Below are 215,107 nucleotides of genomic sequence, written 5' to 3'. Positions count from 1 at the left end.
CGACCAGGAAGTCGGGGACGTCGAGCGGCTGGCACATGGTGTTCTCCTTTGGTTAGAGGTCGCGGTCGGCGGCGAGTTGGGCGGCGCGGTCGAGGTAGAGCAGGACGGGTGCGGGGCCGGTCTGCTGGTCATTCCAGCTGGGCACAGTCGCCGCGTCGGGGAAGTCGCGCTGGATGGCTTCCAGCAGCAGCACGCAGGCGTCGTCGGCGAGGTGCCGGTTGCCGGCGGCTTCGATGCGGATGGCGCCGAGCGGGCAGCGCCGCATGCCGACGTCTTCACGGAGGCCGCCCTGCAGCCAGCCGTTGGTCTCGATGTAGACGCGGGCGCGGTGCAGGAGGTCGGCGAGCGGCGCGCTGTACGGGCTGAAGGCCGGGGTCAGGGTCGGGGTGAGCGGGAGTGGCGCCGTGATCTCGGGCAGCACCTCGGCTGCGATGTGGGCGGTGTTGACCTCGAAGGCGACGGCGGCCTGGTCGAGGCGGGCGGTCATGTCGACCAGGCGCAGCGCGAGCCGGGTGTCGAGGTCGAGGGCGGGGGGCGGGCTTGCCGGGGCAAGGGTGGTCGTGGTCATGTGAGGGTTGCCTTCTGCGCGCTTGGCGCGTGGTGGGTGGATGGGGCGCCCCTGATCTGCTGGCAGGCGGGAAGGGGCGCCCCGGCTTGGCTAGCGGCCGACGCGCAGTTTGGCTTCGGCTTCGATCTGCTCGAAGGTCCAGCCAGCCGCCTTCGCCTTGTCGGTGCTGGCGTCGGCCGTGGTGTAGGCGGGGCCGGTGAAAACGTCGTCCTGCATGAGCTTGAGAACGACGACGGCGTCCCGGACTGCGGTCTCGAAGAGGCGCTGCTTGTCGGTCATGACGATCACTCCCCTGCCCCGCGCTGGCGGCGCATCTCGGCCTTGATGTCCTCGTTGGTCGCTCCCGCGTCGAGGGCGCGGCCGACCGCGCGCATGACCTGCCGCGGATCGGTGAGGCAGTCCGGGCCGCCGTGTGCGATCACCTCGCGGGCGGCTTCCTGAACGGCTTGCTGCTTGTCCATGTCCTGTCCTTCCTGGGGGCTAGAGGTCTTCGCCGAAGCGGACGAGCATGGTGGCCTGGTGGAGTTCAGCGGCCTCACTGCCGTCGGTGCTGCGGGTGTTGAAGCGGGCCATCACCTCGGCGACGATCCGGTCGGTGGTGGCGCGGTCGCCGCGCTTCTTCGCGGTGACGTAGTCGCGGACGGACTGGTGGATGTAGTGCACGGTGTTCTCCTGTCAGGTTGGGTTGTGATCGGTTATCGGCGTCGTCCGGGTTCGCCGCGGCGGGGGCGGGTGGCGGGGTCGCTGCCGTTCTGGACTCGCTTGCCGAGTCCGCGGATCTCCGCGTCGTCGAGGTAGGCGCGGTAGTCGTTGCTGCCCATCGGTCCGGCGACCTGCCGTCCGGGGCTGCCGAGTTCGCGCATGCTGCGCGGCGGCTGCTCGTAGACGGTGCCCTCCTGGCGGAGGAGGCCGGAGATGGACAGGTGGCCGGTCATCCACTCGCCGGTGATCCGGGAGCGCCCGTCGACGGTGCGGGCGGACCACATCTTGGCGTCCTCCCACGGCGCCGCGTTGAGGGCCTGCTTCGAGATGGTGTAGACGGTGACGCCCTTGCCGCCGTTCTGTGTGATCCAGCGGTTGAGGTCGCGGGCGCCGGACTTTCCGGGCTGCCAGGTCTGGGGCATGAGGTGATCTCCTTTGCGATGTTTGCGTGGGTTTGTTCTTGCTGATCCGAGCTGCTCGCTCTGAAAAGGTGCAGGTCAGGGCGCTACGTGTGGCCTGATCGGGGGTCGCTCGGAGCGGAGGCTGATCGGCGGCGGAGCGCGAGTCAGAGCGGCTCTGACCTGCGGCGTTACGGTGAGAGCACGGCTGATCTGGAACCGATCAGCCGCACATACCTCACATAGCGGTCACAGCAGATGGCGGAGACGATCACGCTTGAAGCCGCGGGGGTTCTTTTCCTCGCCGATCGGACCGAGCGTGATCGGCGACCCGGCGCCCGCCTTCTTCATCAGCGCCTTGAACTCGTCGATGTCCAACCCCCCGTAGGTCTCCGGGTCGAGCTCGTGGAGGGCGGCGAGCAGAGGCTCGGTCTTCATCCGATCCACGCCCGCCTTCTCCATGACCGCCACCGAGTCCTCGACTGCGGCGCGGGCGGGACCGTCCGTCAGCTCCGATCCGGCAGGCGGCTCAGCGCCACACAGCTTCAGCAGCTGCTCCCAGGTGAGGAGTTCAACCGGGGCTGGCTTCTTCACGATGCCGTCCTTGTCGTACTCGGGCAGGACGTACTCGGGCAGGTCAACGCCGCGCATGGCGTCGAGACTGTCCTGGTCGGGGTCGAGGAGCCCGGCTTCCAGCCGCTCCTGAGCGAGCTGCCTCAGCGTCGCGGACGGCGCCTCGTGGATGGCGTACTCGATCGGCTCGTCCGCCATGCCGGGCACACCCTGGAGGTAGATGTGGCCGGCGTCCTTCGAGTCGGTGGCCGTCGCGGTGGAAAGCTTGTGCGGCAGGTAGCCCTCCTTGACGGAGCCGTCACCGAACACGGACCGGGTGTCTTCGACCTTGCACGGGCCGACCGCCTTCAACGCGACCATCTGCGCGATGTTGGCGCCGAGGTAGCTGCTCTGGCCGCCCTGCGCGGCAGCCTGCTCGACGATCATTTCCTTGCGGCCGACGAGGAGCAGGTCGAAGTACAGGCGCTTGGCCAGCGTGCTCGCCTTCGGCAGCTCATCGAAGAAGATCGTGACAGCGGGGCGCTCGGCACTGGCCTGCCACTTCTTCCCCATGCCGAGCTTGGCCCGCAGCCGGGCTCGCCCCTTCGCCATGACCAGGAAGAACAGCAGGACGGCTTCGATCTGCTCATTGGTCCGAGCTGTGATCCGGACGGCGTCGCCGAGGTCTTCCAGGCCGTCACTGAACGGGTCGAGGTCGACGGTGATGTTGTCGTAGCAGGCGGTGGTTCCCTCGGCGAGGGCTTGGAGGATGCCGGTCTTGCCGCCGCCGGATGCGGCGATCCACAGACCCATGACGCCGGCCAGGGACAGTTCCAGCGGGTCACCGCCAACCGACGTGCCCACCCGGTACCGGTCGGTGATTGAAAGGGACTTGGGGGCGCGGTAGGGCAGGCCGGGCGCCGTGGCGAACGGGTCGCCCTCGACGAGCCGCAGGATGGCGCAGGCTCGGCGGGCCTTGATCGGCTGCGGCCGCACACCGTTGGTGGGCAGGTCGAAGCGGGTCTCCAGGTCGCCGCTCTTGTCGATGATGGCTTCGGGAGTGCCTTCGCCAACCCGGACGGTGCACTGCCAGCCCCACGGCTGCCGGGCCACCTCGGACACTTCGACGATCGGCACGTTCTCGGCGCGGGCCGCGAGGAGAACACACTCGGCGAGCTGCTGGACGGTGCGGGCGTTACGAATGGGGTACGGCTTCGCGCCTTCGGGCAGCTGCTCGACGGACATGACGACGCCGCTCATTCCGGGCAGTACTACTCCCCCGGCCGGGTCCGCCTGGAACGTCGCGGGCAGGCTGCCGGTCGGGGTCAGGGCGAAAGGGGCCTCACCAGCCTCACCGCGGCCGACGAACGGGCGGGACAGTACGTACCAGCCCCAAGACGCCCCGGCGACGACCACGCCGAGGATGAGCGGCCTGCCAGTGGCGGCCTCCTCGATCGCCGTGCCGACCAGAGGCAGGGTGGCGACGCTGCCACCGATGAGCAGGCTGGCGCGTCCGGCGCGCTTGCCGTGCCGGACGTTGTCGATCTCGCGGTCGGTGGGCGGGAGCACGGGCTGCGCCTGCAGGGATGCAAGCTTGGACTCCTCCGTGCCCACACGGTGCGAGTAGGAGGCAAGGGCGTTACTGCTGGTGGTGCCGCCACTGACCTCGGCCTGCATCTTGGCGACCTCGAAGCGTGCGTGGAGATGGGCGACGAGGCCCTGCTGTCGGGCGATCTTCTCGTCCTGCTTGCGCTGCTTTCGCTCGGTGGCGAGCTGGATGACGTCGACGTGGTCGAGATCGCCGCCGGCCAGCCAGTCCTTGACGCGGGCGCCGGCGTGCCCGGACTGCACCTTGAAGGCGCCTTTGATTCGGTCGCTGCGGGTGGGCTCGGTGGCCTCCTGCTCGGGCTGCTGCTCCTGCTCGATGGGCTGTGCGTCGGTGGCCACTGGCCTGGTCCTTCCTTGGGTCGGGGCGGGGCCCGGTGTGGGCCCCGCGGGCGAGTGGCTAGCCGAGGCCGCCGAGCATGCTGCCGAGCGAGCCGACCAGGGAGTGGGTGAGCTGGTTGCCCATGGCGCCGACGACGGTGCCGGACAGGGCGATTCCGAACAGGCCGCCGATGACGGCGTCTGCGGCCTTCATTCCGCCGTGGCGGACCTTGTAGAACACGATGAGTCCGAGGATCGCGATGGTGGCGACACCGACGCCGATGTAGCCGCCCGCGGACTGGGTGGTGATCTGCTGGTTGACGCCGGTCTGCTGGCTGTTGACGGGGCTGGTGATGGCGGCGCCTACACCGCCGTCGGGGGTGAGGCCGGTGCCGATGCTGTCGTTGGCTCCGGGCGGGGTGGTGGCCGTGTCGGTCTTGATGCTGGCGACGGTGGCGACGTGCTCTCCGGTCGCGGTGTGGCCGTAGCCACCCATGCCGGTGATCCGCATCGTGCGGCCGTCGGGCAGATGGACGGGGGCGGTGACGGCTCGGTGGGCGACGGTCTGCATCTCGGCGGACGCGGTCGGCGAGCCGGCGAGGGTGATCGCTGCGGCGCCGCCGAGGAGGGCTACGGCCGCGCTGCCCGAGACGGCAATCTGACGGAAGGTGACGCTCATCGGTGATCTCTCCTGTGAGTGGATTAGTTGTCGTTCGGGCGGTCAGTGGTGATGGCCGTTGACGGCCAGGCGCTGGGTTGCTTCGTAGCTGTGCTGCTTCTTGGCGACGGGGCTGAACGGCACGCTGTCGCCCTTGGTGCGGCGGTGCGGCGGGGGCGTTCGTCGGGGGCCCTTGGCGGCCTTCTCGGCGGGCGCCTTCTGAAGGGGGGATAGATCGGTAACGACCTGCGGCTTTTCGTAGCTCTCCGTGCGCACGAACGACACAGGGTGAAGGAGCTCCAGGAGGCGTCCGCGCATGCTCACCGGCGAGCCGTTGACGGCGTCCATCGCATCGCCGAGCGCCTTGCGGGAGGCGAGCGCTTCGGCGTGCAGAACCGGGGTCATGCCGGGCAGCCGGGTGCCGTACTTGATCTCCCAGGCGGACGCGAACGCCTCCTCGAAGGCGAGCGCACCGTAGGGGGCGGCGGACACCAGCTGCTTGGCGAGGTCGACGACCGGCTTGTGATCCTTGCGGCGCCGCTTCTCGTGCGCGGCACGGGCCTTCTCCTCGGCCCGCTTCTTCGGGTCGACTGCGGCAGCGGACAGGGTGCTCACCCACTGCCTGATCTCGAAGACCAGCGGGCCCATCACGGTCACCCCGGCCAGCCCCCACGCCACCGAGACGTTCGTCTCGGCCCCGTAGGCGTAGTTGATGTGCGCGGCATACCCGGCGGCCCCCATCGCGAAGGCCCGCAGCAGCCACCGCACCCAGGTCGGCAGCTTCCGCTCATCCGCGTAGGCGACGCCCGCGTTCATGACCCAGGCCGCACCTTCCAGCGCGAACGGCAGGGGCAGCAGCATCAGGCTGATCGACACGAAATGCATGACCTGCGCCGGCAGGGACGCCAGGGCTGAGGCGGCGACGAGGGCGAGGGTGCCCTTGCGGTACACGTTCGCCGCGGTGAGGGTCTTCTCGCGGCGGGCGGCGCGGGCCTGTCGGCGGGCGGTCTTGTCGCGGCGTGCCTGCGCCTTGACCTCGCGGGCCTCGTCGCGGTCCTTGCGGCGCTCGTCGCGGCGCAGCTGAGCTCGGTGCGCCTCGTCGCGGCGGCGCTCGGCGGCATCGGCGGCCTTGTCGGCGCGACGCTCTTCGAACCAGCTGCTCACGGGAGTTCAGTCCTTTCGGGATGGCGGTGATTGGTTAGTCGATGGGGTCGACGCTGATGATCAGGTCGCGCGGGTCGTTCTTCGCGGCGGCGATCCGCCGGTCGAGGTCGTCCTTGTCGTAGACCGCAACCGAGTCGGTCGGGGCGCCGGAGACCGGGTCGACCTTCGCGCCGATACGGGAGGTGGCGGTGAGAATCCAGGTCGGCATGATCAGTCGCCCTCCCCCGCCCTCGCGCGCCGGCCGCGGATAGCGGCGACGACCATGGCGGCACCGACCCCAGCGACAACCGCCAGCGGCGGCAGCAGCCCGAGGGCGTAGGCGACGTTCGCGACCAGCAGGCCGACAAGAGCCATCGGAATGAAGTCGCGCATCAGACACTCCTCATCACGTCGAGCACGAGCCCGCTGTCGGTGACAGACCGGCGGATCCTGCGGCGACACACGGTCACCGCGACTGACGTCGGCGATCAAGGGCATGCCAGTCACCTCGCCACTGCACTGCAGGACAGGGCGTGGGCTTGCGCCTGCCGGGCAGCCTCGTCCGCCGACAGCCGCGGAGAGTACGGGCTCCGTGCCTGGCAGGCGTTGCACTTCCACTCCGGCACCAGCGGGCCGCGAACATCGACCATCGCCCCCGTCAGGTTCTGGTAGCGGGCGACCACGCCAAACGGCCACCGGCTGCTCTTGTTCTTGCTGGCCATGCTTGCCTTCCTCTCTCGGGTTGGGGTGCGACCTCGCAGCCAGTCGCCACCAGCGGGGCCGAACATGGGATCCTCTCGGGTTGGTGTGCTGGTCGTGCAGGACGCCGCACCGGCGATGCGACCTCCAGCCAGACCGGCCGGGGTGCCGCCTCCCCCGCGGGGGATTCGGGAGAGGCGGCCGAGCAGGGGGCTAGCTGGCGGTGACGCGGGGCCGCCGGCCGAGGTGCCCGGTCGTCGTGGACGGGGTGCGGCCCTGGGACTGGCCGTCACCCGGGCCGGACGTCTGCCACGGGGCCGTCGTCTGCGGGCGGCGGGAGTCATCAGTGCGGGCACCGTGCGCGCTGTCTGCGGCCATCAGCCGGCTGCCGGGTAGTCGAAGCCGTCGAGCTGCGCCTGCAGCTCCGGGTCGGCGGCGAGACGGATCTCCGCCCGCCGGGCCCGGCCAGCAGCGGCGTACTCGGCGAACAAGTCGGAGATCGACAACGGCGGCTGGACCATGGCGGCGGCGCGGGCCTTCCGGCCCAACTCGGTGGCGCCCAGATCGGCGTCGAACAGGTAGGGGGACATGGCGGATCCAATCGGGATCAAGAAGGTGGATGGGGGGTGGAAGCCGCGCCGGCGGGGTGCCGCGGGGGATGTCGGTCACTCCCCCGCCGACGCGGCGGACTGTGGGGCTACTTCGGCCGGGTCTCGGACTGCTTGTTGACCTTGGCCAACTTGCGGGACAGCTCGGCGCGCTCCTCAGCGGTCACGACTCGCCGCCCGGCACAAACACGAGGTACGAGTCGCTGGCCAGGTCCATGACCACGTCCGCGGGGATGCCCTCGCGGCGGCGCTGATGCGCGAACTCCTCCGCCGGCCACGAACCGCGGGGCTCGCCAGCCGGGAAACGCTCCAGGACCGTGCGGGCGGGCTTGATGGCGGTCGTCACGACGCACCGCCGATGAGGTCGAGGCGGCCAGCCTTCTCCAGCTGGCACTTGCACATGGCCATCTCGTCCTGTGCAGCCCAGCAGCCGTCGAAATCGCCGCCGGCGGCCAGCTCACGGCAGTGCGCCGAAGCGGCCTCGTAGCGGAGCGCCACGGCAAGCGCGGCACGGTACTCGCGAAGCTGACCCCGCAGGCGGACGATCTCCCACGCCGTACTACGGAAGGAACCCTCCGCCTCGGCGCGCTCCAGCTCGGACGCCATCGGGTTCCGCATCTGCACCAGATCCGAATCCCGGCCATCTCGCTGGATACGCAGGGAGTCCTCAAGGCGGGCGATCTGCTTACGCAGCCGCTCGACCGGGGACGCGAACGCCAGCTCCAGGCGGGCCAGGGCCTCGACGGCCGGGGCGGGAAGCGGGGCAGTGGGGGTGATTGCGGTGGTCATGCCGCCTCCTCGGGCGTCTCGACGGGTGCCGTCGAATTCAGGACGGACTCCGGGATACGGAGCGCGCCGGGTGCGCGGTCTCCGGGCTTGTAGGGCTGGCCGTTGCGGTAGGCCGGGAGAAAGCCCTGGTGGATCCAGCGGTAGACGGTCGCGGGATGCACTCGGAAGTGCGTCGCGACGTCTCGAACTCGCAGCATTACGCCTCCGATCGAGTGCTTCGCATCTGTCCACAGGTATACAGGCTTGCCGAATAAAGTAGCAAGCCTCCCGGCATAGTTTTGGCCAGGGAGCGTGAGGTACGCGTAATCATCAAGGCCTTAAGGTTAGGGAGGTCAGAACCAGGACAGCCAGCAGGAAGGGAGGCTCAAGAGATGGCCGATAAGCAGCGGCCAAGCGACTCGCTGGCCTACGTCACACCACGTGGCGACGGGCAAGCAGACGCCTGGAGTGAAGAGTCAAAGCAGCGGGGGGGCCAGCGGCTCATCGACGTCGCCGAGGTCATCCCGCCGGATGCGGTAGCCAGCGCGCTGCGCCTATCCCCTGGCGAGCGGGCGGCCGTGCGCCGCCGCGTCATCCTGCTGGACGGCGCGGCCATAGAGCTCGCCGACTCGTACTACCCGCTCTCGATCGCGCGCGGCACACCACTCGCCGAGAAGCGCAAGATCAAGGGTGGCGCTCCAACTCTCCTCGCAGAGCGGGGCTATCGAGCCAGTCACGTGTCAGAGGATCTGGAGTTCCGTGCGGCGGACGAATCCGAACGCGCAGCGCTCGACTTGCCCGAAGAGGCAAGCGTCCTCACCCTGCTCCGCACGACCCAAGCCGAAGACGGGAGCCCATTCGAAGTGCAGCTGATGGTCATGAAGGCGCCTCGCCGCCTCCACTACGAGATCGAGGTCGCCTAATGCCTGAGCCGCACAAGGACAAGCGCCCAAAGGCGGAGCGCATCGCCAACGAGATCAGAAAGCTGATCATGTCTGGCGACTGGAAACCTGGGCGCAGAGTCCCAACGAACGAGGAACTACGCGGCCTGTACGAAACGTCGAACGTCACCATCCAGCGCGCCCTGCAGATCCTCAAGGACGAGAAGTTCCTCGAAGGGCAGGTGGGCGTTGGCGTCTTCGTCCGAGGTGAGCGCGCGCAGACTCTTCAGCCCGCTCACTTCATCGCTCCGTCGGAATCGGGCCAGCCGTACCGTTGGCTCAGTGAAGCCGTGAAGCGGAACCAGGTCGGCAAGTACAAGATGCTGGAGGTTGCCGAAGTCGTCCCGCCCGTCGAGGTCGCTCGCGCGATGCGCCTTGAGGAGGGCGAAACCGCGATGCTGCGGTCGCGCGTCGGGTACCTCGACGGCCAGCCGGCTGAGCTGGTGCACTCGTACTACCCGATCGAGCTGGCGCGCGGAACTCGGCTCGCGGATCGGCGACTGATCCCTGGAGGTTCGCCCGCCCTGCTGCTCGATATGGGCTACCCGACACGCTCACAGGACGACGCCGTTGCAGCTAGGCCGGCGACGACTGAGGAGTACGAGGCGTTGGAGATCCCGCGAGACGTGCCCGTGATCGAGGTCTTCCGGATCGTCTACAGCGACAACGAGAAGCCGATCGAGGTCACGCTCCTCACCAAGCCGGCGCACCGCTTCAAGATGGGCTATCACATCGAGATGCCCTGATCAGGTGCGCCGCTGCCCCCGGTCGAAGCCGGGGGCTTTTGCGTATCCGCGCGATGGGCTTGATACAAGTGCGAATAAGCGGCTACGGTCGGTGCCGTGAGAGTGGCTCACGCCACACACTCAGTGAGGAGTGGCATGCCCGAATCAGCCCAGCGCACCGCGCTCTACCGCCTCTACGACGCCGACGACACGCTGCTCTATGTCGGCATAGCCAAGGACGTAACCAGGCGCTGGCGGATGCATGAGTGGGAGAAGAAATGGTGGCACCTGGTCTCAAGCGAGCGCATCGAGTGGTTTCCGTCCCGACAAGAGGCTCGTGCCGCCGAACTAGCAGCCATGCGGGATGAATCGCCCCTGTACAACGGCGTGCGGCATCCCGACGGAACTTTCACGCAAGGCAAGTACGACGACACAGCCGAAAGGGATCACGCCGCCGAGGAGCTGCGCCGTGATCTCGCTAACGGAACCCTGCATCCCGGCGAAATGATCCGCATCGTTCCCCTCGGTCGCCGGTACGGCGTCTCTGCAATGAGCGTCGCGATGGCGCTGCTGTCCCTACCGCCCGGAACGATCCTCAAGAAGGGGAACTACAGGTACGTCGCTGCACCGAACGACGCTGCCATGCGGGATCAGTAACGCGAACGGCCCGGTGCGCGAACACCGGGCCTGTTCAACCAGCGGTGCCAGCCGCTGATCAGCAACTCAACCTGTCCAGATTGGAGTCACCATGACTGTACCCGAGACGTGCGCTCTTCCTCAGCCGAAGGCGCCGGCCCCCGATCTCCTCGACGCTCCGCTCCCCGAGCTGCTGGCCGCACACCGTGTCGAGATCTTCGACTCCAGCATCACCGACCCGACGTTCTTCGGCGCGTTCGTGGAGCGCCGCGACGGTTCCCGGATTCTGTCGATGCCGGTTGGCCGTAGCGCGTTCGAGCGGGACACGTCGGCGCGCATGCTGCTGGCGGAGGCTCTGAACCTCGGCGCCCCGCCGCTCCCGGAGCCGTTCGCCGTGTCCCACGCCTGAGCTCCCCCGCCCCAGGCTCCTCATCCGTGTTGCACGGGTGGGGAGCTGCCGTTTGCGCTCTTGCGGCCGGCCGTGACTCCCCTGACCGTGGACAGTCAGCGGGGTGGTGCACTACGCGAGGGGGATTGCGTGAAGCGCAGGTTCGATGACGCGGCTGGCCGACTGCTGTTGCGCTGGGCGGTGTTGTTGCATCGCACGGTCGCGGGCCGGTCTGCTCGGGAGCGGCAGGTGGCCCGACGAGATGCGGCGATCCGGGCCGCGTACCGGCGCGGTGTGCCAGTCGAGCAGCTGGCGGCCAGGATGCGGCTGACGCCGAGTTGGATTCGCCAGGTGCTGAACGGGCGGAAGCCGGCCGAGCCGCCGGAGGTGGAGGAGGCGGCGTAGGCGCACAGCAAAACGGCGCCCGCCCCAACCCGGGGCGGGCGCCATTGTCATGTGGCGGCTTCGCACTGGTGCGCGCGGACGGTGCCGTCGGCTTTCGGCTCGAACAGGCGGCGACAGCCGGGGCAGGGGATCTTGGGGTCTCCGGGCTCGACGAGGATGGCGATCTCGCTGTCGAGGTCGAGCCAGACGAGGAGGGTGATCAGGGCGTCGGCTTCGATGCTGCGGCCCTTGCTGATGCGGGTGAACGTTGAGACGGGCAGGCCGACTTGGCGGGCGACGCCGCGCCAGGACAGGCCGAGGTTCTGGCGTTGGGCGTCGAGGCGGCGGTGGAGTTCGGGGACGTCGAGCTTGTGGGTGGCCATCACTCGCCGCCTTTCTGTAGATCCCAGGCCCGGTCCGCCTTGGCGCATTCGGCGACGGACGGCCCGGCGTCGTGGCTCGGCGCGGTCTCGTCGAGGGCGGCGAGGACTTCGGAGGGCTGGATGCTGTCCGCGTCGGTGTCTCCGCCGTCGACGGCTTCGGTCTGCCGGCTGGCACAGAGGGCTTTCACCCGGTCGATGGCGTCCTGCCGCGTCTGGTTGGAGGCTTCGTGCGCGGCGCACAGGTCGGCGAGGTCGATCTCGTCGAAATTCTGCAGGAACCAGCGGGCGCGGTCGGAGAGGTCGTCGTAGCGATTGGTCACGGCGCCTCCCGGTCGACGGCGTCCTCGTCGGCGCGCTCGCCGTGCGCCTCGGCAACATGCCGCTCCTGCTCCGACAACGCCGACGTCTGCGTGTGATGCCCCAGGCCGAGCCAGCCGTCGCAGGTGTCGGTGCCCCAGCAGCGGAATGCCCAGCGCTGCTGGTTTTGGTCGTTGCGGTACGGCTCGACGACGAGCATGTCGGTTTCGGCTTGCTCGCGCAGCTCGTCGGGGTGCTGGCGGATGGGCTGGTCGGTCATGGATCAGTCCTCCTTGGGTCCGCGGTAGTTGATGGCGAAGCCGGGCAGGCCGAGACCGAAGTCGGGGTCAGCGGAGGCCGGGCGCAGCGGTGCGTGAAGTTCGGTCTCGTCGACGCTGCACATCGGCTGCCGGGGCGAGATGCCTGCCGGTACGCCGGTCCACCGGAATGGCTCGCCGCAGTCGTGGCAGGTGACCTTGATGTCGGCGGAGTAGCCGACCACGGTGGGGTCGTCGTCGCTGGCCGTGACGCGGTTGACGTCGACGTAGGCGTCGAAGTTTTCGTGCGGGCAGGCGCGGTCGGGGTTGGTCATGGTCAGTCCTTCCTGAACGGTCCGGGGGTGCCGAGGGCGCGGGCTATCCAGTCGATGTGCCGGTATTTCTCGTCGGTGGTGTGGCCGTCCCACTGGGCGCGGGGGTCGCCGGCGCCGACGTGGTCGAGGTGTTCGAAGAGGTCGGCGTCTCGGGGTGCGATGTGCCAGGAGCACTGGCGGCCGTGCAGGGTGATGTACAGGATCTGCCAGCCGGGATCGTCGACATCCGGGGCGGGCGCGATGACCGCCTGCTCGGCGACACTGGCGACGAGTGCGACCAGGTGTGCGCGCTCCCGGTACGCGCCGTCCCGTTCGGCCTCGGCCGTGCATGACGCCGCCGTGTTTCCGACCTTCCCCAGTGCCCGGTGCAGCGCGCCGACGGTGACCGCGTAGTGGTGGGGGTTGCCGTCGGGGTCGTCCTGGTTGGCGAGGCCGATGGGTGTGGCGTGGGCGTCGATGTCGAGGATCGCAGCGCGGTATTGGTCGCGTTCGGCTTCGGCGGCCGCGGCGGGCGCCTTGTGCGCCGTGCTGACGTACCTCAGCACTTGGCTGATCGCGGCCCGGGTCGCCGAGTCCACCGTGGTGCCGACCTGCACGCGGCCTTCCGTGGCGTCGAGGTGCCGGGCGGCGAGGATGGTCATTTCGCTGGGGGCGTCGATGGTGATGCGCTTGCGGGGCTGGTCGGTCATGCGGCCTCCTGCTGCTGGTTGGGGAGTTGCACGTCGCCGGGCCCGATTTCGCCGAGGAGTAGCGCGAGGGCGGCGGCGTTGGCGCGGTCGCGGGCGCCGAGCGCCTGGTAGATGTTGGCGAGGTGCCGGTCGACGGTGCGTGGGTGCAGGCCGAGGATTCGGCCGATGCCCGCGTTGGTGTTGCCGTTGACGACGAGGCGCATCACCTGGCGTTCCCGGCCGGTGAGGGCTCTCACGGCCGCCTCCCTGGCGGCCGCCCCAGCGGCTTGGGTTTCCCGTCGGCGCCGAGCAGCCCGTCCGCGAGCGCCCTGGTCCGCAACGCGATCAGGCAGGCCTGGCGGGGGGTTTCGCCGGCACGCGTGTACAGGGCGAGGAGGCGGGCGAACTCGTCATCGAGGTGCAGATGCAGTTGGCGGGGTGGCATGGCGGGCTCCTTGAAGGCGAGGCGGGCGAGCCGGTACAGGAAGGCGAGGAAGCCGCCGAACGCGGCGACGAGGGCGACGATGACGAGTACGGCGATCACAGGTAGCTCTCGGTGATCTGCACGGTGTGGACGCTGCGGACCTCGAACTGCGGGCCGTGGAGTTGGCGGGCGCCCGCCTCGCAGAGCCGGTCGAGGCCGTCGGGGTCGTCACGCCAGTTCGGCTGACGGCACGAGGGCCCGCCGTCTTCGTTGTCGGGTTCGGGGTCCCAGTGCTGGCCGGGGAGGTCGGAGGTGGACCAGTGGACGGTCACGGCTGCTCCTTGTCGGCCCAGTGGATGACGGCATCGGGGTAGTCGTCGGTGATGACGTCGGCGTTGAGGAAGGCGGTGAGGCCGGTTTCGGTGTCGGCGATGACACGCCCGGAGGGGAACTCGACGCCGTGGATGTCGGGCTGGCCGGGGATGCGGGCGGTGAAGCGGCGGGCGTAGCGGACTTGGTCGGAGCGATCGGTCATGCGGGTGCCTTTCGGGTGCGGGCCGCCCCCGGATCGGGGGCGGCGGGGTCGGGGTTGGTGGCGCAGGTGTCGGACCAGGTCGGGGTGGGCTCAGGCATCGAGGGCCTCCGGCGGGTCGTAGATGCGGGTTCGTCCCTCGGGGCCGTCCATGTGGAGGCCGCAGACGGGCAGCCATTCGCGTTGGCCGCGGAACAGGCGCCAGCCGACGGACGGGGCGTCGCAGTACCCTCCGTCGCAGGAACGGCCAGCGGCAGGCTCATCGGGCGGAGGCGGTCCGGTCAGGCCAGATGGCCCGCGATGCGAAACGGGCGGAGTGACGGCTTCCCGGGGGCGCTGCCCAGCGCCAGGGCAGGTGATCTGACCTCTCCGGTGGCGCCGGAACACTCCGGCGACGGTGACTTGTCGGGGCTGGCCGCAGCCGTGGCAGGTGGCGCGAACGATGGTGCTCACGCGGTCCACCTCTTGACGGGGATGCCTGCCCGCTCGGCGGTGTCGGCGCAATGGGTGGCGCCCCGGCTGCCGTTGCGGATGAACGCCAGACAGATGCTCGCCCCGGCCTTGACCATCTCGGTGTTGCGCCGGGGTCCGGCGACGCGGCCGTACTTCCACCAGGCGGCGGGGTGCGCCTCGATTTGGCAGCCGTACTTGACGGCCCAGTTGTTGGCGATGGCGTCAGCGCCGGTGGGGCAGGCGCCGTGCACGAGGACGAGTTCGCCGTCTGCCGGGTGTTCGGCGGCGATGTCCTGGAGGGCGCGGATGATGGCGAGTCCGTCGGTCCAATCGCGGGAGCCGGTGACGAGCACTCGGTACGGGTCGGTCATGCGGGGCCTCTTCTCGTGCCCTGTGCGGGCGTGTGGCGGGCGTTGGGCGGTGGTGCGGGGCTCGGGAGGGTCGGGGGCGGCTGGAGGGCTCAGGCGGCCTCCTCGTAGTCGATGGGTTGTTCGTGCGCCCACGAGGGCCGTGAGCGCCTCCGTGGGCTTGGAGCGGGCTCGGGGGCCTGCGGGGCGTGTTCGGCGCTCCTGCGGCCACCCAGGGCCCTCCATGCCGCCTTCCAGACCGCCCGGCAGACCGCCCACGTGATGACGGCGACCGCGTACAGGGCGAGCGTCGCCACCGCCGCGGTGAGGACGAACCAGGCGGCGCCCGCGTAGAACAGGCGGACCGCGGTGTCGACGGCTTCGACGAACAGGTCGGCGGTGCTCACGGGCGCGGCTCCCTGCTGCTGTAGGTGCGAGACACCCACGACTCGGCCGCGCGCATCATCCGGCGCGCCGCCCGCTCCGCCTTCGCCTTGGCGCGTTTCTCGGTGAACGCGAACCCGTAGTCCTCATCCAATCCGGTCGGCGTCCACGGGCGGGGTTGCCACAGGCGGGCGGACCATGCCCAGTTGAAGCGGCCTCGCTGGGAGATGTCGGTGGTGCAGTGGTATTCGCTGCTGCTGGGCTTGATCACTGCCGCGGCTCCTGCGTGCGGTCGAGGTCGGCTTCTTGGGTGTTGGCTTTCCGGTCGTCGTGCCAGGGGTCTGGGTCGGTTTCGGCTTCCGCGGGCTGCACCGGGACGGCGCGGTGTGCAGGCGCGGCCTTCGGGTTGCCGAGCCCCAACTCCCGCTCCGGCCCGCAGGCGTCGTACAGCGCCGACACCTCGCGCCAGTTCTTGGTCTTGCTGTCGGGGTAGGCCGCGCCTTGCGGGCGCATCTTGCGCAGGCGGGCCGCGTACAAGTCGGCGGTGAAGTGCTCGGCGTCGATGGCTTTGAGGTCGGCGAACGCTTGCTCCAGTACGGGCAGCGTGTCGGGGGTGATGTCCTCAGCGTCCGCCCCGCCCCAGGCGAAGACGTCGCTGACGTTCGCCGCGAACTCAGGCTGGCCGTCGACGATGCGCCAGAACAGCTCGCCGTGGGCGTCGGCTGTCGCGAAGATCTCCAGGACGCGGGTGACGAACGGCGTCTCGGTGTCGGGCTGCTGCTGCGCCTCGGCTCCGGTCGTGTCGAGGCGATCCCATACCGCGTCGCATGCGCTGTGCACCTCGGTCCACAACTCCCGCCGTTCCGGGCCGTGCTCGGGTGCCTCGGCCCAGTCGCTGCGCATGCGGTCGACGGCGTGGACGAGGCGGCGCACCTCGCGCGGCAGGGTGCGGAGTTCTGCGGGCTCGCCTGCCCCATCGGTGTCGGGCTGCTGCGCCTCGGCTGGGTTGTGGGCGCCGCAGTGGTGCTTGCAGCCCTCGCAGTCGCACGTGCACCGGTTGGGCACGGTCTCGACGCCGGGGCACTGCTGCTGCGCCTCGGCTCCGCGGAGCAGCTCGGCCGCCTCCCGGTTCAGGATCTCTGCCTCTGCGGCACGCGCCTTGCCCACGAAGATCGCAAGGTCGTCCAGCCCTTTGGTGAGTGCCGCTGCCTTGCGACTCATTCGGTCGGCGGCCTCGCGCAGGACGGCGACCCGATCAGCGGGCGGCGGCAGCACGGCCAGCACCGCGTCGGCCACGGCATGCGGATTCGCCAACACGAGCCCGGCCGAAGACGGTTCGGCATCCGGGTACTGCGCCCAGATGGCGGCGGCGATGCGGTCTCGGAGGTCGGTCTGCTTGTCGGTCATGGTCACTCCAGTGGTTCGGTGGGAAGGTTGGCCGCAGACCTCGCGCCGCTTCGGACGGCGCGAGGTCGCTGCACGCTCACGGGGTGGCTGCTGCGGCAAGGCAGGCGGCGACGATCACGACGGTCGGGGTGCTGCCGGGGAACTCGATGACGGTCCCGTTCGGGCAGTCGAGTCCGGAGTCGTCGGACTCGTTCGTCACGCACCAGACGGCACCGGACTCGTGGCGCAGGACGCCCGACGCCTCGTCAGTGGTCCAGCCCGCGGCTTCGAGGGCTTCGCCGACGTCGAGGCGGCCGTACCACTCGCCGGGTTCGGGCTTGCTGATGATCAGGTGCAGGTCGGTCATGGTCAATTCCTCCTGTTTTGCGGTGTGTTGGAACGGTACGGGGTGGCACTGACAGCGGGGCCGGGCTCGGAGTGCGAGGCCACAGAACGCCCTGAGAGGCGTTGGGAGCATCCGGCGGCTCCCGGTCGGCCCGGAACGGCTACGGGGCGCCCTGAAGCGCTCCCAGGCGGCCGGACGGGGCAAGCCAGCGTTCATGCAGCGCCCGGATCCCGTCCGCACCCACCCGGGTCGCATCCGGCCGGGCAGCATCCCGGGCAACGCACGCCGCCAACGGCACGGCGGTCAGGTCGTGGATCAGCAGCCGGGCGTGCGGGGCAATCACCCGCAGCCGGGCCAGATCCCGCGGGTCGACGTTCGTCCTGTCGACGATCACGTCCCGCCCGGCGGCCAACTGCCCCAGCACCGCCGCCTCGAACGCCGCCTGCACCCGCAGACCCCGGCCGGAGTGCGGATCCCAGACGGGCGGGCAGTCCGGCCACACCCGGCGGCGGATGGCGTCCAAGTCGACGTGAACCGCCCCGGTTGCGGCGGCGATCAGGCGGGACAACTCCGTCTTGCCGGAGGCCTGCACGCCGATCGGGGCGTGGATCGTGGCGAGGCGGCCGTCAACGCGCGGCAGCATCAGGCGCCTCCTCGGCGGCGGTCAGCCGGGCCGGGCAGAACCGGGCGCCCTTGCCGCCGACCAGGTCGACGTACCAGAACTCGCCCGCCGTCAGCTCCCGGTTGACTCGGAAGAAGCAGTCCGCGAACTCGGGGTGGCCCTTCTCGGCGAGGATCGGCCGCAAGTGCGGGATGGCGTGGGCGGCGACCGCGCGGTGGAAGACGTTCGGGTCGGCGTACTCCAGGGTGATCGGCGGCACGGGCCATGCCGGTCCGAACTCGATGCGGTAGGTGGCGGTCGTGTCGGTCATCGGTCACTCCTCGGGTCGGGTGCGGGTGGTGGCGTGGTGCGGCAGGCGGGTGGGCGAGGCGGTCACGCGGCGAGCGCCGGCTCGGGTGTGGTGTGGCGTTCGATGGCTTCGCCGGTGATGGCTTCGACGAGGGCGCAGACCAAGATCTCGGCCATGTTGGGCGGGACGGCGTTGCCGTACTGGCGGACTCGTTCGCGCTTGGAGCCGAGGACGATGTACTCGTCGGCGAACGACATGGCGCGGCCGATCTCGTGCGGCTCCAACATCCGGAACAGCACGTCGTCGATGTCGACTTGGCCCTCGACGACCGCGATCCGCGGGTCCGGGGTGACGAGCCCGTGATGGTTGCCCGACGCCGTGACCGTTGCGAGCGCCTCGGAGACGGGCCGCGCGACGGAGCCGCCGCCGCGGAGTTCGGCGATGAACGGCAGCCACGCCAGCCCGGTCTCGTTGCGGGCCGTCTGCGTGCGCAACGGGGCGAGCACCGTGTTGGCTTCCTTCCCGTCGCGGCCTTCGACGGGAACCATCAGCGGCGGTATCTGCACCCGCCGGCTGTCGATGGGGTGGGCGAAGCGGGTGATGCCGGCCTGGATCCGCGCGAGGGTCTTGTCCGCGAGCGGCCGGGTACGGTCGCCGATGCGCTGGCCGGGCAGCGTCCAGTCGATGCAGGCGGCTGCGGGCAGGGTCTCGGGCTCCACGACCTGGTTCCGGCACGCCGCGTTCGGGCAGCGGTACACGTACTGCTGGCGGTAGCGGCCCATGTCGCGGCCGGGCCGTTTGAACACCTGCATGGCGTCGACGTGCTCGCCGCAGGTGTCGCACCAGGCGCGCGGGCGCAGCCACTTGTTCCAGTCCGGGGTACGGCCCAGGCTGCGATGCCAGTAGGCGACGAACAGCCGGTCGCGGGACTGCGGCGCCTGGTGCACCGACCGCGGCAGGGCGTGCATGGCGTTCAGCGCGATGATGCGGGTCTCATAGCCGAGCTTGTGGATCTCGCCGAGCCAGCGGTCCCACTGGTCCCAGTTGCGGACGTCGACGACGTTCTCGACGATCCCCGCCTTGACGAGCCCGCCCCGCTCGGCGACCCCGCGCAGGTACAGCGGGACTTCCTCCATGAGCGCCCGGGACTCTTCCTCCGCGGTCGGCTCCTCCTCGTCCTTCTCGTCGAGAAGGGAGAACAGGTCGTACTGCATGGTCTTGTCGAAGTCGCGCTGCTTGCCCTTCGCCACCGACCAGTTCGTGCACTCCGGGGACGCCCAGAAGATGTCGGTGACAGGCCAGTCCCAGACCGGGGCCTGGCGGATATCGCCCTGGTAGTGGTCCGTGTCGGGGAAGTTCGCGGCATGGGAGGCGATCGCCCGCTCCCAGTGGTTCGCAGCCCGGGTGACACGCACACCGGGGACGGCGTGGACGCCCTGGCTGGAGCCTCCGGCGCCACAGTTCCCGGTCCAGTGCACGAGCCCGTTGCGGCGGCAGAGCCAGGTGCCGTGCTCGACGGTGGGGCACCACACGATGCCGGTGTAGGTGGTCCACTCGGCGACGGCCTGCCGCAGCGGCTTGGCGGTGATCCGCTCGAGCAGGGATACCCGCCACATTGGGTAGGCGGCGCCCTTGTGCTGCATTTCCCAGCGGTGGATCGATGTCGCCCGTCCGGCGAGGATCGCAGCGAACTGGAACGCCTCGGCGCGGTCGCGCCGGTTCTGCGAGAGTGCCGAGTCTCGGGCGCCGTTGCGCACGCGGGTGTGCCCGTCGGCAAGCATCGACGTCTCCACCAGCAGGTCGAGCTGGTCCGCGGTGAGCGTGAGCAGCCAGCCCGGGTCAAGGACGTGGTCCGGAGCCGCGGCCAGGATGGGAGCAGCGGCAGCGACGTTGAGGCGCCAGTACCGGGTGCCCTCGTAGTCGGCAACGTTCCATGCCTGGCATCCAGCCGTGCGGCCGGCCCGGCCCATGGGCGGACCGTAGAGCGCCGTAAGCGCCTGAGTGATCCGCTCGCACTTCTGCGGGTTCACCGACGGCGACTGCGACAGGTGGATCCCGCCGTTCTCCCGGTAACTGCCCTCGGTCCAGGCCCAGCCGACGAGCTCGACGAGCGCGTCGTCGTGGACACGGCGCTGCGGGTGCTCGAACGGGGCGCTGCGGACAACGGACGACTCCAGCGTGAGCTGGTCGGAGGTGCGGATCTGCCACTGCTGTCGGCGTCCGGACGGCGTGCCGACCCGCTGCTGGACGGGCCACCGGTGGCCGACGGTCACCAGCGCGGACAGGGCCTTGCCCTCGATCCGCAGCATCTTCTCGTCGGTCAGCTCGAAGACGTTCATTCGCTGGACCGGCGCCCAGCGGGCCACGCCGTCGGCGGTGCTGAGGCTGGCGACCAGGTCCCCCACCGCGACCTGGTCGTAGCGCCGCCAACCGCGGGCGGTCAGGATCTCCGTCTCGGTATCGGCGCAGAACCAGTCCATGACGGTGAGCGCGTCGTTGTCGTGGCGGTACATCAGGCCGGGTCTCCTTGCGGGTGGTGGTGGGGTTGGGCGTTGGGGTTGGCGGTCATGCGGCGGCCCCGTCCTGGCGCTGGCGGGGCAGGGCGGCGAGTTCGCGGTGCCGTTCCTCGGCTGCCTCGGCGAGCACAGCGGCCAGCTGGTACACGGCCGCAAGGCCCTCGTCGTTGACGCTGGTCGCGCCGAGCAGGGCGCGCACCGCCGTGTAGGCGGCGAGGACGCTGAAGCCGCCGGGGCTGCGGGTGCAGGCGCGGTGAGTGCCACGGTCGAGCTGGCCGAGGGTGCGGCGCAGGGTTTCGAGGTTGGCGAGGCGGCGTCGGATGGTGGCCTCGGTGGGGGTGAAGGCCTGGATGGCTTCGGCGTGCGGATGGGCGGGGTCGACCTTCCATGCCTCGTCGCGAACCTGCTGGCGGTAGGCGTTGATGCGGTCCGTGGCGAGGGCGCGCATGGTCGGGTAGGCCGCGTTCCAGTGGTCGGCGATACGGGCGGCGACGGTGCTGTCGAGGCGGCCGTGGCTGCGGATCGTGGCGGTGGTGGTCATGGGGTCTCGGTCTCCTCGTCGTCGACGGTGCGGATGGGGGCGACTCGGCATTCGGAGTTGGTGAAACTGAGGCCGAATTCGCCGGAGCTGTAGGCGCGGCCTCCGGCGAGCGGGCCGCGGCAGGCCCGGCACTGGCCTGTGGTGATCCACCCGCCGGCCCGGCAGTCGGGGCAGATGGTGAACCAGCAGGTGCGTCCGCTGGACAACGACCACCTGGGGTGGCCTTCGTGGCGCCAGGACCGGACCCGGGCGGCGGCCCATGGCCTGTCGGCGAACTCGGGGTCTTTCCATGGGCTGTAGGGCTGCGGCGGGTGTCCGATGATCACGAGCTGTCCGCCGGTCCAGCGGCAGGTGCAGCGGAGCGGCTGATCGCAATCGCAGGCGAGCATCTCGCCGAACTCGACGGCCTTCTCGATGCGGGGAACCCCGGTGCCTTTGACCTCCAGCCAGCAGCCGATGTCGGGCAGGCGGAAGTCGGGTATGTACTTCGCCCCGGACGGGAGCGTGATCGTTTCGGGTTCGTACTCCCAGCGGACGCCGTGGGTGTCGAGGGTGGCGGCCCAGTCCGCTTCGAGCTTGGAGCGGAAGGTGATCCCGGCGTACCAACTGGGCAGCGCCTCGTGGGTCATGTCGCCCGCGAGCGCTCCGGGCAGGCCCGTCTCGTGCTGGGAGCGCACCCAGTACTGGTGGAGCCAGACGCCCCAGCTGTTGTCGTCCGGGACGGAGTTGACGATGTCTTCGATGGTCACCAGATCGCTCCCGTCTCGCTGTAGCCGGTGAACTGGTCGGCGTCGATGGGCTTGTAGGAGATCCAGGGCCACTTCTCGCCCTGCTTGATGAAGGCGGGCCAGTCGCGTTCGTCGCGGCTGCCGCGCCAGGGAACGACGCGCCGGCCGCGGGCGCCTTCGACGTTCTGGGCGGACTTGTCGTCCTCGACGGGGCGGAGTCCGAAGCCGAACTCGGGCCAGCGCATCCACAGCGAGGAGCCGAGGGGGCGCAGGGAGCGGGGCCCCATGCCGTTGCCGTGGGGGGCGTGGGCTTCCATGAGGACGGTGCAGCCGGCGGTGGCGCGGGCCTCGTCGATGACGACGGAGACCTTGCGGGCGAGCTCTTCGTCGTTGGGGTTGCCGGCGTGGAGCCGGTAAACGGGGCCGATGATCAGCACGTCGGGCTTGATCTTCTCGACGCGGCGCATCATCCAGGCCCGGTCGGAAGGGCGGGTGAGGTCGAGTCCGGACGGGCGGCACTCGATGTGGAACTGGCCGCGTTTGACTGGCTGCTCGAGGTTGTCGGCGGCGGCGAGGAGCGGACGGAACTTACGGCGGGAGGCGGCCTCGCCGTTCTCGCAGTCGAGGGTGAGGACGCGGACCGGGTCGATGACCTCCCAGGTGCGGAACGGGTGGATGCCAGCGGCGAGAGTGACGGACATCTGCCGCAACAGGGTCGACTTGCCGCCGCCTTCCGAGGCGGTGAGGATCAGCCGGTCCTGCCGTTCGAGGAGGCCGGGCACGACCCAGTCGTAGACGTCTTCCTTCTTGACGAAGTCGAGGATGTCCTCGACGGGGAGGTCTTCGGAAGCCATGCCGCGGTCGCGAAGGTCGCGGGCTTCGGCGACGAACTTCTCGATGAGTTCGCTGGTCTCGCCGGTGGTGGAGTAGCCCATCTGCACCATGCGGGTGGCGAGTTCGATGAGGGCGCGGCGGAGTCCGCGGTCCTGGACGATCCCGGCGTAGTACTCGCCGTTGGCGGCGGTGGGCACGGCGCGGACGAGTTCGTACAGGTAGGCGGTGCCGCCGACGCGCATGAGGTCGCCGGTGTCGGCAAGGTACTTGCCGAGGGTGATGTGGTCGACGGACAGGTTCCGTGAGTCCATGTGCAGGATCGCACTGAAGATCACCTGGTGGCGGGCCTGATAGAAGGCGGCGACGTCGACGGCGTCACGGACTTCCGTGAGCGCGGTCTTGGAGAGCAGGCACGCGCCGAGTGCGGACTGCTCGGCGTCGAAGTCCTGCGGTGGGATGCGCTCGAGCGGGATGTCCGCGTAGTCGGGCTCGAGGTCGGTGGTCACTTAGAAGATCCCCCTGTCTTCGGGGCTTTGGCCGGCGACGGGCCGGAGGTGGCGTGTGGGCTTTGCGGGCTGGCGGGGTGCGCCTGCGGGGACGGTCGGTATGCCGCGCCAGCCGGGGAGGAAGTAGCGGGCGAGCCGCGGGGTGCTGCGCGCGCGGTGCCAGGCTTCGACTGCGTCGGCTACGAGGACGTCGACCGGGATGCGCTTGATGATCGATTCGATCTGGAGCCATTCGTTGGCGGACAGCTCCCAGGAGACGTGGATCCCTGCTTGCTGCATGGCGGTCACGAGCGGCTGGCAGTTGACGGCGATCCGGGGTCCGTCCGGCTTCGAGCCGTCGGGCTGGCTAGCTGAAGAGGTAAAGGAACTCTTGTGGTCAGCTGCTGACCCAACTTGGTTCATCTGCTGACCCAACTCTGGGTCAGCTCCTGACCCAGAGTCCGGATTGTCTGGGTCATCAGGTGACCCAGCAGCTAGGTCAGGAGCTGACCCAGCCGGAACGTTCAATTTGTAGACATTCCGGGCCTTCTTGCGGACCTGGTCTTCCGGGCTCGGAGACGTGAAGGTGACCCACTTCTCCTCGTCGAGCGTCTTCCGGTGCGCGAGGAGCGACCCCTTCGACATGCCCGTCGCGGCCATGAGCGTCGACAGCGACGGCTGATAGCGGGCAGGGATCACGCCGGTCTCCGAATTGGCGAAGGTTGCGATGGTCAGCGCCAGCAAGCGCGACAGCGGCGGCAGGCTGCTCGCCTTGACTGCTCGCTCGAACTCGAACCTGCTGGGCATGGGAACTCTCTTTTCTCCGAGGGGTGTCTCTAGGGGTTGATCAGCTGTCTGGAGGCAGCCCTCATGGGGGCGGCGTGGCCCGTGGTGCTGGGGTTTCGCTCGCCCCCGAATTGTACAACGCGACGGACATTACAGCCACGCTTATGTGTATCCTGGTCGCATGAGCCAGACCGACGTGGAGCGAATGGGAGTCTCCGAGGCGCGCGCCAACCTCACCGAGGTCATCGCGAAGGTGCGCCTGCTCGGCCTGCAGGTCGTGCTCACCCGGCGCGAGAAGCCGCAGGCCGTCCTCGTGAGCCCCGAGTTCTACGAGCGCGCCCTCAATGACCGGGCCCGGCTGGCTTCCCTCGACAAGTAGTTGCTCCACGTCTCCTCCTTCCGTCTCCCTGGGCCCCGCTTGGCGGGGCCCTTCTCGTGCGCCCTAGGCGGCGAGCGCTGACTCGGTGGCGGCCGACTCGGGCTCGGGGTGCCGCAGCAGCTCCTGCTGGATGTGGTTGCGGGTGACGCCCAACCGTTCGGCGATCTGCTCGGTGTTGAGGCCGGAGACCCGCATGAGTTCGCGGGCGTCGGCGGCCAGGACGGCGCCGCGGTTGGAGGCGGCGGATTTGGCCTTGCCGATCTCCGACCAGCGCTCCGAGTGGGTGAGGTGGGCGCGCTCCTGCTTCCACTGCTCGTGGGCGGCTGTGCAGGGCGGGCAGACGGGGATGTTGTTGATGCTGTGGAGCCACCAGCCGCGGTCGCTGCCGCAGTGCCCGGTCCAGTCGGGCATGGCCGCGGGGTCGTCGATGTCGTCCCAGGCGCCGGGCGGTGCCCAACCGTTGGCGACGGCGTGGTTGCGGGTGCGGGTGGCGCTGCGGCCTGCCGGGGCGGGGGTGTCGTGGAGGTCCACGAACACCTTTGCGATCTTCTCGGCGAGGTGTTGCCGGACGGTGGGCTGCCCGCCGCCCCCGATCAGCTGGATGCGGACTTCGGCGCTGCCCGCGGCTTCGGCGATCACCTTGGCGGAGTAGCCGATGACGCGGAGGGCCCGAATGCGGCGGCACGTTCCGGTGGCGTCGAGGTATTTGCCGGGTGCGGGAGGTTCGGGGTGTACGGCGAGGATCTGGTTGAGGGTGCCGCGGCGGATCTGTGTGCGACGGCCGTCGGCGATGCGGTGCAGGTTGCCGGGCTCGCAGCCGGTAGCCGAGGCGATCTGCCCCCACGTCATGGTCTGCTTCAGCAGGGCGAGGCGTTCGCGGGCCGGGGTGGCGTCGATGAGCCCGGGCCGGCCGAGCTGCCGGTTGACGTTGTACTGCTTGCGGCTGCGGCGCATTGCCTGCCAGCAGGGGTCGCACTTGCAGGGTTCGCGGTAGCCGGGGGCACCGTTGCCGCGGGCGTAGGTGCCGTGGGCTGGCAGGGACTTGGTGGTCACTTCTCCCCCTTCCGGGCTTGGTTGATGGCGTCACGGAGTCGTTGGAGGTCTTCGCGGTCGCTGTAGATGGCGATGCAGTCGAGGAGGAGCCCGCTGTCGGTGCCGGGCTGCTGCTGTTCGGCGGACGGTTCGGCGAGGATCTGGTCGACGGTTCGGCTGGCGCGTCGGACGGCCCGCCGGATGGTGTAGGCGGCGAATGCGGCGGCGGCGATGGCGGCGGTGAGCCACCCCCAGTTGGCGGCCAGCCACGCGCCGACGGGCTGGAGGTTGGTGCTGGCGGTGAGCCAGGCGCCGTACAGGTCGGGGTTCACGTGCGCCTCCCGGGTGTACGGCGGACGATGAGCGCGTACACGACGGCGGCGACACCCACAGTGAGGGCCAGGCAGGCGAGGAAAACGGCGGCGGGGGCGGAGATCATGCGGCCCTCCCGTCGCGCTCGACGAGGCCGAGGACGATCGCGCTGGTGCACGGCCACGGGATGTGGACGGGTGTCATCTCGTCGACGCCGCGCCCGTACCAGACGCCCCATGCGGTGCAACGCTGGCAGACGGTGTCGGCGAGCGAGTTGAGGCTGATGCCCGTGATCGGCTCGTGGCCGAAGGTCTGGCCGTACAGCGGCGGGAACTCGCGCAACTCGGCCGGGACGCAGTGGAGGCAGGGCAGCCTGCCGTGCATCACGGCGTCCTGAACGTTGCTGCCGATGCGGTACGACCCGGCGGTGAAGCCGCCGCTGTAGCCGTGGTATTCGTCGCCGTCCCAGTCGTGCAGGTATTCGCCGCCGAGCATCTGCGGGCAGTCGTTGCTGGTGTGGTACTTCCTGCCGTGGGTGAGGTAGGCGACGGTGCCGCGCAGGAGCTCGCCTCGTGCGCACGGCTTGCAGATGTCCTCGACGCCATCCTCGACCGGGTTGAGCTCGTCGATGGGGAAGTAGCCGAAGCAGAGCTGGCACATGATGCGGCCGTCGGTGAGACGGTCGAGGCGGACGCGTTCGGTGCCGTCGCCGAGGGCAACGGTCAGGAAGTTGACGGGCTCGGTCATCACGCCGCCGCCTTCCGCTGCTCGATGCGGGCGGCGATGTCCTCAAGGCGTTCGGCGGACAGCCGGTACACCTTGATGGGCTTGCCGTGGGTGGACTCCGCGGTCGACGGTTCCTCGCCGACGATCAGCACCTGTCGTGGGTGGCGGCGGCGCACCAGCGAGTGGAAGAACAAGCCGGCCGCGCCGTGGGCGAGTTCGGGCAGGACGGCCCGCACGTCGTTCATCGAGAAGGGGCGGCCGTCGCCGCCGATCGCGTCGATGGCCTGGTTGAGGATCGCGGTGTCCCAGTCGGTGACGTTGGCGTACAGGGCGGCGAGGGTGGCGTTCGCCTGCTCGCGGGCCTGCTCGGGTGTGAGGGTCATGACACGGTCTCCTCGTCGTCTTCGTTGGCCTCGGCGGCGGCCTGGGCGCACCTGCTCTCGTCGTCGTCGAGGAAGTCGAGGTCGCAGCCGCTTCCGCAGTCGGGGCAGCCCCAGCCGTTGCAGCCGGGGGCGTCGCAGCCGGAGAAGTAGGCGTCCTGCTCGCAGTGCGGGCAGCCGCGCTGGTCGGGGACGACGTGGTCGGATGTGGGGTCGAGGATGCTGGCGACGACGTCGCGGTCCCCGAGGCGGACGGTGAACTCGATCTCTGCCATGGGTTCGTGGTCTCCTGGTGTTGCCGGGGCCGCTCGCAATTTGGGTGCGAGCGACCCCGGAGGCGGGCTAGAAAGGCGGGTCTGACGGGTCGCGGCCGAGGGTCAGCTCGGCGACGCGCTTCTCGATGTCGCTGGTGAGGTCGGCGCCTTCGTTCTTCAGGGCGAAGGCGAGGGTGCGGGCCACGCTCGGGCCGTCCGCGTCGCCGAGGAGCGCACGCGCGAGGCGGTCGGCGAGGACCAGGCGCACGGGCTCGGGGACGGCGTCGGTGATGTCGGGCGCCGTGGTCCATGGGTCGCGCTTGGGTGCTCCGGTCCATCCGCCGGTCGGTGTGAGGGGTGCCGGGGTCTTGTACGCGGACCGCGGGTCCCAGCCGTCGTCTTCGAGTCGGGCGTCGACGAGGTCGTCGACGTTGCAGTGGGCTTCGTCGAGGGCCTTGGTGAGGTCGATGGCCGCCTTCCAGCGGTCCGCCTCCCTGCTGGCCAGACCCTTGGCGATGTGCGTGGAGACGAGGGTGCGGGTGTCGTTGAAGCGGCGGCGCAGCGAGTGCAGCGCCTCCCGCAGGTCGGCGGTCGTGGCCGCCTGTTCCTCGTTGCGGGCGAGGGTGGCGTGGACCTGGGCTTCGGCGAGCAGGTGCGTGTTCCGCTCGGGAGTGCTGTCGTCCTCCCAGGCCATGAGCAGCCGACGCTCGGCCTCGGCGCGGTGGTCGATGCTCACGCGGCACCGCCCTTACTGCCGGGCTGGGCGACGTCCTGGCCAGCCCACGGGTCGTCGTCCGGCGGGGCCTGCCGCTTGCCGCCACCGTTCTTGCTGGTGATCTCGGCGCCGGTGATGCGGGCCTGCGGGAACGCCTCGTCGACTGCGATCTCGCGGCGCTGGATCGACTTGTGGGTGATGAGCAGTTGGGCGATGTCGGCGCCGTTCCACTGCTCACGCGGCCGGCCGAGCTTCTGCTCCAGGCGGTCGGCGTTGATGCCGAGCTGCTGGAACACCTTCACAGCACCGTCGATGCGCTCCGGGAGCGGCTTGCCGTCGCCCTTGGCGAGGGTCTCCCGGCACAGGTCTTCGGCCTCGTCGATGAAGAAATCCGGGATCACCGCGAAGATCGCCTCACGGAGGCGGCGGGCGCCGTTGTTGGCGTTGTTCTCGTAGATGTCCCTGAGGTCGATGAGGGCTTCGACCTTGCCCTTGGCGAACTTGGCGTGGGGGACGATGAAGGTGAGGACGTGCCGGGTGTTCGCCTCAACGTCCCACGCCCAGGCCTGCATCTCGGACTGCCGGTAGCTGTCGTCGCGGCGCATCTCGGAGACGCCGTACTGGATGTTCCCCCACGTCTGGGCGAGGGTCTTGGCGAGGTGGATGGTCGAGCCTTCGACGGCGCCGCCGGCCCGCGGGAAGCGGTAGAAGGCCTTCTCGGCGAGGGCCATGGAGCCGCAGGCGGCCTGCATGGTGGCGCGGGAGCGGCCGACGTCGCGGGGGAACTGGCGGGCCACGTAGATGGCGGCCTGAACCTCGGCGACGGCGCGGGACTGTTCGACGGCCGTGGACTGGCCGACGCGGTCCGGGCCCGCCGCTGAGGGCATCTGGGCGGGGAAGTTCACAGGTAGATCTCCTTGTCGCGGTTTTCGGCGTAGCCGGGCAGGGCGAGGTAGTTGGGGTTGTGGTCGGCGTAGCCGGGCCAGTAGCCGGAGGCGGTGCACTCGGCGAAGGTTTCGATGGCGCGGCGGTTCTTGGCGCCCGCGATGACGCGGGAGCCGAACTCGATGCCGATGACGTTGACGAGGTAGGGCGGCTTCTTCTCCTGAGCGATCAGGAGGAGTTCGGCGGTGTGGTCGCCGAGTCCGAGGGCTCGCGCGCCCATCTCGTACCAGTCGGCTTGCTGGTTGTAGCCGTACTTGTCGATGTCCTTCTGCATCGCGTCGTTGCTGGCGTCGGTGGTGGTCTTGTAGTCGGGGATGATCAGGCGGCCTTCCTGGTGGGAGGGCAGCCAGTCGAAGCGGACGCGGCAGCGGATGCCGGAGGCTTCGTCGATCCAGAAGCCGGACTGTTCGGGCGCTCCGTAGGCGGGTTCCAGCAGGGCGGAGGCGAGGGGGTGGCGGCGGATGGCCTCAGCCATGGCGTCGACCATGTCCATCTCGTGCTGCTTCAGCGGGATGGCGCCGCGGACGCGGGCTTCCGCCACCTCCGCCTTGGCGCCCTTCGTGTTCCAGGTGTCGTGCTCGATGACGACCAGCTCGGGCCCGTTGCCGAGCACCTTCTTGTGGGCGGCGTTGCCGTAGTCGAAGGTCTTGGTGGCCGGCTGCGGGTTGTCCTGCTCCCAGCGGAACTTGGCGGGGCAGGACGGCGGCAGCAGCTTGCGGGCTCCGGACGAGGACAGCGACGTCTTGTCCGCGTGGTACGCCTCGTTGGTCAAGTCCGTGTGCAGGCCCAGGGCGGGCGCCTCCACCTCCACCGCGGCGGTCATGCGGCCTGCTCCGCTCCGCGCAGTGCGCTGGCGACCTCGGGCTCGCAGTCCTCGCACAGGCGCACGGCGGGTACGAATGGCCCGGCGGTGTCGCCGCAGCGGGTGCACGCCAGTGGCGCGGCCTGTGGCGTGACCTGCTTTGTGGTGCTTTCGGTACTCATGTGACTCCGTTCAAGGTGTGTGGTGCCTCGGCCGACAGCCCCGACGGGGGGTGTGCGGGGCTGTCGGCCTCGGCTGCCGCGGAGCCTTGGGGGAAGGGCTCGACACGGCGTCTATGGGGTTGTGGCGTGGGCTACTTGAGGCGGACGGGCATGCACACGGCCCGGTAGGTGTCGTCGTCGACCGGCTCGATCAGGGCCGGCTTGGTGGGGGTGGTGAACCACAGCCGCACTTGGCCGTCGATCGGGGCGAGCAGGGAAGCCAGGAAGTGCGGGTTATAGGCGATGGAGAACCCGTCGAGGCCGTCGGCGTCGCAGTCGACACGGCTACTTCCGGAGGGCCCGCCGTGGCCGCCGCGCACCGTGGCGTGCCCGCTATCGAAGACGATCTGGATCGACTTGCCTTCGCCGTCGTTGACCAGGTCGGCCCGCTTCAGCGCGGCAGTGAGCTCGTCGGCGTCGAATGCTGCCGACCCCGAGGCGGCGTCCGTGTCGGGGAAGAGCTTGTCGAGTTCGGCGTATCCGGAGGCGATGGTGCGGCTCGTCACCGTCAGCGCGCCGGAGGCGATTGATGCGACTCCGCCGTCGACTCCCGGGAAGCCGAGGTGCACCCTGCCGCCCGCGGTCTGCTTCACGGTCGCGGCGAAGTCGGCTGCGGGGATGATGAGGTCGCCGGGCGTCTCAGTGTCCGGCTGCCAGCCGATGACGTGCCGGGCGATCCGGTACCCGTCGGAGGCTTCGACAGTGAACACGGCGCCGTTGGTGGAGGCGTGGACTCCGCCGAAGTGCAGGCGGCTGCCCACAGCTTCCTTGGGCCCCATAGCGACAGTGGCGGCGTGCCCGACCGCGTCGGCAAACAGGTCACCGTCGATGCTTCCGGCCACTCCGGGCGGCGTCGGCAGGGCCGGGTAGTCGCCGCGGTTCATGGTGGGCAGGGTGAATGTGGTCCCGGGCGCGGTGACCGTGACCTCCCGCTCGTCGGCGATCACATCCACCGGTCCAGCGGGGAGGGCCGCGGCGACGTCGGCGAGCAGCCGGCCAGACACCAGGGTCTCCCCCGATTCCAGGGCGTCGGCGTGCAGGACGGCGCGAGTGGACGTCTCCAGGTCGAACCCGGACAGCGTCACCTGCTCGGCTGAGGCCTCGATGAGGAGCCCGGCCAGCACCGCGTTGAGCGGATTGTTGGGCAGACGCCGGTGGGCGCGGCGTGCCGCTTCCGCCAACTCCTTCTGGTCGATGCGGAGTTTCACGCCGCCTCCGCCTCGGTGTCGTCGTTCTCGACGGCGGTGTCGTCGCCGTGGGGCTCGGGCTGGGCGTAGCCCTCGGTCTTGAGGTCGGCGATGGGGAACAGGGCGGGCTGGTCCATGAGGTCTCCTTTGAGAGGCTGGGGTTGCCCCCGCCGACTTCACCTCGGCGGGGTTCTTGCGTTGTGCGCCGGCTGGCCGGGAGGGTGCACCGGCCAGCCGGACGTCAGGTGGCCGGGTCGGGCTGTTCGTCCTTGACCCAGGCGGGGACGTTGCCTGCGCCGCGGCGGGCCATCGGTGTCTGGTTGAGGGCGAGCACGGGTCCGTCGGCGAAGCGTTCCTGGAGGCTGCGCACGTCGAGTTCCTGGGTTTTCGCGGCGGCGGCTTCGGCGAAGGCGCGGATGTCGAGGCGCCGTTCCAGGTCGGCGACCTGCTGCTCCAGCCCGCGAACCACTTCGGCATGCCGCTCGTCGATGCGGGCGACGACCTCGGCGTGCCGGGCTTCCTGCTCCTCAAGTTGGAGCCGCAGCCCCTTGATGAGGAGGTCGGCGCCGTGGCGGAGGGCTTGCTGACGCTCCACCTCGTCGACCGCGCGGTGGCGGGTGCGGGGCACGCGCCGGTCGAAGAGGCTGGGGAATCCGATCCGGACCGGCATCAGGTCGGCGAGGCTCACTGCTCCTCCTCGGCGGTCTTGGTGGAGGTGAAGGTGTGGGCGAAGGAGATGAAGAACCAGCCGCACACCACGACGGGTCCGGCGATCTCGATGGCGAGGCTCACGGCTGCTCCTTGTTGGCGGTCTTCTTGCGGTGGTCGTCCCAGGCGGATGCGAGAACCAGGGCCGCGGCGACGACGGCGACGAACAGGCCGGTGATCACGGCGCCTCCAGGAACGTCCGGTCCACGTATCCGGCGGCGTCGCTGTCGGCGAAGTCGCGGGCGGTGTGGAGTTCGTGGTTGAGTTCGCGGGCCTCACCGAGGAGGCGTTCCAGGCCGGCGATGTGGGTGTCGAGGCGGGCGATGGTGAGCCGGCACAGGGCGTTGAGGAGCCCGGCGGTCGGCGACAGGTACGGCGACGGGGCCGGGGCGGTCACCGCGCCTCCCCCCGCCGCTTCCGGAGCCGGTGGAGGATCTCCCAGCCGATCGGGCCGAGGACCGCGGCGATCGCCGTCACCGGCCAGGCGGCGCCGGTCATGAGGTCGCTCCCGCTGCCCGGAGTGCGGCCAGTACTTCGTCCTCGGTGCGGCCCGGCTGGCGTTCCCACAGGATCAGCGGGTAGTGGCCGGATCCGTCGGGTTCGCCGAGCCCGAGATGGTCGGTGAGCATGTCCAGCGCGAGCACGGTCACCGTCTCGGCGCTGCTGCTGCCCTTGCCGGGCGTGAAGCCGGCGGCCCGGTCGATGGCGTCGGCGATCGGGTTCTGGAGCGGATCCCAGCCTTCGATGTCGAGGATTCCGGCGGCCACGGTCAGCGTGGTGCGGATACGGGAGCGGGTCACGGACAGGGTCACCATCTACGCCACCACCTGCGGGTCGTAGCCAGCGGCGATCAGGCGCTCGAAGTAGGTGCGCAGCTGGCCCGGCTCCCACTGGTGTTCGTCGGCGCCGAACTCCTGGTGGGCTTCCTGGTCGACGCGAACCAGCGCGTCCTCGGTGATGTCGGCGAGTGCACGCATCAGGCCACCTGCCTCAGGCTGCGGGCGCGCTTCACGGCGGCTGCCTCGGCGGTGATGGTGGCCAGCTTGTCGAGGACGGCCTGGCTGGCGAAGTCGCAGCCGATTTCAACGCCCGTCGCGAGGACGATCACCAGATGGCCGTCGCGGGCGTCGAGCTGGACGGTGTCCACGTTGTCGCCGAGGAGGATCGTTGTGCCCGCAACGCGGGTCGGGATACCGGTCACGCCGCCACCTCGGCGTTGTCCCGGGCGGCGTCGTACTGGCCGATCGCCCAGGAGGCGGCGTGGCACTGGTAGACGAAGTGGTAGTTCAGCTTGTCGAGGTTCCAGTCGCCGACGTCGGAGAAGGCGAAGCCGCCGACCTCGCGGACCTGCGATTCGTGCCCGGCCTTCGTGTGGCCGTTGTAGATGGCCCACATCGTCGCGGCGTGGCTGGACTCGTGGTCCTCGGTCGCACCACACGAGCACTCCGCGCGGTACGTCACGCCGTGCTCGAAGTCGTAGACCATCTGCATGGCCCAGTCCCGGGAGTGCAGGCGGTCGCTCTCCAGGATCTGCTCGCGGACCGCAGCCCGCAGGCCGCGCGGCGCACCAGCCTTGACGGCCTCCGCCACCTCGGCCTTGACCTCGGCGACCAGCCGCTCACGGTCGTACTCGCGGACGCTGTCGGCCCCGTTGACCAGCTTCGACGCCCACCGGTCCGGCTCGACGCGGATACCGCGCAGCCAGTTGAACATGTCCTCGGTGTCGGCGCCGTGCCGCTCGAAGTGGTAGGAGCCGTGCGAGCCAGCTACCAGCAGGTTGTACGGCCACGTCACCAAGATGATGCGGCTCCAGCCCTTCTGGGCCGTGAACTCCACGTGCCGGTAAAGGCCTTCCTCGCGGCACATGGTGAGCGTCGCGCCCTTGATGTCGCTCTTGAAGTGACGGGCGATCTCCGGGTGTTCGGTCACAGCTTCCTCCCCTTGCGGAGGTCGACGAACGGGCGAGTGACGCTGTCGGAATCGGCGTCGTAGAGCAGGTGCCGGTATTCGGCGGCCTCACCTGCAGAGCAGGGCTTGCCGTCAGCCACGGCCTCCGGATGGGCCAGCAGCCAGCGCAGCCGGGCAGTGGCGCGGTCGACGGAGGCGGCCTGCTCCTGCTGGCGGGCCACCAGGGCGTGCATCGCGGCGCTCACTTCGCACCGCCAGACTGCTCGTACCGGGCCCACGTCTCCCGGTCCGCGACAACCGTCTCCCAGTAGGCGTAGAGCAGTTCGTTGAACGCCTGCTCCCTCTCCGCCTCGGGCAGCCGCTCGTAGGCGAGGCGTCCGATGTCCTCCGGGGTGAAGCCCTCCGGGCGGGTCGCCAGCAGGTGCTCCTCAGCCCAGCCGAACATTGCCTGCAGCGGCGACACCATGCGGGCGCCCGTCATGATCTGGTCGAACTCGTCCAACGGCTCTGGGATCATCGAGCACCGCCCTCGACAACACTGGCCTCGGCGAGCACCTCGGAATACAGGTCGATGTGGCCGCACGGGTTCTGCCAGACGTCCACAGACAGCCACTCGCCGTCCTCGTGGAAGTTGTGGTTGCGGATCGTGTCGACGCCACGGGGGCCGCCGCACTGCGGGCAGCGATCCGAGACCGTGACCGTGCGGATCCTGACGCCGACGTACTCGCGGCCAGTACCGCGGTCGCACACGCGGACCGTCATGGTCCCGGTGGTCTGAGAGGATTGAGGCATGTGAAGCCCCTTTCGTTTCGTGAGGTTCGTGAGGGGTGGATCGCGCGGCTAGGCCGCGGGGCCCCGGCTGCTGGTGTGCGAACCGGCGGTTGGGGCTTTAGCCGCTAGGCGGCGGCGCGGGCCGGCTTGCGGCGGCGACTGCGAATGGGGACCGTGCGGGTGGCCCGGTGGTAGGCGTCGAGGTCCTCGCGGGCCACGACGATCACACCGCCGGGGACTCGCTGGCTGCACGGCAGGACGCCAGCCTTGATGTAGCGGCGCACCGTGTCGTAGCTGCAGTGCAAGAGCCAGGCGGTCTCGCGCAGGTTGAAGAACGGGGCGTTGAGGTCCCTGGGCTCGGTGGGGGTCCGAGGGGACTGCTTGGCGGGCATCTCACTTCCTTTCTGGGGGGTTTGTGTGGGGGGCGAGGAGTTCGGTTTCGGTCGCGTTCAGGGCGGCTCGGAGTGCCTGGTAGGGGCCAGGTCTCATGCGGGTGCGGTCGCCGCGCTCTACCTTTCGGAGGTAGTTGGCGGTGATGCCGACCTGGTCGGCGAGCTGCTGGACGTCCATCCCCGCGTTCATGCGTTTGGTGCAGATAGCCGTCCCGTCCACCTCGAAGGTGGTTGGGGTTTGTGCCATGAGGAGAACTTACCTATAGATGCCCATGCTGTCTAGGCATCTGTGCGCCTCTGTACGCAGCACATGCCTACAGGTGCCTATGACCTGCGTAAATGCGACGTAGAGATTGGGCCTAAGCGCCGCCTAGTCCTGGCTGGTCCCCGCCAGTCCTGCCAAGATGACCCCATGGCGCCCAACCAAGATCGCGACTACGAGAGGCTGGCGGACGTCGCCAGACGCCGCCGAGCCGACCTCGGCCTTGCCCTCAACGACAAGAACGCCAAGGACGGCGGCCTCTCGAACCGGACTTGGCAGCGTGTCGAGAAGGGCCTCGAAATCCGTGACACCAACTACGTGAAGATCGACAGGCTGCTCAAGTGGGCCCCCGGAAGTTGCCTGCGCATCCTCGAAGGCGGAGACCCCGTCGAGGCCGACGACATGCGTGACGCAGCCGCGGAAGGCGTCCAGAAGTCGCCGCTGCCGGCTGAGGTTCTCGACGAAGAGGCGCGCGACGTCGTCCAGCTCGCGCTCATCGCGACGGCGAAGGGGACGACGGCGGAGGAGATCCGGGAGATGAGCGAGCGTGTAGTACGTGACTTGCGTGAACGCGGCCTGATCTAGTAGAAGTTCACTCTTTCGGCGTACAACCGTTTGCTTTTACGGTTTCGTTACACCTTCTCCGCACACCACTTCAGTCCCAACCAGTCCCAAACGGCCATCTACGTGGCAGAGTCAGGACACGTCCTCGGAGGCTCCCTTTCAGGCGACTCACAAGGGGGAGCCATGCAACAAAGAGACGCGCTCATAGTCGACTACGGGCCAACCTTCACCGGAACAGCGGTCCGTACCGGCAACGGGATCGTCTGCGTGGTCCCGAGCCAGATCCGCGACAGACCTGACATCCAGGCCTCGATGCGGGAGTTGGTGAAGGACCTTGGTGGTGAATGCGGTCACTGCCCGCACTGCCCGCTCGGGCACGACGGCTGAGACCATGGCTACGCGGAAGGCCTGGCGGTAGGGGTACCTGCCGGCCGCCCGCGGTCCACCAAGTACCCAGGGGGCGTGATGGCGAGACGCGCACGCGACGTCTACACCGAATGGCGGGGCGGCACCTGCCGCGTGAAGTGGTGGACGGGCGAGTATCACCCCAGCGGCCGAAAGCGCTTCGAGTCCGAGGGCGGCTTCACCGACGAGGACGAGGCCTACGAGTACGGCCTGGAGAAGATGTCGGAGCTCCGGCGCGGGACCGGCATTTCCAACCGTGACAGCTCGACGCTCATGAGCGACTGGATCGACGACTGGTTCGCCTCGACGGACCACGTCTACACGACGCACAAGAGCTACAAGGCGATCATCAACAGGCACATCCGCCCGTACTTCCGCGGCAAGACCGTCGGCGAGATCGACGTCATCGCCTACCGGGCCTTCCGCAAGCACATCCAGAAGAAACTGCCGGCGCCGGGAAGCGCCAAGAACGTCATGACGGTGCTGGGCATGATCCTGGATGACGCGGTCCCGCGCCTCATCAAGGTCTCCCCTGTCGAGCGCCAGCGCCAGCGCGGCCGGTACGTCAAGAAGTCGCAGAGGGAACGCAAGCGGGACATGGACATCGCTGCCGTCGACCAGCTGGCGCGCAATGCGGAGGTCGTGTTCGGCTACCCGGGCTACGTCATGATCTGGACGATGGCGATGACCGGGATGCGGCCCGGTGAGCTGTTCGGCCTGCGCCGCCACTACTGCTACCCCAACTGGCCCGCCAGCGACCCGCGTCCGGACGAGGACGAGGAAGAGCGCTACGAAGAGGACATGGCCCGCTACGGCAAGGGCGACGGCCTCATGCCGGCGATCCGGGTACAGCAGCAGGTGCAGCAGGTCAAAGGGGGCGTTGCGGAGGTGCCGCCGAAGTACTTCTCGTACCGCACGCTGGTCGTCCCCCACTTCCTGGCGGAGATGCTGGAGAAGCTCCTCGCTTCGCACGACAACAAGTGGGTGTTCCCGGCGATCGAGGGCGGATGTCTCGCGTCGACTGCGTTCTCCGTCGACTACTGGCCGCCCATCTCTCGGGGCGCGGACGAGCGCAAGAAGGTGAGGGGGGGCCGCAATCAGCGGCCGGCGCTCCCTGCGGTGCCGGATTTCGCAGGCAAGCGTATGTACCTGATCAGGCATGGCCACAAGGCTTGGCTGGACGAGGACGGCCATGCCCGCTTCGCGGTGGAGTCCCGGATGGGTCATGAGATGCCGGGGGTTGAGGGCACGTACAGCAGCGTGACGGTGCAGATGGAGCGTGGCATTCTGAAGGCGTTGCAGGAGCGCTGGGAGAGGTTTCAAGAGGCTGGGGGCGGGTCCTGATGCCGGGTCGGTTTCCCACTCGTTTCCCATTGACTGGTTGTGCGTAAGCTCCGCCCCAGGTCAGAGTCCCTGCCAGTCCCCATGGAGCCTCTTGGTGGGTTTTTCCTGCAGAACAACTAGGACACGGGGCACGCAATCGCCCAAGCAGTCCAACTGGCCTTCTCTGACGGCTGGTTGGGCTGTCCCTCACATGGCATGGGCCGCCGTGTGCACCGTGTGCGCCGCCAGGACGAAGACGTCCGGGCGGTGGTGGACGCTCGCCTTGTCGTCGGGGTCGAGGAGCTGGTCGAGGGTGGCGCGGTCGGTGGCGTCGAGGTGGTCGCCGAGGCTGTCGCGGAGGCGGGAGAGGGAGGCGGCGACATAGGCGCGGGCGCGGTCCTTGGCCGGGGCGGGCAGATCCAGGAGGAAGGTGCGGGTGCCGGTGGGCCTGAGGCCCGCGGCGGCCATCAGGGCCGGCCAGTCCTCGGCCTCGGCGACCGCGCCGGGCAGGCTGGACCGCATCTCGGCGAACCACTCCTCCTCCAGCACGTCGAGGCGGGCCTGCAGTCCGGGGCGGCCGATCCCGATGTCGCGCGGCAGGAACCGCGCGGGCAGTCCGCCCTCCATGAGCGCGAGGGTGCCGCCGGGCGCCAGCCGCGCGGCGAAGGCGGCCAGGGCGGCCCGCTGGTCACCGATGTGGTGCAGGCTGCGGCTGGCCCAGAGCAGATCGGCGGGGTAGTCCAACTCGTCCAGTACTCCGGGCAGTTCACCGGTGAGCGTGCCGAAGCGGTCGCCCACCCCCAGCCGGTCGGCCCTGGCACGGGCCCGCTCCAGGAGCGGCGCCGAGCCGTCGACCGCGACGACCCTGGCCCCCGGGAAGGCCTCCGCGAGCAGACAGGCGACGACACCGGGCCCACTGCCCGCGTCGACGATCAGCCCGGGTTCGGTCTGTTTGTCGGTCAGCCAGGTCATGGCCCGCTCGTACAGGGACGTGAACAGTTCCGCCTGCGACTCCAGCATCGGGGCCATCTCGGCCCAGTCGATGTCGGTGTGGTCGTGGTGGCCGTGACCGTGGGTGCCGTGGCCGTGCGTGCCGTGGTCGTGATCGCCGTGCTGGTGGTGTCCGTGCGCCATGGTGGTCAGCCTCTCTCCGGGTGCCGCCCAGAGTGCGCCGACGCACCGCGTGAGGGCCAGCGCTGTTGCCGACCTGGCAAAAAGCGGCGGCAAAAATCAGATGCGTACGGCCGACCGTGTCACCCACGATGGCCCGATGGACGACGAACTGGTGGAGAGGTTCCTCACGGACGGGTTCGTGAAGATCGAGGGGGCGTTTCCGCCACGGGTCGCCGAGGACTGCGCGCGGCTGCTGTGGAAGGAGACGGGGTACGACCCCGAGGACTCCACGACCTGGAAGGACCCGGTGGTCTGGGTGGGCGGCATGGTCCAGGGACCGTTCGCCGCGGCCGTCAACTCCCCTGCCCTGCATGAGGCGTTCGATCTGCTGGTGGGCGAGGGCCGCTGGCTGCCGCGCTACTCGCTGGGCAGCTTCCCGCTGCGGTTCCCGCACGAGGAGGAGCCGGACGACGCGGGCTGGCACATCGAAGGGAGCTATCTGCCCGACGGTGTCGAGTCCCGATGGTTCCACACCAATCTGCGCTCACGTGATCGCGCCCTGCTGATGCTGTTCCTCTTCTCCGAGGTCACCGAGCAGGACGCGCCCACCCGCATCCGGGTCGGCTCCCACCTCGACATACCTCACGTCCTGGAGCCGTACGGCGAGGAGGGCGTCTCCATGCTGGAGATCGCCCCCCAGGTCGTCGAGGCCTCCGCGGACCGCCCCGTCGCTCACGCCACCGGCCGCCCGGGCGACGTCTACCTCTGCCACCCCTTCCTGGTCCACGCGGCCCAGCCACACCACGGCACCCGCCCCCGCTTCATGGCCCAGCCGCCGCTGATGCCGGCCGTTCCCTACGAGCTGGAACGGCCGGACGGGGACTACTCGGCAGTGGAGTATGCAATCCGCCGGGGCCTGGCCGACAGGGGCTGATCCGCGCCCCATAGGGGCGCGGGGCGCCGCAACCTACAACGGCGGGTACGCATTCTGCATGAGCTGCTGGAACTCCGCCGAGAACCAGTGCCCCGACAGCGGAGCGTTGGGCAGGGCCCCCGACATGTTGTTGTTGTTCCGCGGGTTGCCCGTATACGTCGGGTCGCACATGCGGTCGAACCCCTTGCCCTCGTCGTTCGGGATCGCGGAGCTGGACCCGTCGGACTCGCCCGGAGGCTTCATCCACACATACGCGTCGATCCCGGCCGCCGGACTGGCCTGCGGACGCTCGCCGAGGCCGGCCCCGGACTGGTTGCACCAGTTGCCGACGTGGATACGGCGGTCGTAGCGCCCGCCGTCGACATACGCGTCCACACTGGTCGTCGGGCCGGGACCGGCCGGCCGGGCGGTGCCGCCCCACCCGTTCCTGGACGTGTCGATCAGCATGCCGATGCCGGAGTTGAAGCCGACCGAGACCAGCTCGTTGCGGAAGGCCTGCGCGTACGACAGCTCGTCCACGTACCGGTTCCAGTCGACCCACTTGGACTGGCGCACGGACGTGCCGTTCACCGTGTCGTTGATGGTGAAGTTGTTCTCCTTGAGGGCGCTGTAGTTCGCCGTGTTGGTGATGAAGCCCTGCACGTCGTCGACGGTCGCGCCCTCGCTGGTCGCCGCCTGCTTGAGCACGTTGGCGGAGGCCGCGAAGTTGTCGTCCCAGCCGAGCCAGCCGTGGTGACCGGCGTCGATGTAGTTGTAGACGTTCGGGATCGCGCCGAGCTTGGCGAGCGCGTAGCCGACGCCCTTCACGTAGTTGCCGTTGGCGAGCATGGCGTCGCAGTTGGGGGTGGCGGTGGCGCGGCTGCCGGTGTTGGTGACCAGGTTGGGCAGCGAGTCGAGCTCGACGGTGGTGACGATCCGCAGCGAGCTGTACTTGCTGTCGGCGAGGATCGCCGCGATCGGGTCGATGAACTGGGTCTTGTACTTGTCGATCTCCGTAGGCCCGAGTTCGCCGTTGGAGGCGAGGGCCGAGCAGTCGCGTCCGGGAAGGTCGTAGATGACGAGCTGGACGACTTCCTCGCCGCTGCCCTTCTGCGCGAGGGCCGCGTCGAGGTGGGCGCGCAGGCCCATCCCGCCATTGACGCCGTTGATGGCGGCGATGCGGTCGAGCCAGACCCCGGTGGGCTGGTTGGAGACCCTGCTGCCGCCCGGCTCCGCGGCGGCGTGCGCGGACCACTCGGGGTTCACGTACACCTTGGCGCCGGCGTACGGGTTGTCGACGCGGCCGCCCGGGTTGGTGCCGCCGCCCCCGCCGCCACCCCCGCTGCCGTCATCGACGTTGCAGGTCGCGCCGTCCAGCGTGAACGAGGTCGGCACCGCGTTGGTGCCGCTGTAGGAGCCCTGGAAGCCGAAGCTGACCGAACCGCCGGTCGCCAGCTGGCCGTTGTAGGTCTCGTTGGCGGCGGTGACGGCCGTCCCGCTCTGGGTGAGCTTGGCGTTCCAGTAGTTGGTGACCTTCTGGTTGCCCGCGTACGACCACTTCACCGCCCAACTGCTCTTGGCGGCACTGTTGTTGGTGACCGTGACGGCGGCGGTGAAGCCGGAGCCCCAGTCGTTCTGCACCTTGTAGTCGACGGTGCAGGGGACGGAGGCCGCGGAGACGCCGCCGGGGACGACGGCCGTCGCGGTCCCGGCGGTCCCGGCGACCAGCGCCAGGGCGGCGAGTAACGCTGTTCTGGTACGACTCATGAGTGCGGGTTCCTTCCCCGATGCAGGAATTGCGGGATACGGGACTTACGGGTTGATGGCGCGCAGGTGATCGCGCAGCCCGGTGCCGTACGAGGTGGGGGTTCCGTCGTAGTTGGCGATCAGGGAGGGACCGGAGGAGCAGTCCCAGGTGTTCCAGGTCCAGCCGAGATAGGACAGTCCCCGGTCGTCGAACCACTTCATGACCTGGTCGGTGAAGGAGTGCGAGCAGGTGTTCTCACCGATCTCCCCGGCCATCAGCGGCACCTGGGCCGCGACCGGGGCGAGGGTGGAGTTCCAGCAGCTCTCGTTGGCACAGGTGTTGAAGTTGTAGACGTGGTAGGCGGCGACGAGATTGCCCGTCGGGTCGTTGGGCCTGTACGTCAGCCACTGGCCGAGGTCGTTCGAGTACGCCAGACCGCCGGCCATGACGACGTTCTTGGCGCCCGTGCCGCGCACGGCGTCGACCAGGTCCTGCATCCCGGCGACCTGGTAGCCGATGCCGGGGCAGGTGCCTCCGTCCTTCCAGCACTGCCAGGCCTGGGTGGCGGTGGAGGTCGCCCGGTCCGGGTACGGCTCGTTGAACAGGTCGAACACGACCGCCGGATCGGCCTTGAAGGTGCTGGCCGCCGACGACCAGAACGAGGGCGTGTACTGCATGTCGGGCATCGGCTTCTGGCAGGTGGCGTGCACGTCGGAGCAGCCCGCCGAGTTGCCGGTGTACTGGCCGTAGGTCCAGTGCAGATCGAGGATCGGCGTCAGGCCGTGCGCCTCCACCTTGGCCACCAGGTCCTTGACGGCGGCGATGTAGTTGGCGCCCGCGTACTCGGGTTTGACGTTGGAGAGGCCCAGCCAGCATTCCTCGTTGAGCGGGATGCGGACGGCGTTCGCCTTCCAGTCGGCGATCGCCTTGATCGCGGTGTCGTCGACCGGGCCGTCCCACAGGCCCCGGCCCTGTACGCACATGAACTCGCCGCCGGAACGGTTGACGCCCAGCAGCCGGCGGTTCCTGCCGTCGGCGTCCACGAGCTTGTTCCCGGAGACGTGCAGGGCAGGTGCGGTACCACTGGCCGGCGGCTCGGTCGGCGGCGGGGACGGCTCCGCATCGACGTTGCAGGTCGTCCCGTTGAGCTTGAAGGACGTCGGTACGGCGTTCGTCCCCGACCAGGAGGCGAGGAACCCGGCACTGACGCTCGCGCCGGTGGCCAGCGAGCCGTTGTAGCTCTCGTTGGCCGCGGTCACCGTCGTACCGGACTGGGACCACTTGGCGTTCCAGCCCTGGCTGACCTTCTGACCGTTCGCGAAGCCGAAGCTGACGCTCCAACTGCTCACGGCCGTCGTGTTGTTGGTGATCTTCACGGCGCCCTGGAAGCCGTTGTCCCACTGGCCGGTGACGGAGTACTCCACCGAGCAGGCGGGGGTGGCTCCCTGTGCCGTGACGACCGGTGCGACCGCGGTGCCCACCAGGGCAACGGCGGCGGCAACGGCTAAAAGACCTGAACGCGGGGGGTGTCGCATGAGCGACTCCTTGCAGTTCGGGCGCGCCGTGACGGACGCGTCGACTGATGGAATCGCTCCCACTGGTGTCCATGAAGCTAGCGCCAAGTGACGGCGAAGGACAGGGGAGTCACCGACTTTCCTGACTTTCCCTCAGCTAAAACCCGTCGAATCTTTTCGACTCTTCAAGCACCTTGACCACCCTCATCCCCGTCCCCACTATGGGAGCGCTCCCACTGGTTCAAGGCTTGTTGCTCCTCCCCTCCCCCACTCTTTTCCGAGCCGCAAGGAGGAACCAGCACATGCACCCCAGAAGGAGACACGGAGCCGCGCGGCGGTTGTGGACCGCCGTGGTGGCGGCCCTCGCCCTTCCGCTCACCATGCTCGGCACCGGCACGACTCCCGCTCATGCGGCGGCACTTCAGTGCAGCGTCGACTACAAGACCAACGACTGGGGCTCCGGCTTCACCGCGGATCTGACGCTCACCAACCGCGGCACGGACTCCATCGACGGCTGGACCCTGACGTACGCCTACAGCGGCAACCAGAAGCTCAGCAACGGCTGGAACGGCACCTGGTCCCAGTCGGGCCAGTCGGTCACCGTGAAGGACGCCGGGTACAACGCGAAGATCGCCGCGGGCGCCGCCGTCTCCACCGGTGCGCAGTTCACCTACAGCGGCACCAACACCGCCCCGACCAGCTTCGCGATCAACGGTACGACCTGCGCCGGCGCGCATCAGCCGCCGGTCACCGTGCTGACCAGCCCCACCGCGGGCGCGGTCTACACGCAGGGCGACGCGGTCCCGCTCGCGGCCACCGCGGCGGCGGCCGACAACGCGACGATCAGCAAGGTCGAGTTCTACGACGACACGACCCTGCTGGGCACGGACACCAGCGCGCCCTTCACGCTCTCCGCCTCCGGTTTGACCGTGGGCAGTCATTCACTGGTGGCGAAGGCCTACGACAGCCTGGGCGCGTCCGCCGAGTCGACCCCCGTCGGCATCACGGTCGCCTCGGGTCCCGCCGTGGTGGCCACTCCGACCCAACTGGGCGTCCAGCAGGGCAAGTCGGGCACATACGCGGTGAAGCTGTCGACTCAGCCGAGCGCCGATGTCACCGTGACGACGGCCCGGGCGAGCGGCAACTCCGGTCTGTCGGTGACCGGCGGCGCGACGCTCACCTTCACGCCCGCCAACTGGAGCACCGCCCAGAACGTGACCGTCACCGCCGACACGTCCGGCACCGGCTCGGCGTCCTTCGAGTCGACGGCGACGGGTTACACGAAGGCAGCGGTCACGGTCACCGAGCTGGCGGCGCAGAAGGCGTACGACGCCCGCTTCCTGGACCTCTACGGGAAGATCACCAACCCGGCGAACGGCTACTTCTCCCCCGACGGCATCCCGTACCACTCGGTGGAGACGCTGATCGTCGAGGCCCCGGACCAGGGCCACGAGACCACCTCGGAGGCCTACAGCTATCTGCTCTGGCTGCAGGCGATGTACGGCAAGGTCACCGGTGACTGGTCCAAGTTCAACGGCGCGTGGGCCCTCATGGAGAAGTACATGATCCCCACCCACGCCGACCAGCCGACCAACTCCTTCTACAACGCCTCCAAGCCGGCCACCTACGCTCCCGAGCTGGACACCCCGAACGAGTACCCGGCGAAGCTCGACACGTCGGTCCCGGTCGGCTCCGATCCCATCGCGGGCGAGCTGAAGAGCGCGTACGGCACGGACGACGTGTACGGCATGCACTGGCTGCAGGACGTCGACAACACCTACGGCTACGGCAACACGCCGGGCGGCACCTGCGAGGGCGGTCCGACGGCGAAGGGTCCGTCGTACATCAACACGTTCCAGCGCGGACCGCAGGAGTCGGTGTGGGAGACGGTGCCGCAGCCGACCTGCGACGCCTTCAAGTACGGCGGCAAGAACGGCTACCTGGACCTCTTCACCGGCGACTCGTCGTACGCCAAGCAGTGGAAGTTCACGGACGCCCCGGACGCCGACGCGCGTGCCGTGCAGGCCGCGTACTGGGCCGACGTGTGGGCCAAGCAGCAGGGCAAGGGCAGTGACGTCTCCGCGACCGTCGGCAAGGCCGCGAAGATGGGCGACTACCTGCGCTACGCCATGTACGACAAGTACTTCAAGAAGATCGGCAACTGTGTCGGTCCGTCCACCTGCCCGGCCGGCACCGGCAAGGACGCCTCCGACTACCTGCTGTCCTGGTACTACGCCTGGGGCGGCTCGACCGACACGAGCGGCGGCTGGGCCTGGCGCATCGGCTCCAGTCATGTGCACGGCGGCTACCAGAACCCCCTGGCCGCGTACGCGCTCAGCTCCTACGCGGACCTGAAGCCCAAGTCCTCGACGGGAGCCTCCGATTGGGGCACCTCGCTCACCCGGCAGCTGGAGTTCTACCGCTGGCTGCAGTCGTCCGAGGGCGCCATCGCGGGCGGTGCGACCAACAGCTGGGCGGGCCGGTACGCGACGCCACCGGCTGGGAAGTCGACGTTCTACGGCATGTACTACGACGAGGCTCCGGTGTACCACGACCCGCCGTCCAACCAGTGGTTCGGCTTCCAGGCCTGGTCGATGGAGCGGGTCGCCGAGTACTACCAGCAGACGGGGAACGCGCAGGCCAAGGCGGTCCTCGACAAGTGGGTCAAGTGGGCGCTGTCCAAGACCACGATCAACCCGGACGGCACCTATCTGATCCCGGCGACGCTGCAGTGGTCGGGGCAGCCCGACACCTGGAACGCCGCGAGTCCCGGCTCCAACAGCGGGCTGCACGTCACCGTCGCCGACTACAGCAGTGACGTCGGGGTGGCGGCCGCGTACGCCAAGGTCCTGACGTACTACGGCGCCAAGTCCGGTGACGCCACCGCCAAGTCCACGGCGAAGGCGCTGCTGGACGGCATGTGGAACAACTACCAGGACAGCCTGGGCATCGCCGTCCCCGAAACCCGCACCGACTACAGCCGGTTCGCCGACAGTGGGTATGTGCCGAGCGGCTGGAGCGGCAAGATGCCGAACGGGGACGCGATCAACTCGTCGTCGACGTTCAGCTCGATCAGGTCGTTCTACAAGAACGATCCTGCCTGGTCGAAGATCCAGGCGTATCTGGCCGGTGGGGCGGCTCCGTCGTTCACGTATCACCGGTTCTGGGCACAGGCGGACATCGCCTTGGCCATGGGCTCGTATGCGGAGCTTCTCGAGTAGACGCTCCGTGGGTTGAGCGGACCTTGACTGCGGGGCCGTTGTGGCTGGTCGCGCCCACGCGGCGGTAGCCGCAGATCCAGCACAGCCCCGCGCCCCATCGGGGCGCGGACCGCACCGCCGGGCGGCCCCCACCCGCACTGGGGGCCGCCCGGCACTCGCGCGTCCCCCTCCTGGAAGGACCCCATCGTGCGAAGAACCCGTATCCTCACGGCCGTGCTCGCGCTCGCCGCCGGGCTGCTGGCGGGCTCGCCGCCCGCGCTCGCCGCCGGCAGCAGCCCGGAAGTGAAACTCGACGCCGACACCTACACCTGGAAGAACGCGCGCATAGACGGCGGTGGCTTCGTCCCCGGCATCGTCTTCAACCGCAGCGAGAAGAACCTCGCCTACGCCCGTACCGACATCGGCGGCGCCTACCGCTGGCAGGAGTCGACCAAGACCTGGACGCCGTTGCTGGACTCGGTCGGCTGGGACCAGTGGGGACACACCGGGGTCGTGAGCCTCGCCTCCGACTCCGTCGATCCGAACAAGGTGTACGCGGCCGTCGGGACGTACACCAACAGCTGGGACCCTACGAACGGGGCCGTGCTGCGGTCCTCCGATCGCGGTGCAAGCTGGCAGAAGGCGGATCTGCCGTTCAAGCTCGGCGGGAACATGCCCGGCCGGGGCATGGGCGAGCGGCTCGCGATCGATCCGAACAAGGACAGCGTGCTGTATCTGGGTGCGCCCAGCGGCAAGGGGCTGTGGCGGTCGACGGACTCCGGTGCGACCTGGTCGCAGGTGGCCAACTTTCCCAACGTCGGCAATTACGCGCAGGATCCGAGCGACACCAGCGGATACGCCTCCGACAACCAGGGGATCGTCTGGGTCACCTTCGACGAGTCGACCGGCACGGCCGGTACGGCGACGAAGACCATCTATGTCGGGGTCGCCGACAAGGACAACGCGGTGTACCGCTCGACGGACGCGGGTGCCAGCTGGACCCGGCTGGCCGGGCAGCCGACGGGATATCTGGCGCACAAAGGCGTGCTGGATGCGAAGAACGGCTATCTGTATCTGGCCTACAGCGACACGGGCGGCCCCTACGACGGCGGCAAGGGCCGGCTGTGGCGGTACGCGACCGCGACCGGTGCCTGGACCGACATCAGCCCGGTCGCCGAGGCCGACACGTCCTACGGCTTCAGCGGCCTCACCATCGACCGGCAGCATCCCGGCACCGTCATGACGACCGCCTACAGCTCCTGGTGGCCCGACACGCAGATCTTCCGCTCCACCGACAGCGGCGGCACCTGGACGAAGGCGTGGGACTACACGTCGTACCCCAACCGCTCGAACCGCTACACCATGGATGTCTCGTCGTCGCCCTGGCTGACCTTCAACGCGAACCCCTCACCCCCCGAACAGGCCCCGAAACTGGGGTGGATGACCGAGTCGCTGGAGATCGACCCGTTCAACTCGGACCGGATGATGTACGGGACGGGGGCGACGCTGTACGGCACCGAGAACCTCACCAAGTGGGACAGCGGGGGCCAGTTCACCGTGAAGCCCATGGTGCAGGGCCTGGAGGAGACGGCCGTCAACGACCTCGCCTCTCCCCCGTCGGGCGGCGCCCAGCTGTTCAGCGCACTCGGTGACATCGGCGGTTTCCGGCACACGGACCTGACCAAGGTCCCCTCGATGATGTTCACCTCGCCGACCTTCACCACGACGACCGGCCTCGACTTCGCGGAGACCAACCCGAACACGGTGGTGCGGGTCGGCAATCTCGACTCGGGTCCGCACATCGCGTTCTCCACGGACAACGGGGCCAACTGGTTCGCGGGGACGGATCCTTCGGGTGTGTCGGGTGGCGGGACCGTGGCCGCGGCCTCGGACGGCAGCCGGTTCGTGTGGAGCCCGGCGGGCACCGGCGTGCAGTACACGACCGGCTTCGGGACGTCCTGGGCCGCGTCGAGCGGCATCCCGGCAGGCGCGACCGTCGAGGCCGACCGGGTCGACGCGAAGACCTTCTACGGCTTCAAGTCGGGGAAGTTCTACGTGAGTTCGGACGGCGGCGCGACCTTCACCGCGTCCCCGGCCACCGGCCTCCCCAGCGGCGACAGCGTGCGCTTCAAGGCGCTGCCCGGCGCGAAGGGTGACGTCTGGCTCGCGGGCGGCGCCGCCGACGGCGCGTACGGGCTGTGGCACTCCACGGACGGCGGCGCGAGCTTCACCAAGCTGTCGAACGTCGAGCAGGCCGACACCATCGGCTTCGGCAAGGCGGCGACGGGGGCCTCGTACCAGACCCTCTACACCAGCGCGAAGATCGGCGGCGTGCGCGGCATCTTCCGCTCGACCGACAAGGGCGCGACCTGGACCCGCATCAACGACGACGCCCACCAGTGGGGCTGGACGGGCGGGGCGATCACGGGTGACCCGCGGGTCTACGGACGGGTGTACGTCTCCACCAACGGACGGGGTGTCATCTACGGCGACACCTCCGACACGAGCGGAGGCGGCGACAACGGCGGCGGGGGCGGCACGGACCCGACGCCGACCGGTGCCTGCACGGTCACCTACAAGATCACCAACCAGTGGTCGGGCGGCTTCCAGGCCGACGTCCAGCTCACCGATACGGGCTCGAGCGCCTGGAGCGGCTGGTCACTCGGCTGGACCTTCGCGGACGGCCAGAAGATCACCCAGCTGTGGAACGCCGACCGCACCCAGTCGGGCGCGGCGGTGACGGTGAAGAACCTGAGCTGGAACGGCACGGTGGCGGCCGGTTCCTCCGTGGGCTTCGGGTTCACGGGGAGTTGGTCGGGGTCGAACACGAAACCGGCCTCGTTCAAGTTGGGCGACCAGACCTGCGCGGTCGGCTGACTGGGCCGAACGGTTGCCCGGAGTGATCCTCGAGTTGCGGAGCGCAGAGGGCCACCTGAATCTGATTGAACCTGATCAAGGAAGGTCCGGTCCCACATGCCCGTCGAAAGGACAGTGATGTCGCAGCGCACACGCAAATCGACCCGCTCCCGTGTCGCGGCGGTCCTCGCCGCTCCCGTAATCGCCCTGACCCTCATGGCGCCGAGCGCCTCTGCGGCTCCGGCGCCCTCCAAGTGCGAAGGAACAATCCACATCTCTCTCCTGGGCCACCAGACGTGCGTCTCGGCCAAGGGCGACAACGACGACCAGCAGCATGGCGGGCTCTCGGGCCTTCTGGGCGTCGTGACCGGCCTCCTGGGCGGCCTGCTCGGTGGCGTCCTGGGTGGCTGAAGCCTGCCCGGTGAGAGGCGGTCGCCCGCGATCGGTGGGCGACCGCCTCCGCGTCACGGTGTTACGCCGTCCGCGCGCGAGGACCACGACCGGCGCCCGCGCTGCACAGGAAGAACGCCCAGATGTCCCCCGAGACGCCACGGCCGTTGTCGCCGTCGGCGACGTCGACCACCGACAGCTGGTGGTTGCCCGTCCCAGGCGGCGATCACCGTTCGGGTGTAGCAGCCGCGGGCCGTGGCGAGCGAGGGGCGGGAACCGTCCAGGTACGCCGTGCCCGCGAGGAAGCGGTCCACCCGGTTGCCGTACGAGTCGCCCCACGAGGACACCGTGCCGCGCGCCGGGACGTGGTCGACGGTCTGCATCGCCTTGCCGGTCTCGCCGTTGAACATGGTCAGGTGCTCGGGGCCGGAGAGCACATGGCCGGATGAGCCGCGGTGGTCGGCGGAGGAGCTGCCGATCACGGCCCCTGTCCCGTCGACCGGAGCAGATGTTGCGGCCGAGGCCGATGCACCACCGGCCGGTGCCGTCGAGCTTGCTGCCGTCGATGAACGTGTCACCCGTGTAGCCGGACCGGGAGTTGTCCTTGGCGTTGGTGGGCCGCCATTTGAGGACGACCTCAGTTGGCCGTCACCGTCCAGGTCGCCGACCGAGGCGTCGTCCCGCGGCTACGAGGGCTGCAGCCCCGGTCCTGCCCCCTCAGTCGCCGCTGCCTTCCACCAAGTAGCCGTACCTTCCGGCCAGTTGGGCCACGGTGCGGGCGATGCGTTCTCGTAGTTCGGGCGGCTGGAGCACCTCGATGTCCGTGCCCAGCCGCAGGAACTCGCCATGGGCGTGCTCGACGGACTCGATGGGGACCGTGGCGACGGTCCAGCCGTCCACGTCCGTACGGCCGTCGACCGCCCTCGGCAGCCGTACGCCCGGGGCCAGTCGGACGACCGCCTCGCCGCGGTACAGCCGGTCGTGGAAGTCGCGCTGGTACGCCGTCCAGTAGGCGGCCAGGTCGAAGTCGTCCGGTCGGGTGAACTCCTCGTCAGCGGCGGCGAGTTGGAGAATCTGGTCGACGCGGAAGGTGCGGGGGCCCGGGCCCGCGACGACGTACCAGCGGCCTGCCTTCAGCACCAGCCCGTACGGCTCCAGGCGGCGCTGCACGTCGGTGGGTTCGGCCCAGCGGCGGTACAGGACGTTCAGGACGCGGCTGTTCCACACCGCGTCGGCCACCGCCGGCAGATACGGTGCCTCCTCGGCGTCCGCGTACCAGCCGGGGGCGTCGAGGTGGAAGCGGCCGCTGACCCGGTCGGCGTGCGCGCGCAGCTCCGGCGGCAGCGCGGCGCGGACCTTGAGCTGGGCGGCGGCGAGGACCGAGCCGAGGCCCAGCTCCGCGGCCGGGCCGGGCGCGCCGGCGAGGAAGAGGGCCTCGGCCTCGTCGGCGGTGAGGCCGGTCAGCCGGGTGCGGTAGCCGTCGAGCAGACGGTAGCCGCCGGCGTGGCCCGCGTCGCCGTACAGCGGCACGCCCGCGGCGCCCAGCGCCTCGACGTCCCGGTAGACCGTGCGGACCGAGACCTCCAGCTCCTCGGCGAGCTGGGCGGCGGTCATACGGCCCCGGGTCTGGAGCAGGAGGAGGATCGAGACGAGTCGGCCGGCCTTCACTGACACATGATGTCAGTGAAGTCGCCCTAGCGTCCTGTCCATGCCCTTCACGGAGAAGTTTTTGACCGTGCCGCCGCCCGTCGAGGTGGCCGGACGGCTGATCAAGCGCTACCACGTAACGGCCGATCCGGCCGGCATCGCACCCGACGTGGAGAAGGCGGCGTACGCGATCCTGCCGGAGTTGCTGCCGGACCCTGACGGCACTCCGCCGGCGACGTTCGTCGTCGTTCACCGGGGCAACGACGACGGCGCCTACATCAACGCCTACAGCTGGGTGTGGGACAACGTCCTGCACTACGCGAACGCGGCGGCGGGTCAGCCGGTGCTCGGCTGCCCCGACAAGGACCCCACCCACTTCATCAGGCCCGAACTGCCCTGGATCGGCTGCGTCTTCGAGCTGCCGCCGATCCAGCACGAACGGGATGCCTGGGTACGGCACATGCTCGTGCCCGAAGTCCCGGACCTGGACGCCTACCTGTCCGACTCCCTGCCCGCAGGAACCACTGGAGAGCGCTCATGAGCAGCCCGCACGACTTCGACTTCTTCGCCGGCGAGTGGGAGGTCGCGCACCGCCGCCGCACCGACTTCCTCGACCCGCACAGCGACTGGGTGGAGTTCCGGGGCACCAGCTGGTGCCGACCGCTGTTCGACGGGGCCGCGAACATCGACGAGATCGACATGCCGTACCTCGGCGCGAAGGGGCTGACCCTGCGTCTGTTCGACGTGGAGCGCGAGGAGTGGTCGCTGAACTGGTCCTCCAGCCGCAGCGGCAAGCTCTTCCCACCCGTGATCGGCCGCTTCGAAGGCGATCGCGGCGAGTTCTACGGCGACGACACCCACGACGGCAAGGACGTGCGCGCGCGGTTCGTGTGGGCGGACGTATCCCCCGCCTCCGCCCACTGGGAGCAGGCGTTCTCCGTCGACGGCGGTCAGACCTGGGTGACCAACTGGACGATGGACTTCAGTCGGCGGCCGGCTTCCTGAAGGCCCGGAGGCTGAACTCCGGGTCGGCGCGCGGTCGTTCCTGGTCGGGCAGCGCCTGGAGCCGGGCGACGAAGCGTTCGTTGAGCGGGTCGCCGGGTGGCAACTGGGTGAACCAGCCGCGCCGCAGATCGGCGACCGTGCGGCGGGGGCTGCGGCCCTGACCGCGGCCCGGGAAACGGGCCTGCCCCGCCGGGCGCAGGCGGTGCGCGGCGGCGTACGACTCCACGAGCGGGGCGGCGTCCGGGGCCGGGCGGCGCGGGCGCGGGGCGAGGACGGCGTCGATGTCGCTGCCGACGTCGTGGGCGGCGGCCTTGTCGACGGTGGTCACGTACACCCCGCCGGGCTTCAGCACGCGGGCGCACTCGGCGACGACGGCGCGGACGTCCTCGGGTTCGTCCAGCAGATGCAGCAGCCAGACGCTGGTGACGGCGTCGAACGTCCCGTCGCGGAAGGGCAGTCGGCGGCTGTCGGCCAGCAGGACGCAGCCGGGCAGGCGCCGGGCGGCCATACGGGCCATGCCGTACGTCAGGTCGGCGCCCGTCACCCGGGTGGCGGGCCGTGCGGCCGCGAGGCGCCTGGTGACGATCCCGGTGCCGCAGCCGACGTCGAGGAGCCGGTCGGTGGCTGCCGGGATCAGGCCGAGCACGGCGTCGGCGGCGGCCGCGGCCCTCGGCTCGCCGCCGCGGGTGGCGTCGTAGGCGTCGGCTTCCTTGTCGTAGTCGAGCACGCGGGTCAGTGTGCCCCGTGGGCCTGTGCGAGTTCCTCGACCCTCTGCGCGAGGCCGAAGTCGAGCTCGGTGACCTTGCCGCCCGCGCTGTGGGTGTTCACCGACAGGGAGACGGTGTTGTAGCCGAGGGTGAGGTCGGAGTGGTGGTCGAGCTCGTCCTGCACCTGGGCGATGTGGATGACCATCGCGGTGGCGGCGAAGTGCGAGCCGAGCCGGTAGGAGCGGGTGAGCCGGTCGTCGTCGACCGCCCAGCCCGGCAGCTCGGCCAGTCGGTCCTCGATCTCCTTCAGCGACAGGGGTTCGACGGGCATGGGCTCGCTCCTTCCTCGGCACCGGGTGCTTCTTCAGCGTGCCACAGCAACTGACTGCGGTCCTGGTCGGAAGGGTTCCCGGGGGCGGGCCGGAGAACCCTCCGGAACGGCTGCCCGCTCACCGCTCGTGCAGGCGCTCCGCCGCCAGGTCGTCGGCGATCGCGGCGATCGTGGGCCGGCCCTCGACCCGCTCGACCCACTCGTGCGGCAGGCCGACGTCTCCGTGCACGGCGCCGAGGAGGTTGCCGCAGATGGAGCCGGTGGAGTCGCTGTCACCCGAGTGGTTGACGGACAGCAGCAGGGCCTCCTTGACGTCCGGCTCGACGAGGGCGCAGTAGACGCCCATTGCGAGGGCCTGCTCGGCGACCCAGCCCGCGCCGAGGGACTGGAGCTTCTCCGCGGTCGGCCGCCCCTGGGCGGCGAGGTCGAGGGCCCCCTCCAGGGCAGTCGTCGTCTCCTCGTGGCCGGGGTGGCGGGCCAGCAGCCGCAGGGTGCGCAGCACCGCGCCCTCCAGCGAGTCCCCCTCGACGGCGTACGCCACGATCGCGGCCAGCGCGCCCGCCGCGTAGTAGCCGGTGGGGTGGCCGTGGGTGATCTGGGCGCCGCGGGCCGCCATGGCGAAGGCCCCGTCGGCGGAGTTGATCAGGCCGAAGGGGGCCGAGCGCATCACGGTGCCGCAGCCCTTGGAGTCGGGGTTGACCCGGCCCGGCGTGCCGTCGAGCTTGATCATCGGGTCGGGATGGTACTTCTGGGCGACCCCGGAGAGGCAGGCGTTGCCGGGCGCGCGGCGGGAGTACAGCCAGGGCTCGTCGATCAGACCGCCCGTGGGGGCGCCGCCCTGCTCCGGGCCCGGCTTCGACTGGGTCTGCAGCCAGCGCTCGTACGCCTGGAGCAGCATGTGCGACCAGGCACCGCCGATACCCCTGATCCGCTCCCGGGCGTGCGCCTGGATCAGGGCCTCGACGGTGAACAGGGTCATCTGTGTGTCGTCGCTGACCAGGCCCAGCGCGCCGTACGCGCCGGGTACGAACCCGGTCACCCCGCGCTCCCCGTGGAGGGCACGGATACGGTCCAGGGAGTTGAACTCGATGGGATAGCCGAGGGCGTCACCGATCGCCCCGCCCAACAGGCAGCCGCGCACTCGGGCGCGGTACACCGAGGCGGTCTCCAAGGTCGGCTTCAACGGCCAGGTCATCTGCAGCGCTCCTCGACTACGGTCGTACGTATGACCATTGTCGCGACCGGAACCGCCACCCCCACGACCGGCCCCTCCGACAGGACCGTCGGCCCCCTGCTCAGGGCCTGGCGCGAGCGCCGCCGGGTGAGTCAGCTGGAGCTGGCGCTGCGGGCCGACTCCTCGGCGCGGCACATCAGCTTCATCGAGACGGGGCGTTCGCGGCCGAGCGAGGAAATGGTGCTCAGGCTCGCCGAGCATCTGGACGTCCCGGTGCGGGAGCGCAACTCCCTGCTGCTGGCGGCCGGTTACGCCCCGCACTACCCGGAGACCCCGCTCGACTCGCCCGAGCTGGACGCCCTGCGCCAGGGCATGGAACGCCTCATCCGGTGCTACGAGCCCTACCCGGCCTTCGTCGTCGACTCGGTGTACGACGTGGTCGCGGCCAACCGGGGCATGATGATGTTCCTGGACGGCGTCGCTCAGTCGCTGCTCGAACCCCCGCTGAACGCCATGCGGTTGACGCTGCACCCCGGGGGTCTCGCGCCGCGGATCCGCAACCTGCCGGAGTGGCGCGGGCATCTGCTCGCCCAGATGGAACGGGAGATCGCCCTGCACCGCTCCGCACCGCTGCGGGCGCTGTACGAGGAGGTGGCGGCCTACCCGGTGCCCCAGCCTGAGCACGGCCACCACCCCGGACCGGCGGAACCCGTCCCCTACTTCGCGCTTCCGATGCAGATCGAGCACGAGGGCCGGACGCTGTCCTTCGTCTCCTCCATCTCCACCTTCAACACCCCCATGGACGTGACGGTCGCCGAGCTGGCCATCGAGACGCTCCTTCCGGCCGATCCGGCGACGGTCAAGTACCTCCAGTCGCTGATGTCCTGACGGACGTCCACCGGACGGCCCGCGTGGCGAGCGCCTCATCGCGGAACCCGTGAGACTGGCGGCGGAACATGACACACTGCTGCGCGGTTGGTTCGGCGCGTAGGGGAGGCGTGGCGTGAGTGAGCGGCGTCCCGCGCCCACCGTTGGCCAGGTGGTGCTAGGCAGGCGTCTGCAGGAACTGCGGGAGGCGGCCCGGCTCAAACGGGAGGAGGCCGCACGCGTCCTGCGGGTGGCCCCCGCGACCGTACGGCGGATGGAGACGGCCGAGGTCGCCCTGAAGATCCCGTACATCCAGGTGCTGCTGGAGACGTACGGCGTCCCGGACGAGGAGGCGGCGGCGTTCGTCGCCCTGGCCGAGGAGGCCAACCGGCCGGGCTGGTGGCAGCGCTTCCACGATGTGCTGCCGGACTGGTTCAGCTTGTACGTGAGCCTCGAGGGCGCCGCCGGCATCATCCGCTCCTACGAGCCGCACTTCGTGCCGGGGCTGCTGCAGACCGAGGACTACGCACGTGCGGTGATGGAGGCGGGCACGGTCGGGCAGACCGGTCCGGAGACCATCGACCGGCATGTGTCGCTGCGGATGGCCCGGCAGCGGCTGCTGGACCGTCCGGAGCCGCCCCATCTGTGGGTGATCATGGACGAAACGGTTTTGCGGCGCCCCGTGAGCATCCGCGGCAAGGTGATGCGCGAGCAGCTGGACAAGTTGCTGGAGTTCGCCGAGCGGGACCGGGTCACGCTGCAGATCGCCGAGTTCAAGGACGGCCCGCACCCGGGGACGTACGCGCCCTTCACACTGTTCCGCTTCGGCGAGCCCGAGCTGCCCGACATGGTCTTCACCGAGTATCTGACCGGCGCTCTGTACCTCGACTCGCGCAAGGAGGTCTCCGCGCATCTGGAGGTCCTCGACCACATGACGGCGCGGGCCGCGTCGGCACAGCGCACGAAGAAGATCCTTCGGGAGCGCCGCGAGGACTTCTGAAGCACCCACCGCACCTGTCCGACCGGAGGAGAAGACCCCGCATGACCGGATCCGACGCCGCACCGCAGGTCGACACCAGCCGGCCGCACCCCGCCCGCGTGTACGACTGGTGGCTGGGCGGCAAGGACAATTACCCGGTGGACGAGGAGCTGGCCCGGAAGATCCTCGCCGTGGACGACAGCGCGGTGCGCGGGGCGCGTGCCAACCGGCGGTTCATGCACCGGGCCGTCCGCGCCGTCGCCGAGGCCGGGATCCGCCAGTTCCTGGACATCGGCACGGGCATCCCCACCGAGCCGAATCTGCACCAGGTGGCGCAGGCCGTGGCGCCGGAGTCCCGGGTGGTGTACGCGGACAACGACCCGATCGTGCTGCGGCACGCCCAGGCGCTGCTGCGCGGCTCCGAGGAGGGCCGCACCGAGTATGTGCACGCGGACGTGCGGGACATCGACGCCTTGCTGCAGCAGGCCGCCGAGACCCTGGACTTCGCACGGCCGGTCGCGCTGTCGCTGGTGGCGCTGACCCACTACCTGGACGACGACGTCCACGACCTCCTGGCGAAGTACGTCGCGGCGCTCGCCCCGGGCAGCCATCTGATCCTTTCGCAGGTCACCCCCGACCTCAATCCGGAGGCCATCGCGAAGGCGGCGGGGGCCTTCCGCGCGAGCGGCACCCCGTTCTTCCCCCGCTCGATCACGGACTTCCAGCGCTTCTTCGGGGGCCTGGAGCTGCTCGGCCCGGGCGTGATCCCGGTGACCGGGTGGCGGCCGGAGGCCGAGGACGTGGCGGCGCAGACGGAGGGCGTCGTTCCGGTGTACGCGGGGGTCGCCCGCAAGCCCTGACCTCCTGCCCGAGCACCCGTACGGGCGCCATGAACAGGTGCGTTCCCCGGCCCGGCCCTAGCGTCGAAGCACAGGGTGAGCAAGGGAGCGACGCAGGTGGACGACACGCGAATACCGCCCGCCGGGCCGGGAACGGCGCTGCCTCGCGCAGGACGCTCCTTCCGGCCCGGCGCCACCGCCACGGGCTCCTGCACACCGAAGGAGGCCTGATGCCCTCGGACGCCGTGCTGTACCAGGCGGCAGCGCTCTGCCTGACCTATCCCGACGCCGACTTCCGTGCCCGGCTGCCCCTGCTGCGCGAGGCGGCCCCGCAGCTGCGGGAGTTCACCGACCACGCGGCCGTCACCCCGGCCGGGGAACTGGCCGCTCACTACGTCCACGTCTTCGACTTCAAGAACCGGCACAGCCTCTATCTGAGCTGGTGGCGGGACGGGGACACCGGGCGGCGCGGCCTGTCGCTGGTCCGCTTCCAGGACGTCTACCGCGCCGCCGGCCTGGAGTTCACCGGCGAGGAACTGCCGGACTTCCTGCCCGCGGTACTGGAGTTCGCGGCCCGCACCGGCGACACGGCCCTCCTCACGGAACACCGCCAGTGCCTCGGGCAGCTCCGGGCCCGGCTCACCGACCTCGGTACCCCGTACGCGTCCGTCCTGGATGCCGTGTGCGCCACCCTGCCGATCCCCCACACGGAGGTTCGCTCATGACCACGCTCCTGTGGGGCGTTCTGCCGTATGTCGCCTTCGCCCTGCTCGTCGCCGGCCTGATCTGGCGCTACCGCTACGACAAGTACGGCTGGACCACGCGTTCCTCGCAGGTGCACGAGTCGAAGCTGCTGAACATCGCCTCCCCGGCCTTCCACTACGGCATCCTCTTCGTACTGGCGGGCCACCTGGTGGGGCTGTTCGTCCCACGGTCGTGGACCGACTCGATCGGCGCCCGCGAGCACACGTACCACCTGTTCTCGCTGTACGGCGGCACGCTGGCCGGCGCGCTGGCCGTCGCCGGGATCCTGCTGCTCATCCACCGGCGCCGCACGCACGCCCCGGTGTTCCGGGCGACGACCGTCAACGACAAGCTCATGTACGTCGTCCTGATCGCCGCCATCTGGATGGGCATGGCCGCCAAGCTCACCCATGTGTCCGGCGACGGCTACAACTACCGTGCGTCCATCGCCCCTTGGGCCCGCAGCCTGTTCACGCTCCAGCCGAGGACCGACCTGATGGAGGGCGTGCCGGTGCTGTACCGGGCCCATGCGACGATCGGCATGGCACTGATCGCCCTGTTGCCGTACACCCGCCTGGTCCACATGTTCAGCGCACCGGTGCAGTACCTGCTCCGCCCGTATGTGGTGTACCGCAGCCGCGACCCCAGGCAACCGGAGCCGCGGCCGGAGCGGCGGGGCTGGGAGCGGACCGGCGTGTGACGGCTATGCCGCGCCGCCCTTCGTGTCGCGGTCCTCGTCGACGATCTCGGCGTCGACCACGCCCTCCTCGTCCTGCGGCGGGGTGTGCTGTTCGGTGCCGCTGCCGGAGGCGCCCTGGTCGGCCTGGGCGTACATGGCCTGGCCCATCTTCTGGCTGACGGTGGCGAGTTTCTCGACGCCCGTGCGCAGCTCGTTGGTGTCGGCGTTCCGCTCCAGCAGGCCCTTGAGCTCCGTGGTTGCCGTCTCCACCTCCGACTTGGTGTCGGCGGGGATCCGGTCCTCGTTGTCCCGGATGAACTTCTCGGTCTGGTAGACGAGTTGTTCGGCCTGGTTGCGGGTCTCGGCGGCCTCGCGGCGCGCCCGGTCCTCCTCGGCGTACTGCTCGGCCTCCCGCATCATCCGGTCGATGTCGTCCTTGGGGAGCGCCGAGCCGCCGGTCACCGTCATCTTCTGTTCGCGGCCGGTGGCGAGGTCCTTGGCCGAGACGTGCATGATGCCGTTGGCGTCGATGTCGAAGGCGACCTCGATCTGCGGGACCCCGCGGGGGGCCGGGGGCAGACCCGTGAGGTCGAAGACGCCCAGCTTCTTGTTGTACGCGGCGATCTCACGCTCGCCCTGGTAGACCTGGATGCCCACCGAGGGCTGGTTGTCGGTGGCCGTGGTGAAGATCTCCGAACGCCGGGTCGGGATGGTCGTGTTGCGTTCGATCAGCTTCGTCATGATGCCGCCCTTGGTCTCGATACCCAGGGACAGCGGGGTGACGTCGAGGAGCAGCACGTCCTTGACGTCGCCGCGGATGACGCCCGCCTGGAGGGCCGCGCCGACGGCCACGACCTCGTCGGGGTTGACGCCCTTGTGCGGGTCCTTGCCGGTGAGTTCCTTGACCAGGTCGGTGACCGCGGGCATCCGGGTGGAGCCGCCGACGAGGATGACGTGGTCGACCGCGGACAGCTTGATGCCGGCGTCCTTGACCGCCTGGTGGAAGGGGGTCTTGCAGCGGTCGAGGAGATCGGCGGTGAGCTCCTGGAACTGGGCGCGGGTCAGCTTCTCGTCGAGGTGCAGCGGCCCCTCGGCGGAGGCGGTGATGTAGGGCAGGTTGATCGTCGTCTCGGACGAGCTGGACAGCTCGATCTTGGCCTTCTCGGCGCCCTCGCGCAGCCGCTGCACGGCCATCTTGTCGCCCGCGAGGTCGATGCCGTACTGCCCCTTGAACTTCTTGACCAGGTGCTCGACGATCCGCTGGTCCCAGTCGTCGCCGCCCAGGTGTGTGTCGCCGTTGGTCGCCTTGACCTCGATGACGCCGTCGCCGATCTCCAGCAGCGACACGTCGAAGGTGCCGCCGCCGAGGTCGAAGACCAGCACGGTCTGCTCCTCGCCGCGGTCGAGGCCGTAGGCGAGGGCCGCGGCCGTCGGCTCGTTGATGATGCGCAGGACCTTCAGGCCCGCGATCTCCCCGGCCTCCTTGGTCGCCTGCCGCTGCGAGTCGTCGAAGTACGCGGGCACGGTGATCACCGCGTCCGTGACGTCCTCGCCGAGATAGGACTCGGCGTCCCGCTTCAGCTTCTGCAGCACCCGGGCGGACAGCTCCTGCGCCCGGTAGCGGGTGCCGTCCACGGAGCCCTGCTCGGGGAAGCGCCAGCTCGCGTCGCCCATGTGCCGCTTCACGGAGCGGGCGGTCCGCTCCACGTTGGTCACGGCCTGCCTCTTCGCGACCTCCCCGACGAGCACCTCGCCGTTCTTGGCGAAGGCCACGACCGACGGTGTGGTCCTGGCCCCCTCCGCATTCGCGACGACGGTGGGTTCGCCGCCCTCCAGCACGGCCACCACCGAGTTCGTGGTCCCCAGATCGATCCCGACCGCACGTGCCATCTCCGTCCCCTTCCGCCAGGGCACTTCTCACACACCAGCACAAAACTTGAGTGCGCTGTTGTCAATGCCGCGTACTTCGGGTACCCGCAAACGACGGTGCCGCGCCCCCTGTCCCGGGGCGCGGCACCGAACGACGTCAGGGACGCAGGTGGGTGTCAGGCGAGCTTGGCCGACAGGGTGATCGTCGTGCCGGTGAGGGCCTGGCTGACCGGGCAGTTCTTCTTGGCGTCCTCGGCGGCGGCGACGAAGGCGTCGTTGTCGATGCCGGGGACCGTGCCCTCGACGGTCAGGTGGATGCCCGTGATGCCCTCACCCGGCTGGAAATTCACGTCGGCCGAGGTGATCAGCTTGGTGGGCGGGGTGCCGGCGCCGGCCAGGGCGTGCGACAGCGCCATGGAGAAGCAGCTGGAGTGGGCGGCGGCGATCAGCTCCTCGGGGCTGGTCTTTCCGTTAGCGTCCTGGGAGCGCGAGGCCCAGGTGACCGGCTGCTCGGCGATGGCACCGGAGGAGTCGAAGGAGACGACACCGTTGCCCTCGAGCAGGTTGCCTTCCCAGACGGTGTGTGCGGAGCGCGTGGTTGCCACGATGAATCCCTTCGAATTCTGGCTGTTCCTGTACGACACCATCCGATCACATTCCGGCTCACTGCACCCGGAACACCGGCCCACGCGCGGTGAACGGCAGCCGCGCCCCCTGCGGGATCAGATACGCGTGCTCGCGCCGCACCCGCAGGACGTCGCACCAGCCGTCCGTGATCACGAGGACGGGCGCGCCCGGCGGGAAGTCGTCCGCGCGGTGCAGGAGGTCGATCCCGGGCTGCAGGACCGTACCGCCGCGGCCGTGAACGCGTACCCGGCCGGCGATCTCAGTGACCGGCACGAAGCCCGCGTCGTGCGGGGCCGTGTCGCAGAAGACCATGCGGGCGGCCGGGACGTCTCGGGCCTCGGCGTAGGAGGCGATGGCGCCGAGGGCCTTGCCGAGCAGGGTGCGGTCCATGGAGCGCAGCGCCTCGGGGGTCTCGCCGATGGTGAAGTTCAGCAGGAAACGGTTGACGACGACGCAGCGTGCGGCGAGGTCATAGCGGTCCGGCTGGGTGCGCTCGCCCTTCGCCGCCGGGACGTGCCCGAAGCCGAGGTGCAGGACGGCGTGCGCGAGGGCCCAGGCCCAGGCGGCGGGTTCGGCCAGCCGGTGCGGATGGACGTGCAGGTCGGCGGCGGAGTCGACGACCACGAGTCCGTCGCGGGGCACGATCTTGCACTCCTCGTCGCGGCAGACGTCGAACTCCACGGCCGCGAGGGCCGGGTTCGCCTTCACCAGCGCCATCCCCGCGGCGAACGCCTCGGCCGCGAGATCCCGCTTCTTCTGCCCCTTGCCCTTGGTACGGCTCACCGCCGCGCCTCCACCAGCCGGGGCATGTCCCGGGCGGCCTCGATGAGGAACCACGAGGGCAGGACGGGGTTGCCGTCGGTGTCGGAGGCGATGACGGTCTGGGCGACCTCGACGGAGATCTCGGCGAGCTGCACCAGCAGCGACTTGGCGCGGTACGCGGTCTGCCTGCCGTTCGCCGACATGTGCTCCTTGCTGACCGGGAGTTCCTTGATCAGGCGGCCGCGGAAGGACTCGGCGAGGTAGTGGAGCAGGTCGCGGTCCTCGATGCGGTTCGGCCAGCGGGCGTCGCCCTTGATGATCGCCTCGATGCCGAACTGGCTGCGCACGATCTTGACGTAGCCGCAGAAGGCCGTGGCGTGCGCGGGCGTCAGCGTGCCGTGCGCGAGGACCTTCAGCGTCTCCTCGTCGAGGCCCTGGCCGAAGGAGTGCAGCGCGTCGGAGAGCATGTGCCAGGAGCGGGGCGTGGAGAAGGGCTCCTCGGTCTTCGGCGGCCTGGACCACAGGTGGTCGGGCCGGTCGGTGAGGTGGTCGAGGATCCAGGGGTGGATGTCGTTGTTCGCCGCCCAGCTCAGCCAGTCCTTGGCGGAGGCCTCCAGGTGGACGTGGGTGAGACGGTTGACGAGGGCGGAGGCGACGGGCCGGGCGAGCGCGTTGTCGGTGGCGCGGTTGCCGGCGCCGATGACGATCGATCCCTTCGGCAGCTCGTAGTTGCCGATACGGCGGTCGAGGATCAGGGAGTAGAAGGCCTTCTGGACGTCCGGGGTGGCCGCATTGAGCTCGTCCAGGAACAGGCAGTACGGCTCGTCGCGGGCGATCGCCTCCGGCGGGCAGAACACCGACCGTCCGTCGCGGATCTGCGGAACGCCGATCAGGTCCTCCGGGGCGAGCTGGGTGCCGAGCAGGCTCACGCTCCCCCACTGCCTTAAAGGCGTGGGGGGACCCCCACCAGGCCCAGCGACTCGGCGAAGTCCCGCACCAGGGAGGACTTTCCGATGCCGGGGGCGCCCCAGATGAAGACCGGCCGAACGGTGGCGAGGCCGAGAAGCAGTTCGGGGATACGGGCGGGAGTGACGGACACGGCAGCCTGCAAGAGGCGTCCCTCCGGGGTGTTCGAGAGGTTTGCGACTCGAACAGTGTGTGCGTACGGCCCCGGCGGCGCAGCCGAATTTCAGGCGGCCCGCTGCGCCTCGCCCTCGTCGGTGACCGGCACCTGGGGGCCGTCCGTCTCGCGCAGCCAGCGGCGCAGTACCCGGTGGACCTGTTCGGCGCCGGTCAGCTCCTCGCCGTCCTCCACGGGTGGCGAGAAGACGGCCGGCCAGAGCAGGAACGGCCGGCTCTGAGCGCCGCCGAGCCCACCGTGCGAGCCGATCTGTTCCTCGAAGGCGAGGACCTCGCCGTCCGCCGGGTCGTGGAAGGAGTTGACCATGATGTCGGCGGTGTGCGGGAAGGAGTGGGTGCGGCGCACGGCGTCGGCGGCGCCGGGACCGAACGCCTCCAAGGGGCCGGGTTCGTCATCGAGTTGGTCGAGGGGTATCTCGGCGCCGTACGCGCCCAGCACCACCCCGCCGTGCTCCTCGCTGCGGACGAGCAGGAAGCCGACGCCGGGATGGTTGGCGAGGGTGGTCAGCAGCGCGGGGTGGCGGGCGTCGATCTCCTCCTTGCTCATCCGGTGCGGCACGTCCGGGAAGGAGACCAGGCCGAGGTTGCCGGAGGCCAGCACGAGCGGCTCCGAGCGGCGGGAGGGACGGTGCTGTTCGCCGCCCTCCTCGACGGGTCTGCGCAGGGCGGCACGCACGGCTGCTCGGGCCTCGGCCCCGCTGTGCGTGCGCTGCGCCCTGCGCGGCACGGGCAGCCCGCAGCCGGCCCGCACCAGATCGCCGAGGCCCAGGCCGTAGCGGGCGCGGAAGGTCTCGCCGGGGCTCTGGCCGTGGTCGGACAGGACGACGATCCGGTACGGCCGCGGGGCGTGCTCGGCGACGTTGGCGATCAGTGCGAGGGCGCGGTCGAGGCGTTCGAGCACCTTCTCCGCGTCGCGGCTCGTGGGCCCGGAGTGGTGCGCCACTTCGTCGTACGCCACCAGGTCGGCGTAGACGGCGGTGCGTCCGGCGAGCATGTCGCCCATCACCGCGGCGACCACGACGTCCCGTTCGACGACGGTCGCGAAGGCGCGGACGAACGGGTAGAGGCCGCCCCGTGCGACGCGCGGGCGCTGCTGCCTGATCCGGGCCCGGGTGGACTCGCCTATCTCGCGGCCGACTTCCGCGACGAAGGACATGGCGGTGCGCACGGCGTTGGCGGGGTCGGAGAAGTACGCGAAGTAGCCGGCCCGGGACCGGTTCTCCCGGCCGCGGCGACGGGTGGCGATCGACAGCACCAGGGCCTGCTCGTCGGCGCCGCCGCTGAAGAGGTTGCCGCGGCTCGCGCCGTCGGCGGTGAGGAGGCCGCCGTCGCCGGTGTGCTCGACGGCCCGGCGCTGGAGTTCGGCGGCGCTGGTCGGCCGGTTGCAGACCATCACCTCGCGGGTGTCCTTCTCGTACCAGCGGAACGCCGGGACGTCGTGGTTGCTGCCGTGCAGGATGCCGAGCTGGCTGGCGCCGGTCTGGCTGGACCAGTCGGTGCGCCAGGGGGTGAGCCGGTGGGTGGTCCCCAGCCAGCGGGCGACGGTGGGCAGCACGCCCTTGCCGACCGCGGCCAGCAGTACGTCGTGGCCGACGCCGTCGAGTTGCAGGAAGACCGTGCCCGGGGCGGACGGGCCGGGCGGCAGGCGTCTGCGGCGGCGGTCGGCGAGGCGGTAGAGGCGCCGCCGGTACGCGTCGTCGTCGCGCACGGCCAGGGCGGCGCCGGTCGCGGAGGCCACGGCGGACATCACGGCGGCCACCACCACGGCCGTCTCCGGCGCCGCCTCGGCGCTGCTGGCCGGGTTGAGCCGCAGGGCGACCAGCAGCAGCGACCCGTTCAGGACGAAGACGAGCAGGCCCAGCACCAGCGCCGGCACGAGCAGCAACAGCCGTACGAGCAGTGGCCAGACCAGGGCGGACAGCACACCGAACGCGCCGGCGCCGAACGCGGCGGTGACGGCGATGTGGGTGGCGCTCTCGCCGTCGGCGGACTGCAGGCGGAAGTCCGGCAGGATCCCCGCGAGCACGAGCATGGTGACCGTGGAGACCGCCCACACCGCGACGCTCCGCCCGATCTGACTGGCGGCCCGCCGCCAACGCCCGCCACGCACGCCCTGCCCACCTCACGTCCCGGCCCGTCGTCGGTGCGGGCCTGTACTTCAGACTGTCACACGGGTCGGACAATGCGGTCCGTCGCGGGGAGCGGGGTCTCAGCGCCCGTCGTACCCGGCCGTCGGCATCGACAGCCGCCGGTGCACCCGGGCCTTCATCTGGGCGTCGTAGCAGGGCTCCTCGAACCCGACCGTCTCCACCCGCACCCCGCGCCGGGCGCACTCCGCGGTGAACTCCTCGACGGACGACAGCGCGCTCTCCAGCACCCGGCGGCTGGGCGCCACGAACAGGTCGATCCCCGGCCGGACGCCGTCCCACAGCACACAGTGGTCGGCGCGCAGTCCCCGCACCAGCAGCTCCCGGCTGACGATGTAGCCCCGCTCGGCGGCCCAGCGGGCGCACATCGCGTGCTGGCTGCGCGAGTCCACCAGGAAGGGATCGTCGTCCAGCTCCTGCAGCGGCGTCAGACTCGCGATCGCCGTGACCCGCACCGGTCCCATGGCGTCCCCCTCACCTCCGGGTTTCGGCGCCGACCCTACTCCTGCCCGTAGGCTTCGGGGAGTCGCGCGAAGGAGGCAAAGAGGTGCCGGTGGAGATCACCTGGTGGGGTCACGCGACCTGTACGGTCGCGGACTCGGGCGTACGGCTGCTCACGGACCCTCTGTTCGCGCGCCGCCTCGCCCATCTCCGCCGCCGTCGGGGAGCGCTGCCGCCGCCCGGCGCCCGGCGCGCGGATGTGGCGCTCGTGTCGCATCTGCACGCCGACCACCTGCATGTTCCGTCGCTGGAGCGGCTCGCTGAGGGCACGCGCCTGCTGGTGCCCCGGGGCGCACCCCGGGCCGTGCCGGGACTGCGCCGGCTCACCCATCTCACGGTGAGCGAGGTGGCGCCCGGGGACCGGGTGACGGTCGGTGACGTGGTCGTACGGGCCGTCCCCGCACGGCACGACGGGCGGCGGCTGCCCCTCGGACCGCATCGCTCGCCCGCTCTCGGCTATGTGATCGAGGGCGAGGCGCGGACGTACTTCGCCGGTGACACCGGGCTGTTCGACGCGATGGAGCAGGAGGTCGGGCAGGTCGACGTGGCGCTGCTGCCGGTGGGCGGCTGGGGGCCCTACCTCGGCACCGGGCATCTGGATGCGGGGCGGGCGGCCCAGGCGCTGGCCCGGCTGGCGCCGCGCAGTGCGGTGCCGGTGCACTACGGCACGTACTGGCCGATCGGGATGGACGCCGTGCGCCCCCATGAATTCCACGCGCCCGGGGACGAGTTCGTGCGCCTCGCGGCGGAGCACGCGCCGGATGTCGAGGTGCACCGGCTCGGGCACGGGGAGAGCGTGCGCCTGGAGGTCGCTCGGTGACGTGGCTTGCCGCTACGGCGGCGATCGTGCCTCCGGAGTCGACGCAGCGGGCGATCGGCTATCCGTCGCTGTTTCTGCTGGTGCTGTTCGGGGCGCTGGTGCCGGTGATTCCCACGGGGGCGCTGGTGAGTTCGGCGGCCGTGGTGGCCTTTCACCAGACGGCGCCGTTCGCGTTGGCGCTGGTGTTCGTGACGGCGTCGCTGGCGGCGTTTGTCGGGGATGCGGCGCTGTACTGGCTGGGGCGGCGCGGGATGCGGTCGAAGAACGGGTCGCGGTGGCTGGAGGCGATTCGGGCGCGGGCGCCGGAGGAGCGGCTTGCGCAGGCGCAGTCGAAGTTGGCGGGGCACGGGGTTGCCGTGCTGGTGTTGTCCCGGCTGGTGCCGGCCGGGCGTATTCCCGTGATGTTGGCTTGCCTTGTGGCCGAGTGGCCGTTGCGGCGGTTTGCGCGGGGGAATCTGCCGGCGTGTCTGGCGTGGGCCGTCACGTATCAGGTGATCGGGATTCTGGGTGGGTCGCTGTTCAAGGAGCCTTGGGAGGGTGTGGTGGCGGCGGTGGCGCTGACGCTCGTCATCAGTGTGGCGCCGAGCGTGTGGCGCCGGGTTCGATCTGACGGGTGAGGGTGCGTTGCGGGGCGCGGGTGCGGTGTGGTTTCTCGCGCAGTTCCCCGCGCCCCTTTGGGGCGCTCCCCTGAACGCTGGCTAATTCAGTACCCGGGAGGCTCCCACCGGTAGGTCCCACAGGTCTTCCCGGTCCAGGCCTGCCTTCTCCCAGGCCGTTCGTACCCGCGTGAGAGGTTCCAGGACCGGTTCCGCCGACAGTACGAACGTGCCCCAGTGCATCGGGGCCATCCTTTGTGCGCCCAGGTCCTGGGCCGCTCGTACCGCCTCCTCCGGGTCGCAGTGGACGTCGCTGAGCCACCAGCGGGGGTCGTAGGCGCCGATGGGGAGGAGGGCGAGGTCGATGCCCGGGTAGCGCTCGCCGATCCGGGAGAACCAGTGGCCGTATCCCGTGTCACCCGCGAAATGGACGCGTTGGCCGTCGGGGGCAGTCAGTACCCAGCCGCCCCACAGGGAGTGGCAGGCGTCGGTGAGGGTGCGCTTGGACCAGTGGTGGGCGGGGACGAAGTCGAAGCGTACGCCGTTGAGTTCGGCCGCCTCCCACCAGTCCAGCTCGGTGACGGCGGTGAAGCGGCGGCGGTGGAACCAGCGGGCGAGGCCTGCGGGGACGAACACCGGGGTGGTGCGCGGGAGTCGGCGCAGGGTGGGGGCGTCCAGGTGGTCGTAGTGGTTGTGGCTGATGACGACCGCGTCGACGGGCGGCAGAGACTCCCAGGGGATGCCGACCGGGGTGATGCGGGCGGGCGTGCCGAGGATGCGGCGGGACCACACGGGGTCGGTGAGGACGGTCAGGCCGCCGATCCGGATGACCCAACTGGCGTGTCCCGCCCAGGAGACGGCGACGGTCCGGGCGTCGACGCGGGGCAGCGGAGCGGGTGCGAAGGGGAGCCGGGGGATGTCGGCCAGGCCCTCGCGCCCGGGACGGATGGAGCCCTCGCGGGCGAAGCGGGCCATGGCCTTCAGACCGGGCAGCGGGGCGGTCAGGCGGTCGTGGAAGGTGCGCGGCCACACCCGGCGCTCGCCCAGCGGGCGGGGTTCGGCGAGTGGCGGAAGGGCGGGGGCCAACCCTGGTCCGGGCTCCGTCCCGTCGGCTTCCCGGGTGGTCGTGCTCGTGCTCGTGGTGGTGGTCGACTCGGACTGTTGCGTCATCGAGGAGGCTCCCATCGCTGAGCGTCGTCGCGGAGATCGTCGAAGACCGACTTCACATGGCTCAACGCGCGTTGCACGTGTGGCAGTTCCAACGGCGTGGGTGATGTGAGACATTCCGCGCGTTCCTCGTCCGTGCGGCCCAGCAGCGGGCCGGTGGACAGGCGGACGCGCAGCGCGCCGAGTTCGTCGCCGAAGCGGTGGCCGCCCGGTGCGGGCATACCGAGCCGGGCGGCGAGGAAGTCCTCCAGTTCCTGTGCGTCGCCGACACCGTGCTCGGAGAGCGCGGAGCGCAGCGGGCCGAGGTCGGCGTAGATGTGGCGGCCGGCCTGCGGGGGGCGGGACAGGGTGCCCGCCGCGACGACCGCCGCGTGCACGGCGGCGGCCACGTGCGCGTGCACGCGCACGGCGGCCGCCACGCGCGCGGTGACCGGCGCCGGCTCCCGCAGCGCGTAGGCGGCCGGGGCGGCGAGGGGGCCGGCGATGCGGGCGCCGAGGGCGGTGAGCACGTCGAGCACGCGCGCGTGAAGGTCAGCGCCCGTGTCGCCCGCCGGGAAGCGGGCCACCGCGGCCGGCCAGCCGGGCGGCAGCAGTGCGCCCGCCAGGTCGGTGACGACGGTGACCTGGTCGGGCAGCATCTCGGCGGGGCTGAGCAGCACGGTGTCGTGCGGTGCGTGCACGGTGTCGCGCCAGGTCTCGTCGCTGACCAGGTGCAGTCCCTCCCCGGCGGCGGCCTCCACGCACTCGTGCAGGACCTCGGGCGGAGCGACCGTGGCGGTGGGGTCGTCGGCGACCGACAGCACGAGCAGCCGCGGGTCACCGCCCTCGGTGCGTACCCTGCGCACGGTCTCCAGGAGGGCGTATGGATCCGGGACGCCACCGCATTCGGCCGGTGTCGCCACATGGAAGACGGGTCTGCCCAACAGGCGTGCGTGCGGCGCCCACCAGGCCGCGCAGGGCCTCGGCACCAGGACGTCGCCGCCGAGCGCGGCGGTCAGTGCGAGCAGCAGGGCGGGGGCGCCGGGTCCGGCGGCCACGCGGTCGGGTGCGGCGGACAGGCCGCGACGCTCCCAGTAGCCGCACGCGGCCTCGATCAGGTCGGGTCCGCCGCCGATCGGCTCCCCCTCGGCCCGCGCCGCGGCCGCGGCGAGCACGGCGGTGAGCTCAGGCGGCACGGGCAGCCCGTCCTCGGGCAGCGGCGGCCCGTAGCGGACGGGGCCGTGACCTTCCGGGTCCGTCCGCCGCATGCGTACCTCCGCGCAGTCCCTGTGCCGTGTCCCTCGCCGTGCCCCGAGTACCCAGAGTGCCGCTGCCGCATCGGAGTGCGCACGGGTTTCGCCGGTCGCCCGGCGGGTCAGCGGTCCCAGGCGGAGTCCTTCGGCCACAACCGGTAGGTGGCGGCGCCCAGTGCGCAGACGATCAGGAGGCCGCCCGCGACGAGGGCGGGCACGGAGTCGGAGAAGGTGCCGCCCGCACCGGCATCCACCCCGTGCTGCATGCCGTTCTGCAGGTCGTGCTCGTGCCCGTTCTGCATGCCCGCGCCGCCGCAGGAGTCCGAGTCCTGCTCGGTGCAGGGCCGGCCTTGGTCATGGCCGCCGCCGTCCCCGACATCGGCGCCGCCGACGGCACCTCCGCCGAGATCGGCGCCCTCACCGCCGCCGTTGTCTCCACGTCCGCCGCCACCACCGCCGTCGTCGCCGCGCCCGCCGCCGCTGTTGTCGCCGGCCGGACCACCGTCACTCCCGCTCCCACCGGGCCCGGCACCCTCGCTGCCGTCGCCGCGGTTCACGCGGGAAGCTGCGCTGGACGTCTTGCCCTTGGTGCCGGGCGCCGTCGCGCAGGTGCCGTCGACTCTCGTGGGGTTCCCGCTCCTGGCATGGACCTGTGAGACGGCGTCGAGGGTGGCGGGAGGCGGTCCGCCGGTGGCTTCGCAGGCGACCGAGACGGTGACGCCGCCGCCCGGGGAGACGCTGCTCGGGCCGGCCCCTGCGGCCGAGTCCGCATAGGCGGCCGAGGCGAAGCCCAGGGTGGCACCTGCCAGAGCTGCGACGGACAGGACACGGGCGGTGCGAGGCATGGGGAGGGCTCCTTCGACGGGTGACTTCTCAGGAGCACGGAGTCGTGCCCCATAGCCCATCACAGCCCGCCCGGCGGCCAGGCGCGCGCGGCCGAGCCCCATTCGCGCTACAGGGACGGCCGAGCGGGTGACAGGGCCCTGCGCGTCGCCCAGGGACCAGGAGCCCGGTGCAGGGCACTCAGTTCAGCAGCGCGGCCAGCTCCCTCTCCAGCCCCCGTCCCCGCCGTTCGACCACCGCCGCCGCCACGTCGGACAGCTTGCGGTTGCTGCCCTGTGAGAGGCGGCGCAGCACCCCGAACGCGGCGTCGGCGTCGCAGCCCAGCACATGCATGACGATGCCGCAGGCCTGGTCGACGAGGGGGCGGGAGCGCAGGGCGGTGCCGAGCTGGTCGAGTTCGGTGAGCGCGGCGCGGTAGGAACGGTCGCGGACCAGGCAGGTCATGGCGAAGTCCCCGAGCGCGCGGGCGGGCCCGTGCGGGGCGTCCTCCAGGGCGCCGGGCCGGAAGCTGTAAAGGCTCAGCGTCACCGCCAGGCCGGAGCGCCGGAAGGGCAGGGTCACGCTGGAGCGCACCCCGGAGTCGAGCGCGAGGGCGCGGTAGTCGGGCCAGCGGTCCTCGTGCAGCAGATCGGAGCAGCGGGCGGGCTCCCCGCGTTCCAGGGCGGCCGGGATGGGCCCGTCCCCGGAGCGCAGCTGCACGGCGACGAGCGGGGCGAGGTCGGGATGGGTGACGGCCGCGGGCCGTTCGCTGCCGCCCTCGGCCATCATCCCGCTCGCTCCACAGCACTCGACGGTGCAGCGCGCGGCCTCCTCCACGAGTTCCGACAGCCGCCGCCCGGGGAGAGCGGGTTCGGTCGTCCCCGTTCCCCAACCAGGGGTGTGAGGCCCGGTGTCCGGCATGGTGCACTCCTCCTCTCCCCGCCCGCCTTCCCCTTCGCCCGGTCCGAAAACGGTGGTCTTGAACGGGAGTCGCGCTACTTTCGTCGCATGACGCAGACGGACGAGTTCGGTGAAGACCTTGCGGATTTTGTACGCCGCGTCGCGGAGTTGAAGTCGGCGCGGTCCGTGTCGAGCGGGGACCTGCCCACGGTGCTGGACGCGGCGATCTTCGAACTCGATCACGTGGTCGGCCAGTTGTGGCCCCGGTACGAGCGGCTTTCGGAAGCAGGACCGACCCGCACCCGCGCCTCGGCGGACCGTCAGGAGCAGCAGCTGCTGCGCACCGTGTTCCAGCGCCTTCCGCTGCCGGTCGCGCTGGTCGACAGGGAGTCGGTGGTGCGGCGGCTGAACGGCGCCGCGACCGCCTTCACCGGTGTGCGGGCCGGTTATGCCACGGGCCGCCCGCTGACCGGTTTCCTGGCCCACGCCGACCGGGCCGCCTTCCGTTCGCAGACCGCGGCGGTGGCCCGCGGCGAGGGCGACCGCAGTCTCACCGTCCGCCTCCAGCAGCAGCCGTCCGTCCCGGTGCACGCCACGCTGGCGGCCGTACGCCCGAGCGGCGAGCCCCGCACGACGGTCCTGGTGGTGCTGCAGCCCGGCGGACCCAGCGTCCCCGCCGCACCGGCGGACCCGCCCGTGCGGCAGCCGCCGGACCTCGCCGAGACCACCCGGCACGCGGCCGTGATGGACCTCCTGGACGCGATGACCACGGCGCTGCTCACCACGGACCGGCAGGGCGCCCTGGAGGCGGCGGCGCGGGTCCTGCACGGCAGGTTCGCCGACTGGGTGATCGCCGACGCGGAGGCGGGCGGCCTGGCGCGCACGACCGCGCTGGCCCCGCCGGACGCCGACGCGGCCGCGCTCGAGGGGCTGGATCCGGCCGACTGCCCCTTGGTCGTCGAGACGGCCCGCACCGGGTCCCCGGCCCTGCAGATCCGTCCGCCGGCCCCGGAGGCGTTCGGCAGGACCGCGACCGGTGCCCCCGTCCTCGTAGCGGCGAACGTCACTTCACTGCTGTGTGTGCCGCTGAAGGACGGGGACGCCGTGCGGGGCGTGCTCACGTTGTTCCGGTGCGGGCCACGGCTGGCGTTCTCGATGGCGGAGGCGCAGGCGATGGACCTGATGTCGCGCCATCTGGCACTGGCTATGCGGCCTCGTGCATGATCTGGTCCCGCATCCGTGTGCAGCAGCGGCTGATCAGCCGTGACACATGCATCTGGGAGATGCCGAGCTGCTCGGCGATCCGGCTCTGCGTCATGTCGCCGAAGAACCGCATGTACAGGATGGCCCGCTCGCGTTCGGGCAGCGCGGCCAGCCGGGGCTTGACGGACTCGCGGTCCACGACGGTGTCCAGTGCGGGGTCGGGCGAGCCGAGGGCGTCGCTCAGCGAGTAGCCGTCCTCGCTGCCGGGCAGTTCGGCGTCGAGCGAGAGCGCGGTGAAGCTCTCCAGCGCCTCCAGTCCGGCCAGGACGTCCTCCTCGCTCATGCCCGCGTGCTCGGCGATCTCCGCGACCGTGGGCCTGCGGCCCGAGATGGTCTGGGAGAGGTCCTGGCTGGCGAACCGGACGCGGTTGCGCAGGTCCTGGACCCGGCGCGGTACGTGCAGGGTCCACATGTGGTCGCGGAAGTGCCGCTTGATCTCGCCGGTGATGGTGGGCACGGCGTAGCTCTCGAAGGCGTTGCCGAGTTCGGGGTCGTACCGGTCGACGGCCTTGACCAGGCCGAGGGCGGCCACCTGCCGCAGGTCCTCGAAGCTCTCGCCGCGGCTGCGGAAGCGTCCCGCGAGGCGTTCGGCCATCGGCAGCCACGCCTCGACGATCTGCTCGCGCAGCGTGTCGCGCTGCTGGCCCGGGGGGAGCCCCGCGAGTTTACGGAAGGCTTCGGCGGTGTCGGGGGCGTCGTCGTGCGGGTGGTGCTTCGCGCTCACTTTGGTGGGCATGGTGCGTCGCAACTCCCTTGAAGGTGCTCTGGGGTGGACGGTCACCGTGGGAGTGCGGCCGCACGTTCGAGACAGGCGCGGCCTGGGCGGCTCAGGGGCCGTTCCCACGGACGTGCCTCCTGTCCGAAGCACTGGACTGCGCCTGCCCCGGGCCCCGGGCCGCAAACACCCCCGGATGTTTTCCGGAAGCCCACCGGGTGACTCGGCCCGCAGACGACAGCTGTCCGATCACGTCAAGGCCCGGGAGGTCGACACATGAGCACCAAGGTCTCCGACCACGTCCTGCAACGACTGCGCGAGTGGGGCGTGGACCATGTCTTCGGCTATCCGGGCGACGGCATCAACGGTCTGCTGGCCGCCTGGGGCCGGGCCGAGAACAAGCCGCGTTTCGTCCAGTCCCGGCACGAGGAGATGTCCGCGTTCGAGGCGGTCGGCTACGCCAAGTTCAGCGGCCGTCTCGGAGTGTGCGCGGCGACCTCGGGGCCCGGTGCGATCCATCTGCTCAACGGCCTCTACGACGCCAAGCTCGACCATGTGCCGGTGCTTGCGATCGTCGGCCAGACGCACCGCACGGCGATGGGCGGCTCGTACCAGCAGGAGGTCGACCTGCACACCCTGTTCAAGGACGTCGCCTCGGACTTCATCGAGACGGTGACGGTCCCCGAGCAGCTCCCGAACGTCATCGACCGGGCGATCCGCACCGCGTACGCGCGCCGCGCCCCCACGGCGATCATCATTCCCGGAGACGTCCAGGAGCTGGACTACTCGGCGCCCACGCACGAGTTCAAGATGGTGCCCTCCAGCCTGGGCCGCAGCTCCTGGACGTCGGTTCCGTCCGAGGAGTCGATCCAGCAGGCGGCCGAGATCCTCAACTCCGGTGACAAGGTGGCGATCCTGGTCGGCCAGGGCGCCGCCGGGGCACGCGCCGAGGTCGAACAGATCGCCGGACTGCTGAAGGCCGGCGTGGCCAAGGCACTGCTCGGCAAGGACGTCCTCAGCGACGAACTCCCCTACGTCACCGGCTCGATCGGCCTGCTGGGCACCCGCCCGTCGTACGAGCTGATGCGGGACTGCGACACCCTGCTGACCATCGGTTCCTCCTTCCCGTACACGCAGTTCATGCCGGAGTTCGGCAAGGCGCGCGGGGTGCAGATCGACATCGATCCGCACATGGTCGGGATGCGTTATCCGTACGAGGTGAATCTCGTCGGCGACGCGAAGGCGACCCTGCAGGCCCTGATTCCGCTGCTGAGCGAGGACCGCGGGCGCGAGTGGTACGACCAGGTGTGCGCGAACGTGACGCGCTGGCGCGAGGTGATGGGGCGGCGGGCGGAGCTGTCGGCCGACCCGATCAACCCGGAGTACGTCGCCCATGTGCTGGACCCGCTGCTGCCGGCCGACGCGATCGTCAGTTCCGACTCGGGCTCGGCGGCCAACTGGTACGCACGCCACCTGACGATGAAGCCGGGCATGCGCTCCTCGCTGTCCGGCACGCTCGCGACGATGGGCTGCGGGGTGCCGTATGCGATCGGCGCGAAGTTCGCGCACCCGGACCGGCCCGCGATCGCGCTGGTCGGGGACGGTGCGATGCAGATGAACGGCATGGCGGAGCTGATCACGGCGGCCAAGTACCGGGATCTGTGGGAGGACCCGCGGCTGGTGGTGGCCGTGTTCAACAATCACGACCTCAACCAGGTGACCTGGGAGATGCGGGCCATGGAGGGCGCCCCGTCCTTCCTGCCCTCGCAGGAGATCCCGGACGTGCAGTACGCCGCGTTCGCCCGTTCGCTGGGTCTGACCGGCATCCGGGTGGAGAAGCCGGAGGACGTCGGGGCGGCCTGGCGGGCCGGTCTGGAGGCGGACCGCCCCGCGGTGATCGAGTTCCTGACCGACCCGGCGGTCCCGCCGATCCCGCCGCACGCCACCTGGGAGCAGATGGAGGCCACGGCCGCCTCGATCCTGAAGGGCGACGCGGACCGCGGCTCCATGATCAAGCAGGGCCTGAAGGCGAAGGTGCAGGAGTTCCTGCCGGGGAAGGAGAAGCAGTAGCCCCGGTCTGACTCCGCGGCTGGGGAACGCCGTTGATCGGCATGCCACCGGCGCATAGGTTCCGGGCATGACGAATGTACGGATCGGTGTGATGTACGACCGCGCCTGGGCGCCGGAAGAGCTGCCCGGGTTCGCGCGGCGGGCCGAGGCCCTCGGGGTGGACGACCTGTGGGTGGTCGAGGACCTCGGGTGGAACGGCGGAGTGTCGGCGGCCGCGGTCGCCCTGGGAGCCACGGAGCGCATCCGGGTGGGCCTAGGCATCGCGCCCGCCCCGCTGCGCAGCCCGGCCCTGCTGGCGATGGAACTGGCCACGCTGGCACGGGTGTTCCCGGGGCGGCTGGTCGCGGGGATCGGGCACGGGGTGCGGGAGTGGATGGCCCAGGTGGGCGTCGCGCCGCGGTCGCCGCTCGCCCTCCTGGAGGAGACGATCACCGCGGTGCGCACCCTGCTGCGCGGGCACCGGGTGGAGCTGGCGGGCCGTGAGGTCCGCCTGGAGGGCGTCGAGCTGGTGCATCCGCCGGCCGAGGTGCCACCGGTGGTCGCCGGTGTCGTACGGCCCCGGTCCCTCGAACTGTCCGGCCGGGTCGCGGACGGCACCGTGATCACCGAGGGTCATGGACCCGGTGACCTGGAGAACGCCCGCGCGCTGACCGCCAAGGGCGGCGCCGCGCCCGACCACACCCTGACGGTCCTCGCCTTCGCCTCCGTGGGCGACGACGCCGACGAGGTGGCCCGTGCCCTGCAGCCGCACATCGAGGGGCACGCCGACTGGCTCGGCCGTCCGCAGGAAGAGGTGTTCACCGTCGCGGGACCCGCTTCGCAGGCCGCCGGACGGATCGGCGAGCTTGCGGCGGCCGGCGCGGACACGGTCGTCCTGCGGATCGCCGGCGCGGAGCCGCTGCGGCAGTTGGAGGCCCTGCTGAAGGCGACCGGGCGGCGGGGCTGAGGGTCAGCGAGGAGAGTGCGGGGAAGGGTGGCGGCGCTTGCGGCGCGCGGTCCTGAGCGCACTCGGTCCTGAAGCGACCACTCGGACCGGTCGTCGCGGGACCTGCAGGACCGCAAGTGGCACTGTCGCACCGAGTGGGCCGACCGGGGCGTCATCGCTCGGGTCGGCCTTCTTCACGGGCAGCAGGAACTCCTCGTAACGGCCGAGTGCAAGCACCATGCCGAGCATGAGAAGCGGGATGATCACGGCAAGGAGTGCCATGGCCGATTCCTCCCCGAGGATGTGCGTGGAGGGCGGGGTGTCGGGTTCCCGGGTTTCGGGCCGCAAACCCTGTGTCGCCCTCCGGTCTTCGGGTACGCGGAGCCCACCCCGAAGATCTGGAGGGAGTCATGCAGCGAGGCAGTGACCGGCTGAGCGTCCACCGCGACGAAGAGATGAAGCACGAGCTCCAGGGTCTGCTCCGGTCCGGGCACCCCACGCGGACCGAGGAATGGCACGACCCGGAGCCCACCGCCGACGACGACCCGGAGGTCGCGGGCGGTCCGATCGCGCCGGGACGCTCCCGCGCGTCCCTGGCCGCGGTCCGCACGGAACTGGCCCGGCATCTGAACCGCCGCGTGTTCCCCGCGGGCCCCCGCGAGCTCGTCCAGGCACTGCGCCGGGCGTACGCGCCCGACGCCCTGATCGAGCCCGTGGAGCGGCTGCCCCGCACGGCGCGCTACAGCACCGTCCAGGAGCTGGCGGAGGCCCTCGCCGGGGAGCGACGGGCGTAGACCCGGACGCGGCCGGATCCTGCGGCCGCCGGGGGACGAGGGTCCACCGCGGCGCATAGGCCCCGGGCCGGGGGGTACTGCGGGCGGCGTCACCCCGACGACGGCCCTGGGCCGGGAACGGAGGAAGGACCCACAGTGATGGCAGCGAGCGCGGATTTCGTCAGGGAGGTCATGACACCGGGCGTGGTCGCCGTCCGCCCGGACGCGTCACTCGTCGAGGCGGCGCAGCTGATGCGGTCGCAGGGCATCGGCGATGTGCTGGTGGCCGACGGGCAGCAGATCGTGGGCGTGCTCACCGATCGTGACATCACGGTGCGGGCGGTGGCGGACGGCGTCGACCCGCTGACGGTGAGCGCACAGTCCGTGTGCACCCCGGATCCGGTGCTGGTCGGCCCGGACGATCCCGTTTCGGCCGCCGTCGCGCTCATGCGCGCGCACGCCGTCCGCCGTCTGCCCGTCGTGGAGGACGGGCTGCCGGTGGGGATGGTGAGCCTCGGCGATCTGGCCGCGGTGCAGGACCCGGACTCGGCACTCGCCGAGATCAGTCTTGCCGTGCCGGACGGCCGGGGCAGCGTATGAGCCGGGACCAGGCCGCCGAGATCAGCGCCACCGGTGTCACCGTCGACGTCGGTGACGTGACCACCCGCTATCTGCTGTACGGGCTGCTGCCCGGCTGGTTCGTGCCCGGTCTCGCCGACTGGGTGATGCACCGGCGCAGCCGCATCGAGGAGACGGCGGGCACCAAGGAGTCGCTGATCCACTCGCTGATGATGGCGGAGGTCGGCATCCCCATCGCGCTGACCTTGCGCTACGAGGTCAACCCGCTGCTCCTGACGGTGCAGTCGGTCGGTGCCGCGGTGCACGAGGCGACCGCGCTGTGGGACGTGCGTACGGCGGTGAAGAGCGACCGTGAGGTCACCCCGCTGGAGCAGCACATCCACAGCTTCCTCGAATCGCTGCCGTACGGCGCGCTGTCCGCGCTGATGTGTCTGCATGCCGACCAGGTGAAGGCACTGCTGCGCGGCGGGGTGGGCCGCGCCGACGCCTGGCGTCTGGTGCCGCGCCGCCGCCCGCTGTCCCGCGGCTATCTCGCAGGCATCGCCGCAGCGATCGGCACCTGTGTGGTGCTGCCGTACGGCGAGGAGCTCGTGCGCTGTGTGCGCGCGGGCCGCCGCAACAAGAAGCGCGCCACGACCGACGAGGCCAACTGGCGTGCCGGGAAAGGACGTTGAACCATCATGCGTATCGCATTCCTGACCGCACCCGAGGGTGTCGAGCAGATCGAGCTCACCGATCCGTGGCAGGCGGCGAAGGACGCGGGCCACGAACCAGTACTGGTGTCGACCAAGTCCGGCCGGATCCAGGCCTTCGACCACCTCGACAAGGCGGACACCTTCCCCGTGGACGAGGTGGTGGGCGAGACCTCGGCCGCCTCCTTCGGCGCACTGGTCCTGCCGGGCGGTGTGGCCAATCCCGACTTCCTGCGCATGGACGAGAAGGCCGTCGCGTTCGTACGGGACTTCTTCGAACAGGGCCGGCCCGTCGCCGCGATCTGCCACGCCCCGTGGACGCTGGTCGAGGCGGACGTCGTACGGGGCCGTGAGCTGACCTCCTGGCCGAGCCTGAGGACGGACATCCGCAACGCGGGCGGCACCTGGGTCGACGAACAGGTGAAGATCGACGACAACGGCACCGGCAAGCTGGTCACCAGCCGCAAGCCGGACGACCTGAAGGCGTTCTGTGACGCCTTCCTGCATGTGTTCGCCGAGGGGGCCGGCTGATGGGTTCCCCCGCCGACCGCAAGCAGCAGCAGCGCGCCTCCTTCCACGCGGACGACCCGGCGGGCGGCCCGCTCACCACCGACCAGGGTGTCGAGGTCGACCACACCGACGACTCGCTGGCCGCGGGCGAGCGCGGTCCCACGCTGATGGAGGACTTCCACTTCCGGGAGAAGCTGACCCACTTCGACCACGAGCGCATCCCGGAGCGGGTGGTGCATGCGCGGGGCGCGGGCGCGTACGGCTACTTCGAACCGTACGAGTCCTGCGCGGAGTTCACGCGTGCGGCCTTTCTGCAGGACCCCTCCGTGCAGACGCCGGTCTTCGTGCGGTTCTCGACGGTGCAGGGGCCGCGCGGCTCGGCGGACACCGTACGCGACGTGCGCGGCTTCGCGACCAAGTTCTATACGTCGGAGGGCAATTACGACCTGGTCGGGAACAACTTCCCGGTCTTCTTCATCCAGGACGGCATCAAGTTCCCGGACTTCGTGCACGCGGTGAAGCCGGAGCCGCACAACGACATCCCGACGGGCGCCTCCGCGCACGACACCCTGTGGGACTTCGTGTCGCTGCAGCCCGAGACGCTGCACGCGATCATGTGGCTGATGTCGGACCGGGCGATCCCGCGCAGCTACCGCATGATGCAGGGCTTCGGCGTGCACACCTTCCGGTTCGTGAACGCCGACGGGCGCGGCACCTTCGTGAAGTTCCACTGGAAGCCGAAGCTGGGCGTGCACTCCCTGGTGTGGGACGAGGCACAGGAGTGCCAGGGCCGCAACCCGGACTTCAACCGGGGCGACCTGTGGGACGCGATCGAGGCCGGCGAGTACCCGGAGTGGGAGCTGGGTGTCCAACTGGTGCCGGAGGAGGACGAGTTCGCCTTCGACTTCGACCTCCTCGACGCCACGAAGATCATCCCGGAGGAGCAGGTGCCGGTCCGGCCGATCGGCCGGATGGTCCTCAACCGCAACCCGGAGAACTTCTTCGCGGAGACCGAGCAGGTCGCCTTCCATACGGCAAACGTCGTCCCGGGCATCGACTTCACCAACGACCCGCTGCTGCAGGCCCGCAACTTCTCCTATCTGGACACCCAGTTGATCCGCCTGGGCGGCCCCAACTTCGCACAGATCCCGGTCAACCGGCCGGTCGCCCCCGTGCGCACCAACCAGCGCGACGGCTACCACCAGAGCACGATCCACCAGGGCACGAACTACTTCCCGAACTCCCTCGGCGGCGGCTGCCCCGCCCACGCCGGGGTGGACGCGAACGCCTACACGCACTATGCGGAACGCGTCGACGGCGCCAAGATCCGTAAGCGCAGCGAGAGCTTCAAGGACCACTACAGCCAGCCCGCGATGTTCTTCCACAGCATGACGGACTGGGAGAAGCAGCACATCGTGGCGGCCTTCCGGTTCGAACTCGGCAAGGTCGACGCGATGACCGTCCGGGCCCGGACCGTGGAGCAACTGGCCAAGGTGGACGGCGGGTTGGCTCGCGAGGTGGCGCGCGGCATCGGGGTGCCGGAGCCGGACGGCACCGAGCCGGGGACGTACAAGCTCACCTCGCCCGCGCTCAGCCTGGAGTCACTGCGCGGCGACGGCTCGATCCGCACCCGGCAGATCGCGGTCCTCGTCGCCGACGGCGTGGACGCCGAGCAGGTGACCTCCGTACGGGAGGCGCTGGCGGCCGAGGGTGCGATCGTCGAGGCGCTCGCGCCGACGGGCGGCACGGTCAGGGGCGCCGACGGCGAGTCGTACGTGGTCGACCGTGCACTGCCGACCGTCGCCTCGGTGCTGTACGACGCGGTGCTGCTGCCCGGCGGGCAGGACGGAGCCCCGGCGGCGGCGAAGGACCCGGACGCGCTGCGCTTCGTGCGGGACGCCTACCGGCACGGCAAGCCCGTGGGCGCGCTCGGCTCCGGCGTGGGCGTCCTGTCCGCCCTGGACCCCGAGGGCCTGCGGCTGTCCACCGGGGACCGGCGCACGGTGTCCGACCGGGGCGTGGTGACGGACACGTCACCGGGCACCCCGGACACCGAGTTCGTACAGGCGTTCGTCGACGCGATAGCGGCGCACCGGCATCGGGACCGGCCGCCGGTACGCCACTGAGGAGGCGCCGTGATTCAGGGAGTCGCCGACTCCCCGCACCGGCGGTCCCGTGCGCCTTCACGGGTGCGGCCCGCGGCCACCATGCGCCGCGGGTTGCGGCGCAGGTACTCGCCCTCCAGCTGGGCCATGCGATCGTTGTGGGCCCGCAGCGCGTCCGTCGAGCCGTACAGCAGCGTGTCGTGGCGCGTGCGGTGGATCGTCTCCAGCTCCTTCATGAGCTGCTGGTCGTCCAGCCGGCTGGGGTCGACTCCGGTCATGGTGGCACCCCGCTCGTCGTGTTCGTCCATGCGGTCCGGGTACCCGCCCGGTGCACACCAGTCCCAAGCGGCATCCGGGAGGGAACCATGGATCTCGCTTTTCTGCATCCACTCTACGAACATCCGGGCCCCTGGGCCTCCGTGTACGTCGACACGTCCCGGCATACGGAGGACACGCCCCACGAACGACATCTCACGGCGGTGGCGCTGGCCCGCGACCTCGATCGGCAGGGGGCGGACCAGGCGACGTGCCAGGCCGTCCAGGAGGCAGTCGACGAGCTGCAGCACTCCTCCGAGCCCAACGGGCGAGCCCTGTTCGCCCGCGCCGGAGAGGTCGTGCTGGACCCGCCGCTGGCCCGGCCCCCGCAGCAGGACAGCGCCCACTGGGCGCCGCTGCCGCACACCTCGCCCCTGCTGGAGCTGGCCGGTGAGGACCCGGCCTGTGTGGTGGCGTACATCGACCGCAAGGGCGCGGACTTCGAGCTGCGCACCTCGCTGGGCGGGCAGGAGGCCGGCACGGTCAGCGGGCGGCAGTGGCCGGTCCACCGTACGAGCACGGGGGACTGGTCGGTACGGCACTTCCAGCTGAAGGTGGAGAACACCTGGGAGCACAACGCGGCCGAGATCGCCGACGCGCTCGTCGTGTGTCAGGAGGAGACCCGCGCCGACCTGCTGGTTCTCGTGGGTGAGGAGCGGGAGAAGCGGGCGGTGCACGACCGGCTGCCCCGGCGGCTGCAGGACATGGTCGTCGACGCCCCGCACGGCGCCGGGAGCAGGCTGCTCGACGAGGATGTCGAGCAGGCCCGCACCGAGCACGTACGGCAGCGGGCGGAGCGGGAGCTGGAACGGTTCCTGGCGGCCCGCGAACCGGGCCCCGAGGGACGCTCCGGTGCCGTGGAGGGGGTGCCCGCCCTGGTCGAGGCAGCCCGCGAGCACCGCATCGAGGAACTGCTGATCCGGCCCGACGGCCCCGACGCGCACCGCGAGGTGTGGATCGGCGAGGACCCCGACCAGCTGGCGGTCCGCCGCACGGACCTGAAGATCCTCGGCGAACAGCACTCCTGGCCTGCCCGCGCCGACGACGCCCTGATCCGCTCGGCGGTGACGACGGGCGCCCCGGCCCTGTCGGTGACCCCGGCGGCGGAGGCGAGCGGCGGCCAGATCCCGGCGGGCGGCCTGGGTGCGCTGTTGCGCTGGACGTGAGCGTCTGGGGGCTGCCGCCCCCAGACCCCCGCTTCGGCCCTGAACGGGCCTCGTCCTCAAACGCCGGACGGGCTGAGTGGTTCTTACCGGACCCGCTCCACACGCCGCTCGTCCCACACCGGCTCGGCGGTCTCCCGCACACGCCCGTCACTGCCGAACACCAGATACCGGTCGAAGGACCGGGCGAACCAGCGGTCATGCGTGACCGAAAGCACCGTACCGTCGAAGGCCTCCAGCCCCTCCTGGAGCGCCTCGGCGGACTCCAGGTCCAGGTTGTCGGTCGGCTCGTCCAGCAGCAGAGCCGTCACGCCCTCCAGCTCCAGCAGCAGGATCTGGAACCGGGCCTGCTGCCCCCCGGACAGGCGGTCGAAGGTCTGCTCGGCCTGGTTCGTGAGCTCGTAGCGGCGCAGCCGCGACATCGCCGCACCCCGGTCCTGGGAGTGCTGCTCCCACAGGATGTCCAGCAGCTTGCGGCCCTGGAGCTCGGGATGGGCGTGGGTCTGGGCGAAGTGCCCGGGCACGACCCGCGCTCCGAGCTTCCACTCCCCCGTGTGCGCCACCTCCTCTCCGGCCAGCAGCCGCAGGAAGTGCGACTTGCCGGAGCCGTTGGAGCCGAGGACGGCGACCCGCTCGCCGTAGAAGACCTCCAGGTCGAACGGCTTCATCAGACCGGTCAGCTCAAGTCCCTTGCAAGTGACGGCCCTTACGCCGGTGCGGCCGCCCTTGAGGCGCATCGTGATGTCCTGCTCACGCGGCGGCTCCGGCGGCGGACCCGCCTCCTCGAACTTACGCAGCCGGGTCTGCGCCGCCTGGTAGCGGGACGCCAACTCATGGCTGATGGACGCCGCCTGACGGAGGCTCAGCACCAGCTTCTTCAGCTGGGCGTGCTTCTCGTCCCAGCGGCGGCGCAGCTCCTCGAAGCGGGCGAAGCGTTCGCGCCGGGCGTCGTGGTAGGTGGCGAAACCGCCGCCGTGCACCCAGGCGTCGGCGCCCGCGGGCGAGGGCTCAACCGACACGATCTTCTCCGCGGCGCGGGCGAGGAGTTCACGGTCGTGGGAGACGAAGAGGACCGTCTTGCGGGTCTCCTTCAGCCGCTCCTCCAGCCACCGCTTGCCGGGCACGTCGAGGTAGTTGTCGGGCTCGTCCAGCAGCAGCACCTCGTCGGTGCCCCGCAGCAGCGCCTCCAGCACGAGCCGCTTCTGCTCACCGCCGGACAGCGTGCGCACCTGCCGGAACTGCGCCTTCTCGTACGGCACCCCGAGCGCGGCCGTGGTGCACATGTCCCACAGCGTCTCCGCCTCGTACCCGCGCGCCTCCGCCCAGTCCGCGAGGGCCTGGGCATACTGCAGCTGGGCCGCCTCGTCGTCCACGGTCATGATGCCGTGCTCGGCCCTGTCGACGGCCTGAGCGGCCTCCCGGATCCGGGGCGGCGCCACGGACACCAGCAGGTCCCGTACGGTCGTCTCGTCCCGTACGGACCCCACGAACTGCCGCATCACGCCGAGGCCGCCACTGACGGTGACGCTCCCGCCGTGCGGTTTCAGCTCACCGGAGATCAGCCGCAGCAGGGTCGTCTTGCCGGCACCGTTCGGTCCGACGAGGGCGACGACGGCCCCTTCGCCCACCCGGAAGGACACATCGCCGAGCAGCGCCCTCCCGTCGGGGAGGTAGTACTCGAGGTGCGCGGCTTCCAGGTGTCCCATGAGGAGGCATTCTGCGGGCCGGGCCGGGCGTCCGGCAAACGCTTATGCGGTTTCGTCGAGGGGACGGCCCGCGGGTCCGCCCTCGCCGGCCGGCACCACCACGGCGCCCGCCCATGACAGGGCCTTCCAGCCGTCGGCGGGCGAACCCTCCAGGATCACCACGCCGGTGTTGTCGAGGGGGCGGGCGGCGGCGAAGGGGACGTCGACGTTGTCGGCACGGGCCGCGGTCCACATGCGGATCGCCGCGCCGTGGCTGACCATGGCGACCGTCGCGGCGCCGCTGCGTGCGGCCTCGGCGACGACCGCGTCGTAGCGGGCGAGCGCCTCGGCACCGCTCTCGCCGCCGGGCATCCGCAGCTCGGTGTCGCCGGCCGCCCATGCGAACACGGTCTTCATGTAGAGGGCGCCCTGTTCGGTGTCGCCGGGCAGCATCTCCAGGTCGCCCGCGGTGAGCTCGCGGATGCCGTCGCGGACCAGGACGTCGAGGCCGCGGGCGGCGGCCAGCGGGGCGGCGGTGAGCTGCGTACGGACCAGGGTGGAGGCGTACAGGGCCTCGATGTCCTCGTCGGCCAGCGCCTCGGGGAGAGCGGCGGCCTGCTGCTCGCCGAGTGCGGTCAGGCCAGGGCCCGGTACGGCGGTGTCGAGCAGGAAATCGACGTTCGAGGGGGTCTGACCGTGGCGTATGAGGAGCAGACGCATACAGGGCCCTCCGGGTGTCGATCGCCGCACGTGGGACAAGAAACGGGCACTTCAGGGTACCCGGCACTCCATGAGCCCCGACGTCGACCTCACCGTCCCGAAGCCCGGCCCGCACCCGCTGCGCAGCCGGCTGCTAGCCCTCGACTGCCGTCTCTTCGAGTTCGCCGCCGAGCGGAACTGGCCGGCCGCCGAGCGTGTGCTGCCCCGGCTGAGCCGGAGCGCGAACCACGGCGTGCTGTGGTTCGCGGCGGCCGCCGCCATGGCGGCGAGCCGTACCCCGCGGGCCCGCCGGGCCGCCGCGCGCGGTCTCGCCTCGCTCAGCCTGGCCTCCTTGACCATCAACACGCTCGGCAAGCGCTCGGTGCGCCGCCCCCGGCCGGTGCTGGATCCGGTACCGCTGGTGCGGCAGCTGAAGCGGCAGCCGATCACGACCTCGTTCCCCTCCGGGCACTCCGCGTCGGCGGCCGCGTTCGCGACCGGCGTCGCACTGGAGTCGCCGGGCTGGGGTGCGGCGGTGGCCCCGGTCGCCTGGTCCGTGGCGCTCTCCCGCGTGTACACGGGGGTGCACTTCCCGAGCGATGTGCTCGCGGGAGCCGTCCTGGGCGCGGGCGCCGCCTACGCCGTACGGGGTCTGGCGCCGACCCGCGCCCAGCTCGTCCCGCCCGCCCGGCCCCGCGCCGAGGTCGCGGCGCTGCCGGACGGTGAGGGCCTGGTGGTGGTGGCCAACAACGGCTCGGGCACCGCCGACCGGGTGCGCGCCCTGCGGGACAGCCTGCCGGCCGCCGAGGTCGTCGAGTGCCAACCGGGCGACCTGCGCGCCGAGTTGGAGAAGGCCGCGACCCACGCCCGGGTGCTCGGCGTGTGCGGCGGAGACGGCACGGTCAACGCGGCCGCCGAGGTCGCCCTGCGCCACGACCTGCCGCTCGCCGTGCTGCCAGGCGGCACCCTGAACCACTTCGCCTACGACCTGGGGGTCGAGGACGTCCACGATCTGAGCCGGGCCGTCCAGCAGGGCGAGGCGGTGCGTGTGGACGTCGGCCGGTTCGTCTGCGGCGAGCAGCAGGGCGTCTTCCTCAACACCTGCAGCCTGGGCGTCTACCCGGAGCTGGTGCGGGTGCGGGACCGCTGGTCGGGCCGGATCGGCGGCTGGCCGGCCGGGGTGCTCGCGGCCCTGCGCGTCCTGCGCACGGGCAGGCACCCGCTGGAGGCCGAGTTCGGCGGCCGGACACGTCCGCTGTGGCTGCTGTTCGTCGGCAACGGCACCTACCACCGCATGGGTCTGGCGCCCGGCCGCCGGCTCGACCTCGCGGACGGTCAGCTCGACGTACGGGTGGTGCACGGCGGCCGCCGTCCCGCGCTGCGGCTGCTCGCGGCCGCCCTGGCGGGCCCGCTGACCCGCTCCCCCGTCCACGCGGCGGTCCAGGTGGGCCGGCTGCACCTGGATGGCGTCGCCCCCGGCACGCTCCTCGCGCATGACGGCGAAGTCACCGAGGCGGAGGGCGAAGTGACGCTGGAGAAGCTCCCCGAAGCGCTCACCGTGTATCGCCCCCTGACCGTCAGCTGACAGCACGTCAGTCCATATAGCAAAACGCGGGTCTCATCATTCGACATGCGCGCGTACGGTGATGCGTACCGACAAGCCGTCGAACAGGGGAGTTCAGCCATGTCGAAGCCGCAGGAGACCGCCGTCTACACGCACGGGCACCACGAGTCGGTGCTGCGCTCCCACACCTGGCGGACCGCCGCCAACTCCGCGGCCTACCTGCTCGGTTCGCTGAAGCCCCACATGAAGATCCTGGACATCGGCTGCGGCCCGGGCACGATCACCGCCGACCTGGCGGCCCTGGTCCCCGACGGGCACGTCACCGGCGTCGACCATGCGCCGGGGATCCTGGACCAGGCCCGGGCCACGGCCGCCGAACGGGGCCTGACGAACGTCGACTTCGCGGTCGCGGACGTACACGCCCTGGACCACCCCGACGACACGTTCTGCGTGGTCCACGCGCACCAGGTGCTGCAGCACGTCGGCGACCCGGTGCAGGCGCTGCGCGAGATGGTGCGGGTGACGAAACCGGGCGGGTTCATCGCCGTCCGCGACTCGGACTACGCGGCCATGGCCTGGTATCCCGCGTCCCAGGGGATGGACGACTGGCTGGACCTCTACCGCCGGGTGGCCCGTGCCAACGGCGGCGAGCCGGACGCCGGGCGGCGGCTGAAGTCCTGGGCGCTGCGGGCGGGCCTGACCGACGTCACCACCACCTCCGGCACATGGACGTTCTCCACGCCGCAGGAGCGGGCTTGGTGGAGCGGGCTGTGGGCGGACCGGACCCTCGCCTCGGCCTACGCCGAGCGGGCCACCGAGGGCGGGCACGCCACCGCCGAGCAGCTGCGGGCGGTCTCGGACGCCTGGCGGGAGTGGGGCGCACAGGAGGACGGCTGGTTCAGCGTGCTGCACGGAGAGATTCTGTGCCGAAAAGGCGTCTGAATCTCCATTTCTGGGATACCCGGAGAACAGGAGGTTCGAATTATGGTTGCTGTTCTGCTCGTACTGCTTCTCGCACTGATTCTTTTCGGCGCGGGATTCGCACTGAAGGTACTGTGGTGGGTTGCACTGGCGGTTATCGTGCTGTGGCTGCTGGGATTCCTGGTGCGCGGCACTACAGCGGCCGGAGGCAGGGGTCGCTGGTACCGCTGGTAGTCACTTCCTAGGAAGCAACGGCCCGAGCGGCCCGAGGTCCAGATTCAGGTCCTCGGGCCGCAGTCCGTAGCGCTCACGCAGCTCGGTCATGCGGTCGTCGAGCAGCATGAGCGTGAGCCCGATCCGCTCCTCCTGGTCCTCGCTGAGGTCTCCGGTGTCGAAGCGGCGCAGCGCCTGGCGCTCCATGAGCTGACGCAGCAGCTCGACCACGGTCAGCACGAGTTTGACGAGGTCGCGCTCGACGGTGTCGGGTTCCAGGTCCAGCCGGTTGCGGTGGGTCATGTCAGTTCCCCCCAGGGTGATGGAACCTGCTCGTTGACCGAGCTGATCAGCGCGTTCAGGTCGATGCGCACCAGGTCGACGTCCGCGATGCGCAGGGTGATGTCCCCGGTGATGACGACCCCGCCGGCGAGCAGCCGGTCCAGCAGGTCCACCAGGGCGATCTCACGACGTTCGACAACCGTCACGACTCTTCCCCCGCAAAGGAATAAGCGGCCCAGGGGCCGGTGAGTTCGACTCGTATCGCCGGACTGCTCAGCTTTGTTTCGTCCTTGCTCCGGTCCACCAGCTCCACGAATTCCTCGGAATCACGGCGGGACACCAGATAGGCGGCGTTGAGAACATTCCGGCCGGAGGCTCCGGACAGGGCGGGATTCTGCGGAGCATGCAATCGGGAGTCATCGGCGTACGCGGAAAGCGCCGCGTGCAGATGCTCGGCGAAATCCTCCGTCTGCTTCCACATGTCCTCACTCGCGCGGACGCTCATGCGCCGCTGTCGCAGATAGTCCCGGCCCGAGGCCGCCTTCTGCGCGGGCGCGCCGGAATCCTCCGGCTGGGGTTCGGCGTACACCTTGACGCCCCATTCCACCCGCCCCTCCAGCCGGTCGAGGGTGCGCCGGAAGTCGTCCTCGCGCGCCTCCATCATCACGCGGACACTGCTGTCGTCCCGGAAGACGGTCCCGAGCCGCAGCGGCAGCGGGGTGGTGACGACGGTGAGCGCGTCGATCACGCTCTGATGGGCCCGCGCCGTCTCCGTCAGCCAGTCCAGGTCCTCCAGATGCCTGCGGAGCGGCTCCTCCGCGAAGTCCCGCTCCGGCACATGACTGACCACGGCGATCAGGCCGTGGTGGGTGAGCACTCTGGGCGGATCACCCGCCACGCCTTTCAGCTGGGACTGCAACGGGGCGCCGAAGGGACGGCAGACGGCGTAGACGTACCGCAGTCCGGTCATGGGGCCTCCTCCTCTTCGCGCACGGCACGGCCCTCTTCGAGCCGGCCGTTCTCCAGTTGAGCGAGGCGCTCGCGCAACTCGGCGTTCTCCCGCGCGAGTTCCTTGCGGCGGGCACCGGAGGACAACGCGGGGTCGTCCTCCCACCAGTCGATGCCCATCTCCTTCGCCTTGTCGACCGAGGCCACGATCAGACGGAGTTTGACGGTGAGGAGTTCGATGTCGAGCAGGTTGATGCGGATGTCACCGGCGATCACGATGCCCTTGTCGAGGACGCGTTCCAGGATGTCGGCGAGGTTGGCGCCCGAACCCTGTCCGTAGGGTTCGGGCAGCCGGCCGGCCATGCTCATCGACGGCTCCCGCCGTGGGCGTACTCGGGCTCAGGCTCTTCCTCGCCCTCCTCCTCGTACTCGTCCTCGTACTCGCCCTCGGGCTCCTCGCCGTCCTCTTCCTCTTCCTCGGGCTCCTCTTCCTCTTCTTCTTCCTCCGCCTTGGGCTCCTCTTCTTCCTCGTACTCGCCGTTCTCCTCGTCGCCCTCGTACTCCTCCTCGCCCTGCTCTTCCTCCTCCTCGGCCACCGCGTCCTCGTGGCTGCGGACGACCTCGCCGTCGCGGATCTCGCCGCGCCAGCCGTCCTCGGCCTCGCCCTTGAGGGTGATGAACCGGACGAAGTTCTTGAGGTCGAGGCGGGCCCGGCGGCCCTGGGCACGCCAGATGTTGCCGGTCTTCTCGAACAGGCCAGACGGGTAGTACTCCATGAGCAGCACAATGCGGGTGAGGCTGTCGTCGAGCCGGTGGAAGGAGACGACGCCCTTCGCGGTGCCCTTGGCGCCCTCCGAGGTCCAGGCGATCCGGTCGTCCGGCACCTGCTCGGTGGTCTTCGCCTTCCAGCTGCGGTTGGACCAGAAGACCTTGAGCTGCCAGTCAGACTGGGTGTCGTCGCTGCGGTTGGCGCTCTTCACGCCCTTCGCGAAGGAGCTGAAGTCCTGGTACTGGGTCCACTGGTCGTAGGCCGTGCGCAGCGGCACGCCCACGTCGACGTACTCGAGGATGACAATGGGCTTCTTGCCCGCGCTCTTCTTGCCCTTGCCCTTGCCTCCGCCGCCGAGGCCCTTGAAAGCCGACACGACGTTGTCCTTGGCCCGGCCGGCGCCGAGCTCCAGTGCGGAGCGCAGCGGGCCCTTGCCCTCGGCGAGCTTGCGGCCGCCGTCGAGGGCGAGCTTGGCGAAGCCGGGGCTGTTCCCCTCGGCGATGTCGTTGAGCTTGCCGGTGGTCTCCCCGAGTTTGCGGCCCACTGAGACCAGCATGCGCTGGGCCTGCGCGGAGAGGTACTCCTGCAGCTCGGCCTTCAGCCGGTCGGCGGCCTCGCTGTGGGCCAGGCCGGTCAGCTGTCCGGTCGCCCCATTGGCGCTTTTCTTCGCAGATCCGAGCGTGTCGGTCATCATTCACCGCCTCCCTTCGGCAGGCGAGCCCGAGTTCCGCGGGCCCCGCCCCTGGCGGCGGTCGTCTTGCGGCCTGCCGTCTTCTTGGCGGAGGTCTTCTTGGCCGCCGTCTGCTTCGTCGCGGCCTTCTTGGCCGGCGCCGTCTTCGCGGGAGCCTTCCTCGGAGCCGTCTTCTTGGCGGTCTTCTTGGCCGGGGCCTTCTTCACGGCCTTCTTGGCGGTCTTCCGCGCTGGGCCGCCCTCGGCCTCGTCGTCCTCGTCGTCCTCGTCGTCCGCAGACTCGTCCTCGGCCTCGGGCTCGTCGTCCTCCGACTGCTCGGCCTCGCGCTCCTCGTTCTCCTCTTCCTCCGGCTCCTCGTCCTCGTACTCCTCCTGCGGCTCCTCCGCCTCACTCTCCTCCCGCTCCTCCTCGTCGTCGCCCCCGACGAGATCCGCAGCCTGCCCCGTCACGCCCGAGAGCTGGTCGCGGACCTCGCCGGTGCGTCCGTGGAGGCGGTCGGCGAGGGAGTCCATCTGCCGCTCGACCATGGCGCCCGAGGCCGCCTTGCCGACGCCGCGCAGGTCCTCGCGCAGTTGGTCACCGATCTCCTTGAACTGCGGATTGTTCTGCAGTTGCTGCGACACCAGGTCCGCGATCGCCCGCGGGCTCAGGTGCATCCGCTTGCCGGCCACCATGGTGCCGATGGCAAACGCCAGTTTCGCCTTCTTCGTACGTCCGAGGACGTATCCGGCCCCTACCGCGAGGCCAAGTCCCACTCGGTTCATGGTGTCGTCCAGTTCCCTGTGTCCGTGCCACCGCGCTGGCCGAATTCCAGCCGGTCCAGAAGTTCGTCCTCCTGTCGGCCGAACTCCTCCTCGTCGATCTCACCGGCCTCCAACTGCTCCTCGAGCTTGCCGAGTTCAGCCCTGACGGTGGCCGGGTCGTAGTAGATCCGTTCCGCCTCGTGCAGCACCTGTTCGATCACCCATCCGCTCCCGCGCACTGGGGCGAAGGGCAACAGGACCAGTTCCTTGATCAGTCCCACGGCCTCACTCCTGAGCGCTGCCCGGGCCGGCGGAGCTGCCCGCGTGCTCGGCGGGACCGGGCTCGACGAAGCTGTACGGCGGCAGCGGGCCGTTGACGCGCAGCTCGATGTGCGGATGGCTCTTGCGGATCTGCTCCACCTCCGCCAGGAACGACTCGGCGGAGTCACGCTCCACGAGGAACGAGACGTTGAGCAGCCAGCCGGTGGACTCGGGGCCCGCGCTCACGGCGGCGGCCGCCGGTTCCAGGGCGCTCTGCAGCTCGGCCGCGTCCTCGGCCTCCCGGGCCTTGACCGCGGCGACGACCATCTCGCCGAGCCTGAGCCGCTGCTCGTAACTGCCGCCGCCCGCCTTCCGGTTGGCCTCGCTCATGGCGCGGATCTCCGGGTTCTCGGACATCACGCGGTGCAAAACGGCGTCTTCGTGGTGCGTGGCCTTGACGTTGTACTCGACCTTGCCGTCGAGGGCGCGCAAGCGCTCCTTGTAGTGCTCGGCGCGTTCGGCGAGCACGCCGGTGACCGTGTCGTCGTCCGGGGCCACGCTGCCGAACCGCATGGGCAGCACCGGGCCCGCCGCGCCCGCCTCGGCGAGCACGCTCTGGTGGGCGAGCAGGTCCTTGCGCTTGGGCCGCAGGCCCTCGGGGGCGTCGCTCACGACGGCCGCCAGATCACCCTCCTGAAGGACGCGGACCGGGCGGGGCGGGTCGCCGACACCGGTCAGGTCCTCGGGGAGCGCGGGGTGTGAACTCGCGGTGATGCCGTATACGTACGTGCTCACTCCTGCTCCTCCTTCCTGCGCGAGGACGTGGTCTTGCGGGTGCGCGGACGGGACTCGGTCTCCCGCTCGCGGCCCTCGCCACGTGCCTGCTGGAAGGCGTCGGATATGGTCTCCGCCGCTCCGGAGAGCGCACCTTTGGACTTGCCGCGCGCGCCGGACTCGGTGATCTCGCCGACGAGGTCGGGCAGACCGGGGTCCTTGCGCGGTCCTGCTTCCAGGTCGAGGCGGTTGCACGCCTCGGCGAAGCGCAGATACGTGTCGACGCTCGCCACCACGACACGTACGTCGATCTTGAGGATCTCGATGCCGACCAGGGAGACCCGCACGAACGCGTCGATCACGAGACCCCTGTCGAGGACGAGCTCCAGAACGTCATAAAGGCCACTGGAGCCGCCTCCGCCGCCGCTCTGCTGTGCCGGGACAACGGTCATGCCGACCGCGCCTCCTTTTCTGGGTAAGTTCCGTGAAGGCGGCCTAGCGGCCGCCGGACCTGTGTGCATCGGCCCGCCCGCGTTCGTAGCGGCGGACGCGCCGGTAGCCGGTGAGTCGTCCCTCGGGGTCCAGATCGACCTGATAGCTCGCCATCAGGCTCATCGTGTCCGGCACGCGGGCCAGTTCGAGGACCTCGACCTCCAGGGACCAGCCGTCCTCAGTCTGTTCGAAGGACGAGACGGTCTCGACAGACATGCCGGTCAGCTCCGCGAGCTGCATGCGCGCCTCGCGCAGCACCTCCATGGGGTTCGGCCGCTTGTCCGCCGTACTCTCTTTGTCGCTGTTTCGTGGACTCTGCGAATCTCTGGTGTCTTTTGTGTCAGCCATGGCCACCTCTGCGACCGGGTGGCCGCAATAGCGCTGGCCAAACCTTCAGGAGCCACGCAACGCGTCGAGCCTGCGCCGCGCCGGCCCCAGGGCACGGCCGCGGCTCATGATCCCGGCCCAGGGATCGGTGCGGGCCTGCTCGACGGCGTCGGCGATGGTCCAGCGGCGGGCGCTCAGGTCCGGGTCGTCCAGCTGGTCCCAGGTGATCGGGGTGGCCACGGGGGCGCCGGGGAGGGCGCGCACGGTGAGGGGCGCGACCGCGGTCTGCGCGTAGGCATTGCGGCCCACGTCGAGGTAGAGGCGGTCGCCGCGCTCCTTCTTGCGGGCGGCGGTGGTGAGCCGGTCGGGGTGGGCCCCGGCGAGGGTGTCGGCGACGTCGCGGGCGAACTCGCGGACCTCGTCGAAGTCGTGCCGGCCGTTCAGCGGCACGACGACGTGCAGTCCGCGCGAGCCGGTGGTCATCAGTGCCGAGGGGAGCTGCAGCTCGTCGAGGAGTTCCCCGAGCAGCGCGGCCGCCTCGCGCACCGCAGCGAAGTCGTCACCGGCCGGGTCCAGGTCGAAGACCATCCGGTCGGGCCGTTGGAGGTGGCCGACCCGGGACAGCCAGCGGTGCAGGGTGAGGCTGGCCTGGTCGGCCAGGTAGAGGAGGGTGGCCAAGTCGTCGCACACGGTGTGGCAGACGGTGCCGCCCTCCTTGGGCACCTCGATGCGGCTGATCCACTCCGGATAGTTGTCGGGGGTGTTCTTCTGCATGAAACGCGGGCCGTCCAGGCCGTCCGGATGGCGTTCCAGCATCAGCGGGCGGCCGCGCAGATGGGGCAGCATGAGCGGGGCGGCGGACCGGTAGTAGTCGACGAGATCGCCCTTGGTGTACTCCTTCGCACGGCCGTCGCCGTTGCCGGGGAACAGCACCTTGTCGGCCCGGTGGACCTCCACGGTGCGGCGCCCGGCACGCACCGTGCGTACGTCGCCGCTCACCGCACGACCGCCTCCTCCACCAGCAGCTTCCCGGCCGCCGCGATCGACTCGGCGTCGATGCCCGCGGCGTGCAGCTGCTGGTCCGGGGCGGCTGAGCCCGGCATCGTACGGACGGCCAGGCGCACCAGCCGCGGTACCGGCCGCCCGTCGAGGAAGGCGTCCAGGACGGCGTCGCCGAGGCCGCCCTCCTCGTGGTGGTCCTCCACGGTGACCAGGCAGCCGGTGTCCTCGGCGGCGCGGCGCAGGGTGGGCCGGTCGACGGGCTTGACCGAGTAGAGGTCGATGACGCGGGCCTGGATGCCGTCCCGGTCCAGCGCGTCGGCGGCGGCCAGCGCCTCGGGCACGGTGACGCCGGCCGCGACGAGGGTCAGCCGGTCGTTCGGGGAGGAGCGCAGCACCTTGCTGCCGCCGATGGGGAACTCCTCGTCGGGGCCGTAGATCACCTGGCTCGCCCCGCGCGAGGTGCGCAGATACCGGACGCCCTCGCAGCCGGCCATCGCGGCGACGAGCTGCGCGGTCTGGTTGGCGTCGCACGGGTACAGCACGGTCGAGCCGTGCACCGCCCGCATCATCGCCAGGTCCTCCAGGCCCATCTGGGACGGGCCGTCCTGGCCGATGGCGACGCCCGCGTGGGAGCCGACGAGGTTGATGCCGGCGCCGCTGACGGACGCCATGCGGATGAAGTCGTACGCGCGGGTCAGGAAGGCCGCGAACGTGGCGGCGTACGGCACCCAGCCGCGGGACGCGAGCCCCACCGCGGCGGCGACCATCTGCTGTTCGGCGATGTAGCACTCGAAGTACCGGTCGGGGTGTTCCTTGGCGAAGAGCTCGGTCTTGGTGGAGTCGCCGACCTCGCCGTCGAGGGCCACGATGTCGCCGCGCCCGGTGCCGAGGGCGGTGAGCGCCTGACCGTAGGCGTCGCGAGTGGCGACCCCCTTCTCGGGGGTGCCCTTCTCCCAGCGGGGCAGTTCGAGGTGCCCGGCGCGCACGGCGTGCAGCATGCGGGTGGCGGTCGGCTCGTGGACGTACACCCGCAGGTCGCGGAGGCCGCCGAGTTCGGCGATCGCCTCGTCGGCGTTTTTGATCGGCTTGCCGTGCAGTCCCTCCCGGTCCTGGGCGGCGCTGACGCCCTTGCCCTTGAGGGTGCGGGCAAGGATCACGGTCGGCTGCCCGGTGGTCGAGAGCGCCTCGCCGTACGCGCGGTCGACGGCATCGACGTCGTGCCCGTCCACCTCGATGGTGTGCCAGCCGAAGGCCTGGAAGCGGCGGGCGTAGGCGTCGAGGTCGTGTCCGTGCCGGGTCGGCCCCCGCTGGCCCAGCCGGTTCACGTCGACGATCGCGGTGAGGTTGTCCAGATGCTCGTACGCCGCGTGCTCGGCGGCCTCCCAGATGGACCCCTCGGCCAGCTCGCTGTCCCCGCACAGCACCCACACCCGGTATCCGCCCCGGTCCAGCCGCTTTCCGGCCAGCGCGATGCCGACCCCGACGGGCAGCCCCTGGCCGAGCGACCCGGTGGCCGTCTCGATCCACGGCAGCCTGCGTGGCGTCGGATGCCCCTCGAGGCGGCTGCCCAGCTTGCGGAAGGTGAGCAGCTCGCCGTCCTCGATGGCTCCGGCCGCCTTGTAGACGGCGTAGAGAAGGGGCGAGGCGTGCCCCTTGGACAGCACGAAACGGTCGTTTCCGGGGTGGGCGGGCCGGTCGAAGTCGTAGCGGAAGTGGTGCGCGAACAGTACGGCCATCAGCTCCGCGGCGGACATCGAGGACGTCGGGTGCCCGGACCCCGCGGCGTCGGCTGCACGCACACTGTCCACCCGCAACTGCTGGGCGAGTTCGACGAGTTCGTCGGTATTCATGAGTCTCCTTCCGCGGGGCTGTCGGAATGTCGCTTCACGGGGCCCGGGGCTTCGGCCGCCTCGCCCCCGGGCCGCTTCTTCGCGGGCACACCACCCGGCTGGTTCTCGGCAGGCGCGACGCCCGGTTGGTTCTTGGCGGGCTCACCGCCTGGCTGGTTCTTCGCGGGCTCACCGCCCGGTTCGTTCCTCGCGGGCCCGGTGGGCTGCCCCGGCGCCGGGGCGTCCTGCCCGGTCGTGTCGGCCTCTGTGGCCGCGCCCGGGCCCGAGGCGGCTGCGGCGGCCCCCCGGGGTTCCGGTCGGCCCGGTACTCGGGCCAGTTCCGGTGAGGACGTGTCCAGGGGGACCGACCAGGAGCGGACGAGGCCCAACTGGACTGCCTGGCGTGGGAGTACGGCGTCCAGGAGCCAGTCCGCGGCCACGCGGACGCGGTTGCCGGGCATGGCGGCGAGGTGGTAGCCGCGGGTGACCGCTCCGGCCAGCGGGCCGGGCAGAGGGACGCCGAGCGGGTTGGCGGCGGCCTTCGTGCCGCCCAGGTCCACGACGAAACCCAGGTCGCGGTGGCGGTAGGCCCGCCGTTCACCCGCCCCCAGGGACGCGGCGACGTTCTGCGCCGCGACCTTGCCGTGCCGCCAGGCGTGCTGCGCCGTCATCGGCGTGTACGACCCCGGGTTGTTGAGGTCCGGCACCGCGGCCGCGTCACCGCACGCGAACACCTCCGGCCGGCCCGGCACTTGGAGGTGCGGGTCGACGAGGAGCCGGCCGCGTTCCAGCGGCTGCCCGGTGGACTCGACGAGCGGATCGGGCCGTACGCCGACACACCACACCAGCGTGCGGGTGTCGACGAACTCGCCGTCGGTCAGCAGGACCCCGCCCGGCGTGGCCTCCTTCACCGAGGTCCCCATGCGCACGTCGACGCCCCGCTCGCGGAGCACCCGGTCGGCGGTGTGCGAGAGCCGTTCGTCCATCTCGGGCAGGACGCGCGGTGCGATGTCGAGCAGCATCCAGCGAGGGCGTATCCCCTGCCGCAGCGGGTGCTTGCGCACCTGTGCGTCGGTGTACATCTGCCCGTGCGCGGCGACCTCGGTGCCGGTGTATCCGGCGCCCACCACCACGAAGGTGCACCGCGCGGCGCAGCTCTTCGGGTCGTCCGCGGCGGCGGCGAGTTCCACCTGCCGGGTGACGTGGTCGCGCAGATACAGCGCCTCGGGCAGCCCCCGGAAGCCGTGCGCGTACTCGGCCACGCCCGGGATGGGCAGCAGCTTGTTGACGCTGCCGACGGCGAGCACCAGCCGGTCGTACTCCAGCGTGCCGGCCTCGCCCTCCGGGTCGGTGTAGTGCACCCGCTGCCCGTCGAGGTCGACGGAGCCGGCCTCGCCGAGGACCAGCCGGACGTGCGGCAGGGTGCCCGAGAGGGACACGGACACCCGGCGGGGTTCCAGGATCCCCGCGGCGACCTGGGGCAGCAGGGGCAGGTACAGGAAGTAGTCGGTGGGGTTCAGCAGGGTGACGTCGGCCTTGTGCCGCATCAGCCGGGACAGGATGCGGGCCGTCCGGTACCCGGCGAAACCGGCACCGACGATCACGATGCGGGGTCGACTCACGTTCGCCTCCGGCGCTGTCGCGTACGTCGTGCGGAGCCTTCCGCGTCCCCCTGGCCAAGGCCCCCAAACGTCCACCGGTTTCCGCTGCGGGCGCCGGGTACCCGGAGCGGACCGGCCCCGTCGCCCAGTGCCTCCCGGAGGTGTCCCCCATGCCCGAGTACGGCTACTTCCTCTCGTGCGAGGAGTTCGGTCCCGCGGAACTCGTCGAACAGGCGAGGATGGCGGAGCAGGCCGGATTCCGGTCGCTGTGGATCTCGGACCATTACCACCCGTGGAACGACGCACAGGGCCAGAGCCCGTTCGTGTGGTCCGTGATCGGCGCGCTCTCGGAGGCGGTGTCGCTGCCGGTCGAGACGGCGGTCACCTGCCCCACCGTGCGCATCCACCCGGCGGTGGTCGCACAGGCCGCGGCGACCTCGGCGGTGATGCTGAACGGCCGCTTCCGGCTCGGGGTGGGCACCGGTGAGGCCCTGAACGAGCACATCCTCGGGCACGTCTGGCCGCCCGCGCACATCCGCATGGAGATGCTGGAGGAGGCCGTGCAGATCATGCGCCGCCTGTTCACCGGCGAGGAGGTCAGCCACCACGGCACCCACTACACGGTGGAGAACGCCCGCCTGTACACGGTCCCCGACGAGCCCGTCCCGATCGACATCTCCGGCTTCGGCCCGGCCGCGACGCAGCTCGCGGGACGGATCGGCGACGGCTACATCACGATGATGCCGGACGCCTCGATGGTCGAGCAGTTCCGCAAGGGCGGTGGCGGCGGCAAGCCGGTGATCGGCGGCACCAAGCTCTGCTACGGCACCGACCGCGACGAGGCCGTACGCACGGTGCACCAGCGGTGGTTCAACCAGTTCCTGCCGGGCGAGATGGGCCAGATCCTGCCCTCGCCGAGCGACTTCGAGCAGCTGGCGCCGCTGGTGACCGAGGAGATGGTGCGTGAGAAGGCGGTGTGCGGGGACGACGTCGACGAACACGTCTCGGCCCTGCAGGCCTTCGCCGACGCGGGCTTCGACCGGGTCTACGTCAACCAGATCGGCCCCGACCAGCGCGGGTTCTTCGACTTCTACCGCACGAAGGTCCTGCCGCAGCTGCAGCAGGGGTGAAGGAACCACAATGAAACTCCACCGCCCCGTCGTCTCCGTCTACACGGTGCCGACCGACGCCCCCGAGGCCGACGGCACGCTGGCCTGGGACTCCACGACCATGGTGATCGCCGAGGTGACGACGGGCGACGAGACGGGAACGGGCTGGACGTACGGCCCGCCGACGGTCGGCGATTTCGTACGCGACCAGCTCGCCCCGCTGGTCGAGGGCCGCTCAGCCCTCGACATCCCCTCCGTGCACGACGCGATGTGCCGCTCCGTCCGCAACGCGGGCCGCCCCGGGATCGCCGCGGGCGCGATCTCCGCTGTGGACATCGCCCTGTGGGACCTCAAGGCCCGCCTCCTCGAACTCCCGCTGGCCCGGCTGCTCGGCGTGTGCCGCGAGCGGGTCCCGGTGTACGGCAGCGGCGGCTTCACGACGTACCACGACACGCATCTGGCCGCGCAGCTGAACGGCTGGGTGCACGGACAGCACATCCCGCGCGTGAAGATCAAGATCGGGGAGAGCTGGGGCAGGGCGGTCCCACGGGACCTGGCCCGTGTCCACGCGGCTCGCCAAGTGATCGGTCCCGACGCCGAGTTGTACGTCGACGCGAACGGCGCCTACACCCGCAAACAGGCCGTCCGCGTCGGCCGCGCCCTCGCCGAGCACGGCGTCGGCTGGTTCGAGGAGCCGGTCTCCTCGGACGACCTGACGGGTCTGCGCCTGGTCCGTGACGCGCTGGTGTGCGATGTGACGGCCGGCGAGTACGGTTACGACTTGCCCTACTTCGCCCGCATGATCGCGGCCGGCTCGGTCGACTGCCTGCAGATCGACGCGACGCGCTGCGGCGGCATCACGGAGTTCCTGCGCGCCGCCGCGCTCGCCCAGGCCCACGGCCTCGAGGTCTCCACCCACTGCGCCCCGCACGCCCACGCCGCGGCGGCCGCCTCGCTGCCCAACCTGCGCCACATGGAGTGGTTCCACGACCACGTACGCATCGAGGACATGTTCTTCGACGGCGCGCTGGACCCCATGGGGGGCACGGTGCGCCCGACGTCCGGCCAGGGCCACGGGCTGACCCTGCGGACCGACGAGGTGGAGGAGTACCGGGTCGGCTGATGCCCTAACGGCGGGCGAGCCGGGTCAGCTTCCGTGCGGCCAGGGCGCCGGCGCCGACGGTGAGCGCCGTCCCCACCCGGCCGCGGTTCCGGGAGATCCACTCCTGCGCACTGTCCGGGCGGGACTCCTCGTCGAACCGCCCGTGCGCCCCGAAGTCCCGTCCGTGCGCTCCGTCCGCCGGGGCCCACAGGTTGCCGAGTTCGCCGTGCTCGCCCTCGTCCTGCTGGGCGTCGAAGCCGGTGCGGGCGAGATAGCGGTCGAGCAGTCCGGGAACCACCGCGTTGGCGATCAGGGTGGCCGCCGTGGAGCTTCCGACCCAGTACTCGCGCCGTCGCCCGTGCGAGGCGGCGTGCACGATCGCGCGGGCCGCGACCTCCGGCTGGAACACCGGCGCCACCGGCCGGGCCCGCCCCGGCATGCGGCTCAACACCCAGTCGAACTGCGGGGTGTTGAGGGCCGGCATCTGCACCATCGTCGTACGGACCCCGCTGCCGCTGTGCAGCAGCTCGCAGCGCAGGGACTCGTTGAACCCCTGGATCGCGTGCTTGGCCCCGCAGTACGCCGACTGCAGCGGAATCCCGCGGTACGCGAGGGCGGAGCCGACCTGCACGATCGTGCCGCGGTCGCGCGGCAGCATGTGGTGCAGCGCGGCCCGGGTGCCGAACACACAGCCCAGATACGTCACTTCGGTCACCCGGCGGAACTCGTCGGGGGTGATCTCGGTGAACGGCGCGAACACCCCGGCGAAGGCGTTGTTGACCCACACGTCGATGTGCCCGAACGTGTCGACGACCTGCTGGGCGGCGTCGTCGACCGCCTTGGCGTCGGCCATGTCGACGGCGACGACGAGCGCTTCACCCCCGGCGCGCTGCACCTCGTCGGCGGCCGCGGCGAGGCCCTCACGTCCGCGGGCCAGCAGGGCGACCCGGTCGCCCCGGGCGGCGAAGGCCAGGGCCGTGGCCCTGCCCACGCCGCCGCTGGCCCCGGTCACGACGACGGCTCTACGGCCCCCCGGCACAGGCACGCCCCACCGCTTGCGGACCATGAGTCACCCCCTGTGGTGCGGCTGCTCGGGATCGATGTCGTCCTGGCGCGGCGCCGGCGTGCCCGAACCGCCCGGTTCGCCCGCGACGGGCGCGCCCGCGGCCCCGCCCAGACCGCCCGGTGCGACCGGCGGCATCGGCGGATACGGCGCTCCGAGGCCGCTCGGCGGCGCGGCGGGCGCACGGCCGCCCACGACGGGGTCGCCCTGGCCCGCGGCGGCCAGCTCCGCCTCCCGCTCCGGCGTGGCCCCGGACGCGGTGGGGCGGGCCATGCCACGCAGGACGTAGGCGACGACGCCGAGGATCACCGCGGTGATCAGTGCGGCGGCCCAGTCGGGCAGGCCGATCGCGAGGGCCAGTCCGATGGTGAGCGCGAGGGCCGCGCCCGCGTACAGGGCGACGGCTCCGGACACGGCGTACAGCATCGCCCTACGCCGCTGCTTGCGAGTCTGTTCGCGCAGTTCGTCGCGCACGGTCTCGCGCGCCACCTGCGCCAGCTCGTCGACCAGGTGCCTGTCCAAGTGCTCCAGATGATCCAAGCCTTCCATGGCCGCCGAGTACCCGTACGGGCGTACGGATAACGCGGTCCGTCACGGCCGGAAAGCGGTGCGTCAGCCCGAGGCCGCCGGGTACCCGGCCCGCTCGCACGACCGCATGACCAAAACCCTCACAGACCCCTTTACAGGAGTTGCAGGATGACCGAGCGCACCGATGTGGTGGAGCTGCTCAAGGGGCAGCACACCCGGATCCGAGAACTGTTCGACGAGGTGGCGAACACCAAGGGCGCGGACCGAAAGCGGCACTTCCACGACCTCGTCCGGCTGCTCGCGGTGCACGAGACGGCCGAGGAAGAGGTCGTCCATCCCTTCGCCCGCAAGCACATCGACGGCGGCGAGCTGGTCGTCAAGGACCGGATCGAGGAGGAGGAGAAGGCCAAGGCGGCCCTGTCCCGGCTGGACGACATGGATCCGGACTCGCCCGAGTTCCTGGACCAGTTCGCGGCCCTGCGCCAGGACGTGCTCGCCCACGCCGACAACGAGGAGAGGTACGAGTTCGCCCACTTCAGCCGGGTCGCCGACCGCGACAGGCTGGAGACCCTGGCCCGCGCCGTGCAGGCGGCCGAGGCGCTGGCCCCCACGCGTCCGCACCCGGGCACCGACACCGCCCTGAAGAACGTGGCGGTGGGCCCGGTCGCGGCCGTCATCGACCGCACGCGTGACGTCGTACGCAAGGCGATGGGCTGATCCACGCCCCCGGGGCGGCCGGGCCGAGGACGATCTCCCGAAAACGATCGGAAGTGATCTCCTCGCCCGGCCGCCCCAACTAGGCTTTCCGCATGGACATTCTGGGAGCCACGCTGCGCATCTGCGTCGACGACCTGGAGACCGCGGTCCCCTTCTACGAACGGCTGGCGGGCGGCAGAGCCCAGCGCTTCGAACGCGGCGGCGTCCAGGTGGCCGCGGTCGGCTGCTTCCTGCTGATGAGCGGTCCCGCGGCCGAGTTGGACGTGCTGCGCAAGATCTCCGCCACGATCGCCGTCAAGGACGTCGAGGAGACCCACCGGGTGCTCACCGGGCTCGGCGCACACATCGTCGCGGGCCCGGTGCCGACGCCCGGGGGCCGCAACCTGATCGCGATGCACCCGGACGGCATGGTGTACGAGTACGTGGACCGCAACGTGTAGGTGCCCAGGGCCTGTCCGGCGGATCAGGTCGGCTGCAGGGAGCTGCGCCTTGTGCCCTCCCCGAGCGTCGCTCGGCGTCGCGTGCCAGGGCCCGCGACGCCGAGCTGATCCGCCGTACAGGCCCTACGCTTCCGGCGGCCGCATACGGAAGTCGTAGTGGGCCGGGAGCGGTTCGTCGGTCAGTCTCGACCACAGGCGGCTGATCGCCTCCGCTCCCTCCCGCAGGTCGGCGGCCTCGAAGCCCGCCCGGAAGACGTCCAGGGCCTCCTCCCGCCGCCCCTCCGCGAGCAGCAGCCCCGCCTCGATCAGCCGGAACCGGCCGCGCTCCCGGGTGGCGGGGTGCAGTCGCTCCCAGACGCCTCGTGCCTGCGCGGTGCGGCGTACGGCGAGCAGGGCCTCGATCGCCTCGCGGCCCAGCGCGGCCGTGGCCGCCGTCCACCGTTCCCCGCCGTCGCGCCGCTCGTGGCACAGGTCGTCGAAGGCGTCGGCGTACCGGTCCGCGGCCCGTTCGTGGTTGCCGCTCTCCTGATCGGCGACGGCGAGACAGCGCAGCAACGGCCAGAGCGACGGGGCGAGTTCGAGGGCCCGCTCCCAGCTGCGCACCGCCTGCGCCCGGTCGCCGGCGTGCCACTGGGCGACGCCGAGGTGGTACTCGGTGAGCGGGGTGGCAGGCGCGGTCTCCAGCATGTCCCGCCAGTGCGGGGCGACCAGCGTCTCCCCAGGGGGCCGTACTCGGCGCGGCTCGGGGAAGGCACCGGTCCGCAGCAGTTGCAGCCAGGGCTCCTGGGCCTCGCCGAGCATGGCCTCGTCGAAGGGCGTGCCGGGCAGCTTCCAGTCGGCGCGCAGCACTTCGAGCGCGCCCCATCCGGAGCCGACGGCGAGGATCTCACCGGGCTCGCTGTCGGCGTGCGGCTTCCAGGCTGCGTGGGCGGCGTCGAGGTCGGCGCGCGGGAGGGCGGCTTCGAGACGCGCCTCCACTTCACCGGCGGCCTCCGGGGAGCTCAGCGGGCCGTAGGCCTCCAGCCACGACACCTCGCTCTCCGGTTCCAGCCGTACATGCTCCAGCTGGGTGCGGGCGAGCCCGGCCTGGATCTCCGAGTAGCCGCCCGTGCCGGGTTCGGTGAGCCATCGTTGCCAGCGGCGTCCGCCGGGCCCCTTCCCCCAGACGAACAGCTTGCGCCCGCGCAGCAGGTCGGTGGAGGTCTGCACCAGACCGTGCCCGTCCTCGTCCAGCGCGGCGATCCAGCGCCGCTGCTCATCGGGCAGGTCGTAGAAGTAGTCGGTGGCGTAAGGAAGTTGCTGCACCTCGTCGCACGACGGTGCGGGCACCTTCCGCAGGCGCCGGTCGTGGCCGAACTGCCACGCCTCCGCCGCGGGCGCCAGTACCCGGTGCTCCTCCGGTACGGCGATGTCGGACCACCAGTAGACCGGCACGGGCCGCTCGTGCGGGTTGCGGATGCGCACGCCGACGTACAGGAAGTCGGAGTCCTCCGGCAGCCACAGGTCGACCTGGAAGGGCAGGTCGCGCAGCCGCTCCCACTCCCACAGCCGGAGCATCTCGCCGCCGTCGGGGGCGGGGACGCGGGCGGCGTGCAGTGGTGAACAGGAGAGAGTGGTGTGGCCGGTGGCGCCGATGTTCCATTCGATGCCACCGGAGTACCAGGCGCCGTTGAGGGCGAAGTCGGCGGGCTGGAACACCGGGTTGCGGTACAGGAGTTCACGGCCGGTCGGCTTGTGCAGGAGGGAGGCGACACGGCCGCCGAGCCCGGGCAGCACGGTGGCGCGCAGCCGGCCGTTCTCGATCACGAGGGCGTCGAACTCGCGGGGTTCACGCGCCCGCCCGTACCCGTCCCGGACCCGCACCGGCAGCAGACTGCGCAAGGGCCCGTAGCCGGCCTGCCGGGCCATCTCCCGCGGCAGCTCGTCCCGGTCCCGGTCCTCGATGCGGTGAACCTCGTGCAGCAGCCGCAACGGGGGCAGCGGATTGTCCGGCCCCAACTCCGCGGCGGGCAACGTCAGTACCTCACGTCGGATGGTCGTCACGATCACCATGGAAGCCGCTCACCGGTGAACCGGCCAGGGGCCCTACCGGTCAGGATTCCGCAAAGGGAGGCTTGAAGCGCCCCGCAGGGGCGCGGGGCTGTATCGATATGCGGCTCCGCCGCGTGGGCGCGACCAGCCACGACGGCGCTGTAGTCGACCGGCAGCCCCTCGCGGCACACCCCCCGGTCGCTGCAATCACAGCGAAGCGTCCCGCATCTCGGCGGTGATCGCCCAGCGCTCATGATCCCGCCAGTCCCCGTCAATAAAGATCATCTTCGGCGAGAACCCTTCGAGCCGAAAGCCACACGCACGCGCCAGCCCGATCGACGCGGTGTTCTGCGGCTGCGCGTTGATCTCCAGCCGGTGCAGCCGCATCGGCCCGAACGCGTACCCCACCACCAGGTCCAGCCCCTCCCGCATCAGCCCGCGCCCGGCGGCGTGCGCGAAGGCGCCGTAGCCGAGCGCGCCGCACTGGAAGCCGCCCTCGACGATGTTGTTGATGTTGATGTACCCGGCGATGGCCCCGGCCCCCTGCGCGCCGTCCTTCTCGCAGACGAGGAAGCCGGCCTTGGTCGGGTCCTCGATCAGCCGGCCCGCGTACGCGGTGTAGGCGTTCGCGGTGTCCGGCGGGAACAGCCAGGGATGGTGCAGGTCCTTGCTCTCGCGGGCACGGGCGGTGAACTCGGCACCGTCCTCGTAGGTGAAGTGACGTATACCCACGCGGGGGCCTTCGGCGAGATAACGGGATGCGGTGTGCGGCATCTCGCCACCCTACGGCGGTCTACGGCTTCCGCCTCATGAAATACGCCCCGAAGAACGAACCGATCGCCGCCGCGACGAGCAGCGCCGTCGACAGGGGCATCGTGACCTCGGGGATCAGCAGGCGAATCCTGGTGTGGTGGGTGTTCTGGAAGATGAAGATCAGGGCGAAGACGGCGAGCAGCAGGACGGTCACCCGGCCGGGCGTCACCGCCGGGCCCCGTTCGCCGCTGTGCCTGGCACCCGGCTCGGAGGGCTTCGGGCTCATACCACCAGGATGCGCCCGAAGACCCCCTTACGCGCGGTGAGGAGGGCCCGTGGGGCGCCTTACCCGCCGAGCACGGGCAGCTCCAGCATGCCGGTGTTCCCGGGCGCGCTCGCCACGGTCACCGCCTTGATCCCGCGGTTGCCGAAGTAGGCGTCGTCGCTCGCCGCGATCACGAATTGCAGCCGGTGCCCCTTCTGGTACCGGTGCACGATGCCCGGCAGGCTCACGGTGAAGCTCTTGGTCACGTCCGGGACCCGCACCGGCGCGACCAGCCGGTGCACCAGAGTCTTTGTGCCGTCGGGCGCGACGTCGTACAGCTTGGCGAACAGGACGAGCCGGTCGGCGGCGTTGTCGGAGTCCTGGGCCTTCGCGGCCTGCGGGGAGTCGACCCTGAGCGTGGCCCGCGGCGCGCCGGCCACATCGGTGGTGCGGGTGAGCGGTTCGCTGGTCCAGGCGAGGTAGGTGCCCTCGGTGTCGAACGGCGCCGGGTCCGGCAGCCCGCCGAGCGCGGCCAGCGAGGTCTCCGAATGGCTCGTGGCGGTCAGCCGGTTGGCGTACGTACGGCTGCCGAGGGCCACCTTCTTGCTGTTGTCGACGAGTTTGCCGTCCCCGGAGAGATAGAGCTTCCGGCTGAGGGCGGGGAGACGGTCGGCGGTGGCGTATGCGTGGGCGGGATCGGTGATCCAGTCGCGGTAGTAGGCGAAGGCCGGTCCGGTGTCGGTGTGCTGCCCCCGGAGGTAGTGGTCGAACCAGGACAGGATCCGCCGGCCGACATAGCTGGTGTCCAAGTTGCCCTGGGTGAGATTGAGTTCGCCGTCCACCATGCCGCCGCTGTGCCCCCAGGACTGCCAGATCATCGCGGTGGGTGTGCCCTGGGCCTTGAGCGTCTTGTACGTCGCCGTCGCCTCGTTGAGGTTGAAGAGGCTGTCGGCCTGCCCCTGGATCAGCAGCGTCGGCGCCTGGACCCGGTTCAGGTACGACGCCGGGGAGACGCTGTGGGCGTAGGCGAGCATCGCGGCGGTGGGGCCTGGGCGGTAGCTGCCGGAGTTCAGGGTGCGGATGGTGGCGCAGGCCCGGGTGACGAAGTGCAGACAGGTGAGGGAGTTGATCCGGGACGGGTCGAGGTTCGGCTGGGTCAGCGTCTGGCCCTCGCCGAGGAGGTAGAAGCCGTTGGTCCACTGCCATTTGAAGGCGCCCGGGACGGTGCCGCCGGCGTTGTTCGGGTCCAGCGCGTAGGCGAGGTCGTTCCAGGTGATCAGGGGGATCAGCGCGTCCACCCGGTGGTCGACGGCGGCCGTCGCCAGCTGGATGGCCCCGCCGTACGAGCCGCCGATCATCCCGACCCGCGGGTCGCCCGCCCCGTCGAGGGTGACGAAGTCGGCCCTGGTGCCGTCGTCGGCGGCGCGCTTGCCGCCGAGGAAGTCGATCAGCCGGGAGGCGGCGGTGCCGTCGATGCCGGGGTCGTCGAGCGAGATCAGACAGCCGGAGCGGCCGAAGCCGAGCCCGGAGTAGATCAGGGACACATAGCCGCGCGCGGCGAGGGCCTTGCCGATGGCGTCGGTGGTGCCGTCGGACTTGCTGCCGCCGAAGCCGTTCGTGGCGAGCACGGCCGGGGCCCGGTGGGAGCTGTCGACGCCCGCCGGGCGGTAGAGGTCGGCGTCGACCGCGCAGCGGCGACCGCCGGCCTGGACGGTGAACTTCAGTGCCGTGACGCTGTATTGACCTGCTGCGGACACGGGAGCGGTGAGTGCCTGGGGCGCGGCGAGCGCCGCGCCCAGGGCGAGAGCGAGCGGAGCCCGGGATCTGAACACGCGTCGGGACACTGAGACCTCCACACTCAGGACAGCCCTGCTTACCGACCAGTAAGTAACCACCGCTTGTCATGGTGTGACACGTGTCATACGAGGTCAATCGCCCAGACGAGTGTTCTTGACGGATATTCAGTGAAGACGATCGCCCGTTCGGTTCAGAGAAGGGCGGGCTCGTCGAGCGTCAAGGTGCCCGCGCCGGCGTCCAGTTCGGCCCTCACACCGAACGGGATCGTCAACGCACCCTCGCAGTGCCCGAATCCGAACTCCTCCGCGACGGGCACGCCGAGATCCCCGAGCCGGTCCCCGAGGACGGCCCGCACTTCCTCGTAGGGACCGCACTTCACCCACGATCCGAGCGCGATCCCGGTGACGCCGTCCAGCCATCCACTGCGCAGCAACTGGGTCAGCATCCGGTCGATGCGGTACGCCCGTTCGCCTACGTCCTCGATCAGCAGCAGCCCACCGCGGGCACCGTCGTGAGCGTGCGGCGTCCCGAGGTCGGAGGTGAGCATGCTCAGGCATCCGCCCAGCGTGACGCCCCGGGCCCGGCCCGGAACCAGAGCGGTGCCGGCGGAGACGAGGGTGCGAACCCGCTCCGGAGCGAACAAGGTGGCCTTCAGGTGTTCCTGCGCCCGGGCGTGCTTGACGAAGTCGATCCCGGCGGCCGCCGGTCCATGCAGGGTGACCAGGCCCAGCCGGTTGGCGAACGCCTGGTGCAGCACCGTGATGTCGCTGAAGCCCACGAACACCTTGGGCCCGGCGGCCCGCATCGCGTCCCAGTCGAGCAGGTCGACCATCCGCTGCGCCCCGTACCCGCCCCGCGCACACAGCACCGCGTCCACCGAGGGGTCGCACCAGGCGGCCTGCAGGTCGGCGGCCCGGTCGGCGTCCGTGCCCGCCAGGTAGTCGAACTCGCCGTGCCGGTCCAGCACATGGGGTGCCACCACCGGGTCGAGGTCCCATCCCCGCAGCAGGTCGAGACCGGCCTGCACCCGCTCCTCCGGCACCGGTCCGCTGGGCGCGACGACGGCCACGCGGGCGCCGGAGGCGAGCCGGGACGGGCGCATGAGTTCTCTCACCTGGTCAGCTCCAATGTGGGGATACCGCGCGGCTTCAGTCCGAAGGCCTGGGCGTAGAGGGAGAGTTCGGACTCCAGGACACGGACCATGGTCTCCGCCCGCCGGAACCCGTGCCCCTCCCCCTCGAAGGCGAGGTACGCGTGCGGCACCCGTCTGCCCGCCATCCGCGCCAGGAACCGTTCGCACTGGACGGGCGGGCAGATCACGTCGTCCAGGCCCTGCAGCAGCAGGAAGGGCGCGGTGATGCGGTCGGCGTGCTCGGCGGGCGAGCGCTCGGCGTACCGGCCGGGCACCTCGGCGAGCGGTCCGACCAGGGTTTCCAGGTACTGCGACTCGAAGTCGTGGGTCTCCCCCGACCCCCAGCCGGCCAGGTCGAGGATGGGGTAGAGGATCGTGCCGCAGGCGTAGACGTCGGTGGCGGCGAGGGAGGCGGCCGAGGTCCAGCCGCCCGCGCTGCCACCACGGATCGCGAGCCGCTCGCGGTCGGCGGTGCCCTCGTCGGCGAGGGCGAGCGCGACGGCCGCGCAGTCCTCGACGTCGACCACCCCCCACTGCTCGCGCAGCCGGTTGCGGTACTCGCGCCCGTACCCGGTCGAGCCGCCGTAGTTGACCTCGGCGACGCCGATGCCCCGGGAGGTGAAGTAGGCGATCTCCAGGTCGAGCACGAGCGGCGCCCGGCTGGTGGGGCCGCCGTGCACCCGGACGACGTACGGCGGCAGCTCGTCGCCGGGCGAGACGCAGTGCGGGTTGTGCGGCGGGTAGATGTGCGCGTGGATGTCGCGTCCGGCGGGGCCGGTGAAGGTGCGGATCTGCGGTTCGGGGTAGTAGGCGGGGTCGACCGCGTCCTCGTGCTCGGCGCCGACCACTCGGGCCCGGCCGGCCCGGGTGTCGAGTTCCACCACCTCGTACGCGCTGCGCGGGCTGGCTCCGACGGTGACGACCCGTTCGCCGTGCACCGCGAGCGTCGGCGCGAACTCGGTCCAGGGGCCGGCCGCGTCGACGACCTCGCCGGTCTCCGGGTCGAGGATGCCGAGCGCGGTGGCGCCGCGGCCGTGCACGACGGCGATCAGTCCGCTGTCCAGCGGGGCGAACCAGCGCTGCCCGAGCTTCCACAGCGGCCCGCCGAACTCCTCCTCGCGCGGGCAGAGCGGGACGCCGTCGCGGTAGAGGTTCCACCAGCCGGTGCGGTCGCTCGCGTACAGGAGCGAGCCGTCGGGGGCCCAGTCCGCCTGGGCGATCGACTCGTCCGGGCCGCCGGCGAGGGTGCGTGCCTCCCGCAGGGTGCCGTCCTCGGCGACCCCGGCCAGGACCAGTTCCGTGCCGTCCCAGGGCATCCGCGGATGGTCCCAGGCGAGCCAGACCGCGCTGCGCCCGTCGGGCGAGAGGCGGGGGCCGGTGACGAACCGGTGCCGGTCGTCGGTGAGTTCGCGTACGGCATCCCGGTCCTGGGCGGCCGAGCCGTCCAGCGGCACCGCGGCCAGGACACGGCGCACATCGGTGGGTCCGTCGCCGGTGAACTCCTCCAGCACGCACCACACTTCGCCCCGCTCGACCCGCAACTGGGGCTCCACCCAGCGCAGTCCGCCGCCCACGAGCGACACGGGTGTGAGGGGCCACGGGTCGCTTCCGGGCTCGTACCGGTAGAGCCGCTGGTCGGCGAAGTTCACGAACACCACGAGCGGCCGTCCGGCCACGACCGTCCCGGCCCAGGGCTGTCCGCCGTACTCGATGACGCGGCTGCGGACGTCCCACGGTGCGGGCAGCAGCGGCTCCTCCTCGCCGTCGGCGCGGCGCCCCACCAGGGTGCGGCGGCCGCCCTCGGTGGGGCGTGGCTCGGTCCACCACGCCTCGTCGCCCACGAAGCCCACGTACTCGGGGCGCCCGTCGTGCGCGGCGGCGAGCGCCGCGTCGATGGGCGAGGGCCAGGAACCGTACGGCAGTCTCTGCACGTTCTCCCCCAACTCGCCTAGGCCGTCCGCAGGAAGCGGTCGAGGACGCGGACACCGAAGTGCAGCGCCTCGACCGGGACCCGCTCGTCGACCCCGTGGAACATGGCCTGGTAGTCGTAGCCCTCCGGAAGCCTCAGCGGCGTGAAGCCGTACCCGGTGATGCCGAGCTCGGAGAACTGCTTGGCGTCCGTGCCGCCCGTCATGCAGTACGGCACCACGTGCCCCTCGGGCGCGAACTCCTCGACGGCGGCACGCATCTTCGCGTACGTCGGCGAGTCCAGCGGCGCCTGGAGCGCCACCGAACGGTGGTGGAACTCCCAGTCCACGTCGGGTCCGGTGAGCTGGTCAAGGGTCGTGCGGAACTCGTCCTCACCGCCGTACAGATACCGCCCGTCGACATACGCGACCGCTTCCCCGGGGATCACGTTGAGCTTGTAACCGGCTTCCAGCATGGTCGGGTTGGCGCTGTTGCGGACGGTCGACTCGACGAGCTTCGCCGCCGGGCCGAGCTTTTCGAGCAGCCCGTCGATGTCGTCCGGGTCGACGTCGAGGCCGTAGAGCGCCGCCAGTTCGGCCAGAGCGGCCCACACGGTGGGAGTCGGCCGCAGCGGCCACTCGTGCTCGCCGATGCGGGTGATCGCGGCGGCGAGACGGGTGACCGCGTTCTCCCTGTTCACCTTGGAGCCGTGTCCGGCGCGTCCGCGCGCGGTGAGCTTCAGCCAGGCCGTGCCGCGCTCACCTGCCGCGATCGGGTAGATCTGCCGCCCGCTGCCGTCGTGGAAGGTGAACGCCCCCGACTCGCTGACACCCTCGGTGCACCCCTCGAACAGCTCCGGGTGCTGATCGGCGAGGAACCCGGAACCGTCCCGGGCACTGTCCTCCTCGTCGGCGGTGAACGCGACGACGATGTCACGCCGGGGCCGCACGCCCTGCCGCGCCCAGCTCCGCAGCACGGCCAGGATCATGGCGTCCATGTTCTTCATGTCGACGGCGCCGCGCCCCCACACCACCCCGTCGCGGATCTCTCCGGAGAAGGGGTGCACGGTCCAGTCGTCGGTGCGGGCGGGTACGACATCCAGATGACCGTGGAGGAGCAGCGCGTCGGCGGCCGGGTCGGTCCCCTCAAGGCGCGCGACGACATTCGCGCGCCCCTTGGTGCGCTCCAGCATCACGGGTTCGAGCCCTGCGCCGGCCAGCTGCTCGGCGGCGTACTCGGCGGCGGGCCGCTCCTGGCAGTCGCCGCCGCCGCGGTTGCTCGTGTCGATACGGATGAGGTCGGAGGTGAAACGGACGACCTCGTCCAGTGCCTGCTGGTCAGCCATACTGCTCCTCCACGGCGGCCGAGACGATCGTGGTGACCGCCTTGAAGGTACGGATCCCCTCGTACATCGTCTCGCTGGTGTACGCCACTTTCCGCTCCCCGATCCGGTCGACGCCCGGCACGACGGTGGCGGCCATCGCGAGATGCTCGGCGTCGAATTCGAGCGCGACGGTGAAAGGCCCTGCCTGGACGGGCTGGTGACGGACCGCCAGCTGCGCCGCCTCCTTGGCGGCGGCCCGGATGTCGGACGCGGTCCTGGCCGGCGTACGGCACACGGCCGCGTACCGCGACACATGGTCCTTGACAGCGACCTTCAGCGCTCCGGGCGCATACCCGAGGGCGTCCTCGCAGGCCACGTCGTCGCCGGTGACCAGGATGACGGGCACCCCGTACTCGGCGACGACATGCGCGTTGAGCAGGCCCTCACTGGCGCGTACGTCGTTCAGCCACACCCCGGTGATCGAGTTGGCGAGGTAGGTGTGGGCGAGGACGCCCTCCATGCCCGCGCCGGTGTGATAGCCGACGAAGGCGATGCCGTCCACGTCCCCGTGCTGCACCCCCTCGACCATGGAGAGGGACTTGTGCCGCCCGGTGAGCATCTCGGTGCGCTCGTCCAGCTGTTCCAGCAGCAGGTTGCGCATGGTCCAGTGGGCCTCGTTGACGAGGACCTCGTCCGCCCCGCCGTCGAAGAACCCCAGCACGGCGGCATTGACGTCCGAGGTGAACATCGAGCGGCACCGCTCCCACTGCGGTGTCCCCGGCAGCACGTCGGCCGGCCAGGTCACCCCCGTGGCACCCTCCATGTCGGCGCTGATCAGGATCTTCATGATGCGCCACGTTACGCGGCGAAGCGCATCGCGACCAGGAATCGCCCGGTGACGTGACGAAGCGGCCGGCCACGAGGCCCGGCCGGCCGCCTTGCCCGGTCCGGACGTCTACTCGGCCGGCTTCTCGCCGCCCGCGAGGACGAACCAGCGTGCGGGCAGGTCGATGCGGGTGCCGTCCGCCAGGTACTCGGTCTGCGGCAGGCTGGTCTCGCCGGTCGCGAGGATCTTCAGGCCTGCTGCGCGCAGCAGCCTCGGCACCTCCTCGTCCTGTGCGTCCGCGGGTTTGAGGCCGTGCTGGAAGACCCGGCGCAGCTTGGGCGGCGGGCCCCCCGGGTCCTCCGCGGCACGGCCCAGCACCTCTCGCGAGCCCGAGGTGAGTTCGACGACGAAAGCCCGCCCCTGAGCACCGACGAGCTCGGCGACGGCGCGGGCCACCGCGGGGCGCGCTTCCGGTTCACTCTGATGGATGACGGCGCGCATGTACACGTTGCTGTCACCGAGGCGGGAGTGCAGCACGCGTACGGCCTCGGTGTCCGTGAGGTCGAGCTGCTGGAACTCCACGGCGTCGCCGTCCGCGGCACGGCGGGCGTGCTCGATGGCGGCGTGCGAGAGATCGACGCCGACGGCACGGGCGAACCGCGTGGCCAGGTACCGCGTCTGGGTTCCGTTGCCGCAGCCGAGGTCGACGATGGTGCGGGCGGTGTCCGCGTGCGGCAGGAGCAGCTCGCTGTGCGGCATCGAGGTCAGGGCCGGGTCGGCGTCCCAGATCGCCTCACCCGGCGCGTCGGCGGTCTCCAGCCAGTAACTCTCCCAAGCATTGCGGTAGTCCTCCGAGACATTCATGCGAACTCCCCACGGTCGGTGCCGTGATCGGAGTATCGCGGGTGACGGGTCCGCCGCAAGTGGGGAGTGCCGTGTTTCACCGTACGTCCGAGCCCGCACACGCCGGGATCACGGGACGACCTGTCAGAAGACGGCGTCCACAGGGCTTGTCGGGCCCCGCTCTCAGCGTTCCCGTCGAGGTGGCGTGAGCGGCTGCTCGAACCACACCGTCTTGCTGTGCCCGGCGACGCTGGCGCCCCATTCGCCGGCCAGGCGGCTGACCACGCGCAGGCCGCGGCCCGACTCGTCGTACGGGCCCGCGCCGAGCAGGGCAGGCAGGTCCGGTTCACCGTCCGTGACCTCGCACAGCAGCGCGTCGGTACGCACCAGCCGCAGCCCGATCCGGTCACCGGTCGCGTGCCGTACGGCGTTCGTGACGAGCTCGCTGACCAGCAGCTCCGCCGTGTCCACCGCGTCGGCGAGCCCCCAGTGCAGCAGTTGGGCGCGGACCAGTCGCCGGGCGCGCGCCACCTCTCGTGGATCGCGGGTGAGCTGCCACTCGGCGACATCGTCGGGCAGGATTCCGTTGAGCCGAGCCATGAGCAGCGCGACGTCGTCCTTGCGTCCGCCGTGCGTGTTGAGGGCCCGGATGATGGTGTCGCAGGCGTCGTCCATCGAGGCCGCGGGGTGCGCCGCGGACTCGCACAGCGCGGCGAGGCCCTCGCCGATGTCGACACCGCGCACCTCCACCAGTCCGTCGGTGCACAGCACCAGGCGGTCGCCCGGCCGGACCTTGACGACGGTGGTCTCGAAGGCCACGCCGCCGACACCGATGGGGGCGCCGGTCGGCAGATCGAGCAGTTCGCTCCGGCCGTCCTCGGCGCGTACCAGAACGGGCGGGATGTGCCCGGCGTTGGTGATCTGGAGTTCGCCGCGGATCGGGTCGTACACCGCGTACAGACAGGTGGCGAGGTAGTTCTCGCCGAGCCGCCTGGCCAGGTCGTCGAGGTTGCGCAGGAGTTGCGCGGGCGGTGTCTGCATGGCGGCCATGGTCTGCACGGCTGTGCGCAACTGGCCCATCATGGCGGCCGATTTGAGTCCGTGGCCCATGACGTCGCCGACCACCAGCGCGGTGCGCGAGCCGGGCAGTTTGACGGTGTCGAACCAGTCGCCGCCGACCCGGCCGAGGCGGGTGCCGGGCAGATAGCGGGTCGCGGTGTCGCACCCGGCCAGGCGGGGGGCCACCTGCGGGAGCATGCTGTCCTGCAGGGTGTCGGCGGCGTTCTCCTGGTACGTGTACATGCGGGCGTTGTCGAGCACCAGGCCTGCGCGGGCTGCGAGTTCGGCGCCCGTGGTGCGGTCGATGGCGTCGAACGGCTCACGGCCCGGCCGGCGCATCAGCACCATGAAGCCCAGGACGACGTTGCGGGCCTTGAGCGGCACCACCAGCATGGAGCGGCCGTTGATGAGCGGCCTGAGGTCGCGCTTCTCGAACTCCCCGGAGATCCGGTTGCCCATCTCCTCGCTGATCAGCGGGATGAGGACCGGTTCACCCGTGCTCATGCACTGGAAGAACGGCGTGTGTTCGGGGAACGCGATCGCCTCGCCGACCGGCACGGTGTCGTCCCAGCGCCCGGGCTCGTCGTTGTGCTCGACCCAGACCCGGTGCCAGACGGTGGTGACGTCCGGGACGCCGTCCGGGAAGCCCTCGCCCGCCAGGACCGCGGCACGCAGGTGGGTGCCGGCGAAGTCCGCGAAGCGGGGCACGGCGGCGCTGGTGACCTCACGGATGGTTGCGTCGAGGTCGAGCGAGGAGCCGATGGCGGTGCTGACCTCGTTCAGGAACTCCAGCCGCTCGCGGACGGCCGCATACTCCAGGTCGTGCTCGGCGCCGGCGGGGACGACGATCTGCCTCGCCGCCGCCAGGGGCTGGCCCCCGGAGCGGAGGCGGCCCGCGCGGCGCGGCACGCCCCAGTCGGGGGTGACGGGCACGCGGTCGCTCTGGCTGAACTCCAGGACCGGGTAGCCGAGTTCGAGGACCTGGGAGATGATGCGGCTGCTGAGGCCGGGACCCATGTTGGGAAGGATGTCGGGCAGCCGGCGGGCGAGCTCGTCGGAGGCGGGCAGTTCGGTGTGGCGGGCGAAGCCGGGCGAGATCCGCTCGTCGAGCTCGTCCTCGTGGCCCCGCTCCATGCGCAGCCGTGCCGCGTCGGTGGCCAGGATCAGCAGCCGTGCGGGCTCGGCGCCGACGAGAGGGTAGGCCCACCAGAGGATGTCGAGCCGCTCTCCGCCGTACTCGCTTTCCCCGTCCGGTGCGTGGGACCACCCGTCCTCCGGCCCGCGGATGCGGGCTCGGCCCGCCGCCGGATAGGCGCTGAGGCCGCCGAGCGAGGCCTCGAGGCCGGCGCTCAGTCCGTCGTCGTCCGCGTATGCGGTGTCGTCGTCGCCCTCGGACAGCGCACCGGAGACGGGGAGCAGGTCGGCGACGGACCGGCCGATGGCCTCCTCCTTGACGGTGCCGAAGAGCCGATGTGCGCCCCTGCTCCAGTGGGAGACGAGGCCGTCACGGTCCACCACGACCACGGCCAGCGGGATACGGCCGGCCGCGGTGGCCTCCGTCGCCGCGCCGGTCCCAGCTCCGCGGCTGGGAGGCGTGTCCCTCTCGGTGCCACGGTCGGTGCCATTGTCCATGGCCCAGGCCCTCTCTCCCCACGGCTCCGCAAGATCTGTGCCGCCTACTCCACCGTAAGGCTCCGCCCGGTGGTGATGTGCGGCAATGCGGGAATTGGTGCAACGGAACGGTCCTCGCACGCGGGGGCGCGCGCCGGAGCGTATGACGCCAGGTCAGTCTTCGTGGCCCAGCTGCAGATCCCGCTCGGTCCGTCCGCCTCCGGCGACCCGGAGCACGGTGGCGACCGGCGGGTAACCGGCCGCGATGACGGTGTACTCGCCGGAGGACAGGTCGACGAACCGGAACGTTCCGTCGAGGCCGGTGGTGAGCGTGTCCACCACATTGCCCGCCGCGTCGAGCAGTGTCACGCGCGCGTCGTCGACCGGCCGCCCGCCGCTGGTGCGCAGGGTGCCGCGCAGCACGGCGCCGCCCGCGAGTTCGACGTCCTGGCGGGTCTCCCGGGCGGCCTGGACGGTGACGGGAAGCGCGGCCGGGCGGAATCCGGGCGCGCTCGCAGCGAGGGTGTACTCGCCCGCCACCAGCTCGGTGATGACATAGCCGCCCTCGCGTCCGCTGCGGGTGGTGGCGACGACCTCGCCGCGCACGTCGGTGAGTGTGACGGTGGCGTCGCGCACGGGGGCGCCGTCGGCGGTGAGCACGCCGCCGGCGAGGCGTCCGGCGCCGCCGAGGACGACATCCAGCTCGACGGGGCGCTCGCCGACGGTGACGGAGACGGCCTGCGGCTGGTGCCCGCCCGCGGCGGCGATGAGGACGTACGCCCCCGTGCCGGGCGTGGACAGCGCGTACCGCCCGTCCTCGCCGCTGGCGCCCCGACCGATCTGCTGTCCGGTGGCGTCGATGAGGGTGAGCGCGGCGCGGGGGACGACGGTCCCGTCGGGGTGCTGCACCGTGCCGCAGACGGGGACTCCGGCGGTATGCGGGGAACGGGCGTGCGGCACCTGGCCGGTCGCGGTTGCCGGTTCCGTTTCGGAGGTGTTGTAGGACACCAGGGGTTTCTCCTTGAGGAAGAACGCGATGAGCAGGCCCAGGACGAGCACCGGCACCAGGTAGAGGAAGATCCGGGGCATGGCGTCGGCGTACGCGCGGATGTAGTCGTCGCGCAGCGGCGCGGGCAGCGCGTGGACGAGCTGCGGGGTGATGGACTGCGGGTCGGGAAGCTGTGCACCCGCGCGCGTGGGGAGCCGTTTTTCGAGGGCGCCGGTGAGCCGGCCGGCGAAGAGGGTGCCGAAGATCGCGGCCCCGACGCTGCCACCGATCTGCCGGAAGTAGTTGTTGGCGCTGGTGGCGGTGCCGAGGTCGGCGGGGCGCACGGAGTTCTGCACGGCGAGGATCAGGACCGGCATCACCATGCCGATGCCGGCGCCGAGGACGGCCATCCAGAGGCTGTAGTGCAGCCGGGGCGTGTCGACCTGGAGGCGGGAGAGCAGCCACATGCCGACGACGGAGACGGCGCTGCCGAGGACGGGATAGATCTTGTAGCGCCCGGTGTGGCTGATGAGCTGCCCGGAGACGATCGAGGCGCCGACGATGCCGCCCATCATGGGCAGCATCAGCAGACCCGACTCGGTGGCGGAGGCCCCGTCGACCATCTGCAGAAAGGTCGGCAGATAGCTGGCGGCGCCGAACAGCGCGACACCGATCACCAGGCCCACCAGTCCGGTGACGTTGAAGACGGAGTCCCTGAACAGCCGCAGCGGGATGAGGGGTTCGGCGGCGAAGTGCTCGACGACGAGGAAGAGGACGGTGGCGGCCACCGCTCCCGCGCCGAGACCGAGGATCGTCCGCGAGTCCCAGGCGTACTCGGTGCCGCCCCAACTGGTCAGCAGCACAAGGCAGGTGGAGGCCGCGGCGAGCAGCAGCGCACCGAGCACGTCGAGCCGCGCCCTGGCCTGAGGCTTGGGGAGTTTCAGTACGACGGTGACGACGGCGAGGGTGACCAGGCCGAAGGGAACGTTGAAGTAGAAGCACCAGCGCCAGGAGAGGTGGTCCGTGAAGTACCCGCCCAGCAAGGGGCCGGCCACGGACGCGAGGCCGAAGGCGGCGCCGATCAGTCCCATGAACCGCCCGCGCCGGCGGGGTGGCACGATGTCCGCGATGATCGCCTGCACGCCGATCATGAGCCCGCCCGCGCCGACGCCCTGGACGGCACGGAAGGCGATCAGCTGGTCCATGCTCTGCGCCCGGCCCGCGAGTGCGGCGCCGACCACGAAGACGACGATGGCGAACTGGAAGACGCCCTTGCGACCGAGCAGATCGCCGAGCTTGCCGTAGACCGGGAGGCCCACGGTGGCCGTGAGGAGGTAGGCGGTGATCGCCCAGGACATCCTGTCCAGGCCGTGCAGCTCGCCGACGATCTTCGGGAGCGCGGTGGCGACGATCATCTGCTCCAGGGCGGCGAGCAGCAGCGCCAGCATCAGCCCGAGGAAGACCAACCGCACCCGGTGCGGGCTCAGTTCGACCGGTCCGGCCGGTGCGGCGGGGGCCTGCGGGGGCGCCACGGCGGGTTCGCCCCGCAGCTCGCCCTGCACCGTCGTCCCGCTCACTTACCGCTCCCCTCGCCGCGCTGCCACACAATCCCGCTCAAGGCGGCAACTACGGGCAAGCGCGACGGGTTACGGCGGACCGGTGCGGCGCAGGGAGATCCACTCGATCCGGTGAGGGGCGTCAACGGCCCCCGAGCGGCCGGTACTTACTTTTCGACCTCGGTGGCGAGCTTGGCGAGCACGGCGTCGTAGATCCGGCTGAGGCCCTTGGGCGCGAAGGTCTTCTCGAAGAAGCCGCCGATGCCGCCGGCGCCGTTCCAGACGGTGGTCACGACGACGCGGGACCTGCCCTCGCCTGCCGGGGTGACCCGCCAGGTGGTGACCATGGAGGAGTTGCGGTCCTTCTCGACGAGCTCGCCGTCGGTGGGCTCGCTGACCTCCAGGAGGCAGTCGCGCACGCGCTTGCTGGTGGCCTGGAGCTTCCAGTGGACGAGGGTGCCCTCGCCGTCGCCGCCCTCGCGCACCTCGTACTCGCTGAAGTGCTCGGGCAGCAGCTTCGCGCGCGTGCCGCTGTAGTCGGCGAGGGCGTCGAACACCTTCTCCGCGTCTGCCGCGACGACCCGCTCGGTAGTGGCCTCGACCTGCGCCATCGGTTTCCTCCAGGACTTGCTTCTCTCGGGGTTGGGGCAAGCCAACCACCCCCGCCCACGGCCGCCCAAATCGGGGTGGCCCAGGGCGCGCGTGAGGTTCCTGGAGTGACAGGAAACAGGCCTTGCACGGGAAATCGAACACGTGTTTCACTCGGGGCAGCGCTACCGAGGAGGCGTCATGCGGTGGGAGAACCTCACAGTGGAGTCCGGCGGGCACAGCCGGGCGGCGGACGCCGCCCTGTTCGGCGCGGACGCGGTCGTGAGCCGCACCTTCGACACGCCTGAATTCCGCGGCATCACCTTCCACGAGGTGCGGGCCCGCTCGATCATCAACCGGGTGCCGGGCGTCTCGCGGATGCCCTTCGAGTGGACGGTGAATCCGTACCGCGGCTGCTCGCACGCGTGCGTGTACTGCTTCGCCCGCAAGACGCACACCTATCTGGACCTCGACTCGGGGCTCGACTTCGACTCGCAGATCGTGGTCAAGGTGAACGCCCCGGAGCTGCTGCGCCGCCAGCTCGGTTCGCGCCGCTGGCAGGGCGAGCACATCGCGATGGGCACGAACGTCGACTGCTACCAGCGCGCCGAGGGCCGCTACCGCCTGATGCCGGGCATCCTGTCCGCCCTTCGCGACCACGCCAACCCCTTCTCGATCCTGACGAAGGGCACGCTGATCCTGCGCGACCTCGATCTGCTGGTGCAGTCGGCCCAGGTGACGGACGTCGGCATCTCGGTGTCGGTCGGCTTCACCGACCCCGAGCTGTGGCGCACGGTGGAGCCGGGCACGCCCGCGCCGGAGCGCCGTCTGGACGTGGTCCGCACCCTCGCCGAGCACGGCATCGGGTGCGGCGTACTGATGGCCCCGGTGATCCCGTTCCTGAGCGACCGGCCGGCCCAACTGCGGGCCACCGTACGAGCGATCGCGGCCTCCGGGGCCACTTCGGTCACCCCGCTGGTGCTGCATCTGCGCCCCGGCGCCCGGGAGTGGTTCATGGCCTGGCTGGGGCAGCACCACCCGTACCTGGTGCGACGCTACGAGCGCCTGTACGCGGACGGCGCCTACGCCCCGAAGTGGTACCAGCGCCGGATCACCCGTCAGGTCCACGAGCTGGCACAGGAGTACGGGATCGGGCCCACGCGCGCGGGGATGCCACGGCGGATCCGGCCGCCCGAGGCACCCGAGCCGGCGGTGTCCGAACCGACCCAACTCACGCTCATTTGAGAGCATACGAGCGCATCCCTCGACCCAATCGGGTCAAGTCTCGCCAGAACGAGTTCTTCGGAGGCGGCTTGCCGGGACGATGCGGCGAGGACCGTGAGACTCGCGGTCCGAAACCCTCCGTCCTGGGAGGACTTCATGAGAAAACGCGCAGCGGTGCTGTGCGGTGCCGCCGCCGTCGTGGCCGGGAGCTTCACGGCTCTGCCTGCGGGCGCGAGCACCGCGCAGTCCCCGCAAACCGCTCCTGCCGCGAGACTCACCTGGAAGAACTGCCCCACCTCGAACTATCCGACGCTCCAGTGCGCATCGCTCGACGTGCCGCTCGACCACCGGGATCCGCAGGGGAAGCAGATCACGCTTGCGCTCTCGCGCGTGAAGCACACGGCGCAGAAGAGCCAGGGCCCGCTGCTGGTCAACCCGGGCGGCCCGGGCGGCAGCGGCCTCACGCTCGCCGGATTCGTCGCGAACTCCCTGCCCAAGGCGGTCGCGGCCCAGTACGACGTCATCGGCTTCGACCCGCGCGGGGTCGGCAAGAGCAAGCCCGCCCTCGACTGCGAGCCGGGACACTTCAACCCGGTGCGCCCGGACACCGTGCCGAGCACACCGGCCCTGGAGAAGACCAACCTCGACCGCGCCAAGTCCTTCGCCGCGGCCTGCGGAACGAAGTACGCGAGCCTGCTGCCGTACATCACCACGATTCAGGCCGTGCAGGACATGGACTCGATCCGCGCGGCCCTGGGCGCCCGGCAGACCAGTTACTTCGGCTACTCGTACGGCACCTACCTGGGCGCCGTGTACGGCAAGCTCTTCCCGCAGCGCGTGAAGCACCTGGTCCTGGACTCGATCGTCGATCCGACCGGAGTCTGGTACGACGACAACCTCGCGCAGGACCACGCCTTCGACGCCCGCCACAAGGCCCTGATGGCCTGGATCGCCAAGTACGACTCGGCGTACAAGCTCGGCACCGACCCGGCCAAGGTCGAGGCCAAGTGGTACGCGATGCGCAAGGCGGTCGCCAAGAAGCCCGCCGGCGGCAAGGTGGGGGCCTCCGAGCTGGAGGACACGTTCGTTCCCGGCGGCTACTACAACGGCTACTGGCCGTATCTGGCCGAGGCGTTCGCGGCGTACGTGAACGACAAGAACTCCGACCCGCTGGTCGAGGCGTACCAGAACTTCGGCGCCGTCGACGCGTCCGGGGACAACGGCTACAGCGTCTACGCCTCGGTGCAGTGCCGTGACGCCTCCTGGCCGCGTGACTGGAACCAGTGGCGCAAGGACAACTGGGCGGTCTACGACAAGGCGCCGTTCATGGTCTGGAACAACGCCTGGTACAACGCGCCGTGCGCGTTCTGGCCGACGGACTCGCTGAAGCCGGTGCACGTCGCCAACGACAAGCTGCCGCCGGTGCTGCTGTTCCAGGCGACCAACGACGCGGCGACCCCGTACGAGGGCGGCGCGACGGTCCACCGTCTGCTGGCCGGCTCGAGCTTCGTGGTCGAGCAGGGCGGCGGCAACCACGGCATCACGCTGAGCGGGAACGCCTGCCTGGACAAGTATCTGGCGGCATACCTGTCCGACGGCACGGTGCCGCGCAGCGGCGGCCCGATCGACGCGGTGTGCCCGAAGAAGCCCGACCCCATGCCGCTGAGCACCAAGGCGCCGATGAGCACCAAGGTGGCGCCGACGTCCGACGCCGGCGCCACGCTGCACGACCTGATCGGCTTCCGCGGCTGAGCACGACCCGAAGGTGAGGTCCCGTCGGGGCGTTGTCAGACCCATGGTCCACGATGGACGCATGAGTGAGCTGACCAGGATCACCGCCCCCGACGGGGTCTTCCCCGCCGCGCAGTACAGCCACGTCGTCATGGGCACCGGCCGTTTCGTCGCGATCTCCGGCCAGCTCGCGCTGGACGAGGAGGGCAAGCTCGTCGGCGAGGGCGACGCCGAGGCACAGGCCCGCCAGGTCTTCGAGAACCTCCGCCGCTGCCTGGCCGCCGCCGGGGCGGCCTTCGACGACGTCGTCAAACTCACCTACTTCGTCACGGACACGGCACATCTGCCCGCGATCCGCACGGCCCGCGCCGCCCACATACCCGACGACCGCCTCCCGGCCGCCTCCGCGGTACAGGTCGCCGCCCTCGTCCGACCCGAGTTCCTGATGGAGATCGAGGCGTGGGCGATGGCGGCCGAGTGAGCTCCCTCCAGGTCCGCGAAATGACCCTGGCGGACTGCGAGCGCGTGGCAGAGATCCGCGTCAGCGGCTGGCAGACGGCCTACCGGGGCATCGTCCCGCAGTCGTACCTCGACACGATGAGCGTGCCGGAGAACACCGAACGCCAGCGGATGCGCTTCCTTCAGCCCAACCCCGGCGTGCTGGACCTGGTCGCCGTGCAGGACGGGGAGATCACCGGCTGGCTCTGCCACGGCCCGTACCGGGACGGCGAAGCACACACGGACGACGCCGAGTTGTACGCCCTTTATGTCGCCCCGGGCCGGTACCGCGGCGGCACCGGGCGAGCCCTCCTTCGGCAGTCCATGCGTCGCTGTGCGGCTGCCGGGCAGGGCCGCATGTTCCTCTGGGTCCTCAAGGAGAACGACCGCGCCCGCCAGTTCTACGAGGCCTGCGGCTTCTTTCCGGACGGCGCCGAGGAGCCCTTCGAGGTGGACGGGGTGGAGGTGCCGGAGGTGCGGTACGTCAGGGAGCTCGCCGGCTGACGTGGCCTCACCTCTGCCTCGGGATCCGGGCCAGCGCCCGCACCGCCGCCTCCGCCAGCGCCGGGTGGGCCAGTGCCTCGTTGAGTACGGGTCTGGCGCGGGCGTCCTCCAGGGCGCCGAGGCCCTCCACGCAGGCGAGCGCCACCCGGCGGTACGGGTCGTGCGGGCGCAGCCTGCGCTCCAGGGTGGTGATCAGCGCGGGCACGGACTCGGGGGCGCGCAGCTCCGCAAGGAGCCGGACGGGGTGGAGGGCGTAGGCGACGCGGAGTTCGTTGGTGGCGAGGGCGGCCGCCGCGCGCGCGGTGCGCGGGTCGTCGAGGCGGGCGAGGGCGTGCGCGGCGGAGGCGCAGCGCTGCGGATCGCGGTGGTTCAGAAACAGGACGAGGGACTCGAAGGCACGCCGGTCACCCGCCAGTCCCAGCCGGAACGCGGCCAGCTCCCTCGCCCACAGCGGCTGCCCGGGCTCGGTGAGCACCCGCGCCAGCTCGTCGGGATCCTCGGTGGCCACGAGACGGTCGTACGCGGCCGTCGCCCCCGACTCCGCCCGTAAACGCTCCGTGAGTGATCGCAACTCTTCGTCCATGACACCGAAGGTTAGAGGGGACGCCGATCTCTCGGGACGTACATCACAAACACGGGGACTAGCGCGCTCGTTACCCGCCGGTTAAGCTCAGACGAGCGAGTTACCCACTCGCATCCCTTGTGGCGGCCTGGTGACGCAGCTGCCGTGAGAGCAAGTCGGTTCGGTACATCAGGTACCGCTTGTACGACCCGGCCACGGGACAGGGCCGGTCGAATCACCCACCGTTCGCCCCAGGCGTGTGCGCGCCCACGGCGACGGCAGGCACCGGGCGTGTGCGCTTGCAGCCCGGAAACACCCGCATCTCTTTCACGCACCCGGTGCGCCAGGTCCGGCTTCGGCCGGCCTTCCCTCGGCGCACCCGGGCGCTCTCCCAGTCGTCACCCTCATGCCTGGAGTCCCGCGATGGCCACTCCCCTGTCCCACACCCCTTCCGCTTCGCTCACGACCATTGCCGTCGTGGGCCTCGGCACCATGGGCACCGGTATCACCGAGGTCCTGGCCAAGGCCGGCCGCGAGGTCGTCGGCATCGACATCAGCGAGGCCGCGGCCGCCAAGGCCGTCGCCACCCTGGAGGCGGCCACCGCCCGCGCCGTGGAGAAGGGCCGGCTGACCGAGCAGGAGCGCGCGGACGTCCTCGCCCGCGTCAGCACCTCCACCGATCTGCGGGCCGCGGCCGACGCCGACCTCGTGATCGAGGTGGCTCCCGAGTCGTACGAGATCAAGCACCAGATCTTCCGCGAGCTCGACGGGATCGTCCGCCCGGAGACCATCCTGGCGACCGGCACCAACGCCCTGTCCGTGACCCGTCTCGCCGCCGACTCGGCCCGTCCGGAGCGCGTGCTGGGCCTGCACTTCTTCAACCCGGCGCCGGCGATGAAGCTCGTCGAGGTCGTCTCCTCGGTGCTGACCGCGCCGACGGCCGTCACCGCGGTCACCAACCTCGCCCTCGACCTCGGCAAGGAGCCCGTCGCGGTCGGCGACCGGCCCGGGTTCGTCGCCGACGGGCTGCTGTTCGGCTACCTCAACCAGGCGGCCGCGATGTACGAGGCCAAGTACGCCTCCCGCGAGGACATCGACGCGGCGATGCGGCTCGGCTGCGGTCTGCCGATGGGGCCGCTCGCGCTGCTCGACCTGATCGGTGTCGACACCGCGCGCACGGTCCTGGAGGCCATGTACGCCGAGTCCCACGACCGGCTGCACGCCCCCGCCCCGATCCTCAAGCAGCTCAGCGAGGCGGGCCTGACCGGCCGCAAGTCGGGCCGCGGCTTCTACACCTACGAGGCCCCCGGCAGCGCCACCGTCGTGCGGGACGCGCTGACGCCCCTGGACGGCGCCGCCCTCACCCCGGGCCGCGAGGTCCGCTCGGTCGGCGTCGCGGGCTCCGGCACCATGGCCTCCGGCATCGCCGAGGTCTTCGCCAAGGCCGGGTACGAGGTCGTCCTCGCCGCCCGCAGCGAGGAGAAGGCCCAGGCCGCCAAGGCCCGTATCGGCAAGTCGCTCTCGCGCTCCGTCGACAAGGGCCGGATGACCGCCGAGGCAGCCGCGCAGACCCTCGACCGGATCACCGCAGCCGGCTCCTACGAGTCCTTCGCCGACGTCGACCTGGCCGTCGAGGCCGTCGCCGAGGACCTGGAGATCAAGCGGCAGCTGTTCCAGGCGCTGGACAAGGTCTGCAAGCCGGGCGCGGTCCTGGCCACCACGACCTCCTCGCTGCCCGTCGTCGCCTGTGCCCGTGCCACCTCGCGCCCGCAGGACGTGATCGGCATGCACTTCTTCAACCCGGCGCCGGCGATGAAGCTGGTCGAGGTCGTCCGTACGGTGTTGACGGCCGAGGACGTCCACGCGACGGTCCGCGAGGTGTGTGGACGAATCAAGAAGCACGCGGTCGACTGTGGCGACCGTGCGGGCTTCATCGTGAACGCGCTGCTTTTCCCGTACCTCAACAACGCGATCAAGATGGTGCAGGAACACTATGCATCTCTTGACGACATCGACGCGGCGATGAAGCTGGGCGGCGGCTACCCGATGGGCCCCTTCGAGCTCCTGGACGTCGTCGGGCTCGACGTCTCCCTGGCGATCGAGAAGGTCCTGCACCGCGAGTTCCGCGACCCGGGCCTGGCCCCCGCGCCGCTGCTGGAGCACCTGGTGGCCGCGGGCTGCCTCGGCCGCAAGACGGGCCGCGGCTTCCGCGAATATGCCCGCCGCTGACGGCGCCGGCGACTGGTTCAGAGGCGAGACGGACTGGGGCGGACTGTTCGGCCCCACCGGAGGGCCCCCGCCCGTGCAGGGCGGGGCAACCCCCGTACATGCGCAACAAGCTGCGCACATGCAGTACGTTCGGGTCATGTCCCAGCCCGCCAAGTCCTCACGTACACCAGCTACGCCCGACGCGCCGGAAAGTGCCGCAGGCAGTCGCGCGGCCGCCCAGCGGCTCAAGATGCGCCGTGAACTGGCGGCCGCGGCGATGGAGCTGTTCGCGACCAAGGGGTACGAGGCGACCACCGTCGACGAGATCGCGGCCGCTGCCGGGGTCGCGCGCCGCACCTTCTTCCGCCACTTCCGCTCCAAGGAAGAGGCGATCTTCCCCGACCACGACGACACGTTGATCCGTGCGGAGGCCGTGCTCAATGCGGCTCCCGCGCATGAGCACCCGCTCGACACGGTGTGCCGCGGGATCAAGGAAGTCATGCGGATGTACGCGGCGCGGCCGGAGATCTCGGTCGCCCGCTACAAGCTCACCCGTGAGGTGCCCACCCTGCGCGAGGCGGAGATCGCGTCGGTGGCGCGTTACGAGCGCCTCTTCACCCGCTATCTCCTCGGCCACTTCGACGAGCACGCGCACGACGACGACGCCAACGACGACCCGCTGCTCGCGGAGGTCGCCGCGTCCGCCGTGGTCACCGCCCACAACCACGTCCTCAGACGGTGGCTGCGGGCCGGCGGTCAGGGCGACGTGGAGGCGCAGCTGGACCACGCCTTCGCGATCGTGCGCAAGACGTTCGGGACGGGCATCGGTGCGGGGCGCAGCACCACGACGACGACCCGGCCGGCGGCCCCCGCGGCCGTGTCCACCCAGGGCGAGGTCCTGGTCACCGTCGCGCGCACCGACGCTCCGCTGGACGAGGTCATGCGGACCATCGAGCAGGCGCTGAAGGACCGCTGAGGTCTCCTCCGCCCTGTGATGACGGCCACCCTTCGGGGTGGCCGTTTTGGCATGTCAGAGCCCCTTTTCGAGCAGATTTCAAGGCGTATTCGATCGATCATCGCTCATTTGTTACGTAAAGATTTCACCTGAGAGCGATTGCTGGCACTCAGTGCCTTGCCAGGTGACACGCGGTGTCATACGTTGAAGGAGTCCGGGCGGCCGGCGTGCAGAGACCATGCGTACGTCGGCTGTCCCAACAAGTCATCGACTTGCCCCGCCCGGACGCCTGCGTCACAGGCAACCTCCCGCGCCACAAAGCGCTGCCGCACAGCACGACCGCCGAACCGACGGCACCGACGTAACCCTCAGCGTCCCTCCCTCAGGACGCGTATCGCCGGAGGCAACACCGTGACCACCAAGGACATCCTGGACGCGATCCAGTCGCCGGAATCGACGCCGGCCGACTTCGCCGCGCTGCCGCTCCCCGAGTCGTACCGCGCGATCACCGTGCACAAGGACGAGACGGAGATGTTCGCGGGCCTGGAGACCCGCGACAAGGACCCGCGCAAGTCGATCCACCTGGACGAGGTTCCGCTGCCGGAGCTCGGCCCGGGCGAGGCCCTGGTGGCTGTCATGGCCTCCTCGGTCAACTACAACTCCGTGTGGACCTCGATCTTCGAGCCCCTGTCGACCTTCGGGTTCCTGGAGCGCTACGGCAGGCTGTCGGAGCTGACCAAGCGCCACGACCTGCCGTACCACATCATCGGCTCCGACCTCGCGGGCGTCGTCCTGCGCACCGGCCCCGGCGTCAACGCCTGGAAGCCCGGTGACGAGGTCGTCGCGCACTGCCTGTCCGTCGAACTCGAGTCGTCGGACGGCCACAACGACACCATGCTCGACCCCGAGCAGCGCATCTGGGGCTTCGAGACGAACTTCGGCGGCCTCGCCGAGATCGCGCTCGTCAAGTCCAACCAGCTGATGCCGAAGCCGGGCCACCTCAGCTGGGAGGAGGCCGCCGCCCCGGGCCTGGTCAACTCGACCGCCTACCGACAGCTGGTCTCCCGCAACGGTGCCGGCATGAAGCAGGGCGACAACGTCCTGATCTGGGGCGCCAGCGGCGGCCTCGGCTCGTACGCCACTCAGTTCGCGCTGGCCGGCGGCGCCAATCCGATCTGTGTCGTCTCCAGCCCGCAGAAGGCGGAGATCTGCCGCTCGATGGGCGCCGAGGCGATCATCGACCGCAACGCCGAGGGCTACAAGTTCTGGAAGGACGAGAACACCCAGGACCCGAAGGAGTGGAAGCGCTTCGGCAAGCGCATCCGCGAACTGACCGGCGGCGAGGACATCGACATCGTCTTCGAGCACCCCGGCCGCGAGACCTTCGGCGCCTCCGTGTTCGTCACCCGCAAGGGCGGCACCATCACCACCTGTGCCTCGACCTCGGGCTACATGCACGAGTACGACAACCGCTACCTGTGGATGTCGCTGAAGCGGATCATCGGCTCGCACTTCGCCAACTACCGCGAGGCCTGGGAGGCCAACCGGCTCATCGCGAAGGGCAAGATCCACCCGACGCTGTCGAAGACCTACTCCCTGGAGGAGACCGGGCAGGCCGCGTACGACGTGCACCGCAACCTCCACCAGGGCAAGGTCGGCGTGCTGTGCCTGGCTCCCGAGGAGGGCCTCGGCGTGCGCGACGAGGAGATGCGCGCCAAGCACATCGACGCCATCAACCGCTTCCGCAACATCTGAGACACCCGAGGTCATAGATGACTGAGCGTCAGCCCGCCGAAGGCGTGCGGGAGAAGGACCGGCCGTGGCTAATGCGCACGTACGCCGGCCACTCCACGGCCGAGGCGTCCAACGAGCTGTACCGGCGCAACCTCGCCAAGGGTCAGACGGGCCTGTCGGTCGCGTTCGACCTGCCGACGCAGACCGGCTACGACTCCGACCACATCCTCGCCCGCGGCGAGGTCGGCCGGGTCGGAGTGCCGGTCGCGCACCTCGGTGACATGCGCCGGCTGTTCCAGGACATCCCCCTGGAGCAGATGAACACCTCGATGACGATCAACGCCACCGCCATGTGGCTGCTGGCGCTCTACCAGGTCGTCGCCGAGGAGCAGGGTGCGGACATCACCAAGCTCCAGGGCACGACCCAGAACGACATCGTCAAGGAGTACCTGTCCCGCGGCACGCACGTCTTCCCGCCGGGGCCGAGCCTCCGTCTGACGACGGACATGATCGCGTACACGGTCTCCCACCTCCCGAAGTGGAACCCGATCAACATCTGCAGCTACCACCTGCAGGAGGCGGGCGCCACGCCGGTCCAGGAGATCGCGTACGCGATGTCCACTGCGATCGCGGTCCTGGACGCCGTCCGGGACTCCGGCCAGGTGCCGCAGGAGCGCATGGGCGACGTCGTGGGCCGTATCTCCTTCTTCGTGAACGCGGGCGTCCGGTTCATCGAGGAGATGTGCAAGATGCGCGCCTTCGGGCGGATCTGGGACAAGATCACGCTGGAGCGGTACGGCATCCAGAACCCCAAGCACCGCCGCTTCCGCTACGGCGTCCAGGTCAACTCCCTGGGTCTGACGGAGGCGCAGCCGGAGAACAACGTCCAGCGGATCGTGCTCGAGATGCTGGCCGTGACCCTCTCCAAGGACGCACGCGCGCGTGCCGTGCAGCTGCCGGCCTGGAACGAGGCCCTCGGCCTGCCCCGCCCCTGGGACCAGCAGTGGTCGCTGCGCATCCAGCAGGTCCTGGCGCACGAGAGCGACCTGCTGGAGTACGAGGACATCTTCGAGGGCTCGCACGTCATCGAGGCGAAGGTCGCGAAGCTCGTCGAGGAGTCCCTCACCGAGATCGAGCGGATCCAGGAGATGGGCGGCGCGATGGCCGCCGTCGAGTCCGGCTATCTCAAGTCGCAGCTCGTCTCCTCGCACGCCGAGCGCCGCGCCCGTATCGAGTCCGGTCAAGAGAAGATCGTCGGCGTCAACATCTTCGAGACGACCGAGCCCAATCCACTCACGGCCGATCTCGACACAGCCATCCAGACGGTTGATCCGGCTGTCGAGGCCCGGGTCATCGCCTCGCTGCAGCACTGGCGCGACACCCGCTACCAGCCGCCCTTCAACCACCCGCGCCCCTGCAAGGCGCTGGAGAGGCTGAAGGAGGCCGCCAAGGGCACCGACAACCTCATGGAGGCCACCCTCGAGTGCGCCCGCGCCGGAGTCACGACCGGCGAGTGGGCCGGGGCCCTGCGCGAGGTGTTCGGCGAGTTCCGGGCGCCGACCGGTGTGTCGTCGGCGCCCGTCGCCGTCCCCGCCGAGGAGGGCTCGGCCATGTCCGAGGTGCGCCGCAAGGTCGACCTGACGGCCAAGGACCTCGGCGTCGGCAAGCTGCGCTTCCTGGTCGGCAAGCCCGGCCTGGACGGGCACTCCAACGGCGCCGAGCAGATCGCCGTGCGGGCCCGTGACGCCGGCTTCGAGGTGGTCTACCAGGGCATCCGCCTGACGCCCGAGCAGATCGTGGACGCGGCCCTCGCCGAGGACGTGCACGCGGTCGGGCTGTCCATCCTCTCCGGATCGCACGCCCAGCTGGTCCCGGACGTGCTGGAGCGCCTCCGTGTGGCCGGTGCCACAGATATACCGGTGATCGCCGGTGGCATCATCCCCAATGGCGACGCCGAACAGCTGCGGGCCGCCGGAGTGGCCGCGGTCTTCACCCCGAAGGACTTCGACATCACCGGCATCATCGGCCGCATCGTCGACGAGATCCGGAAAGCGAACAAGCTCGACCCCCTGGAGGTCCCCGCATGACCACGCCCGTCAACCGTCTGCGTCCGCGACGCTCCTGCCTCGCGGTCCCCGGGAGCAACCCCCGCTTCCTGGAGAAGGCGCAGGGCCTCCCCGCCGACCAGGTCTTCCTCGACCTCGAGGACGCGTGCGCCCCGCTCGCCAAGCCCGAGGCGCGGCACACCATCGTCAAGTTCCTCAACGAGGGCGACTGGACCGGCAAGACGAGGGTCGTGCGCGTCAACGACTGGACGACCGAGTGGACGTACCGCGACGTCGTCACGGTTGTCGAGGGTGCCGGCCAGAACCTCGACTGCATCATGCTCCCGAAGGTGCAGACGGCCCAGCAGATCGTCGCCCTCGATCTCCTGCTGACGCAGATCGAGAAGACCATGGGCTTCGAGGTCGGCAAGATCGGCATCGAGGCGCAGATCGAGAACGCCCAGGGCCTCAACAACGTCAACGAGATCGCGACCGCCTCCCAGCGCGTCGAGACGATCATCTTCGGCCCGGCCGACTTCATGGCGTCGATCAACATGAAGTCGCTGGTCGTGGGCGAGCAGCCGCCCGGCTACCCGGCGGACGCCTACCACTACATCCTGATGAAGATCCTGATGGCCGCCCGCGCCAACAACCTCCAGGCGATCGACGGTCCCTACCTGCAGATCCGCAACATCGACGGCTACCGCGAGGTGGCCCAGCGCGCCGCCGCGCTCGGCTTCGACGGCAAGTGGGTGCTGCACCCGGGCCAGGTCGAGGCGTCCAACGAGATCTTCTCGCCCTCCCAGGAGGACTACGACCACGCCGAGCTGATCCTGGACGCGTACGACTACTACACGTCCGAGGCGGGCGGCAAGAAGGGCTCCGCGATGCTCGGCGACGAGATGATCGACGAGGCCAGCCGCAAGATGGCACTGGTCATCTCCGGCAAGGGGCGTGCGGCCGGTATGCAGCGCACGTCGAAGTTCGAGATCCCGGAGGCCTGAGCGCGATGCAGTTCGGACGCACCTACGAGGAGTTCGAGGTCGGGGCGACGTACAAGCACTGGCCGGGCAAGACGGTCACGGAGTACGACGACCACCTGTTCTGTCTCCTCACCATGAACCACCACCCGCTCCACATGGACACCAACTATGCGGAGAAGACGACGGACTTCGGCAAGAACGTCGTCGTGGGCAACTACATCTACTCCCTGCTGCTCGGCATGTCCGTCCCGGACATCTCCGGCAAGGCGATCGCCAACCTGGAGATCGAGTCGCTCAAGCACGTGGCGCCGACCTTCCACGGCGACACGGTCTACGGCCAGACGACCGTTCTCGACAAGTGGCCGTCGAAGTCCAAGAACGACCGCGGCATCGTCTATGTCGAGACCAAGGGCTACAAGCAGGACGGCACGCTGGTCTGCGTGTTCCGCCGCAAGGTGATGGTGCCCACCGAGACGTACATCAAGGAACGCGGCGGCGAGCAGCCCGGCCGCCCGGAACTTCAGGAGGGCTGAGCCCGATGGCACGCCTCGCCCAGACCGCCGGTCTGACCGACATCCAGCAGGAGATCCTCTCCACCGTCCGCGACTTCGTGGACAAGGAGATCATCCCGGTCGCCACCGAGCTGGAGCACCGCGACGAGTACCCGCAGCAGATCGTCGACGGCCTCAAGGAACTCGGCCTGTTCGGCCTGATGATCCCCGAGGAGTACGGGGGCCTGGGCGAGTCGCTCCTCACCTACGCCCTGTGCGTCGAGGAGATCGCCCGTGGCTGGATGTCGGTGTCCGGCATCATCAACACGCACTTCATCGTGGCGTACATGCTCAAGCAGCACGGCACGCAGGAGCAGAAGGACCACTTCCTGCCGCGCATGGCGGCCGGCGACATCCGCGGCGCCTTCTCCATGTCGGAGCCGGGCCTCGGCTCGGACGTGTCCGCCATCACCTCCAAGGCGGTCAAGGACGGCGACGAGTACGTCCTCAACGGCCAGAAGATGTGGCTGACCAACGGCGGAACGTCAAGTCTGGTCGCCGTACTGGTCCGAAGTGATGAAGGACACCCCGAGGGCACCGCGCCCCACAAGTCGATGACGACCTTCCTGGTCGAGAAGGAGCCCGGCTTCGGAGAGGTCCGCCCCGGCCTCACCATCCCCGGGAAGATCGACAAGATGGGCTACAAGGGCGTCGACACCACCGAACTCATCATGGACGGCCTGCGAATTCCGGCCAACCGTGTGCTCGGTGGCGTAACCGGCCGGGGTTTTTACCAAATGATGGACGGCGTGGAGGTCGGCCGCGTGAACGTGGCGGCGCGCGGCTGCGGCGTCGCTCAGCGTGCGTTCGAGCTCGGCGTCCAGTACGCCCAGCAGCGTCACACGTTCGGCAAGGCGATCGCCCAGCACCAGGCCATCCAGTTCAAGCTGGCCGAGATGGCTACCAAGGTCGAGGCCGCGCATGCCATGATGGTCAACGCGGCACGCAAAAAGGACTCAGGGGAGCGAAACGACCTTGAGGCCGGTATGGCGAAGTACCTCGCCTCCGAGTACTGCAAGGAGGTCGTGGAGGACGCCTTCCGGATCCACGGCGGCTACGGCTTCTCCAAGGAGTACGAGATCGAGCGCCTCTACCGCGAGGCCCCGATGTTGCTGATCGGTGAAGGTACGGCCGAGATCCAAAAAATGATCATCGGTCGCAGGCTGCTCGAAGAGTATCGGTTCCAGGGCTAGATGTCCGGATACGGGGTGTTTTCTTGGAGAAGAAGATCACACCCCGTCAGCACTCTTCGGCCGCCGACTCGGCTTCCTGGCTTGCCCAGTTGCGGCCCGCGACCGGTACCATCCCGGGAAAGCCGCCGTCCCCCGTTACAGCGCGGCATCATCCGCTACGAAGGTCATCCATGCCCCACAGCCAAACCTCTGCACCACGCGACAGCCGGGCCGGCGTACGCCTCGCGCGCGGAGCATCGCCGTGGCTTCTGCCGACCGTCGCCACCGCAGCCCTCAGCCTGGCCCGTGCGCGCCGCTCCGGCGTCGCCAAGGCCGTGGCCGTTCCCGCCACCGCGCTCGCGGCGGGCATGCTGTGGTTCTTCCGCGACCCCGAGCGCGAGATCGCCCCGGGCCGGGTCATCTCGCCCGCCGACGGTGTGGTGCAGAGCATCATGCCGTGGAAGGACGGCCGTACCCGCGTCGCGATCTTCATGAGCCCGCTCAACGTCCACGTCAACCGCGCGCCGCTCTCCGGCGAGGTGACGTCGGTCGAGCACATCCCCGGCGGGTTCGTTCCGGCGTTCAACAAGGAGAGCGAGAACAACGAGCGCGTAGTCTGGCATTTCGACACCGAACTCGGCGACATCGAGATGATCCAGATCGCCGGCGCGGTGGCCCGCCGCATCGTGCCGTACATCCCGCAGGGGACGAAGGTCGAGCAGGGTGACCGCATCGGTCTGATCCGCTTCGGCTCGCGCGTCGACATCTACCTGCCCGAGGGCGTGGACGTCGCGGTCGAGGTCGGCCAGAAGACCGTGGCTGGGGTGACTCGCATTGACCGTGATTGATCCTGATACCCAGGCGGGCTGGGTGCCCGAGGCCGACGGGGTGGACGAAGAGGAGGAGATGCCCCTCTCTCTCCGCCTCTCAATAGCGGACACCCTCACCCTGGGCAACGCCACGTGCGGCTTCATGGCGGTGTACTTCACCACCACCGGCATCCTGATCCCGCACCTCACCGGTGACCAGGAGACGGGCATGGCCCGCCACAGCGCGGCCACCGCGGTCATCCTGATGCTGTGCGCGGCGGTCTTCGACCTGTTCGACGGCCTGGTGGCGCGCAAGCTGCGCTCCTCCCCCATGGGCGCGGAGCTGGACAACCTGTCGGACCTGATCAGCTTCGGTCTGGCGCCGGCGTACTTCGTCCTCGTCTACGGCATGGTCGCGGACGACGCACATCAGCGGGTGGCCGCGGTCGGGGCAATCGTGGTGCTCCTGGCCGTGGTGCTGCGTCTGGCGAGATTCTCGTGCGTGACCGTCCCGAACGGCATGTTCCAGGGCATGCCGTCACCGTTCGGCGCGCTGACGGTCGTCTCGATCGTCCTGCTGGAGCTGCCCTTCGTGGCGACCCTGCTGGCGATCCTGGGCACGGCCTGGCTGATGGTGAGCCGGGTCGAGTACCCGAAGCCGCGGGGACGGCTCGCGGTGGCGATGCTGTCCTGGATCGTCGTGTCGATGGGCCTGCTGGCGGCCTGGGCGTTCGACGCCCCGAGCGGCCAGCTGCTCCTCCAGACGGGGTGCGCGCTCCAGCTGGTCACCGGTGCGGTGATCCCCCTGTTCGCCACGGCGCGCCGGGTGAACAACTTCCGCGACAATCGGCGCGAGGCGCGGGCGGCGCAGTTGCCGTAGCGGCTCTTGTACGACGACGAAGGCCCCGAACCCGCTGGGTTCGGGGCCTTCATGTGTGTGGCGCCGTCCGGGGGCTGCCGCCCCCAGACCCCCGCTTCGGCCTGAACGGCCTCGTCCTCAAACGCCGGACGGGCTGAAAGATCAAGCCCCGCCCGGCGAAAAATCAGCCCGCCCCGGCAGAATTCAGCCCCTCCGGCGTTTGAGGAGCGGGGGTCCGGGGGCTGGCCCCCGGGGCGGGACGGGTAGGGGCGGCGGGGGCGAAAAAGCCCGTCTCAGGTCAGGAAGTCCCGGCCGATCTGCTCCGCCACCCGCTCCAGGATCGGCCCGGCGTCCGCGATGCACTTCGCCACGTCCGGCTCCACGGTGGTCAGCGGATACGCCCGCCGGATCCCCGCCCGTCCCAACGCCTCCGGCGGCAGCGCCAGACGGCCGCACACCGCCACGACCTCCTTGTCCGCGGCGCGCGCGGCGGCGGCGACCCCCGCCGGCGCCTTGCCGTGCAGGGTCTGCTCGTCCAGGGAACCCTCCCCGGTGATCACCAGATCCGCCCACTCCAGCGCCGGCGCGAAGCCGAGCACGTCGAGCATCACCTCGATGCCGGGGCGGAAACCGGCGCCGAGGAGCAGGGCGCCGTACCCGACGCCGCCCGCCGCACCCGCCCCCGGGGACGCGGCGAATTCCGCCGCCTTCGCGCCGACCGCTTCCTCCAGCACCTTCGCGTAGTGCGCGAGGGCCGTGTCCAGGACCTCCACATCGTCCGGGGCGGCGCCCTTCTGCGGGCCGTAGACGGCGGGTGCGCCCTTCGGGCCGGTCAGCGGGTTGTCGACGTCGCTCGCCAGGACCAGTTCGACGGAGGCGAGACGCGGGTCCAGGCCGGACAGGTCGGCCGCGGCGAGCTCGCTCAGTCCGCCGCCGCCCGGGGGAACCGGCTCGCCCTCCGCGTCCAGGAACCGCGCCCCGAGCGCGGACAGCATCCCGGCCCCGCCGTCGGTGGTCGCGCTGCCGCCGACGCCGAAGACGATCGTGCGGGCACCCGCATCCAGCGCGGCCCGCAGCAGCTCACCGGAGCCGTACGTCGATGCCGTGAGCGGTGCGAAGACACCGGCCGGCAGTCGCTGCAGCCCGCTGGCCTCGGCCATCTCCACGACCGCCGTGCCCGCACGCAGTGCGAAGGCCGCCGTCACCTCGTCGCCCAGCGGCCCCGCGACGCGCACCTCGTGCCGCTCGAAACCGGCCGCGACCGCCGCGTCCACGGTCCCGTCGCCACCGTCGGCCACGGGCAGCGACTCCACCTGGAGCTCCGGCACGACCCGGCGCAGCCCGGCCGTCACCCGCTCGGCGACCTGCACGGCCGTCAGCGACCCCTTGAACTTGTCCGCGGCGATGAGCACGCGCTGTGTCACCTGTTTCCCCTTGCTCTCCGGGCCTCGCGCATGTCAAGGCCAGTCGCGCCGCTGCGACCTTAACCGGAGCAGGCCCCGGCCGTCATTCCGTGACCGGCCCCTGGGACGCAGGCCGTCGATCGTCTGCGACACCATCGTGGCTGGTCGCGCCCACGCGGCGGAGCCGCATATCGACACAGCCCCGCCCCCCTTCGGGGCGCGGCCCTGTCGAACCCCGCGCAGCCTGCACCCAAATTGGGTAAGCCTTCTGCTATGACCCCTGTGGGCACTGAGTCAGAGCTCGCGGACCGCATCCTCGGGGGCTGGCTGGGCCGGATCTCGGGCAACATGCTCGGCAAGCCGGTCGAGCAGGGCGACCTGTGGACGCGGGACCGTATCGACCGCTATCTGCGCCAGGCCGCCGCACTGCCCCTCACCGACTATCTTCCCGAGCCCGCCGACGAGAGCGACGGCTTCGAGCTGCGCCCCGAGTGGCGCCAGTGCGTGCGCGGCCGGATCCACGGCAGCTGCCGCGACGACGACGTCGACTACGCGATCCTCGGCCTGGACCTCCTGGAGACGCACGGCTTCGACTTCAGCACCGAGCAGGTCGGCGACCTGTGGCTGCTGCGGCTGCCGTATCTGCAGACCTTCACGGCGGAGCGGGCCACCTACCGCAATCTGGCCAACGGGCTGAAGCCGCCGCTGACGGCCACGTACGACAACCCGTACCAGGAGTGGATCGGCGCCCTGATCCGCGCCGACATCTACGGCTGGACCTGCCCGGGCGTGCCGCGCCGCGCCGCCTCCCTGGCCCGCCGGGACGCGGTGCTGTCGCACACCGGCAACGGCGTGTACGGCGCGATGTGGGCGGCGGCGCTGATCGCCGCGGCCTTCACCGCACCCACCGTGCGGCACGCCGTCGACGAGGCCCTTGCCGTCATCCCGGCGAGCAGCCGGCTCGCCCGTACCGTACGGCGGGTCGTCTCCCTCCACGACACGCGGATGACCTGGGAGGACACGCTCACGACGGTGGCCGAGGAGACCGCCGGCCTCGGCTGGATCCACACCATCCCGAACGCCGCCGTACTCACCGCAGGACTTCTGTACGGCGACGGCGACTTCACCCGCACCATCACGCTGACCGTCCGCGGCGGCCTGGACACCGACTCCAACGGGGCGACGGCCGGCTCGGTGGCGGGCGTACTGACCGGTGCGGACGCGATTCCGGCGCAGTGGAAGGAGCCGCTGGAGGACACGGTCCGCAGTGCGGTGTTCGGCTTCGACGGGGTGCGGATCAGCGAGCTGGCGCGGCGGACGGTGCAGCTGGCGCAGGCGGAGGGCCGGCCGAGGGGTGAGCCTGGTCGGTCGCTTCCCCGGCCCGGGCGGTGAGGGCGGGATGCGGCCGCGTGAGCTGGTTACCCTTCCTTGATGACCTCCACGCCAGACTTCGCCACGTACCTCGCCGGCCTGCCCCGCATTCTCGCCGGGGCCGCCGCCCTGTTCCGCGACGCCGAGGGCCGGGTGCTGCTCGTCGAGCCCAACTACCGCGAGGGCTGGGCGCTGCCCGGCGGCACGATCGAGTCCGACGACGGCGAGACCCCGCGCCAGGGTGCGCGCCGCGAGACGCTCGAGGAGATCGGTCTCGACCGCGAACTGGGCCGGCTGCTCGCGGTCGACTGGGTGTACAAGCCGAGCTGGCCGCCGTTGGTAGCCTATCTGTACGACGGCGGTGTCCTCGACGAGGACGACCTCAAGGCGATCCGTCTGCAGGAGGAGGAACTGCTCTCCTGGCGCCTCGTCCCCCGCGAGGAACTCGACGACTACCTGCTGGGCACCCTCGGCCACCGCGTCCGGGTCGCCCTGGACGTCCTGGCGGAGGGTTCGGGCACAGCCGAGTTGGAGAACGGGCAGCGGGTGGCCTGACCGGGCGTCGGCTCACCCCTCGGGGTCGCGGGGCTTGGCGTCCACCTCCCGCAGCCCCTCGTCGCGCGCGGTGACCCTGGCCTCGGTCCGGTGGCCGCGCTCGATGTAGTCGCGGACGACGAGCTCGACGGCGTCCTGAGGGTTGCCGACGCCCGCGAGGACCATGACTTCCACGACGAGTTCGGCATCGAGCGAGACGGTGACCTTGGCCATGGCCGGAACCTAGCACCGGAGGGCGCGCACGAATATCCGTTCGCCCCACCCGGTCCGCCGTCCTACCCTCGGTGCCATGAGCAAGCCCCTCGTCGCGATCCTCAGCGGTGCCGGTATCTCGACGGACTCCGGGATCCCCGACTACCGCGGCCCCAACGGGCTGTGGCGGAAGGATCCCGAGGCCGAGAAGCTCGTGACGTACGAGTACTACATGGGCGATCCGGAGATCCGGCGCCGGTCCTGGCAGATGCGGCGCAAGAACCGCACGCTGCAGGCCGAGCCCAACGCCGCGCACCGGGCCGTGGCGGAGCTGGAGCGGTCCGGTGTTCCCGTGCGGGTGATCACGCAGAACGTCGACGGGCTGCATCAGCTCGCCGGGTTGCCCGCCCGCAAGGTGCTCGAACTGCACGGTTCCGCGCGGAGCTTCGTGTGCACGGGGTGTCATGCGCGCGGGCCGATGGAGGACGCGCTCGCCCGGCTCGAGGCCGGGGAGGACGACCCGGCGTGCCTGGGGTGCGGGGGCATTCTCAAGCCGGCGACGGTGATGTTCGGCGAACGGCTCGACCCGGTGGTCCTCGGTGAGGCTCTCGCCATCACCAAGGCCTGTTCCGTGTTCATCGCCGTCGGCACCAGCCTGCAGGTGCAGCCCGCGGCCGGACTGGCCGGCGTCGCCGCCGACAACGGCGCACGGCTCGTCATCGTCAACGCCGAGGCGACGCCGTACGACGACCTCGCGGACGAAGTCGTACGGGAACCCATCGGCACCGCACTGCCCGAACTCCTGGACCGGCTGAACGCCGAGAGCCGGAGCTGAGGCCCGGGCCGCCGTCCCGCGCGCCCACGACGGGCACGGTGTCAGCTCCCGGCCGGGACGATGGTGCCGAAGGAGGCTGCGGCGATCTGCTGGATGTAGCGCATCTCCGTGCCGTCGAGGTTGTTGGGGTTGAGGGAGTAGACGATCTTGCGGGAGAGGTCGCTGGTAGCGAAGACACCGCTGGTGTAGCCGGGGCGGGAGCCGGTCTTGCCCCAGACCACGACGCCGTTGGAGGCCTTGACCCGCATCAGGCCCATGGTCATGCAGGCCCGGCCGGCGTCCGTCTGGGTGCGGCACTGGCTGCTGTGGTAGCTGGGGACGTCCGGGACCGCGAAGAGCTCGGCCTGCTGGGCCGGCGGAAGCAGACGGCCGCGGAACAGCTGGGTGATGAAGCGGTCGAGGTCGGCGGGGGTGGAGATCATGCCGCCCTCGGCCCAGGGCCAGGGGCTCTGCTCGGTGACGTCCACAGGGCGCCTGGTCCCGTCCGCGGACTTGACCATCAGATAGCCGTGCGAGTGCGGGCCGGGCAGGTTGGGGTCGTCCGCGTCGGGGACGTAGGTGTCGTGCAGGCCGAGGGGGCGGGTGATCCGGGACCGCACCTCGTGGGCGAAGGTGTGCCCGGTGATCTTCTCGATCAGCACGCCGGCGACGTAGTAGTTCATGCCGTTGTACTGCTGCGCGGTGCCCGGCGCGAACTGCATCGGCTGACCGGCCATCAGGTCGATGACCTGCTGCGGGGTGAAGCTCTTCAGACGGTGGGCGGCGAACCATTCGGGGCTGCCGTCGCCGAAGTCCGGGCTGTCGGCCGCGCGCGGCAGACCGCTGGTGTGGTTGAGCAGCTGGCCCACCGTGACCAGTGGCAGCTCGGCGGGCAGAACGCCCGGCAGGTAGTGCTGCACGGGTGTGTCCAGGTCGATCCGGTGCTCGGCGGCGAGTTGGAGCACGACGGTCGCGGTGAAGACCTTGGAGATGCTGCCGATCCGGAAGTGCCCGTCGCGCGGGACGCCCTGGCCGGTCTCCAGGTCGCCCACGCCCGAGGTGCCCCACCAGTGGCCGGCCCTGCCGGTGATCCGCAGCAGTGCGCCGGTGACGTCCGCGCTGGGCAGGCCGCTGATGGCCGCCCTGAGCTTGACCGGATCGAGCGCGGGCAGCGGCGTGCTGGTCGCCGCCGCAGGTGGCGTAGCGGGGATCGCGGCGGAGGCGGGGACGGCCACACTGACGGCCAGGGCGGCCAGCACGGCGCCGGCGGCTGCCACAGCGGACCAACGGGTATGACGCAAGGTGCAGTTCACGGCAGGGCTCTCCCAGGGTGACGGTCGGACCGGCGAACGCCCGGCCCGACCACGAGTCTCATGCGCCCCGGCAGCCCCGTTCATCAGGAGCGTCCCCGAGTAACCCCCCACCGCACCCTGAGAACTGATCAGGGGTCAGGTTCCTACCTGATCAGGGTGACCCTGCCGGAACAGCGTCCACCCGTACCACCCGCACGCCCGCTTCCTCCAGCGCCGCGCAAGTCGCCGCGTCCGACGCGTCGTCGGTCACGACGATGTCCAGGTCCTCGGGGCCACAGATCTTCACCATGCCCGTTCCGGGGAACTTGGCGCCGTCAGCGAGGAGCGCCACCTTGTCGGCAGCGGCGATCATGGCCCGTCTGGCGGGTACCTCGGCGACCGTGGTGTCCATGACCTGGCCTCCGGCACGGACGCCGCAGGCGCCCATGAAGAGCCAGTCGGCGTGCACCTGACGCAGGTTGTCCTCTGCCATGAAGCCGTCCAGCATGCGCGATTCGCGGACAACCATTCCGCCGAGCAGCATCAGTTCGACGTTCTCGTCCTGGACGAGCTCGTCGTACACCCCGAGGTTGTTGGTGATCACGGTGATACGGCGCCCGTGCAACCGGCGGGCCAGGCGGTGGACCGTCGTGCCCGAGTCGAGGATGACCGACTGGCCTTCCTCGATCATCGTGGCGGCCTCGGCGGCTATCGCGTCCTTCTCGGGCACCCGCACCTCGGCGGCCTCCGCGAAGGGCGCGGGAGCCTCCTCGATGACCGCTCCCCCATGGACCCGGGTGAGCAGTCCGTCCTCCTCCAGCTTGAGGAGGTCACGACGGACGGTCGCGGCACTGGCCCCCAACTGGTCGGAGAGGTCCGTCACGGTGGCGGTGCCGCCGGATCTCAACGCCTGCAGGATGAGTTGGTGTCGTTGTTCAGCGAGCACGCAACGGACCCTACACGGCACCGGGTCGGCGCGGCTGAGCAGCTAGAACAGTGCCGTTCCGGTTTCGAGGTCCAGCAGGCGCTGCTTGCGGTCCAGGCCGCCGCCGTAGCCCGTAAGGCTGCCGTTCGCGCCGACGACTCGGTGGCAGGGGACGATGATGCCGATCGGGTTCTTGCCGTTGGCGAGGCCGACCGCGCGGGAGGCGGACGGGTTGCCGAGGGCCGCGGCGAGTTCACCGTAGGAGCGGGTCTCGCCGTAGGGGATCTGGCGGAGCTGGTCCCACACTGTTCGCTGGAACGGGGTTCCGTGCAGGCGCAGTTCGAGGGTGAACTCCTTCAAGTCGCCTGCGAAATAGGCCTCCAGTTGTTCCTCCGCCTCTGCGAAGAGGGTCTCGTCCCGTGCGCCGAATGACTCCTCGGGTGGACGGTGGCGCTGCTCGGTCATGTAGAGGCCGCACAGGATGCCGTCGTCGGCTACGAGGGTGAGAGGGCCGTAGGGGCTGTCGATCACGGTGTGGTGCTTCACGGTGCTCATCGCGAACGTCCTTACACGGGCAGGAAGTTGATGGGGTGACTGTCGGTCGCCCACAGGTACTGGACGGCGTAAGCCCGCCAGGGGCGTCAGGCCGCCGCGCGGGCGGTGAGGGCCGCCGGGGTGGACGGCAGGCCCAGTTCCTGGGCGGCGCGGCGGATGCCGAGGTCGGTGGGGAGGAAGGCGTCGGGGTCGCCGAGGGCGCGCATGGCGATGACGTCGACGGTCCAGGGGCCGAAACCGGGCAGGGCGAGGAGCCGGGATCGGGTTTCGGGCCAGTCGCTCTCCGGACCCAAATGCACGGTTCTGTCGGCGAGTTGGCGCACCAGGGTGGTGAAGGTGGTGCGGCGGGTGCGGGGCATGGCCAGGGACTCGGGATCGAGGGCGGCGAGCGCCTCGGGGGTGGGGAAGAGGTGGGTGAGGCCGCCTTCCGGGTCGTCGACGGGGTCGCCGTGTGCCATGACCAGGCGGGAGGCGTGGGTGCGGGCGGCGGCCGTGGAGACCTGTTGGCCGAGTACGGCCCGTACGGCGAACTCCGCCTCGTCGACCGTGCGCGGGACGCGTCGGCCGGGGGCCTTGTCCACCAGCGGTGCGAGGAGGGGGTCCGTGCGGAGCTGGTCGTCGATCGCGACCGGGTCGGCGTCCAGGTCGAGCATGCGGCGGCAGCGGCTGATGGCGACGGGCAGGTCGCGCAGGTCGCTGAGGGTGAGGCGGCAGGCGATGTGGTCGGGTTCGGGGGCCAGGGTCGCGATGCCGTGGCCGTACGGGAGGCGGAGGGTGCGGCGGTAGGCGCCCTCGCGCCACTCCTCCACGCCGGGTACGGCGGTCGCCGCGAGGTGGCCGAAGAGGTTGTCGGGGTTGAGGGGGGTGCGGAAGGGCAGGCGGAGGGTGAGGGTGCCGGGGGCCGCGGGGGCGTTCTTCTTCGGCAGCCTCGCCCGCAGCTCGCTCGGGGAGAGCGCGAAGACCTCGCGCACGGTGTCGTTGAAGGTGCGGATCGAGGAGAAGCCGGCGGCGAAGGCGATCTCCGCCATGGGGAGTGGGGTCGTCTCGATCAACAGGCGGGCCGTCTGGGCGCGTTGGGCGCGGGCCAGGGCCAGCGGGCCGGCGCCGAGTTCGGCGAGCAGCTGGCGTTCGATCTGGCGGGTGCTGTAGCCGAGGCGGGCGGCGAGGCCGGGGACGCCGTCGCGGTCCACGACGCCGTCGGCGATCAGGCGCATCGCGCGGGCCACGAGGTCGGCACGCTGGTTCCACTCCGGGGAGCCCGGGCTGGTGTCGGGGCGGCAGCGCTTGCAGGCCCGGAATCCGGCCTGCTGGCAGGCGGCGGCGCTCGGATAGAAGGTCATGTTCTCGGGCTTGGGCGGTACGACCGGGCAGCTGGGCCGGCAGTAGATGCGGGTGGTCAGGACCGCCGTGAAGAACCATCCGTCGAAGCGGGCGTCCTTGGACTGGACGGCGCGTACGCAGCGCTCTCGGTCGGTGTGCATCCCGTTCTGCATGCGTCCAGCATCGGCGATGGGCGGTGCCGGGGCTGGCGAGAATCCGACATCAAGGTGGTGTGGTCTGGAGCGGCCCGGATCACCCTCTCCTTGGCACGGTAGGTGATGGGTACGCTGCCCTGCATGGACCGTGGACGGCAGCGACCGATGTGGCCGCTGTACGCGGCGGGGTTCACCACCGCGTTCGGGGCGCACGGTATCGCCGCGAACCTCGGGGGTGCCGGACAGGGCGCGGTCACCTCGCTGCTCGTCCTGGGCGGGCTGCTGGCGCTCTACGACGGGGCGGAGGTCGTCCTGAAGCCGGTGTTCGGCACGGTGGCCGACCGGGTGGGGGCGCGGCCGGTGCTGCTGGGCGGGCTGGTGGCGTTCGCCGCCGCGTCCGCGGTGTACGTCCTCGCGGACAGCCCGGGGTGGCTCTGGGCCGCGCGGCTCGGGCAGGGGGCGGCGGCGTCCGCGTTCTCGCCGGCCGCGTCGGCGCTGGTGGCGCGGCTGAATCCGGCGGCCAAGCACGGGCGGGTCTTCGGTGGTTACGGCTTCTACAAGTCCATCGGCTACACGCTGGGACCGCTGCTCGGCGGAGTGCTGGTGTGGGCGGGCGGGCTGCGGCTGCTGTTCGCCGTACTGGCGGTGCTCGGTGCTGCCGTCGCGGTGTGGGCACTGGTCGCCGTGCCCGTCGTGGCACCGCTCCCCCGCACCCGGCAGACCCTGCTGGATCTGGCGCGACGGCTGACGGACCCGGCGTTTCTCGTGCCGACGGCCGCGCTCGCGGGGGCCACTGCCGCGCTCTCGGCCGGGGTGGGCTTTCTGCCGGTGTCCGGTGCGGTGGCCGGGCTCGGGACGGTGGCGACGGGGGCCGCGGTGTCGGTACTGGCGGGGTGCGCGGCGGTCGTACAGCCCCGTGCCGGACGCGCCTTGGACGCCGGGCGTCTCACCGCGGGCGCCGGCCTCACCGCAGGGCTGCTGCTCGCGGGAACCGGCCTGGCCTGCGCGATGCTGCCCGGCCTGACCGGCATCCTGCTCGCCGCCGCCCTCATCGGCACCGGCACGGGCCTGATCACCCCACTGGGCTTCGCGACCCTGGCCTCGGCGACCCCGCAGGAACGGCTCGGACAGACGATGGGCGCGGCGGAACTCGGCCGCGAACTCGGGGACGCGGGCGGCCCGTTGCTGGTGGCGGGGGTCGCGGCCGCAGCGACCCTGACATACGGGTTCGGCGCGTTGGCGATGGTGCTGGGGTGCCTGGCGGTGGGGGTTGTGGCGGGGGTACGGAGAACGACGGCCGGGCCACGCTGAGGCGGGAGCGGGGGCGGACCGGCTGAGGGGCCGACGCAGGCTGTCCAGCCCGGGCAGCTCGCCCCCACTGCCGCCCCAGACAGCACCCGCCAGCGCCCACTCCGGGCATGCGCCTGCCCGGCGTTCAGTCCGGACGAACGGCTGCCCGGCGTCCAGTTCGGGCAAGCGCTTGCCCGGCGTCCAGTTCGGGCAAGCGCCAGCGTCCCCGTCGGCCGGGGCAAGCACCCGCCCCCCCGTCCGGCCCAAGCGAGCGCCGGCGCCCCTGTCGGCCGGGGCAAGCGCCCGCCCCCGACTAGTCCAGGCAAGCGCCGGCGCCCATGGCGGCCCGCGCCGCCTCCTGCGCCTGCTGCTAGCGCGCCCACGCCTCTGTCGGGCCCCTGCCAGCCCGGTCCACCCCGGGCATGCGCCCGCACCCCATCCAGTCCAGGCGACCGCCAGCGCCACCACCCGCCCCGCGCCGCCCCCTTCACCTGAAGCAACCACCCACGCCTCCCTCCGGCCCGGGCCAGCGCCCGCCCCGGGCATCCGCCCGCACCCCATCCAGTCCAAGCGCACGCCAGCGCCACCACCCGCGCGTGCCACCCCCTTCACCTGAAGCAAGCACTCACGCCCACGCCCACGCCCAGCCCCGACAAGCACCGCCCCTCCACCCCGGCGAGCGCCAGCTCCTCCCGTCGGCCGCGCCACCTCCTTCGCCTGCAGCGAGCGCCCACGTCCGCCCGGGCAAGCACCCGCCCCCGTCGCCCACGCCCGGCCCGGGCCACCGTTCACCCCCGTCCAGTCCAGGCGAGCGCGCGTCCACCGTCACCCCCAGGGCAGGCGCCCGCCTTACGTCAGCACGCTGCCCAGCAGATGCAGCAGATCGGCCGTCGCGTCCGCCGCGCCGAGGGCGGGGAGGACGCCGAGGGCCAGTACCGCCCCGGCGATCGGGCGCAGGTGGGGTGGTGGGGCCGTCTGCAGGGCGGCGACGCGGCGGGTGACGGCTCGGTCGGAGAAGTTCAGTGCGCAGCCGGGGCGGTGGGCGACCAGGGCGGCTCGGGCCAGGGCCTGGGCGGTGGTCCGGCGGTCGCCCACTGCCTCGGCGGCGCATTCGTCGGCCCAGCGCTCCACCAGGTAGGCGACCGTCGTACGCACTGGCGTGAGCAGGGGGTTCACCGCTGCGGCGAGGGTGACCGCGTGGACGAGCAGGGAGTGGCGGTGCGCGAGGTGGGCGCGCTCGTGGGCGAACAGGACGCGGCGTTCGGCGGGGCGCAGCGCGGCCAGCATCGCGGAGGTGACCAGGATCCGGCCCGGGGTTCCGGGCACCGCGAACGCCTGCGCGGTCGGCGAGGCCGCGACGACGAGCTCGGTGCCGTCCGGGTGGCCCTCGCACAGGCGGCGCAGGGTGCGGCGGGTGGCGCGTTCGGCGCGGACCACCCGCAGGACCCGGCAGACGGCCACCGCGAGAACCGCGAGCGCGGTGAGGGCGACGATCTCCGGGACGGGATCGGGCAGCACCCGGCCGTCCTCACGGGCGTCGGCGACGACCGGCGGTGCCTCGCCGACGAGCGTGACGGTCAGCAGGACCAGCGCCCAGGTGGTGGCACCCGCGGCGAGGACGGCGGCCCAGGTCAGGGCCCGGGCCGCCGGAGCGGGCGCAAGGCGCAGGCCGACGTACGGGCTGACCAAAGCGAGCAGCAGGGACAGCAGCAGCGGGGTGTAGACGTCGATCCTCATGGCCCGCGCCGCCTCCTTCGCCTACCGCCTCTGCGCCTCTTGTCGACTTGTCGAAACGCGCGCGCCTCGGGAACACCCTGCCGATGCTGTGGCCGGCCGCCTCACGCACCGCTCTCGCCGAGGAGTGCCCGCAGCGCGGCCTCCTCCGCCGGGCTCAGTCCCGTGACGAACTGCTGGAGGGCGGCTATCGGGTCGGGGCCGCGGTCCAGGGCCTGGTGCATGGCCTCGGCGGTCATCTGTGCCGCGTTCTTCGCCGGACGGTAGGCGCCGCGCCGGCCGTCGGCGTCCCGCAGGACGAGGCTCTTGTCGTGCAGTCGCCGAAGGATCGTGTGCACGGTGTTGTAGGCGAGATCGCCGCCGAGGTCGGTCTGGATCTCGGCCGGGGTGAGAGCCCGGTCCGTCGCCCACAGGGTGGCGAGGACCTCGCTCTCCAGCTCGCCGGGGCTGCGTCGCTCGCCCCTGCCGCGAGGAGTCGTGCCTGCCATGGCCACCACCTTACGGTGCGTAGGGTCCGGCGGTCACGAAGTCGCACTCGGCCCTTACCCGGCTCCGGTTTCACCCAGACCTACAACCTGTAGGGTGAGACCAACCCTACAACTTGTAGGGCCGGATGGGTGAACCATGACGAGGACCTCCCACGCCACTTCGACCCGCGCCACCGGGCACGGGCCGCCGGCGACCACCCGGCCGCCGCGGCGCTCCGCGGGCGAGTGGTGGCTCACGGCGGTGGCGGCCGCCTTCACGCTGCTCCAACTCGCCCTGGTGCGGCCCGGAATGGGCCTGGGCTGGGACGAGACGGTGTACGTCAGCCAGGTGAGCACCCACGCCCCGGCGGCCTTCTTCAGCGCGCCGCGCGCCCGCGGCATCACCCTGCTGGTGGCCCCCGTCGCCTCCTGGTCGTCGTCCACCGCGCTCCTGCGGGTGTACTTGGCGGTCCTGTCCGGGTTCGGTCTGTACTGGGCCCTGCGAGCGTGGCGGGGCCTGTTCCCGGTACGGGTGATCGCGACCGGCGGCGCCCTGTTCGCATCGCTGTGGATCACCCTCTTCTACGGCCCGCAGGCCATGCCCAACTACTGGGTGGCCGTGGGCGGTTCGGCCACCGTGGGCTTCTTCCTGCACGCCCGGTCCGACCGTACCCGCCGCGGCGCCCTGTGGGGCGTGGCCGCGGGCACGGCGCTGATGGCGTGGATGCGGCCCACTGACGCCGTCTGGGTCAGCCTCCCGCTGCTCGCGCTCGTGCTGTTCGTCCGCCCCCGACACCATCTGCGGCTGCTCCTGGCCCTGGTCACCGGCCTGGCGGCGGGGGCCGCCGAGTGGATCGTCGAGGCGTACGCCGACTACGGCGGCGTCGGCGCCCGGCTGGCCGCAGGCTCCCGCATCCAAGGCGGCCTGGGCCTGCACAACGCCGTCGTCGACCAGCTCCGCAGCCTCGGCGGACGTGCCCTGTGCCGCCCGTGCACGGGGGCGATCGCGAGCCCGACGGTGATCGCCTGGTGGTTCACCCTCCCGCTGCTCGCCGCCGCCGCGCTGGTCATCGCCGTACGGGCCCGCCGTACGACCCCCACGCTGCTGCCGCTGGCCTGTGCGTCGACCGCGGCCGTGCCGTACCTCTTCCTGATCGGCTACGCCGCACCCCGTTTCCTGCTGCCCGCGTACGCCCTGCTCGCGATCCCGGTCGCGGACGCCCTGGCCCGTCTGGTCACCGCACCGAGCGGGCGCCGGCGAACGCTGGCGGCGGCCGTGGTGGGCGTGGTTCTCGCAGGCCATCTGGCCGTGCAGTTCGACGTGTTGGAGCGCGCCGTGTCCAGGACCACCGCCGGCCACCGCGGCTGGGGCCGCACCGCCGCGGACCTGCGCCGTCTCGGCGTACGCCCACCGTGCCTGGTCACCGGGGGCGATTCCGTGCCGGTCGCCTTCGCCGCGGGCTGCGCCTCCGCCCACACCGGCGGTCACGACGCCAACACCACCCCTGCGGAACTCGCGCGAACCGGCCGCCGGATGCCGGTCGTCCTTCTCACCCCTCGTCTTGGCCACCCGCCGTCGTACGCCCGCACTTGGCGGCCACACCGCCTGACGGGCGGTTATGCGTACCTGTCTCCCGGCGCGGCAGGGAAAGGCGGTCAAGGATGACCCCGTCCGTGGACGGGACGGCACGCACGAGCGCCGTCGGCGGAGTCCCGGCCGACTCGGCAGCGCCCCGAAGGGGGGCGGGGCTGCCTCGATCTGCGGCTCCGCCACGAGGCGCGACCGGCGACAACGGCACCGCAGACGAAAGACATCCCGTCGCGGCCATCGCCGCACTGGTCCTCACCGCCGCCGCCATCGGCCTCGCCGCCCTGCACTGGCCCGTCCTCGACTCGGGCATCGACCGACTGGCCGTCGCCGACCGCGGCTGGCTGCTGCTGGCCGCCCTGCTCACCCTGCTGACCTGGGCAAGCGCGGCGCTCGCGCAACAGGGCGCGGTGCGCGAGGCGCTGCCCGCAGGCCGGCTGCTGACGGTGCAGTTCGCGGCCTCCGCCGCGAACCACCTGCTGCCTGCCGGGCTCGGCGCGGGCGCGGTGAATCTGCGGTTCCTGATGCGCAGCGGCCTGACACCCGGCCGAGCGGCCACGGCCCTCGCGGTCAAGTCCACCGCCGGAGCCGTCGTCCGGATCGCCCTGATCACGGTGCTCGCCCTCGTCTGTCCCGGCGTGCTGCGGCTGCCGTCGCTGGGCGGACCGAAGCTGCTGGTCGGCGCGCTGGCGGCAGTCGCGGCGGTGCCCTTGGCCGTCCTGCTCGTGCGGCGGACGCGGCTGCGGCGGGGGTTGGCCTGCGCGGCGGCCGACGTACGTGCCGTGCACGAGAACCCCCGACGCGCGGCGGCCCTGTGGGGCGGCTCGCTGGCCTTCGCGGCCCTGCACACGGCGGTGGTGATCGCCGTCGTCCGCGCCCTGGACGTACCGCTGCCCGTGGGGCGCATCGCGCTCGCCTATCTCGCCGCGAGCAGTGCCGCCGTCCTGCTGCCGACCCCCGGCGGCCTCGGCTCCCTGGACGCCGCGCTCGCCTGGGCGCTGGCCACGGCCGGCGCCCCGGCCTCGGTGAGCGTGTCGGCCGTGCTCGGCTACCGGTTGCTGACCGTCTGGCTGCCGCTGGTGCCGGGGCTGCTGGTGCTGGCCGGACTGGTCCGTTCGAGAGCCCTGTGACGGCACCGCAGGGCGCACCACCGGCGTAGCCGTCGCGAGCGGCGGCCTGCGGACGGCGTCAGCCGGACGGCAGTCTGACCACGAAGCGCGCGCCGGGGGTGAGTTCGGGGGCGTAGGAGACCTCGCCCCCCGCGGAGCGGGCCAGGCGTCGTGCCAGCGGCAGCCCGAGGCCCGCTCCGCCGTGTCCGTCGTCCGGGTCGGCGCGGCGGCCGGGCTGGAAGAGCTGTCCGGCGAAGGCAGGCGGTACGCCCGGTCCGTCGTCGGTGACGCGGATGAGCACGCCGCCGCCGTCGCGGTCCGCCCGCAGGGTGACGCTCGACTCGGCGTACCGCAGGGCGTTGGCCAGCAGCGGGCTGACGATCCGTTCCAGGAGTGCGTCCTGTACGCCGGCCTCCAGCCTTCCCTCCGTACCCTCGCTGAGACCGGGCGCCTCGACCGTGACCGTCACGTGCTCGGGGGGATCCGCCTGTGCGGCGAGGCGGCGCAGCGTCGGCAGGACCGGGGAGGTACCGGGGGCGGTGGTGGTCGCGTCTTCTCGGGCGCTGTTCAGGAGGGTGTCGCAGATGGTGCGCATCGACTCGGCGGCCTCGGCGATCGTCTCGTGCACCGCCTCGGTCTCGGCCGCCGTGCGGGGACGCGAGCGGTACCAGTCCAGCTCGGCGACGATCCTGCTGAGCGGGGTGCGCAGCTCGTGCGAGAGTTCGCCGGTCAGCTGCCGCTCGTGCCGCAGCACCGCGCGGATACGGTCAAGCAGGGCGTCCAACGACGCGCCCAGCCGGGCGAGTTCGGCCGGTCGGTCCGCGCTGCCGAACCGTTCCTCGGAGGCCACCGCGCTCCACTGGGTGGCCTGGTCGGTCATCGCCCCGACGGGACGCAGCGCGCGTCCCACCGCCAGTCGGGTCAGCGCGTAGGTGCAGGCCAGCATCACGGCATCCAGGACGAACGAGCCCAGCAGCAGGGTGTCGGCCGAACTCCGGTACGGCGACAGGTCCAGGGCCGTGACGATGGTGGCCGCCTGCTGTGCGCCGGGGACGGGCTCGGCGCACAGGCGGACGGGGCTCGATCCGTGACCGGAGGCGGTGACGCAGTGCCGTCCGCCCTGGCGGGCCAGGCCTTCGGCGACCTGGGTGAGCGCGCCGGCGGAGGGTGGTTGCTCCAGCAGCCGCTGACCGGCGTAGATCCACACGTTCGCGTCGAGGAGATGGTCGTTGACGGTCTCCAGAACCCGCACCCGCGGGCCGCCGGTGTCGACGGTGGTGGCGACGGCGGCCGCACGGGTGCGCAGTTCGTCGTCCGCCTGGCGTCGCAGGTGGTGGCGGACCACGGTGTTGAAGACGACCGTGAGGATCACCATCAGAAGGGCGGCGGTGGTGAGCGCGACCAGGGAGAGCCGGCCGCGCAGCGTGCGGGGGACGAGACGGGGACGGAGGCCGGCGCCCGGGGTGGGCGGGGCCGGTCGGGGAAAGGGCGCGGTCACGTCAGCCGGTGTCCGATGCCGCGCGCGGTGCCGATCGTGACGTCGCTGCCCGCCTCGCGCAGCTTGCGGCGCAGGCGGGTCAGATACTGGTCGAGGGTGTTGTCGCTGACGTGGGCGCCCTCCGGCCAGCCCGCCCGGACGAGTTCGCGACGGCTCACGATCTCGCCGGGGGTCGCCATCAGGGGAGCCAGGAGCCGGAACTCCGTCGGCGTGAGGTCGACCTCGGTGCCGCGCACGGTCAGGGAGTGCCGCAGGGCGTCCAGTACGAGGTCGCCGGCCATGGGGCGGGGTGCGGGGGCGGCGCGTTTGAGTGCCGCGCGCAGCCGGGCGGCGAGTTCCACCAGGTGGAAGGGCTTGGGCAGGTAGTCGTCGCCGCCCGCAGAGAACCCGGACAGCCGGTCGGTCAGGCTCTGCCGTGCCGTGAGAAAGATGACGGGGGCCACGAATCCGTTCGCACGCAAGGCCTGGCAGACGTCCCGCCCGTCCGCATCCGGCAGTCCGACATCCAGCACGGCCGCCGCCACCTCGTCCCCGGCCAGCCGCAGCGCGGTCGCACCGTCGGCGGCCGGCACAGTGTCGAAGCCCTCGTCCCGCAGCCCCCGCAACAACACATCACGCAGGGCGTGATCGTCCTCGACGACCAGGATCTTGGCGGGCATGGTCCTCCGTCGGCGGTTGTGCGTCGGTGGTGGGGAGTGGTGCGGGTGTTGTGGGTGGGACGCGGGGCGGTGGGTGGGGGCTTCTCAGGGCGGAGGGGAACCGGAAGCGCCCGAAGACGGGGGCAAGCCACGAGCGTCCGTAGGCGGACGCGGGCCGGAAGCCTCAGGGGGCAGAGGTGCGGTGGGCACGTCCAGCGCGTTGCCCTTGCCGGGCGACCCGGGCCCGTCACGCCCCGTCGACTCCACGGGCAGCCACCGGGCCCAGCCCCACCACCACAGGCTCAGCCATGCGACGGCGAGCAGCCAGCCGCCGATGACGTCGCTCGCCCAGTGCACCCCGAGGTACACACGGGTCAGGCCGACGGCCGCCGCCCAGCACACGGCGAGGGTGCAGGTCGTGCCGGCGAGATCCACACGGGCGCGACGAGTCATCGCCCAGCACAGGAGGCCCGCGGTGAGGGCCGAAGTGGTGGCGTGGCCGGAGGGGAACGCGAAGCCGGACGCATGCGTCGCCCAGTCGGCAGGGGCCGGGCGGGCCCGCGCGAGGAGTTCCATGATTCCGGTGCGGACCAGTTGCCCGGAGACCAGCACGACCAGGAGGACGACGGCGGTCCGGAGCCGCTCACGCACGGTGCGGCCCGCGAGGTACCCGGCGATCACGACGAGTGCGTATGGCCAGGGCCCCGTCCCCGTAGCCGTGATCCCTCGGGCGAGCGCCACAGCTTCCGGGGGCCGGTGCGCAAGTCCCCACGCATGGGCTGCACGGTCCCCCGGCAGGGGCACGCCGTGGCGGAGTTCCACCGCGGTCGCGAGGCCGGCGAACAGCAGCGCGCAGACGACGGCAAGCAGCACCGCCGCGCGACCGGCCCGTTTCACACCTGGGGCTTGCCCGGCCCGTTTCACGCCTGGGCCTCGCCTGGTCCGGTTCACGCCAGGGCCTTGGCCGGTTCGACCCGGCCCTTGCCCGCCCCGATCGGCGCTCGGTCCTCGTCCGCTCGGGTCCCTGCGCGGCCGCCCGGCAGGGTCGCGTGCCCGCGCACCCTGCCCCGCCGACCGCCGCGCTTCCTCGGCCGGGCCCCGTGCTGAACGCCGAGCTACCCGCCCAGCCTCTCCTCCACCGGATCCGGCATCACGCCAGCCGCGTTCACCATCACCACCCGGCCCAGCAGCACGCCCCCCGGGCCCGGCCCCGCCACCAGACCCAGCTTCCTTTCCGCCGTTCCTGGCACCTCCGCCAGCCCCAGCAGCCTCTCCGCCGATCCCGGCACCTCCGCCAGACCCAGCAGCCTCTCCAGCGCGCCCAGGCACACGCCCAGCACCGCCGCCAGCCCCCACCGCACCCCCACCGCGCTCGTCCCTCTCCCCCTCGCGCCCAGTCATGAAGCCGTCACCAGCGGCCTGAGCCGGGTGGCGGCCGCACGGGTGACAAGAGGGGCGGCGCGGTCAGCCAGGAGAGTGAGGGGCCAGGCCAGGGCCGCGCCGAATACCAGGCCCACGATCACGTCGTGCGGATAGTGCACGCCGATCCACACCCGGGAGGCGGCCATCAGGACGGCGATCAGGGCCGCGATCCGGCCGAGGCGCCGGTGCACGAGCCACAGGGCGGCCGCGGCGGCCCCGGCGATCACCGCATGGTTGCTGGGGAACGACCAGTCGCCCGCGGCCGGGCACGCCTCGACCGTCACGGTGTGCAGCGTCCGGCACGGTCTGCGCTCGGCGACGGCCGACTTGACCAGCACATCGACCACGTAACAGAGCACCACGACCACAGGTGCCGCCAGCGCCCGGACCATCCGCGCCTCCCCGGCACTGCGGGCCCGCCACCACGCGGCGAGCATCAGCACGCCGAACAGCGCGAGACCGTAGTCGGACCAGACGGCGATCACGGTGTTCACGGCATGCGGGGTGTGGCGGGCGAGACCGGTGATCCAGCTGTACGCACCGCCGTCCACCGAGGCGCCGCCGAAGGCGAGGCCGGTCACGAGGAGGCCCCCTCGGAGGCGCGGCGGGCACGGGCGCGCCGGGCCTCGAGAGCGATCGGGGTCAGGGAGATGACGACCACGAGCGCGACCAGCGGCAGCAGGTAGCGGTCGACGTTCGGCACCGAGGAACCCAGCGCGTAACCGCCCAGCACCAGTCCGATCGTCCAGACCAGACCACCGATCACCTGCCACAGGGTGAAGACCCGCACCGGCACGTCGAGCGCCCCGGCCAGCGGGTTCAGCACGGTGCGCACGACCGGCACGAAGCGGGCCAGGACCACCGCCTTGGCATGTCCGTAGCGCGCGAGCAGTTCCTCGGCCCGCGCCGCGCCCTCGTGCAGCTTCTTCGCACGGCTGCGGGCCAGCAGCGCGCGGCCACCCCGCCGCCCGAGCCAGTACCCCGTCTGGGCCCCGAGCAGCGCGCCGACCACGGCGGCGGCCAGCACTTGCGGGAGCGACAGGTGCACGGATCCATGGACGCCGGGGACGCACAGCAGCCCGGCCGTGAACAGCAGCGAGTCGCCCGGCAGGAAGAAACCGACCAGCAGGCCGGTCTCGGCGAACATGACGACCGCGATGCCGAAGGCACCGAAGGCGGACAGCAGGGATCCGGCATCCAGGACGTTCACCGCTTGGGCTGCGGCGAACTGGGCAACTGCCACGGAGGCGACCCCTCTCATACTGGGACGTGGACGGAACGGGTACGGACCCGCACCTAGCGACTACAGTCATGTAGACCGTCTACTGAACTGTAGACGAATCAGAGCCGAGGAGTGTTCCCATGCCCCAGGGGCAGATTGACGAGCCGGTCGACGGCCCGGTCGACGGGCGCACGGACCGACGGCCGGCCGGCGAGCTCGAGGCGAGCGTGCTGGCCGCACTGTGGGCCGCCGACGCGCCGCTCACGCCCGGCGCCGTCCAACTGGAGCTGGGCGGCGGTCTCGCGCGCACCACGGTGACCACGATCCTCACACGCCTGCACGCCAAGGGTGCGGTCACCCGCGAGCGCTCCGGCCGCGGCTACGCCTATGCCCCGGCCCAGGACTCACCCGGCCTCACGGCCCGCCGTATGCACGCCGAACTCGACAAGGACGAGGACCGCGGCACCGTCCTCGCCCGCTTCGTCTCCGATCTGAGCCCGGAGGACGAACAACTGCTGCGCACACTCCTGGAGGGCGGCCCGGAGGGCGGTGAGGACAGCGTGTGAACAGCACCTTAAGGATCTTGTTGTCGGCTGCGGCGCGTAGGCTGGTCGACTACGGTCCGGCGGCCCCTGGAGGAATCCCGTGATCTACGCCGTGTGGCTTCCGCTGCTCATGCCGTTCCTCGCCGTGCCCGTGGCCCGGCGTGGCGCCGAGCAGCTGCGGCCGCGGACGGCCGCCTGGGCGCTGACGACTCTCGCGCTGGTCCTCGCCCTCTCGAGTACGGCGGCGCTGGGCATGCTGGCCCTGGACGGCGCCCTGCGCCTGTCCTTCGTCGCCGAGGCCGCGCACCTCTCCCCGCAGCTGCTGGGCGCCGGCTCGCCCGCCACCGTGCCGGCCGCGATGTCGGCCGCCGTCGCGCTGACGGGTCTCGGCGTCCTGGTCCTCGACCGGGCCCGCCGCCACCTGCGCGAACTGCGCGCCGCGCACCGGCAGTTCCACAGCGCGGCGAGCGCCGGCGATCTCTGTGTACGGCACGACGACCGGCCCGAGGCCTACGCCCTGCCCGGGCGGCCCGGCCGCATCGTGGTGACGACGGGAATGCTGCGCGCCCTCAGTGCCGGCGAACGCGAGGTGCTGTTCGCCCACGAGCGCGCCCACCTCACCGGGCGCCACCATGTCTTCCTCGCGGCCGCTGAGTTCGCCGTCGCGCTGCACCCCGCCCTGCGCGGCCTGCGCGCCCCGCTCTCGTACGCCCTGGAGCGCTGGGCCGACGAGTCCGCGGCGCAGGCGACGGGCGACCGCGCGCTCACCGCCCGAGCCGTCGGCCGCGCCGCCCTCGCGGCCCGTACGGCGGGCTCCTCCGCGCGCCCCCGGCTGTCGCTGACGGCCACGGCGGGCCCGGTCCCCCGCCGTGTCACCGCCCTCCTGAGCACTCCCGCGCCCGCCACCCGCCTGCTCCCCCGCTCCCTGGCCTGTCTGCTCCTGGCCTGCGTGGCGGTATCGGCGACGGCGGTGCTGGACGCGGCCACCGATCTGCACGCGGGCATCGAGGTCGCCCAGGGCGAGCAGGGGCAACACGGGCACGCGGCCTTCGGCGACGGCGACGGCGACGGCGACTGACCGGGGCAGACCTGACAGCCCCGTAGAGCCGCGTGCGTGGAGACCGGCGGACCGTTCCCTTCGATGAAACCGTTCACGAGGCCGACGTAATCACCCGGATGCCGCTCCCCCATTCCGGGGCCCAGCGCGACCACTTCCACGAACTCGTGCGCTCCCGCCAGGGTTCCGGTGTCTCCATCAGTGCCGCAGAATCGCCCTCGTCCTCGGTGCGGGACTCCTGCCCGGCCGGGCCTTCGCTCCGGCTGTGCCCGCGCCGAAAAGAGCCCCTCGGCGCCGGTTTCCCAGTGATCACTCCAACCCGCTTCACCCCCTTTTCATGACATGCCCTCGACAAATCTGCCACGCTACAGCGGTCGCACCACCGATACACGCAGCCCACTGCCGTCCGCAGGCGCACCCCAGCCGGCCGGGTGGCACCGAGCAGGCCGGAATCCCGGCCGCCGCAAAGGAGTTTCGCGTGAGAAAGACCCCCCACAGATCCATCGCCATGCGCGCACTGGCAGTCGCCGCGCTGGCCGCCGTCTCCCTCCCCGCCGCCCCTGCCGCAGCCGCCCCCTCGGCCGCGGCAGCCTGCACCCCCGCCCAGGTGGTCACCAACGGCGGCTTCGAGAGCGGCACTTCGCCGTGGACCCAGTCTTCGACGAGCGTCATCACCAGCCGTTCCGGCCAGACCGCCCACGGCGGCACCAGCTACGCCTGGCTGGACGGAACGGGCGGCACCCACACCGACACCCTCTCCCAGAGCGTCACGATCCCCTCCGGGTGCGGCACGGCCACCCTCTCCTTCTGGCTCCACATCGACACCGCCGAGACGACCTCGTCCATCGCGTACGACAAGCTGACGGCGAAGATCGGCGGCACCACGCTGGCGACGTACTCGAACCTCGACAAGAACACCGGGTACGTGAAGAAGACCCTCGACGTGTCGGCGTTCGCGGGTCAGACCGTGAGCCTCGCCTTCACCGGCAGCGAGGACTCCAGCCTGCAGACCAGCTTCGTCCTCGACGACATCGCCCTCGACACGTCCGGGGACAGCACCCCGCCGGCGGACTCCACGCGCACGCCCGCCACGCCCTCGTACACCGTCAGCCTCAGCAGCAACACCAGCGGCACGGTGTGGACCGGCCACGAGAGCGCGACCTTCACCAACGCCTCCTCGACCGCGCTGAGCGAGGTGTACCTGAGGCTGTGGGACAACTACCACGGCACCTGCGACGCCATGCCGATCACGGTCACCAACGTCACCGGCGGTACGGCGGGTTCCCTGTCCGTCGCCTGCACGGCCCTGCAGATCACCCTGCCGACGCCGCTGGCGCAGGGGCAGTCCGCCACGATCGGCTTCGACCTCGGCATCACCGTGCCCAGCGGCGCCGACCGGTTCGGCCACGACGGCGCCTTCAACAACATCGGCAACGCGCTGCCCGTCCTCGCCGTCAGGGACGGCTCGGGCTGGCACCTGGACCCGTACACCAACAACGGCGAGTCCTTCTACTCCCTGGCCGCCGACTTCAAGGTGACCCTCGATCACCCGAGCACCCTGCTGGTCCCGGCCACCGGCACCTCGACCGACACCCCCGGCTCCAGCGGCCGTACCGTCACCACCGCGACCGCCTCCAAGGTGCGTGACTTCGCCTGGGCGGCAGGACCGTTCAGCAAGATCTCCGGCACCTCGGCCGCCGGGACCGCGATCAACATCTACTCCGTCTCGGGCATCAGCTCCTCCGACGCCCAGTCGATGCTCTCCACCGCCAAGTCGGCCGTGGACGCCCATGCGGCGCGCTTCGGGGCGTACCCGTACGGCGAGTTGGACGCGGTGATCGACAACAACTACTGGTTCGGCGGAATGGAGTACCCCGGGTTCGTCCTCGACCTCGTCAGCACCACCGCGCTCACCCATGAGATCGGCCATCAGTGGTGGTACGGCATCGTCGGCGACGACGAGTACAACAGCCCGTGGCTGGACGAGGCGTTCACCGACTACGCCACCGATCTGGCGCTCGGCAAGACCGGCACCAACTGCTGGAACAGCGTCTCCTGGGCCTCCTCCGCGGAGAAGATCACCAACTCCATGGCCTACTGGGACGCCCACTCGTCGCGCTACTCCACCGTCGTCTACGGCTACGGCAAGTGCGCCCTGCACGACCTGCGGCGGCTGCTCGGTGACACCGCGATGACCAAGTTGCTCAAGGACTACGCCACTTCGCACTGGTACGGCGTCTCGACCACGGCCGAGTTCAAGGCGGCCGCGCAGGCCGCCACGAGCACGGACCTCACCTCCTTCTGGAGCACGCACCGCATCGACGGCTGAGCATCGGATCGACGACTGACGGCCCGACGGGCCCGCGCGGCGAACGCCTCGTGGGCCCGCCGGTCGTTGCGCCCTCGGGGGCGCGAACTGCTGGCTTGGCGCGGGCGCAGGGGCTGCTCGCACGCCCTTGCGTCGGGCGACCTTCCGCGCCCCCCAGGACCGCACCCTCATCGTCACCTGGTGGGGCGCGGACTTCGACATCGATCCGCCTGAACTCCCGGAAGGCGACGGGAAGTTGGCAACCCAGGCAGTGCATCGGTGGCGGTCCGAGTCGATGGAATCGAGGGACTTCGCCCGGAATCCCATGACATGCATGGCATATGACCTATGCCTATCTGTTCCGTTACATGTCTCTCTTACGTAAAGTTCAATAACTTCACCCATCCTCCACATCTTTCGGACGGCTACATTCCTCTCCTTCGGTATGCGCCTTCTGGCTGTTCCGTCCCATGACGGATCGACATGTCCGACGGCCGGCGCACACTCATCGGGGGAAGGGCTGGGGACCCATGCAGGTGAGCGACATGGCGGCTGAGGCTGTCCGCGTCCTGACGCAGCACATGACATCGGCGGCCGCGGGTGCGGGGCAGGTCGCGCAGGGGGTGGCGACCCGGCTGCTGGCCGATCTGGTCGCGGACCGGCTGCGCCGCGGGGGCAACGCAGGACAGTGGGACGACTTCGCCCGCGACCCGCGCAACAACTCCCTCGTCGAGTACCTGCTGAGACAGGCCATCGAGGAGGACGAGGACTTCCGGCGCGCTCTCGCCGAGGCGGTGCGCGGGGCGAAGGCCGAGCGGCCGGGCGGCACGCGCGTGAACTCGATCAGCATCGGCCGTGACGGCGACGCGCAGATCGGCGACCGGCGCGACACCTACGGCGACCACAACCGGGTGGTCAACGGAGCCGGTTCGATCTACGAAGGCGATGTCACCCACCAGCAGCAGGGCGACACCTACGAGGGAGACGTCACCCACAACAGCCCGGTCGGGCGCTACGTGGTGATCGCCCTGGTCGTCCTGGCGCTGATCTTCATCGTGTTCAAGGCCGTTCCGGCGGTCCTGGGCGGCGGCGAGGACGCGGGCCTGACCGGCTCCTCGACCTGCAAGGACTTCCTGAACGAGGACCAGGCGACGGAGTCACAGGCCCTGGTCGACATCGCCACGTCCAAGGGGCTCGGCGGCTTCGGCAGCCCGCTCGCGCTGCCCGCCATCCGCTACGAGTGCAGCTTTCGTCCGGGCGACTCACTGGGCTCGGTGATCGAGAAGTACAAGGGCCAGTTCTGACGTCCGTGCAGTGCAGGTGCCAACGTCTGACAAAGGGGGACCAACCATGCATTGGGGTGTCTACGAAGTCTTCTCCGTGATCTCGGGGATCGTACTTCTCGTCTGCGGGCTGATGCTGCCCGACATCACCGTGAAGGACCGATCCTGGTCGGTGCTCGGCGGCGCGTTCCTGCTGGTCTACGGCGTCTACGTCGCCAAGCAGACCTCGGGCACGTACTACTTCCCGGTCGCCGTCTTCATCATCCCGGTGGGAGCGGTGCTCTACCTGCTCGCCGCCGCGTTCGGCGCGACGAAGTCCGGGGCCACCGGTGCCTCGGACGACGGTGAGTAGGGAGAGGGGCACGGCCATGACCGACGACGCCGTATACGGCCCCACCGACGCCCGGCCCGGACAGCCCACCTGTCTGCGCCCCGGCTGCCGGCAGCACAACAAGCTGGAGCTCGGCCGCCAATGCCGGGGCTGCGGCCACCGTACGTCGATCCGGCCCCGGCCGGACCTGTTCCAGACGCTGGGCTACCACAACCGGCCCGCGCCGGTGCCCCCGATGCCGGCGGGCGCGCCGCCGGTGCCCTCCGTGCCGCCGAGGCCGGTGGCATCGCCGTTCGTGTCGGCGGGACCCGCGCCGACGACACCGGGGGGAGCCTTCGGGCCTCCGACGATGCCCGTACGGCCGCCCGTGCAGCGGCTGGGGGCGCGGGAGACCGCCTCCCGGGCGGTCTTCGGCGGCTTCTGGTGCCTGGTGGCGGTGGGAGGGGCCGTGGCCGCGGTGAAGGGGCTCGCGGACGGCGACTTCGGCGGCTTCCTGCTGAGCGTCCTCGTCGCCACGGCGAGTGGCTTCTACGCCCGCTACATCTTCCGCGGCGGCCGCTTCCGCATCCTCTTCTTCTAGGAGACGCGGAAGTAGCAGAGCTTCCAGGGCTCGAGCGAGAAGCGGAGCGTCCTGCGCGGCGTGCGGCCGCGCAGGGCCGGATCGCCGCACGTCGGTGCTGCCCGCCTGACGGCACATGTTCGTCCGACCCGGCGCATATGGATCAGCACGCCTTGACCGTCGCGCACGTGGCTGAAGCCTCATGGGTTTTCTCATTGCTCCACAGCGTGGCCGATGAGTTTGTGGCTCCCGGCCGGTCCAAGCTCCTGACATCCCAGGAAAGGACACCGCCATGTCGGAGCTTCTCGTCGACTTCATCACCTCCCTCGACGGCTACGCATCGGGAGAGGGATGGCCCGGGTTCTGGGGCCTCGAGGGCCCGGAGTACCTCGCATGGCTCGGCGAGCAGCCCGAGGCCACCTACCTGATGGGAGCGAACACCTACCGCCTGATGTCGGGCTTCGCCGCAGGCGAGGTGCCGAAGGGCCAGGACGAGTTCAGGCCCGAGGAAGAGGCGTCCGTAGACGAGCTCACGCAAGCGGCCAAGGTGGTGTTCTCCTCCACGCTCGAGGAGCCACTGACGTGGGCCAACTCCACGCTCGTCCGCGATGACGCCGTCGAGGCGGTCCGCGCCATGAAGGCGAGTGGCTCGGGGCTCCTCAGCACGATCGGCAGCCTCAGCCTGTGCCGGTCCCTGCTACGAGCCGGACTCGTCGACCGCTTCCGCGTCGTGATGTTCCCGGTGATCACCGGGGTCACGGGCGAAGAACGCATCTACGACGGCTATCCGGACGTCGCCCTCGAGATGATCGAGCACCGCACCTTCGACGGCCGCATCCAGCTGGTCGAGTACAAGCCCCGCGTGCTCGAACACCCGCCGCTCGGCGCCCCTGCGTGACATCGCCCCGTCCGCCGGTCCGGACGGCCGCCAGGCCGGCGCCGACGGGCACGGAGCAGCCCCTGGGGAACCATGTGGTTCGGCTTGCTCAGCCGAGTTGCTTGGCGAACGCCTCGTACGCTCGGTCATCGAAGAGGACAAACCGCACTTCTTCGACGTCCGTTGATGTGTTCAGCACCGCCTCCACGGCGATACGAGCCGCATCCTCCATCGGCCATCGATAGACGCCGGTGGAGATCGCCGGGAACGCGACCGTGCGGGCACCCAGTTCGTCGGCCACGCCGAGGGACTCCCGGTAGCAGGAGGCGAGCAGTGCGGAGCGGTCCTCGGTGGACGACCAGACCGGGCCCACCGTGTGGATCACCCAGCGTGCGTCCAGGTCACCCGCGGTGGTGGCGACCGCCTGGCCGGTGGGCAGGCCTTTGCCGTACTGGGAGGCGCGGAGTTTGCGGCACTCCTCGAGGATCGCGGGGCCGCCACGGCGGTGGATGGCGCCGTCGACTCCTCCGCCGCCGAGCAGGGAGGAGTTCGCGGCGTTGACGATCGCGTCGGCGCTCTCGCGGGTGATGTCGCCCTTGGCGAGCGTGATGGTCGGCGTCATGTCTGTCTCAGCCTCCTCCAGACCGCCTTCGCCGCGTTGTGCCCCGACATGCCGTGTACCCCCGGGCCCGGTGGGGTGGCCGAGGAGCAGATGAAGACGGCCGGGTGGGGGGTGGTGTACGGGGACAGGGTGAGCTTGGGGCGCAGCAGGATCTGGAGTCCGGAGACCGCGCCCGAGGCGATGTCGCCGCCGATGTAGTTGGCGTTGCGGGCGGCGAGTTCGGGCGGCCCGGCGGTGGCGCGGGCGAGGACGCGGTCACGGAAACCGGGCGCGAAGCGCTCCAGTTGGCGTTCCATGGCGTCCGTGAGGTCTCCCGTCCAGCCGCTGGGGACGTGGCCGTAGGCCCAGAAGACCTGCTTGCCTTCGGGGGCGCGGGTGGGGTCGACGATGCTGGGCTGGACCGTGATCATGAAGGGTTTGTCGGGGGCTCTGCCCTCCCGGGAGGCCGCGGTCAGGGCGGCGCCGATCTCCGTGCTGTCCGCGCCGATCTGCACGGTGCCGGCGGCGCGGGCCTCCTCGGCGGTCCACGGCACCGGGCCGTCCAGCGCGTAGTCCACCTTGAAGACTCCGGGGCCGTACTTGTAGCCCTCGTAGTAGCGGCCGAAGCCCGCGATACGGGCCAGGGCGGTGGGCGAGGTGTCGAAGACGTAGGCGCGGGCGGGCGGCAGGTCGTCTAGGCGCTTGACCTCGTAGTCCGTGTGGACCAGGCCGCCCAGGTCCTTGAGGTACGCGGTGAGCGCGTCGGAGATGGTCTGGGAACCGCCGCGGGCCACGGGCCAGCCGCGGGCGTGTGCGGCCAGGGCGAAGACCAGGCCGATGGCGCCCGTGGCGAAGCCGTTGAGCGGGGCCATGACGTGCGCGACGAGGCCCGCGAACAGGGTCTTGGCCTTCTCGTCCTGGAAGCGGCGGGTCAGCCAGGTCGAGGGGGGCAGGCCGACCAGACCGAAGCGTGCGAGGGTCACCGGGTCGCGCGGCAGCGCGGTGAGCGGCAAGGACATGAAGTCGCGGGCCAGGGTGTCCCACTTGGGGAGGAAGGGCGCGACCAGCCTGCGGTAGGCGCCCGCGTCCCGTGGGCCGAAGGACGCGGCCGTCTCGGCGACCGAGCGGGACAGCACGGCGGCGGTGCCGTCGGTGAAGGGGTGCGCCATGGGCAGCTCGGCGTGCAGCCACTCCAGGCCGTACCGCTCCAGGGGCATGGCGCGGAAGGCCGGGGAGTTGATGGCGAGCGGGTGGGCCGCGGAGCACGGGTCGTGCCGGAAGCCGGGCAGCGTGAGCTCTTCGGTACGGGCTCCTCCGCCCACGGTGTCACGGGCCTCGAACACCGCCACGGAGAAGCCGCGGCGGGCCAGTTCCACGGCGGCCGTCAGTCCGTTCGGCCCCGCACCCACCACGACAGCATCGAGCATCGACGGCACCTTCGGACCCCTTCGTCAGCCGATGGCCTCTGAGGATCAGGATATGCCGGGGCACTGACAGCCACCGGCGGCAGGTGGTCCCCGCTGATCAGGCCGTGCCCGACAGCAGCCCGTGCACCCTTCGGGCCGTCGCCGTGTCGCGTGCGGCCGTGAAGGGAAGGGCGTTGCCGCCCGTGATGCGGAAGGGCTCCCCGCTGAGCGTGAGGTGGGCGCCGCCCGCCTCCTCGACCAGCAGGATGCCCGCCGCGTGGTCCCACGCCGCCTCCCAGGAGAAGGCGACGGCGTCCAACTGGCCGCGGGCTATGGCGAGATACTCCAGGCCCGCCGAGCCGCACGAACGGAACTCGATGCCGTCGGTCCGCAGGCCGAGCAGGGCGCGCTTCTGCTCGTCGGTCGTGTAGTCCGGGTGGGAGGTGGCCACTTGGAGGTCCCGGCCGGGGACCGGGGAGCCCGCGGACAGCCGCTCGCCGTCCAGGAAAGCGCCCTGGCCCCTTATGGCGGTGGCCAGTTGGTCCCGGGCGGGTGCGTAGGTCCAGGAGGCGAGCAGAACCCCGCGGTGTGCGAGGGCGACCAGTGTGCAGAAGCCGGATTCGCCGCGCACGAACTGCCGTGTCCCGTCGACCGGGTCGACGATCCAGACCGGGGCGTCGCCCTGTATCGCCTCGTACGTCACCGGGTCGGCGTGCACCGCCTCCTCGCCGACCACGACCGAACCGGGCAGGAGCACGCCGAGGGCGTCCGTGAGGTACTGCTCGGCGAGGCGGTCGGCGTCGGTCACCAGGTCGTGCGGTCCGGCCTTCTGGTCGACCTCGTGTGCGGCGAGCCGGCGGAAGCGGGGCATGATCTCGGCCGCGGCGGCCTTGCGGACCGCCTCCTCCACGTCGGCCGAGCGGCGGGCGAGAAACTCGTCGATGGTTTCCTTGTCTTCGATCATGGCTCCATGAGAGCACGCGCCACTGACAATCCCCACCGTGCCGGTGGACCCCCGGTGGAATCGGCGTGAACTCGGCGCGCGCGGTCAACGCCCGGTGTGCGCGGTCAGCGACCCACCGCATACCCCTGCATGCCCCGCGGGTTCGCGGCCGCGGACAGGATGCCGGTCTCCGGGTCCCGGGCGACCGCGCACAGCCGGCCCTCCGACCAGGGGTCACCGACCGTGACGTCGTGCCCGCGACGCCGCAGCTCCTCGACGACACCAGGAGCCGTGCGGGACTCGACCGTCACGCTTCCCGGCCGCATGCCGCGCGGGTAGAACGACCCCGGGAAGCCGTCGTTGTGCCAGTTCGGGGCGTCGATGGCACCCTGCAGGTCAAGGCCCCCACGGACTTGCCCGCGCAGGGCGACGGACAGGAAGAAGTGCAGCTGCCACTGGTCCTGCTGGTCGCCGCCGGGCGTGCCGAACGCCATGACCGGCACACCGTCCCGCAGGGCGATCGAGGGCGTGAGGGTGGTGCGGGGGCGGCGGCCGGGCGTCAGCGAGTTCGGCAGGCCCTCCTCCAGCCAGGTCATCTGCAGCCGGGTGCCGAGCGGGAACCCCAGCTCGGGCACGACGGGATTGGACTGCAGCCAGCCACCGCTGGGCGTGGCCGCCACCAGGTTGCCCCAGCGGTCGACGACGTCGAGGTGGCAGGTGTCCCCGCGGGTGGTGCCGTCGGCGCGCACCTCGGGGTCCGCGCCACGCGGGCGTGGCCCGCTCCCGATCTCCGACTCACCTGCACGCGCGCGTGGCTCCCCCGGCACCGGGGACGTGGTCGGCTTGGCGACCGTCGGCTCACCTGCGCCCATCGGGTCGAACCCGGGGTCGTCCGTGACGACCACGCGCGCGTGCCCGCTCAGCCGCGGGGTCCGGCCGCCGGGGCTGCCGGGACGCAGCTCGTACGAGGCCTTGTCGCCGACGAGGTCGCGCCGGGCCGCGTTGTAGTCCGCCGACAGCAGCTCGTCGAGCGGGACCTTGGCGGCGTCCCCGTACCAGGCCTCCCGGTCGGCCATGGCGAGCTTGCAGCCCTCGATCAGCAGGTGGACGTAGTCGGCGGACCCGTACTCGGGCAGCTCGGGCGGGAGCAGGGCGAGCTGCTGGAGGAAGGCCGGGCCCTGGCTCCACGGGCCGGCCTTGCACAGGGTCCAGCCGTTCCAGTCGTACGTCGCCGGGGCCTCGTAGGTCGCGGACCAGCCGGCGAGGTCGGCGGCCGTGAGGGTGCCGGTGTGGCGTTCGCCGCTGGTGTCCATAGTGGGGCGCTGCGCCTGCCGTATCAGGGCCTCGGCGATGAACCCGGACCGCCAGACCTCCCGCGCCGCCTCGATCTGCGCCACCCGGTCCCCCGCACCGGCGACCTCGGCGAGCAGTCGCTTCCAGGTGGCGGCGAGCGCGGGGTTGCGCAGCAGCTCACCGGGGCGCGGGGCCCTGCCGCCCGGCAGGTACACCTCCGCCGACGAGGTCCATTCCGTCTCGAAGAGCTGCCGTACCGACTCGACGGTCGCGCCGACGTTCTCCACGGGCGCGTGGCCGTGTTCGGCGTACCCGACGGCGTACTTGAGGACGTCGGCGAGGGGCTTGGTGCCGTGGTCGCGCAGCAGGAGCATCCAGGCGTCGAACGCGCCGGGCACGGCGGCGGCGAGCGGCCCGGTGCCGGGAACGAGTTCCAGCCCGAGTCCCCGGTAGTGCGCGACCGTCGCTCCGGCGGGCGCGACGCCCTGCCCGCACAGCACCCGCACCTCGCCGCCCGCCGGGGCGAGCAGGATCGGCACTTCGCCGGCCGGCCCGTTGAGGTGCGGCTCGACGACGTGCAGCACGAACGCCCCGGCCACGGCGGCGTCGTAGGCGTTGCCGCCGTCCTCCAGGACGGCCATCGCCGACTGTGAGGCCAGCCAGTGGGTGGAGGACACCATCCCGAAGGTGCCCTGGAGGGTGGGACGAGTGGTGAAATGCATGTCTGACCTCGATGTCTGCGGGCATGGGCCGACCCCATCCAACCCCAGAAGAAACCCGGGGAGAAAGAGCACCAGAGGCCCACGGCACACCCCCGGGCGCCCGACACCTCGGCTGATCACTGCGAACGGGTTCGGGTTGCCGACCTCCACAGCGCAGGTTGCAATGAGGCTGCGGCCCGACGGCCGCAGCCGGCGGCGCAGGTGGCTCCCGCCCCCCCCGCCCGGCCCCGCTCGAGCCGGGGAGGCAGTGATGACGTTCCCTGAGCCCGGTGCCCGCCCCGAGGGGCACACCCGGTGGAGTCGGCTCGCCTGGGTGATGGTGCCGACGCTGGTGGTGTCCGCGCTGCTCCTGGTGGGGATCGGCAGCGGCATCCTCCCCGTGTCGCTCGCGGTCACGGCACAGTCCATGACGATCTCCGGACAGAACCTCAAGATCTCCGCCGACCGGCTGGTGGGCACGGGGTTCACCCAGTACGTCTCGACGGACCGGTCGAAGTCCACGACGTATCCGGAGGCCATCGCCGGGATCGACTCGGCCGACCTGTACAACCTGTGCCAGTCGATGGTCGTCAAGCTCCCCGTCGTCGGCGAGACCACCCTGCGGATCGGCGCCGGCGGGGGCGGCAAACCCGCGCACGCGGACCATCTCGTCGTCCATACCGACGACCTCGGCGGCGACGCGGAGTTCCACAACATCGTCATCGGCCAGGACGCCTCGACCTTCAAGGACGGCTCCGGTGACCTGGCGGGACTCTTCGGACAGTCGGCCGACAGCGTCCGCATCGATCATCTGCGGCAGTCGACCCGAGAGGTGACTGCGGCGACCTTCCGACTCACGGGCCTGCGCCTGAGCGTGAAGGCCGGAGACAAGCCCTGCTACTGAACACCCTCCCCCTCCCCTCTTGAGCCACGCGGGTGAATGCGTCCGTCCATTGGGGTCCCCCCGCTGATTCTCGGAGTCACCCGCGGGTCCCGCCGCAGTTGGCGATGCGTACCGCCCGAGACTCGGGAATTTGGGGCTTCTCGGCCCGTTGATGGGCCGGCCCGGATTGTCTGACGGGGAGAGGGATGACGAGCAACGCCGACAGTGCCACCCAGACCACCGCGAGCACACGTCTCACGGGCCACACCCGATGGAGGCGCCTGGCCGTGGCAATGGTGCCCACTTTGCTGGCGTCCGCAGGGCTGTGCACGGCGATGGCGCGTGGCGCCCTGGCCGCGTCCTTCGGGGTGTCGCCCAACTCGTTCACGGTTTCCGGCGAGAGCTTCCAGATCTCGGCCAGCACGCTCGACGGGCAGGGGTTCGTTCAGTTCGGTGTGCTGGACCGCGGCGCTCACGCCTCGTACCCGGAAGCCCTTTCCGGTATCCGTTCCGCGGACCTGTACGACCTGTGCCAGTCCGTCGTACAGGACGTGCCCGTCCTCGGACCCGTCACCCTGCGGCTGACCTCGGGCAGCGGCGGAACTCCCGCGCACGCGGACCGGCTCGTCGCGGACAGCCACGACCTGAAGGGCGACGCGCTCTTCCACAACATCAACATCGGTCAGGATGCCGCGACGGTGCAGGGTGTGCCGGGGGTGCACGGCGAGCCCGGCGGCTTCGGCGAGCAGGCCGACACCGTACGCATCGACAACCTGCGGCAGCAGACCCGTTCGGTGAGTGCGGCGACGTTCCGGTTGCCGGGGCTCCACCTGAGCGTGCAGGTCGGCTCGAACCCGTGCTTCGACGCTGATGCGGATCAGGGGGCGGATCAGGGGGGCGACGACTCCTCCGGTGCGGATCACGACGGTCACGGCTCTTCCGGTTCCGGTCATGGAGGTCACGACTCTTCCGGTTCCGGTCATGGAGGTCACCACTCCTCGGACGAGGACCATGCAGGTCACCACTCCTCTGATGAGCACCATGCAGGTCACCACCCCTCTGATGAGGACGATGCGGATCACGGCCACCACCACACTCCGGGGGATCGAAGTGAGTAGTGCGTGGCTGCATCTCGGAGGCAGGAGGAAGGGAGAGGCCGACGGGGAGCGGCACGGATGGCGGAGCGCCTTCCGTGACTGGCGGCGCAGCCGTCCCTTCTGGGCCGGGGTGTGGACGCTGCTGTCCGGGGTCGAGATCCTCTCCATCCCGTTCGCGCCGTTGCCGATCATGATGCATGAGGGCATCGCCGGTGTGGCGGGGTCACTCATGGGGATCTTCCTGGTGGTTCTCGCGCTCAGCCTGTGGCTGTCGCCCGGGCACCGGGTGTTCGCGGGCATCGCGACGCTGGTGCTCGCGGTCGCCTCGCTGGTGCTCTCCAATTTCGGCGGCTTCCTGATCGGTTTTCTGCTGGGCATCACCGGCGGCGCGATGGCGGTGAGCTGGGTGCCGTACGCGAGGCCTCCGGTCCGGCCGCCGATCTGGCCGGACTGGCGTCGCGGGAACGGCTCGGACCGCTCCGGAGGTCCGGACGGCCCGGAGGATCCGGACGGTCCGGGCGGCCCTGGTGATTCCGGCGGTTCCGGTGGTTCGGGCGGACCCGGCGGGGCCGGTGGCTCCGGTGACTCGGACGGCTGGGGAGGCGGCGGAGGTCATGCGGTCGGCGGCGGACAGGCCGGCGGCACCCCGCGCCCGAACGGTCTGACCTGGCGCACCAGCCGTATGCGGGCACTCGGTGTGCTGCCGATCGGGGCGCTGCTGACCGGCGGGCTGCAACCCGCCCCGGCGCACCTGCCGCGGGTGGTACCGAGCCGCGCCGATCCGCCGAGCGTGCTCGGGAGCGCCGTCGACGACAGGGCCGCCCCGCAGCTGACCGTCTGCTCTCTGCTCGACGGACTGCTGGGCGGGGCGGTGCCTCCCGCGCGCGGCACCGGAGGCCGTATCCCGGGCTCGGGCTCCGCAGAGGACGGCGGCCCGCACACACCCCTCGTCCCGCTTGTGCCGAAGCCGCGTACCGAGACGCACGACAAACGAAGGCCCGGACGCGGACCGGCCTCCGCCAAGCCCGCTCCCGCTCCCGCTCCGTCATCCGGAGCGGGACTTCTCGGCTCGGTCTCCGACCTGCTCGGCCTGCACGGTTCAGACGACGCACGCGGCGATCACGACAAGGGCTCGGCTGCCCGGCACGACGGTGAGACGTCGGGGCCCCGCCCTACCGACCGGCCGCAGCGCAGTCAGCCCGACCGCGCTGCCGGGCCGGGCACGTCGGACAAGAAGCCGAGCGGGTCCGGCGGCAAGGCCCCGCCGTCCGTCCTGCGTCTGGACATCCCGCCGCTGCCTGCCGACGGGCGGATGGACGGGCCGCTGTCGCTGCTGCCGCTGCACATCGATCTGGGCGCCGGCTCCGACGGGGGCGAGCACTCGCGCTGGTGCCTTCCGCAGCCCTTGATCTCCCTCAGGCTGGGTGTCGATGCCGCCGCGTACCGCGTGCGCACCGCCGCCCAGCCGTTCCGGGTCGTCACCCCGCTGCTGGTGCTCACCGGTCTGACCTATCACGGCATCACCGAGGTGCCGACGGCGTACGGCCCGCAGGAGGTCCTGGTCTTCACCGCGTACCGGGTCGACATTGCGAGCCTGCGCCAGACGGCCCCGCTCCTTGCCCCCGGATGCGGCCGCAACCAGCCCCCGCCACCCGCTCCGCCCTTCCACGGCCTGCCCGGCCTCCGGCTGCCCCTGCTCGACATGGGCATCCCCGGCATCGGCCGCGTGGACCCGTCCGCTCCCGGCCCCTGGTATCCCTGCCAGGGCACGCTGGAGACGGACGCGCCGTCCAGCACGACGGTGGCCACCGGGCGGCCCGTGGTCCTGCTGACCAAGGTCCTCAGCGGGAACCTCCTCGGCCTGCTCCCCGTCACGTTCACCCCGAGCATGCCACCCCCGCTGCCACCGGGGCTCACCCTTCCCATCCCGATCTTCTTCACGAACGTCACGGCGTACAACCAGTTCCTCAGCGCCGACGAACTGGACGTCCCCGGTCTCCACCTGACGGCATCCCGCTGACTTCGTCGTTGTCGGCGGCAGTGCGGCAGATCCCGACTTTGGCCTCGCGATTGCTCTTTCGCGACTGACTGCTCTGGTCGCCCACCGACTCGCGCAATCGCCTGCTGTCCGTGGTCAACGCCGCCACCAAGACGCTCGACGTCGAGAAGCTGGAGTTCAGCGACAGCACGGTGGTCGACGCCATCGCGGCGAGAGCGAAGGCGGGCGGGACGGTGCGGGTGGTCCTGGAGACTCCGGGCGACGACGCCGGTGAGGTGTCCGAGATCAAGGCAGCGGGCGCCACGGTCGTCGGCTACTCCGACCCGAACGGCTTCTACATCCACGCCAAGGCCATGGTCGCCGACTACGGCCTGTCCTCCCAGGAGGTGGAGGCAGGCTCCATGAACATCAGCGGCAACTCGCTGTCCAGTAACCGCGAGTTGGGCATCATCCTCACGGGTACCGGGGCAGCCCAGGGGGCGCGCAGTTCCCCGCGCCCGTTTGGGGCGCCACGGGTCGCCGGCGGTCAGAATTCCGAGGTGTCGAGCTCCAGGCCGAAGGGATCGGGCAGGGGGACAGGTGTTCCGAACGGAAGCGGTCCTGCCGCCTTGGTGTAGCCGAGCCTGCCTGGTTCGGCGTAGAGGGTGCAGGACCGCTGCTGACGGTCGGCGACCAGGTAGAGCGGAGCCCCGTATTCCGCGTAGCGCTTCCGCTTGACGACGCGGTCCGTGTCTCCGTTGCTTTCCGAGGTGACCTCGACGATCAGTAGCGTTTGGTCAGGCACCAGTGCACCCGCACCCTTGGTGAGTTCTTTCGGCACAACGGCCAGATCCGGCACGTACCAGTTGCTCGTCCCCGGCAGGTCCAGATCGCCGGAGCCGGCAATGCAGCCCAGCCTGTCCAACGCCGGAACAAGCTGCCGACGGATTAGGTCCCCGATACTCTCGTGATCCCAAGACGGCACCACTTGTTCAATGACCCCCTCGACGATCTGCACCCGGTCACCCTTGATGTGCTGGATCGCATACTTGAGTGCTGATTCGGGGTCACCCACGGCATACGTGTGCGGTTGAGTGCTCATCGGTTCTCCATCGGACATCGTGCCTGCAGCATGACCACCTTCCCCGGTGTACCGCAATCCGTCACACCCCCAGGACGATCCAGCACGGCGATCACTCAAAACGGTGATCCCCGCCCCGCGGCGCCACCAGCCCCGACTCATAAGCGAAGACCACGAGCTGGGCCCGGTCCCGTGCGCCCAGCTTGGTCATCGCCCGGCTGATGTGGGTCTTCGCCGTGAAGGGGCTGATGACCATGTGGGCGGCGATCTCCTCGTTCGACAGGCCCCGTGCCGCCAGGGCCGTCACCTCGCGTTCGCGGCGGGTGAGGCAGTCCAGGCCGGGGGCCGTCGAGCGGTCCGGTGGGCGGGAGACGAACTCGCCGATCAGGGTGCGGGTGACCGACGGGGAGAGCAGGGCCTCGCCATGGGCCACGACCTCGATGGCCTGGAGCAGGTCGGCGGGTTCGGTGTCCTTGAGGAGGAAGCCGCTGGCGCCCGCCCGCAGGGCCTCGAAGACGTATTCGTCGAGGCCGTAGTTGGTGAGGATCACGACGCGTACGGCCGAAAGGGCGGGGTCGGCGGCGATCCGCCGAGTCGCCTCGATGCCTGTCATCACCGGCATCTGTACGTCGATCAGCGCGACGTCCGGCACCTGCGCGCGCACCAGCGCGAGGCCCCGTTCACCGTCCGCCGCCTCGCCGACCACCTCCAGGCCGTCCTCGGCCTCCAGCAGCGCCCGGAATCCGGCGCGCATCAGCGCCTGGTCGTCGACGAGGGCGACCCGGATCATCCCGTCTCCCCCAGCGGCAGCCGGGCCCGCACCTCGAACCCGCCCTCCGCGCGCGGGCCTGCGTGCAGGGTCCCGCCGAGCGCCGTCACCCTCTCGCGCATGCCCGTGAGGCCCACGCCGGGTGTGGGCGGGCGGTCCCGGTCCGCGGTGCCGTCGTCCTCGACTCGTATCGTCAAGTCGTCTCCTCCGTAGGCGAGTCGGACATTGACCTTCGCTGCTCCCGCATGTCGGGCCGCATTGGTCAGGGCCTCCTGGACGATGCGGTACACCGCACGGTCGACCGCCGCCGCCAGGGGCCGCTCCTGACCGGTCACCGTCAGCTCCACCGCCAGCCCAGCCGCGCAGGCCCGCTCCACCAGCAAAGCGGGCGTCCCGGTCGGCTCGTCGGTGCGCAGGATCTCCAGGGTGGCGCGCAGTTCTCGCATGGCCTCGCCGCTCGCGTCCTGGATGGCGAGCAGCGCGGGCGGTATCTCCTCGCCGCGCTTGCGGGCGAGGTGCACCGCCACCCCCGCCTGGAGCTTGACGATCGAGATGCTGTGGGTGAGCGAGTCGTGCAACTCGCGGGCTATCCGCAGGCGTTCCTCGCCAGCGCGGCGCAGGGCCGCCTCCTCCCGGGTGCGTTCGGCCTCCAGGGCGCGCTGTTCGGTCTGGCGCAGATACGCCTGCCAGTTGCGGTCCGCCATGCCGGCGACCACCGCGGACAGGAACCAGCCCGCGAGCAGCGCGGTTCGCTCGACGACCTCCTGGGTCGTCGGCCCGGTCGCGAAGCAGGCCGCCAGGAACACCCCGCTCGTGGCGCCCGCGTACCCGCGGCGCCCCAGGCGGACCGCCCCGAGCGCGGCCGTGAACACGGGCAGCGCGGAGACAGGTCCGGGGTGGGCGTGCAGGACGTACGCACCTCCGCTCGCCGCCGCCACGGTCAGTACCGCGCGCGGGGCGGCACGGTGGAACGCCAGGGCGGCCGAACTCACCGCGATCAGCGCGTAGTCGACGGCGGTGGTGTCCGAGTCGAACGCGGCCGTGGTCATGACGAGGGCACCGACCACGACCGCGAGGGCCACGTCGGCGAGGTACCTGCGTGAGACCGGGTGCCCGCCCATGCACGCACAGTAGACGGCGCCACCGACAACGGCGTCAGACCTGTGGACGGCTCTCCTGCTACTCCTCCCGTAGTAGTGCCCGGGCCCGCCGCGCCCGCAGTCGCAGTGCCAACTGCCTTCGGCCGTAGGACGACCGCTCCCGCCCCCGAGGCGCACGCTGCTGCCATGTCCACACCCTTCCGTTTCACCCAGCCCCTGCCGCCCAAGGCGGCCACCGGCCGTGTCGCCGAGGTGTACGAGCAGCTCGCCCGTGACTTCGGCATCGACAGGGCGGCCACCTTCGTGGTGCTGTCCTCCGCGCCCGAAATCCTCGCCCCCACCTGGGCGTTGATGCGCGAGTCGCTGATCGCCGGCGCGGGCAGCCGCACCGGCAAGGAGCTGGCGGCCTACGGGGTCTCGCGCGCCAACAAGTGCCCGTTCTGCGTGGACGCGCACACCGTCCTGCTGCACGCCACCGGCGACCACGCCCTCGCGGAACGGCTGGCCCGGGGCGAGCTGCCGGAGCGCGAGGAGCACGCGCGCGTGCTCGCCTGGGGGCAGCACACGCGTGTGCCGGGCGCCGGCCTGATGCCGTACCCGTTCCCGCACGAGCACGCCCCCGCCTACATCGGCACCGCGCTCGCCTTCCACTTCATCAACCGGATCGTGTCGGCCCTGCTGACCGAGCAGTTGCTGCCGGGCAACGCACAGCGGCTGCGCCCGGTACGGAGTCTCGCGGGCCGCTCGCTCGCCCGGACCGTGCGCCGCACCGCCGTGCCCGGCGCGGCGCTCGCCCTCCTCGACGATCCTGCTCCGGGTCCGGCGTGGGCGGCCGGCACGACCGTCGGCCCGGCGTACGCGGCACTCCGGTCGGCGACCGCGGCCGGCGCGGGCCTCCTCGACGCCGAAGAGCAGGCCCTCGTACGGGAGGCCCTGTGGGACTGGGACGGCTCGCACCCGCCCCTCGGGTGGGCCGGGCTCCCGGACCGCCGACAGCACCCGGGCGCGCGGCTCGCGCTGCTGGCCGCCCTGGCGCCGTACCGCATCACCGGGGAGGACGTGACGGCCTGGCGCCGACCGGAGCGCACCGACCACTGCCTCGTCCATCTCGTCTCCTACGGCGCCTTCGCCGCCGTGGACCGCATGGAGAGTTCGTTCAGTCTGCACGCCGCCCGGGAGACGTCATGACCGTGATCGCCGACATCCGGCAGGCACACACCTGGACCGGCGTCGACGCTGCGTTGTTCGCGGCGGCGGCCATCAAGCCCGCCGACCGGGTCCTCGACGTCGGCTGCGGCACGGGGGACACGACCCGTATCGCCGCCCGGCTGGCCTCTCGCGGTCACGCGGTCGGCGTCGACATCTCGGCGCCGCTGCTGCGCACGGCCCAGAAGCTGACGGCCGCGGAGAAGGTCGCGAACGCCTCCTACCAGGTGGCGGACGCGCAGGTCCACCCGTTCCCGCCGTGCGGCTACGACGTGATCGTCAGCCGGGGTGGCATGTCCTTCGCGGACCCCGCGGCGGCCTTCCGCAATCTGGCGCGGGCGCTGATACCGGGCGGCCGACTGGTGTTGGTGAGCCTCCGGTACGACCTCGACCGCATCCTGTCGGTACTGGACGGCTGGGAGAACATCGAGATAGAGCGACATGACGGCGTCCGGCTGGTCACCGCCGGCCGGCCGCGCCGCCTGCCCAGCGAGGTTGACTGAACAGTAACCGCGCGGCCACGGAGCGAGTTGACACTTCCGTCTCACAGGGACTCATGTGAGACTGGCGCCCCGTCCGCAGTGCGGACCCCCTCCGCACACCGTCCCCCACCGAAAAGTGTGCCGTGCGCGATTTTCCTCTGCCGCTCGCTCTGACCGCGCGTCTGTCCCCGGTCGTCGTGCTGGCCGCGGCGGGCTGGGCGCTGACGTCCGGCCCCGCGGCGACGACGACCGCCGAGCACAAGGACGCACCGCAGACCGGCAACCAGTCGGCCTCCGCCCCGTCCACGACCGCGCAGACCAAGACGTACGCCGCCTCCCCCGCGCCGTGCGGCAGCGTGGCCGAGAAGACGCTCAAGGCGCTCGTTCCGGGCGCGAAGACTGCGGGCAAGGAAATCCAGTCGACGGACGCGAAACTGCGCCGCACCTGCTCCTGGAACGCACTCAAGGGCTACGACTACCGGTGGCTCGACGTCTCCTTCGAAGTCATGAACTCGGACGAAGCGGCACAGAGCACCTACAAGCAGCGAATTACGGAGAAGAGCGGCGGAGGGGCGGTTCCCGGACTCGGTGACCAGGCCTACTCCGTCGTCAACCTCACCACCCAGGACAAGCAGCAGACCCGCGAAGGCATGGTGTTCGCGCAGGTCTCCAATGTGCTGGTGGTCGTCACGTACAACGGCAGTGACTTCGAGACGAAGAAGGCGCCCAGCACGGACGAGATCAACAAGGGTGCGATCGAGGCGTCGAGGGACGCCGTGACCGCGCTGAAGGGCAGCCAGTAGGACCGGCTGCCCTCCGAAGGCGACTATGAAGAAGGCGAGGGCGAAGGCTCAGGCCTCCAGACGGTCCCTTCCGCGCAGCAGCATCAGCACCACGTAGAGGACCATCGAGGTGCCGAGGCCGACCGCCCAGCCGTAGTCGGCGAGCGGTTCCAGCGCCGGGATGGGCCGCCCGTCGATCAGCGGCTTGAAGCTGGCGCCACCGATCGCGAGGACACCGCCGGCCACGAAGGCGACGACGGCCCGCCAGTTCCAGCCGCCCTCGTACCAGTAGCGGCCGCCCGCCCGGTACAGGTCCACGAGGTCGAGCTTGCCGCGGCGCAGGATCCAGTAGTCGGCGATGAGGATGCCGGCGACCGTGCCGAGCAGTCCGCCGACCAGGCCGAGCCAGGTGAAGATGTAGCCCTGCGGGTCGGAGTACAGCTTCCAGGGGAAGATCAGCACGCCGATGACGCAGGTGGCGAGCGCGCCGGCCCGGAAACTGACCTTGCGGGGCGCGATGTTGGAGAAGTCGAAGGCCGGCGAGACCAGGTTGGCCGCGATGTTCACTGACAGGGTCGCCACCAGCACGGTCACCAGCGCGTACAGCAGGCCGAAGACGTTGTCCGTCTTGGCGGCGAGCTGGACCGGGTCCCAGACGGTCTGCCCGTACACGGCCTGCGAGCCGGAGGTGACCAGTACGGAGAGCAGCGCGAAGAGCGTCATGGTGGTGGGCAGACCGAGCGCCTGTCCCCAGGTCTGCGCCTTCTGCGACTTCCCGTAGCGGGTGAAGTCCGGGATGTTCAGCGACAGCGTGGACCAGAAGCCGATCATGCCCATCAGGGACGGCCAGAACAGCTTCCAGAAGCCGCCGCCCCAGCCGAGCTTGGAGGGCTGGTCGAGCAGCGGGCCGAAGCCGCCGGCCTTGTTGCTCATCCAGATCAGCATCACCAGCGCGCCGACGATGACGAAGGGCGCCGCCCAGTTCTCGAAGCGGCGGATCGTCTCCATGCCCCGGTAGATGATGGCGACCTGGATCACCCAGAAGATGGCGAACGACAGCCACATCGTCCAGGCGTAGCCGCCGACCTTCCCGGCGTCGGACCAGCCGTTGCCGATCAGCTTCCCGGCGAGGAAGTAGATCGCCTCGCCGCCGATCCAGGTCTGGATGCCGAACCAGCCGCATGCCACCAACGCCCGTACGACAGCAGGGAGGTTGGCGCCGCGGATACCGAAGGAGGCACGCGCGAAGACCGGGAAGGGGATGCCGTACTTCGGTCCCGCATGCCCGGTGAGCAGCATCGGGATCAGCACGATCACATTGGCCAGGGCGATGGTGAGCACCGCCTGCTTCCAGTCCATGCCGACGGCGATCAGACCGGAGGCCAGGGTCCAGGAGGCCGTGTTGTGGGCCATGCCGACCCACAGGGCGGAGAAGTTGTACGTGGTCCAGGTGCGCTTCTCGACCGGGACCGGGAGCAGGTCCTCGTTGGCGTACGGGCCGCTGGGCAGTGGGGACCCGGGGGCGATCTCCACCCGCCCGTCGGCGAGGGTGACTTGGGCTGTCGGCGGTATCGCCGTGGGAGCGGTGTCGGTCATGGGCAGGCCAATCAATGAAGGGTGGGTCCGGAAAGGCCGTGCGGGGGTCTCCGGCCCCCTCCCCGGGGAGGTGGGGAGGGGAGAACTGGAGTGGGGGGATGGGGAGGTTAACTACCTTGCGTTGCTCAGGAGTTGACGGCGGGGATGACTTTCTGTCCGTACGCGTCGATCACGGCCTCCTGCGCGTCGTGCATGTCGTAGACGGCGAACTGGTCGACGCCCAGTTCCCGCAGCGCGTTCAGCTTCTCGATGTGCCTTTCGACCGGGCCGATGATGCAGAACCGGTCGACGATCTCGTCGGGTACGAACTGGGTGTCCGGGTTGTCGGCGCGCCCGTGGTGGGAGTAGTCGTACCCCTCACGGGCCTTGATGTAGTCGGTGAGTTCCTCGGGGACCTGTGCGGAGTGCTCGCCGTACTTGGAGACCAGGTCGGCCACGTGATTGCCGACCATCCCGCCGAACCAGCGGCACTGGTCGCGCGCGTGGGCGAGCGCCTCGGGCGAGTCGTCCTCGGTGACATAGGCGGGGGCGGCGACGCAGATCTTGACGTCGGAGGGATCACGACCCGCAGCGACGGCCGCGTCCTTGACCGCCTTCACCATGTACTCGGTGAGGTAGAGGTCGGAGAGCTGCAGGATGAACCCGTCGGCCTCCTCGCCGGTCATCTTCAGGGCCTTGGGCCCGTACGCCGCCATCCATACGGGCAGTTCGGCGCCCGGCTTGATCCACGGGAACCTGATCACCGTGCCGCCGAGGTCGGCCTCTTCGCCGCGGCCCAGCGCCCGGATGACCTTCATGGCCTCGCTGATGCGGGCCAGGGTGTTGGGCTTGCGGCCTGCGACACGCATCGCCGAGTCGCCGCGGCCGATGCCGCAGACGGTGCGGTTGCCGAACATGTCGTTGAGGGTGGCGAAGGTGGAGGCGGTGACCTCCCAGGTGCGGGTGCCCGGGTTGGTGACCATCGGGCCGACCGTCAACTTGGTGGTGTTCGACAGGATCTGACTGTAGATCACGAACGGTTCCTGCCACAGCACGGCGGAGTCGAAGGTCCAGCCGTGGGTGAAGCCGTTGCGCTCGGCGCGCTTCATCAGGCTGACGACCTTCGAGGCCGGCGGGTCGGTCTGCAGGACGAGTCCGAAGTCCATGGCGCCACTCCTAGTTGAGGTACTGACAGGTGGAGCGCGGGGTGTAGACGCCGTGCCCGGCGTGTCCGGTGTACTCCCGCTCGTTGATGACGACCTCGCCGCGCGAGAGGACCGTCTCGACCCGGCCGGTGGTGCGCTTGCCCTCGTAGGCCGAGTAGTCGACGTTCATGTGCTGCGTCTCGACGGACATGACCTGCTCGGCGTTCGGGTCGTAGATGACGACGTCCGCGTCCGCGCCGGGCGCGATCGTGCCCTTCTTCGGGTACATGCCGAACATACGGGCCGGGGTGGCGCAGGCGATCTCGATCCAGCGGCGGCGGGAGATGTGGCCCTCGACGACGGCCTGGTGGAGCAGGTCCATGCGGTTCTCGACGCCGGGCAGACCGTTGGGGATCTTGGAGAAGTCGCCGCGGCCGAGCTCCTTCTGGCCCACGAAGCAGAAGGGGCAGTGGTCGGTGGAGACCACCTGGAGGTCGTTGGTCCTGAGCCCCTGCCAGAGCTTGGCCTGGTGCTCCTTGGGGCGGAGCGGCGTGCTGCACACGTACTTCGAGCCCTCGAAGTCCGGCTCGGCGAGGTTGTCGGTGGACAGGAACAGGTACTGCGGGCAGGTCTCGCCGAAGACGGGGAGCCCCTCGTCACGCGCGCGTGCCAGCTCGGCCACTGCCTCCATGGCCGAGACGTGCACCACGTAGAGCGGGGCGCCCGCGACCTGCGCGAGCCTGATGGCACGGTGGGTGGCCTCGGCCTCCAGCAGGGCCTTGCGGACCTCGCCGTGGTAGCGGGGGTCGGTCTCACCGCGGGCCAGCGCCTGCTCGACCAGCACGTCGATGGCGATGCCGTTCTCGGCGTGCATCATGATCAGGCCGCCGTTCTCGGCGGAGCGCTGCATGGCGCGCAGGATCTGGCCGTCGTCGGAGTAGAAGACGCCCGGGTAGGCCATGAACTGCTTGAAAGAGGTGACACCCTCCTCGACCAGCAGGTCCATCTCCTTGAGCGTGTCCTGGTTCACGTCGGAGACGATCATGTGGAAGGCGTAGTCGATCGCGCAGTTGCCCTCCGCCTTGGCGTGCCAGGCGTCGAGGCCCTCGCGCAGGGAGTGGCCGACGCTCTGCACCGCGAAGTCGACGATCGTGGTCGTACCGCCCCAGGCGGCCGCCCGGGTGCCGGTCTCGAAGGTGTCGGAGGCGAAGGTGCCGCCGAAGGGCAGCTCCATGTGGGTGTGGGCGTCGACGCCGCCCGGGATGACGTACTTGCCGGTGGCGTCTATGGTCCGCTCGGCCGTCCAGGCCTGCGCGGCGGAAGTGCCGGCGGCAGCGAGGGCGGCGATGCGGCCCTCCTCGATGAGGACGTCGGCGTGGAGTTCGTCGGATGCGGTGATTACTAGTCCACCGCGGATGACCATACGGCTGCTCATGCTTTTACACTCCGCTGCTTGTGTCGAAGAGTGCGGGTTGTATGTGGCTGGTCGCGCAGTTCCCCGCGCCCCTTCAGGGCGCGGGGAACGCCGCCTGGTTCTACGGCGCCGTCAGCGGGCCGTACGCGTCCGGGCGGCGGTCGCGGAAGAACTGCCAGCGGTCGCGGACCTCGCGGAGCTTGGCCAGGTCCAGGTCGCGCACGACGAGCTCCGTCTCCTTGTCGCTCGCCACCTCGCCCACGAACTGCGCCTCCGGGTCGACGAAGTACGTCGTCCCGTAGAAGTCGTTGTCGCCCAGCTCCTCGACACCGACCCGGTTGATCGCGCCGACGAAGTACTCGTTGGCGACGGCCGCAGCCGGCTGCTCCAGCTGCCAGAGGTAGGCGGACAGGCCGCGGGAGGTGGCCGACGGGTTGAAGACGATCTCGGCGCCCGCGAGGCCCAACGCCCGCCAGCCCTCCGGGAAGTGGCGGTCGTAGCAGATGTAGACGCCGATCTTCCCGACCTTGGTGTCGAAGACGGGCCAGCCGGCGTTGCCGGGGCGGAAGTAGAACTTCTCCCAGAATCCGGGGACCTGGGGGATGTGGTGCTTGCGGTACTTGCCGAGGTACGAACCGTCCGCGTCGATCACCGCGGCCGTGTTGTAGAGGACGCCGGGCTGCTCCTCCTCGTACATGGGCAGGATCAGGACGATGCCCAGTTCCTTGGCGAGCGCCTGGAAGCGCTTGACGATCGGGCCGTCCGGGATCGCCTCCGCGTACTCGTAGAACGCCTTGTCCTGGACCTGGCAGAAGTAGGGCCCGTAGAACAGCTCCTGGAAGCACAGGACCTGAGCACCCTGCGCGGCCGCGTCCCGGGCCGCCTGCTCGTGTACCTGGATCATCGACTCCTTGTCGCCCGTCCACGCGGTCTGGAAGAGGGCGGCACGGATCACTCTGCTCATCGGGACCTCCGGTCGCTCGGTGTGCGAGAAGACTAGGAAGTCCGAAAACGGGGGTTGAGTTGCACGCTGTCACGTCTGCGGGCATGCGGCGTGCCACGGTGTCACCCTTTACCGAGCCCATGTTTCACCGCCGTTTTCCCAGGTCGTGGCATGTTTCAGCCCTGTTGCGCGTCGTGCGCGAGGAGCGCGATGTGCACCGAGGCGGCCTGTTCGAAGTCGTCGAGGTCCACCCCGAGACGGCCCTGTATGGCCTCCAGACGGCGGTACAGGGCGGGCCGGGAGACGTGGTGGAGCTGGGCGGTGCGGGACTTGTTGCGGCCGGTGGCGAGATAGGTGCGCAGCACGGACAGCAGGTCGTCGTCGGCCGAGCACAGCAGCCCGTCCAGCTCCCGTTCCGCGAACGACTGCACATGCGGATCGTCCCGCAGCAGCCGGATCAGGCCCCGCAGATGTACGTCCCTGAGGCGTACGACGGCCGGGAGGTCGAGGGCGGCCGAGGAGTCGGCGACGGCGTCGGCGACGTGCTGGGCCTCGCGCAGTCCGGCGGGCACGTCGTCCCAGGCGGTGCGCGGGTCGGCGGCGGCCACCACGGCCTTCGTCGACCCCGATTCCGTACGCAGCCTTGCCGCGAAGTGCGTGGTGAGCGCCTCGGCGTCCTGGTCGCGGGCGAGGCTGAGCAGGACCGCGGTGGCGGCGTCGGCCAGCTCGGCGACGAGACCGGGCAGCCCCAACATCCTTAGTACCCGGTCGAGTTGGGCCGGTTCGCCGTCCCGCACGACCAGCGGTACGAAGGTGCGCCGGTTGACCGGGAGTCCTGCGGCACGCGCGCGCGGCAGCAGCTGCCTCGCCGGTACGACTCCGCTGACCAGGTCGGTGAGCAGGCTCTGCGCGGACTGCTCCTCCCAGGTGTGGGCCGAGTTGCCGCCGAGCATGCGGTGCAGGACGAGGGACTCGGCGGCCCGGTCGGCGAGCAGGCGTCCGGTGGCGGTGTCGCCCCGGTAGCCGCACAGCATGATCTGGCCCCAGCGTTCGCCGCGCCCGCCGAGTTCGGCACGGATCCAGCCGTCGCCCTCGCTGCCACCGGCCTGGCGGGCGATGCGCTCCCAGTCGCGCAGCACGTCGTCCACCGCCGGCCGCTCCCCCGCGGTGGCGAGGACGCGGTGGGCGAGGTTGGTGACGACGACCGGGCAGGCGCTGTGCTGGGCGATCTCGTCGAGGAGCCGTTGCAGGGGGGCGCCCGCGGTGATGAGCCCGGTGAGCGCCGTGCGGACGGACTCCGAAAGGCTCACGGCGGCGAACTTCCGCCGGACCAGCCGGGCCTGCACCTCCTCCGTCAGCTCCGCGAACGGGAAGGGGCGGTGCAGGACGACCATCGGCAGCCCGCACCGCTCGGCGGCCCGGCGCATCACGTCCGGCGGGGAGGGGAACGCACGCCCGAGGCCGAGCACGACGGCCGCGGCCTCCGCGCGGTGCAGGGACCGGATGTACTCGGCCTGCTTCTCCTCGTCGCCGGCGAGCAGCACTCCGGTGGTGAGCACCATCTCGCCGCCGCTGAGCATGACGCCCACATCGGGCGCCTCGGCGACATGCACCCAGCGCACGGGCCGGTCGAGCTGGGCCGCGCCGGCCACCACCTCGGGCTCCCCTGCGAGGACCCGTTCCAGGGTCAGCACCTGGCGCACCGACAGGGCGGGTTCGGGGGTCCCGAAGGTGGTCATGACGGTCTTCCCTTGCTCAGTCCACTACTGCGTGAGGCTCCTCAGAGCGCGTTCGAGGATCGCGGCGCCCTCCTCGGCCTCCGCGACCGTCAGGGACAGGGGCGGGGCGATGCGCAGGGCGCTGGTGTTGTGGCCGCCGCCCTTGCCGATGAGCAGCCCGTCCGCGCGGGTCGCTTCGAGGACGGCGGAGGCGGCGTCCGGGTCGGCCTCGTCGGTGCCCGGCTTCACCAGCTCGACGCCGAGCATCAGGCCGCGGCCGCGTACCTCCCGTACGTGCGGGACCTGGGCGGCGACGGCCCGCAGCCGCTCGATGAGCAGCCCGCCGACGCGCCGGGCGTTGCCCTGGAGGTCGTGTTCCAGCAGGTAGCTGAGGTTGGCGAGGCCCGCGGCCATGGTGATCTGGGTGCCGCCGAACGTGGAGATGCTGTTGGCGTCCAGGCAGTTCATGATCTCGGCGCGGGCGACGACACCACCGATGGAGCTGCCGTTGCCGATGCCCTTGGCGAAGGTGAGGATGTCCGGCGGGCCGCTCTGGCCGTGTGCCTGCCAGCCCCAGAAGTTGTCGCCGGTGCGGCCCCAGCCGGTCTGCACCTCGTCGGCGATCCACAGGATGCCGCGCTCGGCGAGGACCTCACGGAAGGCCGCGTAGAGGCCGTCCGGCCCGGAGGTGAAGCCGCCGACGCCCTGGATGGGCTCGGCGATCAGCGCGGCGGGCGGGCGGGTGTGGCCGAGCAGGTCCTTGAGGTCGTCGACGCAGGCCGCGATGAAGTCGTCGTCGCTGAGGGAGGCGTACGGGCCGCGGGTGCGGACGCCGCCGTGGACATACAGGGTCTGCAGCGGTGACAGCGAGGTCGGGGACCAGCCGCGGTTGCCGGTGATGCCGACCGCGCTGAAGGAGCGGCCGTGGTAGCTGTTGCGCATCGCCAGGATCGTGTTGCTGCGCCGGTAGGTGGTGGCGAGCAGCAGGGCGGTGTCGTTGGCCTCGGTGCCGGAGGTCGTGAAGAAGACACGGGCGTCCGGGATACCGCTCAACTGGGCGATGCGCTCGGCGAGTTCGACCATCGGGCGGTTGAGGTAGAGCGTGGACGAGTGGAGGATCCGCCCGGCCTGCTCGCTGACCGCCTTCGTGACCTCGGGCAGCGCGTGCGCGGTCATCGTGGTGAGGATGCCGCCGAAGAAGTCGAGGTACTTGTTGCCGTCGGAGTCCCAGACGTGCCGGCCCTCGCCGTGCGTGATCTCCAGCGGGTCCTCGTAGTAGAGGGCGAGCCAGTCGGGCAGGACCGACTTGTGGCGGGCGTAGAGGTCGGTCACGGCTGCACCAGTCCTTCGTAGGCGTCGGGTCGTCGGTCACGGTAGAACGCCCATTGCTGCCGCACTTCCTCGATCAGGTCGAAGTCGAGGTCGCGGACGAGCAGTTCCTCGGTCTTGTCGCTCGCGGTGTCGCCGACGAACTGGCCGCGCGGGTCGACGAAGTACGAGGTCCCGTAGAAGTCGTTGTCGCCGTACTCCTCGACGCCGACCCGGTTGATCGCGGCGACGAAGTACTCGTTGGCGACGGCCGCGGCGGGCTGCTCCAGCCGCCAGAGATAGGACGAGAGACCGCGGTGGGTGGCGGAGGGGTTGTAGACCAACTGGGCGCCGTTGAGGCCGAGTTGGCGCCAGCCCTCCGGGAAGTGGCGGTCGTAGCAGATGTAGACGCCCACCTTGCCGACGGCGGTGTCGAAGACCGGCCACCCCACGTTGCCGGGCTTGAAGTAGTACTTCTCCCAGAAGCCCTTGACCTGCGGGATGTGGTGCTTGCGGTACTTGCCGAGGAAGGTGCCGTCGGCGTCGATCACGGCGGCGGTGTTGTAGTAGAAGCCGGACTGCTCGACCTCGAAGACCGGCACGACGATCACCATGCCCGTTTCCCGGGCGAGGTCCTGCATACGACTGACGGTCGGCCCCTCGGGCACCGGCTCGGCCCAGCGGTAGTGCTCGGGTTCCTGGACCTGGCAGAAGTAGGGAGCGTTGAAGACCTCCTGGAACCCGATGATCTTCGCACCCTGTCGGGCCGCCTCGCGGGCGTGCTCCTCGTGTTTCGCCACCATGGACTCGGTGTCGCCGGTCCAGGTGGCCTGGACCAGAGCGGCACGAACGACGTTGGCCATGAGCTGCTCCTTCGGCGGGTCGTCAGAGCCTCTACGCCCGTAGAACAGGCCGTAGAGGGATGAACGTAAGCCTCCGGGAGAGCCTTGCCAAGACCATCGCCGTTAACCCGCGGAGTCGATCACGTTTCGCACTCCGGTGGAGGAGCGGAGGGGCCGGTGGGACGGTTGGTCGGGGTGTGTCAGGCGGTGAAGCCGGCGACCCGGAGGGCGTGCACCAGATCCCAGTGTCGCTCTTCGGAGACGCCCTGCGCGGCCTCCAGCAGGAGCGGTACGAGGGTCCCCGGGTCGGGCTCGGCGCTGCGGGCCGCCTCCTCGGGGGTGCGGACGCGGACGTATGCGCCGAGCAGCGCGCGCACCTCGCGCTCGCGCCCCTCGCCGGACAGTGCCAGTACGGCCTGTCCGATCTCGGTGGCGGGCCGGGCGACGCCCTGCCGCAGGATCTGCTCGCCGTCGTCGCCGCGCCCGGCCGCGACCAGGGCGTCCGCGGCGGCCACGAGCCGGTCGGCGGGCAGCGAGGCGGCCTCCCACAGCAGCGTCGCCCAGTCGGCGCCGAGCCCGGCGCGCTGCAGTTCCGCGGCGAGCAGCGGGAAACGGGCGGCGGGCCAGTGGGCGGCGTCGACGAGCAGGGCGTGCGCCTCGCCGCTGCGCTCCTCCTGACGCAACCGCACCAGCCGCTCGACGGCCCCGGCGATCTCCCGCGGCCCCGCCGTGTCCAGGGGCTCGGCCGCCGGCTGCTGCTGCTGCGGCCGCTCCGCCACCTCGGCGGCCCCGGCGAACCGTGCTCCCCGCAGGGTACGGCCGGTGGCCTTCGGAGCGGGCAGGACGGGCGCGGCGGTCGTCGGTACGTCGAGGGGGGCGGCCTCCCCCTCGACCATCCCGGCGAACCTGGCACCGCCTCGACGGCGCTTGCGTTGTTTGGGGGCGGGCGGTTCAGGGGCGGGCTGCGGCGCGCCGGAGGGGGTGGCGTTCGGCTGGGGCGTGCTCGGCAAGCCGCCGTCGTACGCGACCGGACGCGCCGCCTCGAACGGGCCACGGGGCCGTGCCGCCTCGCGGGCACCGGACTCTTGGTCCACGGCGCCTGCGCGCACCCCTGCGGGGCCGAACGAGTCGTACGACCGTGCCGCATCGGAGGCAGCGGCCTCGTAGGGGCCGCCCTGCTGCCCCTGGGCGACTCCGCGGTCGTACGAGCCGCTGCGGGCCCACGCAGGGCCAGCGGAGTGCGCGTCCGTCGACTGTGTGCCGCCCGGGGCGCCCGCCTCGAACCGCTCCCGTGGCCCGTCTGCGGGGCCGGCGTCGTACGCGCCTCGCTGGTGCGGGAAGGCCTGGCTGTGGGCCCCGTCGCCGTCCGTGGGTGGCGGCTCGTCCGGGGGGAACTCCCTGTCGATGCGGTAGACCGTGCCTTCCGCGATGCGGGCGCGGCGGATCGCCGCCGCCCGGCCTTCTGCCGTGCGGCTGTCCAAGTCGGCCATCCGGGCGCGGAGTTCGGCGCAGCGGGCGGTGGCCCGTTCGTGGTCGTCGCGGGCCCAGGCCAGGTCGAGGCGGAGCGCGTCGGCCTCCTGCCGGGTGGCGGCGGAGGCGAGCCGGCGGCCCAGTTCAGCCTGGCGTTCGGCGGCGTAGCGCTGCTCGCGGAGCATGACGTCGAGCCGGTCACCGAGCGCGTCGCGGCCGCCGGGCCGGGCGTCGTGCGCCGCGAGCGCGGCGGTGTGCAGCCCGCGGGCCCGCTCCTTCTCCTGGGCGGCAGCGGCCGGACCGTACCCCGCGGCGAGGTCCTGCAGAAGCGCTTCCACCACGTCCCAGGGCGGCACTTCACGCCCCTCGAGACAGGCCCGCATCCCGTCGGGGTCGCGCTGCCAGAAGACGGCGCACCAGCCGCCGCCCTGGTCCAGGCGCGCCAGCAGGCCGTTCAGGTAGTTCACGAACTCCCGTACCCGGCCCGGGAGTTGATCCACAGCCATCGCCCAACTCCTGCCAGACCGGAGCACTCCGGTCCGTTAGACAACACGAGCCGTGTTACAGGAGCGCTACGAGAAGTTTTCCGACGGGACGCAGAGTACGCCCCGCCTGCCGGAACGTGACGTGCGCGAGGGCATCTCTTGTCGGACTCACACCGCGAGCGGTGCACAGGCCCCGGCGAGTTCGTCCATCGAGAGGCCGAGCGCACGGGCCAGCGCGGCGACCGTGAAGAAGGCCGGCGTCGGGGCCCGGCCCGTCTCGATCTTCCGCAGGGTCTCCGCGGAGATCCCGGCGTCCGCCGCGACGTCGGTCATGCTCCGCCCGCCGCGGGCCTCGCGGAGCAGCCTTCCGAGCCGCTCGCCGCGTTCGCGTTCTTCGGGGGTGAGAGGGGTGCGCACCATGCCGTCATTCTAATACCGGTATAGTAATTGGCATGGTGGAGCTGAAGACAGACACATCGATCGACGCCATGTACGAGGCGGGGCAGGTGGTCGGGCGCGCCCTGACGGCCGTACGAAACGCCGCCGACGTGGGTGTTTCCCTGCTGGAGCTGGACGAGGTGGCCCGCGGGGTGCTGCGCGAGGCAGGGGCGTCCTCGCCCTTCCTCGGGTACCGCCCCTCCTTCGCCCCCGTCCCCTTCCCGGCCGTCATCTGCGCCTCGGTGAACGACGCGATCGTGCACGGCATCCCGACCGGCTACCGGCTGCGCGACGGCGATCTGGTCTCCATCGACTGCGGCGCCGAACTGGGCGGCTGGGTCGGCGACTCGGCGACCAGTTTCGTGGTCGGCGAGCCGCGCCCGGCGGACGTGAGGCTGATCGAGACGGCGGAGCGGGCCCTGGCGGCGGCCATCGAGGCGGCGGTGGCCGGCAACCGCATCGGCGACATCGCGCACGCGATCGGCTCGGTGTGCCGCGCGGCGGGCTACGGCATCCCGGACGGCTTCGGGGGACACGGCATCGGGCGCCGTATGCACGAGGACCCCGGGGTCCCGAACGAAGGCCGCCCGAGGCGTGGCCTGCCCCTGCGCCACGGCATGGCCCTCGCCATCGAGCCGATGCTCATCGCGGGCGGCCGGGACGACTACCACGCGGCGGCGGACGGCTGGACCCTGCGCACGAACGACGGCTCACGCGCGGCCCACGTGGAGCACACGGTGGCGATCACGGACTCCGGACCGCGGATCCTCACCGCGCGGGAAGCTCTTTGAGGGCCGGCGTGTCGACCAGGCTCTGCACCTCCCCACCGAGCGCATGGACCCACTGGTCGCGGAGGGCCGCCCCCGCCCCCGGCCCGTCGCAGCCGCGGCACCCGGCTCCCCCGCGCTCGCGCTGGACGACGTCCGGTTCGGCTATGCTCCGGGCCGCCCGGTGCTGTCCGGGGTGACCTTCACCGTGCCCCACCACCGGCAGGTGGCCCTCGTGGGTCCCTCGGGCGCCGGCAAGAGCACCGTCTTCGCCCTCGTCGCGCGGTTCTACGAACCCCAATCGGGGACCGTGCTGTTCGACGGGCGGCCCGCCACCGAGCTCGGCCGCGACGCCTGCCGACGGCGCATCGCCGTGGTGGACCAGAACACCCATGTCGTCCACGGCACCCTCCGGGAGAACATCACCTACGCCGTCCCCGACGCCCCGGCGGCCGAGGTGCGGCGGGTCCTCGCGCTGGCCCGGCTGGAGGAACTCGTCGACCGGCTGCCCGGTGGCCTGGACGCCGTCATCGGTGAACGCGGCAGCACCCTCTCGGGCGGCGAACGCCAACGCGTCGCCCTGGCCCGCGCCCTGCTCGCCCGCCCCGCGCTGCTCCTGCTGGACGAGCCCACCTCGCATCTCGACGCGATCAACGAAGCCGCGCTGACCAGCGTGATGAAGGAGATCGCCCAGGAATGCGCCCTGTTGGTCATCGCCCACCGCCTCTCCACCGTGCAGCACGCCGACCGCATCGTGGTGCTCCATGAGGGCCGCAGCGCCGCCGCCGGCGACCACGAGGAACTGCTCGCCCACAACCCCCTCTACCGCGACCTGGCCACCAGCCAGATGCTGCGCCCCGGCGCACCGTCCACCGACCGTGGTAGTGGTCGTCGGACGAACGGCTGAGGAAGACGTGCCGGTCGGGCGCTGGAGGTGCCCGTGGCCGCCCTTCGTGCGAAGGTGTTCTACGGGCGTGCGCCAGGGTGTAACCGGCTCTCACCCGGGTTACCCGACTGCGGCACGTCGATCAGCGAGGGCGTCCCGGGCCCCGCAGGGACGCCGGATGGGAAGGCCATGACCAGCGGCTTCAGCAGCCCCGAGGGCTACGACCCCTTCGGAGAGTTCCTCGCCCGCTTCTTCGGGGGCCCGCGCCCGGGCCCCCGGCAGATCGACATAGGGAGGCTGCTCAGTCAGCCCGCCCGGGAACTGGTCCGCGGGGCCGCCCAGTACGCGGCCGAGCACGGCAGCCGGGACCTGGACACCCAGCATCTGCTGCGGGCCGCCCTGGCCAGCGAGCCGACCCGGAGTCTGCTCAGCCGGGCCGGCGCGGATCCCGACTCGCTGGCGTCGGAGATCGACGAGCGCTCCGGCCCGGTCCAGCACACGGCGGAGGAAGCGCCGCCGCCCACCTCGCTCTCCCTCACCCCCGCCGTCAAGCGGGCCCTGCTCGACGCCCACGACCTGGCACGGGCCAGCGGCGCCGGTTACATCGGCCCCGAGCACGTGCTCAGCGCCCTGGCCGCGAACCCCGACTCGGCGGCCGGGCACATCCTCAACTCGGCCCGTTTCGCGCCCCCCGGGTTGCCGCCCGAGGCGCCGGACACCACACAGACCCGTACCGAGCACCAGCGCGCCACCGGCACGCCCACCCTGGACAAGTACGGCCGCGACCTCACCGAGCTGGCCCGCGAGGGCCGTATCGACCCGGTGATCGGCCGCGAGGACGAGATCGAGCAGACCATCGAAGTGCTGTCGCGGCGCGGCAAGAACAACCCGGTGCTGATCGGTGACGCGGGTGTCGGCAAGACCGCCATCGTGGAGGGTCTCGCGCAGCGCATCGCCGACGGGGACGTGCCCGACGTGCTGATCGGGCGGCGGGTGGTCGCCCTGGACCTCACCGGTGTGGTCGCGGGCACCCGCTACCGCGGTGACTTCGAGGAACGCCTCAACAACATCGTCGGTGAAATCCGCACGCATTCCGACCAGTTGATCGTCTTCATCGACGAGCTGCACACGGTCGTCGGTGCCGGCTCGGGCGGCGAGGGCGGCGCGATGGACGCCGGCAACATCCTCAAGCCTGCGCTCGCCCGCGGCGAACTCCACATCGTCGGCGCCACCACCCTGGAGGAGTTCCGCCGGATCGAGAAGGACGCGGCACTCGCCCGCCGCTTCCAGCCGATCCTGGTGCCCGAACCCTCCGTACCGGACACGATCGAGATCCTGCGCGGTCTGCGCGACCGCTACGAGGCCCACCACCAGGTCCGCTACACCGACGAGGCCCTGGTGGCCGCCGTCGAGCTGTCCGACCGCTACCTCACCGACCGCCGGCTGCCCGACAAGGCCATCGACCTCATCGACCAGGCCGGCGCGCGGGTACGGCTGCGGGCGCGCACGAAGGGCACGGACGTACGGGCCCTGGAGCGCGAGGTCGAGCAGCTGAACTGCGACAAGGACCAGGCGGTCGCCGACGAGCAGTACGAGCGGGCGACCCAGCTGCGCGACCGCATCGTCGAGTTGAAGAAGCGCATCGCGGACACCACCGGCGGCGACGAGGCCGACGAGGGGCAGCTGGAGGTGACCGCCGAGGCGATCGCCGAGGTGGTGTCCCGGCAGACGGGCATCCCGGTCGCCAGCCTCACCCAGGAGGAGAAGGAGAAGCTGCTCGGCCTGGAGGAGCACCTCCACGAGCGGGTCGTCGGGCAGGAGGAGGCCGTCGCCGTGGTCGCCGAGGCCGTCATGCGCTCCCGCGCCGGACTCGCCAGCCCCGACCGGCCGATCGGCAGCTTCCTCTTCCTCGGACCGACCGGCGTCGGCAAGACGGAACTGGCGCGCGCCCTCGCGGAGGCCCTCTTCGGCAGCGAGGAGCGCATGGTCCGCCTGGACATGAGCGAGTACCAGGAACGCCACACCGTCAGCCGCCTGGTGGGTGCCCCGCCCGGCTACGTGGGCCACGAGGAGGCGGGGCAGCTCACCGAGGTCGTGCGCCGCCACCCGTACTCGCTCCTGCTCCTCGACGAGGTGGAGAAGGCGCACCCGGACGTCTTCAACATCCTGCTCCAGGTCCTCGACGACGGCCGTCTCACCGACTCCCAGGGCCGCACCGTCGACTTCACCAACACGGTCATCGTGATGACCAGCAACCTGGGCTCCGAGGCGATCACCCGGCGCGGCGCCGGGATCGGCTTCGGGCCGGGCGGCGCCGACGCCGACGAGGAGGCCCGCCGGGAACAGATCCTGCGCCCGCTGCGCGAGCACTTCCGCCCCGAGTTCCTCAACCGCGTCGACGAGATCGTCGTCTTCCGCCAGCTCACCGGCGACCAACTGCGGCAGATCACCGGCCTGTTGCTGGAGAGGACCCGCCGCCTGCTGCAGGCGCAGGGCGTCACGGTCGAGTTCACCGCCCCGGCCGTCGACTGGCTCGCCGAACACGGCTACCAGCCCGAATACGGCGCCCGCCCCCTGCGCCGCACCATCCAGCGCGAGGTCGACAACCAGCTGTCGCGACTGCTGCTGGACGGCCGGGTGGCAGAGGGCGGCCGCGTGACGGTCGATGTCGAGGACGGCCGGCTGGCCTTCCAGACGGAAGACCTGCCCATCGCCCCCGAGTTGTGACGGGGCCAAGCTGCAGCGCCCCGTCAGGGGCGCGGGGCTGTGTCGATTTGCGGCTCCGCCGCGTGGGCGCGACCAGCCCCCACACACCTGCAGACGACTACGGCGCCGGGTCAACCACCTGCGCCGACCCACCGCCCCGGCGAATCGTCTCAGCCGCCGCCAACCACTTCCCACCAGGCAACCGCTGCACACCGGTGGCCGCACCGATCTCCGGGTTCAACTTGAACGAGTGCCCGATGGCCTCCAACTGCGCCCGCAGACTCCCGGCACTGGTGTCGTTGTAGAGCGCAGGCTCCAGCTCCGTCTGCGCAGCATTGCGCTGACTGGCCCGCGGCGCAGCGATCGCATCGACCAGCGGCAGATGACGGTCCAGGAACTCGGTCAACACCTGCAGCACGGTGGTGATGATCGTCGCCCCACCGGGCGAACCGAGCGCCACCACCGGCTTGTTGTGCTTGTCGAGCACGATCGTCGGCGAGATCGACGACCGCGGCCGCTTGCCCGGCCCCGGCAGGTTCGGGTCGTGCACGGCCGGGTTCGCCGGAGTGAAGGAGAAGTCCGTCAGCTCGTTGTTGAGGAGGAACCCACGCCCGGGCACGGTGATCGCGCTGCCGCCGGTCTGTTCGATGGTCAGCGTGTAGGAGACGACGTTGCCCCACTTGTCGGCCACGGTCAGGTGCGTGGTGTTCTCACCTTCGTACGTCGTCGGGGCCGCCGTACCGCCGGAGGCGCACGCGGCCGGGTGGCGAGGATCCCCGGGCGCCACCGGGCTGGTCAGCACCGCATTGTCCTTGATCAGGCAGGCCCGCGAGTCGGCGTACTTCTGCGAGAGCAGTTCCTTCGTCGGTACGTCCTCGAAGGCGGGGTCACCGACCCAGCGCCCGCGGTCCGCGAACGCGATCCGGCTGGCCTCGATGTAGTGGTGCAGGTACTGAACCTCACTCGCCTTCGAGAGGTCCGTGTTCTCCAGGATGTTGAGGGCTTCGCCGACCGTCGTGCCGCCGGAGGAGGAGGGCGCGATGGAGTAGACGCCGAGTCCGCGGTACGAGGTCCTGGTGGGCGCCTGGAGCTTGGCGCGGTAGGCCGCGAGATCCTTGTCGGACAGCTTGCCGGGGCGGGCGTTCCAGCCCGAACCCGGGTCCACGGGAGGGTGGTTCACGGTGCGGACGATGTCGTCGCCGAGGTCGCCGTCGTAGACCGCGCCGATGCCCTTCCTGCCGAGCTCCTCGTAGGTACGGGCGAGGTCGGGGTTCTTGAAGGTGGAGCCGACCACCGGGAGCTGCCCGCCCGGCAGGAACAGCTTGGCCGTGTCAGGGAAGTAGCGGAACCGGGTCTCGTTCGAGGCGGTCTGGGAGCGGAAGGTGTCGTCGACGGTGAAGCCGTCGCGGGCGATCCGCTCGGCGGGCTTCAGCACCGTGCCGAGTCTTCTGCTGCCCCAGTTGTCGAGCGCGGTCTGCCAGGTGGCGGGCGTGCCCGGGGTGCCGACGCTCAGCCCGCTGCTGACGGCGTCGGCGAAGGCGAGGGGTTTGCCGTTCTCCACGAAGAGGTCGGAGTCGGCGGTCAGCGGCGCGGTCTCGCGGCCGTCGATGGTGTGCACCGTACGGGACTTGGCGTCGTAGTAGACGAAGTAGCCGCCTCCGCCGACCCCGGAGGAGTAGGGCTCGGTGACGCCGAGCGCGGCGGCGGTGGCGACGGCCGCGTCGACCGCGTTGCCGCCCTTCTTCAGGACCTCGATACCGGCGGCGGAGGCGTCCGCGTCGACGCTTGCCACGGCACCGCCGTAGCCGACGGCGACGGGCACCTTCTGCGGTGTCGTCGCGGTGGTCGGCGGTGCTGCCGCCCCGACCGACACCACGGCGGCCGTGACCGCCAGGACCGACAGTTTCCGCGCGACAGGACGACGCATCCGTACCTCCAGTCAGGGGCGTCCGCGCAGCGTAACCGCATTGTCCGGGGCCCCAACACCCCCACTCCGGCAGCTGTCATACGAATGCCATGGATCGAACACCGGTACGTACCAGCCATGTCGGCCCGCTAGCATGCGCGCCCATGAATGACGACGTGCGCAACATCGTCCTGGGCGTGGTCGCGGCCGGCATCAGTGCCGCGCTCGGCTGGCTGGCCCGTACCTATCTGTGGAAGCGGAGACTCCGCCGCAAGCAGGCCTTCTTCGGGCTGCCCGACCACTCCGAGTCGCTGCTCGTCGTCAACCGCGACGCCGGCAGTCCCGACCTCGCGGTGCACCGCTACGACGTGTTCGCGCTCCTGGAACTCGCCGCCCTCATCAAGGACTGCGGCGCACACGCGGAGGTGATCACCCAGGACGCGGCCCGGCAGGGCTTCGGCGAGCGGACCGAGTTCTGCGTCGGAGGGCCTGGCTCGAACCGGCGCATGGCGGCCCACCTGCACGCCATGCTGCCCGGAGTGCGGGTGAACACGGACCCGGAGCCGGGCCCGGACCGGCTGGCGTTCCAGATCGGCAGCGAGCGCTACCGCATGGAGAAGGGCCTGTCCGAGTACGTGCTGCTGGCGCGGCTGACGGCCGGTCAGCCCGGTCTGACCCGCCCCGTCTTCCTGTTCAGCGGCCAGACCGCGATCACCAACCAGGCCGCGACCCGCTACCTCGCCCGCAACCACGAGCGGCTGGCCCGCAAATACGGCAACAACACGTTCGTCCTGCTGCTGAAGGTCGTCAACTCACAGGCGTACGGCCCGGACGTCGCCGAGCTCGTCGCGGACGTGACCCGCGCGGCACAGGAACCCCTGCCGGCGCCCACCGCTCCCCGCAACTCCCACCGCGCCTCCTGAATTCATTCACATGCCAACAATCGTTACTGCCACGTAACTTACCGACGGGTTACCTCCGGTAAAGGGGCGAGGTTACCGTCTGGTCACTTTGCACTGACACGAGTGAGGAGTGACCCGTGGGAACCCATCGCAAGGCCCTGCGTACGACCGCCGTGGGCGCCGTCTCCGCGACTCTGATCGCCGGTAGCGCCCTCGGGCTCGCCCCCGCCGCACAGGCGACGGACGCCGTCCGCTTCGTCGACATCACCGGCGACGGCGGCACCGTCCTCAAGGCGAACGTCCTCATGCCCGCGGGCGCCGACGGCACGCACCGCTACCCGCTGCTCGTACTCCCCACGAGCTGGGGCCTGCCCCAGGTCGAGTACCTCGCCCAGGCCCAGAAGCTCGCCGACTCCGGCTACATCGTGGTCAGTTACAACGTGCGGGGCTTCTGGCAGTCCGGCGGAGAGATAGAAGTGGCCGGACCACCGGACATAGCCGACGCCTCCAAGGTCATCGACTGGGCGCTCGCCAACACCCCGGCGGACTCCGCCCACATCGGCATGGCGGGGGTCTCGTACGGCGCCGGCATCAGCCTGATCGCCGCCGCTCACGACAAGCGGATCAAGGCGGTCGCCGCCCTCAGCGGCTGGGCCGACCTGATCGACTCGATCTACTCGGGCCGCACCCAGCACGTCCAGGCCGCTGCCCTGCTGGACGGCGCGAGCCTGGTCACCGGCCGGCAGAGCCCCGAAGTCCGGCAGATCTTCGACAACTTCTACGCCTCCAACCTGTCCAAGGAACAGGAAATGATCAATTGGGGGAAGAAACGTTCGGCCGCAACATATGTGGATCAGCTGAACAAGAACGGCGCGGCGGTCATGATGGCCAACGCATGGGGCGACACGGTCTTCGCGCCCAACCAGTACGCGGACTTCTACGAGAAGCTGACCGGCCCGAAGAGACTGGAGTTCCGCCCCGGCGACCACGCCACCGCCGAGCTGACCGGCCTGTTCGGACTGCCCAACGACGTGTGGACCGACACCGAGCGCTGGTTCGACCACTACCTCAAGGGCGAGGACAACGGCATCAACCGCGAGGACCCGGTCCAGCTCAAGTCCCGTACCGCGGGCGGCTACGAGGGCTACCCGGACTGGAAGTCGATCGCCGCGACCGACCGGAAGATCGCGCTCGCCGGCACGACCACGATCCACACGAACGTCGACTCCGGGGCCGACGGCGGGATCGTCTTCCTGTCGAGCATCCTCGACCAGATCGCCCAGCTGCCCCCGATGGCCTCGATCCCGCTGCTCCCCCGCCGCTGGGCCGCCGTCTGGCAGTCGGAGAAGTACGCCGTCGCCCAGCAGATCCGCGGTACGGCCCAGTTGCACACCACCCTCACCCCGACCAAGGAGAGCGGCACCCTCGTCGCCTACCTCTACGACGTGGGGCCGCTCGGCCTCGGCAAGCTGGTCAGCAACGCGCCGTACACCTTCCACGGGCGCACGCCCGGAAAGCCGTTCGGTCTGGACCTGGACCTGTTCTCCACGGCCTACGACGTCCCGGCAGGGCACCGACTGGCCCTGGTCGTCGACACGGTCGACCCGCTCTACATCGAGCACAACCCGTCCGGCGCTCAGCTGACCTTCTCCTCGCCGGCGAACGACCCGTCGTACGTGTCGATTCCGCTGCGCAAGCAGTGATCTCCGGCTGCCGCCGGCCGGGCATGGCTCTGTCGCTCAGTGCTTGAGGATCTTGGACGGGAAGTCTTTGGCGCGCTCGCCGTGCGGGTCGGTGAAGAACTCCTCCGGGGCACGGTCCTCGATGACGCGGCCGTCGGACATGAAGACGACACGGTTGGCGGCAGAGCGGGCGAAGCCCATCTCGTGAGTGACGACCACCATCGTCATACCGTCGCGGGCCAGCTGCCGCATGACCTCGAGGACCTCGTTGATCATCTCGGGGTCGAGGGCGGAGGTGGGCTCGTCGAACAGGAGCGCCTTGGGCTCCATGGCGAGGGCGCGGGCGATGGCCACCCTCCCCCAGTGCCTGAAGGGCCTGGGAGGTACCCCCAGCTGCTGGCCGCCGGAGAGCTGCGCGGGGAACTTGGGCGCCTGGTCGGCGAGTCCGACGCGGTCGAGGAGCCGGCGGGAGCGGTCGTCGGCTTCTTCCTTCTTGCGTCCGCGAACCTTGATCTGCCCCAGCGAGACGTTCTGCAGGACGGTCTTGTGCGCGAACAGGTTGAACGACTGGAAGACCATGCCGACGTTTGCGCGCAGCCGTGCGAGGGCCTTGCCCTCCTCGGGCAGCGGCTGCCCGTCGAGCAGGATGGTGCCGGACCGGACGGCCCCCAGCCGGTTGATCGTCCTGCACAGAGTCGACTTTCCCGACCCGAACGGGCCGATGGCCACGACCACCTCCCCCTTGCCGACCGTGAGGTCGATGTCCTGCAGGACATGCAACTCCCGTAGTACTTGTTGACGTCATGCAGCTCGATCAGCGGATCGACGGCCATTCGCAGCCCTACTCACTCTCAGCTGTGTCGTGGTTGCCGCAAACTATCCGGACGCGGGTTGGCTTACGTCACGACACGCACTTTTCGGGCATAAGCCGTATTTACGTCGATCTTAGGTCGACTGCTCAGCTCATGCCTCCGCGAGTTCGGCGTACAGCTGCGAGAGCTCTGGCACCCCGCCGGCCGCCCACTCGTGCCCGGAGGTCACGACGTCGAACTCGCGGCCCGAGGCGAGCCGTACGACGGGCTGGCCGTCCGGCCAGAGCTCCCAGGCGGCGCCGGGCACGGTGCGCACGATGACCGTGCCGAGATAGAGCCCGGCGTCGTTGCCGAGCCAGTGCAGCACCTCGGGGTCGTCCCGCCAGCGCGGCAACAGCTGGTCGAGTGCCTCCAACGAGGCTGCGGAGTCGTCGAGTTGGACGCCCTCCTGGGACGCCTGCGAGCGGAGCAGCTCGCACTCGGAGAGGAGTTCGGCGATGCCCTCCGGGTCGGGGATGCCGTGCTTTTCATGCCGGTGGCCCAGAAAAGGGATCTTCATACCTCCCAGCGTGTCATTCGCACCGGCGTGCGCACCACAGGCGCGCGGGCGGTCACTTCGGGGCTATTTCGCGGCGACTCCGAGCATGGCGCGTTGACGGGTCCCTCACGTCTCTCTAGCTTCACGATGCGTCTTTCGTCCCACCGGTGAGCGGGAGGAGTCGGCCGTGCGTCGACGTGTGCGGGGATTCGCGGTTGCCATCGTCTCGTTCGCCTTCCTGACGCCTGCCGTGTCGGCGGGGGCCGCTGCCGGCGACGGGGCACAACCACAGCCGCTGGAGCGGCTCTTCGACAACGTTGCCGTCGGCGACGATGCCCGCCCGGGTCCGGCGAACCTCGACGGCTACGGGGGTTCCCTGTCGGCACAGGACCTGACGGCCGCGGGCTGGACGCCCGGCCGGGCCCTCACCGTGCAGGGTGCCCGGCTGACCTGGCCGCGGCGGCTGCCGGGCGAGCCGGACAACGTACTCGCCGCCGGACAGTCGGTGCGGGTCGGCGGACGCGGCGACGCGCTCGCCTTCCTGGTGGCGGGCACGGGCGGGGCCGGCGCGAGCGGCACGGGCTCGGTCTCGTACCGGGACGGGACCCGTTCCTCGTACGCACTGACCGCTCCCGACTGGCGCACCGGCCCGCTCGCCACGAAGGCGGTGGCGCTGCCGCACATCGACACACCCGGCGGTCAACTCGCCGAGCAGGCACGGCTGTACGTGGTGACCGTGCCGCTGGTTCGGGGGCTCCCGGTGGCCTCCGTGCAGCTGCCGCGCGCTGCCGGTCTGCATGTCTTCGCGCTGGCCGTGCGGTCCTCGGGCGAGGGCTGGACCGGCAGTTGGGCGGCCGCCACCTCCGGCGTCCGGGCCGTGGGGCCGTGGAGCGACCGGACGGTACGGCTGGTGGTGCACACGTCGGTCGGCGGGTCGCGGGTGCGGCTGCGGTTCGACAACACGTTCGCGGCGGCGCCGGTACGGATCGGTGGCGCGACAGTGGCCGTGCAGAAGGAGGGGGCCACGGCTCGGGGTGTGCCGCTGCCGCTGTCGTTCCGGGGCGGGGCGGGGGTCGAGATCCCGGCCGGAGCCCAGGCGTTCAGCGATCCGCTCGGCTTCCTGGTGCCCGCCGATGCGAACCTGCTGGTCAGCTTCCATCTGCCCGGGCCGGTGGCGGCGGCGCCCGTGCACCAGCTGGCGGTGCAGCGGTCGTATGTGAGCACCGCGGGCGACCATACGGCGGAGGGCTCCGGGGCGGCGTACACCACGACCCTGACCAGGTGGCCGTTGCTGACCGGGGTGGACGTGGGCGGTGGTCCGGGGTCGGTGGTGCTGCTCGGGGACTCGATCACCGACGGGGACAGGTCCACGACGGACGCGAACCGGCGGTGGCCGGATGTGCTGGCCGCACGGCTGCTCAAGCAGCGCGGGGTCCCGCGCTATGGGGTGCTCAACCAGGGGATCTCCGGGAACCGCGTGGTCTCCGACCGGTACCCCGGTGACGGCGTCTCCACGGACGGGGGCGGGGTCAGCGCCCTGAACCGCTTCGACCGCGATGTCCTCGCCCAGACCTCGGTGCGTACGGCGGTCGTCCTCGAGGGCGTGAACGACCTGCGGGGGCAGGCAACGGCGCAGCAGATCGTCGCCGGGTTGCAGGAGATCGCGGACCGGGGGCATGCGCGGGGCCTGCGGATGCTGGCCGGCACGATCCTGCCCTGCGAGGGCGAGGTGCGGTGCACGGCTGCCGTCGAGGCGGAGCGCTCCGCGGTGAATGCGTGGATCCGGGGGGCCGGGGTGTTCGATGCGGTGCTCGACTTCGATGCGGTGGTGCGGGATCCGCAGCGTCCGGGGCGGATGTTGGCTGGGTACGACAGTGGGGATCATCTGCATCCGGGGGACGCGGGGCTCGCCGCGATGGCCCGATCCGTGGATCTGCGCGCTCTGGTGCCGTGACCGCCCTGGGGGCTGCGCCCCCAGACCCCGCTTCGGCCTGGACGGCCTCGTCCTCAAACGCCGGACGGGCTGATGGGGCTGAGGCCGGCCTTGCCCGTGACCGCCCGACGGGCTGGAGGTGGCCGAAGCCACCTTGTCCGTGCACGCCCCACGGGCTGGAGGGCCCGAAGGGCCCGGACGCGTTGTTCTACACGTCCAGGTCCACCACCACCGGCGCATGGTCCGATGCGCCCTTGCCCTTGCGTTCCTCGCGGTCCACGTAGGCGTCCGTGACTGACTTGGCGAAGGGGGCGTTTCCGTAGACCAGGTCGATGCGCATGCCGCGGTTCTTGGGGAAGCAGAGTTGGCGGTAGTCCCAGTAGGTGAAGGGGTGCTCGTACTTGAGGGGGCGGGGGACCACGTCGGAGAGGCCGGCCTCGCGGAGGGACGCCAGGGCTGCGCGCTCGGCGGGGGTGACGTGGGTGAGGCCTTCGAAGGCGGCCACGTCGTAGACGTCGTCGTCCGTCGGGGCCACGTTGTAGTCGCCGAGCACGGCGAAGGGCCGGCTGCCGCCCGCGTCGCCGGCGACGGCGGCCTTGAGGGCCTCGAACCACTGGAGCTTGTAGGCGTAGTGCGGGTGGTCCACCTCGCGGCCGTTCGGCACGTACACCGACCAGACGCGGACCGGGCCGCAGGTCGCCGAGATGGCGCGGGGTTCCGGGGCGCCGTCGTAACCGGGGTCGCCGGGCAGGCCCTTGACGACCTCCTTGAGGCCGACGCGGGAGAGCACCGCCACGCCGTTCCACCGGCCGGTCGCGTGCACCGCCGCCTCGTAGCCGAGATCGCGCAGTTGGTCGAACGGGAACTGCTCCTCGGCCAGCTTGGCCTCCTGGAGGCAGAGCACGTCCGTGCCGCTGCTCTCCAGCCAGGCCAGGAGCCTCGGCAGGCGGGCGGTGATCGAGTTCACGTTCCAGGTCGCAATGCGCATGCCTCACAACCTACCGGGCCGGTCTGACAACGCGGCCGGCCCGCCCGCCGTGCATCCCGTCCTCAGACCTCCGCCGACTCTCCGGGTGCCAGCCGCAGGTGCTCCGCGCCGCCGAGGGTGCCGATCTGGCGGTCGTAGATGGGGCGGGCGAGGTCGGTGAGCAGGGCGTCGTGGATGTCGTAGGCGCGCTGCGGTTCGACCTCGCGGACGTAGTCGATGACCTCGGAGATCTTGCTCCAGGGTGCCTGCACGGGGAGCATCAGCGTCTCGACGGGGTGGTCGGGGACAGTGAGGGCGTCGCCGGGGTGGAAGACCTTGCCGCCGTCGAGGAGGTAGCCGACGTTCGTGATGCGCGGGATGTCCGGGTGGATGACGGCGTGCAGCTCGCCGTGGACCTGGATGTCGAAGCCCGCGGCGGTGAACGTGTCGCCGTGGCCCACGGTGTGCACGCGGCCCGGGAAGGCGGCGGAGATCTGCTCCGCGACCGAGGCGAGAGTCCAGATCTCGGCCGCCGGATCGGCCTCCAGGGCCGCTCGCAGCCGACCCTCGTCGAAGTGGTCGGGGTGCTCGTGCGTGACGAGGATCGCATCCGCGCCGAGCGCGGCGTCCTGCTCGCTGAACACGCCGGGGTCGAGGACGAGCGTGCGCCCGTCCTTCTCCAGACGGACGCAGGCGTGCGACTTCTTCGTGAGCTTCATGGCTCCCATCCTGCCCCGTTCGCGGGCGGCCGGGGCGGCTGAGAGTGGTGCTTTCGCTGCCCGGCTGACGATCACTCGGTGGGGGTCGTCTCCTCTCTTATGACCTGCTGGGCCACCTTGAACGCGCTGTTCGCCGCCGGCAGGCCGCAGTAGACGGCCGACTGCATCAGCACTTCCTTGATCTCGCTCGGGGTGAGGCCGTTGCGCAGGGCGGCGCGGGTGTGGAAGGCGAGTTCCTCCAGGTGGCCGCCCGCGACCAGGGTGGCCAGCGTCACGCAGCTGCGGGCACGCCGGTCGAGACCGGGCCGGTCCCAGATCTCACCCCACGCATAGCGGGTGATGAACTCCTGGAAGTCCCCGGAGAACTCGTCCGCCTGCGCCAGCGCGCGGTCGACGTGTGCGTCACCGAGCACTTCGCGGCGCACCTTGATGCCGGTGTCGTAGGGGTCGGGACGTCCGTTCACCGGCGGGGGCACGACGGCGGCCGGGGCTATCTCGGCGATCGGCGCGGGCTGGTGGGGCTGCGGGGACGGGGCGAGCACCGGCTTGGCGGGGGTCGCCGGAATGGCGATCTGCCCCGTGGACGACTCGACGTAGCCGGGCTGCCAGGCGGTGGAGAAGTGCCGGACCAGCAGGTCGGTCACCGCGGCGGGCTGCTCGACCGGCACCAGGTGGGAGGCGCCGGGGACGACGGCGAGGCGCGCGTCGGGTATGCCGGCGACCAGGGTGCGGGCCTCGGCGGGGCCGGTGACCTTGTCCTCCGAGCCGACGAGCACGAGGGTGGGCACGCCGACGCGTCCGAGTTCGGGCCGTACGTCGAACGCGGCAAGGGCCTCGCAGGCGGCGATGTAGCAGCCGGGGTCCGTGGTGCGGACCATCTGCACGGCCCAGTCGGTGATCGCGGGCTGCGCGGCGGCGAACCCGCCGGTGAACCAGCGGTCGGGCGAGGTCCGGGCGATGGGGTCGAGCCCGTTCGTCCGCACTATCACCCCGCGCTGGCGGAACTCGTCGGCCGTGCCGAAGCGGGGCGAGGCGGCGATCACCACGAGCGAGGCGAGCCGCTCGGGGTGGCGCAGGGCCAGCTCCAGACCGATCGCACCGCCGAGCGCACAGCCCGCGTAGCCGAAGCGCTGGACGCCGAGCCCGTCGAGCGTGGCCAGCAGCCGGGAGGCGAGTTCGTCCACCGAGCCCACCGGGTACGCGGGCGCGCCGCCGTGCCCCGGCAGATCGAAGCGGAAGACGCGCCACTGCTTCGCCAGCTCGGGCACCTGGCGGTCCCACATGTGCCATGTGGTACCCAGTGAGGGGCCCAAGATCAGGACGGGAGCCTCTTCTGGCCCGTCAAAGCGGTATTGCAGGGTGTTCGACGGTGTCTCACTCACGCCTCAGACCCTCTCACGTCTCACGAAATCTCACAGAGCCCGGGGAGCCCGGCGGCTCTTGCCCCTCTCGGCGCCGGGGGGCTTCGACGCCGGGCGTTTCCAACAAGTCCGCCACCACGGCATCTGGACCGGACACCGAGAAGGCCACCACGGTGACCGCGACTGCGACGGTCACCGGCGAACAGATCACCGGAACCGTCCTGCGGTGTCCCTCAAGCCCTGCCCGCACGTCCGTAGCAGTCCTTCGGGGAGGTGAAGGCAGGCGGACACCCCTGAGGGTTCGTCAGCGTCTACGGCCGCGGACGGTCCAGCCGCCTCCAATGCCTGCGAGGTGCAGCGCCAGAACTGTGAGACCGATCAACATGATGTTGGTCGAGGTGAAGGTGTGGTTGGTCGAGATATCTGCTGCGTTGATCAAAAAGGCGATGAAGAACAGGGCCGCAGAAGCGATCGCCAGCATGGTTTTGGTCTCCTCGTCGGATGATGTCTGTCCTGCGCTGCCCTCCGAATTCCCGCCGCCTGGCGACTCACACCGGCGGTGTCGCACAAGTCCGCGCAGACTCGTCGGCGCTGTAGCGGTTGGGCGGGGACATTTAGGGCAGGCGCATTTCATGGGCGCGACATACGTGCCGTGGAGAATGGCGGGGAGGGTGTCTGAATGTCCAGTGTTCCTTCGGTCACGACGACCCGTGTCGGCCGCTGTCTGGTGGCTTCCTTCGACGGCGAAATGGACTACCTGACCGGGCCGATGTTTCGAACCGAGTTCTTCAACCTCATCGATTCCGGCGAACGGTTCATCGTCCTGGACCTCGCCGGAGTCCCATTCTGCGATTCAGCGGGGCTCAACACCCTTCTGGCAGCCCGTCGGCGCGCCCATGAGTCCGGAGTGAGATTGGCGCTGACCAGCGTGCAGAGGCAGCTACGACAGCTGCTGAAGCTCACCGGCGTCGATAGGATTGTTGACCTGTACGACGCCGCGGAAGATGCCGTGCGAGGACATGCAGGCCACCTCGGAGACGATTCGAGAGACAAGAGAATTACCGGGCTTCAAACGAGGGTTGCATCACCCAGATGACCGACGGATTCTACATACGATTCACCCCTCACCCCAGCTCGCAGCGTTTTCAAACACTGAGTCGGGGCTGAGGGTACTTCTGGTCATGCGGTTCGGACTGCACGGGAGCTGCGGAAGCGGGTGAGTTCCCGCAGGGGCTTGCGTGGGCTCGGCCCGGCAGGGCGGATGAGAGCCACAGCAGTCGGCCGTCTGGATCGGTGACCACCTGCACGTTCACGCCGTGCCGGCGGTCGTCCATCCCCTCGAACTGAGGAGATCTTCGAAGCGGCCAGCTCCAAGACGGAGTTGGCCCGGTGGTTGTGCTCGTAGTCGATCGGACTCTCGTATCCACACATGCTGTGCAGTCGGTGTGTGTGGGAGAAGCCGGGGATCCAGGTCGCGATGCGCAGTCAGGCCTCGGTGCGGGTGGCGAACGTGTGCCGGGAGACGTACTCGACCTCCTGGTCAGGAGCTTCCGCGGTGAAGTCCCGCCGTACGAAGTCCGGGGCCGCCGGCCGTTTGCGGGGTTGGGTCAGCCCGCGCCGTCGGCGGACCTTCCGTCCGGCCAGGGCGAGTTCGGCCATCAGACGGGCGGCAGTGTTCACCGAGACCCGCCAGCCGCGCGGACCAGGAGGAGCCAGACCTTCGGGGAGCCGCAGGTGCCGCCGGAGCCCTCGAAGATGTGCCGGATCACGTCGGCCGGCTGCCCGTACCGGAGCTCACGCGCGGTGGTGGGCTTGTCGCGCCACTTGTTGAACCAGGACTCCGCAACGGGTCGGCGTCGTCCGATCAGCGTGCCGAGCCGGCGCCGGGTGGGGGGCTGCGCGAAGCCGAGCGGGCCGGGCTGGAGCGGCTGCGGCGGGATGCGGCGGAGAGAACAAAAGCGGATCCGCCAGCTGGAGATGGAGCGTGATGTCCCCAAGCGATGCATGGTCCTCTGGTGGAGTGGCCGAAGCGGCCGCGGCCGCCCCGGCCGCGTTCATCGGTAACCAGAGGACCATGCACCACGTCGCCGCCACCGCGACACCCAGCTGTGCCGCGTGCCGGAATGCACACCGAGCTCCCAGCGACCTGGGGACAGGCCTGCCCGTCAGATCCCTACGAGGGGGCGGACACGCGCCTGCTGGATGCCTGAGGCAAGAGCGGCAAGGGCGGCACGATTGCCTTCAACGGTCGGTCGGCTGCATCGGCTCACCGCCGGCCAAGCACGCGCTGCCGCCGCCGATCCCCGCCACCGGCGAGTGTGAGACGTGCTCGGCGCGTACCACCACAGCGTAGGAGCCGAGGCCGAGGAGGCGGTCTCCGGAGATGTCGCCGAGGGCTGTGTACAGCGTGCGGATCTGACCGGTCGCCTTGTCGAAGGCGATGTCCTTGACGGTGCCGTGGACGGTGCCGCTTTCGGTCAGGACGCGCCGGCCGAGAGCCTCGTGGTGAACCGGAAAGACGCTCTGGCCCGGATCAACGGCGATACGGGAACGCACGATGACAGCGTCCGGTCCCACACCTCCGATCGCGCTCCAGCCGATGGTCTCAGCGTGCTTCGGTGCCCCGGAGAGACACAGGCAGGCGATTCTCCTGGTGCGCGCGTCGATGGTGAGGCCTTCCACTCGCCCAAGCGGTTCGGCCTCTTCGGCGGTGATCACAGGAAGGCCCTGGACCTGGGTGAACAGCATCATGCGTGGCCTCCTTCTCCGGCGGTCGTGCCCGCGTACGGCTCTGCGGCATGCGCGTGGAAGGCCTCGACCTGGGCGCTGAAGCTGGGGAGGTCGTCAGCGACGAAGTGTCGGGCGTGCGCGGGGACGACCAAGGCTCGCCCGGAGACGGCGAGTGTCTCTCCTCGTGGGATGAAGACCTTCCGCTGCTCGTGGTCCAGGTTCTCGTTGGCGGCGATCTCAAAGCCGATCACGCGTCCGCTGCTGCCGGCCTCGATCACGATGTCCAGGACCGTGCCGATCTCGGTCCCCTGGTCGACGAGGACGGGGGCGCCGATGACCTGGCCGTGGCCGGCTTCGTCGGCTCCCGCGACCATGTCCCTTTTCTCCAGGGCCGTCTCACTGGGGATCATCACGGCGGACGGTCCGATGGCGTGTACTTCGGAGAAGGGCAGGCTCTCCTTGAGGGGGCCGGCCAGCAGGCCGCGGCCGCTCAGGGTGAAGCCGGTGATCCGGCCCGCCCGTGCGTCGAAGACGGTGTCCCTGATCTGGGCCACGGCCTCGCCGCCCAGCGTCACGACCACCCGCTTGGTCAGCTCTGAGGCGAGCATGAAAGTGTTCACCGCGGACCCTCCCGACGGGCCACGTCACCCGAACGCACCGCGATCACCGTGCCGCTACGGCGTCTGGCCTGAACCGCCAGCACCGCTGCGGTGATCACACCCGCCACCGCGATGAGGAAGATCACCCAACTCCACCACTCCATCGCCGACATCCTCCGTCAATTCGCCATGGCCGTCGTTCTGTCCGGCCGTCCCTGGGCTATTCGCTTGCCCGCGGTACGGGCTCGCACGCCTGCCATGGGCGGAGTCGGCGGGCCGGGTCACCCCCCCCCCCCCGGGGAGTGACCTAACGGGGCAGGCCTACGACAGTGACGAGGAACTCGTCGATCCGGCGTACGGCGGCATGAACTGGTCGTGGTCGACGGGCTTGGTGACGTAGGCGTAGGCGTGCCGTTTGTAGCTGCGCAGGATGTCTTCCGCTGTCGAGGATGTCGTCAGGACGACCGGGATGTGCATCCTCGCTGTCCGGGCCGGCGCCCGAGCCGGAGGGCAGGTGAAGCAGAAGCCCAGGCCCCTTGGTTCCACCAGGTCGAGGATGTTGTGAGCGAAAATGTCGTGTCCGCAGGCGGGTTGGTGGCCGTGCGCGCCCGTACCGCTGTGGATCGGGCCGCGTGTCCGGAATGCGGGACGCTGACGGTTCGGGTGCACTGCCGGTACGGACGTCGGCTCGCCGACAGTGCGGTCGGGCGGCGTCCCGTGCTGATCGAGTCACGGGTACGGCGGCTCCGCTACGGCGAACGTGCCTGTGAGCGCGCCACGTTCGCTGAGCATGTTGACGGGCTGACCCTCCGACGCGGCGGCGAAGCACCGGCCCGCAGGCAGTACTTGAGCGTGTCGTGGTGCTGCCGGCCGTCCGGGCCGGCGCACCCGCCTGTCCCGGACCCTGACGGTCGCGGTGAGCAGGTGGACGCTGATGCGGCTGATCCGCCGCCTGCCCGAGCCCGAGACGACGACACCGCGAGTCCTCGGGGTGGACGAGTTCGCCCTGCGCAAGCCCGAGACGGGGACACCGCCACGGCACGATTCTGATCGGCATCGAGACACGCCGGCCCATCGACCTGTTGCCGGATCGGGCGACCGCGACGGTGACCCTCCTCGGCCCTGGCACTGAAAGTGATCCAGAACCACTGTTCGGCTGTCGCCGGCAGACCTGACTGAACGGCCCGTTGGGGGGTATCGGTGGCTCTACCGCGCCGCACCTGGGGAGGTCTGGCGCGGTCTCTGGTCGGCCTCTGTCCCGTCGTTTCCCCCGTGGCGACGGGACAGAGGCCTTCCGCCTCCGTATTTCAGAGCTGCGCGTCGGAGGTGGGCCAAGCCACCACGAGTGGTTCGCCACACGTCTGAGCGCCGCCCCGGACCGCCGACCAGCGGGAAGCGCTGCCGGGCACGGGCCGGCGCTCCCATGCACCTTCGACAGCAGAAGGGACCACATGACCGACGTGGAGGTGACGGACCCCGACAGCGGCGGATGCCGCGCGCCCGAGGCGGCAACCTCGGGGGCCCGGTGGCGGGCTTGGTTTCTGCAGGGCGTGAGTGAGCGGACGGCCCGGCACCCCGGCCCGCACCGTACGCCGCACCCCGAGCACGAGGGGCACCGGTGGTGGCGGGTGATGTGCCTGACCGGCGTCGACTACTTCTCCACGCTCGGCTATCAGCCCGGCATCGCCGCACTCGCGGCCGGCCTGCTGTCTCCCCTCGCCACCTTGGTCCTGGTCGCGCTGACCCTGTGCGGTGCACTGCCGGTCTACCGGCGGGTGGCGCACGAGAGCCCGCACGGTGAGGGCTCGATCGCCATGCTGGAACGGCTGCTGCCCTGGTGGGCCGGGAAGATCTTCGTCCTGGTGCTGCTCGCCTTTGCCGCCACCGACTTCATGATCACCATCACCCTGTCCGCCGCGGACGCCACTGCGCACGTGGTCGAGAACCCGCTCGCCCCCCACTGGCTGCACGGCACCAACCTGTCGATCACGCTGGTCCTCATCGGCGTACTCGCGGCCATCTTCCTCAAGGGCTTCCGCGAGGCCATCGGTATCGCCGTGCCCCTGGTGGGCACCTACTTGGCCGTCAATGTCGTCGTGCTCGCCGTCGCCGCCTGGCACCTCGTCGCTCACCCGGTACGAATTCGCGACTGGGCGGACGCCATGACGGCCGCGCACAGCTCCCCGTGGGCCATGGCGGGCGTGGCCCTGCTGGTCTTCCCGAAGCTCGCCCTGGGCATGTCCGGCTTCGAGACCGGAGTCGCGGTGATGCCGCAGGTCCAGGGGGACCCGTCCGACACGTATGAGAGGCCCGAAGGCCGCATCCGAGAGACGCGCCGACTGCTCACCACGGCCGCCGTCACCATGAGCTGCCTGCTCCTGCTGTCCAGTCTGACGACGGCGATCCTCATCCCGCAGGACGCCTTCAAGAGCGGCGGACCCGCCAACGGCCGCGCCCTCGCCTATCTGGCACACCAGTACCTCGGGGAGGCGGGCGGCACGGCGTACGACGTGGCGACCATCGCCATCCTGTGGTTCGCCGGCGCGTCCGCGCTCGCCGGCCTGCTGAACCTCGTCCCCCGCTACCTCCCGCGCTACGGCATGGCGCCCGAATGGACGCGGGCCGTACGCCCGCTGGTGCTCGTGTTCATGGGAGCGGCCGTGCTCATCACGCTCTGTTTCCACGCCAACGTCGACAAGCAGAGCGGGGCCTACGCCACCGGCATGCTGGTGCTGATGCTGTCGGCGTCCTTCGCCTCCACGGTCGCTGCGCACCGTCGGCACCATCAGTGGGCGACCCTCGGCTTCGCCGTGGTCACCGCCGTCTTCGGCTACACCCTCGTCGCCAACGTGGTCGAACGGCCCGACGGCATCAAGATCGCGGCCATCTTCGTCGTGGCGATCCTGGTCACCTCCTTCGGTTCACGCGTGCACCGGGCGTTCGAACTGCGGGTCACGGACGTCCGTCTGGATGAGCAGGCGCGACGTATCGTGGACCGGGCCGCCGCGGAAGGTCCACTGCAACTGATCGCCCATGAGCCGCCCGAGCACCACGGTCAGGCCCCGGCGTGCACCCCGCAGGCGCTCACCGGGGCCCCCGTCAGCGGCCTGCCCCTCTTCCTGCAAGTGTCCGTGCGGGATTCATCGGACTTCACGGCGGACGTCACCGTTCACGGCACCGAGCGGGACGGAGCGGCCCGGCTAAGGATGCAGGGCCCGACGATCCCCAACACCATCGCGGCCGTCCTGCTGGCGCTGCGGGACCGCACGGACGAGGTTCCGCATGTGTACTTCAGCTGGTCCGAGGGCGGGCCGGTAGGCCGTCTGCTCCGTTTCCTGGTCTTCGGCGACGGCGAAGTGGCCACGGTCACCCGCGAGGTGCTGCGCCGCGCCGAGCCGGACCCGGAGCGACGGCCGCGCGTGCACGTGAGCTGAGTTCAACCGTCCTGGTGAGCGCGGAGGACGAGCATGGCACGGGCTTCGACCTCCACCTCACTGCCGCCCTTGATCAGCGGCCGGTACTCGGTGTACGGGATGGCGGTGTCCACCTCCACCGCCCACCACGGACCGAGCCCATGAGGAACAGTGAAGGCGAGCGCCTGGCTGTGGGCGTTGAAGAGCAGGAGGAACGAGTCGTCCTCCACCCGTAGCCCGCGGAGATCCGGTTCGGTGATGGCCTTGCCGTTGAGGTGGACCATGAGGGACCTGGCGAAGCCTGTCTCCCAGTCGGTGTCGGTCATCTCGAGCCCCGCAGGCGTGAACCAGGCGATGTCCTTCACCACGTTGCCCGACGCATGCGCCGCCCGTCCCTGGAAGAACCGTCGCCGGCGGAAGACGGGATGGTCACGCCGCAGGTTGATCAGCTTGCGGGTGAAGTCGAGAAGCTCGCTTCCCTCGGGAACATTGGGCCAGTCGATCCAGGTCAGTTCGTTGTCCTGGCAGTAGGCGTTGTTGTTGCCGCGCTGGGTCCGGCCGAGTTCGTCTCCGTGCAGCAGCATGGGCACGCCCTGGGAGAGCAGCAGGGTGGCGAGGAGGTTGCGCTGCTGGCGGGCGCGCAGGGCCAGGATGCCCCGGTCGTGAGTGGGGCCCTCGGTACCGCAGTTCCAGGAGCGGTTGTGGTTCTCGCCGTCGCGGTTGTCCTCGCCGTTGGCCTGGTTGTGCTTGCCGTTGTACGAGACCAGATCGCGCAGGGTGAAGCCGTCGTGCGCGGTGACGAAGTTGATGGAGGCATAAGGCCGACGGCCGTCGTTCTGGTACAGGTCGGAGGAGCCGGTGAGGCGGGAGGCGAACTCGCCGAGTGTGCCGCCCTCACCCCGCCAGAAGTCGCGTACGGTGTCGCGGTACTTGCCGTTCCACTCGGTCCACAGCGGCGGGAAGTTGCCGACCTGGTAGCCGCCGTCGCCCACGTCCCAGGGCTCGGCGATGAGCTTCACCTGGGAGATGACCGGGTCCTGCTGGACGAGGTCGAAGAACGACGACAGCCGGTCCACCTCGTGGAACTGCCGGGCCAGGGTGGCAGCCAGGTCGAAGCGGAAGCCGTCGACGTGCATCTCGGTCACCCAGTACCGCAGCGAGTCCATGATCAACTGCAGAGTGTGTGGGTGATTCATCCGCAGGCTGTTGCCCGTGCCGGTGGTGTCCCAGTAGAAGCGGGGGTCCTGATCGGACAGGCGGTAGTAGGCCGCGTTGTCCAGGCCGCGCAGCGACAGCACGGGGCCGAGGTGGTTCCCCTCGGCGGTGTGGTTGTAGACGACGTCGAGAATGACCTCGATGCCTGCCTCGTGCAAGGTCTTGACCATCGACCGGAACTCCTGCACCTGCTCGCCCCGCTGCCCGGACGAGCAGTAGGCGTTGTGCGGGGCGAAGAAGCCGATGGTGTTGTACCCCCAGTAGTTCGACAGGCCCTTTTCCATCAACGCGTGGTCGTGGACGAACTGGTGGACCGGCATCAGCTCCACCGCGGTGACGCCCAGCGTGACGAAGTAGTCCACCATGGCCGGGTGCGCCAGCGCCGCGTACGTACCGCGGATCGCCTCCGGTATGGCCGGATGGGTCTTCGTCATCCCCTTCACGTGGGCCTCGTAGATGACCGTCTCGTGATACGGGGTCCGTGGCGGGTGATCACTGCCCCAGTCGAAGAAGGGGTTCACCACCACCGACTTGGGTGCGTACGGGGCGGAGTCCAGACCGTTTCGTCGGCCGGGGGCATCGAAGTGGTACGGGAAGAGCGCCTCGTTCCACTCGAACTCGCCCTCGATCGCTTTGGCGTACGGATCGAGCAGCAGTTTGTTGTGGTTGCAGCGCTCACCACGCTCTGGTCGGTACGGTCCGTGCACCCGGAATCCGTAGCGTCGGCCCGGACCGACGTCCGGCAGATAGATGTGGTGGACGAATCCGTCCACCTCTTTCAGCGTGACACGCTCCTCGGCGTCGTCCTCGTCGAAGAGACACAGCTCCACGCGCTCCGCCACCTCGGAGAACACGGCGAAGTTCGTCCCGGCACCGTCGAAGGTCGCGCCCAACGGGGACATCCGGCCGGGTCGCGAGCCTACCTCAGTGCTCTCTTGCCATATACGCATGATCACGCGCCTCCCGAGCAAGGATGGTGGGCAGCCCGCACCCGTCGTTCCCTTTTGCCCGTGTTACGGGTGAGCATGCACGCAAGCCTGCTCTGTACAGGCAGGGGTGGGTGACGAAGTGTCAATCCCCTGGCTGTGTCGGTGGCCTCTGAAAAGTGGTTCTGGATCACTTTCCGTGCCGGGCCACCGAGGGTCACCTCAAGCGCGGCGCTCGGCGCGGGCCCAAGCGGTGGCCACGTGCCGGTAGTCGCCCGAGCGGGATACTCCGAGCACGCGGCAGATCCGCTTGCCGCCGAACCTGGCGTGGCCAGCTCCTCCGCCTCGCTTCGCCCGCGTCACGACGTCCGGGCACCCCTGGGCCTCGTCCTTGCCGACCCACGTCCGCAGCGACTCCGCGGTGATCCCGAGATCCGCGGCCACCGCCGCGTGAGTCCGCTTCCCGGCCGCGGCGTGGTGGAGCGTGACGGCGTCCTTCCTGAACTCATCCGGATACCGGGACTTACGTCCCGCCTGGACATCCCTCCCCGGATCATCGAGATCCATTGTCGGGGTGTCCATTCCAAAGGATCAGCCTCATCGAGCCGCCTCACCCGTCGTGGTGTTCACGGTCTCACGGCCCTGACCGAGGAGAGCTTCACAGGCTGCGTCCGCAGTGTCGAATATCCGGCAGCTCATGCTGACCCCTGTCAGGTCGAGCAGACGTCGCACCAGTTCGCTGGGGGCGGCCAGTGTCACGGATCCATCGATGTTCCGCACCTCGTTGAGCGCTCGAATGATGACGCTCATTCCAGAGGAATCCATGAACGGTACTTCCGCCAAGTCCAGCACCAGATGACGTCGTCCGTGCACCACCTGGCCGGCGAGCTGATGCTGGAGGACGAGGCCGGTGTCGACGTCCAGCTCCCCATTGACGGTGATGATCGCGGCGTCGGAGCTGATCACGGACACCTCGACACTCAGACCTGTTGGTTCGGTCACGAGCTCTCCTCGAACGGGCTCTACACGGCAGCGGCTCTGCTACCCCGTCCGGCTGCCTTCATCCATGCACGCACCGAGGAGGGTGCCGCTTCCGCAGGAAGCAGTCGGCCGTCGACTGCTGGAGTTCTGGCGCGAGAAGCACGAAGGCGATGGCGCCACAAGTCACCACCGCCAAGAACAGCAGCCGGGCCAAGCCCGAGCACGGCGCCCGCACTCTTCGCACTCCTACGCGGCGCACACCGCGCGTCCTGGGTACGCGCCACACCGCACGCCGAACAACTGGGGCCCCGGCGGACCGGGGCCCCTGGATGAGCCGACTCGATGAGCTTCAGGCGTTCTTGTCGCGCGTGGGAAGCCGCTCCAGCAGTCCACGCAGGTCGTCGGCGTGCTCTTCCTCCTGGGCGAGCAGCTCCTCGAACACCCGCCTGGTCGTCGGGTCATCGTTCCCGAGCCACTGCACGATCTCCGTGTAGGAGGCCACGGCAACGCGCTCGGCGACCAGGTCCTCCTTGAGCATCTCGACCAGGTCCGTGCTGGCGTCGTACTCGGCGTGGGCACGCTTGGTAAGGGTGTCGGGATCGAAGTCCGGCTCGCCACCGAGCTGGACGATGCGCTCCGCGAGCTTGTCGGCGTGTTCCTGTTCCTCCTTGGCGTGCTCCAGGAACTCCGCGGCCACCGGCTCCGAGTACAGGCCGGACGCGGTGTAGTAGTGCCGCTTGTACCGCAACGTGCACACGATCTCCGTGGCCAGCGCTTCGTTCAGCACCTTCAGGACGCGTTCGCGGTCCGCGCCGTACGCGTCCGTCACCGGCCCTTTGTCGATCTCCTGACGGGCACGCTTCCTGATAGTTTCGATGTCGGTGAGGAACTCAGCCACGACAGAGGAACCGCCTTTCGCAACGCACGCCGGATACGTCCCGGCATGACTACTGTTGTGGTTCGCCGCTTACCCGCTCCGCGGTCATGTACTACTCCAGCACTCAGCAGTCATGCTCCATCTCCGCCTGGTAAAGCAGCCCCTTGACGACCCCGGACCGGACAGGCCGACGCCGACGAAACCGAACGGGGCGGTGTCGGATGATCAGCTCGGTGCGATGCCGGCTGACCGGGCCCGGAACGATGGACTGCAGCTGACCGGCAGGGACGGGCTGTTGCAGCTGCTGACCAAGCGGGTGCGGGAGCCCGCCCTGGAAGGCGAGATCACCGACCACGTCGGGTACGAGAAGCACGACCAGGCCGGGAGGAACAACGGCAATAGCCGCAACGGCACGCGGGGCGAAGACCGTGCTCACAGACGCCGGCCCGGCGGAGGCGAGGGTGCCCCGCGACACCGCCCGCACGTCTCAGCTGCTGCTGAGCATGCCCTTCCGCAGCCGGGCCAGGCATCGGGAGAGCAACCGCGAGACGTGCATCTGGGAGACGCCCAGGCTCTCGCCGATCTGGGCCTGAGTGAGTTCCTCGACGAACCTCATGTGGATGAGCTTGCGGTCCCGCTCGTCGAGTTCCGCGATCATGGGGGCGAGTGCGTGGAAGTCCTCCACCCGCTCCAGCGCCGCGTCCTCGGCACCGATGAAGTCCTGCAGGACGGCTTCACCGGCCTCACCGCCGCTGAGCGCGGCGTCCAGGGAGGAGGAGTTGTAGCCGTTGGAGGCCAGGCGGGCCTCGACCACCTCGTCCTCGGACAGGCTCATCAGCTCCGACAGCTCCTTGACCGTCGGGTCACGGTCCAGGCGGCTGCGCAGTTCCTCCGTCGCCTTGGCGAGCTGGACGCGGGCTTCCTGGAGCCGGCGCGGGACATGTACGGCCCAGGTGGTGTCGCGGAAGAACCGCTTGATCTCGCCGACGATGTACGGCACGGCGAAGGAAGTGAACTCCACCTCGCGGGTCAGCTCGAAGCGGTCGATCGCCTTGATGAGGCCGATCATGCCGACCTGGACGATGTCCTCCATCTCCTCCGCACCCCGGCTGCGGAACCGGCCGGCTGCGTAGCGGACCAGGGACATGTTCATCTCGATCAGCGTGTTGCGCGCGTACTGGTACTCGGGCGTGCCCTCCTCCAGCACCGCCAGCTGCTCGAAGAACAGCCGCGACAGCTCACGGGCGTCCTTCGGCGCCACCTGGGAGGGGTTGGCGACCTGAGGCAGACCAACTGCGTCCGTGTCCGTCTTCGCCGCAGTCATCGTCGCCATGATGCTTCTCCTCCTCGATCGCCGCACGCTGCCGGCCTGCCTCGAGCCGACGATCGCGCGCCTTCCCCGACATCCACAGACCATGCACACCGACGACAACAAGCGTGTCGCCCGGCCGCGACGTCCGTGGCCGGCACGAGATCATTTCAAGACCGTGCACGCCGGAGAACGAGGAGGAGAGGGGCACGCGGGGGCAGACGCGCCAACCGAAGTCGAGGGTTCCGCATGCGGCCCGCGCCGCACAACGGTCGTACAAGGGGGCCGTTCACCGGCGCTCCCTCCTGGCAGCTGAATTGTTTGTTTCTGCTACCTGGGCCACGGCCCGCCGGGATTGTGCGGCTTGATCGTTTCGGGGAAGCAATCCTGTGTGGGCTGTGTGCACGCTCGCAGAGACCTCTCCCTGAGTGGTCGACACGCTGATTGGATGTGCTTGATCCGGTGGAAGCGGGAACGCCGCCGATGGCGATGAAGGACTACTCGGACGAGCTCAAGCCCGATGCCGTGGCCCTGAAGGCGGCGAGGGTGCGCAGGTAGGGGAGCTCGGGCGGGCATGCGGGAGCCGGTCAGCGAGGTCGGCTACCGGTCTCGCGGGTGATCGCGAGTGCGTTTCGGCCGCCAGGAGCCGGGTCTGCAGCAGGTTGTCGATCTGCGCGCCAAGGTCGTCGACAAAGGGCCGGGCGGCGCCTCCTACAGGTCCAGTGCACCCGAGCAAGCGTTTGACTCGCTGGGTGGTGCGCGCGGAGAGCGGGCACCTGCCGAGGCGGCCGAATATTGCGGGAAGTCCTCAGAAACTCCCTTATTCCGTCACCAATCCGAAGGAAGCGCTTGACCGTCGGAGAGGTGCCCACCTGCTTTGTACGAGGCTGTGAATCTGGGTTAGCCTGCGGCGTATTTTCTCATCGGGTGGCACCGTGAACTGCGGACACCGACACCGATCGCCGGGTCAGGCCGCGTGCCCGGCACTGGTTCCGAGTCCTCCGCCGGAGGGCTCATGGGAAGCGGAACAAGGATGCGCATGGCTGGCAAAGCGACCGAGACGGCCGACGCGACCCCAGGTAATGAGGAACTGAGAAGGCTGCTCGCGGGGTTGACGGCAGTGCGTGATGGAGACTTCGGTATCCGGCTCCCGGACGAATCCCCTGGGCTCATGGGGGACATCGCCACCGTCTTCAACGGCATGGTCGACCAGTTGTCCGTTTTCACCTCCGAAGTCACCCGGGTGGCGCGCGAGGTCGGCACCGAGGGCACCCTCGGCGGTCAGGCCCAGGTGCCCGGGGTCTCGGGCACCTGGGCCGATCTGACCGATTCCGTCAACGCGATGGCGGGCAACCTCACCACGCAGGTCCGCGACATCGCCCAGGTGGCCACCGCGGTGGCCAAGGGTGATCTGTCGCAGAAGATCGACGTGCCGGCGCGTGGCGAGATCCTTCAGCTCAAAGAGACCGTCAACACGATGGTGGACCAGCTCTCGGCGTTCGCGGACGAGGTCACCCGCGTGGCCCGTGAGGTGGGCACCGAAGGCCGTCTCGGCGGGCAGGCCCAGGTACCGGGCGTCGCCGGGGTCTGGCGGGACCTTACGGATTCGGTCAACTTCATGGCCGGCAATCTGACTGCTCAGGTCCGCAATGTCGCCCAGGTGACGACGGCGGTGGCGGAGGGTGATCTCTCACAGAAGATCACAGTGGACGCCCGGGGAGAGATCCTCGAACTGAAGAACACCATCAACACGATGGTGGACCAGCTCTCGGCGTTCGCGGACGAGGTCACGCGCGTGGCCCGCGAGGTGGGCACCGAGGGCCGTCTCGGCGGGCAGGCGGACGTCAAGGGCGTCAAGGGCACCTGGCGGGACCTTACGGATTCGGTCAACTTCATGGCCGGCAATCTGACTGCTCAGGTCCGCAATGTCGCCCAGGTGGCCACGGCGGTGGCGGAGGGTGATCTCTCACAGAAGATCACAGTGGACGCCCGGGGAGAGATCCTCGAACTGAAGAACACCATCAACACGATGGTGGACC

The 215,107-nt window shown here is 70.6% G+C and carries 232 protein-coding genes and 8 pseudogenes (1 of these 240 running past the window's edge); 82 read left to right on the top strand and 158 right to left on the bottom strand.

The genetic code is table 11. From position 1 onward, the window contains the following. The 16 genes from ACWCRD_RS02845 to ACWCRD_RS02770 all read right to left on the bottom strand — a co-directional run. Window positions 1-37, bottom strand: the start of a protein-coding gene (locus ACWCRD_RS02845; RefSeq protein ID WP_450964161.1) for a hypothetical protein. Its footprint begins 251 nt before the window's first position; 37 of the gene's 288 nt are visible here — the first part of the coding sequence; its start codon is at window positions 35-37; the stop codon falls past the left edge of the window. 15 nt (window positions 38-52) lie between these two features. Beyond that, window positions 53-568 (bottom strand): DUF6197 family protein, encoded by a 516-nt coding sequence (locus ACWCRD_RS02840; protein ID WP_450964160.1) that lies wholly within the window; start codon window positions 566-568, stop codon window positions 53-55. A 90-nt stretch (window positions 569-658) separates the two neighbouring features. Then, window positions 659-847, bottom strand: a complete 189-nt coding sequence (locus ACWCRD_RS02835) for a hypothetical protein (protein WP_450964159.1) — start codon at window positions 845-847, stop codon at window positions 659-661. Window positions 848-852: 5 nt separating this feature from the next. Then, on the bottom strand, window positions 853-1,029 hold the full coding sequence (locus tag ACWCRD_RS02830; protein WP_450964158.1) for a hypothetical protein: 177 nt from the start codon (window positions 1,027-1,029) through the stop codon (window positions 853-855). A gap of 19 nt (window positions 1,030-1,048) precedes the next feature. Then, the gene (locus tag ACWCRD_RS02825; RefSeq protein WP_450964157.1) at window positions 1,049-1,231 is read right to left on the bottom strand and encodes a hypothetical protein; all 183 of its coding nucleotides are present in this window, start codon (window positions 1,229-1,231) and stop codon (window positions 1,049-1,051) included. A 32-nt stretch (window positions 1,232-1,263) separates the two neighbouring features. Next, window positions 1,264-1,692: a hypothetical protein gene (locus ACWCRD_RS02820; protein ID WP_450964156.1), complete on the bottom strand. Its 429-nt coding sequence runs from the start codon at window positions 1,690-1,692 to the stop codon at window positions 1,264-1,266. A 225-nt stretch (window positions 1,693-1,917) separates the two neighbouring features. Next, a complete protein-coding gene (locus ACWCRD_RS02815) occupies window positions 1,918-4,167 on the bottom strand; it encodes a hypothetical protein (RefSeq protein WP_450964155.1) in 2,250 nt (749 codons plus the stop codon). Between the two features lie 58 nt (window positions 4,168-4,225). After that, window positions 4,226-4,825, bottom strand: a complete 600-nt coding sequence (locus ACWCRD_RS02810; protein WP_450964154.1) for a hypothetical protein — start codon at window positions 4,823-4,825, stop codon at window positions 4,226-4,228. 42 nt (window positions 4,826-4,867) lie between these two features. Next, on the bottom strand, window positions 4,868-5,968 hold the full coding sequence (locus ACWCRD_RS02805; RefSeq protein WP_450964153.1) for a hypothetical protein: 1,101 nt from the start codon (window positions 5,966-5,968) through the stop codon (window positions 4,868-4,870). A gap of 34 nt (window positions 5,969-6,002) precedes the next feature. Then, window positions 6,003-6,176 (bottom strand): hypothetical protein, encoded by a 174-nt coding sequence (locus tag ACWCRD_RS02800; RefSeq protein WP_450964152.1) that lies wholly within the window; start codon window positions 6,174-6,176, stop codon window positions 6,003-6,005. 2 nt (window positions 6,177-6,178) lie between these two features. Then, window positions 6,179-6,340: a hypothetical protein gene (locus tag ACWCRD_RS02795; protein ID WP_450964151.1), complete on the bottom strand. Its 162-nt coding sequence runs from the start codon at window positions 6,338-6,340 to the stop codon at window positions 6,179-6,181. Between the two features lie 110 nt (window positions 6,341-6,450). Beyond that, window positions 6,451-6,669, bottom strand: coding sequence for a hypothetical protein (locus ACWCRD_RS02790; protein WP_450964150.1), 219 nt, complete (start codon window positions 6,667-6,669; stop codon window positions 6,451-6,453). 354 nt (window positions 6,670-7,023) lie between these two features. Beyond that, on the bottom strand, window positions 7,024-7,236 hold the full coding sequence (locus ACWCRD_RS02785) for a hypothetical protein (RefSeq protein ID WP_450964149.1): 213 nt from the start codon (window positions 7,234-7,236) through the stop codon (window positions 7,024-7,026). Between the two features lie 181 nt (window positions 7,237-7,417). Continuing rightward, entirely contained in the window at window positions 7,418-7,600 is a 183-nt protein-coding gene (locus ACWCRD_RS02780; protein WP_450964376.1) for a hypothetical protein, read from the bottom strand. Then, window positions 7,597-8,043 (bottom strand): hypothetical protein, encoded by a 447-nt coding sequence (locus ACWCRD_RS02775; RefSeq protein ID WP_450964148.1) that lies wholly within the window; start codon window positions 8,041-8,043, stop codon window positions 7,597-7,599. Before ACWCRD_RS02775 ends, ACWCRD_RS02780 begins: the two co-directional genes overlap by 4 nt. Then, the gene (locus ACWCRD_RS02770; RefSeq protein WP_450964147.1) at window positions 8,040-8,240 is read right to left on the bottom strand and encodes a helix-turn-helix domain-containing protein; all 201 of its coding nucleotides are present in this window, start codon (window positions 8,238-8,240) and stop codon (window positions 8,040-8,042) included. Before ACWCRD_RS02770 ends, ACWCRD_RS02775 begins: the two co-directional genes overlap by 4 nt. Before the next feature lie 174 nt (window positions 8,241-8,414). On the opposite strand from ACWCRD_RS02770, the gene ACWCRD_RS02765 reads away from it, so the two are divergent. The 5 genes from ACWCRD_RS02765 to ACWCRD_RS02745 all read left to right on the top strand — a co-directional run bounded on the left by ACWCRD_RS02765 (window position 8,415) and on the right by ACWCRD_RS02745 (window position 11,117). Further along, a complete protein-coding gene (locus tag ACWCRD_RS02765; RefSeq protein WP_450964146.1) occupies window positions 8,415-8,945 on the top strand; it encodes a UTRA domain-containing protein in 531 nt (176 codons plus the stop codon). Beyond that, complete coding sequence (locus tag ACWCRD_RS02760; protein WP_450964145.1) at window positions 8,945-9,709, top strand: GntR family transcriptional regulator; 765 nt, start codon at window positions 8,945-8,947, stop codon at window positions 9,707-9,709. Before ACWCRD_RS02765 ends, ACWCRD_RS02760 begins: the two co-directional genes overlap by 1 nt. A gap of 135 nt (window positions 9,710-9,844) precedes the next feature. Next, on the top strand, window positions 9,845-10,345 hold the full coding sequence (locus ACWCRD_RS02755) for a GntR family transcriptional regulator (protein WP_450964144.1): 501 nt from the start codon (window positions 9,845-9,847) through the stop codon (window positions 10,343-10,345). Between the two features lie 91 nt (window positions 10,346-10,436). Continuing rightward, on the top strand, window positions 10,437-10,733 hold the full coding sequence (locus ACWCRD_RS02750) for a hypothetical protein (RefSeq protein ID WP_450964143.1): 297 nt from the start codon (window positions 10,437-10,439) through the stop codon (window positions 10,731-10,733). 129 nt (window positions 10,734-10,862) lie between these two features. Beyond that, complete coding sequence (locus ACWCRD_RS02745; RefSeq protein ID WP_450964142.1) at window positions 10,863-11,117, top strand: helix-turn-helix domain-containing protein; 255 nt, start codon at window positions 10,863-10,865, stop codon at window positions 11,115-11,117. A 47-nt stretch (window positions 11,118-11,164) separates the two neighbouring features. Here the strand turns inward: ACWCRD_RS02745 and ACWCRD_RS02740 are convergent, their stop codons facing one another. The 21 genes from ACWCRD_RS02740 to ACWCRD_RS02640 all read right to left on the bottom strand — a co-directional run bounded on the left by ACWCRD_RS02740 (window position 11,165) and on the right by ACWCRD_RS02640 (window position 23,730). Then, window positions 11,165-11,479, bottom strand: a complete 315-nt coding sequence (locus tag ACWCRD_RS02740; RefSeq protein ID WP_450964141.1) for a hypothetical protein — start codon at window positions 11,477-11,479, stop codon at window positions 11,165-11,167. Further along, a complete protein-coding gene (locus ACWCRD_RS02735) occupies window positions 11,479-11,799 on the bottom strand; it encodes a hypothetical protein (RefSeq protein WP_450964140.1) in 321 nt (106 codons plus the stop codon). The genes ACWCRD_RS02740 and ACWCRD_RS02735 overlap by 1 nt, the downstream gene beginning before the upstream one ends. Next, window positions 11,796-12,056: a hypothetical protein gene (locus ACWCRD_RS02730; RefSeq protein ID WP_450964139.1), complete on the bottom strand. Its 261-nt coding sequence runs from the start codon at window positions 12,054-12,056 to the stop codon at window positions 11,796-11,798. The genes ACWCRD_RS02735 and ACWCRD_RS02730 overlap by 4 nt, the downstream gene beginning before the upstream one ends. Before the next feature lie 3 nt (window positions 12,057-12,059). Continuing rightward, entirely contained in the window at window positions 12,060-12,368 is a 309-nt protein-coding gene (locus ACWCRD_RS02725) for a hypothetical protein (RefSeq protein WP_450964138.1), read from the bottom strand. Window positions 12,369-12,370: 2 nt separating this feature from the next. Then, on the bottom strand, window positions 12,371-13,057 hold the full coding sequence (locus ACWCRD_RS02720) for a hypothetical protein (protein WP_450964137.1): 687 nt from the start codon (window positions 13,055-13,057) through the stop codon (window positions 12,371-12,373). Further along, entirely contained in the window at window positions 13,054-13,293 is a 240-nt protein-coding gene (locus ACWCRD_RS02715; protein ID WP_450964136.1) for a helix-turn-helix domain-containing protein, read from the bottom strand. Before ACWCRD_RS02715 ends, ACWCRD_RS02720 begins: the two co-directional genes overlap by 4 nt. Beyond that, window positions 13,290-13,580, bottom strand: coding sequence for a hypothetical protein (locus ACWCRD_RS02710; protein WP_450964135.1), 291 nt, complete (start codon window positions 13,578-13,580; stop codon window positions 13,290-13,292). The genes ACWCRD_RS02715 and ACWCRD_RS02710 overlap by 4 nt, the downstream gene beginning before the upstream one ends. Beyond that, window positions 13,577-13,792, bottom strand: coding sequence for a hypothetical protein (locus tag ACWCRD_RS02705; protein WP_450964134.1), 216 nt, complete (start codon window positions 13,790-13,792; stop codon window positions 13,577-13,579). Before ACWCRD_RS02705 ends, ACWCRD_RS02710 begins: the two co-directional genes overlap by 4 nt. Beyond that, entirely contained in the window at window positions 13,789-13,995 is a 207-nt protein-coding gene (locus ACWCRD_RS02700) for a hypothetical protein (protein ID WP_450964133.1), read from the bottom strand. Before ACWCRD_RS02700 ends, ACWCRD_RS02705 begins: the two co-directional genes overlap by 4 nt. Before the next feature lie 446 nt (window positions 13,996-14,441). Then, window positions 14,442-14,816: an SLOG family protein gene (locus ACWCRD_RS02695; RefSeq protein ID WP_450964132.1), complete on the bottom strand. Its 375-nt coding sequence runs from the start codon at window positions 14,814-14,816 to the stop codon at window positions 14,442-14,444. 89 nt (window positions 14,817-14,905) lie between these two features. Next, a complete protein-coding gene (locus ACWCRD_RS02690; RefSeq protein ID WP_450964131.1) occupies window positions 14,906-15,199 on the bottom strand; it encodes a hypothetical protein in 294 nt (97 codons plus the stop codon). Beyond that, on the bottom strand, window positions 15,196-15,447 hold the full coding sequence (locus ACWCRD_RS02685; protein ID WP_450964130.1) for a hypothetical protein: 252 nt from the start codon (window positions 15,445-15,447) through the stop codon (window positions 15,196-15,198). The genes ACWCRD_RS02690 and ACWCRD_RS02685 overlap by 4 nt, the downstream gene beginning before the upstream one ends. Beyond that, window positions 15,444-16,583 (bottom strand): hypothetical protein, encoded by a 1,140-nt coding sequence (locus ACWCRD_RS02680; protein ID WP_450964129.1) that lies wholly within the window; start codon window positions 16,581-16,583, stop codon window positions 15,444-15,446. The genes ACWCRD_RS02685 and ACWCRD_RS02680 overlap by 4 nt, the downstream gene beginning before the upstream one ends. 76 nt (window positions 16,584-16,659) lie before the next feature. Beyond that, on the bottom strand, window positions 16,660-16,929 hold the full coding sequence (locus ACWCRD_RS02675; protein WP_450964128.1) for a hypothetical protein: 270 nt from the start codon (window positions 16,927-16,929) through the stop codon (window positions 16,660-16,662). Window positions 16,930-17,068: 139 nt separating this feature from the next. Beyond that, window positions 17,069-17,551: an ATP-binding protein gene (locus ACWCRD_RS02670; RefSeq protein ID WP_450964127.1), complete on the bottom strand. Its 483-nt coding sequence runs from the start codon at window positions 17,549-17,551 to the stop codon at window positions 17,069-17,071. After that, window positions 17,535-17,840, bottom strand: a complete 306-nt coding sequence (locus ACWCRD_RS02665; protein WP_450964126.1) for a hypothetical protein — start codon at window positions 17,838-17,840, stop codon at window positions 17,535-17,537. Before ACWCRD_RS02665 ends, ACWCRD_RS02670 begins: the two co-directional genes overlap by 17 nt. A 62-nt stretch (window positions 17,841-17,902) precedes the next feature. After that, window positions 17,903-20,332 (bottom strand): DNA cytosine methyltransferase, encoded by a 2,430-nt coding sequence (locus ACWCRD_RS02660; protein WP_450964125.1) that lies wholly within the window; start codon window positions 20,330-20,332, stop codon window positions 17,903-17,905. 52 nt (window positions 20,333-20,384) lie between these two features. Beyond that, window positions 20,385-20,876, bottom strand: a complete 492-nt coding sequence (locus ACWCRD_RS02655) for a hypothetical protein (protein WP_450964124.1) — start codon at window positions 20,874-20,876, stop codon at window positions 20,385-20,387. Then, window positions 20,873-21,625 carry a hypothetical protein gene (locus ACWCRD_RS02650; RefSeq protein ID WP_450964123.1) on the bottom strand — a complete coding sequence of 251 codons (753 nt, stop codon included), beginning with the start codon at window positions 21,623-21,625 and terminating at the stop codon, window positions 20,873-20,875. The genes ACWCRD_RS02655 and ACWCRD_RS02650 overlap by 4 nt, the downstream gene beginning before the upstream one ends. Then, the gene (locus ACWCRD_RS02645) at window positions 21,622-22,944 is read right to left on the bottom strand and encodes a DnaB-like helicase N-terminal domain-containing protein (protein WP_450964122.1); all 1,323 of its coding nucleotides are present in this window, start codon (window positions 22,942-22,944) and stop codon (window positions 21,622-21,624) included. Before ACWCRD_RS02645 ends, ACWCRD_RS02650 begins: the two co-directional genes overlap by 4 nt. Further along, window positions 22,945-23,730, bottom strand: coding sequence for a hypothetical protein (locus ACWCRD_RS02640; RefSeq protein WP_450964121.1), 786 nt, complete (start codon window positions 23,728-23,730; stop codon window positions 22,945-22,947). A gap of 160 nt (window positions 23,731-23,890) precedes the next feature. Here ACWCRD_RS02640 and ACWCRD_RS02635 point away from each other — a divergent pair, with 160 nt between their 5' ends. Further along, a complete protein-coding gene (locus tag ACWCRD_RS02635) occupies window positions 23,891-24,088 on the top strand; it encodes a type II toxin-antitoxin system Phd/YefM family antitoxin (RefSeq protein WP_450964120.1) in 198 nt (65 codons plus the stop codon). A gap of 63 nt (window positions 24,089-24,151) precedes the next feature. On the opposite strand, the gene ACWCRD_RS02630 is transcribed toward ACWCRD_RS02635, so the two are convergent. The 21 genes from ACWCRD_RS02630 to ACWCRD_RS02530 form a co-directional block, all read right to left on the bottom strand. Continuing rightward, window positions 24,152-25,141 (bottom strand): hypothetical protein, encoded by a 990-nt coding sequence (locus tag ACWCRD_RS02630; protein WP_450964119.1) that lies wholly within the window; start codon window positions 25,139-25,141, stop codon window positions 24,152-24,154. After that, window positions 25,138-25,452 (bottom strand): hypothetical protein, encoded by a 315-nt coding sequence (locus ACWCRD_RS02625; RefSeq protein WP_450964118.1) that lies wholly within the window; start codon window positions 25,450-25,452, stop codon window positions 25,138-25,140. The genes ACWCRD_RS02630 and ACWCRD_RS02625 overlap by 4 nt, the downstream gene beginning before the upstream one ends. A 103-nt stretch (window positions 25,453-25,555) precedes the next feature. After that, complete coding sequence (locus ACWCRD_RS02620; RefSeq protein WP_450964117.1) at window positions 25,556-26,179, bottom strand: hypothetical protein; 624 nt, start codon at window positions 26,177-26,179, stop codon at window positions 25,556-25,558. Beyond that, on the bottom strand, window positions 26,179-26,541 hold the full coding sequence (locus tag ACWCRD_RS02615; RefSeq protein ID WP_450964116.1) for a hypothetical protein: 363 nt from the start codon (window positions 26,539-26,541) through the stop codon (window positions 26,179-26,181). The genes ACWCRD_RS02620 and ACWCRD_RS02615 overlap by 1 nt, the downstream gene beginning before the upstream one ends. Further along, a complete protein-coding gene (locus tag ACWCRD_RS02610; RefSeq protein ID WP_450964115.1) occupies window positions 26,538-26,813 on the bottom strand; it encodes a hypothetical protein in 276 nt (91 codons plus the stop codon). The genes ACWCRD_RS02615 and ACWCRD_RS02610 overlap by 4 nt, the downstream gene beginning before the upstream one ends. 67 nt (window positions 26,814-26,880) lie before the next feature. Then, window positions 26,881-27,528 carry a hypothetical protein gene (locus tag ACWCRD_RS02605; RefSeq protein WP_450964114.1) on the bottom strand — a complete coding sequence of 216 codons (648 nt, stop codon included), beginning with the start codon at window positions 27,526-27,528 and terminating at the stop codon, window positions 26,881-26,883. Next, a complete protein-coding gene (locus ACWCRD_RS02600) occupies window positions 27,525-28,412 on the bottom strand; it encodes a hypothetical protein (protein ID WP_450964113.1) in 888 nt (295 codons plus the stop codon). The genes ACWCRD_RS02605 and ACWCRD_RS02600 overlap by 4 nt, the downstream gene beginning before the upstream one ends. After that, entirely contained in the window at window positions 28,409-29,275 is an 867-nt protein-coding gene (locus ACWCRD_RS02595) for a PD-(D/E)XK nuclease-like domain-containing protein (RefSeq protein WP_450964112.1), read from the bottom strand. Before ACWCRD_RS02595 ends, ACWCRD_RS02600 begins: the two co-directional genes overlap by 4 nt. Continuing rightward, a complete protein-coding gene (locus tag ACWCRD_RS02590) occupies window positions 29,272-29,436 on the bottom strand; it encodes a hypothetical protein (protein WP_450964111.1) in 165 nt (54 codons plus the stop codon). Before ACWCRD_RS02590 ends, ACWCRD_RS02595 begins: the two co-directional genes overlap by 4 nt. Before the next feature lie 131 nt (window positions 29,437-29,567). Further along, window positions 29,568-30,683, bottom strand: a complete 1,116-nt coding sequence (dnaN, locus tag ACWCRD_RS02585) for a DNA polymerase III subunit beta (RefSeq protein ID WP_450964110.1) — start codon at window positions 30,681-30,683, stop codon at window positions 29,568-29,570. Between the two features lie 220 nt (window positions 30,684-30,903). Next, window positions 30,904-31,350, bottom strand: a complete 447-nt coding sequence (locus tag ACWCRD_RS02580) for a hypothetical protein (protein WP_450964109.1) — start codon at window positions 31,348-31,350, stop codon at window positions 30,904-30,906. Between the two features lie 198 nt (window positions 31,351-31,548). Beyond that, entirely contained in the window at window positions 31,549-31,767 is a 219-nt protein-coding gene (locus ACWCRD_RS02575) for a hypothetical protein (protein WP_450964108.1), read from the bottom strand. A gap of 97 nt (window positions 31,768-31,864) precedes the next feature. Continuing rightward, on the bottom strand, window positions 31,865-32,185 hold the full coding sequence (locus ACWCRD_RS02570) for a DUF6197 family protein (RefSeq protein ID WP_450964107.1): 321 nt from the start codon (window positions 32,183-32,185) through the stop codon (window positions 31,865-31,867). Then, complete coding sequence (locus ACWCRD_RS02565; protein WP_450964106.1) at window positions 32,186-32,347, bottom strand: hypothetical protein; 162 nt, start codon at window positions 32,345-32,347, stop codon at window positions 32,186-32,188. After that, entirely contained in the window at window positions 32,347-32,571 is a 225-nt protein-coding gene (locus ACWCRD_RS02560) for a hypothetical protein (RefSeq protein WP_450964105.1), read from the bottom strand. Before ACWCRD_RS02560 ends, ACWCRD_RS02565 begins: the two co-directional genes overlap by 1 nt. Then, the gene (locus ACWCRD_RS02555) at window positions 32,568-33,299 is read right to left on the bottom strand and encodes a hypothetical protein (RefSeq protein WP_450964104.1); all 732 of its coding nucleotides are present in this window, start codon (window positions 33,297-33,299) and stop codon (window positions 32,568-32,570) included. Before ACWCRD_RS02555 ends, ACWCRD_RS02560 begins: the two co-directional genes overlap by 4 nt. Then, the gene (locus tag ACWCRD_RS02550; protein WP_450964103.1) at window positions 33,296-33,523 is read right to left on the bottom strand and encodes a hypothetical protein; all 228 of its coding nucleotides are present in this window, start codon (window positions 33,521-33,523) and stop codon (window positions 33,296-33,298) included. The genes ACWCRD_RS02555 and ACWCRD_RS02550 overlap by 4 nt, the downstream gene beginning before the upstream one ends. Next, the gene (locus ACWCRD_RS02545; RefSeq protein WP_450964102.1) at window positions 33,520-33,795 is read right to left on the bottom strand and encodes a hypothetical protein; all 276 of its coding nucleotides are present in this window, start codon (window positions 33,793-33,795) and stop codon (window positions 33,520-33,522) included. The genes ACWCRD_RS02550 and ACWCRD_RS02545 overlap by 4 nt, the downstream gene beginning before the upstream one ends. Further along, entirely contained in the window at window positions 33,792-34,070 is a 279-nt protein-coding gene (locus ACWCRD_RS02540; protein WP_450964101.1) for a hypothetical protein, read from the bottom strand. The genes ACWCRD_RS02545 and ACWCRD_RS02540 overlap by 4 nt, the downstream gene beginning before the upstream one ends. Before the next feature lie 104 nt (window positions 34,071-34,174). After that, complete coding sequence (locus ACWCRD_RS02535; RefSeq protein ID WP_450964100.1) at window positions 34,175-34,441, bottom strand: helix-turn-helix domain-containing protein; 267 nt, start codon at window positions 34,439-34,441, stop codon at window positions 34,175-34,177. 1 nt (window position 34,442) lies between these two features. Then, window positions 34,443-34,688 (bottom strand): helix-turn-helix domain-containing protein, encoded by a 246-nt coding sequence (locus tag ACWCRD_RS02530; protein ID WP_450964099.1) that lies wholly within the window; start codon window positions 34,686-34,688, stop codon window positions 34,443-34,445. A 165-nt stretch (window positions 34,689-34,853) separates the two neighbouring features. On the opposite strand from ACWCRD_RS02530, the gene ACWCRD_RS02525 reads away from it, so the two are divergent. From ACWCRD_RS02525 to ACWCRD_RS02515, 3 genes are all read left to right on the top strand, one after another. Beyond that, a complete protein-coding gene (locus ACWCRD_RS02525) occupies window positions 34,854-35,288 on the top strand; it encodes a hypothetical protein (protein WP_450964098.1) in 435 nt (144 codons plus the stop codon). 162 nt (window positions 35,289-35,450) lie between these two features. Continuing rightward, complete coding sequence (locus ACWCRD_RS02520; protein ID WP_450964097.1) at window positions 35,451-35,654, top strand: hypothetical protein; 204 nt, start codon at window positions 35,451-35,453, stop codon at window positions 35,652-35,654. 78 nt (window positions 35,655-35,732) lie between these two features. Continuing rightward, entirely contained in the window at window positions 35,733-37,016 is a 1,284-nt protein-coding gene (locus ACWCRD_RS02515; protein WP_450964096.1) for a tyrosine-type recombinase/integrase, read from the top strand. Window positions 37,017-37,202: 186 nt separating this feature from the next. On the opposite strand, the gene ACWCRD_RS02510 is transcribed toward ACWCRD_RS02515, so the two are convergent. After that, window positions 37,203-38,129, bottom strand: a complete 927-nt coding sequence (locus ACWCRD_RS02510; RefSeq protein ID WP_450964095.1) for a class I SAM-dependent methyltransferase — start codon at window positions 38,127-38,129, stop codon at window positions 37,203-37,205. A gap of 136 nt (window positions 38,130-38,265) precedes the next feature. Between ACWCRD_RS02510 and ACWCRD_RS02505 the strand changes: the two genes are divergently transcribed. Beyond that, entirely contained in the window at window positions 38,266-39,042 is a 777-nt protein-coding gene (locus tag ACWCRD_RS02505) for a phytanoyl-CoA dioxygenase family protein (protein ID WP_450964094.1), read from the top strand. A 33-nt stretch (window positions 39,043-39,075) separates the two neighbouring features. Here the strand turns inward: ACWCRD_RS02505 and ACWCRD_RS02500 are convergent, their stop codons facing one another. Both ACWCRD_RS02500 and ACWCRD_RS02495 read right to left on the bottom strand, forming a co-directional pair. Next, window positions 39,076-40,788, bottom strand: a complete 1,713-nt coding sequence (locus ACWCRD_RS02500) for a glycoside hydrolase family 6 protein (RefSeq protein ID WP_450964093.1) — start codon at window positions 40,786-40,788, stop codon at window positions 39,076-39,078. 45 nt (window positions 40,789-40,833) lie between these two features. Then, the gene (locus ACWCRD_RS02495) at window positions 40,834-42,303 is read right to left on the bottom strand and encodes a cellulase family glycosylhydrolase (RefSeq protein WP_450964092.1); all 1,470 of its coding nucleotides are present in this window, start codon (window positions 42,301-42,303) and stop codon (window positions 40,834-40,836) included. Between the two features lie 281 nt (window positions 42,304-42,584). Between ACWCRD_RS02495 and ACWCRD_RS02490 the strand changes: the two genes are divergently transcribed. From ACWCRD_RS02490 to ACWCRD_RS02480, 3 genes are all read left to right on the top strand, one after another. After that, a complete protein-coding gene (locus ACWCRD_RS02490) occupies window positions 42,585-45,503 on the top strand; it encodes a glycoside hydrolase family 48 protein (RefSeq protein ID WP_450964091.1) in 2,919 nt (972 codons plus the stop codon). A 186-nt stretch (window positions 45,504-45,689) separates the two neighbouring features. Beyond that, window positions 45,690-48,359 (top strand): cellulose binding domain-containing protein, encoded by a 2,670-nt coding sequence (locus tag ACWCRD_RS02485; protein ID WP_450964090.1) that lies wholly within the window; start codon window positions 45,690-45,692, stop codon window positions 48,357-48,359. Window positions 48,360-48,476: 117 nt separating this feature from the next. Beyond that, window positions 48,477-48,749 (top strand): hypothetical protein, encoded by a 273-nt coding sequence (locus ACWCRD_RS02480; RefSeq protein ID WP_450964089.1) that lies wholly within the window; start codon window positions 48,477-48,479, stop codon window positions 48,747-48,749. A gap of 191 nt (window positions 48,750-48,940) precedes the next feature. On the opposite strand, the pseudogene ACWCRD_RS02475 reads toward ACWCRD_RS02480, so the two are convergent. Then, window positions 48,941-49,408 (bottom strand): annotated as a pseudogene (locus ACWCRD_RS02475) (rhamnogalacturonan lyase family protein); the annotation flags it as partial. 37 nt (window positions 49,409-49,445) lie between these two features. Beyond that, window positions 49,446-50,396, bottom strand: a complete 951-nt coding sequence (locus tag ACWCRD_RS02470; protein ID WP_450964088.1) for a helix-turn-helix transcriptional regulator — start codon at window positions 50,394-50,396, stop codon at window positions 49,446-49,448. A 40-nt stretch (window positions 50,397-50,436) separates the two neighbouring features. Between ACWCRD_RS02470 and ACWCRD_RS02465 the strand changes: the two genes are divergently transcribed. Together ACWCRD_RS02465 and ACWCRD_RS02460 are read left to right on the top strand one after the other, a co-directional pair. Beyond that, a complete protein-coding gene (locus tag ACWCRD_RS02465) occupies window positions 50,437-50,916 on the top strand; it encodes a hypothetical protein (RefSeq protein ID WP_450964087.1) in 480 nt (159 codons plus the stop codon). Then, window positions 50,913-51,380 (top strand): hypothetical protein, encoded by a 468-nt coding sequence (locus ACWCRD_RS02460; protein ID WP_450964086.1) that lies wholly within the window; start codon window positions 50,913-50,915, stop codon window positions 51,378-51,380. Before ACWCRD_RS02465 ends, ACWCRD_RS02460 begins: the two co-directional genes overlap by 4 nt. Here ACWCRD_RS02460 and ACWCRD_RS02455 read toward each other — a convergent pair. The 3 genes from ACWCRD_RS02455 to ACWCRD_RS02445 form a co-directional block, all read right to left on the bottom strand. After that, window positions 51,358-52,107 carry a class I SAM-dependent methyltransferase gene (locus ACWCRD_RS02455; RefSeq protein WP_450964085.1) on the bottom strand — a complete coding sequence of 250 codons (750 nt, stop codon included), beginning with the start codon at window positions 52,105-52,107 and terminating at the stop codon, window positions 51,358-51,360. The two genes, ACWCRD_RS02460 and ACWCRD_RS02455, sit on opposite strands and share 23 nt — an antisense overlap. A 5-nt stretch (window positions 52,108-52,112) precedes the next feature. Continuing rightward, the gene (locus ACWCRD_RS02450) at window positions 52,113-52,418 is read right to left on the bottom strand and encodes a 4a-hydroxytetrahydrobiopterin dehydratase (protein ID WP_232651321.1); all 306 of its coding nucleotides are present in this window, start codon (window positions 52,416-52,418) and stop codon (window positions 52,113-52,115) included. 118 nt (window positions 52,419-52,536) lie between these two features. Continuing rightward, the gene (locus tag ACWCRD_RS02445) at window positions 52,537-53,613 is read right to left on the bottom strand and encodes an ADP-ribosylglycohydrolase family protein (RefSeq protein WP_450964084.1); all 1,077 of its coding nucleotides are present in this window, start codon (window positions 53,611-53,613) and stop codon (window positions 52,537-52,539) included. A 30-nt stretch (window positions 53,614-53,643) separates the two neighbouring features. Here ACWCRD_RS02445 and ACWCRD_RS02440 point away from each other — a divergent pair, with 30 nt between their 5' ends. From ACWCRD_RS02440 to narI, 5 genes are all read left to right on the top strand, one after another. Next, complete coding sequence (locus tag ACWCRD_RS02440) at window positions 53,644-54,480, top strand: helix-turn-helix domain-containing protein (RefSeq protein WP_450964083.1); 837 nt, start codon at window positions 53,644-53,646, stop codon at window positions 54,478-54,480. A 115-nt stretch (window positions 54,481-54,595) separates the two neighbouring features. Next, window positions 54,596-55,459 carry a helix-turn-helix domain-containing protein gene (locus ACWCRD_RS02435; RefSeq protein ID WP_450964082.1) on the top strand — a complete coding sequence of 288 codons (864 nt, stop codon included), beginning with the start codon at window positions 54,596-54,598 and terminating at the stop codon, window positions 55,457-55,459. Window positions 55,460-55,500: 41 nt separating this feature from the next. Then, window positions 55,501-56,298, top strand: a complete 798-nt coding sequence (locus ACWCRD_RS02430) for an SAM-dependent methyltransferase (RefSeq protein WP_450964081.1) — start codon at window positions 55,501-55,503, stop codon at window positions 56,296-56,298. 209 nt (window positions 56,299-56,507) lie between these two features. Beyond that, entirely contained in the window at window positions 56,508-57,002 is a 495-nt protein-coding gene (narJ, locus tag ACWCRD_RS02425) for a nitrate reductase molybdenum cofactor assembly chaperone (RefSeq protein WP_450964080.1), read from the top strand. Next, window positions 56,999-57,721: a respiratory nitrate reductase subunit gamma gene (gene narI / locus ACWCRD_RS02420; RefSeq protein ID WP_450964079.1), complete on the top strand. Its 723-nt coding sequence runs from the start codon at window positions 56,999-57,001 to the stop codon at window positions 57,719-57,721. Before narJ ends, narI begins: the two co-directional genes overlap by 4 nt. Before the next feature lie 3 nt (window positions 57,722-57,724). Here narI and dnaK read toward each other — a convergent pair whose 3' ends face one another. The 6 genes and pseudogenes from dnaK to ACWCRD_RS02390 all read right to left on the bottom strand — a co-directional run bounded on the left by dnaK (window position 57,725) and on the right by ACWCRD_RS02390 (window position 64,709). Then, the gene (dnaK, locus tag ACWCRD_RS02415) at window positions 57,725-59,590 is read right to left on the bottom strand and encodes a molecular chaperone DnaK (RefSeq protein ID WP_450964078.1); all 1,866 of its coding nucleotides are present in this window, start codon (window positions 59,588-59,590) and stop codon (window positions 57,725-57,727) included. A 155-nt stretch (window positions 59,591-59,745) separates the two neighbouring features. Next, window positions 59,746-60,174, bottom strand: a complete 429-nt coding sequence (locus ACWCRD_RS02410; protein WP_099934526.1) for an OsmC family protein — start codon at window positions 60,172-60,174, stop codon at window positions 59,746-59,748. A 58-nt stretch (window positions 60,175-60,232) separates the two neighbouring features. Beyond that, window positions 60,233-60,592, bottom strand: a pseudogene (locus tag ACWCRD_RS02405) (DUF2201 family putative metallopeptidase); the annotation flags it as partial. A gap of 383 nt (window positions 60,593-60,975) precedes the next feature. Then, a pseudogene (locus tag ACWCRD_RS02400) lies at window positions 60,976-62,069 on the bottom strand (ATP-binding protein). A gap of 78 nt (window positions 62,070-62,147) precedes the next feature. Next, window positions 62,148-64,154, bottom strand: a complete 2,007-nt coding sequence (locus ACWCRD_RS02395; protein ID WP_450964359.1) for an alkaline phosphatase family protein — start codon at window positions 64,152-64,154, stop codon at window positions 62,148-62,150. 153 nt (window positions 64,155-64,307) lie between these two features. Beyond that, a complete protein-coding gene (locus ACWCRD_RS02390) occupies window positions 64,308-64,709 on the bottom strand; it encodes a hypothetical protein (RefSeq protein ID WP_266962764.1) in 402 nt (133 codons plus the stop codon). Window positions 64,710-64,792: 83 nt separating this feature from the next. Between ACWCRD_RS02390 and ACWCRD_RS02385 the strand changes: the two genes are divergently transcribed. Beyond that, on the top strand, window positions 64,793-65,566 hold the full coding sequence (locus ACWCRD_RS02385; protein ID WP_450964077.1) for an MBL fold metallo-hydrolase: 774 nt from the start codon (window positions 64,793-64,795) through the stop codon (window positions 65,564-65,566). Continuing rightward, a complete protein-coding gene (locus ACWCRD_RS02380; RefSeq protein ID WP_450964076.1) occupies window positions 65,563-66,183 on the top strand; it encodes a DedA family protein in 621 nt (206 codons plus the stop codon). Before ACWCRD_RS02385 ends, ACWCRD_RS02380 begins: the two co-directional genes overlap by 4 nt. Window positions 66,184-66,264: 81 nt before the next feature. Here the strand turns inward: ACWCRD_RS02380 and ACWCRD_RS02375 are convergent, their stop codons facing one another. From ACWCRD_RS02375 to ACWCRD_RS02360, 4 genes are all read right to left on the bottom strand, one after another. Then, window positions 66,265-67,332 (bottom strand): MBL fold metallo-hydrolase, encoded by a 1,068-nt coding sequence (locus tag ACWCRD_RS02375; protein ID WP_450964075.1) that lies wholly within the window; start codon window positions 67,330-67,332, stop codon window positions 66,265-66,267. Continuing rightward, window positions 67,329-68,576 carry an aminotransferase class I/II-fold pyridoxal phosphate-dependent enzyme gene (locus ACWCRD_RS02370; protein WP_450964074.1) on the bottom strand — a complete coding sequence of 416 codons (1,248 nt, stop codon included), beginning with the start codon at window positions 68,574-68,576 and terminating at the stop codon, window positions 67,329-67,331. Before ACWCRD_RS02370 ends, ACWCRD_RS02375 begins: the two co-directional genes overlap by 4 nt. A 107-nt stretch (window positions 68,577-68,683) precedes the next feature. After that, the gene (locus tag ACWCRD_RS02365) at window positions 68,684-69,406 is read right to left on the bottom strand and encodes a hypothetical protein (RefSeq protein WP_450964073.1); all 723 of its coding nucleotides are present in this window, start codon (window positions 69,404-69,406) and stop codon (window positions 68,684-68,686) included. Between the two features lie 178 nt (window positions 69,407-69,584). Continuing rightward, on the bottom strand, window positions 69,585-70,304 hold the full coding sequence (locus tag ACWCRD_RS02360) for an ANTAR domain-containing response regulator (protein WP_450964072.1): 720 nt from the start codon (window positions 70,302-70,304) through the stop codon (window positions 69,585-69,587). Between the two features lie 87 nt (window positions 70,305-70,391). Here ACWCRD_RS02360 and ACWCRD_RS02355 point away from each other — a divergent pair, with 87 nt between their 5' ends. Continuing rightward, window positions 70,392-71,507: a PAS domain-containing protein gene (locus ACWCRD_RS02355; RefSeq protein WP_450964071.1), complete on the top strand. Its 1,116-nt coding sequence runs from the start codon at window positions 70,392-70,394 to the stop codon at window positions 71,505-71,507. Here ACWCRD_RS02355 and ACWCRD_RS02350 read toward each other — a convergent pair. Then, the gene (locus ACWCRD_RS02350) at window positions 71,488-72,282 is read right to left on the bottom strand and encodes an RNA polymerase sigma factor SigF (protein ID WP_450964070.1); all 795 of its coding nucleotides are present in this window, start codon (window positions 72,280-72,282) and stop codon (window positions 71,488-71,490) included. The two genes, ACWCRD_RS02355 and ACWCRD_RS02350, sit on opposite strands and share 20 nt — an antisense overlap. 255 nt (window positions 72,283-72,537) lie before the next feature. On the opposite strand from ACWCRD_RS02350, the gene ACWCRD_RS02345 reads away from it, so the two are divergent. Together ACWCRD_RS02345 and ACWCRD_RS02340 are read left to right on the top strand one after the other, a co-directional pair. After that, the gene (locus ACWCRD_RS02345; protein WP_450964069.1) at window positions 72,538-74,331 is read left to right on the top strand and encodes a thiamine pyrophosphate-requiring protein; all 1,794 of its coding nucleotides are present in this window, start codon (window positions 72,538-72,540) and stop codon (window positions 74,329-74,331) included. Between the two features lie 67 nt (window positions 74,332-74,398). Then, a complete protein-coding gene (locus ACWCRD_RS02340; protein WP_450964068.1) occupies window positions 74,399-75,277 on the top strand; it encodes an LLM class flavin-dependent oxidoreductase in 879 nt (292 codons plus the stop codon). Between the two features lie 3 nt (window positions 75,278-75,280). On the opposite strand, the gene ACWCRD_RS02335 is transcribed toward ACWCRD_RS02340, so the two are convergent. Beyond that, window positions 75,281-75,538, bottom strand: a complete 258-nt coding sequence (locus ACWCRD_RS02335; protein WP_450964067.1) for a hypothetical protein — start codon at window positions 75,536-75,538, stop codon at window positions 75,281-75,283. A gap of 128 nt (window positions 75,539-75,666) precedes the next feature. Between ACWCRD_RS02335 and ACWCRD_RS02330 the strand changes: the two genes are divergently transcribed. The 5 genes from ACWCRD_RS02330 to ACWCRD_RS02310 all read left to right on the top strand — a co-directional run bounded on the left by ACWCRD_RS02330 (window position 75,667) and on the right by ACWCRD_RS02310 (window position 79,936). Further along, on the top strand, window positions 75,667-76,050 hold the full coding sequence (locus ACWCRD_RS02330) for a DUF2795 domain-containing protein (protein ID WP_450964066.1): 384 nt from the start codon (window positions 75,667-75,669) through the stop codon (window positions 76,048-76,050). A gap of 138 nt (window positions 76,051-76,188) precedes the next feature. Beyond that, a complete protein-coding gene (locus tag ACWCRD_RS02325; protein WP_450964065.1) occupies window positions 76,189-76,629 on the top strand; it encodes a CBS domain-containing protein in 441 nt (146 codons plus the stop codon). Further along, a complete protein-coding gene (locus ACWCRD_RS02320) occupies window positions 76,626-77,282 on the top strand; it encodes a diguanylate cyclase (protein ID WP_450964064.1) in 657 nt (218 codons plus the stop codon). Before ACWCRD_RS02325 ends, ACWCRD_RS02320 begins: the two co-directional genes overlap by 4 nt. A 6-nt stretch (window positions 77,283-77,288) precedes the next feature. Beyond that, complete coding sequence (locus tag ACWCRD_RS02315) at window positions 77,289-77,831, top strand: type 1 glutamine amidotransferase domain-containing protein (protein ID WP_450964063.1); 543 nt, start codon at window positions 77,289-77,291, stop codon at window positions 77,829-77,831. Continuing rightward, entirely contained in the window at window positions 77,831-79,936 is a 2,106-nt protein-coding gene (locus ACWCRD_RS02310; RefSeq protein WP_450964062.1) for a catalase, read from the top strand. Before ACWCRD_RS02315 ends, ACWCRD_RS02310 begins: the two co-directional genes overlap by 1 nt. A 14-nt stretch (window positions 79,937-79,950) precedes the next feature. Here ACWCRD_RS02310 and ACWCRD_RS02305 read toward each other — a convergent pair whose 3' ends face one another. Next, a complete protein-coding gene (locus tag ACWCRD_RS02305; RefSeq protein WP_115910185.1) occupies window positions 79,951-80,223 on the bottom strand; it encodes a DUF6158 family protein in 273 nt (90 codons plus the stop codon). A 57-nt stretch (window positions 80,224-80,280) separates the two neighbouring features. Here ACWCRD_RS02305 and ACWCRD_RS02300 point away from each other — a divergent pair, with 57 nt between their 5' ends. Then, complete coding sequence (locus ACWCRD_RS02300) at window positions 80,281-81,396, top strand: baeRF2 domain-containing protein (protein ID WP_450964061.1); 1,116 nt, start codon at window positions 80,281-80,283, stop codon at window positions 81,394-81,396. A gap of 83 nt (window positions 81,397-81,479) precedes the next feature. On the opposite strand, the gene ACWCRD_RS02295 is transcribed toward ACWCRD_RS02300, so the two are convergent. Next, window positions 81,480-83,099, bottom strand: a complete 1,620-nt coding sequence (locus tag ACWCRD_RS02295) for an ABC-F family ATP-binding cassette domain-containing protein (RefSeq protein ID WP_450964060.1) — start codon at window positions 83,097-83,099, stop codon at window positions 81,480-81,482. 42 nt (window positions 83,100-83,141) lie between these two features. Then, window positions 83,142-83,798, bottom strand: coding sequence for a histidine phosphatase family protein (locus ACWCRD_RS02290; RefSeq protein WP_450964059.1), 657 nt, complete (start codon window positions 83,796-83,798; stop codon window positions 83,142-83,144). Between the two features lie 70 nt (window positions 83,799-83,868). Between ACWCRD_RS02290 and ACWCRD_RS02285 the strand changes: the two genes are divergently transcribed. The 3 genes from ACWCRD_RS02285 (at window position 83,869) to ACWCRD_RS02275 (ending at window position 86,496) form a co-directional block, all read left to right on the top strand. After that, complete coding sequence (locus ACWCRD_RS02285; RefSeq protein WP_450964058.1) at window positions 83,869-85,362, top strand: phosphatase PAP2 family protein; 1,494 nt, start codon at window positions 83,869-83,871, stop codon at window positions 85,360-85,362. A gap of 99 nt (window positions 85,363-85,461) precedes the next feature. Further along, window positions 85,462-86,283: a class I SAM-dependent methyltransferase gene (locus ACWCRD_RS02280; protein ID WP_450964057.1), complete on the top strand. Its 822-nt coding sequence runs from the start codon at window positions 85,462-85,464 to the stop codon at window positions 86,281-86,283. A gap of 42 nt (window positions 86,284-86,325) precedes the next feature. Then, a complete protein-coding gene (locus ACWCRD_RS02275) occupies window positions 86,326-86,496 on the top strand; it encodes a hydrophobic protein (protein WP_344398073.1) in 171 nt (56 codons plus the stop codon). Here the strand turns inward: ACWCRD_RS02275 and ACWCRD_RS02270 are convergent, their stop codons facing one another. The 13 genes from ACWCRD_RS02270 to ACWCRD_RS02210 are packed head-to-tail and all read right to left on the bottom strand — an operon-like array spanning window position 86,497 to window position 96,215. Beyond that, a complete protein-coding gene (locus tag ACWCRD_RS02270) occupies window positions 86,497-86,778 on the bottom strand; it encodes a gas vesicle protein K (protein ID WP_450964056.1) in 282 nt (93 codons plus the stop codon). Continuing rightward, window positions 86,775-86,963: a gas vesicle protein gene (locus tag ACWCRD_RS02265; protein WP_030936857.1), complete on the bottom strand. Its 189-nt coding sequence runs from the start codon at window positions 86,961-86,963 to the stop codon at window positions 86,775-86,777. Before ACWCRD_RS02265 ends, ACWCRD_RS02270 begins: the two co-directional genes overlap by 4 nt. Then, window positions 86,960-87,727, bottom strand: coding sequence for a GvpL/GvpF family gas vesicle protein (locus ACWCRD_RS02260; RefSeq protein ID WP_450964055.1), 768 nt, complete (start codon window positions 87,725-87,727; stop codon window positions 86,960-86,962). The genes ACWCRD_RS02265 and ACWCRD_RS02260 overlap by 4 nt, the downstream gene beginning before the upstream one ends. Then, a complete protein-coding gene (locus ACWCRD_RS02255) occupies window positions 87,724-88,074 on the bottom strand; it encodes a gas vesicle protein (RefSeq protein ID WP_450830871.1) in 351 nt (116 codons plus the stop codon). Before ACWCRD_RS02255 ends, ACWCRD_RS02260 begins: the two co-directional genes overlap by 4 nt. Then, a complete protein-coding gene (locus ACWCRD_RS02250) occupies window positions 88,071-89,165 on the bottom strand; it encodes an SRPBCC family protein (RefSeq protein WP_450964358.1) in 1,095 nt (364 codons plus the stop codon). The genes ACWCRD_RS02255 and ACWCRD_RS02250 overlap by 4 nt, the downstream gene beginning before the upstream one ends. Continuing rightward, window positions 89,165-89,929 carry a DNA primase gene (locus ACWCRD_RS02245; protein ID WP_450964054.1) on the bottom strand — a complete coding sequence of 255 codons (765 nt, stop codon included), beginning with the start codon at window positions 89,927-89,929 and terminating at the stop codon, window positions 89,165-89,167. Before ACWCRD_RS02245 ends, ACWCRD_RS02250 begins: the two co-directional genes overlap by 1 nt. Continuing rightward, on the bottom strand, window positions 89,926-90,189 hold the full coding sequence (locus tag ACWCRD_RS02240) for a gas vesicle protein GvpG (protein ID WP_450964053.1): 264 nt from the start codon (window positions 90,187-90,189) through the stop codon (window positions 89,926-89,928). The genes ACWCRD_RS02245 and ACWCRD_RS02240 overlap by 4 nt, the downstream gene beginning before the upstream one ends. 4 nt (window positions 90,190-90,193) lie before the next feature. Then, window positions 90,194-90,964 carry a GvpL/GvpF family gas vesicle protein gene (locus ACWCRD_RS02235; protein ID WP_450964052.1) on the bottom strand — a complete coding sequence of 257 codons (771 nt, stop codon included), beginning with the start codon at window positions 90,962-90,964 and terminating at the stop codon, window positions 90,194-90,196. Beyond that, entirely contained in the window at window positions 90,961-91,395 is a 435-nt protein-coding gene (locus ACWCRD_RS02230; RefSeq protein WP_450964051.1) for a gas vesicle structural protein GvpA, read from the bottom strand. The genes ACWCRD_RS02235 and ACWCRD_RS02230 overlap by 4 nt, the downstream gene beginning before the upstream one ends. Window positions 91,396-91,438: 43 nt before the next feature. Then, the gene (locus ACWCRD_RS02225) at window positions 91,439-91,783 is read right to left on the bottom strand and encodes a gas vesicle protein GvpO (protein ID WP_450964050.1); all 345 of its coding nucleotides are present in this window, start codon (window positions 91,781-91,783) and stop codon (window positions 91,439-91,441) included. Window positions 91,784-91,828: 45 nt separating this feature from the next. Next, entirely contained in the window at window positions 91,829-92,761 is a 933-nt protein-coding gene (gene ligD, locus ACWCRD_RS02220; RefSeq protein WP_450964049.1) for a non-homologous end-joining DNA ligase, read from the bottom strand. Next, window positions 92,758-94,614: a transketolase gene (locus ACWCRD_RS02215; protein ID WP_450964048.1), complete on the bottom strand. Its 1,857-nt coding sequence runs from the start codon at window positions 94,612-94,614 to the stop codon at window positions 92,758-92,760. The genes ligD and ACWCRD_RS02215 overlap by 4 nt, the downstream gene beginning before the upstream one ends. Further along, entirely contained in the window at window positions 94,611-96,215 is a 1,605-nt protein-coding gene (locus ACWCRD_RS02210) for an FAD-dependent oxidoreductase (RefSeq protein WP_450964047.1), read from the bottom strand. Before ACWCRD_RS02210 ends, ACWCRD_RS02215 begins: the two co-directional genes overlap by 4 nt. A 149-nt stretch (window positions 96,216-96,364) precedes the next feature. On the opposite strand from ACWCRD_RS02210, the gene ACWCRD_RS02205 reads away from it, so the two are divergent. Together ACWCRD_RS02205 and ACWCRD_RS02200 are read left to right on the top strand one after the other, a co-directional pair. Continuing rightward, a complete protein-coding gene (locus ACWCRD_RS02205) occupies window positions 96,365-97,324 on the top strand; it encodes an LLM class F420-dependent oxidoreductase (protein ID WP_450964046.1) in 960 nt (319 codons plus the stop codon). Window positions 97,325-97,334: 10 nt separating this feature from the next. After that, the gene (locus ACWCRD_RS02200; protein ID WP_450964045.1) at window positions 97,335-98,426 is read left to right on the top strand and encodes an enolase C-terminal domain-like protein; all 1,092 of its coding nucleotides are present in this window, start codon (window positions 97,335-97,337) and stop codon (window positions 98,424-98,426) included. Window positions 98,427-98,430: 4 nt separating this feature from the next. On the opposite strand, the gene ACWCRD_RS02195 is transcribed toward ACWCRD_RS02200, so the two are convergent. After that, window positions 98,431-99,471 carry an SDR family oxidoreductase gene (locus ACWCRD_RS02195; RefSeq protein ID WP_450964044.1) on the bottom strand — a complete coding sequence of 347 codons (1,041 nt, stop codon included), beginning with the start codon at window positions 99,469-99,471 and terminating at the stop codon, window positions 98,431-98,433. Between the two features lie 3 nt (window positions 99,472-99,474). Further along, window positions 99,475-100,017 carry a phage holin family protein gene (locus tag ACWCRD_RS02190; RefSeq protein WP_450964043.1) on the bottom strand — a complete coding sequence of 181 codons (543 nt, stop codon included), beginning with the start codon at window positions 100,015-100,017 and terminating at the stop codon, window positions 99,475-99,477. Between the two features lie 147 nt (window positions 100,018-100,164). On the opposite strand from ACWCRD_RS02190, the gene ACWCRD_RS02185 reads away from it, so the two are divergent. Beyond that, on the top strand, window positions 100,165-100,713 hold the full coding sequence (locus ACWCRD_RS02185; RefSeq protein ID WP_450964042.1) for a hemerythrin domain-containing protein: 549 nt from the start codon (window positions 100,165-100,167) through the stop codon (window positions 100,711-100,713). A 92-nt stretch (window positions 100,714-100,805) separates the two neighbouring features. After that, window positions 100,806-101,153 (top strand): VOC family protein, encoded by a 348-nt coding sequence (locus ACWCRD_RS02180; RefSeq protein ID WP_450964041.1) that lies wholly within the window; start codon window positions 100,806-100,808, stop codon window positions 101,151-101,153. Window positions 101,154-101,276: 123 nt separating this feature from the next. On the opposite strand, the gene ACWCRD_RS02175 is transcribed toward ACWCRD_RS02180, so the two are convergent. From ACWCRD_RS02175 to ACWCRD_RS02120, 12 genes are all read right to left on the bottom strand, one after another. Next, window positions 101,277-103,205: a DUF5107 domain-containing protein gene (locus tag ACWCRD_RS02175; protein ID WP_450964040.1), complete on the bottom strand. Its 1,929-nt coding sequence runs from the start codon at window positions 103,203-103,205 to the stop codon at window positions 101,277-101,279. A gap of 186 nt (window positions 103,206-103,391) precedes the next feature. Then, window positions 103,392-103,958, bottom strand: a complete 567-nt coding sequence (locus tag ACWCRD_RS02170; RefSeq protein ID WP_450964039.1) for a GNAT family N-acetyltransferase — start codon at window positions 103,956-103,958, stop codon at window positions 103,392-103,394. A 19-nt stretch (window positions 103,959-103,977) separates the two neighbouring features. Further along, a complete protein-coding gene (locus ACWCRD_RS02165) occupies window positions 103,978-104,223 on the bottom strand; it encodes a DUF1049 domain-containing protein (protein WP_450964038.1) in 246 nt (81 codons plus the stop codon). A gap of 59 nt (window positions 104,224-104,282) precedes the next feature. Beyond that, a complete protein-coding gene (locus ACWCRD_RS02160) occupies window positions 104,283-106,046 on the bottom strand; it encodes a CocE/NonD family hydrolase (protein ID WP_450964037.1) in 1,764 nt (587 codons plus the stop codon). A gap of 143 nt (window positions 106,047-106,189) precedes the next feature. Then, window positions 106,190-107,101: a S66 peptidase family protein gene (locus ACWCRD_RS02155; RefSeq protein WP_450964036.1), complete on the bottom strand. Its 912-nt coding sequence runs from the start codon at window positions 107,099-107,101 to the stop codon at window positions 106,190-106,192. Between the two features lie 8 nt (window positions 107,102-107,109). After that, window positions 107,110-109,062, bottom strand: a complete 1,953-nt coding sequence (locus ACWCRD_RS02150) for a prolyl oligopeptidase family serine peptidase (protein ID WP_450964035.1) — start codon at window positions 109,060-109,062, stop codon at window positions 107,110-107,112. 17 nt (window positions 109,063-109,079) lie between these two features. Next, the gene (locus tag ACWCRD_RS02145; RefSeq protein WP_450964034.1) at window positions 109,080-110,384 is read right to left on the bottom strand and encodes a M20/M25/M40 family metallo-hydrolase; all 1,305 of its coding nucleotides are present in this window, start codon (window positions 110,382-110,384) and stop codon (window positions 109,080-109,082) included. After that, the gene (locus ACWCRD_RS02140; protein WP_450964033.1) at window positions 110,377-111,210 is read right to left on the bottom strand and encodes a M55 family metallopeptidase; all 834 of its coding nucleotides are present in this window, start codon (window positions 111,208-111,210) and stop codon (window positions 110,377-110,379) included. Before ACWCRD_RS02140 ends, ACWCRD_RS02145 begins: the two co-directional genes overlap by 8 nt. Window positions 111,211-111,318: 108 nt before the next feature. Next, window positions 111,319-112,053 carry a class I SAM-dependent methyltransferase gene (locus ACWCRD_RS02135; RefSeq protein ID WP_450964032.1) on the bottom strand — a complete coding sequence of 245 codons (735 nt, stop codon included), beginning with the start codon at window positions 112,051-112,053 and terminating at the stop codon, window positions 111,319-111,321. 162 nt (window positions 112,054-112,215) lie between these two features. Beyond that, window positions 112,216-114,723, bottom strand: coding sequence for a SpoIIE family protein phosphatase (locus ACWCRD_RS02130; protein WP_450964031.1), 2,508 nt, complete (start codon window positions 114,721-114,723; stop codon window positions 112,216-112,218). 153 nt (window positions 114,724-114,876) lie between these two features. Further along, window positions 114,877-117,267 (bottom strand): MFS transporter, encoded by a 2,391-nt coding sequence (locus ACWCRD_RS02125; protein WP_450964030.1) that lies wholly within the window; start codon window positions 117,265-117,267, stop codon window positions 114,877-114,879. Window positions 117,268-117,413: 146 nt separating this feature from the next. Further along, on the bottom strand, window positions 117,414-117,857 hold the full coding sequence (locus ACWCRD_RS02120) for an SRPBCC family protein (protein WP_450964029.1): 444 nt from the start codon (window positions 117,855-117,857) through the stop codon (window positions 117,414-117,416). A gap of 178 nt (window positions 117,858-118,035) precedes the next feature. On the opposite strand from ACWCRD_RS02120, the gene ACWCRD_RS02115 reads away from it, so the two are divergent. The 4 genes from ACWCRD_RS02115 (at window position 118,036) to ACWCRD_RS02100 (ending at window position 121,791) form a co-directional block, all read left to right on the top strand. Beyond that, entirely contained in the window at window positions 118,036-119,079 is a 1,044-nt protein-coding gene (locus tag ACWCRD_RS02115) for an Rv2578c family radical SAM protein (RefSeq protein WP_450964028.1), read from the top strand. A gap of 135 nt (window positions 119,080-119,214) precedes the next feature. Beyond that, a complete protein-coding gene (locus ACWCRD_RS02110; protein ID WP_450964027.1) occupies window positions 119,215-120,810 on the top strand; it encodes an alpha/beta hydrolase in 1,596 nt (531 codons plus the stop codon). Between the two features lie 61 nt (window positions 120,811-120,871). Further along, window positions 120,872-121,270, top strand: a complete 399-nt coding sequence (locus ACWCRD_RS02105) for a RidA family protein (protein ID WP_450964026.1) — start codon at window positions 120,872-120,874, stop codon at window positions 121,268-121,270. A 20-nt stretch (window positions 121,271-121,290) separates the two neighbouring features. Further along, on the top strand, window positions 121,291-121,791 hold the full coding sequence (locus ACWCRD_RS02100; protein ID WP_450964025.1) for an N-acetyltransferase family protein: 501 nt from the start codon (window positions 121,291-121,293) through the stop codon (window positions 121,789-121,791). A 7-nt stretch (window positions 121,792-121,798) separates the two neighbouring features. On the opposite strand, the gene ACWCRD_RS02095 is transcribed toward ACWCRD_RS02100, so the two are convergent. Next, the gene (locus ACWCRD_RS02095; protein ID WP_344398037.1) at window positions 121,799-122,374 is read right to left on the bottom strand and encodes an adenylosuccinate lyase; all 576 of its coding nucleotides are present in this window, start codon (window positions 122,372-122,374) and stop codon (window positions 121,799-121,801) included. Window positions 122,375-122,776: 402 nt separating this feature from the next. On the opposite strand from ACWCRD_RS02095, the gene ACWCRD_RS02090 reads away from it, so the two are divergent. The 9 genes from ACWCRD_RS02090 to pssA all read left to right on the top strand — a co-directional run bounded on the left by ACWCRD_RS02090 (window position 122,777) and on the right by pssA (window position 133,690). Then, window positions 122,777-124,582: a 3-hydroxyacyl-CoA dehydrogenase family protein gene (locus ACWCRD_RS02090; RefSeq protein ID WP_450964024.1), complete on the top strand. Its 1,806-nt coding sequence runs from the start codon at window positions 122,777-122,779 to the stop codon at window positions 124,580-124,582. Window positions 124,583-124,718: 136 nt separating this feature from the next. Further along, window positions 124,719-125,537: a TetR family transcriptional regulator gene (locus ACWCRD_RS02085; protein WP_450964023.1), complete on the top strand. Its 819-nt coding sequence runs from the start codon at window positions 124,719-124,721 to the stop codon at window positions 125,535-125,537. A gap of 390 nt (window positions 125,538-125,927) precedes the next feature. Continuing rightward, window positions 125,928-127,271 carry a crotonyl-CoA carboxylase/reductase gene (gene ccrA, locus ACWCRD_RS02080; protein WP_450964022.1) on the top strand — a complete coding sequence of 448 codons (1,344 nt, stop codon included), beginning with the start codon at window positions 125,928-125,930 and terminating at the stop codon, window positions 127,269-127,271. 17 nt (window positions 127,272-127,288) lie between these two features. Continuing rightward, window positions 127,289-129,337, top strand: coding sequence for a protein meaA (locus ACWCRD_RS02075; RefSeq protein ID WP_450964021.1), 2,049 nt, complete (start codon window positions 127,289-127,291; stop codon window positions 129,335-129,337). Continuing rightward, window positions 129,334-130,299, top strand: a complete 966-nt coding sequence (locus ACWCRD_RS02070) for an HpcH/HpaI aldolase/citrate lyase family protein (RefSeq protein WP_115910143.1) — start codon at window positions 129,334-129,336, stop codon at window positions 130,297-130,299. The genes ACWCRD_RS02075 and ACWCRD_RS02070 overlap by 4 nt, the downstream gene beginning before the upstream one ends. 5 nt (window positions 130,300-130,304) lie before the next feature. Beyond that, window positions 130,305-130,811, top strand: coding sequence for a MaoC family dehydratase (locus tag ACWCRD_RS02065; RefSeq protein ID WP_324788064.1), 507 nt, complete (start codon window positions 130,305-130,307; stop codon window positions 130,809-130,811). Window positions 130,812-130,816: 5 nt separating this feature from the next. Then, complete coding sequence (locus ACWCRD_RS02060; protein WP_450964020.1) at window positions 130,817-132,022, top strand: acyl-CoA dehydrogenase family protein; 1,206 nt, start codon at window positions 130,817-130,819, stop codon at window positions 132,020-132,022. Window positions 132,023-132,192: 170 nt separating this feature from the next. Continuing rightward, entirely contained in the window at window positions 132,193-132,849 is a 657-nt protein-coding gene (locus ACWCRD_RS02055; RefSeq protein ID WP_115910141.1) for a phosphatidylserine decarboxylase, read from the top strand. Window positions 132,850-132,871: 22 nt separating this feature from the next. Further along, window positions 132,872-133,690 carry a CDP-diacylglycerol--serine O-phosphatidyltransferase gene (gene pssA, locus ACWCRD_RS02050; RefSeq protein ID WP_115910140.1) on the top strand — a complete coding sequence of 273 codons (819 nt, stop codon included), beginning with the start codon at window positions 132,872-132,874 and terminating at the stop codon, window positions 133,688-133,690. Window positions 133,691-133,962: 272 nt separating this feature from the next. On the opposite strand, the gene ACWCRD_RS02045 is transcribed toward pssA, so the two are convergent. Beyond that, a complete protein-coding gene (locus ACWCRD_RS02045) occupies window positions 133,963-135,081 on the bottom strand; it encodes a glycerate kinase (protein ID WP_450964357.1) in 1,119 nt (372 codons plus the stop codon). A 264-nt stretch (window positions 135,082-135,345) separates the two neighbouring features. Here ACWCRD_RS02045 and ACWCRD_RS02040 point away from each other — a divergent pair, with 264 nt between their 5' ends. Both ACWCRD_RS02040 and ACWCRD_RS02035 read left to right on the top strand, forming a co-directional pair. Next, window positions 135,346-136,464 carry an ADP-ribosylglycohydrolase family protein gene (locus ACWCRD_RS02040; RefSeq protein WP_450964019.1) on the top strand — a complete coding sequence of 373 codons (1,119 nt, stop codon included), beginning with the start codon at window positions 135,346-135,348 and terminating at the stop codon, window positions 136,462-136,464. A 39-nt stretch (window positions 136,465-136,503) separates the two neighbouring features. Then, a complete protein-coding gene (locus ACWCRD_RS02035; RefSeq protein WP_344398031.1) occupies window positions 136,504-136,998 on the top strand; it encodes an NUDIX hydrolase in 495 nt (164 codons plus the stop codon). A gap of 12 nt (window positions 136,999-137,010) precedes the next feature. Here ACWCRD_RS02035 and ACWCRD_RS02030 read toward each other — a convergent pair whose 3' ends face one another. Beyond that, window positions 137,011-137,211, bottom strand: coding sequence for a DUF2191 domain-containing protein (locus ACWCRD_RS02030; protein WP_450964018.1), 201 nt, complete (start codon window positions 137,209-137,211; stop codon window positions 137,011-137,013). A 76-nt stretch (window positions 137,212-137,287) separates the two neighbouring features. Here ACWCRD_RS02030 and ACWCRD_RS02025 point away from each other — a divergent pair, with 76 nt between their 5' ends. Further along, entirely contained in the window at window positions 137,288-138,025 is a 738-nt protein-coding gene (locus tag ACWCRD_RS02025; protein WP_450964017.1) for an SIR2 family NAD-dependent protein deacylase, read from the top strand. A 41-nt stretch (window positions 138,026-138,066) separates the two neighbouring features. Here ACWCRD_RS02025 and ACWCRD_RS02020 read toward each other — a convergent pair whose 3' ends face one another. From ACWCRD_RS02020 to ACWCRD_RS02005, 4 genes and pseudogenes are all read right to left on the bottom strand, one after another. Further along, window positions 138,067-139,281 carry a serine hydrolase domain-containing protein gene (locus ACWCRD_RS02020; protein ID WP_450964016.1) on the bottom strand — a complete coding sequence of 405 codons (1,215 nt, stop codon included), beginning with the start codon at window positions 139,279-139,281 and terminating at the stop codon, window positions 138,067-138,069. A gap of 187 nt (window positions 139,282-139,468) precedes the next feature. Next, window positions 139,469-140,242: a DeoR/GlpR family DNA-binding transcription regulator gene (locus tag ACWCRD_RS02015; RefSeq protein WP_450964015.1), complete on the bottom strand. Its 774-nt coding sequence runs from the start codon at window positions 140,240-140,242 to the stop codon at window positions 139,469-139,471. Window positions 140,243-140,284: 42 nt separating this feature from the next. Continuing rightward, window positions 140,285-140,767: a methylated-DNA--[protein]-cysteine S-methyltransferase gene (locus tag ACWCRD_RS02010; protein ID WP_450964356.1), complete on the bottom strand. Its 483-nt coding sequence runs from the start codon at window positions 140,765-140,767 to the stop codon at window positions 140,285-140,287. Between the two features lie 20 nt (window positions 140,768-140,787). After that, window positions 140,788-142,257: pseudogene (locus tag ACWCRD_RS02005) on the bottom strand (AlkA N-terminal domain-containing protein). A 159-nt stretch (window positions 142,258-142,416) separates the two neighbouring features. Here ACWCRD_RS02005 and ACWCRD_RS02000 point away from each other — a divergent pair. Continuing rightward, window positions 142,417-143,562 (top strand): MFS transporter, encoded by a 1,146-nt coding sequence (locus tag ACWCRD_RS02000; RefSeq protein WP_450964355.1) that lies wholly within the window; start codon window positions 142,417-142,419, stop codon window positions 143,560-143,562. Window positions 143,563-144,390: 828 nt separating this feature from the next. Here the strand turns inward: ACWCRD_RS02000 and ACWCRD_RS01995 are convergent. Together ACWCRD_RS01995 and ACWCRD_RS01990 are read right to left on the bottom strand one after the other, a co-directional pair. Beyond that, entirely contained in the window at window positions 144,391-145,278 is an 888-nt protein-coding gene (locus ACWCRD_RS01995; RefSeq protein WP_450964014.1) for a M56 family metallopeptidase, read from the bottom strand. Between the two features lie 101 nt (window positions 145,279-145,379). Beyond that, window positions 145,380-145,763: a BlaI/MecI/CopY family transcriptional regulator gene (locus ACWCRD_RS01990; RefSeq protein ID WP_351478424.1), complete on the bottom strand. Its 384-nt coding sequence runs from the start codon at window positions 145,761-145,763 to the stop codon at window positions 145,380-145,382. Between the two features lie 136 nt (window positions 145,764-145,899). Between ACWCRD_RS01990 and ACWCRD_RS01985 the strand changes: the two genes are divergently transcribed. Further along, entirely contained in the window at window positions 145,900-147,408 is a 1,509-nt protein-coding gene (locus ACWCRD_RS01985; protein WP_450964013.1) for a hypothetical protein, read from the top strand. Continuing rightward, on the top strand, window positions 147,405-148,460 hold the full coding sequence (locus ACWCRD_RS01980) for a lysylphosphatidylglycerol synthase domain-containing protein (RefSeq protein WP_450964012.1): 1,056 nt from the start codon (window positions 147,405-147,407) through the stop codon (window positions 148,458-148,460). Before ACWCRD_RS01985 ends, ACWCRD_RS01980 begins: the two co-directional genes overlap by 4 nt. A 58-nt stretch (window positions 148,461-148,518) precedes the next feature. On the opposite strand, the gene ACWCRD_RS01975 is transcribed toward ACWCRD_RS01980, so the two are convergent. From ACWCRD_RS01975 to ACWCRD_RS01950, 6 genes are all read right to left on the bottom strand, one after another. Beyond that, the gene (locus tag ACWCRD_RS01975) at window positions 148,519-149,937 is read right to left on the bottom strand and encodes a sensor histidine kinase (RefSeq protein WP_450964011.1); all 1,419 of its coding nucleotides are present in this window, start codon (window positions 149,935-149,937) and stop codon (window positions 148,519-148,521) included. After that, entirely contained in the window at window positions 149,934-150,596 is a 663-nt protein-coding gene (locus ACWCRD_RS01970; protein WP_450964010.1) for a response regulator transcription factor, read from the bottom strand. The genes ACWCRD_RS01975 and ACWCRD_RS01970 overlap by 4 nt, the downstream gene beginning before the upstream one ends. Before the next feature lie 84 nt (window positions 150,597-150,680). Continuing rightward, window positions 150,681-151,472: a phosphatase PAP2 family protein gene (locus ACWCRD_RS01965; protein ID WP_450964009.1), complete on the bottom strand. Its 792-nt coding sequence runs from the start codon at window positions 151,470-151,472 to the stop codon at window positions 150,681-150,683. A gap of 218 nt (window positions 151,473-151,690) precedes the next feature. After that, complete coding sequence (locus ACWCRD_RS01960; RefSeq protein WP_450964008.1) at window positions 151,691-151,942, bottom strand: hypothetical protein; 252 nt, start codon at window positions 151,940-151,942, stop codon at window positions 151,691-151,693. A 30-nt stretch (window positions 151,943-151,972) separates the two neighbouring features. Beyond that, window positions 151,973-152,578, bottom strand: coding sequence for a phosphatase PAP2 family protein (locus tag ACWCRD_RS01955; protein WP_450964007.1), 606 nt, complete (start codon window positions 152,576-152,578; stop codon window positions 151,973-151,975). Beyond that, window positions 152,575-153,240: a DedA family protein gene (locus ACWCRD_RS01950; protein ID WP_450964006.1), complete on the bottom strand. Its 666-nt coding sequence runs from the start codon at window positions 153,238-153,240 to the stop codon at window positions 152,575-152,577. The genes ACWCRD_RS01955 and ACWCRD_RS01950 overlap by 4 nt, the downstream gene beginning before the upstream one ends. 119 nt (window positions 153,241-153,359) lie before the next feature. Here ACWCRD_RS01950 and ACWCRD_RS01945 point away from each other — a divergent pair, with 119 nt between their 5' ends. The 7 genes from ACWCRD_RS01945 to ACWCRD_RS01915 all read left to right on the top strand — a co-directional run bounded on the left by ACWCRD_RS01945 (window position 153,360) and on the right by ACWCRD_RS01915 (window position 160,200). Next, entirely contained in the window at window positions 153,360-153,785 is a 426-nt protein-coding gene (locus ACWCRD_RS01945; protein ID WP_450964005.1) for a BlaI/MecI/CopY family transcriptional regulator, read from the top strand. 79 nt (window positions 153,786-153,864) lie between these two features. Then, on the top strand, window positions 153,865-154,842 hold the full coding sequence (locus ACWCRD_RS01940; protein WP_450964004.1) for a M56 family metallopeptidase: 978 nt from the start codon (window positions 153,865-153,867) through the stop codon (window positions 154,840-154,842). 457 nt (window positions 154,843-155,299) lie between these two features. Next, complete coding sequence (locus ACWCRD_RS01935) at window positions 155,300-157,150, top strand: M1 family aminopeptidase (protein ID WP_450964003.1); 1,851 nt, start codon at window positions 155,300-155,302, stop codon at window positions 157,148-157,150. Between the two features lie 524 nt (window positions 157,151-157,674). Beyond that, window positions 157,675-158,433 carry a hypothetical protein gene (locus ACWCRD_RS01930; RefSeq protein WP_450964002.1) on the top strand — a complete coding sequence of 253 codons (759 nt, stop codon included), beginning with the start codon at window positions 157,675-157,677 and terminating at the stop codon, window positions 158,431-158,433. A 46-nt stretch (window positions 158,434-158,479) separates the two neighbouring features. Beyond that, the gene (locus ACWCRD_RS01925) at window positions 158,480-158,764 is read left to right on the top strand and encodes a hypothetical protein (protein WP_450964001.1); all 285 of its coding nucleotides are present in this window, start codon (window positions 158,480-158,482) and stop codon (window positions 158,762-158,764) included. Between the two features lie 16 nt (window positions 158,765-158,780). Next, window positions 158,781-159,323 carry a hypothetical protein gene (locus tag ACWCRD_RS01920; RefSeq protein ID WP_450964000.1) on the top strand — a complete coding sequence of 181 codons (543 nt, stop codon included), beginning with the start codon at window positions 158,781-158,783 and terminating at the stop codon, window positions 159,321-159,323. A gap of 271 nt (window positions 159,324-159,594) precedes the next feature. Next, window positions 159,595-160,200 (top strand): dihydrofolate reductase family protein, encoded by a 606-nt coding sequence (locus ACWCRD_RS01915; protein WP_450963999.1) that lies wholly within the window; start codon window positions 159,595-159,597, stop codon window positions 160,198-160,200. Between the two features lie 88 nt (window positions 160,201-160,288). Here the strand turns inward: ACWCRD_RS01915 and ACWCRD_RS01910 are convergent, their stop codons facing one another. From ACWCRD_RS01910 to ACWCRD_RS01895, 4 genes are all read right to left on the bottom strand, one after another. Continuing rightward, window positions 160,289-160,801 (bottom strand): O-acetyl-ADP-ribose deacetylase, encoded by a 513-nt coding sequence (locus ACWCRD_RS01910; protein ID WP_450963998.1) that lies wholly within the window; start codon window positions 160,799-160,801, stop codon window positions 160,289-160,291. Then, complete coding sequence (locus ACWCRD_RS01905) at window positions 160,798-162,207, bottom strand: phytoene desaturase family protein (RefSeq protein ID WP_450963997.1); 1,410 nt, start codon at window positions 162,205-162,207, stop codon at window positions 160,798-160,800. Before ACWCRD_RS01905 ends, ACWCRD_RS01910 begins: the two co-directional genes overlap by 4 nt. A 97-nt stretch (window positions 162,208-162,304) precedes the next feature. Further along, a complete protein-coding gene (locus ACWCRD_RS01900) occupies window positions 162,305-163,150 on the bottom strand; it encodes an inositol monophosphatase family protein (protein WP_450963996.1) in 846 nt (281 codons plus the stop codon). Window positions 163,151-163,254: 104 nt separating this feature from the next. Next, window positions 163,255-165,144 (bottom strand): gamma-glutamyltransferase family protein, encoded by a 1,890-nt coding sequence (locus tag ACWCRD_RS01895; protein WP_450963995.1) that lies wholly within the window; start codon window positions 165,142-165,144, stop codon window positions 163,255-163,257. A gap of 250 nt (window positions 165,145-165,394) precedes the next feature. On the opposite strand from ACWCRD_RS01895, the gene ACWCRD_RS01890 reads away from it, so the two are divergent. The 4 genes from ACWCRD_RS01890 to ACWCRD_RS01875 all read left to right on the top strand — a co-directional run bounded on the left by ACWCRD_RS01890 (window position 165,395) and on the right by ACWCRD_RS01875 (window position 169,719). Further along, the gene (locus tag ACWCRD_RS01890) at window positions 165,395-166,027 is read left to right on the top strand and encodes a DUF6230 family protein (protein ID WP_450963994.1); all 633 of its coding nucleotides are present in this window, start codon (window positions 165,395-165,397) and stop codon (window positions 166,025-166,027) included. A 272-nt stretch (window positions 166,028-166,299) separates the two neighbouring features. Further along, window positions 166,300-167,124, top strand: a complete 825-nt coding sequence (locus tag ACWCRD_RS01885; protein WP_450964354.1) for a DUF6230 family protein — start codon at window positions 166,300-166,302, stop codon at window positions 167,122-167,124. Beyond that, window positions 167,039-169,123 (top strand): DUF6114 domain-containing protein, encoded by a 2,085-nt coding sequence (locus tag ACWCRD_RS01880; protein WP_450963993.1) that lies wholly within the window; start codon window positions 167,039-167,041, stop codon window positions 169,121-169,123. The genes ACWCRD_RS01885 and ACWCRD_RS01880 overlap by 86 nt, the downstream gene beginning before the upstream one ends. Before the next feature lie 110 nt (window positions 169,124-169,233). Next, window positions 169,234-169,719 carry a phospholipase D-like domain-containing protein gene (locus tag ACWCRD_RS01875; RefSeq protein ID WP_450963992.1) on the top strand — a complete coding sequence of 162 codons (486 nt, stop codon included), beginning with the start codon at window positions 169,234-169,236 and terminating at the stop codon, window positions 169,717-169,719. On the opposite strand, the gene ACWCRD_RS01870 is transcribed toward ACWCRD_RS01875, so the two are convergent. The 3 genes from ACWCRD_RS01870 to ACWCRD_RS01860 all read right to left on the bottom strand — a co-directional run bounded on the left by ACWCRD_RS01870 (window position 169,629) and on the right by ACWCRD_RS01860 (window position 172,052). Continuing rightward, complete coding sequence (locus tag ACWCRD_RS01870; RefSeq protein ID WP_450963991.1) at window positions 169,629-170,183, bottom strand: Uma2 family endonuclease; 555 nt, start codon at window positions 170,181-170,183, stop codon at window positions 169,629-169,631. The two genes, ACWCRD_RS01875 and ACWCRD_RS01870, sit on opposite strands and share 91 nt — an antisense overlap. A gap of 91 nt (window positions 170,184-170,274) precedes the next feature. Beyond that, entirely contained in the window at window positions 170,275-170,952 is a 678-nt protein-coding gene (locus ACWCRD_RS01865) for a response regulator (protein WP_450963990.1), read from the bottom strand. After that, window positions 170,949-172,052, bottom strand: a complete 1,104-nt coding sequence (locus ACWCRD_RS01860) for a sensor histidine kinase (protein WP_450963989.1) — start codon at window positions 172,050-172,052, stop codon at window positions 170,949-170,951. The genes ACWCRD_RS01865 and ACWCRD_RS01860 overlap by 4 nt, the downstream gene beginning before the upstream one ends. 165 nt (window positions 172,053-172,217) lie before the next feature. On the opposite strand from ACWCRD_RS01860, the gene ACWCRD_RS01855 reads away from it, so the two are divergent. From ACWCRD_RS01855 to ACWCRD_RS01845, 3 genes are all read left to right on the top strand, one after another. Continuing rightward, window positions 172,218-173,219: a carboxymuconolactone decarboxylase family protein gene (locus tag ACWCRD_RS01855; RefSeq protein WP_450963988.1), complete on the top strand. Its 1,002-nt coding sequence runs from the start codon at window positions 172,218-172,220 to the stop codon at window positions 173,217-173,219. Continuing rightward, a complete protein-coding gene (locus ACWCRD_RS01850; RefSeq protein ID WP_450963987.1) occupies window positions 173,216-173,740 on the top strand; it encodes a class I SAM-dependent methyltransferase in 525 nt (174 codons plus the stop codon). The genes ACWCRD_RS01855 and ACWCRD_RS01850 overlap by 4 nt, the downstream gene beginning before the upstream one ends. 122 nt (window positions 173,741-173,862) lie before the next feature. Continuing rightward, on the top strand, window positions 173,863-174,522 hold the full coding sequence (locus ACWCRD_RS01845; RefSeq protein WP_450963986.1) for a hypothetical protein: 660 nt from the start codon (window positions 173,863-173,865) through the stop codon (window positions 174,520-174,522). Window positions 174,523-174,570: 48 nt separating this feature from the next. Here the strand turns inward: ACWCRD_RS01845 and ACWCRD_RS01840 are convergent, their stop codons facing one another. From ACWCRD_RS01840 to ACWCRD_RS01800, 9 genes are all read right to left on the bottom strand, one after another. Then, window positions 174,571-176,097, bottom strand: a complete 1,527-nt coding sequence (locus tag ACWCRD_RS01840; RefSeq protein ID WP_450963985.1) for an NCS1 family nucleobase:cation symporter-1 — start codon at window positions 176,095-176,097, stop codon at window positions 174,571-174,573. A gap of 125 nt (window positions 176,098-176,222) precedes the next feature. Continuing rightward, window positions 176,223-177,242, bottom strand: coding sequence for a TIGR03842 family LLM class F420-dependent oxidoreductase (locus ACWCRD_RS01835; RefSeq protein WP_450963984.1), 1,020 nt, complete (start codon window positions 177,240-177,242; stop codon window positions 176,223-176,225). 10 nt (window positions 177,243-177,252) lie between these two features. Next, window positions 177,253-178,656, bottom strand: a complete 1,404-nt coding sequence (gene hydA / locus ACWCRD_RS01830; RefSeq protein WP_450963983.1) for a dihydropyrimidinase — start codon at window positions 178,654-178,656, stop codon at window positions 177,253-177,255. A gap of 100 nt (window positions 178,657-178,756) precedes the next feature. Continuing rightward, complete coding sequence (locus ACWCRD_RS01825; protein ID WP_030947030.1) at window positions 178,757-179,599, bottom strand: nitrilase-related carbon-nitrogen hydrolase; 843 nt, start codon at window positions 179,597-179,599, stop codon at window positions 178,757-178,759. Window positions 179,600-179,754: 155 nt separating this feature from the next. Beyond that, a complete protein-coding gene (locus tag ACWCRD_RS01820) occupies window positions 179,755-181,317 on the bottom strand; it encodes a PucR family transcriptional regulator (protein ID WP_450963982.1) in 1,563 nt (520 codons plus the stop codon). A 24-nt stretch (window positions 181,318-181,341) separates the two neighbouring features. Then, window positions 181,342-182,628, bottom strand: coding sequence for an aspartate aminotransferase family protein (locus ACWCRD_RS01815; protein ID WP_450963981.1), 1,287 nt, complete (start codon window positions 182,626-182,628; stop codon window positions 181,342-181,344). After that, window positions 182,625-183,467 carry a nitrilase-related carbon-nitrogen hydrolase gene (locus tag ACWCRD_RS01810; protein WP_389077532.1) on the bottom strand — a complete coding sequence of 281 codons (843 nt, stop codon included), beginning with the start codon at window positions 183,465-183,467 and terminating at the stop codon, window positions 182,625-182,627. Before ACWCRD_RS01810 ends, ACWCRD_RS01815 begins: the two co-directional genes overlap by 4 nt. 179 nt (window positions 183,468-183,646) lie before the next feature. Beyond that, window positions 183,647-185,422, bottom strand: coding sequence for a hypothetical protein (locus tag ACWCRD_RS01805; protein ID WP_450963980.1), 1,776 nt, complete (start codon window positions 185,420-185,422; stop codon window positions 183,647-183,649). 147 nt (window positions 185,423-185,569) lie between these two features. Next, window positions 185,570-185,821 carry a helix-turn-helix domain-containing protein gene (locus ACWCRD_RS01800; protein ID WP_344397973.1) on the bottom strand — a complete coding sequence of 84 codons (252 nt, stop codon included), beginning with the start codon at window positions 185,819-185,821 and terminating at the stop codon, window positions 185,570-185,572. Between the two features lie 32 nt (window positions 185,822-185,853). Between ACWCRD_RS01800 and map the strand changes: the two genes are divergently transcribed. The 3 genes from map to ACWCRD_RS01785 all read left to right on the top strand — a co-directional run bounded on the left by map (window position 185,854) and on the right by ACWCRD_RS01785 (window position 190,219). Next, on the top strand, window positions 185,854-186,630 hold the full coding sequence (map, locus tag ACWCRD_RS01795) for a type I methionyl aminopeptidase (RefSeq protein WP_450963979.1): 777 nt from the start codon (window positions 185,854-185,856) through the stop codon (window positions 186,628-186,630). Between the two features lie 43 nt (window positions 186,631-186,673). Further along, the gene (locus ACWCRD_RS01790) at window positions 186,674-187,513 is read left to right on the top strand and encodes an ABC transporter ATP-binding protein (protein WP_450963978.1); all 840 of its coding nucleotides are present in this window, start codon (window positions 186,674-186,676) and stop codon (window positions 187,511-187,513) included. 168 nt (window positions 187,514-187,681) lie between these two features. Further along, the gene (locus ACWCRD_RS01785) at window positions 187,682-190,219 is read left to right on the top strand and encodes an ATP-dependent Clp protease ATP-binding subunit (RefSeq protein ID WP_450963977.1); all 2,538 of its coding nucleotides are present in this window, start codon (window positions 187,682-187,684) and stop codon (window positions 190,217-190,219) included. Window positions 190,220-190,316: 97 nt separating this feature from the next. Here the strand turns inward: ACWCRD_RS01785 and ggt are convergent, their stop codons facing one another. Continuing rightward, window positions 190,317-192,125 carry a gamma-glutamyltransferase gene (gene ggt / locus ACWCRD_RS01780; RefSeq protein WP_450963976.1) on the bottom strand — a complete coding sequence of 603 codons (1,809 nt, stop codon included), beginning with the start codon at window positions 192,123-192,125 and terminating at the stop codon, window positions 190,317-190,319. A gap of 143 nt (window positions 192,126-192,268) precedes the next feature. On the opposite strand from ggt, the gene ACWCRD_RS01775 reads away from it, so the two are divergent. Beyond that, the gene (locus ACWCRD_RS01775) at window positions 192,269-193,027 is read left to right on the top strand and encodes a hypothetical protein (RefSeq protein ID WP_450963975.1); all 759 of its coding nucleotides are present in this window, start codon (window positions 192,269-192,271) and stop codon (window positions 193,025-193,027) included. A gap of 116 nt (window positions 193,028-193,143) precedes the next feature. Next, window positions 193,144-194,709 carry a CocE/NonD family hydrolase gene (locus tag ACWCRD_RS01770; RefSeq protein ID WP_450963974.1) on the top strand — a complete coding sequence of 522 codons (1,566 nt, stop codon included), beginning with the start codon at window positions 193,144-193,146 and terminating at the stop codon, window positions 194,707-194,709. Window positions 194,710-194,745: 36 nt separating this feature from the next. On the opposite strand, the pseudogene ACWCRD_RS01765 reads toward ACWCRD_RS01770, so the two are convergent. After that, window positions 194,746-195,521, bottom strand: a pseudogene (locus tag ACWCRD_RS01765) (amino acid ABC transporter ATP-binding protein). A 130-nt stretch (window positions 195,522-195,651) separates the two neighbouring features. Beyond that, window positions 195,652-196,059: a DUF6278 family protein gene (locus ACWCRD_RS01760; protein WP_450963973.1), complete on the bottom strand. Its 408-nt coding sequence runs from the start codon at window positions 196,057-196,059 to the stop codon at window positions 195,652-195,654. A gap of 166 nt (window positions 196,060-196,225) precedes the next feature. On the opposite strand from ACWCRD_RS01760, the gene ACWCRD_RS01755 reads away from it, so the two are divergent. Next, window positions 196,226-197,992: an SGNH/GDSL hydrolase family protein gene (locus tag ACWCRD_RS01755; protein ID WP_450963972.1), complete on the top strand. Its 1,767-nt coding sequence runs from the start codon at window positions 196,226-196,228 to the stop codon at window positions 197,990-197,992. Window positions 197,993-198,179: 187 nt separating this feature from the next. On the opposite strand, the gene ACWCRD_RS01750 is transcribed toward ACWCRD_RS01755, so the two are convergent. The 4 genes from ACWCRD_RS01750 to ACWCRD_RS01735 form a co-directional block, all read right to left on the bottom strand. Further along, complete coding sequence (locus tag ACWCRD_RS01750; protein ID WP_450963971.1) at window positions 198,180-198,959, bottom strand: exodeoxyribonuclease III; 780 nt, start codon at window positions 198,957-198,959, stop codon at window positions 198,180-198,182. Between the two features lie 62 nt (window positions 198,960-199,021). Next, window positions 199,022-199,657 carry an MBL fold metallo-hydrolase gene (locus ACWCRD_RS01745; protein WP_450963970.1) on the bottom strand — a complete coding sequence of 212 codons (636 nt, stop codon included), beginning with the start codon at window positions 199,655-199,657 and terminating at the stop codon, window positions 199,022-199,024. Window positions 199,658-199,728: 71 nt separating this feature from the next. Beyond that, the gene (pcaDC, locus tag ACWCRD_RS01740) at window positions 199,729-201,039 is read right to left on the bottom strand and encodes a bifunctional 3-oxoadipate enol-lactonase/4-carboxymuconolactone decarboxylase PcaDC (RefSeq protein WP_450963969.1); all 1,311 of its coding nucleotides are present in this window, start codon (window positions 201,037-201,039) and stop codon (window positions 199,729-199,731) included. Window positions 201,040-201,322: 283 nt separating this feature from the next. Then, complete coding sequence (locus ACWCRD_RS01735; protein WP_450963968.1) at window positions 201,323-201,499, bottom strand: hypothetical protein; 177 nt, start codon at window positions 201,497-201,499, stop codon at window positions 201,323-201,325. Window positions 201,500-201,697: 198 nt separating this feature from the next. On the opposite strand from ACWCRD_RS01735, the gene ACWCRD_RS01730 reads away from it, so the two are divergent. Next, window positions 201,698-202,114 (top strand): STAS domain-containing protein, encoded by a 417-nt coding sequence (locus ACWCRD_RS01730; protein WP_450963967.1) that lies wholly within the window; start codon window positions 201,698-201,700, stop codon window positions 202,112-202,114. A 142-nt stretch (window positions 202,115-202,256) separates the two neighbouring features. Here the strand turns inward: ACWCRD_RS01730 and ACWCRD_RS01725 are convergent. The 7 genes and pseudogenes from ACWCRD_RS01725 to ACWCRD_RS01695 form a co-directional block, all read right to left on the bottom strand. After that, a pseudogene (locus ACWCRD_RS01725) lies at window positions 202,257-202,343 on the bottom strand (IS5/IS1182 family transposase); the annotation flags it as partial. Between the two features lie 160 nt (window positions 202,344-202,503). Then, window positions 202,504-202,698 (bottom strand): hypothetical protein, encoded by a 195-nt coding sequence (locus tag ACWCRD_RS01720; protein WP_450963966.1) that lies wholly within the window; start codon window positions 202,696-202,698, stop codon window positions 202,504-202,506. After that, complete coding sequence (locus ACWCRD_RS01715) at window positions 202,695-203,015, bottom strand: hypothetical protein (RefSeq protein ID WP_450963965.1); 321 nt, start codon at window positions 203,013-203,015, stop codon at window positions 202,695-202,697. Before ACWCRD_RS01715 ends, ACWCRD_RS01720 begins: the two co-directional genes overlap by 4 nt. Before the next feature lie 244 nt (window positions 203,016-203,259). Then, window positions 203,260-203,769 carry a PRC-barrel domain-containing protein gene (locus tag ACWCRD_RS01710; protein ID WP_450963964.1) on the bottom strand — a complete coding sequence of 170 codons (510 nt, stop codon included), beginning with the start codon at window positions 203,767-203,769 and terminating at the stop codon, window positions 203,260-203,262. Next, on the bottom strand, window positions 203,766-204,368 hold the full coding sequence (locus ACWCRD_RS01705; protein ID WP_450963963.1) for a PRC-barrel domain-containing protein: 603 nt from the start codon (window positions 204,366-204,368) through the stop codon (window positions 203,766-203,768). The genes ACWCRD_RS01710 and ACWCRD_RS01705 overlap by 4 nt, the downstream gene beginning before the upstream one ends. After that, complete coding sequence (locus tag ACWCRD_RS01700; protein WP_450963962.1) at window positions 204,365-204,511, bottom strand: hypothetical protein; 147 nt, start codon at window positions 204,509-204,511, stop codon at window positions 204,365-204,367. The genes ACWCRD_RS01705 and ACWCRD_RS01700 overlap by 4 nt, the downstream gene beginning before the upstream one ends. 143 nt (window positions 204,512-204,654) lie before the next feature. Beyond that, a pseudogene (locus tag ACWCRD_RS01695) lies at window positions 204,655-204,818 on the bottom strand (response regulator); the annotation flags it as partial. Here ACWCRD_RS01695 and ACWCRD_RS01690 point away from each other — a divergent pair. Both ACWCRD_RS01690 and ACWCRD_RS01685 read left to right on the top strand, forming a co-directional pair. Next, window positions 204,756-205,397 (top strand): transposase family protein, encoded by a 642-nt coding sequence (locus ACWCRD_RS01690; RefSeq protein WP_450963961.1) that lies wholly within the window; start codon window positions 204,756-204,758, stop codon window positions 205,395-205,397. The pseudogene ACWCRD_RS01695 and the gene ACWCRD_RS01690 overlap by 63 nt on opposite strands. 401 nt (window positions 205,398-205,798) lie before the next feature. Then, entirely contained in the window at window positions 205,799-207,781 is a 1,983-nt protein-coding gene (locus ACWCRD_RS01685; RefSeq protein WP_450963960.1) for an amino acid transporter, read from the top strand. Window positions 207,782-207,783: 2 nt separating this feature from the next. On the opposite strand, the gene glgX is transcribed toward ACWCRD_RS01685, so the two are convergent. The 4 genes from glgX to ACWCRD_RS01665 form a co-directional block, all read right to left on the bottom strand. Further along, window positions 207,784-209,925, bottom strand: coding sequence for a glycogen debranching protein GlgX (gene glgX, locus ACWCRD_RS01680; protein ID WP_450963959.1), 2,142 nt, complete (start codon window positions 209,923-209,925; stop codon window positions 207,784-207,786). Window positions 209,926-210,123: 198 nt separating this feature from the next. After that, on the bottom strand, window positions 210,124-210,483 hold the full coding sequence (locus ACWCRD_RS01675) for a transposase (protein WP_450963958.1): 360 nt from the start codon (window positions 210,481-210,483) through the stop codon (window positions 210,124-210,126). 15 nt (window positions 210,484-210,498) lie between these two features. Then, window positions 210,499-210,867, bottom strand: coding sequence for an STAS domain-containing protein (locus ACWCRD_RS01670; protein WP_450963957.1), 369 nt, complete (start codon window positions 210,865-210,867; stop codon window positions 210,499-210,501). 364 nt (window positions 210,868-211,231) lie between these two features. Next, a complete protein-coding gene (locus ACWCRD_RS01665) occupies window positions 211,232-211,780 on the bottom strand; it encodes a ferritin-like domain-containing protein (protein WP_450963956.1) in 549 nt (182 codons plus the stop codon). 217 nt (window positions 211,781-211,997) lie between these two features. Here ACWCRD_RS01665 and ACWCRD_RS01660 point away from each other — a divergent pair. Beyond that, window positions 211,998-212,244 (top strand): annotated as a pseudogene (locus ACWCRD_RS01660) (transposase); the annotation flags it as partial. Window positions 212,245-212,246: 2 nt separating this feature from the next. On the opposite strand, the gene ACWCRD_RS01655 reads toward ACWCRD_RS01660, so the two are convergent. Next, entirely contained in the window at window positions 212,247-213,092 is an 846-nt protein-coding gene (locus ACWCRD_RS01655; RefSeq protein WP_450963955.1) for an RNA polymerase sigma factor SigF, read from the bottom strand. A gap of 1,009 nt (window positions 213,093-214,101) precedes the next feature. On the opposite strand from ACWCRD_RS01655, the gene ACWCRD_RS01650 reads away from it, so the two are divergent. Then, on the top strand, window positions 214,102-215,107 hold a 1,006-nt coding region (locus ACWCRD_RS01650), incomplete at its 3' end, for a HAMP domain-containing protein (protein ID WP_450963954.1).

The organism is Streptomyces sp. NPDC002092 (genome assembly GCF_053593775.1).
This window is presented reverse-complemented; position numbering and strand designations above follow the sequence as displayed.

Bases quoted from the DNA above. Each gene is read 5' to 3' on its own strand.
- hydA (WP_450963983.1), bottom strand. From the start codon at position 178,656: ATGAGCAGCCGTATGGTCATCCGCGGTGGACTAGTAATCACCGCATCC.
- ACWCRD_RS02730 (WP_450964139.1), bottom strand. From the start codon at position 12,056: ATGACCGACCAGCCCATCCGCCAGCACCCCGACGAGCTGCGCGAGCAA.
- ACWCRD_RS02635 (WP_450964120.1), top strand. From the start codon at position 23,891: ATGAGCCAGACCGACGTGGAGCGAATGGGAGTCTCCGAGGCGCGCGCC.
- ACWCRD_RS01980 (WP_450964012.1), top strand. From the start codon at position 147,405: ATGACCCCGTCCGTGGACGGGACGGCACGCACGAGCGCCGTCGGCGGA.
- ACWCRD_RS02460 (WP_450964086.1), top strand. From the start codon at position 50,913: ATGAGCAGCCCGCACGACTTCGACTTCTTCGCCGGCGAGTGGGAGGTC.
- ACWCRD_RS02810 (WP_450964154.1), bottom strand. From the start codon at position 4,825: ATGAGCGTCACCTTCCGTCAGATTGCCGTCTCGGGCAGCGCGGCCGTA.
- ACWCRD_RS01760 (WP_450963973.1), bottom strand. From the start codon at position 196,059: ATGAAGATCCCTTTTCTGGGCCACCGGCATGAAAAGCACGGCATCCCC.
- ACWCRD_RS01850 (WP_450963987.1), top strand. From the start codon at position 173,216: ATGACCGTGATCGCCGACATCCGGCAGGCACACACCTGGACCGGCGTC.
- ACWCRD_RS02820 (WP_450964156.1), bottom strand. From the start codon at position 1,692: ATGCCCCAGACCTGGCAGCCCGGAAAGTCCGGCGCCCGCGACCTCAAC.
- ACWCRD_RS02610 (WP_450964115.1), bottom strand. From the start codon at position 26,813: ATGGCAGAGATCGAGTTCACCGTCCGCCTCGGGGACCGCGACGTCGTC.
- ACWCRD_RS01890 (WP_450963994.1), top strand. From the start codon at position 165,395: ATGACGTTCCCTGAGCCCGGTGCCCGCCCCGAGGGGCACACCCGGTGG.
- ACWCRD_RS02480 (WP_450964089.1), top strand. From the start codon at position 48,477: ATGTCGCAGCGCACACGCAAATCGACCCGCTCCCGTGTCGCGGCGGTC.
- ACWCRD_RS01870 (WP_450963991.1), bottom strand. From the start codon at position 170,183: ATGAGCACTCAACCGCACACGTATGCCGTGGGTGACCCCGAATCAGCA.
- ACWCRD_RS01785 (WP_450963977.1), top strand. From the start codon at position 187,682: ATGACCAGCGGCTTCAGCAGCCCCGAGGGCTACGACCCCTTCGGAGAG.
- ACWCRD_RS01775 (WP_450963975.1), top strand. From the start codon at position 192,269: ATGAATGACGACGTGCGCAACATCGTCCTGGGCGTGGTCGCGGCCGGC.
- ACWCRD_RS02330 (WP_450964066.1), top strand. From the start codon at position 75,667: ATGCAGCGAGGCAGTGACCGGCTGAGCGTCCACCGCGACGAAGAGATG.
- ACWCRD_RS02540 (WP_450964101.1), bottom strand. From the start codon at position 34,070: ATGCCTCAATCCTCTCAGACCACCGGGACCATGACGGTCCGCGTGTGC.
- ACWCRD_RS02130 (WP_450964031.1), bottom strand. From the start codon at position 114,723: ATGGACAATGGCACCGACCGTGGCACCGAGAGGGACACGCCTCCCAGC.
- ACWCRD_RS02615 (WP_450964116.1), bottom strand. From the start codon at position 26,541: ATGACCCTCACACCCGAGCAGGCCCGCGAGCAGGCGAACGCCACCCTC.
- ACWCRD_RS02190 (WP_450964043.1), bottom strand. From the start codon at position 100,017: ATGGAAGGCTTGGATCATCTGGAGCACTTGGACAGGCACCTGGTCGAC.
- ACWCRD_RS02325 (WP_450964065.1), top strand. From the start codon at position 76,189: ATGGCAGCGAGCGCGGATTTCGTCAGGGAGGTCATGACACCGGGCGTG.
- glgX (WP_450963959.1), bottom strand. From the start codon at position 209,925: ATGCGTATATGGCAAGAGAGCACTGAGGTAGGCTCGCGACCCGGCCGG.
- ACWCRD_RS02310 (WP_450964062.1), top strand. From the start codon at position 77,831: ATGGGTTCCCCCGCCGACCGCAAGCAGCAGCAGCGCGCCTCCTTCCAC.
- ACWCRD_RS02355 (WP_450964071.1), top strand. From the start codon at position 70,392: ATGACGCAGACGGACGAGTTCGGTGAAGACCTTGCGGATTTTGTACGC.
- ACWCRD_RS01900 (WP_450963996.1), bottom strand. From the start codon at position 163,150: ATGATCGAAGACAAGGAAACCATCGACGAGTTTCTCGCCCGCCGCTCG.
- ACWCRD_RS02305 (WP_115910185.1), bottom strand. From the start codon at position 80,223: ATGGACGAACACGACGAGCGGGGTGCCACCATGACCGGAGTCGACCCC.
- ACWCRD_RS02765 (WP_450964146.1), top strand. From the start codon at position 8,415: ATGGCCGATAAGCAGCGGCCAAGCGACTCGCTGGCCTACGTCACACCA.
- ACWCRD_RS02835 (WP_450964159.1), bottom strand. From the start codon at position 847: ATGACCGACAAGCAGCGCCTCTTCGAGACCGCAGTCCGGGACGCCGTC.
- ACWCRD_RS02200 (WP_450964045.1), top strand. From the start codon at position 97,335: ATGAAACTCCACCGCCCCGTCGTCTCCGTCTACACGGTGCCGACCGAC.
- ACWCRD_RS02530 (WP_450964099.1), bottom strand. From the start codon at position 34,688: ATGGCACAAACCCCAACCACCTTCGAGGTGGACGGGACGGCTATCTGC.
- ACWCRD_RS02520 (WP_450964097.1), top strand. From the start codon at position 35,451: ATGCAACAAAGAGACGCGCTCATAGTCGACTACGGGCCAACCTTCACC.
- ACWCRD_RS02350 (WP_450964070.1), bottom strand. From the start codon at position 72,282: ATGCCCACCAAAGTGAGCGCGAAGCACCACCCGCACGACGACGCCCCC.
- ACWCRD_RS01910 (WP_450963998.1), bottom strand. From the start codon at position 160,801: ATGACGCCGACCATCACGCTCGCCAAGGGCGACATCACCCGCGAGAGC.
- map (WP_450963979.1), top strand. From the start codon at position 185,854: ATGGTGGAGCTGAAGACAGACACATCGATCGACGCCATGTACGAGGCG.
- ACWCRD_RS02025 (WP_450964017.1), top strand. From the start codon at position 137,288: ATGAGCAAGCCCCTCGTCGCGATCCTCAGCGGTGCCGGTATCTCGACG.
- ACWCRD_RS02155 (WP_450964036.1), bottom strand. From the start codon at position 107,101: ATGCGCCCGTCCCGGCTCGCCTCCGGCGCCCGCGTGGCCGTCGTCGCG.
- ACWCRD_RS02290 (WP_450964059.1), bottom strand. From the start codon at position 83,798: ATGCGTCTGCTCCTCATACGCCACGGTCAGACCCCCTCGAACGTCGAT.
- ACWCRD_RS02655 (WP_450964124.1), bottom strand. From the start codon at position 20,876: ATGACCACCACCGCCACGATCCGCAGCCACGGCCGCCTCGACAGCACC.
- ACWCRD_RS02795 (WP_450964151.1), bottom strand. From the start codon at position 6,340: ATGCGCGACTTCATTCCGATGGCTCTTGTCGGCCTGCTGGTCGCGAAC.
- ACWCRD_RS02595 (WP_450964112.1), bottom strand. From the start codon at position 29,275: ATGACCGCCGCGGTGGAGGTGGAGGCGCCCGCCCTGGGCCTGCACACG.
- ACWCRD_RS01970 (WP_450964010.1), bottom strand. From the start codon at position 150,596: ATGCCCGCCAAGATCCTGGTCGTCGAGGACGATCACGCCCTGCGTGAT.
- ACWCRD_RS02675 (WP_450964128.1), bottom strand. From the start codon at position 16,929: ATGACCGACCTGCACCTGATCATCAGCAAGCCCGAACCCGGCGAGTGG.
- ACWCRD_RS01995 (WP_450964014.1), bottom strand. From the start codon at position 145,278: ATGAGGATCGACGTCTACACCCCGCTGCTGCTGTCCCTGCTGCTCGCT.
- ACWCRD_RS02445 (WP_450964084.1), bottom strand. From the start codon at position 53,613: ATGACCTGGCCGTTGAAGCCGACCTTGGAGACCGCCTCGGTGTACCGC.
- ACWCRD_RS02725 (WP_450964138.1), bottom strand. From the start codon at position 12,368: ATGACCAACCCCGACCGCGCCTGCCCGCACGAAAACTTCGACGCCTAC.
- ACWCRD_RS02695 (WP_450964132.1), bottom strand. From the start codon at position 14,816: ATGACCGACCCGTACCGAGTGCTCGTCACCGGCTCCCGCGATTGGACC.
- ACWCRD_RS01840 (WP_450963985.1), bottom strand. From the start codon at position 176,097: ATGACCGACACCGCTCCCACGGCGATACCGCCGACAGCCCAAGTCACC.
- narJ (WP_450964080.1), top strand. From the start codon at position 56,508: ATGCCCTCGGACGCCGTGCTGTACCAGGCGGCAGCGCTCTGCCTGACC.
- ACWCRD_RS02680 (WP_450964129.1), bottom strand. From the start codon at position 16,583: ATGACCGACAAGCAGACCGACCTCCGAGACCGCATCGCCGCCGCCATC.
- ACWCRD_RS02495 (WP_450964092.1), bottom strand. From the start codon at position 42,303: ATGCGACACCCCCCGCGTTCAGGTCTTTTAGCCGTTGCCGCCGCCGTT.
- ACWCRD_RS02110 (WP_450964027.1), top strand. From the start codon at position 119,215: ATGAGAAAACGCGCAGCGGTGCTGTGCGGTGCCGCCGCCGTCGTGGCC.
- ACWCRD_RS01710 (WP_450963964.1), bottom strand. From the start codon at position 203,769: ATGATGCTGTTCACCCAGGTCCAGGGCCTTCCTGTGATCACCGCCGAA.
- ACWCRD_RS02335 (WP_450964067.1), bottom strand. From the start codon at position 75,538: ATGGCACTCCTTGCCGTGATCATCCCGCTTCTCATGCTCGGCATGGTG.
- ACWCRD_RS02770 (WP_450964147.1), bottom strand. From the start codon at position 8,240: ATGCTGCGAGTTCGAGACGTCGCGACGCACTTCCGAGTGCATCCCGCG.
- ACWCRD_RS02660 (WP_450964125.1), bottom strand. From the start codon at position 20,332: ATGTACCGCCACGACAACGACGCGCTCACCGTCATGGACTGGTTCTGC.
- ACWCRD_RS01735 (WP_450963968.1), bottom strand. From the start codon at position 201,499: ATGCTGGCGATCGCTTCTGCGGCCCTGTTCTTCATCGCCTTTTTGATC.
- ACWCRD_RS02300 (WP_450964061.1), top strand. From the start codon at position 80,281: ATGGATCTCGCTTTTCTGCATCCACTCTACGAACATCCGGGCCCCTGG.
- ACWCRD_RS02345 (WP_450964069.1), top strand. From the start codon at position 72,538: ATGAGCACCAAGGTCTCCGACCACGTCCTGCAACGACTGCGCGAGTGG.
- ACWCRD_RS01800 (WP_344397973.1), bottom strand. From the start codon at position 185,821: ATGGTGCGCACCCCTCTCACCCCCGAAGAACGCGAACGCGGCGAGCGG.
- ACWCRD_RS02230 (WP_450964051.1), bottom strand. From the start codon at position 91,395: ATGACCGTTGTCCCGGCACAGCAGAGCGGCGGCGGAGGCGGCTCCAGT.
- ACWCRD_RS02620 (WP_450964117.1), bottom strand. From the start codon at position 26,179: ATGACCGAGCCCGTCAACTTCCTGACCGTTGCCCTCGGCGACGGCACC.
- ACWCRD_RS02055 (WP_115910141.1), top strand. From the start codon at position 132,193: ATGCCCCACAGCCAAACCTCTGCACCACGCGACAGCCGGGCCGGCGTA.
- ACWCRD_RS02295 (WP_450964060.1), bottom strand. From the start codon at position 83,099: ATGGGACACCTGGAAGCCGCGCACCTCGAGTACTACCTCCCCGACGGG.
- ACWCRD_RS01930 (WP_450964002.1), top strand. From the start codon at position 157,675: ATGGCGGCTGAGGCTGTCCGCGTCCTGACGCAGCACATGACATCGGCG.
- ACWCRD_RS02275 (WP_344398073.1), top strand. From the start codon at position 86,326: ATGGTTGCTGTTCTGCTCGTACTGCTTCTCGCACTGATTCTTTTCGGC.
- ACWCRD_RS01835 (WP_450963984.1), bottom strand. From the start codon at position 177,242: ATGGACTTCGGACTCGTCCTGCAGACCGACCCGCCGGCCTCGAAGGTC.
- ACWCRD_RS02065 (WP_324788064.1), top strand. From the start codon at position 130,305: ATGCAGTTCGGACGCACCTACGAGGAGTTCGAGGTCGGGGCGACGTAC.
- ACWCRD_RS02790 (WP_450964150.1), bottom strand. From the start codon at position 6,669: ATGGCCAGCAAGAACAAGAGCAGCCGGTGGCCGTTTGGCGTGGTCGCC.
- ACWCRD_RS02430 (WP_450964081.1), top strand. From the start codon at position 55,501: ATGACCGGATCCGACGCCGCACCGCAGGTCGACACCAGCCGGCCGCAC.
- ACWCRD_RS02205 (WP_450964046.1), top strand. From the start codon at position 96,365: ATGCCCGAGTACGGCTACTTCCTCTCGTGCGAGGAGTTCGGTCCCGCG.
- ACWCRD_RS01675 (WP_450963958.1), bottom strand. From the start codon at position 210,483: ATGGACACCCCGACAATGGATCTCGATGATCCGGGGAGGGATGTCCAG.
- ACWCRD_RS02270 (WP_450964056.1), bottom strand. From the start codon at position 86,778: ATGACCCACCGCAACCGGCTGGACCTGGAACCCGACACCGTCGAGCGC.
- ACWCRD_RS02785 (WP_450964149.1), bottom strand. From the start codon at position 7,236: ATGTCCCCCTACCTGTTCGACGCCGATCTGGGCGCCACCGAGTTGGGC.
- ACWCRD_RS02830 (WP_450964158.1), bottom strand. From the start codon at position 1,029: ATGGACAAGCAGCAAGCCGTTCAGGAAGCCGCCCGCGAGGTGATCGCA.
- ACWCRD_RS02365 (WP_450964073.1), bottom strand. From the start codon at position 69,406: ATGCCTCGCACCGCCCGTGTCCTGTCCGTCGCAGCTCTGGCAGGTGCC.
- ACWCRD_RS02095 (WP_344398037.1), bottom strand. From the start codon at position 122,374: ATGGACGAAGAGTTGCGATCACTCACGGAGCGTTTACGGGCGGAGTCG.
- ACWCRD_RS01805 (WP_450963980.1), bottom strand. From the start codon at position 185,422: ATGGCTGTGGATCAACTCCCGGGCCGGGTACGGGAGTTCGTGAACTAC.
- ACWCRD_RS02570 (WP_450964107.1), bottom strand. From the start codon at position 32,185: ATGGTGACCCTGTCCGTGACCCGCTCCCGTATCCGCACCACGCTGACC.
- ACWCRD_RS02590 (WP_450964111.1), bottom strand. From the start codon at position 29,436: ATGAGTACCGAAAGCACCACAAAGCAGGTCACGCCACAGGCCGCGCCA.
- ACWCRD_RS01990 (WP_351478424.1), bottom strand. From the start codon at position 145,763: ATGGCAGGCACGACTCCTCGCGGCAGGGGCGAGCGACGCAGCCCCGGC.
- ACWCRD_RS02800 (WP_450964152.1), bottom strand. From the start codon at position 6,176: ATGCCGACCTGGATTCTCACCGCCACCTCCCGTATCGGCGCGAAGGTC.
- ACWCRD_RS02140 (WP_450964033.1), bottom strand. From the start codon at position 111,210: ATGAAGATCCTGATCAGCGCCGACATGGAGGGTGCCACGGGGGTGACC.
- ACWCRD_RS02440 (WP_450964083.1), top strand. From the start codon at position 53,644: ATGACCATTGTCGCGACCGGAACCGCCACCCCCACGACCGGCCCCTCC.
- ACWCRD_RS02175 (WP_450964040.1), bottom strand. From the start codon at position 103,205: ATGGTGATCGTGACGACCATCCGACGTGAGGTACTGACGTTGCCCGCC.
- ACWCRD_RS02280 (WP_450964057.1), top strand. From the start codon at position 85,462: ATGTCGAAGCCGCAGGAGACCGCCGTCTACACGCACGGGCACCACGAG.
- ACWCRD_RS02085 (WP_450964023.1), top strand. From the start codon at position 124,719: ATGTCCCAGCCCGCCAAGTCCTCACGTACACCAGCTACGCCCGACGCG.
- ACWCRD_RS02030 (WP_450964018.1), bottom strand. From the start codon at position 137,211: ATGGCCAAGGTCACCGTCTCGCTCGATGCCGAACTCGTCGTGGAAGTC.
- ACWCRD_RS02370 (WP_450964074.1), bottom strand. From the start codon at position 68,576: ATGCGGCGGACGGACCCGGAAGGTCACGGCCCCGTCCGCTACGGGCCG.
- ACWCRD_RS02315 (WP_450964063.1), top strand. From the start codon at position 77,289: ATGCGTATCGCATTCCTGACCGCACCCGAGGGTGTCGAGCAGATCGAG.
- ACWCRD_RS01925 (WP_450964001.1), top strand. From the start codon at position 158,480: ATGCATTGGGGTGTCTACGAAGTCTTCTCCGTGATCTCGGGGATCGTA.
- ACWCRD_RS02170 (WP_450964039.1), bottom strand. From the start codon at position 103,958: ATGCCGCACACCGCATCCCGTTATCTCGCCGAAGGCCCCCGCGTGGGT.
- ACWCRD_RS02775 (WP_450964148.1), bottom strand. From the start codon at position 8,043: ATGACCACCGCAATCACCCCCACTGCCCCGCTTCCCGCCCCGGCCGTC.
- ACWCRD_RS02500 (WP_450964093.1), bottom strand. From the start codon at position 40,788: ATGAGTCGTACCAGAACAGCGTTACTCGCCGCCCTGGCGCTGGTCGCC.
- ACWCRD_RS02105 (WP_450964026.1), top strand. From the start codon at position 120,872: ATGAGTGAGCTGACCAGGATCACCGCCCCCGACGGGGTCTTCCCCGCC.
- ACWCRD_RS02640 (WP_450964121.1), bottom strand. From the start codon at position 23,730: ATGCCCAGCAGGTTCGAGTTCGAGCGAGCAGTCAAGGCGAGCAGCCTG.
- ACWCRD_RS01855 (WP_450963988.1), top strand. From the start codon at position 172,218: ATGTCCACACCCTTCCGTTTCACCCAGCCCCTGCCGCCCAAGGCGGCC.
- ACWCRD_RS02245 (WP_450964054.1), bottom strand. From the start codon at position 89,929: ATGAACCGAGTGGGACTTGGCCTCGCGGTAGGGGCCGGATACGTCCTC.
- ACWCRD_RS02515 (WP_450964096.1), top strand. From the start codon at position 35,733: ATGGCGAGACGCGCACGCGACGTCTACACCGAATGGCGGGGCGGCACC.
- ACWCRD_RS01885 (WP_450964354.1), top strand. From the start codon at position 166,300: ATGGTGCCCACTTTGCTGGCGTCCGCAGGGCTGTGCACGGCGATGGCG.
- ACWCRD_RS01790 (WP_450963978.1), top strand. From the start codon at position 186,674: ATGGACCCACTGGTCGCGGAGGGCCGCCCCCGCCCCCGGCCCGTCGCA.
- ACWCRD_RS02285 (WP_450964058.1), top strand. From the start codon at position 83,869: ATGAGCCCCGACGTCGACCTCACCGTCCCGAAGCCCGGCCCGCACCCG.
- ACWCRD_RS02740 (WP_450964141.1), bottom strand. From the start codon at position 11,479: ATGGCCACCCACAAGCTCGACGTCCCCGAACTCCACCGCCGCCTCGAC.
- ACWCRD_RS02180 (WP_450964041.1), top strand. From the start codon at position 100,806: ATGGACATTCTGGGAGCCACGCTGCGCATCTGCGTCGACGACCTGGAG.
- ACWCRD_RS02390 (WP_266962764.1), bottom strand. From the start codon at position 64,709: ATGGGACCGGTGCGGGTCACGGCGATCGCGAGTCTGACGCCGCTGCAG.
- ACWCRD_RS01750 (WP_450963971.1), bottom strand. From the start codon at position 198,959: ATGCGCATTGCGACCTGGAACGTGAACTCGATCACCGCCCGCCTGCCG.
- ACWCRD_RS01985 (WP_450964013.1), top strand. From the start codon at position 145,900: ATGACGAGGACCTCCCACGCCACTTCGACCCGCGCCACCGGGCACGGG.
- ACWCRD_RS02075 (WP_450964021.1), top strand. From the start codon at position 127,289: ATGACTGAGCGTCAGCCCGCCGAAGGCGTGCGGGAGAAGGACCGGCCG.
- ACWCRD_RS02450 (WP_232651321.1), bottom strand. From the start codon at position 52,418: ATGCCCGTCGAACCCCTGTCGCTGAAGGAGATCGAGGACCGACTGGCC.
- ACWCRD_RS02135 (WP_450964032.1), bottom strand. From the start codon at position 112,053: ATGAATGTCTCGGAGGACTACCGCAATGCTTGGGAGAGTTACTGGCTG.
- ACWCRD_RS02090 (WP_450964024.1), top strand. From the start codon at position 122,777: ATGGCCACTCCCCTGTCCCACACCCCTTCCGCTTCGCTCACGACCATT.
- ACWCRD_RS02215 (WP_450964048.1), bottom strand. From the start codon at position 94,614: ATGAATACCGACGAACTCGTCGAACTCGCCCAGCAGTTGCGGGTGGAC.
- ggt (WP_450963976.1), bottom strand. From the start codon at position 192,125: ATGCGTCGTCCTGTCGCGCGGAAACTGTCGGTCCTGGCGGTCACGGCC.
- ACWCRD_RS01820 (WP_450963982.1), bottom strand. From the start codon at position 181,317: ATGACCACCTTCGGGACCCCCGAACCCGCCCTGTCGGTGCGCCAGGTG.
- ACWCRD_RS02525 (WP_450964098.1), top strand. From the start codon at position 34,854: ATGGCGCCCAACCAAGATCGCGACTACGAGAGGCTGGCGGACGTCGCC.
- ACWCRD_RS02225 (WP_450964050.1), bottom strand. From the start codon at position 91,783: ATGGCTGACACAAAAGACACCAGAGATTCGCAGAGTCCACGAAACAGC.
- ACWCRD_RS02760 (WP_450964145.1), top strand. From the start codon at position 8,945: ATGCCTGAGCCGCACAAGGACAAGCGCCCAAAGGCGGAGCGCATCGCC.
- ACWCRD_RS02545 (WP_450964102.1), bottom strand. From the start codon at position 33,795: ATGATCCCAGAGCCGTTGGACGAGTTCGACCAGATCATGACGGGCGCC.
- ACWCRD_RS02000 (WP_450964355.1), top strand. From the start codon at position 142,417: ATGTGGCCGCTGTACGCGGCGGGGTTCACCACCGCGTTCGGGGCGCAC.
- ACWCRD_RS01905 (WP_450963997.1), bottom strand. From the start codon at position 162,207: ATGCTCGATGCTGTCGTGGTGGGTGCGGGGCCGAACGGACTGACGGCC.
- ACWCRD_RS02720 (WP_450964137.1), bottom strand. From the start codon at position 13,057: ATGACCGACCAGCCCCGCAAGCGCATCACCATCGACGCCCCCAGCGAA.
- ACWCRD_RS02510 (WP_450964095.1), bottom strand. From the start codon at position 38,129: ATGGCGCACGGACACCACCAGCACGGCGATCACGACCACGGCACGCAC.
- ACWCRD_RS02320 (WP_450964064.1), top strand. From the start codon at position 76,626: ATGAGCCGGGACCAGGCCGCCGAGATCAGCGCCACCGGTGTCACCGTC.
- ACWCRD_RS02115 (WP_450964028.1), top strand. From the start codon at position 118,036: ATGCGGTGGGAGAACCTCACAGTGGAGTCCGGCGGGCACAGCCGGGCG.
- ACWCRD_RS02505 (WP_450964094.1), top strand. From the start codon at position 38,266: ATGGACGACGAACTGGTGGAGAGGTTCCTCACGGACGGGTTCGTGAAG.
- ACWCRD_RS01825 (WP_030947030.1), bottom strand. From the start codon at position 179,599: ATGAGCAGAGTGATCCGTGCCGCCCTCTTCCAGACCGCGTGGACGGGC.
- ACWCRD_RS02340 (WP_450964068.1), top strand. From the start codon at position 74,399: ATGACGAATGTACGGATCGGTGTGATGTACGACCGCGCCTGGGCGCCG.
- ACWCRD_RS01655 (WP_450963955.1), bottom strand. From the start codon at position 213,092: ATGGCGACGATGACTGCGGCGAAGACGGACACGGACGCAGTTGGTCTG.
- ACWCRD_RS01920 (WP_450964000.1), top strand. From the start codon at position 158,781: ATGACCGACGACGCCGTATACGGCCCCACCGACGCCCGGCCCGGACAG.
- ACWCRD_RS02255 (WP_450830871.1), bottom strand. From the start codon at position 88,074: ATGAGCATGGCCGGCCGGCTGCCCGAACCCTACGGACAGGGTTCGGGC.
- ACWCRD_RS02250 (WP_450964358.1), bottom strand. From the start codon at position 89,165: ATGACCGACACGCTCGGATCTGCGAAGAAAAGCGCCAATGGGGCGACC.
- ACWCRD_RS02360 (WP_450964072.1), bottom strand. From the start codon at position 70,304: ATGCCGGACACCGGGCCTCACACCCCTGGTTGGGGAACGGGGACGACC.
- ACWCRD_RS01865 (WP_450963990.1), bottom strand. From the start codon at position 170,952: ATGATCCGGGTCGCCCTCGTCGACGACCAGGCGCTGATGCGCGCCGGA.
- ACWCRD_RS01685 (WP_450963960.1), top strand. From the start codon at position 205,799: ATGACCGACGTGGAGGTGACGGACCCCGACAGCGGCGGATGCCGCGCG.
- narI (WP_450964079.1), top strand. From the start codon at position 56,999: ATGACCACGCTCCTGTGGGGCGTTCTGCCGTATGTCGCCTTCGCCCTG.
- ACWCRD_RS02070 (WP_115910143.1), top strand. From the start codon at position 129,334: ATGACCACGCCCGTCAACCGTCTGCGTCCGCGACGCTCCTGCCTCGCG.
- ACWCRD_RS02195 (WP_450964044.1), bottom strand. From the start codon at position 99,471: ATGGTCCGCAAGCGGTGGGGCGTGCCTGTGCCGGGGGGCCGTAGAGCC.
- ACWCRD_RS01880 (WP_450963993.1), top strand. From the start codon at position 167,039: ATGAGCACCATGCAGGTCACCACCCCTCTGATGAGGACGATGCGGATC.
- ACWCRD_RS01745 (WP_450963970.1), bottom strand. From the start codon at position 199,657: ATGAAGCTCACGAAGAAGTCGCACGCCTGCGTCCGTCTGGAGAAGGAC.
- ACWCRD_RS02375 (WP_450964075.1), bottom strand. From the start codon at position 67,332: ATGACGCAACAGTCCGAGTCGACCACCACCACGAGCACGAGCACGACC.
- ACWCRD_RS02060 (WP_450964020.1), top strand. From the start codon at position 130,817: ATGGCACGCCTCGCCCAGACCGCCGGTCTGACCGACATCCAGCAGGAG.
- ACWCRD_RS02490 (WP_450964091.1), top strand. From the start codon at position 42,585: ATGCACCCCAGAAGGAGACACGGAGCCGCGCGGCGGTTGTGGACCGCC.
- ACWCRD_RS02040 (WP_450964019.1), top strand. From the start codon at position 135,346: ATGACCCCTGTGGGCACTGAGTCAGAGCTCGCGGACCGCATCCTCGGG.
- ACWCRD_RS02035 (WP_344398031.1), top strand. From the start codon at position 136,504: ATGACCTCCACGCCAGACTTCGCCACGTACCTCGCCGGCCTGCCCCGC.
- ACWCRD_RS02120 (WP_450964029.1), bottom strand. From the start codon at position 117,857: ATGGCGCAGGTCGAGGCCACTACCGAGCGGGTCGTCGCGGCAGACGCG.
- ACWCRD_RS02465 (WP_450964087.1), top strand. From the start codon at position 50,437: ATGCCCTTCACGGAGAAGTTTTTGACCGTGCCGCCGCCCGTCGAGGTG.
- ACWCRD_RS01895 (WP_450963995.1), bottom strand. From the start codon at position 165,144: ATGCATTTCACCACTCGTCCCACCCTCCAGGGCACCTTCGGGATGGTG.
- ACWCRD_RS02700 (WP_450964133.1), bottom strand. From the start codon at position 13,995: ATGACCGATCGCTCCGACCAAGTCCGCTACGCCCGCCGCTTCACCGCC.
- ACWCRD_RS01810 (WP_389077532.1), bottom strand. From the start codon at position 183,467: ATGGCCAACGTCGTTCGTGCCGCTCTGGTCCAGGCCACCTGGACCGGC.
- ACWCRD_RS02185 (WP_450964042.1), top strand. From the start codon at position 100,165: ATGACCGAGCGCACCGATGTGGTGGAGCTGCTCAAGGGGCAGCACACC.
- ACWCRD_RS02100 (WP_450964025.1), top strand. From the start codon at position 121,291: ATGACCCTGGCGGACTGCGAGCGCGTGGCAGAGATCCGCGTCAGCGGC.
- ACWCRD_RS02665 (WP_450964126.1), bottom strand. From the start codon at position 17,840: ATGACCGACACGACCGCCACCTACCGCATCGAGTTCGGACCGGCATGG.
- ACWCRD_RS01700 (WP_450963962.1), bottom strand. From the start codon at position 204,511: ATGGAGTGGTGGAGTTGGGTGATCTTCCTCATCGCGGTGGCGGGTGTG.
- dnaK (WP_450964078.1), bottom strand. From the start codon at position 59,590: ATGGCACGTGCGGTCGGGATCGATCTGGGGACCACGAACTCGGTGGTG.
- ACWCRD_RS02755 (WP_450964144.1), top strand. From the start codon at position 9,845: ATGCCCGAATCAGCCCAGCGCACCGCGCTCTACCGCCTCTACGACGCC.
- ACWCRD_RS02260 (WP_450964055.1), bottom strand. From the start codon at position 87,727: ATGACCGGACTGCGGTACGTCTACGCCGTCTGCCGTCCCTTCGGCGCC.
- ACWCRD_RS02535 (WP_450964100.1), bottom strand. From the start codon at position 34,441: ATGCCCGCCAAGCAGTCCCCTCGGACCCCCACCGAGCCCAGGGACCTC.
- ACWCRD_RS02565 (WP_450964106.1), bottom strand. From the start codon at position 32,347: ATGCGTGCACTCGCCGACATCACCGAGGACGCGCTGGTTCGCGTCGAC.
- ACWCRD_RS01860 (WP_450963989.1), bottom strand. From the start codon at position 172,052: ATGGGCGGGCACCCGGTCTCACGCAGGTACCTCGCCGACGTGGCCCTC.
- ACWCRD_RS01915 (WP_450963999.1), top strand. From the start codon at position 159,595: ATGTCGGAGCTTCTCGTCGACTTCATCACCTCCCTCGACGGCTACGCA.
- ACWCRD_RS01945 (WP_450964005.1), top strand. From the start codon at position 153,360: ATGCCCCAGGGGCAGATTGACGAGCCGGTCGACGGCCCGGTCGACGGG.
- ACWCRD_RS02670 (WP_450964127.1), bottom strand. From the start codon at position 17,551: ATGCTGCCGCGCGTTGACGGCCGCCTCGCCACGATCCACGCCCCGATC.
- ACWCRD_RS02840 (WP_450964160.1), bottom strand. From the start codon at position 568: ATGACCACGACCACCCTTGCCCCGGCAAGCCCGCCCCCCGCCCTCGAC.
- ACWCRD_RS02750 (WP_450964143.1), top strand. From the start codon at position 10,437: ATGACTGTACCCGAGACGTGCGCTCTTCCTCAGCCGAAGGCGCCGGCC.
- ACWCRD_RS02145 (WP_450964034.1), bottom strand. From the start codon at position 110,384: ATGGCTGACCAGCAGGCACTGGACGAGGTCGTCCGTTTCACCTCCGAC.
- ACWCRD_RS02165 (WP_450964038.1), bottom strand. From the start codon at position 104,223: ATGAGCCCGAAGCCCTCCGAGCCGGGTGCCAGGCACAGCGGCGAACGG.
- ACWCRD_RS01730 (WP_450963967.1), top strand. From the start codon at position 201,698: ATGTCCAGTGTTCCTTCGGTCACGACGACCCGTGTCGGCCGCTGTCTG.